The sequence below is a fragment of the Sporosarcina sp. FSL K6-5500 genome (assembly GCF_038005665.1).
GTDB lineage: Bacteria > Bacillota > Bacilli > Bacillales_A > Planococcaceae > Sporosarcina > Sporosarcina psychrophila.
The window spans coordinates 4,640,941-4,871,626 of record NZ_JBBOTP010000001.1 but is presented as its reverse complement, the minus strand read 5'-3'; the positions used below and the strand labels follow the sequence as shown (position 1 = coordinate 4,871,626).

Below are 230,686 nucleotides of genomic sequence, written 5' to 3'. Positions count from 1 at the left end.
CCTAAAGAGAATCCTTTTACAGGTCGTTTCGCATCCTTGGTCAGACGGACGATTGCAAGGACTTCATCAATTCTAGATTTGGGCACGTCCACTAACAGGCGCACCGTTTCTAAATTTTCACGGGCGGATAAATGCCCATAATAAGAAGGGGATTCGACCAGTGATCCCACCTTTTTTAAGATAGAGAGCTTTTCTTTCTTAATATCCTTGCCGAAAATATGGATCGAGCCTTTTGTTGGTCGAGCAAGCCCGAGAAGCATTCGAATGGTCGTCGTTTTTCCAGCACCATTAGGCCCTAAAAAACCATAAATCTCACCCTTTTTCACTTTCAAATCGACATCATTAACGACTCTTGTCGAGCCAAAATTCTTCGTCAAGTTCGTCGTTTCAATAATAAAATCAGTCATTTTCCTCACCTCACTTACTAGCATATCGTGTGAAGGTTAAAATAATGGGGCGATGAAGGTTAAATTTCGTTTAAAAATTAGAAAAGAGATAGGCATGGTTTCGCCTATCTCTATTTTAATAATCTTTGAATTGTCATTGTTGTACCGTGTTCACTCGTTTCAATAGTCCAGTCCAGCTGCATGTCCTTTAGCATAAGAGAGACGATAGAGAGTCCTATGCCAACTCCTTTATGACTTGACCTCTCTCCCATTCCAGGCCCATGATCTTCAATCACAATTGATTCATTTTCAATTCGAACCGCTATAAACTGTCCGCTTTTTGCATGACGGTAACTATTTTGAAACAGGTTATCCAAAACGCGGTGGACCCACTGAGGATCAACATCCCACATCAACCGTTTATCCGGAATCGTCAACTCAATATCGAACTGAAGATTTTCAAAGGTAGGATACCATGCCGCAAATGAATTACGAACAAGTCGAACCATATCTACATTTTCTGGATAGTACGGATATTTTCCCGTTGTCAACAACGTGTACGAGAGTAGATTTTCAATAAGCTCGCCCATATATCCTACTTTTTGATCAATGAAGTCTAGAGATTCCTGTCCCTTTGTACTGAGTGGTTCTTTCTTTAAACGATAAGCGTGTCCACGTATTGTTGTAAGGGGTGTACGTAAATCATGAGATAGATTCGCAATGAGTTCTTTTCTAAGTTCTTCTTCCTCCATCTCACGTATTCTACTCATTTCTAGTTCTTGAACCATTCGATTGAAGGCGTGTTCAAGGCGGCCGATTTCGTCTAGCTTGGACACTTCGATAGTCGGTGGAATACCATTCGCTTCAGGGGTTGCCATCACTTCTTGCAAATGAAGAAGTCTTTTTCGAATCCGATAAAAAAAGAGTGTAGAAATTAATATAAAAAGAGCAAATATGAACAAAAGAGCCACTGGGAATAAATAATTATATTTTGCTCTTAATTTATCATTCGGACTCACCATATCCGGACGCGGGATTTGTAACACCATAAAGCCTTCTTGTTGTTCATGCCCAATAAAGGCGACAACGGTAAATGGATCGACTGTATATCCACGATTATTTTTCATGAAATGAATGGAATCCGATGCTGTCCATGTGTCGGGTACTGAAATCGATTCAGGAAACTTATCTTTTGTCTGCCCTCTATCATCAACCCAATACATAGATGCTTCTTGATAAACATTTTTCAAATTTGATAATTTTTGATGGATTTGCTGCTCAGAAGCACCTGATAATCCTTTGGCTGTTTCAATCCACATTGCTTCTAAATCCGTTCCATTATAGTAGCGTACTGAGGATTCAGCTTGTTCAATACTATTATAGAAAATAATCGATAAAACAGGCATGAAAAAAGGGAGTATCATCATCGCAACAAGAATGATTAACAAATACTGCGCCAATAACGACTTTCGCAGTTTCTTCATTGTTTCACCCTATAGCCGAGGCCACGAATTGTTTCGATAATTTTAGGCGAACTTGGCTCTTTCTCAATCTTTTCTCTTAAGTAGCGGATATGGACCATTAAGGTCTTATCCCCTTCAAGATAAGATTCTCCCCATACAGCCTCGTAAAGCTGTTCTTTTGTCAAAATTTGATTTGGATGTTCCAATAAATACATGAAAATTTGACGCTGTTTGGCCGTCAACAGAACTTCTTCACCGTCGTCTTTTAAAATCCGGTTTTCCATTATGTTAACCGTTAAATGACCAATCTGAATCTCTTCAGGTAACGCCCGTCGATTCCTTCTTAGTAGCACTTCTATTCTCGCAGCAAGCTCTTCAGGATGGAACGGTTTCGTCACATAATCATCTGCGAACTGTAGCCCTTGTAACTTATCATCCACAGCAGTCCGAGCCGACAACATCAGAATTGGAATCTCAGGATGAGTGTTTTTCAACCGCCGTCCTAGCGTAAACCCATCTAGCTCAGGAAGCATCACGTCTAAAATGACTAAGTCCGTATTACCAAACGCTTCTTCCATCCCCTCCCCGGAAGTAAGCCAGCGTACCAAATAACCACGCTGCTCCAAGTCCTCTTTAACAATGCTACCAATTTCTATATCATCTTCAATATATAATATTTCCTTCACTACCATTCCCCACCTTCATCAATGTAAGAGGTCCGAAAATCTTTCTAATGTGACTACTCATCTTTACTATATCCTATCATAAAGGGATTCTCGACTAAGTATAAAGCATTGGGTTTTTCAAGATTAACGATAGCATTCAAATCGACGGACTGTTCCACGGGGAGGGGGATCAAACTGATTATAGCCTGTCGGTACTTCCATATCGGAGTAACTCATTTTACTATATTGGGAAAAAAGTTCTTTTCCTTTGATCCAAATGAATCGGGCTTTTCGTTATTTTTAGGTGATGTAACCAGTCAAATAGTGTGCGTCCACGTTTAATTGTATGGCAAGCAATTGTGCAGTCCCATGATAAGGTAATTAAATGCAAAGGAATTCTTCTCGGTTGCGCGGACATGATTTTAAGTACCAGTGCGTGGCAGAAGGAGAATCAGATCGATACAAATGGGGCAGTGGAGAAGGTATTGATGTAGGATGCCCGTGCACCACACAATTCGAGCGCGATTCTGATTTGTTCCTTCCGTAAAGCAAGTATGGTTGTTGAAACAAACATGAAAGCTTTGTGCACAGGCACACCAGTCATATACAATAATCTCAAAAATAAAAAACGGAAGTCAACCATATTAATACTTGGTTGGTTCCCGTTTTAGCTTTTAAATAAAACAATGAGGCCTTCAATTAGCCAGAAGTGTAGCCGGCATCTGCATGAATGTTAGTACCTGTTACAAAAGAAGAAGCATCTGAAGCCAACCATAAGCTCGCTTGTGCAATTTCATTCGGTTGACCGAAGCGGTTGAGTAGACTTAATTGAGGTGCGTATTCTTCTTCTTTTAGGTCAAATTGCTCTAATGCTCCGCGTAACATTGGTGTGTCGATTGCACCCGGTGCTACTGAGTTTACGCGAATGTTTAATGGACCATTTTCCATTGCAGCTACTTTAGTCATCCCAACTACAACATGTTTTGCTGCAACATAAGCGATGTTGTTTGGTTGTGGGCGGAAACCGCTGACAGATGAAATGTTAATGATGGAGCCACCGTTACCTTGTTTTTGCATTTTCTGTTGATTCACCCATACTCATAGCTGCGCCTGTTATGATTGCTACTTCTCCTTCTAATACTGGAAATGTCATTTTAATTTCCTCCTTATATTTATATTCACATTTATTAAATAGGAGGAATGTGACTTTAGCTCACGCTGAGATTGTTGTGTAGGGTACGTTTCACTATTCCGCGATTACATATTTATGAACTGGAGATTAGATTAGGTACTGATAATCTAATCTCTATCAATTTTTTATACAATTGGGTGAATTATTTGTTGTTTTTTGTTGCACAAGCACCCAAACAATTCAAGGCATAGCGGGTTCTACAATTACCTTGTTATTCATCGGTTTTGTTCAAAATGACATAGATACTCGTTTTTTCGGTGCTCGTATTTTTGAACGCAATCATCAAGTTTCCATTACAGTGAATGAGTTCATCTTTCATGATACTCATTTCTTGATCATCTATCGTGAACACACCATTCCCTTGAATCGCGAGAGCTGTTAAATTCATACCAGGATGCTTATGAGCAGGCATTTCTTGACCCGGAAAGAAGTTTAACACGAATGCGACGCTATCCGCTTTTGTATAGATGTTTTTCTTTGTAAATCGTTTTTCATCAAACTCTTGATAATCTAACAGGGATTTTTTCTCCATATTAATTCCTCCTCGTAATCTCTTCTCACCTTCATCATAATGCAGTTGATAGAAATTTCAATTAAGTTGATTCGATTTTTGGTGCAGATTTTGGAGTTGAAATTATTTTTTTGATTGGCAACGATTGGTAAGTCTTGCATCAATCACTGGTAAAAAAACAGGGCAGAGGTGGTCCATTCTTATGGCCGTAATCATTACAAACCATTCAAAAATGTCGCCACGTTGTCCCCTTTTTTGAATGGTTTGTCTATATATAGGGTGAAGGCATCGTTCATCTAGGCAAAAGACGTCGTGCTGTCGTCAAAAAACACTCGCTATATATTCGGACCTAATTATTTGAATAGACTAGGCGGTATATCTCACTAGTAAAACGAACAACTCTAGCGTAAGACCATCTCCAAGCGACAAAGCTGTGTAGGAAGAACATTCTATTTGTTAATAGTCGACTATATAGTAGGCAGAAATGTATTTGTACTTCATTCGATAGAGGAGGACCGTGATGAATTTATTATTTAACGAGTCGCCGCTTCAAGTGCTTGCATCGCTAGTGATGCAAGCTGGATTGAAGCGGCCATTTTACTCCAGCAACTACATGTTAGATCGCTCATCTCGCCCTAAGTGCGGGTTGGGCATAAGTGGGTTTACAGAACATATGAAGAGTGGAAAAACGAAGAGGTCCCATTTTGGTTTGTCGATACGATTAAAAGAGCGATTCGTAAACTGAAAAATAGCGGCTATATCATGTCGACTTCTGCATATAATCGGATGAAAATGGTCAAGACGAAATGGTAGCGCATTAATTATACAAAGCTGCACTGTCAGTAGGTGCAAAATGCCCCATCGATGATAGCAAAATCAGCTCAAGAGGAAGTGCAAATTGCCCCCTCTAGAGAGGGCATAATGCCCCTAGCAATAACCTAAGAGTATAAGAGTATTAAAAAAGAAACTGTCGAGAACGATCTCGACGTTGCGTCTGTTATGGATTCTTTGAATGACAAAGCAAACAAGTAATTTAAAGCGTCTTCGAAAGCGAAAGCAAGATTGCTGAAAAGGTTTTTCAGTGATGGGGACACATTGGCAGATAGCAATAAGGTCATTGGTACGATAGCTAAGAACTGGCTGGATGATCCACAATGGCAGAAGTATTTACGTCCTTCTACGAGAACTATTTGGAAGAATCGAGGGTTAGTGATTTGCCAGAAAGCACTCCACCAAAATCGCTCGAATTAGACTTTAGCAAATGGCTGGTGTAGCGGATGACGTGTCATGAGTAAATTGGGAAAAGTGTATTAGGATCGGTGTTGGTAGAAAATAATTTATTGATTGATAGCGAAGTGAAATAATAAATATTCGTTAGCAAAACTTACTGCTGAAGGCTTTGGTTTTGTGCGAGTTCCTTATGTGGTAAAATAATACCATATAGATAATTTACAATCATTGGGGGACATGCTGTATGAACAATCAAACCTACTTCTACAAATTTCTTGAACCGCTCTCCAAAGAACTTGCATTTGTCGCGCGCGAACTAGAAAACAGTATCTTCTCTAGCCCGCGCACAATGCTAACTCATGCGAGAGCTTTCGTTGAAAATATATTGCAACAAGTCATCCAAGCGGAAAAACTACCGAACGAACAATGGACAAACCTTAAAGAACGACTCGACCTACTAAATGACAATGGCTATTTAACACCTGAAATCCGTGACGCGCTTCACCACGTTCGTCAAATCGGCAACAAGGCGGCACATGATACCCGTAGATTCCGCTACTCTGAAGCACTCCTTTCATGGGAAGCCATCTACACAATCGTCAAATGGTACGTCGAAGTATACGGACCCGTCGACCTTATCGTTCCGGAATATGTAGACCCATCGCCACAAGAAAAGACATACGACATCAGCGAGCTAGAGGAGCGGTTGAAAGTACTTGAAGAAATGCTTAGACAAGCACTCCTTCCTGAGCCGAAAGAACCTGGTCAACAACAATCTGCTATCATACCTGTGAACATCCCGCCCGTTCCAGAACAACCTGGCTTTACAACAATCCGATCACTGACATACAAAGGGCAAACACTCGACATCCCGTACTTCCTGCGCGACGCCTTCCTGTTGCCGCAGCGCTTCAGCAAATCCGAAACGTTCCTCATTCGTCTCGGAGCAGAGCAACAAGCACGCATCATGAGCGAACTACCAAGCGACCTCGAAGGCTTGCACAAACACGTCAAACGCTATACCGAAAAAAACGACGAAAACCTCTTCGAGGAATTAAAAAGGTATATCGCAGAAGAGAAAGTTCGTAGACAATTACTACTGGATCGACCAGGTGAACTGTTTTTCTTCTACAAGGCCGACTATATCGTAGTAACAGAAGAACTGGCCAGCATTCCATTCACAATCGATGAATTCACAGGAAGCCCAAGTCTTCTTAAGCAATTGAAGGAGGACCAGATTGATACGGTTGGGCAATTACCAAATGAGCTTGTGATCTTGGCGAAGTATGAGAATGTTGGGGTTGGTACAGTAGAGAAGGTATTTGAGCAGTTGAAGGGGAAGCAGGGGATACTTACGTCAGTCTGATGAGTAGATCGTAGCTGAAGATGTTAAAGGAAACACTTTTTTTAAAAAAGGCATGATAAGTTATGACATTACGGGATTGTCTTAACTTATTATTTGCTGCATCCGTTAATGTCTATGTAATGTAACTCTTTGGATACTCATAATCACAGGTATCCTTCCAGTCTATTTGAATGAAAAGTAAGACGGGTGCTTATAGAAATGCATTAATTCTAGGTATTTGTATACAAAGAAACAATTACTTATACCATTCATATATACTATGTAGAAGTAAGTGAGATCTCTTTGTGAATAAATACTGAATTATATGGATCAATAGTGTTACTAATAGAAAGAAGGTTAAATTATGTCTACAGCAAACATTGGTTTTGAAGAAGATTTATGGCTTATGGCGGACAAGCTTCGTGGAAGTATGGATTCGTCTGAATATAAACATGTCGTATTAGGTCTATTATTTATTAAATATGTATCAGATGCATTCGAAGAGAAACATTCGGAGCTTTTAGCTGATGAATGGGCGGATGCGGAAGATAAAGATGAGTACTTGGCAGAAAATATTTTCTGGGTACCAAAAGAAGCACGTTGGACATTCATCAAAGAAAATGCGAAAAAGCCTGAAATCGGGCAAATCATAGATAGTGCAATGATTGCCGTTGAAAAAGAAAACGAATCATTACGTGGCGTACTGCCGAAAGACTACGCTCGCCCTGTTCTTGATAAAACAAGACTTGGTGAAACGATTGACCTGTTCTCATTCAAGGTTGGAGACAAAGACAGCCGCTCGAAAGACGTTTTGGGACGTGTATATGAATACTTCCTAAGCAAATTTGCAAGTGCAGAAGGGAAGAATGGCGGGGAGTTCTATACACCAACATCTATCGTGAAATTACTCGTTCAAATGCTTGAACCCTATAAAGGTCGCGTTTATGACCCATGCTGTGGTTCCGGCGGGATGTTTGTTCAAAGTGAAAAGTTTGTAGAAGAGCACGCGGGAAAACTGGGAGATATCGCAGTATACGGTCAGGAATCAAACCCGACCACTTGGAAACTGGCAAAAATGAACCTAGCCATCCGTGGAATTGACAGCAATATCGGTGAACACCATGCAGATACCTTCCATAATGACCTACATAAAGGTTTGAAAGCGGACTTTATCATCGCAAACCCACCGTTCAATATTAGTGATTGGGGCGGGGAGAAGTTAAGCGAAGATGTACGTTGGCAATATGGAACACCACCGGTAGGAAACGCGAACTACGCATGGATTCAACATATGGTCTCAAAACTTGCTACATCTGGAACAGCAGGATTTGTCCTTGCCAACGGTTCCATGTCGACAAGTACAGTTGCAGAATTAGAAATCCGTAAAAACTTGATTGAACAAGATCTCGTTGAATGTATTGTTACTTTACCGGGACAGCTTTTCTATTCAACACAAATACCTGTTTGTATCTGGTTCGTAACACGAAATAAAGCAAAGAATGGCAAAAAAGAGCGTAGAGGCGAGATTTTATTTATTGATGCAAGAAAAATTGGTTCCATGGCAACACGTACCCTCAAGGAGTTTTCGACCGAAGATATTAACCAAATAGCAGATGCCTATCATGCATGGCGCGGAACGAATGATCAAGACTATGAGGATGTCGCAGGCTTCTGTAAAGTGGCGAAGTTGGATGAAGTACGTGAACACGAATATATCCTCACACCAGGTCGATACGTTGGACTTGAAGCAGCTGAAGAAGACAGCGAGCTATTTGAAGAGAAAATGGATCGTTTAACAAGCGAGTTAGCAGAGGGATTTGTGAAGTCGAAAAAGTTAGAAGACCAAATCCGCAAAGCATTGGAGGGGATTGGGTATGGGGTTTGATTGGAAAAAGACGCAATTAACAGATCTCTACTCAATTACATCAGGACTATCTAAAAAAAGAGAGGAATTTGGCTTTGGATTCCCATTTTTGACTTTTAAAGAAGTGTTCCATAATTACTTTTTACCGGAGAAATTAGAGGAGCTAGCTAACACAGATGAAAAAGAGCAATATAAATGTTCAATTGCACGAGGTGACGTTTTCCTAACTAGAACCAGTGAAAAGTTTGAGGAATTAGGGTTAAGTAGCGTCGCGTTGAAAGATTATCCAAATGCAACTTTTAACGGTTTTACTAAAAGATTAAGACCAAATCAAACGGCGGAACAAGAATTATTACCTGAATTTGTTGCGTTTTATTTGAGATCTGTACACTTTAGAAATCAAGTTCTTAGTTTGACAAATATGTCTACTAGAGCGAGTTTAAATAATGAAATGATATCTAAGTTAGAAATCAATTATCCTCCTTTATCGGATCAAAAAAGAATTATTGATTTACTATATTCAATCCATAAGAAAGTTGAAGTTAACAATAATATAATTAATACTATCGAACAACTCGCCCAAACACTTTTCAAACACTGGTTTATGGATTTTGAGTTTCCGAATGAAAACGGTGAACCGTATAAATCGAGTGGTGGTGAAATGGTAGAAAGCGAATTTGGGATGATTCCAAAAGGTTGGGGAATAGCAACACTAGGGGAGGTTTGTGATGCGAATAAAGATAGTAAGTCTAACGGAGATAAGTGGGAATATGTAAATTATCTTGACACCGCTAACATCACTAGAAACTACATAAGTAAAATACAAAAATTATATACCGACAAGCACAAAATTCCAAGTCGAGCGAAAAGAATAGTTAAGGAAAATGATATTGTTTATTCAACTGTCAGGCCAAACCAACGCCATTATGGAATTATTAAAAAGCCTGAAGAGAATATGCTTGTATCGACTGGATTTGTAGTTTTGACAAGCAAAACATCATATTCCAATGATTTGGTATATATATGGCTTACACAAAATGAAATCACGCAAAAACTACAATCTATAGCTGAGCAAAGTACTAGCACCTATCCATCGATAAAACCAATTGATATCCTATCAATTAAATTGTTGATTCCTTTAGAAAGAGAATTAGTCCATCTATCAAGTATTATTGAAAAACAATCTAACCTAATCTGGAAGAACCAACAACAGAATCGTTCTCTTATTCAAATGAGAGATACGCTCCTCCCAAAACTCCTTTCAGGAGAAATCGAAATCCCAGACGAAATTGAGGTGACTGATGATGTACCAATTTCATGAAGATGATCTTGAGCAAGCTGCACTCGAATGGCTTGGTAATCTTGGCTATGAAATAACAAATGGGCCGACGATTGCAGTAGATGGAGAGTCACCTGAACGGGATAGTTATGCGGATGTGGTGTTGAATGGACGTCTTGAAGCTGCACTGATGAGGATTAACCCGCATGCATCAATTGAAACGATTTTCCGTGCAGTACAGCTTGTTACGATGGTGCAGTCACCGAATTTATTGATTAACAATCAGATTTTCCAAAAGTATGTGACCGATGGTGTTGATGTGGAAGTACGTACGAATGATGGAAGAAATACTGTTGAAAAGCTTTACTTATTTGATTTTGAAAATCCTTCAAACAACAACTTCCTGGCCGTGAATCAATTAACGATTATTGAAGGAAATACGAATAAACGTCCTGATGTCGTTGTATTTGTAAACGGCTTACCTTTAGTCGTCATTGAATTGAAAAACACTACGAATGAGACAGTCGGTATTTCTGAAGCGTATCACCAACTTCAAACGTATAAATCGACAATCCCGTCTCTATTCCAATACAACGCATTTTTAGTGACGAGTGATGGTATCAATGCACGTGCGGGTTCCTTAACGGCAGATGAGGAGCGCTTTATGATGTGGAAAACGGTTGACGGAGAAACGATTGCACCGTCAACAATCCCACAACTAGAGGTGCTCATTCAGGGGATGTTCGAACCACGCAACTTCCTTGACTTACTCCGTCACTTTATCATTTTCCAAACAGACGGAGAGAAGACGTTTAAAATACTTGCAGCCTACCACCAATATCATGCAGTTAATAAAGCAGTTGTCGAAGCAAAACGTGCAGCTGCTGAAACAGGTGACCGTAAGATTGGTGTTATTTGGCATACGCAAGGTTCTGGTAAGAGTTTGTCGATGGTCTTTTACACGGGGAAACTTGTCCTTGAAATGAATAACCCAACGATTGTCATGCTGACGGATCGTAATGATTTAGATGAACAGTTGTTTCATACTTTTTCGATGTCAAGTGACCTATTACGTCAAGCGCCAAAACAAGCAAATAGTCGTAGTGACTTAAAGCGGTTATTGGCCGTTGAATCGGGTGGGATCATATTTACGACGCTGCAAAAGTTCGCTCCAGAAGATGGTTTTACCCATATGGACGCACTCACTACACGCCGAAACGTTATTGTGATGGCAGATGAGGCACACCGGACGCAATACGGTTTCGGGGCACAGGTGATGAAAACGAATGAAGATGTTTTGACGAAATACGGCTATGCGAAATACATGCGTGATGCCCTTCCAAATGCATCATTTGTAGGTTTCACAGGTACACCTGTTGAGTCTTCAGACAAAAATACCCCAGCAGTTTTTGGAGATTACATTGATATTTACGATATGACACAAGCGGTTGAAGATGGTTCAACTGTAAAGATATATTATGAAAGTCGGATTATAAAACTAGAATTACCTGAGGGACTCGATATTGATGATGAGTATGATGAAATAACTGAATACCAAGAGCAATCAGACCAAGAACGCTTAAAGTCCAAATGGTCACGACTGGAAGCACTTGCGGGTGCTGAACAGCGTCTGCATAAACTTGCCGAAGACATTGTGAGTCATTATGAAGCTAGACAGGATGCCATGTTCAGTAAAGCGATGATTGTTGTGATGTCTCGCCGAATTGCCATTGACCTTTACGCAGAAATCGTAAAATTACGACCGGTTTGGCATTCGGAAGATGACGATAAAGGGGTCATCAAAATTGTTATGACAGGTACATCGAGTGATCCTGAGCATTGGCAGCAATTCATTGGAAATAAAAGCCGGCGTGACAAGTTAGCTCGTCGCATGAAAGATAACAACGATGAACTCAAAATTGTCATTGTACGTGATATGTGGCTTACAGGGTTCGATGTTCCATCTATGAGTACAATGTATATCGACAAGCCAATGCGCGGACATAACTTGATGCAGGCGATCGCTCGTGTAAACCGCGTTTTTAAGGATAAGCCGGGTGGATTGATTGTTGACTATATCGGCATTGCAGATAGCTTAAAAGAAGCACTGAAACAATATACAGATTCAGATCGTGATACGACAGGAATTGATACATCCCTTGCAGTCGATCTGTTACTTGAGAAGTTCGAAGTTATCCAAGAGATGCTTTATAAACATAATTACGACAAGTTCCACTCAGAAAAAGCTACAGACCGCATGAAGGCAATTACAGAAACGATGGATTTTGTAATTGGACTGGGGGAAGAAGAGAAGAAACGATTCTTAAAAGTCGTGACTGAACTGGCAAAAGCATTTGCGCTATGTGCAACAGAGCCAGAAGCAGAAGAATTAAATGTAGAAATCGGATTCTTCAAAGCGGTGAAAGCAGGGCTCGTGAAATTGATTTCAACAGAGGGGGGGAAAAAGACATCTTCACAAGTCGATGCCCAATTGAATCAGCTCATCTCAAAATCAGTTATTTCAGAAGAGGTTATAGATATTTATTCATCCCTTGGTATAGATAATCCTGATATCTCTATTTTATCTGATGAGTTTTTAGCTGAAGTTCAAGCGTTACCACAGAAGAATTTAGCTGTGGAATTATTAAATCGCTTGTTGCAAGGCAAAGTGAAACATGTTCAACGGACAAATCTTGTGAAAGCAAAAAAATTCACGGACATGCTACATGCGGCGATTAACAAATACAATAAACGCGCGATAGAAACGTCAAAAGTCATTGAAGAACTAATCGAACTTGCAAAAGAAATGAACGACTCGTACAAAGCCGGAAAAGGCTCGGATATGATACAAGAAGAAGTTGCATTTTACGATGCCCTAGCCTCGCACGAAACAGCAGAGCAAGTTCTAGGTGATGACATATTGAAAGTAATTGCGCATGAGCTGACAAAATCGATTAAGGAAAATATGAGTATAGATTGGAATTTACGTGACTCTGCGAGAGCCAAGATGCGGATTACTGTTCGACGACTGTTGAAGAAGTATGGCTATCCGCCTGATTTACAGAAGATGGCGGTGGAGACGGTAGTGAAACAGGCTGAGTTGATGGCTGGGAATTTATGATATCGAATAGGAATTTATTTGTTCGCTTATTGAAGAGGAAAGATGGAAAGTAAATGGTGAATTATAACTTTAAAGACGAGGATGATTAGATGGCAGAAGTGAAAATTCCATTATATCTAAAAGATATTATTGCTTATGTGGAAGGTAAGAACCAAATGAATAAATTAGGGTTGTTGGCAAGTGTAACTGTCACCGCCTTAATGATTGCGAATCCAAGTGTGGGAGCAACTGCGTCCGCTGCATACACTTTATTAGGCTCAAGTGTTTCATCTCAAATAAAGAAAATATTAGATATGCTTGATAGTAAGAATAAAGAGGATCAGGCCATAGAAGTATTTGAAAGGTGCACGTTTACTGAAATCTTATTGTCTAGGCTAGCTGTTAAACAAACTATAGAAAAGAATTTAAACGGTAAAGACATGCTGTTTGCACAATGGAAACTTTCTAGAACATTCGAAGAAGAACAAAAGAAGGAAATCAGCCGATTAGATGAAGAAAGAGAAAATAAATTTGTCCAAACTTATTTGGACAAAGGGTCATTTAACAAAGACAACTATTGGGATGAATTACTTGAAGCTATACTCAAAGTATTAGATATATCTACGGATGAAATAATTAATTTCAAAAAACAGATGATAGAAGATATATCTCATAATTATAGGGCATTTAATAATCAAGTAGCCTATGAATCTCAACTATTCAATAACTATGTTCGCAATACTGAAAAATATGGTGGCAAAGATGTAATTGAAAGGCTTAACGAGTTGATTGAGTTCATGGGTTCTTATGGGAATTTGTATAAGACCATTGATGAAGTTGAACAGTGGTTGAAAGTAAGTACTGATCCATCGATTGGCTTGAATTTTTTTAACTATGAGGAAGATGACTTTGAAAAACAGTTTATCCAGCAGTTATCGAATGAGGTTATATATCTGAAGGGGAAGACTCGAGAAGAAGTAGTCTATTACACTCTTTTTATTCTTAAAAAACAAGTAAAAAATAGAGAACAAGACACATATATAATTGATACAAAGGAAAATTGGGATGCGCTTAAAGGCAAATGTAAGGATAAAATTCTGATTCCCAATTTTAATGCATCGGTTGTAGATATAATACCATATAATACTAATATTATTATTTATAGTGATGAAGATTATCTTGGTAATAAGCAGCCAATTGAATTAAACAAGAGAATTCTAAGTAATATGAGTGAAATGCTACAAAATGAGATAAAGGACCTGGCACTAGTTAATAGAATTGTCGATAAATCTAATGGTCTCTATACGACATTTAAGAGAATGGTGTTTAAAGGTAAGTCAGGTTATCCAAAATGGGAGGAACATACTAATCGTTCATTCATCCCTGCATTGTTAATTGGGAGTTGGACAGAATCAGATACATTAGCGGATAGGGAAATACTAAGCAAATTAGCCCATTCTTCATATGAGGAATATGTACAGTCAATCAGCAAAATGGTTGGAGGAGAAGATTCTTTTCTTATAACGTACAAAAATTATCGGGATAAATCTTATAAGCTTGCAAATGTAGAAGAAGCGTGGGAAATAATTTTCCATCTTCTAACGCCAGAAGTAATTACCACCATTAAAGATGTTATAGTCGAAGTGCTGACGGACGTGGCTCCTATGTATCAATTACCGGTAGAAGAACACTACAGAGGAACGATTCTGGACAAGGGGCCGAAGTACTCTGAGAACATGAAAAAAGGCATGATAAGCTCACTAATCATGTTAGCTAATATGGACGGTAAAGATAACCATATGAACATTAGATCAACACAACACTGGGTAGATGGGGTAGTTTTAGAAGTACTCGGTAAAATTGATTCGCGAGAAAAATGGTTTGCTATTTCTGAATACATGCCAATGATTGCAGAGGCCTCACCCGATGCAACACTTACTGTACTGGAGAGAGAAGTAATCCTCTCTGATTCTCCTTTTTGGCAACTCTTTGAGCAAAATGGTGACGGCTTCTGGGGACGAAACTATTACACACACATCTTATGGGCGTTGGAAAAATTACTATGCCTAGAAGAAACTGCTCTACGTGTAGTAAAAGTGTTAGCTAAACTTTCAGAAAGAGAAGTTGATTATCCCATTAGTAACAGTCCGATATCGACGTTACATCATGCTTTGTGTGCCTGGTTACATGATATCAATATTTCTATAGATGAAAAGATACAGCTAACAGACTTTTTGGTTAAGCGTAACAAAATTGGTTGGGAGCTACTGGTGTTGCTATTGCCAGACAGGACGCCTGGACGGACAATGATGAGTATGATGAAACCTCACTATCGGCAGTATAAAATGAATTACAAATTAACACAAAGAAAAGAAATTATCGACACCTACAAAGCTTATAGCAAGATTGCTATCCGAGAAGCAAAGGTTGACCTATACAGATGGGGCATTCTTTTTGATAAGTTCTTTTTCTTTGAATTAGGGTTAGCTGATGATGTGATAGTTGGAGCAACTACAGCAATTGAGCAGTGTAGTTCAGATGAAGCAAAATATGAGTTTAAAGAAAAAGTTCGTGAAATATTGTATCGTCACCGTTTCTATTGTAAATCCCATTGGGCAGTCAGAGAGGAACATCTATTACGAATAGAACAAGAAGTGTATGACACCATTAAGATCGAAAATAAACTCTATAATTACCTACATTTATTCACAATAGATAAACCAATTACCATACACCCTGAACCTTATCAGGAGAAGAAATATGATTATAACAAAGAGAGAGATAATCTAAGGGAAATACGACGCTATGCTCTCGGAGAGATACAAAAAGATCCTGACTTAAAGATTATGGATCTGTTATTGATGCTAAACGAGAATCATCAATTTGGGAGAAGAGCGATTGGCGAGATTGTAGCAAGTGATTTTCATGGATATACGACCAATTCATCATTTATAGCTGAATTGTTAGCGGAGGAACAAACAGTGGTTCTTCTTGCTTATGTTGGAAAGATTTATGAAGAAAAAGGCATTCAAGTTATTCTTAATGTGCTAGAAAAAGTAGAGGATAATTTAGAACTACAAGTTGCATTATTGAAAATAGCAGAAATAGATGAAGTGTTAGTATCGCTAGTAGATAGTTTTGGACCATTGGTTGTTAAGAGATATTGGGAAATCCTTCCTTCTCATATAGAGGTAAAGGAGGAAACTGTTCGACAAGATGTTTGGAATAACTTATTGGAGGCCAAAAACTATCCTGCTGCGGTTATCATGCTTAACCATAACTATTTTCGGGATATTCCAAAGCATATCGAATTATTAACAAAAATGCTAAATGATCCAGGTGACAATGATATTTATCGTGAACAATATCACATACGTAGAGCATTTCAACATATTTATGAAGTGGACAATCTAATTGCAGAAGAACGTGTACTTGTACGCAAATTAGAGTGGGCATATTTTCAACTATTAATGGATGAAATAACTCCAAGATATCTAACACATGATTTAAAGACGGACCCTAACTTAATGTCAGAATTAATTCGTTATGTGTTTAAATCATCAGATGAATCAGTTGAACCTAGGGAATTGACAGAAAACGAAACTAACATAGCAAAACAAGCATTCAGTATATTATTTAAATTAAAGTTTTGTCCTTGTGTAGATGAAGAAGGTAGTATTTCTGTAGAAGAATTAACGGCATGGACGAAGCAATATTTAGAACTCGTCGATAATAATAAGCAATCCATTATTGGTCAGCAAAAATTAGGAGAGTGCTTCTCTCAATCACCGAATGGAAAAGACGGATTTTTTCCTCATGAAGCGGTACGAGAAGTATTTGAGAACCACTATTCTGATGAAATCAAACGTGGTTTCGTAATCGGGATAAATAACAATCGTGGAGTCTACACAATTACGAATGGAGAAGGAGAAAAAAAACTTTCCGCGCAATATGAAATGTACGCTAAGGCAGTTAGACTTGAATATCCTCTCATGGCAGGAGCACTAAAGGAAATAGCAGATGATTATATGAGGCAGTCTAGGGCAGATAGAGAGAGGGCTTCTCATGATCTTTAGAGGAGAAAAGTTAAAATTTAAAAGAGGTGACAGGCTAGGTAAAGGTGGGAACGGTATTGTGCATGAAATTATTTGTCTGCCACCATCTGCCGACCGATTAGTAGCAAAATTCCTCATATATTCTAATAATAATTATAAGAAAAAATATGCACGGTTTAAACAAGAAGTTCAGACTGTCCAACGACTTAGTAAGAGCTATGATGGATTATTGCCAATTATCGACTGCTATTTACCTGAGCAGACTCCAAATAGAGAAGAAACTGCTTGGTTTGTTATGCCACTTGCAACACAATTAAAAAATCATATTTTTGGTCATCATTTAAATATAAAGGAAAAAATGAATATGGCCAAGGATATAGGACGAATTCTCAGCCATATTCACAGAAAGGGTTATTCCCACCGAGATATAAAATTAGATAACTTACTAGTGTATAGAGAGAATGTAGTCTTAAGTGACTTTGGACTAGTTAGTCATCAGGATTATGACCGACTAACAGGGTCGAAAGAGAGAGTAGGGCCTTGGAATACAATTGCTCCAGAGATGAAAAGAGAGCCGCATAAGATAAAAGACGCTCGTCCAGCCGATGTCTATTCTTTTGCGAAACTTATATGGATTATCTTAACTGAAGATGAAGACTGCTTTGAAGGACAATACTCCAAAGAAAAAGTCTTTGGTTTAAAATGCGATATGTTTAATGTCGCATCCATTGAGTGTATTGACAGGTTATTAATGCAATCAACGAATGATGATCCAGGAATGAGACCAACGATTGACAGAGCTTTGGATTTCATCTATCAGTGGGAGAAAGTGATAATAGATGAAAACTTGTTGAAGAAAGAGAAACAAATCGTTGCTGCTGAAACCATTAGGAGGACGTTAACACCAAAAAAATCAACGTTCACAGAGTTTAATGCGATCTTCGATATTTTGGGAAAAATTATTGAATGCCATACAATAAAGAGTCAGCAGTTTGAAAAACTATTACCTAAGACGTGTCAACTATCAAGAGTATCCGGTTGTATAGAGTTAAGTGACGATAGGAACAACTATATTTTAAAACCAAAGGAAATAACAATGGAAACTGGAAGCGATATGGATATATATTATGTTTTAGAGCTTCAAGATATTACGGACCAAGAAGTCGCGATGATTGAAGAGGAAGTAGTAAGGTCAGAAGAAGTTACACTGCTTGATATGTTAGTCTCTACAATGGAATTTCCGGTTTCCAAAATTGTCCTACATGGTGAAAAAGATGTGATTTTTGAGAGTTACTAAGTAATGGCAGTTAGAAAGCAATTGTTCTTCTACTAATGGGGTGTTAGTTCTATTAGCTGATATACGAAAGGACCCGAAAAAGGTCCTTTTTATTTTGACATACGGTATAAAAGTGTTATACATTAAACCATTGCTACTATGATTACAACTGCTTGGCTTACGACTTTTTACAAACGTTAATCCTTTTTGGTTATAAAGGTAGTTCCTGCCTTAGGCTCTTCGGCTCAAGCTATTCTCGCTGGGGTTGCTGCCTTTCGCTCCAATCAACGAAAAGAACCTCATAATCGCGAGCAATCATATAACTGTTCGCTTTTTCAATAGATCATGAGAAATTTACTCATATAAATTAGAAATTGATTTGGAGGGATTACAGTGGGAAATAGTGTATATCTTGATTTACTAAATCCGGATTTATTCAATATTTTCGAAGGAGAAATTACATTTTCTAATGAAATAGAAAGTAGTTCTTCTATTGGAAACATATCAATGTGCAATTCACTATATCCACAGATAATACTAACTTTATCTAGTCCTTTAACCATAAAGGCAGATGACGAAACAATCTTTGATTATTATATTCAAACTTCCGAAGATCATATCCTAAATGAGGTTGCTTCCGAATGGGGCTATTACGAAGATGAGAAGAGTATTGTTCACCCTACAATCTACCTTGATAATATTGAAACGCCTAGTACAGAGGTGGATGAAGTTATTATATTCATTATGAATTGTAGCCATATCGGTTTAACATTTTTAGAGCAGTGCGATTATAATTTTGCGCATAACGATTGGATAATAAATTTGAAATTCAGACCTGATAAAAAAACTGAATCATTTTATGATGATTTGAGAAAAAATAGGGGGTATGAAATAACTCATGTAGGTACTATTTCAAGTAAATATAAAAATAGATTTTATTCTAATGAAATTACAGATGTTGTTGTACAACTAGAATGGTATTTATCTTTTTTTAGTGCCCAAAATGTATTTATTCCTATACTTATTGGACTTAAAGATGATAATAAAGTGTGGGAGAAATACCGTACTAAAAATAGAGATATTAAACATTTTCAGGATTCCCATGGCTGTTTTCCTTATCAAGCAACAGAAGACTTTAACCTTTTATTTACAAAAGTTGCTACGAAATTAGAGGAGGAAATTTGGAGTGATGTTTTAAAAGTTGTGCTGAATTGGTACCTTGAAATAAAAAGTACTGGTATGTATGAAAATAAGATAATTTCTACACAAATAGCATTAGAACAACTAGCTTGGAATTACCTTGTTAATCAAGAACAAGTTTTAGATAAAGAAGCGTATAAAAGATTACGAGCATCTGATATTCTCAGGCTATTCTGTTATCAATTAAATATCCCTAATGTGTTTGTTGAAAACCCTGGACCTGCATTGATAAATAAATATAATAATGATAGTGTCCATATGTTTGTTGATTTTAGAAATAATCTTGTCCATCCAGAGAAAAAAAGTGATTTTAATAATACAAATGTCAATAATATTTTTTACGCTTACAAACAAGGTCTATACTTTTTGGAGCGAGCGATTACAATTATTTGTGGTTATAAAGGAAAGTACAGGTAGGTGAATCAAATTCATAACCCAATGCCCCTACGGCTCAAGGGGTTTTAAGCATAAAATGCATCCGCCTGGAGCGAAATGTAACCACACCATACCCGTACACATCAAAAATAGCCATATATCGAGATTTTTCAATCGAATATGCGGCTTATTTTTTTGGGCTACCCGATAATAACTGCTATCAAACCTGCATTTCAAGCTCCGCAACTTCAACATAATAACCAAGATACTCCATAAAGATCTCCTTAAGTTCCTCTTTCTCCAACATCGGCGACATCACCACAGGATAGCTTTTATTAAACTCAAGAAGGACTTGCCGTCCCACCCTCGGATCATCACCTAAGTCATCGCGCCACGTTATTTTTTTCTTTAATATACTGGATAGCCCTAATTCATCGACGATCGACAAAATATTAAAGACGAATTGTTTGTTGCGGAATACCTCGTATTTAATCATATAGTTATAGAGGTCCAGGTTGTCGACGATGACCTCATAATAGTATTCTCGGGTAGCTTCGTCTTCGACAAGGTCGGTTATATATTCAGCTCCGATTACGGTCTTGTAAATGTAATTTTCCCAGTCGAAGTTCTTCAGCACAATGTTGTTGAAGTTCGTGATGCTTTCTGTAATCTCTGGGTATTCTCGTAGGAGGAAATCACGTTTCTTCAAGACGAGCAACGAGTGCCAAAACTGCTCGTCGAAGTGTAATTCGCGATTGCTTGATAGGTAGTGATTGCCTACTGTCTCGAATGCTTCTAAAAATAATTGCTTCCTAGCTTCTTCACTTCTTTTCGCCATATAGATAGGGAAGTCAGGTGCTTCTTTTAGATAGACGGTTTCATCGGTAAAGTAGTCATCGTTGTTTTCGATTGTGTCATTCAAGAAGTCATTGTAAAACTGTTCGTTTTTCTTGTAGCCTTTGTTTAGCAGTTTAATCTCCACTTGCTTCCAATCCTTTCACAGCTGTCGCATATTTTTCAATGACGCGGTCGGAAATTTTGTAGATCACTTCGTCAAGCCAATCGACGTCTAATTCATATACCATCTTAGCTTTCATAAGTCGATACAGTTTGGCATCTAGCGGATCCGTTGGCAATTCTACATCGTCTAGATAGACATGGTCGTCAGAACCATAATCGGGATTGGTCGCGAAACGGTGCAATGCTTTCTGAAGCCCCATATAGATATAAGGGTTATTTAGCGTTCCGCTCATCGGCATGCCAGCGAATTGTAGATCTTCATTTTTGTAATGAATGATTATCGTTTCACTGCCAAGTTCTACTTTAATATCAGACTTTAACGTAGTGTCAATCTTACGTTCAAATAAGTCGAAAGGTTTTGTAGAGCTGCCTTCAAAAATAACGGTATTCGAAAAGCCGAGAAGTGCATGTTTCGGAACGACGATGTCATCCCTGAATTCTTGAAAGAAGTCGTTTACGTCTTCATTGTCACGGAATGAGATGTCGGTTGTCGCTTGAATGCTCATTTGGATTGACGTTCTTGTATTGATGGATAAACGTGATTTCGCAATTTCGATAGCACGTTCATCTGGCTGTAATTTATAAAACTTATTATCCTTGGACTGGATAATTAAGAAAAGCTGAGCTTGATGCCGAGCGAGTAGCTGTTGTAAGAAATCGGATTCTACTTCGTATTCTATATCGAATCGATAGGTATCTGTATTCTCCTTCAGATCGACGTTCAACGTAAATCCGCCACTCTCATAACTGTTCGATGTATTCGTTAGCACTGGGTAAGGGAAATTGGCATCCTTTTTGTAAATCATTTTACACCTCTACATAATAGACGAACTTCAATGCACGGTTGTAGTTGTTTTTAAGATCGAAGGTCAATTCAGCTACGCCTTGATTGATCGTCACATGATTTATTTTATTGTTGTTGAGTGAGCATGTTGAACCTGTGGATTTGTCGATGACTTGACTGAAATTGTCTTTCAGTTTGAATGCGCTTCTGTATTCTTGGCCCATGCCGTCAATAATTGAAATGCTGACGTTGCATGTTGCAGCTTTTTTAACTTGCTCGTTGCTAGAAAGGTTGAAACGAACAATTTCTTTATTCCCAATGAGCAGACGCTCTACGGTGTTCGGATGAATGTTAAAAATGCTAAGTGGCTTGTCATCGGTCGAATCGGTATTTTCCGCGGATGACTCCCTTTTCACCGGTTTGATAAGTGGTCGATCGGTTGGTTTGGTGCGCTCCCCGGGTTTCTTTTTCTCTTTTCGAGGAGGTAAATCATCATCCATTTTGACGACAGGTTTCTTCTTGTCGATGACAACTGCTCCCATCGCTTTGGATAATTCTTGTTTAAACTGGATTTCAGAAACGTACAGCAAGTCTTTTGTATCCATTTTGCCATCTGTCGGGTTATGCTCTTTTACCGCTTCATCAATGACAGCGGTCATCGCTCTCGACAAGTTGATAATAAATCGCTTCGCTCGTTTTTGCAGCACGGGATCTTTAATGTGATCAAATGTGAGCTCGGTATGCGACTCGTTTTCTAACGACTTTAAATACGCATCTTCTTTCATTCCGCCGATCAATACCGCGTTGAAAGGTTGATTCGCTTTGTTCTTTACTTTTTTATCTTCAATTTTCATGCCGATCGTTCTGACAATCGCAACTCTGCCTTTTGGTATTTCTTCGTCGTATCGGAAATAGAGGTTGAATTCGTATTCATCTTTTCCGTCTGATACTTGAATCGTCCGTGGTGGCTGGTTGAGATAAGTGCTGACATAAAGAGGGGTAAACGTCTGCTTCATATCTTCAATATTTTGGGTGTAGTATTCCGGATCATTGACGTAGTCTTGAATATTGCTAGCGTTGATCTTTTTCCCGTTTATGTCTACTTCCAATTTGTTTAGTAAAATTGAAACGAAAAAGCTGTCGCACACGCTGCGGATAATTTCCGTTTGATCGCTATATTCTTTTCTTAAGAACGGAATGATGATCTTTAAGCCGCGCGTTTTCTTTTCGAAGACTTCGTGGAAGTTGTTCTCAAAAGGATAGAATTTTGTTTTATTCGCATCAAGATATGTAATATCGGCGAAGTAGCCTGTGGAACGGTAACTTTGATTTTCATAGTTATGCTCAATCAGTTGGACGGTACCGCCTAAATGCTGATCTCCGAATTCATCGCAGTTTGCGAAATACATCACATTTAAATCTGAAGCTGCGTTGGAAGCGATTTTACCAACTCCATGAGATCCGCCACGAGAAGTTTCTACAGCTTCGTCCTCTTCTTCTGAATGAACCCCTTTGTTATAGGCGTAAATCGCCCAAGTGTCTTTAGGTGAATGACTCTGGCCATTTTTAGCGCCGCTCAAGCCTCTTGTATTGGAATCTTCAAAAGAGATATAGTGAACCTCTTCTTCATCAGACGTTTTTACCATATGTTCAATGGCTTCTTTTGTATAACTGTTACGTCCTTTCAAGCAATGGATGCGTTCTATTACTTCTTCAATTGCTGGGATATCTTTCTTTTTGATAGTACCTGTTTTAATGGAAAACTTTACTGGACCTCCATTGCCAAGTAACCTTCCATCTAAAGAGTTTTGGATGTTTTCACGGATCAGACCAGCTACTTTCAAGTTATAAAAACGTTCAAGTATTTTATTGAAATTGGATTCTTCTATATTAGGAATCGGGGAGAACTGCCAATAGGACATACTGCACCTCAAATGGATTTTCATATTTTATTATCGGATATCTTGGATCCAAGATATTATATTTTAAGTATAGGGCAAAAGGGAAGGGGGATCAATGATTCTATTAGGAAAGACTTGTTTAGGTGAGGAGCACGTGAATGGGTTAAGAAATTTTGTGACAAACTTATCGTTGGAAACGTAAGTGTAAAAAGTAAACTTTTTAAATTTCAGGAACCTCTTTAATTTTAGGTGCCTGTGCGTGAAACTACTCTGGTAATTCACTACAATTGAATAAAAATAGAAAAAGTATCAGACAAAATGGCGAATGTCTGACTTTTTTTACGTGTTTATTCAGATATGTGAATTGTTTGCCGTTGTGTCACACACAGGTACCGTAGAATTAACTTCTTATTTCCGAGAACGAAGTAACCACTGAAATTTCGGAAGGTAACATCATGTTAATCAGCGAATTGGATTCATTTTATGAATTCGAAGTATTAATAAAAGAAACTGAAGACATGCGCGATAAAGTAAGTAGCTTGCTTGTTAAGTTGAAGAATAAAAAGTGAATAAAAAACGACCATATACTCAATTGAGCGTATGGTCGTTTTTGGTATAACCAAGATTTATGAGGGATAACTTAGTGGTATATATAGATTTTTTAAAAAAATGAACATAAATTTATGCTGTTTTCGTATAGGTTATTGCAAATTCGACTTTCGCTCAAAATATGCATGCAATCTATAATCACAAATTTCCTTTGTCCAGCGAAACAAAGTTTCTGCGTGCTCAGCTAATGGAGTTACATGGATTATAAAGACATTATCTAGAAATGAAATTAACCCTTTTGACGAATCACTCCAATAGGACAAAGGCATCCGGGTGAGAAGGGAAGTGATTTTCTTTTCATTGTAAATACGAAGTTCTTTCCCTTTGTTATCAGAGAAGTCTGTTCGTATTCTATAGTCTTTTTCTGTGAAATAACGATGGAAATAAGGTGCGATTTGCTCGGGAGTGACTGGCGTTAGCCACTCATCTTGTCCTCTTGAAAGCATGTAGTGGAGCACAATCATCTTATAGCTTTTCGTCATTCCCGTTCCTGTTGCTTCCTGAATCCAATTCTTATACACTTCAAAGGCATCTAGTTCTATGTCACTTAATTCCCCTGCATATGCAAGCAAGCCAGGGTAGGAGTCGAACTCTTGTCTAACAAAGCGGGAATCAGCATCTGCTTTTAGGTGAAATTCTAAGTAAGTAGGGCGCACGCCAAGATCCGTTTTTAGTTTTGAAAATGCATCGACTAGTTGTTGTTTACGAGGCGAACGTTTTCGCTTCATTTCTTCAAGTAAATTCACGACAGCAAGATCTAGTTGGAAATCGCAGTTTTCAGGCAAATTTAACGAGACTGATTTCAAGGATTTTGGCTGCTCTCCATATTCTGTAAAGACACGCATTTTAACTTCTGCATTACGGTAATTTCCTATCAAATCAATAATGACGCAATGTGATTTTCCGTTGGCAAGACGTAAGCCACGTCCGATTTGTTGCGTAAATACAGTGAGTGACTCAGTGGGGCGTGCAAAGAGTAATGTGTCGACAGATGGAATGTCTACACCTTCATTAAATAAATCGACCGTAAAAATGACGTCAAGTTCTCCTAATTCAAGTCGTTTCCTTGCATGGAGCCTTGTGTTGCGTTCTGTTTTACCGTGTAATGCGATCGTTTTGTAGCCTGCCTTATTGAAGTGTTGGCTTAGATGAACCGCTTGCTTAACAGATGAGCAAAAGCCGATTGTTCTACTTTGTTTTTCTTGTTCCCAGGCACTTAAAACAGCATCTGCATAATCATATCTAAGTTGTAGGCGAAGTAAACCTTCTTCGTCATACGAATTATTTCGCCATTGCAACCCGCTATAGTCCGTCTTGTCAAAAACACCGTAATAGATAAAAGGAGAAAGCCAGTTTTGACGAATGGCTTCAAGGAAATGAATTGAAATCGCCACGTTGCCATCGCAAAGACTGTAGACATCTTTATTGTCTAAACGGTCTGGTGTCGCTGTGATGCCCAGAAGAAACTCAGGTGAAAAGTAGTTTAAAATCCGTTCATAGGTAGGTGCGACCGCATGATGAAATTCATCGATAATGATAAGGTCGAATTCGTCAGGTCGAAATTTATGGAGATGATAATCTGTTGCTAATGTGAAAACAGATGCAAAAAGAAAGTCTGCATCAGCTTCCTTTACAAAGCCGTTATAGATGCCAGTCGTTCGCAAGGGATGTACATGTTTGAAAGAACTTTCTGCTTGCTCCAAAATTTCTTCTCGGTGCGCAATGAATAATACTTTTTTATAGCCATGAGCGAAAAAGGCAGCAAGATACGTTTTGCCGAGCCCAGTTGCAAGTACGACAAGTGCCTTGTTGTAGTCTTCTTCACGTGTTTGCTGAAGCGCTTCCAGTGCAAGAAGTTGGACAGGTCTCGGTTTGACAATATCTAGTTTCGTCTCATATGTCGTTTGCATTTCAAAAATGGTTTCCTGTTCTCTAGCCACGCCAAACATGACTTCGATTTCGTCACTATGCGCCCAAACTTCACTTACTGCGACATCAAGATTTGATTGACGATGTGCTTCTTTATAATTGATTAACGTCTCAGGATTTAATCGCATCGTGTTTGTTGAAAGGAACTGTTTCATAAATTCTGACATAGCTGTTTCAAAAAGATTTTCATCCACGGTTGAAGGAGCATAAAGATTCCATTCGATTCCATTCATCATGGCGGATGCCGAAAGATTCGATGAACCAACAATAATATGAGATTTTTCATCAGCTCGGAACAAATAGGCTTTCGGGTGAAAGGAAACGCCACGACTTTCATAAAGACGAATCTCCGCATTGGGTAACTCCGTGAATAATAGTTCAAGAGCTTCCGGTTGGTTGATATGTAAATAATCACCGATAACTATTTTGATTTCCGCACCATTTGCAGCCGCTTTTTTTAAATGAGGCAACACAAGTTTAACCCCTGATTTCATCGCGAATGCAACAATCCAGTATATGTTTTCTGCCTTTTGTGTCAGCTCTTTAATTTCACCAATTAAGTTAGAGGTGATTAGACGGACTTCAGTCATCTTTTACTCCAATCAGAAAAGTCCGCTTATCAAATCCACTGCACTTCTTCATTTTATCCAGGCGTACTCCCTCAACCGTTTTTATAGTAATTATATTGCTATATTCATTATTAGTTAATGCATGAGATGTTAGGTTTTTTATTGGCCCTCCGATGACTGCTGGAATGCGATTTCGAACTAGTTTGTTGTAGGTTGGCATTATAGTCATCTCCTTGTGTTCATCAACTCAACTCTTCGTTAATCATAGCATGACATTTATAAAATGAATGAGGCTCTCCAAAGAAAGTGAATCACGTTTTTTTAATAAAGAAATGATTCTTACGGGATGGATTTTAAGTTTTCAATTTTAGGTACAATTCAGTAAAGAAAATTCAATTTTATAAAAATCAATGTAAATCAATACCTATGCGATTTTTCTTCATAAGGACAGTTAGTATATGCTAAGTTAACTAGACCATAGTAATAAACTGAAGATACACTGTATGATAGAATGGAACTATAAAAGCATTTTGGATCGGGAATTTCATATATGAACGAGGAAATTCCAATATGTTAAGTGCAACCTATATTTATACTAAAGCCCAGTCAGAAAAATTAGTACTTTAGATTGAAATGAAATTATTGAATATATCTATTTATAGGGACAAATTCACGTAAAAATGCATATTCAATTTTAATCTGAGATAGGAAATAAGACACAGAAGTATATAAAATTTACTGAAAACCAAATATATTATAGAAAAGTTAATATGGTAATCAAAAAAACGGATGAAAGTCAGGAGTTGTGTCCAGTGAAAAGATTTACAGCAAATTATTGTCGGTCGAATTCCAACTTTATCATTACAAATTTACCTGATTATCTAAAAATGAATCCCTATACGAACCTTATTAGAATCGTGCAAAACTTATTGACACGTGGAAATCCGACTATCGCATCTGCTTTTATTCGGAAGGAGTTGCAGCTGAATCGTAATTACCTTGATAAGCTTGAAGAAACCGTGTTTTTATCAAATGATGATCTTAATTGGACCAAAACAATTAAAGGAGATATTAGTCGTGCAGATTATCCAGCCTATGAATTTTATAACGACCTATCAAGTATTTTAAAAAGTGTAGGATTTATTACAAACTTAACGATAGCTGAATGTATGATTCAGGATATCCTGCCGGAAGTAAGCGATGCTTTTCATAATCAACAAGTCGATTTTTATATTCCATTGCTTAAAACTGTTATTGAAGTGGATGGCAGTGGACATCAAGATCGTGTCCAAAAAGAGTTGGATAAAGAGCGGAATAAACTATTTGAGAGAAATGCTATTAGGGTTATTCGAATTAGTACAGATGAAATAAGAAGTAAATCCTATGAATCTTTTAAAGTGGAATTTAGGAAAGTATACCAGGATCATAAAGTGGCAATCAATCTATATAGTAGAGCATTGAAAGTCTCACATAAACAAATCGAAACTCAAGTATTGCTGACCTCAATTGCTCGAGTACAAGTTCTAGTACTAGAGTTATTGGATCGAGGGGTTATTTCATTAGACGATCGTATATGGAGATTTAATATACTTGCGAAAGATGCGGAACGCTATCTGACCCTTGCTCTTAAGGATTTAGAGGAATGGTTCGGTCATGTCGCTGCGCTGTTAAATATTCCAATTTCATTACCAAAAATCCAAGTTAATGTTTTTGAAAAAGTAACGGATTTTCCTTTTCACCAGAAGCAAATTAATATAGATTTCGATTTATTTAAACGTTGGGACGACACAGTAGTTCAAGGAAATGTTTATGTGATTCGAACTGATTTCTATGATGATGCTAGCTACTTTACTATGAAAATAAACGAACCGATCATCTATAAGATTGGTGTGAAATCTCATAGGATTCATTTAGAGTTTATATCAAACAATCTGTTTGGTTATCCTAAATTCAAAAAGGGGCAAATTGAAATCATTGTAAATTCTCTTAACGGAGAGGATACCATAGGTTTATTGCCTACAGGCGGAGGGAAATCGTTAACTTATCAAATTTGTACATTGCTACAACCTGCGATTAGTTTTGTCGTTGCGCCAATCAAATCCCTGATGCTGGATCAAATTAGGGGTATGAAAAACAAGCATCATATTACCCATGCTGCTTTCATTAATAGTGATTTATCACCGGAAGAAACGGATAGAACACTTCGGCATTTCACGGCGGGTAGGTACTTTTTTATAATCATTTCACCGGAACGTTTTCAGCAACAGAAATTCCGAAATGAGCTGTCACTAATCAATCGTACGAAAGCGGTTGCAATCGCAACAATTGACGAAGTACATTGTATTTCAGAATGGGGTCATGATTTCAGGACTTCTTATTTAGCCTTGGCAAATACGATACGTCGCTTTACTCCTTCTGCACGTTTTTTGGCATTGACCGCAACCGCTTCCTCAAAAGTATTGAAAGATATCATGACGGAACTAAAAATTGAATCACATAATGTTTTAACGATATCTAATTTCAAACGTGAAGAATTGACCTTTGATATACAGAGCGTCACAAAAAAAACGAGACCACAAGAATTATTTGAACTACTAGGAACTTCAAGTTTACTATCTGAATCTGATGTAGGACCTACAATTGTATTTACCCCAGTTGTCAATGGAGAGAATGGCTGCTACGAATTAAGTCATTCAATCTCAAAAAACACGAAATTGAAAACCGGTTTTTATTCAGGTAGTAAACCTAAAAAGTTTGTAGTTCCCAATTACAACAATTACAAAGAAAAAATTCAAGAATCGTTCATGGATGATGAAATCAATGTGCTTGTTTCCACAAAAGCTTTTGGAATGGGCGTCGATAAAAGCAACATCCAGAGAACTATTCATTACGGTATGCCGAATTCACTTGAGTCCTTCTATCAAGAGGCGGGAAGGGCAGGTAGAGGCGGGGAAAAATCAAAATGTTTTATTTTGTATTGTCCTGATGTATTAGATGAAAAGGAGATAGGGGATATATTTGGTACCAATACAGATTTGAACAAACTTAAAGGATATCAAAATCGTATGAAAGGCGATTTGGGTACATCATTGTTTTTCTTAAAGAATTCACTGATGGATATTCAGGCAGAAGCAGATGAATTATTCGAATTCTATCAAAAGTCATTTATGATAGGGGAAGATATGACTGATATTAGTTGTTTTAACGAACAGGAAATGCAGAAGAAGGAACGATTTATTTATCGTTTAGCTTTGATTGGTGTAGTGGAAGATTGGACAATTGATTGGGGTAAACGACGCATAGAAGTGGAATTGAACGACTGGACAGAACAATCAGTTATAGCCACATTGGAACGTCATATTCAAAAATATGATTACAGCTTTACGCTTGATAGTAAAGAATCGACCTCAGATGACTTTTTTGAAATGATTACACATTTTCACAACAGTGAAGAGCCATTTTTGAAGAGAATTCTATACGTTCTATTAAAATGGTATAACGATAATGTCAGCTATTCGCGAAAGCGTTCGTTGTTATTAATGAAAGAATATGCTGATGAATTTACCGATAGTGAAACATTGCAAAATAAGATTGAAACATATTTCAAAAGAAATAACGATGTTTATTTCTTAGAGAAAATAGTGGCAAACGAAGATAATCTCCAAGAATGGTATAAAATATTTTTCATTGAAGAGGAAGGAAAAGAGCTTCAGCCACGCTCTACCACTTCATTTAAAAGCTTGTCGATAACATGTAGCCGATTTTTGGAGAGTTATAATCAAGATCCAGCACTTAATTTGATTTCGGGTATGTTGGAACTTCAACAAGAAAAGTTTGACACAATTGACGGGAAGAAGCGGATGGCTTCTGCCGTAAGTATTATTGCAAAATTGGACGCGGTTCCTAGGAAGAATATGCTAACATCCATTCTGCATACATTTAATTCTTATTATGACTACGAAAAACAAAAACTGTTGAGTGAAGTCCTGATATCAAACGGATTCAACAAGATGGATGACTTAAAGGAGATTCACGTTAACCTTGAAGATACGTTTAGCTTTGGTCATATGATAAAAACGCTACACACAACCGTGAAACACCAAAAAGTAGGAGGATATCCATGGGAGATTTAGAGCAAATAGAACTACTGGAAGAATATATCGAAGACTTTGGAAAAGAATTAAAAAACATCAAAAAAGCATCCGATTATTTAAAATTGATAGAGCAATTCCAAGATGAAGTTACAAGGACAACCGTTATTTTGGATCAATCTAAAGATAATATGGTTGTACAGCAAGAAATTACAACGGCAAAACTCTCCCTTTATCAATCCATCCTTCAAGGAATTGAGCAGAAACAAAAAGTCCTTGAAGAATTGCAAAATAATACAATGAATGACCTTTCAGGTTTGAATCAAAAGCATGATAAACACATGAACGAATTAAAGGAATCAATCCAAGAGTTATTTAACGCAATTAATGAAAATAGGATTGTTATTGAATCGTTATCCAAAGATCAAAAAGAACATCAAAGCTCACTGTTCAAGAAATTGTTAATTACGGTAGGATTATTCCTTGGACTTAATACGGCCTTAGGTATAACGATTGTATTTATGTTGTTAAATGGGTAATAAGAGGTGTTGGAGAAGGTGGTTTTGAACTTAATTAAAAAGTAATTAACTTTAAGTACCTGTGTGCGGTATTATTTAGTGGGAACAATTAAATCAATGACTATCTGATATTCCTTTACTTTTTATTTAATTGCTAGAATGTGTGAATTGTTCATATTTTAGTCTGACACAGGTGTACCAGGAGGTCATTAGTCATGGTGAATACAGAGGAGGAAAAGCTAATGGGAAAAGAGAAATTCATACAATGGCTGAACGAAAACAACATTTCTAGCAATCAAAAATATGACAGTTGCTTGAAGAGTAGGGAAGGGGCTGTGAGGAACATCGATGAGCATTTTGAAGCAGATTCAATCAGCGTAAAGTTGAAGAAAACTAGTGAAAAACTGTTGTCTGAAAATAACCTACTGCCACTGAAACAATTAAATGAAGGATATAGCCGTTTCGAACAAAAGTTTAACCCGGAAATATTAAAGGGCTTTGATGGAGAGCTGCTAATTGAAACAATATTTAATATCGGTAACCGGGATGGAATGACTTACTGGCTGGAATTCAAAAATGATGATGAATTTAAAACAAACTCGAATAGCTATGGGAGTATAGCTGGTGGAAGTGCGTTCAAATTTATAATGTTCAAACGAAATATAGATGGTAAATGGGTAACTGGAAATCCACAAAACCCCACGATATTATCCACTGAGGAAGCAGTAGCACTCGGTAGAGACTTAAGAGACGCGTTAATTGCAGGTTCAGAAATTATTGATAAACTGTCAGTGAAGGCAGATATCCTTGATTATACTGACTTACAACAGCAGCTAGAGTCAGTCCTTACAAACAATATGTACAACCTTGGTTGGGTACATAAATATTATCACATGTTATATCCGAATAAGATTGACTCCTTTCATTCAACAAAGTGGCAAAAACATTCGCTTATCAGTTGCGGTGTAATTCCGGAACAAGAAGATAAATTATATACAATGTCGAGACAATTGATGCAAATAATTAACGAGATAGACCTTCCATCAAGTTATGCGGCGATTTCGATGAACGAATTATTTGGACCGCCAATAAATTACTTTAGAATCGGCACAGGCGATGGCGAGAATCGGTATTGGGAATCTATGAGAACAAATTCATACGTTGGAATTGGTTGGTCGAAGCTTGGTGATTTGAATGTGAGTTTTGCAGAAGACACCATGAGAAAAGATATATCGGAAGCACTAACCGAGCAGTATCAATATAATAGTTCTGTATCTAGTAGAAAAGCGGGTGAAATTATAAGGTTTTATAATCGAATTAAAATAGGAGATATCGTAGTGGCAGCACGTGGTGAAAAGATACTTGGAATAGGACGAGTTTCGGGGGACTATGAATATGTTGAAGACAGAACGTATCCCCATTGTAAAAATGTAGAGTGGATTAAAATTTTTAAAGAACCAATCGGATTACCGAATGCAAGTGCAGGGAAGCTTACCACTTGTTTCAGGTATAAAGATATCGAGAATACATTTGCAATCGAAAGCCTTATCCGTGAGAAAAACAATGTAGACGATACCCCGCTGGAAGTATCATTATCGCCTTTAACAGGAACTGTTGCAGATATTGAAAATACACTAAAGCGGAAAAAACAAGTGATTTTATATGGTCCGCCTGGGACTGGTAAAACATACTACGCAGAAAAAGCATGCTTTGAAATTTCTGCCAGAAGTTTATTTAGAAAGTCATTCTCTGTATTAACACCAATCGAGAAAGAAGAAATTTTAGGTGACGGCAGAACAAATGGTACTGTTCGTATGTGCTGTTTCCATCCCTCGTATGGCTATGAAGATTTTATCGAGGGGATAAAACCCAGAGTTATCAATCAGCAAACAGTCTTCGAGCCGAAAGATGGAATCTTTAAAGAATTGTGCACAGATGCAATTGAAAATCCTGATAAAAAGTATTACTTGATCATCGACGAAATCAATCGTGGGGATATATCTCGTATATTTGGTGAGCTCATCATGTTGATTGAAGCTGGGAAACGTGGTAAAAGTATCATTCTATCACTTACCAATACATCCTTCTCGGTACCTGGAAATGTTTATATTGTTGGTACGATGAATACCGCAGACCGTTCTATCGCCTTATTGGATGTCGCACTTCGCAGAAGGTTCGGCTTCATTGAATTGATGACGGATTATAGTCTGTTTGAGAAGAGCGTATTCGAAGGATTACCACTGGCAGGATGGTTGAAAGAATTAAACGGCAGAATTCGCGAACATATCGGAAATGAGGCTAGAAATCTTCAAATAGGTCATTCTTATTTCTTGGAGAAAGAGAAAGTGATGATGGATAATGAGAAGTTCAAATGGATTATTAAAGAAGATATTATTCCACTCATCGAAGAGTATTGTTACGGTGATTATTCGCTAATTGCAAAAATATTAGGTGAAGGTGTTGTTGATGTGAAAAATCAGATGATCAAACCAGAACTTTTTGGATCATCGGATATCTCGGATCTTGTCACAGCACTGCTGACGCAGAGTCCAACTCTCCGTGTGGAAGTAGAGTCGGTCGAGGATAGTCAGGAAGACGATGGAGTTGAAGGTGAGGAATGATTACAGAACCAGTAGTTAATATGAATGAATGGGAATCTATTCTATTGGAAGGTGTAGAATTATTCGATCAAAATGCGCGGCAAGTAGCAAAGCTATTGACAGAAAAAAGAATTATAGAAGTAATCGAACTGAAAAGTGGATTATCGATAACTACAAATTCTTATGTAGGTAGAATAAAATTAGGTTTTTTGCAAATAAATATCAACCCGAAGATAAACGGCATGCCCCTTTATGAATTGTTGAAATATGCATATGGCCTGCGGGATTTGAAGTTGTTTAATACTGCAAACCATTCTTTCGATAATTTTTCATTCTTCGATTTACTTATTTATGAACTTTATATAGAAGCTGAAAACTTGATGCGTAGGGGAATTCAAAAGAGTTATATTCAGAAAGAAGAAAACAGGTCTTCTCCTAGAGGAAAGATAGATATGAATCAGCTCTGTAATCAAGGCGGGCTGACCAAAGGCACATTGCCATGCAAGTATTTTAACCGGGATGAAGATCATATTCTCAATCGTGTAATGCTTGCGGGAATAAAACTTGGGTTGAAGCTTGTCATTGATGATGAATTGAAAATCAATCTTCGAAGGCTTTGCTACAGGCTTGAGGAAACAATCCAAGACATTCCGTTGTCAAGAAACAGTTTACGACTTGCCCAAAATAATATTAGTCGGTTGACGGGTAGGTACTCCTCATTACTTGAAATTATTAATATCCTATATGAATCACAAGGTATACAACTGGAAGATGAAACAAGTCGTATTGATTTGCGGGGTTATTTCTTTGATATGAATGCTTTTTTTGAAAATTTGGTAGGGCGGTTATTAGTAAATTGTAGTGATGGATATTCCTTGAAGGAGCAGTTCAGTTTACATAATCTATTCATGTATACGCCAGGTTTTAATCCGAACCGTAGGAAGTCCCCGACCCCGAGGCCAGACTTTGCGCTAATGGTGGATGGAAAAGTATTGAAAGTAATGGATGCCAAGTACAGAGATTTGTGGGCAAGAACCTTGCCGAGTGAAATGCTTTACCAATTGTCAATTTATGCGTTGAGCGTAATAGGAAATGGTACCGCAACAATCCTTTATCCATCGATTAATGATATTCCGATTGTGCAAAAGATTGATATTAATGATCCTATTTCTGGTTCGAAATTGGCAAGTGTCATTTTACAACCTATAAATCTTATGAAAATAGCTCAGTTTGTTACGAACGACCAACACAACTTGAAGGCTTATGTAAATCATTTAAGTATGCATTAATGCTTATGATTTTAGGTACCTGTGGTTTGACCCACATATTTCTGACACAGGTACCTCCTTTTCCTCTCATTCCCGTTCAGAATAAGCTAGATGTATTAACTCCTTTATGATTTCTAGTGAAACCATATCTTTTAACTTAATATCGATTTGGTTTTTGTCTCTTTTGTCAACTGCAATGTAGATTTTCTCCTTATCTTTAAACTGTGCATAAATAGAGTCTCTCATTTTAATAGGAACATGAAAAAGTACCCTATTCCCTTTTGTGGTAATTGATAAATATTTATTGGCTCGTGTTGAACGTTTGATCATAATGCCATCTGACAAATAATAAAAGGATCCTTCTAGGCTGTAAGCATATTCAAATATATCTCTAGCCATCGTTCTTTCATTTGAATCAAATGATTGAATGAGTTGTTCAACCGTTTGAAATTGAGATTTATTGCGTTGAATTTTCTTTTCTACAAATGTCCTGTTTTCATTATAAACCTCTGCATCTTCAAGGTTAATCTCTTTGTACTCATATCCGTGTTTTTCAATGCCTTCTTTGAGTCCCGCAACAATAGAAAATCCAGCTAGCATAAACCGAGTATCTGGGCTATTTGCAAGTCCATTGTACCGAATTAATTGTCCAACTGCACGATCATCTACTCTCAATTTCACCTCAACGTAGAGCTTCTGATTGTTTCGGTCCAAGAATAATAGGTCACATCGATTTCCGTTTAAATTGACTTCACTTTCTAAAAAGATACATCCTTCTTCAATTAAACTAGGATTTGCAATTAATATTTCTTGAAGTTGAATTTCTTTCAATCAACACACCTCTTCCTCTATCTTTTATACGATGCAACCAACTGTAGCTAACGATTTACGGTACATTTCATTTGTATCATATGTTTTATCTGATGAAGATATCAATTATAATTTTAGGTGCCAATGCGGATTTTCATTATTTTTTGTATAATTAATTGAAAATGTAAATTGTTCCTCATTGTGTTTGATATCGGTATCTCCTATCTGTACCCTTCACTGAAACTCCCTTTCGCCAATCGTGCAGTCGCCTTCGAAGACGCTTTAAATTGCTTGCAAGCTTTGTCATTCAAATAATCAATAACAGACACAACGTCGAGATCGTTCTCGACAAGTTCTTTTAAATACTCTTAAACTCTTAGGGTATTGCTAGGGGCATTTTGCCCTCTGTAGAGGGGGCAAAATGCACTTCCTCTTGAGCTGATTTTGCATTCGTCGATGGCGCAAGTTGCACCGACTGACATTGCAGCTTTGTATACATTGTTGGTTGTTTTCTGTTGCACTAGCACCCGCGCACTAATTTCATCGATAGAATAAGCCTTCAACGGCTACATCGTAATCCATGAAAGCCTCGCTGAATAAAGCCTTGCCAATGAGTTCACGCAAGACACCTGAATAATAACCTGGAAGATTCCGTACTTTTTTATGTTTCGTTGTTTGAAGCGAAATACGAAGTGCTTGCATGGCTAATTGCTCGAACAGTTCACCTTTGTCTTCATGAATACTAAATTGCAGCATTTGCAGGGACTGTTTCCGATAGACGCCGTAAAAATTACGTGCTAATTTACTTTCTCCGATTGTTGAAGAAAGAAGAGATTTCATCTTGCCAAAAAGTGTAGTAGGCACAATTTCCGGAGGAGACGTTCTTTTAAGGTCTTTAGTATTTATCGCTTTAGAAAGAAAAGCTTCGGTTTGCGGTTTAGCAGGTTCAACCTTACTGGCAGAAGGCTTTTCAACTCTCTCTGGACTGTTCAATTTCGACTGGTCATTAGTAGGTTTAATGACATAAATGTTAGCACCTAGACCGCTCATGACAGGGCGGATATAGTGAATGCGTTCGATGATTTCAAGCTTTTCTAATTTGCGGATTGCGCGTCGTACAGTTGCGTTGGATTTCTTAATGGCCTTTTCAATTGTTTCGTGTTTCAAATGTGCAGCACCGTATTTAACAGAGTAACGACGGATCATATCGAGAACAGCCCGCTCTGTTTGGTTCATAGCGTTCCAGTGCGTGAGTACATGTTGCCTTGTCGCAGCGTCTAAATCGTGTTTGTTTGTGAAGTGTGCGTATTCAGATAGGTAAGTTGTCATAAAGAATATCCCCTTTATTCTTTATATAGAAGAAAAGTAGGGGAAAGGGGACATTTTTTGGGAAAAGATTTTTTTATTTTTTAAAATGCTGGCTAGTGAATGTAAATTTGGTTGGCTGGACTAAAATAAGCAGTCAAAATATAAAAACTTGAATGTAAATAGATTTTTTAAAAGAGTGTCCAACGTACGGGAAAGTCTTATAAGCGCAAAGAAAAGAGGCAACCAAATCGGGGACCGCCCAATGCCTGCGGTAGACTGCCCGAATATTTTTTACGACCGCCCAATCCCAGCTTCGGACCGCCCGAATATGCATAGAAACCGACCAAACCCGAGTAGCCCTACTGAAATTTCCGCTGATAAGAGATGATTTACATTCACTGCATTTTTAATGTAACTAATACATCGTGGATCGCGACGAGTTTTGTTTCGAGCTGGTGCAAAAGATTATAACTTAGGTACCTGTGCGCGGCACTATTCAGTAAATACAATACAATTCTATATAAATACAATGTAAATCAATACCTATGCGGTTTTTCTTTACTATTTGTATAATTACTTGAATGTGTGAGTTGTTCGTCTTTGTGTCTGACACAGGTACCTCTTTTAAGGGTCCTCCATACAGACAATATTCAGCATATAGTTAGGGGTTTTTACATAAAATTTACAATATGAAGGTATTCAATACATAGTTGCCGAATATTTAGTATAAGGAGGTGTTATTATGCCGAGTACAGGTGAAAAGCCAGGTAAAGGTCGCTATTCATGCACTAAATGTTTTACGAAAGTTGTATTAGATGACTCAACTGATACGATGCCACCGTGTGGTAAATGTCATAATACTACATTTAGAAGAGTTTGATTTTGCATCATCTTCAGCCAGACGTGTTGGAGATGATTTTTCACTATACTTAAATAAGAAGTATCCACTAGCGTCGCGGACTTTAGATTTGCATAGTTTACCTATTGCGAGATTCGTCAAATAAAATTAATAAACATAGTATTTCAGAATAGTGAAGGCGGTTATATTGGAAGTAAAAGTATTTTTCTTGGATTTTTTTGAAGTGAAACAAGAAATGTTGGAAAAGTACGCGGCGTTCGATATATCGCTAATCAATGATATTCCTTTATTCATCGATCCTTTTTTGTTATTTAACAGTAAAAAAAAGATTATCAAGAACAACATGAAGGCATTTTAAAGTACTTGATATTTCTAAAAGATAAGTCAGCTGAGCACAAACTGGATAAAGGTTTAATCAGTGCGTGGTACAAATTTCCAGAGTTGAAGCAGAATTGGTTTGGTTATAGCAAGACCGGAAATAATGGAAGGGGACTGGGGAATGATTTTGCAAAGTCATTACATGAAAACTTGCATATGAGAGACGTGCTTACCTTAAACTAAATTAGTCATACGTTTAGGTACCTCCATGCAACGCTATTCAGTAAATACAATGCGATTCGATAATAATACAAAGTAATTCAATACCCTAAGTAGCTGAAATCCTAAAATGAAAGGAAGAATGTTGCGATTGCGTAATCGTACGAAAAAAGAGCAAAAAGTAATAGATGATTTGCTTCGTTTCCTTGTTCTCGTAGCAGGATTCGTAGGGTGGTACACGACGGGAACACTAAAAGGTGCTGGAATTGCGGTTGGTATTGGTCTAGGGGTAATTCTTTTTGTCGCAGTGTGGCGAACGGAGCGCTTCAAAAGCAGAATGGTGCAATCCGGAATTACTGAAATTGATCAAATGACAGGGCGTCAATTTGAAGAATATGTAGGCACACTTTTTACAAGCCAAGGATACAGCACTAAGTATACGCCAATGACTGGGGATTATGGCGCAGAGTTACTATTGAAGAAAGGGGAAGAGACTATCGTTGTCCAAGCAAAGCGTTATAAGCAAACTGTTGGTGTCAAAGCAGTTCAGGAAGTGATTCCAGCGATTAAAATGTATAATGCTACAGCTGCATGGGTGGTTACTAACAGTACATATACGAAACAATCTTTGACGTTAGCTAAACGAAATGATGTTCGGATGATTGATCGTAATGAATTAATACAGATGAGTATTGTAATGAGGGAGAATGGTTCTATGGTATAAGGAACCTGGTACCAAGACAATTAGATTTTTTTTATTACTGGGTATCTCTTATTAGGAGCTTAGAAAACACTATGAATTGGAGGAATACTAATGAGTATTTTTGACGCAATGATGGGAAATGCATCTGAAATTGAAGTAAGCAAAGTAGAGAATGAAATGAAGGATTTACTTGCATCAACCGAAAAAGTGGAACATGCATATAAACTGGTTAGGGATCTGTTGATATTTACGGATAAGCGTCTCATACTTGTAGATAAACAGGGCGTCACGGGAAAAAAGGTTGAGTATCATTCCATTCCGTATAAAAGTGTTGTACATTTCTCGATTGAAACCGCGGGGATCTTCGACCTTGATGCTGAACTGAAAATATGGCTGTCGGGTAGTTCAGCACCCATTCAAAAGAAATTCAATAAATCCTTGAATATTTATAAGGTGCAAAGTGTGCTAGCGGGATATGTTTTGAAATAGTGTTAGGTAGTTGTACGCGAAGCTACTCTGATAATTCCCTACAATTCTATAATAATACAAAGTAAATCAATACCTATGCGGTTTTGCTTTACTTTTTTTATTATCACTTGAATATATGAATGGTTTATCTTTGTGTGCTCCGACGCTCCACCTGGCATTTACCAGGAGAAAAATATTTTGATATGCATGAGTTGCATTTGAATGAGAAGATTACAAAGAAAGAGTTCTTAGAGTGGTATAGAGAATCTCCAAACTATCGACCAGAATTACCTAGTACTAACCGAAGTCATAAGTTTGAATGAGGGGATGATAGTATAAATGGATATAAATAAAGCTGATTATTGGACTATTATAAAGTTTGGAAGTCTTGAATTACTTTTGGAGAAGCTACGAACTGAGGAAAAAAACATTAAAGAAGTAGTAAATTCTATTGATAAAAATGGCATTAGTTTACTTGGGAAATCATTAATCAGTAGAATTTTTGATATAGCTAACTTTTTATTGGATAATAATGCAAAGGTTAATATCATTTCAAATGATGAATGTAATGAATGGCACTATTTAGCAGCAAATATTAATTATACAGGTGCGGTTGAATTGGCTAATAGGCTGGTTGATTTGGGTGTAGATTTGAATTTGAAAGATAAAGCATTTGGTAATTCTGCAATATGGTCTTTAACCCAAGAAGTATTAAAAAAACGAACAAGGGAAGGAAATGATTTAATCGTAAAATGTTTAGAAAAACGGCCGAATATTAATGATCTAAATAATTCTGGATATTCATTAAAGTATTTAATTGAAGAACGTGGAACTGATGATATGAAAAAAGTCATGGAGGTGATTCGTTGAAAAAGAGTAGTGGATTAGGTGATAGCGTTGTATCTAATAATATTTTACGAAATGGTTACAGGCTGCCTGTGCACCACACAATTCAAGCGCAATTCTGATTTGTCCCTTCCGCAAAGAAAATCTGATTGTTGAAACAAACATGAAAGTTTCGTGCACAGGCACCCCCCCTATGCCTGCAGTTAACGGTTGTTTAATTTAAATTTCAGGTACCTATTCAGTAAATACAATGCAATTGCATAATAATACAAAATAAATCAATACCTATGCGGTTTTCCTTTATTTTTTGTATAATTACTTGAATGCGGGAATTGTTCGTCATTGTGTCTGACACAGGTACCTCTTTTTACGTCTATCTGGGGTACCGTCAGGAAAACGCGGATTTACAACGCTAAGCCTATTTTCTTGACGATTTTCCCGTTTTTAACAACGTTAAGAAAGTTTCAGTGGTCTTAAATAATCTAATGAGATCACTTTCTCCGAATTAAAATGGTATTCTCCTAGCAAATTAATATGTTCCCAGCCTAAAGGTGACATATAGAAAATAAATTTCATATAGAGGTGGGATTATATTCCTAAAATTGACAATATTTTAGCGATTCTATGGATGCTTCGTTCAGGTGAAAAAATTACTGCAAAACAAATTTCAGAAAAGTTAGAGATGAATATAAGGACTGTGTATCGTTATATTGATACGATTTCAACAAGTGGCGTACCTATAATTTCAGAACCAGGACATAACGGTGGATACACTTTATTGAACAATTTTATTGAGGCTCCTCTTTTTTTTGATTTTAAGGAGCAAACTTCACTATTTCACGCTGCTGTTTTTGCAGAAGAAGCCGGATATTATGGAGGTGAAGCACTAAATCGGGCCATTTCAAAACTAAGTAAATACTCAAATCAAGAGCAGGAAACAAAGATAAACCAACATTTAACTAGTCTTGAAGTAATAAGTCGATTAAGTTCACTCTCTATTGAACCTTTTTTGAAGGAGTTGGAGCAGGCAGTAGCTGACGGGTACTCAGTAAATATTCTTTACCATAAAAGTGGCGAAAAGCAATTGAATTATAGATTGGTCGATCCGTACAGAATTATCTATTGGAATAATAAATGGTATGTGATTGGATTTTGTCATCTTAGGAATGATATCCGTAGTTTTAGAGTAGATCGAATTGAAAGTCTAATGCTAACCGAAAATAAGTTTAACAGGCCAGAAAATTTTTCAGCACGTGACTTTTTTATAAAAAATCTTCTTCCAACTATAGAAGATAAGGAAGGGATTATTCCTTTGGTTATTAATGGGGATAAAAGTGTATTGGCTGATATTTGCCAACATTGGTTTTTGGGACATTATTTACAAGAACGGACTTCAAATCAAGCAGTTTTTCTTCTTGAAGAAGATGTGATACATACATATGTACCTTATTTGCTTTTACCGTACAATAAATCTATTAAAGTTATTGAGCCAATAAGTCTTAAGAAAAGACTTATTGAAGTTCTGTCGGAATTAATAAAATTTCATCAAATTTGATTACTTCCCTGACGCTAGGTGTCAGGGAAGTAATGTTATAGTTGGATATATCAAATGTGATTGGAGTGTTATTGGATGCAAATAAAAAAAGTTTTTCTATATGTATTTAATACAATGTCGGACTGGGAATATGGATATTTAATTGCTGAACTAAACTCAGGAAGATATTTCAAAAAAGATTTAGCACCTTTAAAAGTAATTACAGTAGGAGCTAATAAAGAAATGATTACTACTATGGGAGGACTGAGCATAAAACCAGATATTTCCCTTGATGAATGTACGCTTGAGAGTAAAAATCTTTTAATTTTACCAGGAGGGACTACTTGGAGTGAAGAAATTCATCAACCTATCTTGGAAAGAATTGGTCAAGCTTTAAAGCTTGGCACTTTTGTTGCTGCAATTTGTGGTGCAACTGAGGGCCTCGCGAATATGGGATACTTAGATACTAGAAAGCATACAAGTAATAACTTAGAATATACTAAAATAGTATGTCCTAACTATAAAGGAGAAAAATTCTACGAGTTGGGATCTGCGGTATCTGATGCGAATTTAGTTACTGCATCAGGAATAGCTCCTCTGGAATTTGCGATGGAGGTACTGAAAAAAATAGATGTATTTGCACCAGATACATTGCATTCATGGTATAACCTAAATAAGACTCATAAACCTGAATACTTGAGAGTGTAAAATATCTTGTGTAAATGAATAAATACAAAAAGGAAGACCTTTTCTTGGTAGAATTAAGTCACCACAACCAATCCTAGAAAAGAGGTCTTCCCTATGACTCAGTTTACAGCAGATATTGTCCAAGCACTAGTCCAAAAACAAGATATTACCGAAGTTTTTCGTTCGCATTTAGAAACAGCGGTAAATGCGCTGCTCGCCACGGAGCTGACGGCTTTTTTAGATTATGAAAAATACGACCGAATCGGTTTTAATTCAGGTAATTCACGTAATGGTTCATATGAAAGAACGCTACACACGGAATATGGTGACCTCCAAATCACAATTCCCCGTGATCGCAACGGCGAGTTTAAACAACAGACAGTCGCACCTTATAAGCGGTCAAATGATACACTTGAATCATTTGTCATTCACATGTTTCAAAAAGGCGTGACCATGTCGGAAATTGCCGATTTAATCGAAAAAATGTATGGCCATCATTACACACGTCAAACAATATCTAATATGACACAGGTAGTGGGTGAACAAGTAGAGGCCTTTACTAAAAGGAAACTCAGTGCGCGCTACGTCTGTGTTTATTTAGACGCAACCTATATTTCTGTTCGACGTGAAACGGTCTCTAAAGAGGCTGTTTATATAGCTGTGGGCATTCGTGAAGATGGATCAAAAGAAGTAATTGCTTACACAATCGCTCCAACAGAATCAGCATTTAATTGGAAAGAGCTCTTACTAGAAACAAAAGAGCGTGGCGTTGAAGAAGTCCTTCTATTCCTTTCAGACGGCTTAACAGGTATGGTTGACACGATTACAAGCGTATTTCCTAAAGCGCAATTCCAAACATGTTTAGTGCATGTGGCGCGCAATATTTCACATAAAGTACGTGTTGAAGACCGTGCTGAGATTTGTGATGACTTCAAAACGGTTTACCGAGCTGATAATCAGGAAGCTGGGCAAGTCGCGTTAGATAATTTCTGTGAAAAGTGGAAAAAATCATACCCAAAGGTGACAAAATCACTCGCTACAAATGACCATCTACTTACCTTCTACAGCTTTCCAAAGTCAATTTGGCGAAGCATATACTCAACGAATTTAATCGAGTCATTTAACAAGCAAATCAAGAAATATACAAAGCGCAAAGAGCAGTTTCCGAACGAAGAAGCACTCGAACGCTTCCTAGTCTCGCAGTTTGAAGAGTACAACCAACGTTTCTCCACACGATGCCATATCGGTTTCGATCAAGCACGCGCAGAGCTGGCTGAGATGTTTGAAGTGAAAGAATAAAAAGTGTGATGATCATTAAGAAGAGGTCCGATTGTCATTTACACATAAATATTGACACTCCCGAATACTTCTTCCAGTTAATGAATTCAATAAATAAATGAAGTAACTGAAAAGCTCAATTTCTCTATTTTGATTTGTAGAGAAGCTGGGCTTTTTAATTTGGAATTTCCTTAATTTTAGGTACCTATTCAGTAAATACAATACAATACAATTCTATAATAATACAAAGTAAATTAATGCCTATGCGATTTTTCTATACTGTTTGTATAATTACTTGAGTGTGCGAATTGTGTGTCTTTGTGGCTGACACAGGTACCTCTTTTAAAGTTAGATTTGCAAAATAGCACTTTAAATTAATGATAAATATCTCTTGAAGTGACAAATGTTAGATTATCAAATAAAATCATTTATCTTATAGTCATGGCTGCCTGTGCACCGCGCAATTCAAACACAATTCCGATTTTTTCTCCATGCAACAAATCCGATTGTTGAAACAAATATGAAAGTTTCGTGCACAGGCACCACATAATTACGCGACATACTGCTGACAAGGTCGTTATCTTTAATGCAGGCCTGGTACGCATATGATGTGTAAACACTTCCTTGATCTGAATGCACAATCACACCTTCAGGGTAATTACGGACAGCCAGCGCCTCCTTTAACGTGTCAATGACGAGGGGCGTCTGTTGATGATCGTATAATTTGTACGCAACAATTTCGTTATTGACTAGATTCATAATGGTCGAAAGATATTTTGTAGTACTGCCATACTGGATATATGTGATGTCTGTCATCCACTTCTTGTTCGGTTCACTAGCTGTGAAATTACGTTTAAGAAGATTAGGGGCAATTATGATACTTTCACCTTGGGATTTCCACTTCCGTTTTGGCTTGATACGACACTGTAAGTTATGTTTTTGCATGAGGTTCTGAACTGTATTGCGATTCAACTCTATGTCATAGTTCTGCTTCAACATAGCCTTTATTTTTCGATGACCATTCCGATACCTAGTGCTTTTACACAGTTCCATAATGGCTTCCTCTTCTACTGAAAGCGACTTATCGATACCTTGAAGACGCCATCTATAATAGTTCGCTCGTGGTACTCCTAACGCGGACAAGATGGCTGTAATCGTATACTTCTTTTTAAGTTTCTCGACAATCTGTAGAACTATTTCCTGTTTAACTCCCTTTCGATCTCCATGTACTTTTTTAGAATTTCATTTTCCATCTTCAAATGAGATAGTTGACGTTCCCGCTTGTCGTCTTCACTGGCTAACTCAGGACCGTGACCAAAAGTATATTGTTTACCGATTGGCTGATCAAATCGATAAATTTCATTCGCGCGGTACCATTTCATCCAAGTCTTAATCTGTGAATCATTTTTAATTCCGTACTTCTCCATAATCTCCTTGTTCGTCAATTCACCACTTAATTTTTCTTTAACAACAGCCCATTTAACTTCGCTTGAATATACGTTTTTGCCCATGCAATAACACCTCCGATGTAAGTACATTTTACAAGTGTCCACTCCGAAGGTGTTTTATATTGTCTCAATAATTTAGGTTAGTCCATTCGTCATTTACGGACGTGTTTCCTTTTTTTCTTTCATTAGTGGTATAATCTATCTTTTTTTCCTATTTATGAATACTATGCAACGCTAGTGCCTTTTTAAGCTATCTTGAAAGTTTTCGATTTCTTCTACAGAACAGGTGAACCGGATTCCGCTTAACTGGGATTCGGTTTTTATTATATTCTATTGCGATAAGAATAATTGGGAATCGATATACTGGAGGTAAATTCACCTAAAAGTTTATTTTGGAGATATATCGTTATTCTTATTAATATTCGCTATAATGTAATACGTAAGGATTACTTTCTTGTACTTAGTAGTAAATTTTACTTATATTCATTTATTTTTTATTGGGTATTCAGGATGGACATAGAGTGTCCATCTGGGTAGGTATTATTGTAGAAGTAAAGAGGTAAAGAAGTTAAACAGTTTCACATAGAATGTAGGGGATGAATATCGGTACACAAAACGATCAAGTTATTCGTGTTTTATCAATGTACGAGCGTCTTTGTTGTGGGCATTCTATATCCAAGAGGGATGAAGCTGGAGTATTTCAAGTGAATGAAAAGACTATTCAAAGAGATATCGAAAAAATTCGCAGGTTTCTTGAAACTTCAAAAATGAACGAGTACTTGGAATATGATCGTGAAGACAACGTATATCGATTGGATAGGATAAATGGTTCCGCTATACATAAAGAAGAAATACTTGCGATAATAAAGGTGCTCCTTGAATCACGTGCATTCCTTAAAGAAGAAATGTTTGAAGTTCTTACGAAACTTACACGAATGGCAGATCCTGCTGAACGTAAATTCATAACGGTCTTCCTGCAGAATGAAAAGCATTTATATGAAGAATTACAATATGATCAATCTCTTCTTACTTTACATTGGAAGCTGGCAAAGGCAGTCCATAGGAAACAGCTGATTAAGCTTCAGTATAAGCGGGAGAACGACGAAAAAGCTGCAGAACGATTATTGAAACCTGTAGGATTGTTATTTTCGGAGTTTTATTTTTATATGATTGCTTATCAGACAAGTCAGGATTTCGATTTCCCGACCATTTATCGTCTTGATCGTATAAAAGAGTGTACAGTCATTAATTCCCACTTTAAATTACCATATAGCGAACGTTTCCAAGAAGGAGAATTCCGAAAAAGGGTTCAGTTTATGCATACTGGAGAATTGATGACCATCAGATTCCGTTTTACAGGATTTTCACCTCAAGCTGTTTTGGATAGATTGCCGACAGCTAAAGTCTTATCGAAGAGTGGAAAGGCTGTTGTTTTCGAAGCGGAAGTATACGGCAAGGGAATAAAAATGTGGCTATTAAGTCAGGGGGATAGTGTTGAAGTTTTACATCCCGAAGAATTCAGACTTGAAATGACTGAAATGGTGAACAAAATGGCAAATAATTATCATTAAATGTTTTTAGGAGAGAAATCCACATGTGCAAATTAAACGGAAATGAGCAAATTCAGTATAACTTATGCACGTTATTCAGTGAAAAGCATCCCATAGTGAAAGAGGATTACATAACAAAATATTATTATTTTACTCTTTTGCATGCAGTTCTTGAACAGAATGTTGAATTTGTACCATATTTATCGGCATCGATGAAAGTGTACAAGCATCGCTTCGGTATTTCAGACGAAGATTATGCAAAAGTAGTTGAAGAAAGCAGTATAAAGAGCGTGAAAGACGTTTTGGTGAAGTTGAAAGCCATTCGGAAGAATTATTATTCCTTCACGCGTTGGAGATTGTATAAAAGAAACTATAAGTATGTTTTTATCACTCATATCATGCTCATCAATAAAAATATCGGAGGCACAAGTTTTTTCGAGGAAATCAAGACCTATTTGAAAGTTAAAGAAGAAATATTCGACGTGATTCTATCATTCATTGAAAACCTGAACAAAGAAGATTTGGCAAGCGCAAAGAAGTCGTTAGAAGAACACGGTGAATTGCGTGATCTTACGTACTTTTCAGATGAGATATGCGCAAAGAAGGCAACAGCTGATATTGCTAAGACTCCAATTCTTGTAGTAGCGACAATGAGTGCAGGTAAGTCTACTTTCATCAACAGTATTATTGGTGAGGATTTGCTTCCAAGTAAAAATGAGGCATGCACCGCGAAATCGATAGCATTGACGAGCCGTCACGAATTGCCATTTTACATAGGCTTTAAAACAGGGTCTACAACTACATTTGATAGCTTTATCGATAAAAATCATCTGATTGCGTGGAATGAAGATGAGAAAGCTGGAAGTATTCACATTGAAGGTCGCTTTAACAGCTTCTTACCATTGAATGCTCCTATGACAATCATCGATACGCCTGGACCGAATAATTCAATGGACAGGCAACATTCGGATGTGACATTCGAGTTGCTGAATGCCAACAAGGACAGTCATATCTATTACGTATTGAATGCTGCTAACTTGGGGACGGATGATGATCGTTTATTGCTGAGCAAAGTATTGAAGGGGATTCCAGAAAAACAGTGGGGAAACCGCATTACCTATATCCTGAACCGGATGGATGAAATCGATATGGAAGCGGATGAGTCGATACAAGGCGTCATCGAGTCGGCGGGAAATTATCTAGCTTCTTTGGGGATAAGAGACGCAACAATCATTCCATATTCATCTAGAGCTGCTTTTCTGCTTCAAAAAGCACTGGGAGACGGTGAATTCACAAGAAAAGAAAAGTTGAATGTAAACTATTATGCAGATGTATACCAAGATGAAGCATATTCACTGAAAATACTTGCTACGCGTCAGAGTTCTATGCTAATCGATATTGGAGCAGTGGAAGTGGGACAAGATAAAGAACCACTCAAGCAGGCGCTGGAAAACAGTGGATACTATGCCGTCATCCATAGCTTACAAGAAGTGGCCGATAACAATCAGCAAATTGACTTGAAGGAGAACATAGCCAAATGACAACGATACATATTACCTATAATCCATTTACAGTGGAGACAGCCATTATTTACGATGAAAACAATCTTGTAGAGACAGGGGTATTGAGCCAGTTCAAGAATGAACGTTTTCAAGTGTGGGTGGAACAAATCATTCCGATCCTTATGGATGACATACTGAATGAAGATACATTTACGATCGTATTCCAAGGTACTACACCCGATTTTGAAGATCTGGAAGAGGTGTGCCGTCATTTCAATGAAACAAAGGGAACCCACATAAGCCTTGAGCATATTCAAGCGAAAGAAACAGAGGACAAAATCAAAGAACTATCAAAAATTGTTAAGCATATGCAGAGTGGCCCATTTGAAGCGCTGAAGGATGAAAGAATTCAGAAGGACTTTGAGAAAGCCGTCAACTCCGAGTTTGAAATTGGTGTCATAGCTACGATGAGCTCTGGTAAATCCACGCTGATTAATGCCATGTTAGGTGTGGAACTGATGCCTTCCAAAAACGAAGCGTGTACGGCAGTTATCGCCCAGATAAAAAATGAAAAAGATCGTGAAGGTTTTATCGGAGCTTGTTACGATCGCTTTGGCAATGAAATCATTGGCGAAACGCAGATTACAGATGAAGACATGCAACGCTTCAATGAAAATGAAGAAGTATCGACGATTAAAATTACAGGGAACATCCCGGGAATCGAATCGTATGATATGAATCTTGTATTAGTCGACACACCAGGACCTAATAATTCAATGAACTCCGCCCATCGGGATCACACATACCGTGTCATCAAGAACGATTCAAAGCCGATGGTTCTGTACGTATTGAACGGTACAAACCTAAGTACAGATGATGACAACACATTACTTACTGCGGTTGCCGACCAAATGCGTGTAGGTGGTAAGCAGTCCAAGGACCGTTTCATATTTGCGGTAAATAAAGTCGATCAATTTGATCCGGACAACGGGGAAGACGTCGGGGAAATTCTTGAAAACGTGAAAGAATATCTGGCAAAACACGGTATTAAAAACCCTAATATATTCCCGGTATCGGCAGAAGTGGCGAAAGTGATTAGGATGCAACAGAATGGTCTTGAATTGACTAGAAAACAAAAGAGTACTTTTAATGACTCGGTATTCTTTGCAGAAGAACCGAAACTGCACTTGAACCAATATAGCCCGATTAGCAGAAGCGCGAAAAACCATATCCAAGCGTCGATTTCAAATGCCAAAGCCGAGGGAGATGCCCATACCGAAGCGCTTTATCACAGTGGCTTACCGGCTATTGAAGTTGCCATAAATGAATATTTGGAAAAGTATGCACTTACTTCAAAAATATCGAACGCAATTACAACGTTCCAAAAAATCATTGAAGACCAACAGATGGTTCAAAGCTTGATGGAAGAGTTGGAACGGAACAAAGAAGAACGTCAAAACATGCATGAGCAGATGACCCGGATCGAGAAGATTCTAGCAGACGGGAAGAAGGCATTTATATTAAAAGAGAAAATTCAACAACTGGATATCGATATAACAGATGATATTGAGCGGGTTCAAGGGAAAATCCAACAGGAACTCACTTCCATTTCAAATGTCTTCAACGATTCGAAAATCTCGAAGAATGAAGCGAATAGCAAGATCACTAAGAGCAGGAAGAAAATCGACGCCTTGCAAAGTGATGTGTTGACTGATTTGGAAAAGATTACAGCAGAGTACATGACGACAAGCGCTGAGAAGTTGGTTGCAGAGTACAAATCCTATGTCAAAGAAATAGTCGATCAGACAGGCATGGACTCAATGAAGTTCGATCAAGTGAAGCTGTTGACTGCATCATTGCCGGGAGTTGATGAACTCGTATCACAACATACGTTTTCTAAAGAAGAGGTAGTAGGAACGAGAACAGTATATAACGACAGTAAGAAATGGTACAAGCCATGGACTTGGACTCAATCCAAATCATATGAAGAGGATGAGTATGGAATTGTAGAATATGTCGATGGCATCAAGCTCAGAAATGAGTTTATAAGCCCTGTCAAGCAGTCACTGGATGACAATATACACAATGCCCTTGAACATCTTGAGGAACAAAAAACCATGTTGCGCGACCGATTCGTCCAGGAGCTGGATATATTGGATGGTAAGTTAAGTGAAAAAGTAGCTGAAATCAAAGAGCTCGCCAAAGGTGAACAATTCTTAGCACAACAAATCAAAATCAATGAAGAAAAGAAAAGTTGGTTAAACGATCTAGTAGCACAATTGGATAGAATCCTAGAAATATAAACTAGTAAAATGGAGGTTTTTCATATGCAATTCACACCAGATCAGATTTTGAAAGAAGCAATATCCAATCATAACTTGCGTCATATTAGGAGTGCTATATCTAGCTATATGGTAAGTGACCCGGCAGATACAAGAGGTGAAATACGCCCGGCGGTTCAGTATGTTGAACAAAATGGGATTGCTGATCTTTGGCAACAACATGATGACCGTCCATTCAAAGAGAGGGCAGACTGGGATGAAGCATATTTTGGTCTCCTGCAAGCCCAACTGATGACGAACTTTTCAGAGAAGCGTTTCCAACATACGCTTGAAGTCGGAAAGAACGTACATGGTAAAGCTGTGCCGCTGAGTCAACAACCATTCACACATACAGAACCTGACGATAGAAAAAATGTAAAACAGGGTAATGACTTGGGAAAGTTAACGCCGATACTAATCGGCGGAATCGGACTGTTGGCAGTAGCGGCAATAATCGTCATCTTGATGAACAAAAAATAAGCAGGCTTAAAAAGCAACAAGCGGTAGATTACCAGATGAACTTAATGCAAACTACGAAAAAATAGATGGGATGAGATGTTCATGCAACAATTGGATATAAGGAAACAAGAGGAACTCCAGCAAGCGTATGTATTATCCAATGAATTTGTGGAGAAAAATTATCTGAGTGAACTGGCTAAATGCAATGTAGCCACAATGCCGAAAGAAATTCAGGCGTTCAGCACTCAGAACAATGTGCGCCTGTTCAAAGTCAATAAGCTCGTCTACGATAAAAACGAAAATAACTTGGACAAACTGGCGACAGTCTTCAACACAATTGGCAATATGGACAGCACGCTCTTATTCATGATTGATAGCGACGGCGATCATACAGACCTTTATGTTGGGATTCGTTCAAGAACGAGTGACCAATTTGCAAACCCAGCAAAAGAGGCACTTGAAAAAAGTTTTGCGGGGAATTTCCCCGGAAGCGAAATCAGGAGTCTGCGCAACACGGAAATTGAAAATGTGATTGATAAGATATTCACGTCTGATTTGACCTCAACAGAGAAAGTCATTTCATCCGTTTCGGGCATCCCTTCTTTAAAAGATGAAGACAAAACGAAATTTGTCCAAGGGATTGAGAAACTGATTGACGCAATGAGAGGAGAAAAGTTTTCAGCCGTATTTGTCGCAGATTCAGTGAACTATCAGCAGATATCCACAATCCGTCAAGGGTACGAAAAACTGTATTCTCAACTCGTTCCATTTCAATCATCCGAACTTAGTTTTGGCGAGAGTGATAGCCAAACTGTAACAGAGGGAATTACTAAAGGATTTACCCATACAGTCAACGAAAGTCTGTCAGACACGCATAATTATACTCAAGGCCAATCTGATACGACTACGACAGGCACGAACAATTCTACTTCAAGAAGTCCTGGAATGGGACTGACTGCAGGAGCTGCTATAGCTGGAATGGCATTGCTGGCAGTGAACCCGATAGCGGCTGTAGGTGTAGCTGTCGCAGGTGGAACAATCGGTGGTTTGATTGGTAATAAAACCAAAGGCGAAAACAAAAGTGAAGCGGTTTCGACAAACTCATCGACTTCAACGGGTAGCTCGACAACAAAAGGAAATTCCGACTCCACTTCAACGACTGAAAACGACTCTGAAGCGAATACGACTGGCCAAACGAGAAGTTTGTCCATGAAATTTGAAAACAAATCTGTATCGAATCTGTTGGAAAAGATTGATGAACAATTGGTTCGATTAAGGGGATCCGAAGACTTCGGAATGTGGAATTCGGCTACTTATTTCCTGTCTGAAAATCCACAGACCGCGCGTGTGGCAGCAAGTAATTATAAAGCGATTATGCGTGGAGAAAATTCATCGGTCGAGCATTCATTCATCAATACATGGGATCACCAGAACAAAAAGAATCTTCTTGAAGTCGGCAATTATTTGAAGAAGCTTCATCATCCATTGATTGATTATAAAACCGAATTCGATTCGGGATTACCTTTTGTATCACCGGGCTCATTGATCAGTGGAAAAGAACTTGCTATCCAATTTGGACTTCCTCAAAAATCAATTAGTGGGGTACCTGTAGTTGAAACAGCGGAATTCGGTCGGAATGTGATGACTTACGATATGGACGATGCGCATAAAAAGAGCTTGAAACTAGGACGAGTTTTCCATATGGGGAAACCGGAAAACACAGCAGTCCATCTGGATTTGGAAAGTTTGGCAATGCATACGTTCATCACAGGTTCAACAGGTGCAGGGAAATCAAATGCCGTCTATAAAATCCTAGCTGAAGCAAATAACAAAGGCGTCAAGTTCTTAGTCATCGAACCCGCAAAGGGAGAATATAAACAAGTATTTGGCGGTCGGTCAGACGTCCATGTCTTTGGAACGAACTCGAAGTATGCGCCGTTGTTCAAAATCAACCCGTTCAGGTTCCATGAAGAGATTCATGTGCTTGAACATATTGACCGCGTCGTCGAGATCTTCAATGCTTGTTGGCCGATGTATGCAGCAATGCCTGCGGTGTTGAAAGATTCCATTGAACGTACTTATGAGCATGTTGGATGGGATTTGGATAACTCCATTCATATCGAGGAAGAACCAATTTTCCCGACATTACATGACTTGCTAAGAATTCTTCCGATTGTCATTAATGAATCCGCTTATTCAGAGGAACTGAAAAGTAATTATGTTGGCGCACTGGTAACGAGGGTCAAATCACTGACAAACGGATTGGTAGGAAAGCTATTCTCAGATGATGAGACGCCAAACCATCATTTATTCGATGAGAATTGTCTTATCGATCTCAGTCGGATTGGCTCATCGGAAACGAAGTCATTACTGATGGGGATTCTATTCATGCGACTGCAAGAGCATAGAATGGCCGAGTTACTCGGCATGAATCAAAAGCTCAAGCATATTACCGTTTTGGAGGAAGCTCACCATTTATTGCGCCGTACGTCAAGCGAGCAATCCCAAGAAGGATCGAATCTTCAGGGGAAATCTGTGGAAATGATCACAAATGCGATTGCTGAAATGCGTACGTATGGGGAAGGCTTCATCATCGCCGATCAATCGCCTAATCTATTGGATTTCTCTGCAATACGTAATACGAATACAAAAATAATCCTTCGTTTACCCGACGGTTCAGACCGTGAAGATGTCGGTGCATCAGCGAGTTTGAATGAAGACCAGATCAATGAAATTCCAAAGCTAAGAACAGGTGTCGCAGTGATCTATCAGAACAACTGGTTGCAACCGATACTCTGTGCCATCGATGAGCATGAAGGAGCGCAAGGCTATATTCACGAATATAATGCGGCCGAATCATTCATCGAGCGGAAAGAAAAAATGGGGTTACTGATGCAAATCCTATTAGTCGGAAGGGTTACAGAAGAGAAAAAAGTGGATGATTTAGTGAAGGAAGCTGACGTATTGAAGCAGTGGCTGACGGCGCTACCAATCAATCGACAGTTGAAAAAGGAACTGCTAGTGGAGTTGTATCAGTTCGAACAGACGAAAAAGATTACGTACTGGGAGCAGGATCAATTCCATGAATTGTCATCTGTCATTTCACAACTTTTGGACGGTGAAAAATTTATCAACTATGCAAAGGACTCGAAAGACTTCGAGATCTATAACGAAAAAATCGGCTCAGCGATCGAGAGATTCGTTACAATCGACAATCCTGAACTCGCGCGTGCAATGACACAAAGCATCTTGTATTTACACTCTATCGAACGGCCTGGCTTCAAAGAATTTTACTTCAATTGGGTAGAGGACAGCAGGAAGAAGGTTCGGTTCATATGATAGAGGTTTTAATGAAGGAAACTGTTGAAATGCCGAAGCAAGATTTAGTGAAAGGTAGCGGGGATGTTCCGAACTTTGCATTTGATATGGAATCCGAAACAATCGTATCTTACGAAGAAGCGAATCTTCCAATCTATAAAGAGATGCATCTAACTGAAAACGTGGATATTCAGGAAGTAACCAAAGGCTTGACTGAGGAGCAAAAGATTCAAATTAAAGAAACGAGCGGCTATTCGGATGAAGTTATTGAGCATATTAGCAGTTGGGAAGAATACGAAGTGTATCGTGATGCAGGTTTAAAAGAAGTTGAAGTGAACGGTCGCCCTTGTCTAGTCCGGGATATTGACATGGATCACGTTGATCCGAAAACGGGGATGACAAATAAGGAACTGATGGAAAAAGGACTGTCACCAGTTGATGCAAAGACAGGTGAAAAAATCGAGTTGCATCATATCGGCCAAGAAGCTGATTCACCGTTTGCAGAGCTGACTGCTGATAGTGAGCATGGAAAAGAGTATAAAACATTGCACACGAAAGAAACAGAGAGCTGGAGAAATGATAGTTCATTAAATAATCAGTACAATAATGTGGAGCGACCAAACCATTGGAAGAGTCGCGCAGCTGAGGAGGCAGGCGTATGAGTTCAGTCAATCGATTTGTTGAAGAACATGCAGCAGATATTGTAGCAAGTCTGAAACTTCCGAGCGTAGATACGATTCGTGAAGCGGAAGAAGCACTAGGTTTTTCATTCGGCCAACAATTGAAATTCTATTTGAAGAATCACGGTTTCCTCATCTATAAATTTGTAGAATTGTACGGATTGAATGAAAACCAGAAGATGTATTCAGATCTCGTCGTGCGTACACAGAAGGCACGGGAAAATTATGGCGGACTAAACGATGTGGTCATCATTGAAAGTATGGATGGCGGAAATTACATCGTATGTGATGGACAGGATAACATGCATGAGTATCTCCCGATGAATGAACAAAAGTTGACGTCACTTGGATTGTCGTTTGAAGATTATGTCGTTAACCGGTTCAACGAAATTGCCTAATAATCTATAGCTTAGTGATGGCTGCCTGTGCACCACACAATTCAAACACAACTCTGGGTTGTTCCTTCCATGAAACTGTGATGGCTAAACAAATCCGATCGTTGAAACAAACATGAAAGTTTCGTGTACAGGCACCCCACACTAGCGTTGCATAGTATTCATAAATAGTAAAAAAAGATAGATTATACCACTAATGAAACAAAAAAAGGAAACACGTCCGTAAATGACGAATTGTTTCTTTTTTTTATACATTAGAATTTTTTCTTAAAAATGCTCTTTAGTAATTGGGTTTACAATCGCGAAATCTTCTCCAAAACGGATTTCTATTAGTTTGGAATCCGGCAATCTTTGCTTTCCTTTGCTTTTCTTTAACCGACGTTTACAGGTAGTTAAAAGTTGGCTGATAGGATTGAACATATAGAGACGAAATACCCTCAAAAACGCGCATACTGACTTTTTCGGATGTTGGCTGCCTGTGCACCGCGCAATTCAAACACAATTCGGATTTTTCTCCATGAAACAAATCCGATTGTTGAAACAAAAATGAAAGTTTGGTGCACAGGCACACACCACTTGGCTGGGGGATGGATGTTTAGAAATACATATGAATGATTTAGGCCCTGGTGTTCAGAAATGGATGCTGGGTTTTTGAAAATTTATAATAGACGCTGGCACGCCTGGTAAATTGCATAAAATGTAACCTGAAATCCAATACTAGCTATCATTGACGGCTTCGTATTGAATTGTTATACATACACTGCGCATAGGAACCGTCACAATATTGGTAAATCAGAAAAGGGTGACGTCATGCCAATCATCAGACATGAAATTTCAATCCACGCTCCCATCCAAGTTTGTTTCGATTTTGCAAGAACTGTTGAAGTTCATGCGGGGAAAACGTTGCTGACGAAACAAATAGCCATTGAAGGAATTACGTTTGGATTGATGGAGCGTGGCGATTTCGTTACTTGGGAAACGGCCCATTTAGGGTTGAAACAAAAATTAACGTCTCAAGTCATTGAAATGGTGAAGCCATACAGATTCACCGATGCCATGGTTCATGGAGCCTTTCATTCTTTTACACATAGACATGAATTCATTGAAAGGGGCACAGAAACAATCATGATAGATACTTTCTCATATAAATCCCCTTTTGGCATTTTAGGAAAAGTAGCTAATCATTTATTTTTGGAAAAGTATATGAGCCATTTTATTGCCCGCCATGCTCAAAAGGTGAAAAGGGTTGCTGAAGCGACGAAATACTAATAGATCTTAATTTTAGGTATCTATTCAGTAAATACAACTCAATTCAATAATAATACAAAGTGATTCAATACCTATGTGATTTTTCTGTGCTTTTAGTATAATTACTTTAAAATATGAATTGTTCGTCTTCTTAAAGTGCTAGATTCCAAAGGCAATCTGCTGAACCTGATTAAAAACCGATTTGATTTGCCTGCGGATGGAATCGCGGAACTGTACAAATCCCGCTGGGCCATAGAACTATTTTTCAAATGGATGAAGCAGCATTTGACTATCAAAAAGTTCTATGGACAAAGTCAGGAAAACGAACATAATCAAGTCTATCTCGCCATGATCGTGAATTGTTTAAATGTTTTAGCGCAGCTACAGACCAAAAGTAAACGAACCTATTTACAGATCAGTCGATATCTAAAAGGAGCTTTATGGAAGTTGTCGCATACTTGGATCAGAAAAATCCAAGGAAAAAGCGTGCCCTAACAGCACTAAGTTGTCTTAGATGTTGGCTGCCTGTGCACCGCGCAATTCAAACGCAATTCCGATTTTTCTCCATGAAACAAATCCGATTGTTGAAACAAACATGAAAGTTTCGTGCACAGGCACACACCACTAATTCAACCGAATAAAAATAAGAGGTTAGACAAGCTGATGGGGTTCTCGATCAATTTATTCGGGGTCATGCTGCTTTCGAGTCTTGTCTATTCTTCATGGAAGATGGAAATGTTCCTATCTCAAACTACAATGATGAAATTGACATTGGTGATGCTCGTGATAGTCACTGTTTATTTGAACGTTGTCTTTATCCGGGCAGAAATTTCATACAAGAAGAAACGTGGCAATCAGCGAATTGTGTAACAACCAAACAAAATCTATTTTGAAAAACGCAAAGAAGAGAAGAAAAGGTTACGGCGGGGTGATGTTAGAATCGTATTAGGAGCATCTTCTGATAATGACGATAATTGACAATAACTGAATATTGAGTGACAATTAAAATAATATTGTGTATTAAATTAATAGTAATATCAAATTCAATAATCGGGCCAATTTTAGAAAGGATAACAAAAGGAATGAGCATATGGCTGACTTAATATCAACAATAGGGTCATTTACACAGGGAGTATGGGTAATTACTTCATTATTACCGTTATTAGTGTTTTTAATTTTAGAGTTATTTCGTTCATTAACGCTTTCACAAACAGAAACTATTAAAAAGTTCGTAGACACTATTGATCATAAAAAAATAAATGGGTTTATTGTTACTAGTGCCGATATAAAAGTTTTGAAGGAGGAATTCGAGAAAAAGGGCATACAATATTTTAGCTTGTCTATTCGTCAAGCAGTTGGCTTTGCGGTAGCGCACAAAAAAGCTGAAATTAGCAAAGTAGAGGTGGACATAGAGTACATTGATAGATTAACAGGTCTACAGTTCGAAAAGTTATTATGTGATATCTTTAAAGAGAAGGGTTATAAAGCAATAATGACAAAGGCTTCTGGCGATCAAGGCGTAGACCTGATTATATATAATGGAGAGCGTAAAATTGCTGTTCAATGCAAAAGGTATAAGGAATCTTATAAAGTAGGCAATACCGCAATTCAAGAAGTTATAACCGGTAAATTATTTTATGACTGTACAGAAGCATGGGTTATATCAACATCGACATATACATCAAATGCCATCAAACTTGCTAGTAAAGTAGGAGTGAAGTTGATTGATCGAAATGGCTTAATTGCGTTAATTAAAGGAAGTGGGTATATTTTATGACTAGGCAATTTTTATTTAAGTGATGTTGTGATAGTTTTGGAGGGATGAAGATTATGATTAGACAGGAATTGTTTACAGAAATAAAATTAATTGGCGTAGAATCCGGCATTATTTCTATTAACTATGCGTCTTCTGGCTTTATACCATGTATTATAATAGACTTTAATGATGAAGATACTGGTGTCGGATGTTTACTAGATTCAATTATGCTAGGTGAGTTTAGTTCTATTAAAGAATCATATTTCATAGGAGAATTTGATTTAAACCGCATTAAAAATAGTGAAGACATAGAAGTAGTAAAGAAACAACTTATCGATCAGGGGAAGAAAATTGAGCCTGAGTTAGTGGCCAAAGCAAAAGAGTTTGCAAAAAAAATTAGAGAACGAGCTAGCATTTCCGTTAAGGTCGTTCCAAGAATACAAGGAAAACCTTATGTATATACAGAGTTCGATCGTAATATGTGGCATGCTGGGCAGGTTTTAGAAGGTATTGATGATGATTTTTAATACATTAGCTTTTACGTTATTGGAGGAAATTGTTTCGTAGGGATAAGGTTTTAAAACATTTTTGTTGTCTTCTTAGATGATACATTTATTAGTTGTTTAATTTTACAAAACACGTTTCATTCAACCCATGTAAGCGTAAAATAACGCCCATCACAAACGGGTGGGCGTTATTTTACGCTTATCAACCAATGAGTGAAACGTGTTATTTTTATTGCCTTTTATGAAAGGGGAAAAGTCCAAAGCTTATTTTCAAAACTAGAGTTTGTGGAAATAAGCTGCATATCTATCCGGAATGTTGAAGCCTGGGTGATGGTTGCCTGTGCACCGCGCAATTCAAACACAATTCGGATTTATTTCATGAAACAAACATGAAAGTTTCGTGCACACCCCACTAATATATACTTGATAATTGTCGTGAAAACACGTATGCTTACTTAGAGCCGATATCATATATAAACGAAAAGTGGACATTTTCGTTTATATTATCGAAAAAATCCCCTTTACCTTTATGGTTGAGGGGATTTTTCTTTTTGTATGTTGGCTGCCTGTGCACCACGCAATTCAAGCGCAATTCTGATTTGTTCCTTCCGTAAAGCAAATCTGATTGTTGAAACAAACATGAAAGTTTCGTGCACAGGCACACACCCCTATAGAGGAAATTATATAAAAAAGCATAATGATATGGGAGAAGTAATTTACCGGGATAAAAATGACCAGCGAAGATTGACACCGTATGAACGAGGTTATCGTCAACGTATCATTGAAAAGCTGAAACATGCGGACAGTCAATATTTCCAATTGTTAAACGCCGCAAGAATAAAATACGCTTGGTGTATGACCGTTAATAAAGCGATGGCCTATGTTTTTGATCGTGTTTACTTTAATACGTTGCGTGGAGAAAATGTCGGAATAACGAATGCAAGTTACTACAAATGGCTTTATACTGGGATTTCAATAGGTGACAGTCAAGTGGCGTTAGTAAACTGGCATCCGATTTCACCGTTTCTAAAAACAATTTTTACCGCAGCTGAAGTTGAAGGGCACACCGGAAATTGGGTTGAAAGTATTTCGGAAAACAAAGATAAAATGATGACGCTGTCAAATGGGACAAAGCAATCCGGAGAAGAAATTACAAAGTTTCTTTCAGATAAATTAGCAGATGTAGGCGGTAAAATTGTGAACGTCGTTTCTAAACAGTATTCAGAAATGGTAACAGTGAATAGTAATGGCGAAGATATCCAATTGCTTTTTTATTATAATAAACGTGGAGAAGTCAAGTTCCCTAGTTTACAAAAGGGAAATAACGAAGAATTTCAACAGATTTCTGACGTTTTAAGAACTGAATTGAATCGTATTCCTGGTGAGGTCGGTGAACGGAAAGGGTTGTTTGTAGAGCTCAGGGAACTGCTTTGTCAACAAGAGATTGACATGAGTTTGATATCGTTCACTGAATGGGAAGCAGTTCTTCAGTTTTCGAAGCGTGAGGACAAAGTAAGGGTGCAAGTTTGGCAAAATAATAAGGGGCTAGTTTCAAATTTTAAGTATTCCGAAGGGAAATTATCATTGTTTAATGAAGTTGTTGAGAGAATCAAAAAAATATATAACATAGGGTAAAGGTGATGCAATTGTATACAGAAAAAGAGTTAAGAAGTGACTTGTTTGAAATTTGTCAAACGTATTTTGTGAAGTATAAATTGCTTGAAAATTATGTTTGGAATCGCATTGATTTGAAGACTTTTACTGAAGAACTCGAAGATCAAAAGGATGAGCTGGAAATAGAAGATATTATAAATCAAGTGAATGAAATCTTACAAAAAATCCAACAAAATGGTGGGAGGTTCGCACCGGACCCAACGAGAGAAGCGAGTAAATTGAGAAAAGAAGGGAAGCTATCAGAGGCTTATAATCTTATTGGGCCTTACCTTCAAAACAACCCACATGATAAAGACGCTATTAGTAGTTTTGGTTGGGTCATGTATTCTTTCTTGAAAAGTACTGAAAAAGATATCGATTTGTATTGTAATAATTTATCGCTTTTTAATCAACAGGCAACGATTGATTTCAATTCAAATGATAAGTTTGTGAATATGTTGAAAAATTCTTATTTATGGTCTATTCGAAGAGTAGCATTAGTAAATGAGATGTATGCAAATAGAGTGTTTGAGCATTTTATGCAGTTATGCGGAGAGAAAAGAAATATTTTTGCAAAGTTTCGAACTGTTGGAAATCAAGCAGATCCCGCACGTTTATTGTTTAATGATTTTTTAAGGTTGTTAAATACCGAGAACTATTTTATAATGATACATTTCTTTGGTTTTAATTGGTTTACTTCATTCGATTATGCGCCATCGAGTTTTACGAATAATGAAGATGAGCGAATTGAACAAAGGCCTTTCGCAGAGCGTGTTCTTAATTTCCATGCAAAAAAATTAAACAATGCAGAGAAAGTATATGAGGAGGATATTAGGTATTGTCTTTCGGTTTTAGTGAAAGAGATTTCAAAAAATCCTACATATGAGTGGTTGCCGTATTATAAGATAAAACTCCTTATAAAAACTAATCAAAATAAAGAAGCGTTAGAAGAATTAAGCGTTTTCGTTCGAAAGAAAAGTAGAGAATTTTGGATTTGGGATTTATTGAGCGAGATCGTGCCAGCTGAAGAAAAATTTGCATATCGATGTAAAGGTTTATTATGTAAGGCAATGCCAGAAGCGCTTGTTAATTTGCAGGAGAAAAGCATACCAAGTTTACTGAAAAGAGAATTATTTTCAAATGCCAAGTTTGAATTGGATGCTTGCATTGAAATTAGGAATAAAAAGGGTTGGCCAATTTCAACTCAGTTAATTAATTGGAGAAATGAAGCATGGTATGTAAATGCACAATCGATAAAAGATAGGAGGAATTTAAACATATACGCTAAAGAAGCTGAAAAAATATTGTATAAAACAATCCCTGAAACAGATATTTTCGTCACGTATATGAATGAAGAAAAAGGGGTTATTAACTTTTTGTTTTTAAATAGTAGTAAAATGATTAGAGAAGGTTATTTTTATATGGATTCGATTGATGAGAATATTGATTGGCAACTGAATGGAACCTATAAATTGATAATGGATGAAGATTCGATGCCTGGAAATCTATATCGGGTTTACGAGGCAAAGATTGGTGATCCAACGTTTGTGAGCAATTTTAGACGCTCAAATAACGGAATACTTCAAAAGCTAGATAGAAATACTTTTGCTTTTGTAAATGATGTCTTTATTTCTACTTCGCTCGTTGAGAAACATCAACTTACTGATGTTGATTATATAGAATATACGGAAAAAAGAAGTTTTAATAAAAAGAAAAACACATGGAGCTGGGCAGTCGAAACGATTCAATCGGTTTCTAAAGTGTAAGGTACCTATCATGTAATTAGATAGTACTAAAATGAAAAAAACATTTTTTTCTGGGTATAGAAAAAGTACCAATCACAGAACTTCCAATATACAATCCCCACCAAAAAGGAGGAGCTGAAAACAATGGTTACACTATCATTTAATCATATTCAGTGGAGGAACGGGAGTCATTGGAATTGTTAAATGCGAGAAGATAAGGCGGAAAATATTGTATTGTAGCGATTGATGCAGCAAAGTTTGTGAATACAGCGATGGTTTGAAATTTTAAGTACCTGTGCGCGGAACTATTCAGTAAATACAACACAATTCTATAATAATATATAGTAAATCTCTACCTATCCGATTTTTCATTATTTTTTGTATAATTACACGAAATTGTAAATTGTTCGTCTTTGTGTTTGACACAGGTACCTCTCTCTTTAGAGAAAAGACAAGAGTTATGTAGGGCGATTACTTTAACCGACTACTATAAATCGGCCATAAAGGCTATGTATTTAAAGAATAGCGGCAAACTCTCCACTTTTAAGGAAATGGGAAGATATTCGGAAGAGCTTGCTAATGCTGGCTTTGAATGGTTATTGGGTGATGTACTAGTTGGCATGACAATTCAAGATGGAAACGAGAAGTGGGATTTGAAGCAAGGCACGGAGTCAGAACTCCAGCTAGCGCTTATGCGTTATGTGTTAAAAGAAAAGCAGGAAGTCCCTTTTTGATTGCGTGACAGACATGAATAGTAATGAATAGAGAGAAGAACCGTTGGCGACCCCAAAGTTGATAAAGTTGTCTTTGGAAATAGTTTTGTGTATTTGAAACTAGCCCATGGGGTGTCTGGTATGTATTACGAAGCTTTCTATAGAGTTAACGAAGAAGAAACCAATGGCCGCTGTGCGCACAGAAGAACTGTACCAAATTCCATTCACAGCCGAAGCCTTCTTAGACAATTAAACGAAGACCAAATTGAAATGGTTGGGCAGTTACCGAAAGAGCTAGTGATTTTGGCGAAGTATGAGAATGTTGGCGTTGGGACTGTGGATAAGGTGTTTGAGCAGTTGAAGGGGAAACAAGCTATGCTCGGCTGAATAAGGTATGAAAATATTTTGCTATGTAAATTCTTACTTTATGGGAAATTAGTATCGTAAGCTAGTGTGCTGAAAGTATACGGTTCAATAATAAAAAAATCTTTGATGAATATATTAGGAGGCTAGGAGATGCAAACGTTTTGGAACTTTCCCGCAGTATCCGGAGGGAATATTAACTCTATTAATAATGCTGGATTGGAAACATTTAGAGGAAATGAAATCGATTCGTTAACAAGGGAGATTTGTCAAAACTCATTAGATACTGTGAAAAATCAGGAACAGCCAGTCATTGTTGAATTTAAAGACTTTACAATACAGTCAGAAAAGTTCCCTGGGTTGAATCAATTATAGAATTCATTTGATCAATGTCAAGAAACTTGGGAAGGGAGAAATGAGAAAAGTGTGGAATTCATCCAGTTTGGGTTAAAGTTACTGAACCAACCAAAGCTTGATTTCTTACGAATTAGTGATTTCAATACGAAGGGATTAGAAGGAGCTAAAGAAGGGGGAATCGGTACGCCTTGGAGTTCTTTAGTAAAAGAGTCGGGGTCGTCGAATAAAGGAGATAGCTCGGGTGGAAGTTTCGGTATTGGAAAGTCTGCACCATTTTTGAATTCTAAATTACGTACACTATTCTATGCCTCGTTTGATGAAGCAGGTTATCAGTCATATATTGGTGTATCCAATATTATGTCATACATAACGCCAGACAAGAAAACGACGTTAGGAAATGGATATTACACCAGAAATCTAGACTCCCAGGCGATTTCTGGAGAGCTTTTCTTAGATGACAGTTTTAATAGAAAAGAAACTGGAACAGATGTGTATGTTTCGGCTTTTTACCCGCAAGAAGAATGGGAAAAAGAAATGAAAGAGTCTGTACTACACAACTTCTTTATCCCAGTATTCAACAATGAACTAATTGTAAATATTAATGGATTTGAAATAAATAATCAGAATATTGGACAGTTAATAGAAGACCTGAATAATAACTTTGAAAAAAATCGAATCTTAAAAAAATATTTCAGTTTATTAACATCTGATCAAGTCGTTCGTTTGAAGTATCCTGCGAAAAACTATAAAGGTAGGATTTCTTTTGAAGAAGGGGAAGCAGAGTTACTTTTACTAAAAGGTGATGACTTGAACCGCAGAGTCTTAATGACAAGAAAAACAGGGATGCGCTTGTTTGAACAGAAAAATATTAGCGGAAGCATTTCGTTTTCAGGTTTACTCAGAATTACTGGGAACAATATGAACGTGATTTTTAAGGATATGGAAAATCCCGCGCATACTGAATGGACACCAAATCGATACGAAAAAGACCCGAAATTGGCAAACGAAGTTTATGCTGATTTGCGAGAATTTATTCGTGATACGGTGAAAGACCTTTTTCAAGAGACTGTGACAGATGAAATGGATGCAGTTGGCTTAAGTGACTTCTTACCGAATACCAACTTGATGGACGATGAAGGAAACGAAGAAAGAGAATCATTAAATGCAAGGGTCAAATCACTGGTCACGAAGAAAAAAACACTGAAAAAGAAGGTCGCTAAAAAGTCGACGCGTAAGGGAGAGGAAGTGGCTGATATAGAGAAACAACTGGCTGGAGATTTTGGCATAACTGAAGGCGAAACAGGCGGAAATGGTGAGGGGCAACATGGGGAAGGCGGCGGTGATGCCGGAGCAGGTCTTACGGATTCTGACGGAGTGAAAGATATGGATAAAAATGGCGATGGTAATAAAGATGCTAAACCAGAATCAGTGAAGAAGAAAAAAGCAATCGTTGTAACGCAAAAATATATTTGTCTAGATAAAAAGAAAGGGAAATATAAATTTATCATTTTCCCTGAGATGGCTATTTCCAAAGGTGAGCTAGCCTTTAGGGTACACGGTGAACAAAGTGATTTCGATATTCCGATAAAAGCTGCAACCTCATCTGATATTGAAATTAAAAACTACACATCTAATATAGTTACTTTTCAGACTACTAATAGAAAAAAGCAACTCATTTTGAATGTGGAAATTGACTATGATGATTATTGTGTATTGGCGGTAGATTTGTATGAAAATTAATACATCGTATCCTTATCCAGTTTTATATATTGAGAATGACGACTATGTAGAATCAACATTCACAACCCAATATGTTTTAAATGAATCGTTTGGACAGGTAGAGATTTGTACAGAATTCCAATTAAAAAATGATGTGATAAAGAGATATATTGAAGAAGGCTCGTTTAGTTATTTGCTTCGAATTGAGTGTCCACAGACAAGTTTTAGGAAAGCCTATGAAATCATAACTGAAAGTCATGAAATTTCAATTCCATCGAATTTACTGAGAGGGAAAATTGAAATCTATTCGTTTATCATTGCAAAAGAGAAAGTTGAAAACTATGAGAATGATTGCTTGAACGAATGGTATTTGGATACAGTACTTACGTTTGAAAAAGGAAATTTAATCGCAATCGGTGAGGCCATTGAAATTCAATTATTTGAAGACAATATGGAACTCATGGATTTACCATCAATCGTCACTGTACGCAAGTCACTCAAAGGTGAGTACATGGATGTAGAACTCCATTCGAATACGATTACAATTTCTTTACCACAATTTGAATATAACCAGTATGCGAGTAATGCGAATTCACGTATTAAACATACCATTTTATCGATGGTAATTGTTCCAAGTCTCGTTTATGTATTTTCAAGAATTCAAGAAGGCGGAGAAGATCTTGAGGAGTACGTTTGGTACCAAGTGTTAGAGAAAATATTTGAAAAGAACAATTACCGGCTTGCTGATGTTGGAACAGATCGATTATCTGCGTTACAGGCAGCTCAGTTGGTTTTACGAAAACCACTGAAATCCAGCTTCGAAGAAATTGAAAAATTGAATAGGGTGGATGATTAATATGAAACTGAAGTATATTTCGGAAGAAACACTTGCCGATTTACGAACGAATTATACTGCGTATCAATCCCATTATTATAATGCAGATGATGCATGGTTTGATGATTATTTTAAAGAACAAGGAAAAGTATTAACGTCTAACATATCTTTTGAAGTACCGAAAATGAATTTAGACATAGACTATTCAATGAGTGATCGAGAAAATGTGAAAATTAGTGATGGCTGCCTGTGCACCACACAATTCAAACACAATTCTGAGTCGTTCTATCCATGAAACCTTCATGTTTGCTGAAATGAACATGAAAGTTTCGGCACCTTACAATAACCCGCACGATCATTTCATCGATAGAAAAACCCCTCAACGGCTACATCATAATCCATGAAAGCCTCGCTGAATAAAGCCTTGCCGATGAGTTCGCGCAAAACACCTGAATAATAACCGGGCAGATTCCGGACTTTTTTCTGTTTGGTTGTTTGAACCGCAATACGAAGGGCATGCATGGCTAATTGCTCGAACAGTTCTCCTTTGTCTTCGTGAATACTGAATTTCAGCATTTGTAGGGACTGTTTCCGATAGACGCCGTAAAAATTACGTGCTAATTTACTTTCTCCGATTGTTGAAGAAAGAAGAGATTTCATTTTACCGAAAAGTGTAGTAGGCACAATTTCCGAAGGAGACGTTCTTTTAAGGTCTTTAGGTTTTATCGCTTTAGAAAGAGAAGCTTCGGTTTGTAGATTAGCGGGTTCAACCTTACTGCTAGAAGGTTTTTCGTCATCCTTCGGGGTGTTCAATTTCGACTGGTCATTAGTAGGTTTAATGACGTAAATGTTAGCTCCTAGACCGCTCATAACAGGGCGGATATAGTGAATGCGTTCGATGATTTCGAGCTTTTCTAATTTGCGGATGGCGCGTCGAACGGTTGCGTTGGATTTCTTGATGGCCTTTTCGATTGTTTCGTGTTTCAAGTGGGCAGCGCCGTATTTAACGGAGTAGCGGCGGATCATATCAAGAACAGCCCGCTCGGTGGGATTCATGTCGTTCCAGTTCGTGAGTACGTGTTGCCTTGTTGCTGCGTCTAAATCGTGTTTGTTTGTGAAGTGTGCGTATTCCGAAAGGTAAGTTGTCATAAAGAATATCCCCTTTATTCTTTATATAGAAGAAAAGTGGGGGAAAGGGGACATTTTTGTGAAAAAAGTTTTTAATTCGGCAATTCGAGAAAACGACTATTGCTTTTATGATGGCTGTCTGTGCACCACACAATTCAAAAGCAATTCCGGTTTTTTCTCTATGAAAAAAATCCGATTGTCGAAATAAACATGAAAGTTTCGTGCACCTAACAATAAAATAGGGGAGCGACGTCTGTGGGATGGACAAATTAAAGACTGTATCGTCCCATATTCCAAAGGGCATGGACGCTGAGATTACTTCTGAAGAACGTACCCGGAAAGGGGACGAAGTGATTCGGCTTGTGTATTCCTATGGCTGACACAGGTACTTATTTTTATGGAACTATTTTCATATTATATGGTATTGTTGTAATAGTCGGAAAAGTGGGCACGTTGACGTGTGTGCGACAACTGAGTGATGAACTTGGGGGGATATTATGAATGCAGAAAATAGTATGATATCGGGATTTTATGAGGGCATTTTGATTACACTCAAGATGCTTATTACATCAACTGCATTTCCGGTTGTCGTCCTATTCGTGATTTTGTGGATTATCCTGCAGTGGAAAATGCCGGTTATTAAAGGGAATTATGGGGAGTGGGTTGTAAAGACCAAGCTTCGGAAATTAGGGGATGCATACACTGTCTTCCATGATGTTTATATTCCGAATGGTGAGCGGGGACTGACGCAAGTAGATCATATTGTGACCTCCGTGTATGGCGTGTTTGTCATCGAAACAAAACATTACAGCGGTTGGATTTTTGGTGATGAATTTAAACCCTATTGGACACAAGTCATTTATAAACGGAAAACAAAAATGTACAATCCAATCCGGCAAAATTATGGCCATGTTCAAGCTTTACTTACCTACATAGGACAAGAAGGAATGCAGGATGTCTGTTCCATCATCGCATTTTCATCTAACTCTACTTTTAAATTCAATAAGGGTTTCACCTCAGCACATGTCATACAGTTCCCTGATCTTCTAACGACAATCAGCCAGTACAAGGAGCAGCATATTAGTGAGGATACCGTGAAGGGGATCAATGAAAAGCTCGCGGAACTTTTGGCTCTATATAAAAATGACAGGAAACTATTCAAGGCTGAGCACATGCAATCGATTCGAAAAGCAAAAGATGCCAAGCAGACGGCGCGTTCACATACGAGCCATGCGAAAAAGATATCCAAGACTGATGCCTCACTATTATATACTGCTTGTCCGAAGTGTAATGGCCAGTTGACCTTAAAGACAGGTAGATTCGGAAAATTTTACGGTTGCAGTAATTATCCTGATTGCCGGAATACGGAGAGTGTGAATCTGGATTAGCATCGGCGGAGTGTTTGATTTTAGTATAATTAATCGAATGTGTGAATTGTTCGTCTTTTTTTGACACAGTGTACCTCTTTTAATGGCTGGGGGATGGATGTTTAGAACTACATATGAATGATTTAGGCCCTGGTATTCAGAAATGGATGCTGGGGTTTTTGAAAATTTGTAATAGACGCTGGCACACCTGGTTAATTGCATAAAATGTAACCTGAAATCCGATACTAGCTATCATCGACGGGCTTCCTATTGAATTGTTATAAATACACTGCGCATAGGAACCGTCACAATATTGGTAGACCAGAAAAGGGTGACATCATGCCAATCATCAGACATGAAATTTCAATCCACGCTCCCATCCTAGTTTGTTTCGATCTTGCAAGAACTGTTGAAGTTCATGCGGGGAAAACGTTGCTGACGAAACAAATAGCTATTGAAGGAATTACGTTTGGATTGATGGAGCGTGGCGATTTCGTTACTTGGGAGACGACCCATTTAGGGATGAAACAGAAATTAACGTCTCAAGTCATTGAAATGGTGAAGCCATACAGATTCACCGATTCCATGGTTCGTGGAGCCTTTCATTCTTTTACACATACACATGAATTCATTGAAAGGGGCACAGAAACGAGCATGATAGATACTTTCTCATATAAATCCCCTTTTGGCATTTTAGGAAAAGTAGCTAATCATTTGTTTTTGGAAAAGTATATGAGCCATTTTATTGCCCGTCATGCCCGAAAGGTAAAAAGGATTGCTGAAGCGACGAAATACTAATAGATATTAATTTTAGGTATCGATTCAGTAAATACAACTCAATTCAATTCAATACCTATGCGATTTTTCTTTACTTTTATTATTTTTACTTTAACATTTGAATTGTTTGTCTTTTTGTCTTGCATAGGTACTTCTTTTGCGTTATATTTTTTAACCGATACGGAATAAGTGCTGTCACCTATTCATACTTTCCTTTCAATGGGACAAACCTCACTTCATCCAACACTGTGGTATGGATTTCTCCATCTTCATCTTTTTCCAAGAGCAAGAGTTCCTGTAGGAGGGGTGTTCCTACTGGGATGATCATTTTCCCTCCGATAGCTAGTTGGTCTATGAGTTCGCGTGGCACCTGGGTAGCAGCGGCGGTCACCATAATCCGGTTGTAAGGTGCGTGTTCTTCCCAACCGGTGCTACCGTCATCCAGCTTGAAATGGATGTTGGAGAAACCGGCCATTTCTAATCTTGCTTTTGCCCGTTCATGCAAGGCAGCAATTCGTTCGATTGAATAAACGGAGTTCGAGAAGGCGGCGAGTAGGGCGGTCTGGAAGCCGGAACCCGTTCCGATTTCCAGCACTTTTGAATAAGGCTGCAAATCGAGGGCCAATGTCATTTCTAGTACGAGGGAAGGCTGGGAAATGGTTTGTTCATGCCCAATCGGAATTGCTTCGTCCATATAGGCGAATTCCTTGTGCACATCCATGAAAAAGCTACGGTCCAGTTTTTGAAAATAGGTAATTATGTCTTGGTTTTGATTGGTCATTGTCCATGCTCCCTCGTTTAATAGTAACTAACATTGCACATTAATCATTACCGATAATGAGTATATGTAAACAACGGTAAGCGGGCGGTACCTATAAATACATAGATCGAGGTGAAATATGTACATTTCGATGGATTATGGGCAACTTTATGGTTCTGGAATTAAACTAGGAAAATGGGAAGAAACGCACCCATCATTTACATGATTTTAGGTACGTTGTGCAAGAAGCTATCGTGAATGTATAAACTTTTATGATGTTTCTAAAGCGACTGACCGCATATTAAGTGGATTGCATGCATACTTCAAAACAATTGGAAAAGGATATTTGGCTATTTTATAGAATACCAATAATATGCTGATCAAGAAGTGATATCAGGAAAGGATGTTAAAATCATGAAACCACATAAAGACCAAGCAGTGGACTTTCTACATCTTATCGTCTCTGGAAAGATTGACGAAGCCTATAAAAAATACGTAAGCCCAGATTTCCGCCATCATAATCCATATTTCCCGGGGGATGCGGATTCGCTTAAGCAAGCGATGGAAGAGAATGACGGTATCAGCCCAAACAAAACGCTCGAAGTGAAGCAGACGATTGAAGAGGGAGAAAACGTGATGGTTTATTCCCACATCAAACAGAAGGTGGAGGACCTAGGGGCAGCGGTTGTCCATATTTTCAGTTTTCATGAAGGCAAAATTGTTGAAATGTGGGATGTTGGCCAACCGGTGCCGGAAGATTCACCAAACGAGAATGGGTTGTTTTGATGGCCTCGTTATTCAACATCCAGCCGGAAACCGCCTCTCGATATTGAACCTGTACTTGTTGGCGTAGGTGCTTTTTGAATTTATGCGTTTCTGGCTATTCAGCCTTAAGCAATGGTGAAAATATTCTCACACGTTATCATCGAATACATCAGCGAACTGATTTTTGGAACTAGAGGGGGAACACCATATGTCGATTGGAACAGAATATTTACGAGTTGTTCGAGAGCGGTTCATCGGGTTAAAGGGGCAAGGTGAAAAAACATTCGACCAGTTGAATGAGGATGATTTTCATTGGACGTCAAACGACGATTCAAACAGCATCGCGATTCTTATTCTGCATTTAAGTGGAAATATGGTTTCGAGGTGGACGGATTTTCTGACGACGGACGGTGAAAAGCCGGACCGTAATCGTGATGGGGAATTCGAAACGAAACGAAACGATTGTTAAAGGCGCAGCTGATGGATCATTGGGAACATGGCTGGTGCGTTTTTTTTGATGCGCTGGAAAGCTTGCATGAGCAAGACTTGGAAAAGAATATTCATATTCGCGGGCAGGCACATTCCGTCATAGATGCGATTGAGCGGCAAATGGCGCATTATGCTATCCATATTGGACAAGTCATGTTCATTGGAAAACAGATTAAAGGAGAGCAGTGGAAGAGTCTAAGCATTCCGAAGGGCGAATCTGACGCGTACTTGGCAAGGATGCTGAAGGGGAAATGAAAGTATAGGCGGACTACTGAGATATGATGCCTTACAGAAATGCAGGGTGTTTTTCTCATGTTATTGCTGTGAGTAAATACAAATAGTTTATGAGTATTTATAATTAATGGAATAGTGTGATTGTATTCTTTGTAGTGTGAAAATAATGTCGGAGGGGTAAATGGTGTATAAGATTGTGACTCTTACAGTTGAAAGAAACAACCCAGAACTGTACATACCCACTTTTTAGAGTAATTACTTACAGATGAAGTTTGTAGGTTTAGTGAAAAGATTGGAAGATTGAGTCCAACCCAATTTGAGATGAAAAACATCCTTGAATGAAAGATTCTAAGATGAAACTACAAGAGAAAAAGCAATTGATAATGTTCTGGCACTACAAATAAGCTGCAACAGATAAAGAGTAACATCAATAACTTTGTTTATGAAATTACTATTGTAATGCTCGACCAGATAAATAATTTGAGAGTCACAGATGGTGAAATTGAAGATGTACTTAACATGGAAAAAGGTTGTAGGGTTGTTGGAGAGGTTCATTACTACTTGAATCTTGACTGGACAAATAAAAACTTTAAATATGAACAAGATCATCTACATCCAGATAATAGGTTTAGCGAAGGGAAGCCAGTATCTGTTAGTATGGAAGATTGGAGAATCTGGCGTGGCCTACGTAATCGACTACCTAATCTACATTTCTGTTTTAACAGGGAAGGAACCGATGGACCCTGTTATAAAATGAATTTTAGCCCAGTGGTGGTACCTGTATATTGAGCTAAAAACAACAAACACCGCTAGAGTTATCCTAGCGGTGTTTGTTATATTAAGTAAATTGTGGTGATGAAATTATATCGTTAATAATAGTTTTGCGATAAACATTAATGAGTAAATAAAAAAATACTGTTACATAGCACCACTATCTACTAATATTTGCTCAATCTCTTTAAACCCTTTTTTTCGTGCATGTTGTAGAGGGGTGACATTATTTTTATCAGGAATAGTTACATCTGCTCCGTTATCTATAAGTAATTGTACAGTTTCCTGTTGTACTTGGTTTCCATTATTTAAAATGATTGCTTCCATTAAGGCTGTCCAACCGAGATTATTTACATGATTAACATCAATATCAGTCGAAGTAAGAAGTTCCTTGATAACATCGAGATATCCATGTTCGGAGGCAGGGATGAGAGCAGTTCCTCCATATCGGTTGGTAATAGTGGGGTCAGCACAGGCCTCGATTGTTAACTTTAGAATGTCCAAGTACCCCTCAGCGCCAGCATACAAGAAAGGATTGTTTTTCATGTCATCTTGGATATTGACGTCTGCACCGGCTTTAATTAAGGTTTTTGCCGTGACGACGTCATTATTATACGTAGCTAACATAGTGGCAGTACGACCGTTTTCATCCTTTACGTTTATATTTGCCCCTTTAGTAATCAGTCTACTTACGCTATTTGTATCTTTAAGTTCAACCGCATTAAGTAATTCTAGGTTCAATGTATTTTCCTCCCTTTTCTGTTCGGTAGGTATACCTTTCCCACCTGTAACGCAACCTTGTAAAATAAGAATACTTCCAGCCAGCATAATCAACCACTTCTTCATAAAGTGCTCTTTTTTTAATTTCAATTACCTGCACGTGGAGCTACTCAGATCATTCGCTACAATTACATAATAATAGAATGAAGATCGGACAAATTGGCGAATGTCTGGTTTTATTGTATGGTCATTCACGTGTGTTAATTATTTGTCTTTGTGTCAAGCACAGATGCCCTCCACTTACTTATTCTTACGAAGAACACCCACTACACGAGCTACAACTACTCCCGGAGTCAGAGCTCCCTCCATCCGAAGGAGCACTTGGCATAGCTCCGGCGTCTGTTCCCACTTCAAACGAATTCACATTGGTGACAATCTCGTTCCATTCTTCTTTATAATCGAAGTCGGTTGCAAAGCCTGGTGATCCGTCTGCGAAAGCACCGGTCACTTTTTTCTTCTTCACTTGAATTGTTTCATACTCATAAAAGGCGAATAGTGAGGCACCATACCAATAGCCGTCTTTTCGTTTAACACGCTTTCCATTTGACTTCATCACTTGTTGTCGTGCGAAATTGAGAAAGGTAGCCAATGTATGTGTCGAGGCGGCATCGGATGAGTGACGCCCAAACGACTCAATTATGTCTTTTGGATCATTCACTATACGCTCTATCCATTTTGCGTGTTCTTTCTTTTTTTGCCCGAATTTCCCCCATAGATGCGAGCGAGAAGTAACGTTGAAAAAAGAAAGATATAACACGTCGAACCAAGCGCGTTCATTTGGAAGAAGTGTTGGTTTTTCATGAGGCTGATGTTCAATCTGTTCACCAATGAAATCTAAACAGAATTGATTATACAGCTGCTCTTCTTCTAAAAAGAAGTGCCAAATATCGTCTACCTTTTTGGAAAACATCGGAAGTCTTTTTGAGATACCTGCTAACAAAAGAAATTTCTTGAGTTCATACCACTGTTCTCGCAGTTCGGCATCTGTTAGCGTACGATTTCTATTCTTTACACGCACATTTACAGTTTTCTCTATCTTCCTTGACCAGGCGCGATTGAATTGTCTGAAAAGTTGTTTGGTCTCTTTGTCTGCCCATGGCGGAGCAGTCAATTTCTTTGAATAGGAGTATGGTTGACCCTTCATTATCAAAAAAAGGTTTGGACATACAAATACAAGAAAAACTCCTACAAATATCAAGTATGGTTCCATTTACTTTTCCCCCTTACGTAATGCTGATCTATTGTGTAAGAAGTGATTATAGAGTATTTATATTTATAGTAATTTTACCATAAAATGCATTTGTTTGTTTATTCGGGTGTGTTAATTGTTGGTCTTTATAACTGACACAGGTACCATGGCAAGTTGCTATCAAGAATCTAAATCAATGCCAAAACGTTGTGCAATCAATGTTTTGGCATTTCATATTTTTAATAGATAATAAAATTAAGATTGATTCATGGGATTAATTTGCTCTGCGATATACGCTGAATCCAGGTATAGGCCATCTTTTAACCACCATATAATGACACCAATAATAGAGGCAGCTTTAATATCTGTATCTACAATGATTTTTCTTCCACTAATTTTAGATTGATTTCTGCGGGTTACTATTAAATCTTTCATCAACAAAAGTAAATGTTTTTCAACTTGTTCAAACTGTACTCAAGCAAGTATGTAACTTCTTTGATCAAGAAGATAATCCAATAGCTGTATCAAGTGCTCTTTTCGATTCCTATCAAAAATGGAAGTTAAGTTTTCTATTTTGTCAGTTAGCACTTGTAAAATATCACTTACCAAATGTTCCTTCAACTCATTGATATTTTGATAGTGTAAATAAAAGGTGGTCCGGTTCAAATTCGCTCTCTTTGTTAATTTTTGGATAGAAATTTGGTGTAGTAAGTGACCTTCTTGTAAAAGTGTTAGTAGGGCTTCCTTAAGCATTTCCTGTGTACGTATGGGACGAGAACCTTCTTTAAAAGTCATTTAAATTATTCCTTTTTTATAGGCTATGTTAAAGTTAGTGGTTGATTTTGAATAAATTGTCCTCTTTTGTAATATCCTGACTGTATATCTTACAAAAGGGGCAATTTAAATGACTTTAACAAACATAATAAGTAATATTTCTTCTCTAAATGATAAGGACAAAGAATACATTTTACATTATCTAACTCGTCATTTCTCGCCCTCATCCTCACAACAAGGTGCTTTAATTGGTGAATTGAGAGAAAGGAAGTTTTCACACGGTTTTCATTGCCGGCATTGTGGAAGTACATCAGTGGTTCGTTACGGGAAGCGAGACGGTCGCCAACGTTATAAGTGCAAAGACTGTCATAAATTAAGTTGTGATTTAACCAATTCCCCTATGTATCGTTCGAAAAAGGCACACAAATGGATTCCATTTATTGAATGTATGTTGAATGGTCAATCACTTCGTGAAACAGCTTCTCAAATTGGCATCACTCATGTAACTGCTTTTTACTGGAGGCATAAAGTGTTGTCTGCTCTTGCAAAAGAAAGTATCGGTATATTTGAAGGAATAGTAGAGGTAGATGAAACATACTTCTTAGAAAGTTATAAAGGACGAAGAGTTATTCCGAATCGCAAACCAAGAAAACGTGGCGGTTCTGCTACCAAAAGAGGTATTTCTAATGAACAAGTCTGTGTATTAGTAGCTAGAGACCGAAACAAAACAACCCTTTCAAAACGAGTCGGTTCAGGTAGAATTCTAATGGAACAAATTGATAACGCCCTTACATCGCATTTTAAGAATGATACGGTGCTTATTTCCGATGCTCACAATTCTTACAAATCTTACACATCTACTAACGATGTGGAACACATCATCATAAACGCTAGTAAGAAAGAATATGTAAAGAAGGGCATATACCACCTCAATAATATTAATAATTACCATTCCCGTTTAAAGAAATGGATAAGTCGCTTCAATGGTGTTTCTACAAAGTATTTACAACTGTATTTAGTGTGGTTTCAATTCCTCGACAATAGAAAAATGGAAAGTGATTTGAGCAAGAAAAAGCAAATGCTTATCTTGGCAAGTGTTCATGGAACTTGGGAAACCGCAGATAAGTTGAGACTGAGAAACTTTGCATTCTAAATGGAATGATAAAGCACATAAAAAAGAGCCTGAAAAATATATCCAAACTCTCGGTATTTTGGTGTCTGTTTTTTTGCTAAAGCCTCGACAGTTGAATCAGGATTGTTAATCCATATAGTAAAAATTATCATATCAATGATTTGGCTTCGGATTTTTATTAAAATATTTTATCTTTATATTTACTTTTACTGACTATTTCCTCTGCATTCGTTTTTGTCCATTCCAATATTGAACTATCTGGGTTATTTTCAATGAAGCTTTCATTGATTTGATAACCTATTTTGTAATTCGACCATAGTGGAATATCTTTAGCTGGGTAACCATAAACAAACCGATTGTAAATTTTATAATCAGTAGAATTACCATTTATACGTAATTCATCTAAAACCCTAGCTGCTACATCCTCTGGTAGAGTTTGTATCCACGGAGGACTTATCTCAGGATAGAGAGTAGTAGCAAAAGAATCTGCTTTCCCTTCTGTAATTATTGAATCTAATACGCTATTTACACTTTGTTCGCCGTTTAAAGTCATATTGACGGTATGGTGATATTCGTGAGCCATGGCATATTTAATAACTTCTTTTGATGCAGTAGGGTCAATCATTAGTAAAACGTTATCACCAAAATAAGCAAAGCCTCCCACTCCATTCAGACTATACGTCGTCCACCCGTTTTCAGGATTAACTGGAAATAGATAAATTGATGTATTTGAACCCGATGATAATAGCTCAGCTGATTCCAATATTGCTTCTTCAATCCATTGATTGATTTGTTCTTGTTTTTTAAGTAGCTCATTTGTATTTTTTTTCAGTTGTTCTACTTGAGAAGTTGGTCTAAGAGGGTCATTCTTTGTTACTCCTAACTGTAAATAATGAAGAGAGGATTTATCTTTAAATGGTTCCAAAACATGCTCTGTATAGATAGCATTTTTATCAAGTTCAGGTTTCTCACTAATTATTCTTGCGTATTCCAACACTTCATCAAAAAATGATATAATCTTAAATTCCTGTCCTTTATATGAAAAATAGTAAGTGGTTTCAATAGGAGTATTGTCATCATCCACTTTCTCATGTTCCTCTTCTTGTATTCCTTTGTTTTGTTCTTTAACTTCTGTACAACCAGATATAAAAATAACCATTAACAACAAAATTGAAAAGTTTATCAAACGTCTCATTCTAATCCCCCATGTCCTTTTTTAGATAGATGTAGAAAAGGAAGGTTTTTTTATTTATATACATGAAACTCTTCTTTCACTAAACCGCTCCGTTAGTGGCAATACTTTTATTCACAATCTTTAGATTTATTTTAACATAAATATCCAATTGAGGTTAAACATTTTTTAATTATGTGAAGTGTGTTCTTCATTCCGTTTTAAGATTAATCAACCTTTCCCTTTAACATAGCCTTTTTATATTTAATTTTCTGCTAATCGACAGAAATGACCTGATTGTATATGGGTTTTTTTCTTCTTCTGCTATGCTGTTTTTTAGACAATTCGTCGATAACAGGTACTATATGGGGAGGGATTTTATATGCAAAATGAAATATCGAGTAGTACTAAAAAATTGCTACTTATCATCATGATAACAGGAACCTTTTTTTCTACATTAAATCAAACATTGTTAAACGTTGCATTTAGTGATTTAATGGTTGTTTTTGATGTGAATGCTGCAACGATTCAATGGTTAGCCACAGGCTTTATGCTTGTAAACGGTGTGTTAGTACCCATTACAGCTTACTTAATGAAACGTTTTTCAACACGTCAGTTATTTATCAGCTCATTGTTATTTTACTAATCGGCTCTATTGTCGCAGCATGTGCGAATAATTTTGGTGTACTATTAACAGGTAGAATGGTTCAAGCTGTGGGTGCTGGTATTATCATTCCATTAATGATGACTGTCATTGTATATTTATACCCTCCGGAAAAACGTGGCACAATTATGGGGAATGTTGGCTTCGCCATTATTTTTGGGCCAGCAATTGCACCAACATTAGCAGGATTTATTTTAGAGTATTTATCTTGGCGATGGTTATTTATCATCATGATTCCTTTCGTAACATTGATTATTATTATAGCAAGTAAGTATTTAGTTAATGTTGCTGAAACGTCGTCAAAAGAAAAGCTCGACACAGTCAGTGTGATTTACTCAACTGTTGGCTTTGGATTCGTTCTATTTGGCTTTAGCAGTGCAGGCAGCCGAGGGTGGGATGATTTAATCGTTATTACATCAATTGTCGGAGGTTTGCTTGTAACGATATTGTTCTGTCATCGACAAATAAAGGCTACTGAACCTTTATTGAATTTAAATGTCTTCAAATTTAAAATATTTACTATGACGACAGTAGTTAATATTGCGATTACAATTTTAATGTATGCCGATTTAATATTACTGCCGATTTATTTGCAGGATGGACGAGGGTTTACAGCACTTGAAGCAGGATTGTTATTATTACCGGGAGCTATTATCAATGCAACGCTTTCCCCAGTAACAGGTAAGCTATTCGATAAATATGGGGCAAAACCTTTATTCATTTTAGGAACGGGTTTAATTGCGATATCGATGTATGCAGTTATGAATTTATAACCAGAAACAACAACAGCATATATTTTAGTTCGTACAATTTTATTACGTATTGGTTTGGCGTTTATTACGATGCCGTTAAACACAGCTGCTTTAAATGCATTACCAAGAGAATTAGCCTCTCATGGATCGGCGATTAATAACACAATTCGCCAACTAGCTGGAGCAATTGGTACAGCAGTTATCATGACGATTTATTCTATTCAATTATTGGATGTTTCTTTAGAATCTACGACAGGTTATAGTAGTGCGGCGAGTAACACGTACTTCTATATGTTTGTTATCTCTATAATAGTGTTCATTATCACATGGTTCACGCCGAAAAAGACAAGTTAAAGTGAATTTTAGGTACCTGTTTTGAATTGTATTTTAGAAAAATAAAACACGCCATCTATGCTGTCAGCAAAACAGCAAGATGGCGTGTTTCAGTTGTACGTATTAAAATTTCTTTTTGAAGTACGGTGTTTTTTTCAGTGCGATACATACTGGTATAGCTATAAGCAAACCTACAACGTTTTGGATGATGTCTCCAGGAATTGATGCCATAGGAGCAATCCAGCTTTTGAACATAATCGCTTGCCCGATATAGTACACTGCGATCATCACGGGCATTGAAACAACTGCTCCCAAAATGTTTAACCCCATATTGTCGCCTCTATGGCCACTAGACCAAGCGATTTTCCCGACAATTAAGCCTTGTAATGCGCGGGAGATAATTGTCGTTGGTGCCCAAATTGCCCAGCCACCTAAGATATCGAATAAGCCCATTCCGATTGCTCCAGCAAGTGCCCCTTTTTTAGGACCGAATAAAATCGCTGCCATGAAAAGCATAGATGTCCCTAAGTGAATCAGTCCACCTTGCCCGAATGGTAACTTAATATTAATCAATGTTGCGGTGAAAATAAGTGCTGCTAAAATTGCGGTAATGACTAAATCAAATGTTTTCGTTCGTGGTTTTATATAGGCTTGTTTTTGTATATTTTGCATCTGCATCTTCCTCACTTTAATGAATATTTTGGTTGCTTTAACTTTAGCAAAGAGCTGACTATTGTTAAAGTGTCAATTTCATTGAAGTGTAAAGGGTCAGATTGTTTTGTCTGTAAATTAATAGTTTTTGGTGCATTTTCGCCTCTGCATTATTATGATACGATGAAGAGAGTACAAGTAGGATTAGTTAGGTGGCGAATGTGATTAAAAAAGTTGCTGTAATTCAGGATATGTCATCTTTTGGGAAGTGCTCGTTAACGGCTGCAATTCCTGTGCTATCAGTGATGGGTGTACAGGCAGTTCCATTGCCAACTGCGATTTTAACGGCGCAGACTGGGTATCCAAGCTTTTATTGTGAGGATTTAACGTCAAAAATGGACTATTTTGTGGAGGAATGGAGAAAGCTTGGTGCAACCTTTGATGGCATACATACAGGCTTTGTGACAGGAAAAGAGCAAATTGATAACATATTTCAGTTTTTACACGTGTTTCATTCGAGTGAAACGAAGCTGCTTGTCGATCCGGTAATGGGCGATACGGGCGAGGTATATAAAATGTTTACAGGCGAGTTACTTGATCGTATGAAGGATTTAGTGAAGTCCGCTGACATTATTACGCCAAATAGTACAGAGTGTTGCTTGCTTACAGGGTTGTCGTATGAGAAGCTACAGAACTATCAAAATGAGTCAGATTATATTCAGGTGCTAGAGGAGGCGGGCCATCAGCTACAGCATGAAACAGGGGCGAACGTCATAATTACTGGTTTGAATCCGCCGCCAGCAGATGCGAACAAACGCTATGTAGGCAATATGTATGTCGATGCAAATCGCACATTTTATAGTATCCGTGACTATAATGGCGAGAGTTATTCGGGAACTGGTGATTTGTTTGCATCGGTCATAATGGGTGGAATGATGCGCGGACAGGACATAGTGGAGTCCATGAAGCTTGCGGAGGCGTTTTTAGCCGCTGCGATTGAAGCTACGTCAAAAGATCAAATTCCGAACGAGGCAGGCGTGAATTTCGAACAATTTTTGCGAATGTTGCTTTAGGTGATTGACAGTTACCTGGAAATTCCGGCCGATGTTCGGAGTCGTTTCTGAATTGAAAGTGTGACTGTCATCTATCATGACCTACAATATGGTTTAACAATACGTACAAGAGCAGTATACTTCCTTTGGAATAGGGAGGTATACTGCTTTTTGCGTAATAAAGAGCTTTATTCCACACATCATTAATTTAAAGTATCCGGTTCTGAAACTATTCGAAATTCAATGAGAACCTGCTACCCATTATCGCTACGCCTTAGGTCTTAGAAAAGGATAATACTAAGGTTCAATGTGGAATATATTCCTATTTTATACAATAGAGATGCAACTAAAACGAAGGAAGGGAGCATATACTTTCAAGTCTGATTTTTTGAATTACTTTAGTTTTTAGGAGGAGACTTTCTATGTCGATATTTACCAAATGGGCTTTTGGTAACAGGGCCGCTGTAGCTGCATTAACCATTTTAATAATAGTGATAGGCGTCGTCAGTTATTTTAGACTACCTATGGAGTTTTTACCATCTGCCGATAATCTGCAAGTCACTATTATTTCCATGGGGCAGGGAACTGACTCCAAAACAATGGAATCCGAAGTAACCATTCCGATTGAAAGAGCGATTACCGGATTAAATGGTAAAACATCCGTCTATTCTACAACTGGAGATGGATTTTCAAAAGTGGATCTGTTCTTCGAGGCAGGAACTGATATGAAACAAGCCAAACAGGACGTACAAGAAGCGTTAAGCAATGTAGCCTTGCCTCTCTATCTCTCCAAGCCGACAATCTCACAGCTAAATACTTCTATGATTCCAATTGCTAACATTGCCGTCAGCTTTAATGAAGGTTTGACTACCGAAAATCTGGATTTTGCACGTGAAAAACTTCCATCTCTCTATCAAGAAATTAAAGGGGTTTCCAAAGTAGATGTCTATGGGATTACAGATTCCATCATTTCAGTCAAGATTGATGATGGAAAATTAGCTAAAAATCAGATTTCTCTTCAAGCGGTTATGGGGATTCTTCAAGGTCAAAATACTGCTGTAGCTGTCGGTGAAAAGATGATCGATGGAAAAACAAGTAATATTAAAGTAATAGGTGATTTAACAAGCATCGAAAAATTGAAAGGTTTAACGATTACACCTGATTTAACGCTTGCGGATATTGCAACGGTTGAAGAAACAAAAGATGCGAATTTCATTAGCCGTTTCAACGGTAAGGATAGCTTAGATATTAGCATCACAAAGGATAGTCAATCCAATGCAGTGACTATTAGCAAAGAAATTGAAAAAGTAACAAAGGAAATCAATGAAAAGTATAATCAGCAAGAATCTGTTATTTATATATCCTCTGCTGATTTGGTAGAAAATTCTGTTCACACGATGATAAAAGAAGTACTCCTTGGCGCACTATTTGCAGCGATTGTCATTATGCTCTTCCTACGAAATATCCGTTCTACCTTTATTACCATTGTATCGATTCCTTTATCCCTTTGCTTCACACTATTTCTACTGTCATGGTCTGAGGTGACATTGAATATTTTAACACTTGGCGGTGTCGCTGTTGCAGTTGGGCGTCTAGTTGACGACAGTATTGTCGTCATCGAAAATATTTTTCGCAAAATGCAAACAGAGAAATTCTCCGTCCAAATGATTATTGATGCAACGAAACAAGTAGGAGTCGCTATTACTGCTTCTACATTAACAACAGTAGCCGTATTCTTACCGATGAGCTTATTAAATGGGGGCCTTCAAGAATTCCTTTTACCATTCGCTTTAACGGTTACCTATTCTTTGCTCGCATCTCTGCTCGTCGCTTTGACGGTTGTTCCGTTAATGAGTGCGGGATTATTGAAGAATACTAAGTTGCCTGAATATAAGCCTGCCGTTCGTTTTCCGAAAATGGTTACATGGTCCTTAAACCATAAATGGATTGTCTTCTCGATTTCCATCTTCCTTTTCATCGGATCCATCGCTACTTACTTTGTCATCCCAAAAGGTGCAGTTGATAGCTCCTCTGCAGACTATGTCTTGACCACGCTAAGTTACCCGAATGATACATCACTTGAAAAAGTAAAGGAAAAAACAATGGAACTGGAGTCATCTATTCAAAAAATGGATGAAGTAAAACATGTTTTTTCACAGGTGGGTTCTCCAGCTGAAGCGGCACAATATGGCTGGGTTGGATCACAGACTGAAGCAACCTTCACTATTTTATTAGAAGATAAAAATGATACAGAACACATCGTAAAAGAAATGGAAAAGAAAAAAGATCAATATCCTGATGCCCTCTTAGAAGTAACTACCTCTTCCTTTATGATGGGAGGAGCAAGTACGAATATTATCATTGATGTAGTAGGTGATAATTTAGCAGATTTAGAAGATGTGGCAACTACTATAAAAGAAAAAGTACAGATCCTTGAAGGCGTAGAGGAAGTTACGACCAATCAAGATGAAAAGAAAACAGTATACTCCCTCGTTGTAGACCCAACAAAAGGAAACACAGAACAAATTGCACAACAGTTAGGAGTGATGTTAAATAAGACACCAATTGGAACGATTAGTTTAGATGATAAACAAAAAACTGTATTTCTAGAACCTCTCCTAGATACAAAAACACCTGAAGACATAGAAAATATACCAGTCATGACTGATACGGGTCTTGTCCCTGTATCATCCATTGCTAAGTTACAAAGTGAAGAGCGTTCAACTAACCAGTTCCATAAAGATGGGGATGCCTACCTCCGAGTAACAGCTTCAGTTGATCCAGCAAAGCTATCGGAAATTTCGAAGGCAGTAAATCTAGAAATTTCCGGCGATAACAATGACAAAAAAGGCATAGATCTTCCGGAGAATGTCGATGTTCTAGTTGGAGGATCAAGTAGCCAACAAGCAGATGATTTTACAGATTTATTTCTCATTATGCTTGTTTCCATCGGGATTGTATTTTTAATAATGGTTATCACATTTAAGTCAATCAAAGCGCCAATCGCTATTCTTTGCTCTCTACCACTAGCTGCAATAGGAGCCATTTTAGGAATTCTTATCAGTGGAATACCAGTTGATATCACGGCACTTCTAGGAGCATTAATGCTAATTGGTATCGTCGTAACAAATGCGATTGTACTTTTAGACCGAGTAAAACAAAATGAACAAAAAATGATTATTCGTGATGCGCTTGTTGAAGCAACCGCAACAAGGATGAGACCGATTTTCATGACCGCGATTGCAACTATCTGTGCGATGCTTCCACTTTTAGTGAAACAGGCAGAAACAGGAAGTTTAGTATCACAAAGTCTCGCGATTGTTGTTATCGGTGGATTAGCCATGGCGACCCTGCTAACTCTGATTGTTATCCCTTGTATATATGAATTGCTTTATTTTAGAAAGTCTAAGAAACAGCGAATTAGTCAGGCTGCTGAACAAGATATTTCTATATAATAAAAAACCAGACCTTAGCTTAAACGCTATTGGTCTGTTTGTTATTGTTCGTTCTTGCTTCTTATTAAATTTTAGGCACCTGCGTGACACTATTCAGCGTTTACAATACAATTGTATAATACAAAATAAATCAATACCTTTGCGTTTTCTACATATCTGAAATAGTAAGGAGACATGCTAAAAATGAATCAATCAAAGTCCGTTTTGGGTATTTCTCTACCACTTCCAAATGGAACAATCATTAAGAATAGAATTTTTAAATCTGCCATGAGTGAAGCGTTGGGAACGGTTTATCAAAATCCAACTGAATCATTGGTTACTTTATATAAAACCTGGGCTGAGGGGGGTGCGGGTATTGTCATGACAGGTAACGTTATGATAGATCGAAATGCTTTAGGAGAGCCGAATAACGTTGCTTTGGAAGATGAACGTGATTTAAAGATGTTAATGAAGTGGGCGAAAGCGGGAACTGAAAATGGGACTCACCTTTGGATGCAGCTTAATCATCCAGGGAAGCAGTCACCAAAAATGATTTCAAAAGAACCTGTAGCACCAAGTGCAGTTCCTCTTACAGGAGGTTTAAAACGATTCTTTAACCAACCACGTGCTCTTCAGGTGTCTGAAATTGAAGACTTGATTAACCGATTTGGAGAAGCAGCAAGAATTGCGAAAAAAGCAGGCTTTACAGGTGTTCAAATCCATGCAGCACACGGATACCTTTTCAACCAGTTTTTATCCCCTTACCACAATCAGCGAACAGATGAATGGGGAGGAACCTTAGCAAATCGAATGAGGTTTTTGGAAGAATCGTATAAAGAAATCCGGAAACAAGTCGGGAGATCATTTCCAATCGGTATTAAACTTAACTCAGCTGATTTTCAAAAGGGTGGATTCACTGAAGACGAGTCCATGGAAGTTCTTCAGAAAATGTCCGAATTAGGGATTGATCTCATTGAAATTTCTGGGGGGAATTACGAGAATCCGATAATGATGGGTGTAGATGTAAAAGAAACTACAAAAAAAAGAGAAGCGTATTTTATAGACTATGCAAAAAAGGCTCAGGCATTAATCACTACTCCAATAGTAGTCACAGGCGGCTTTCGTACTCAAAAAGGCATGGAAGAAGCTATTGCGAACGGAGAAATTGATATGGTTGGAATTGCAAGACCTTTTGCCTTAGTGCCGGACTTGGCAAATAGAATCTTTAATGGCAGTTATGAAACCGTTCATGCAAAACCAATCCGAACGGGGATTAAACGAATAGACAAGAGTGCTTCCTTGTTAGAAATTGGTTGGTATGAACAGCAGTTAGCAAGAATGGGGAAATCTAAATCTCCAAACCCTGACCATAATGTCTGGATATCTTTAATACAAAATCTTCTAGGGAATGGTCGTAGTGTCTTCTTTAGAAGAAGAGCATAGACGATACCGTTATGGTGTGTAGTTCTTTATTTTTTTGTATAATTATTCAAAAGTGTAAGTAGTTCGTCTTTGTATCTGATACCCCTTTTTAGAGCAGGACCATTTGCTGTTTTAACATATATCTGTTATTCTAAGAAAGAGTTATTTTTGTTCGTTTTCAGATTGAGAAAAGATTTTGTTTTTCGTCTAAGTATTTGAGCAAGGGTAGTAACACATTGTGTGGATATCCGCACTAGGAGGCAACAATTATGGAACAAGGTACAGTTAAGTGGTTTAATGCAGAAAAAGGTTTTGGATTCATCGAGCGTGAAGCAGGAGAGGACGTATTCGTACATTTCTCAGCAATCCAAAGCGAAGGTTTCAAATCTTTAGACGAAGGTCAAAGTGTAACGTTTGAAATTGAACAAGGACAACGTGGCCTACAAGCTACAAACGTTCAAAAAGCTTAATAATAGCTAGAAAAAGACCCTACAAGTAGGGTCTTTTTTTATTTGCTTAAATTAATAATAGGTACCCTGCTATGATGAGCGGCATTTGATTCAACTATTGTTTTCAGAAAAAAATTTCGAGATCGCATACAAAACTTAGAGGAACTTTCAGCCTATTCGGTTGCTGTCTGGAGAAGTATTTATGATCGTTTTCCAGAGGATGAGATTTTGAATGATCTTCTGGCAAAGCTAAAAGAACAAAGTCAAGTCTTCAAATCCCTATGGAAAAACATCATATCGAGCAAAAGAAGGTTAGTTTTATTTCTAGAGGAGATGATCAAGGCCAAATCAAACAATACCGAATTCACTCTTCATTATGAGTAGACGGTGATGAGGATTTGAATTGGTGTATGTATATTCCTCTTTCTTAAATTTTTATAATTTAACCTAATATGTTCCTGTCCTTTCTTAGAAACAAACTATCTCCTTTGAACATGCAATGCACGATGATTTTGCTTGAAAAAATGTTGCATTCAATAGGCTGTTTCGTAAGGCTAAAATCAGATTTTCGTATGGATACAAGTTTACAAATGATGGCTTATCAAAGAGCTGCTTAAATACAAAGGGAGAGAAGAGGCTAATCAAAGCACATCTTGTCTCCCTTTTCGTTTATAAAGTGTACTTTTATAGAAAGATTGGAAAAAAATAGGTACCCGAGCGGCGCTACTCAGTAAATACAATTCTATAATAATACAAAGTAAATCAATACCTATGTGATTTCCCTTTACCTTTTGTATAATTACTTGAATGTGTAAGTTTTATTCTTTGTGTCTGACACAGGCACCTCTTTTATTCGTTAATAGAAATGATTTTGTCGCATGAATAAATAATAGATGATCTGTATTGCATCCTGCACAGCCACTTATTTTTTTCTCTTCTCAATAGGCGTGCTTGGTTTAGGGGCGGGATTATAGTCCTGCTCATATAAGCCTGAATATGTCTGATACCGTATAAATAGATGCTCAAAAATCACTTTCATTACGGCATACGCTGGAATACCAAGAATCACTCCAGGAATACCAAATAATTTCCCAGCCGTCAGCAAGACTACAATAATGCTTACTGGATGTATTTTCAAATTACTGCCTAAAATTAATGGTTGTATTAGCCGTCCTTCAAGAGTTTGTTCAATGGCAAAAACGATTATTACTTTTACAAGCATCCCAGGTGAAGACACTAATGCGATGATTAAGATTGGAATAATTGCCAGAAAAGAACCTAAATAGGGCACTAAATTTAATACACCAGCTAATATTGCTAGTAACACTGCATATTCAAGACCGATAATTGCAAACCCAATCCAGAACATTAATGCAACAAAAAAAGCTACCAATAACTGGCCGCGGATATATTGACTAATTTGCGTATTGATTTCTTTTAATAAGTTATACGTACTTAATCGCAACTTCGTCGGAATAAGTTTCATTGTATAGTAAGGTAAATTTCGACCATCTTTTAATAGAAAGAACAAAATAATTGGCATCGTAATAAGGGCAATTACAATATTAGTCATTGTTCCTAGCACACTACCAATTCCGGAAAAGGTTGAATTCACGACACTGTTTGCCTGCTCAGAAATAGATTTTATAATGCTTTGATTTACATCGGTCAATTGAACCTGTAATTGGGAAAATATATTACTTCTCAATAAATTATCGAATTGAGCAATGACCTTGTCCCAATAATTCGGCCAGTTTTCAATTAGACTCATTGTCTGCTCACGTATGATTGGAATTAGAATGATAATCCCCCACACAACCAAGCCAATAATAATCATAAAGACAATCGCGATTCCAGCAATACGTGGGATTTTCTTTTTTTCCATCCAATCAATCAAAGGATTTACCAAATAAAATAAAATACCCGCCATTAAAATGGGTAAACCAATCACACTGAAAAATCCTTTGATTGGATTAAATAAATACGTGATTTTAGAAAATACAAGGAGATTTAGCAAAACCAATAATGAGACCAATAAAATTGTTACAACTTTATTATTTAAAAACCATTTCCAAAACCAAGTAGCTGCACTTTTAACACTAACTTTGTCTTTTTCTTGCTCCATGTTCCATGCCTCCTACTTCACAATGACTGTTTACCACATTGTACCATGACCGTCTCCCACTACGATGGAAATACAAAACTTCTGCATCTTTCTTAGCCTGCGCCTTATTGAACTGAACACGGATGACTTAGCAAATTTACTTGGTCGTACGACTTAGTTTTTGGTGCCTATTCAGTAAAAAAACACAATTTTATTATAATATAAAGTAAATCAACACCTATACGGTTTGTCTTTACTTTTAGTGTGATTGCTTAAAAGTGTTTAGTGATTGTTATATAGGTAACAATCACTAAACACTCTTTAAATCAGGTTACTGCAATATCTGTGTCATCTAAATCAGTTTGTTCAAATGATTTTTTCGAAGACAGAATCCCTTTCTATTATAATTCCCACTTATTTGTAATATTTATACATTAATAGATTGCATTCAATTTCGTACTAAAACCCAGTCACTCCTGCTCTTTATATTACAAATAAATCAATGAGGTGAATAGTGTCACGCGATTGATATCTCCTGCACACAATTCTGTAACGGCTATGATATCTGCGGGTGTTATGCTAATGCAGGTTAGTGAAAGGGAGGAAATTCATCACATGAAAAAACACATCATTGCACTAGCGGCACTAGCAACATTATCAGTAGGGGCGGCGGGTCAAGCATCTGCATCTAGCGTCCATACGGTAGAATCGGGAGAGACATTATGGTCTATTTCACAAGAGGCTAATGTAAGCGTAGAAGAATTACAAACTTTGAACGGATTAAATTCTACTCGTATCTATCCGTCACAAAAACTAAAAGTGGAAGATAAGATGGAAGTACACGTAGTTGTGAAAGGTGATACTCTTTTCGAAATCGCGAAAAATAACAACCTCTCAGTGGATGAATTAAAGAATAAGAATGGTATTTCAAGTGATATCATCCGCCCAGGAGAAAAATTAGTAGTAGAAGGGTCAAAAACAGCTTCAGCAAATTCATCTACTAACAATGTTACAAGGAAAGCTGTTGCTTCAGCAACTAATGAAATGACAGTTTCAGCAACAGCGTATACCGCTTATTGTGAAGGATGCTCGGGTGTAACGGCATCGGGTATTGACTTGCGTTCAAATCCTGACAAAAAGGTCATTGCGGTTGACCCTACAATAATCCCGCTAGGAACACGCGTGTGGGTTGAAGGGTACGGAGAAGCCATTGCGGGAGATACTGGCAGTTCTATTAAGGGGAAAAGAATTGATGTCTTTATGGAAAATGAGCAAGACGCACTAAATTGGGGACGTAAAACGGTTACGATTAAAGTTCTAGATTGATACTATTACCGATTACTGGTAGTTAGAAGTTTTACTGAAATTGTAAAGAAAAGAATGCAACTCAGCCTTGTACGTAAAAAGGGCTGAGTTTTTTGCGTATCTTCAAATACCTGCGGGCGATGGGCTAAACAAATGACAAACGGACTTATTTATCAAGAAATACAAAAGCTAATTCAAATGAGGGATTAACCTATGAAGTATCCTCATCTTTGCGTGCAGTCACCCGGCTTCAGCATAGATTCTCCCATCCCTAAAAAACTTTTGAAACTTTTTCTGAAAACCTACGTCTGTACGTTGCTTAATAGACAGTGGAGGTAAAGGAATGAGGAAGATTTCCAGTAAATTGTCGTTTGTTGTTTGCTTGATTGTATTTATAATGAGTATTGGTGCGATATGGATTTTGGTTGAATCGCAAGGAAGAGTGTTTGCGCAGGGTAAGGAAGCGGAGCGGTTTGTCACGAAGCGGGTATTTGAACGGGTGTTGACAGTGCAGGAGCGTCAGCCGATTTACATGAAAGGGGCGGCCTTGACGCAGATTGGCGAGTTGGAGGCGGATCAGCCCGTTGCTATCACAGGTGAGGATGAGGCATATTATGAGCTTCGATTGGGAAATATGACAGCCTTTGTCCGTAAGGGGCAGGCGATGGTTGAAAAAAAGAGGCTTTCGACAGTTGTACATACGGAGCGGTTGGCTGCGGTTCATACGCTGCAAAAAACGGCAGTTTACGAGGATGCTGATTTGCAGAGCAGCGTTATACTGGAGTTGGAAGAAGGGTTTCGCTATCCGATTGTACGGGAGGAAGAGGATTGGTATATCCTTACAATAGGAGAGCGACCAGGATATATTTCTAAGCAGTCCGTTGCAATGGATACGGGTCTACCGGTGCTTGTATACCATCAGGTTTTGCCTCGCGAGTCGATGAGAACGATGGATAGTACGATTTCATTGGAAGCATTTGAGCAGCAGATGGGGTACTTGGCGGATCATCATTTCGAGACGCTGACGGCACATCAGCTGTATGATTATTTGGAAGGGCGCCTTGTTGTACCGAGCAAAGCAGTGCTCATTACATTCGATGATGGGTTATTGTCAACGAAGGAGTATGCATATCCCGTTTTGAAGCAATACGGGTTTCGTGCGCTTCAGCACATTATTTCCTCACGTACGGATCGGGCGCAGGGAGCGCAGCTGTTTGATGCGGAAGGTCCGCTGCAGTTTTTTACTGCTGCAGATTTAGAAGAGCTGGCGGATGTTTTCCAGTTCGAAGCACATACATATGAATTGCATTCACTTAATAAGGTTTCAGGTGAAGGTATTGCGTTAGATCGTTCAAAAGAAGAGATTCTTTTGGATTTACGGCAAAATATTGAGCAAGTGCCGGCAGCGGTTTCATTAGCCTATCCGTATGGGCATTATACTGAGGATTTCATCGCGGCGGCTAAAGAGGCAGGGGTGCTGATTGGCTTTACGACGACCGAAGGGTATGCAAATAGGAAGACTTCAAATTATGAAGTATGCCGATATGGAATAACAGAAAAAAAGTCGTTTGAGCAATTTGTTGCGTATGTGGAGGGGGATATGACGTGGCCGTAGAAGAGGGCGAGGGTTTGTAAATGAGTACTATTGATCAAATAATCGATGAGCATTCGCGTTATTTAGTGCGTATCGCTTATTTATATGTGAAGAATTGGTCGACTGCGGAGGATGTTGTACAAGAAGTATTTATTACGTATTTTCAAAAGAGTGACCAGTTTCGCAATGAGGCATCCTTGAAGACCTATTTAACGAAAATGACAGCCAATCGTGCAAAAGATTATTTGCGCTCGTGGAAGCATAAAAAAGATGTACTGTTCGATACAATCTTTGTTTCGGCAAAAGGCGCAGAAGAAGTAGTGTTGGAGCAAGAGCGGCTGGCAACACTTGAAAAAAATCTTTTCCTGCTTCCGTTAAAATACCGCGAGCCTTTAATATTATTTTATTATGACGAGCAATCTATAGCGGAAATAGCAAACTATCTGCAGCTGAATGAAAATACCGTAAAAACACGGCTGCGAAGGGCAAAGCAGCAGCTAAAGGAATTTTTTGAGGAAGAGGACGGGGAGGTAGAGAGCAATTGAGCGATTTTAAAAGTAAGCTCGATCAAATGATGGGCGATACATCGAAGCAGGAAAGGCGGATAAAGCAGCGTGTACATGAACGTGTACGGCCACCGGTTAAAAAGTTTTCTTGGCAAGTGCTATTTGTCTCTGCGGCGATACCTGTAGTTGCACTGTTTTTTATACTCACAATCGACCCTCTGAATTTTCTTTCTTCAAATAAGGGACCAGGTGTCCCATATGATCCACTGGATGACTTGGCGCAAATCTCGGCACTGCAGAAGAAGAATCAACTGTCATCAGTTGATTATGAGGAATTTGCGTCACTTCCGAATTTTGATCAAGTCGACGGTCTATATTATGTGGATAAAGAAAAATTTTCATTAACAGGGAGTTCGGATGCATTCCATACGGTCATTGAGCGCAAAGCGAATTTATTCGATGAGGTTGTCTATGAGGCGGGCGACATTGTACGCACGATGACAAATACGACTAGCCATTTACCGACATATATGGATGCCTACTACGAGGTGATTGCGGTCCCGGGAGATCGTGTCGTGCTGAAAAACGGCCAGTTGAAGATAAACGGCAAACCGTTGCCATCTGAAATTAGGGATCGTTATGAAAAACAGGGAATCGCGATTGTAGGAGGTTACGACCAGCTGTTGAATGCGCGCGAATATTTATTAGTGAACCATTTTCCAGCAAGTAAAACGGTGCAGGGGGCAGCGATTACCCCAGTGCATAAAATTTATGGAGAAGTTGTAGGCATAGCAACGGAAGAGCGTACCCATTCGATGTATATGGATTATTTATCCGGACAGCTTACTGGTGAATATACACCGGAGCAATATTTTGATTTGTATTTGTATGACGAACTGTTGGGCTTCGGCAATTTGCCGGAAACGCCTGCGTTTACACAAATTAGCCGGTTAGGTGAACTTTTTTTAGAGGCATCTTATCGGAAAACGGCTCCTGTTTCTGAGAATGAGCTTGAAATCCACTACCAATATGAGCGAGAAGGGGTAGCGGAGCGGGTGTTTACAATGAAGCAGGATGCAGGCTCAGATCGTTGGGTGATAGCAGAATAGCAAAGGAGGGGTATGGGAACCCCGCCATAATTTTTTTCGGAAAACCAGGTTGGCAGCTGTCCAGAAGAAGTAGCCGTCAACCAACCGCTCACTATATAGAGACACCAACCTGGTTTTCCATCAGCTAGTTTGAAAAACATTGGTAATAGCGAATAGTTTCTTCTATATCAAAAACTACTACTAGAATAGAAAGGAAGAATGCGAGTGAGGAAGAAACTTATTATGGTACTCGGCGCACTATTGCTCGCTTGCGGTCTGCCTTTATCCGGCACGTTTGCAGCAAGCACAGAGCGATTTTCAGACGTACCATCATCAAAACATTTTGCAGAAGCAGTCTATAATTTGGCGGAACGCAATATTATCGGAGGCTATCCGGACGGCACATTCAAACCCGGAAACTCTATCACAAGAGGACAGGCGGCCGCAATCATCGCGAAGATGATCAAGTTGGACACCTCTAAAGTGAAAGATCCAGGGTTTAAAGATGTCCCGAAAGCGAACGGCTACTACAAAGCCATTGCAGCTATGGCGGAAAAAAGCATCATCAGCGGCTATGGGGATGGACGTTATGGTCCGAACGATCCAATTACACGTGGACAGATGGCTTCGATTCTCGTTAAAGCGTTCGATTTGCCGCGTTATGACTTCACGTCGTATAAAAGTCCATTCGAAGATGTGAAACGTGGGACAGGTCATGATCCGAATATTTTGACCATCTACAGACTTGGCATTACTACAGGAAAATCTGCTGACAGGTTCAGCCCGAATGAGTCCATTACAAGAGGACAAGCGGCTAAAATGCTGAAGGCGACCGAGGAAGCGAAGGCGCCGATTGTTACGGTGCGGGCAAGCGACTACAAGTGGGAACAGTTTAAAATGTTCGATTCCAATCATAAGGATACCGGTTTGTTCCATGCAGTGGTAGGAAGCGATAAACCCAATAGCCGTACGGCGGATAAGATCCACTTAGTCCCGCTACAAGAAGGGACGGGTACATTTAGTGTCGCTTTAGTGTATTCGGGAAATCCGGATAAGAAATACTACCAAAAGTATTATGTGCATATCAAAGAAGTCGATGGCGAGCTGAAGTTGACATTGGAAGAGACCGAAGATTTTCTAACTACACCAGCTATAATCAGTGTTAAAGAACAAGTCCAGAACGTTTCGCTCTCCACGATGGATGGAAAGAAGCTGTCTGACAACGTGAAGTTCAGCAAATGTCTCTCGAACAGTCCCTCTGATTGCTACGATGCTGAAGAGGTCAATCAGGATGGCAAGTATAATAATATCCGTATCGGAATCGATAAACCGGGTCGGTATATCGCCACTGTCCGTTTTGCTGATGGAGAAGAAGTACGGTATGGCATGGTGGTGGAAAGTTCCGCTCCGAGTTTTTATTTCAGCATGCGGATATTAGAGGAAAAGACGTCCGCGACATTGAATTTGGGAGCAGATGGGGAGATAGGAAGACATGTACTACCAAAAGATGCCGAGCAGATTGCCGTGGTCACAAGAGATCCAGAAAGTAACTTGTTCCGCGCTGATGCCAAGAAAGCAGGTTCATTCTCCATTAAGTTCCCGGACAATACCGACAATTATTTCCTAGGCATCAATGTGTATGTAGAGCAATTAGGCCCTATTATGAATATTGGTATGTACAAGGATGTCTACGTGGACCACTGATGGAAGGAGTATAAATGAATTTAGGGTACCAGCATCCATCACAATTTCGAACTGTATTAGACACTGGTACCGCTTTTTATATGGAGATACCATAGTGGTTTTCCAACCACTCAACAGTATGGATTTAAGGTGCCTGTGGAATGAATCATTTCTTTCCGCAGGCACCTTATTAAAAAATAGGAGGTTCTATCATTTTGAAAAGTAAACTGACTGCCGTATTGACGGCTCTACTGCTCATTTTCGCTGCGATCCCATTTCAAGCACAGGCTGCCACTCAGTTTTCCGACGTGGGTAAGCATTGGGCGAAAAATGAAATCATGTATTTATCCGACCGAAATATTATCGGCGGCTATCCGGATGGCACATTCAAGCCGAATGAGCCAATCACCCGGTCGCAAGCCGCATCGATGCTCATCAAGGCATTAAAAATGCCACTAGCGGAAAATACCTCCGTCGCATTCAAAGACGTATCCAAAAAATCACCGTATTATCAGATCCTGGCGACGGTGAATGAAAAAGGAATTCTCCGCGGCGACAATGGCTACATGCGTCCTGGTGAAAAAACATCTCGCGCGCAAATGGCCGCGATCCTGCGTCGCGCGTTCGACATGCCGCTCGACAAGCAAGCAACATTTATTGACGTCACACCGTCACACTGGGCCTATCAAGACATCAACGGAATCGCAAAACAGCGTGTCGCGGGCGGATCGAACGGCAAATATATGCCATCAGACTCTGTCACGCGTGCACAGTTTTCGGCATTTTTAGTCCGTGCCATGGATGATAAGATGAAGCTCAGTAGCTATCGTTCATATGTCAGCACGAAAGGGAAAACCGTTGAAAAGGATGGCTTTACCTATTTCATTGATTTGGATGAGGTTGGGTATTCTGAACTTATCAAAAAAAATATGGCAACCGACAAACGTGAAGTGTTATTAAAGTCCAAAGACGTACCGATAAGCAGTTGGGATTATTCCAGTGCTTTATACTTATTTTCAGATACCCGATTTATTGTCTATAACGAAGAGATTTTCATCCCATACTATAGCGGCGGATTTCATGAAGCGGATGAATTACCATTCGCTTACGCTGTGATGAAGATGAAGATTGATGGACAAGATTTGGTGAAAATGAAAGAGCCGAGCCAGATGAGTAATATGTTTGTTTGGAATGACCGGATCTTCTACACAGATATGGGTCCACGCGCGATTGGTCCGGATGATTTTAAGGACAGTACGCTAGTGTTTTATTCCACAGCGATGGATGGCAGCAGCGAAAAGAGGAAGGAATTTACTTTTGACGCACGTGCAACATTTGACCTTTTTGATGTCCATAGAAATCGCGAAGCGGGCGGAGAATTCCTCTCCGTGCTGCAAGACCACTCCACGATGTATTATTTCAATAAAAAAGGCGTCTTCAAGTACAGTTTACTGGATAAAAAAACAATCAAGTTGTCGAATATCCTTGGGAAACGGATGGAAGTGACGGATACGCAGTTGATTGTGACAGACACGAAAGGGAAGAAACATTCGTTGAAGAAATGATAAAAAGACTTCACTATTTTTAGATAACTGTGCGCGAAACTATTTAGGGAATAGAATACAATTCTATAATAATGCAAAGTAAATCAACACCTATGCGATTTTTCTTTAATTTTTGCATAATTACTTGCATGTGTAAATTACTCGTCTTTTTGTCTGACACAGGTACCTCTTTAATATTCGGAAAACCAGGTGTTATTTGTCCAGAAAAAGAAGCCGTCAACCAACCGCTTACTATATAAAGACACAAATCTGGTTTTCCATTCACTCAATTTTAGGTACCCGTGCGCAGAGCTATTCAGTAAAGACAACTCAATTCTATAATAATACAAAGTAAATCAATACCTATTCGGTTATTCTCGATTCTTTGTAAAATTACATGGGAATGTGAATTGTTTGTCTTTCTGTCTGACATGAGTACCTCTTTTACTATATTAATAAATTCCAGAGGAGTTGATAAAATGTTCATCCAAAAGGTAAAGTTGACTGTGGTGGCACTTGCAATTGCAGGCAGTTTGTTAGTCTCGCAGGCTAGTGCGGAAATTTCAAGCGATTTTTCGGATGTGCCGACTACCAAACATTATGCGAGTGCGGTTTATGAACTTGCAAATCGAAACATCATAAGTGGGTACGAGGATGGTACATTCAAGCCTGCCGCATCCATCACACGCGGACAGGCAGCTGCCATTATCGCGAAGCTGTTGAAGTATGATACGAAGAATGTCAAAGACCCTAAATTCAAGGATGTGGCGTCGTCTCAGTGGAGTTATGGTGCAATTGCAGCACTTGCCAATGCAGACGTTATTAATGGCTACGGGGATGGACGATTCGGACCGAATGATTCGATTACTCGGGCGCAAATGGCTTCCATTCTTGTAAAAGCTTTTGGTTTTCCTCCCTATTACTACAGTAGTAGTGAAAATCCATTCACGGATACCCAACGTTTGGCCAGTCACCAAACGACTATTAACATTCTGTACAAAATGGGGATCACATCAGGGACCACTCCAACAACATTCAGCCCCAATGCACCGATTTCAAGAGCACAGGCTGCAGTACTCATTACAAAAGCGGAGAAAGTGAAAGCGTCAATCGTTACGCTTAAAGCAGCTGACTATGGCTGGAATTCCATCTATTCATACTCGAGCTACCATGACCAAGACAACATCATTCATACGGTTGCAAGTGATAAGTTCAACTGGGAAGAAATTCAACTTGTTCCTATGCGTGAAGGTACTACCACGCTTTCTATGACGGGAAGTACAAGGGATCCTATAACAGGTGTGGATTCGCATGACGACTATAGGAAGTATTATGTACATGTGACGAAAGAAGACGAACAATTAAAAATTACATTGGAAGAGTCAGAAGACATCCTTACGACTGAAGTTCTCTTAAGCTCATCGGGAGAACAGGTGAAAAATATTTCACTTGCCACGATGGAAGGTGAAACAATCCAACAGGAAGTTAAGTTAAAATCTTGTGATTACCATCCTCTCCACGCCGCTCCCGAGTGTTTTTCAATAGATGATCCGGGAGAATATATCGCGACAGTCCAATACGCTAGTGGAAAGAAAGCTCGCCATGCGGTTGCTGCATCCGTCTATAAGCCATCCTTTTATTTATCTGTCCATAAGCTTGAAGAAAAACCAACTTTCACAATCGATCTTGGTGGTACGGCCGATCAATTTGGGGAATATGTTATGCCAAAAGGTGGCGAAAAGATTGCCATCATTTCGAGGGATAAAAACTCCAACAGATTCCACATCACCGGTGTATCGGAAGGCAAACTGCAAATCGTTTTCCCTAACAGCAAAGCCGCTGTTGATCGATTTGACATACAAGTCCGCAAACTGGGGTCTATTATAAATGTAAATGCTTCCAAACAAAATGAAGATTACTAATATTGAACCACCGAAACCCCTTAGCCTATGTAAATTGGTTAAGGGGTTTTAGATTTTAGGTACCTATTCAGTAAAGAAATACAAGTATTTCTAAATAATACAAAATAAATCAACATCCATGCAGTTTTTCTTTACTTTGTGCATAATTACTTGAAAATGTGAAGTGTTCGTCATTGTGTCTGACACGGAGCTACCTCTTTAAAGCCAGTTGGTGTTAAAGTTGATTCAGGAAGTGATTCCAGCGATTAAGATGTATAATGCTAGAGCTGCATGGGTGGTTGCTAACAGAATATATACGAAACAGTCTTTGATGTTAGCGAAATGAAATGATGTCCGAATGATTGACCGGGATGAATTGATTCAGATGAGTATTATAATGTGGGAGAATGGTTCAATAATTTAACGAATCTGGTCCCGAGGCAATTATATAATGTATTAGTACTGGGTACCTTTTAATAGAGGCTTAGAAAACACTATGAATTGGAGGAATAATAATGAGTATTTTTGACGGCATAATGGGGAATGTATCTGAAATTGAAGTGAGCAAAGTAGAGAAGGAAATGAAGGATTTACTAGCACTTACTGAAAAGGTAGAGCATGCATATAAACTGATTAGAGATCTGTTGATATTTACGGATAAACGTCTAATTCTTGTAGATAAACAGGGCGTCACAGGAAAGAAAGTTGAGTATCATTCCATTCCGTACAAAAGTATTGTACATTTCTCGATAGAAACTGCAGGAACGTTTGATCTGGAGGCTGAACTGAAAATCTGGCTATCGGGGAGTTCTGTACCAATTCAAAAGAAATTCAATAAATCCTTGAATGTTTATAAAGTACAAAGCGTGCTAGCAGAATATGTTTTGAAATGAACTTGATAATGTGGACCTATCCAATGTATACAATTAAGCGTTTAGTATCATTCCTTAACTTCCATCTGTCTGGCTTATTGCGGGAGGCATCCCAAAGCGCCGAGCATTGTTGAGTGGATTCTTAATGTCAACATATAACTGTACAAATTTGTTGCAAAGGTCTGTACTTCTACATTGTATTACACAACTGGCAAATACATTTGGCGTGGCGTGGTAAATCCCTTGGAGTGGACTGGTAAATAAGATGTCACAAGTGGCCGTAATCAACGATTGCCTTTAATATTGGACTTCTATTCCTGACGGTAGATCAACACTAGGATGAATATAAAATTAAAGCATTGTTTTCGAGGAAGGGTGAGCTTATTGAACAGGGGGAAAAAAGCGACAATTATTTTTCTCGTAATTATGATCTTGTTCTTCGTTAATTTAAATACCGATTTATTTCGCAGTATTATCTCCGGAAATATTGAGTCTATCACTTCTATATTAGGAGATAATAAAGCTTTCACTTTGTTCATTACCTTCATGATTATGTTGGTTCATAATACATTTCCTGTAATACCACTTTTCCTTGTCATTTTGATAAATAATACTCTTTTTGGTTTTCAATTAGGTATCGTGTGGAGCATATTAACGAGCATTCTCTGTGCGATAATTGTATTTCTAAGTATTCGATATGTCCTTCAAGATTTTGTACTGAAAAAAGTTAATTTGTCCAATATTAGTAAAGTAGAACAGAGTGGACTATGGTATGTATTTGGGGCAAGAATATTTCCTTTTGCTCCTACAAGTATCATTAACGGTGTTTCAGGTGTTAGTACCATTCGACTTTCATATTTTATTATCGCAACAGCATTGGGAAATATTACTATATTCTTTGTTTATACTCTTATTCAGGCAGGATTGCTTTCACAAGGTTTCAATGAATATGTGACTGGAATCATTATTCTTTCAGGATTCATTGTATATTACTATTTTAAAAAAGTTACTTTGCGAAAAAAGAACTAAAAAACAATTTGATTAAACCATAAAATATGGATTCATAGTTCAAATTTAAAATGTTAAGTCAGTAGCGGGAAATCAGACAGTGATATGTTGTCTGATTTTTTTAATCTTGTTATTTAACGATTAGATCATGTAACTAGTTAATCAGTTTGTTTCGTTGATTGACAACAAATTATCATCAATTTTGTATAAAACTACCAATCAGAGATGAAGCATCGCTATTAAGCAAACGGGCGCGTTACTCCAACAAGGAGAATAGTGGATAAAGGAATTGGCGAATTTAGTGATTCGGAAGCGTTTCGTGCGATGTTAACAGTTGCGCTTATGTTACCATTGTAGGGAACAATCCGAAATATGGTTTGGATAGACAGCTTCGGGTTCAAGTTCAACTTTTGTCCTAGGACTAGCTGCTAGTACTGAGCTGCATAATAGACAGCTTTGAAGTGAAATCCAATTTTAAGTAGAGAAAATGTCAGACTTACTAGGGCATTTGAATTCAAATGAGTAGAAAAAGGGGCGGTTTTTATGAAATACGACTTTGACAAAGTAGTTGAGCGTTCGAACACTGCATCTGTGAAATGGGATGCAACAGAGGAATTGTTCGGTGAAAAAGAGTTGCTTCCGCTTTGGGTTGCGGATATGGATTTTAAAGTTCCAGATGAAGTAGTCAAAGCAATCCAGTCCCAAGCAGAACACGGTATTTTTGGATATACGACGAGGAAGCCAAGCTACTATGAAGCTATAATCGATTGGATGAAAGACCACCATAATTGGGTAATAGAAAAAGAGTGGATTTGTCATAGTCCAGGGGTCGTTACCGCTTTAAATTTAATTGTCCAAGCTTTTAGTGAGCCAGGTGACAAAATCATTGTTCAACCGCCCGTATATTATCCATTCATGAAAGCGATTCATAATCATGATCGGCAGGTCATATATAATCCACTTCTGTTCAATGAAGGTAAATTTGAGATGGACTTTGAAGATCTGATTTCAAAAATAGATTCTTCGGTTAAAATGATTCTCCTTTGTAATCCACAAAATCCTGGTGGCCGTGTTTGGACGGAATCAGAACTTAAACGGCTCGGTGACATCTGTCTGGAACGTGGAGTCCTTGTTGTATCCGATGAAATTCATCAGGATCTTGTATTCAAACCTGGAAAACACATTCCATTTTCGGCTATTTCAGAACAGTTTGCTGACAATAGCATCATTTGTACGGCACCAAGTAAAACATTCAATCTTGCTGGTTTACAAACATCGAATATCATAATTTCCAATAAAGCGCTACGAGAGAAGTTTGTAATGGAAGGCGATAAATACGCTGTTACAATGTCGAACTCATTTGGTGCTCTTGCCACAGAGGCCGCGTATAATTACGGTGGACAATGGCTGGAGGAAGTTCTTGACTATGTTGAAGGAAATTTGCACTTCATTACGAAGTATTTCAAATCCAATTTACCCGTATTAAAAGTATTACCATTAGAAGCGACTTATCTGGCTTGGATTGATTGTCGGGAATTGGGACTCACGCCCGAAGAGTTGGAAAAACTGTTCCTCTCTAAAGCAAAAGTCGCTTTAAATCAAGGGTATGTCTTTGGCCCTGGAGGCGAAGGATTTGTCCGTATGAACCTTGCTTGCTCTCGCTCAACAGTAGAGAAAGCAGCTCAACAAATGAAAGAAGCGATCATTCAATTGCGGTTATAAATCCTGACTAAAATATATATCAGGTACCTATGCATGGAACAATTCTGGTAATCCACTATAATTACATGTTTATTAGGCACGGGCTAGGTATTTTTTTCAATATCTAGTGTCATATAAATTCTTATGTAATTGTATGAATTGTTCGTTGTTATTTGTTGCATAGGTACCGATTTTTATTTAAAGAGAACGGGAACTGATCAAATATGCTTAATCTCGTTAAACTCCATTCTACTCCTCTTCTTTATGACTCACTTCTAACAAAGTCAATTTAAACTTTCCGATTTGATCTTTTACGTACAAATTTGTAATGGAAGTAGAATAATTATGAATCGTTCCTCTAAAAAGTAAGTCTTGCTCAGGAATATTCACGTCAAAAGTTCCATTGTAAAGTAAAGTTGTAATGTCATGGTAATCATCACTTGTTACGTTAAATTCAACTGAAACTTTATATAATCCATTTACTTTTTCGTCTTCATAACTACATAAATGAATTACTTTGTCATTTAAAATAATTTTACTCGTCAAGAGAATCACTCCTATTTCAATTTCTAGGTATTGACTTGAAAAGTCAATGATACACTAGACATTATTGTTTTGTAAGCACGCATACTTTCGGTATACACAATTTAGACTTGTTGCGGTTGCCCAGCTTCATACGATACTAATCCCAAATGTTGAAACTCTGTTTGGGCATGAGGATTCATTGGGGAAATCAAAGACATTCAAGCAAGTTTCTTGAAAGTCAAAAAAGGTCAGTGTACAATAAATTCATAGATCAAATATAGTCAAAGCCAAGCGGGATAGATAAATGAAGATAAAGGGAGGAAACGAATATGCAGTGTCAACATTGTGGTAAAAACGAAGCGACGATGAGTTTAAGATTTCAAGTGAATCAGCAAGGTATGCACATCAATATGTGTCTTACGTGCTTTCAAGAAATCCAAGGTCAATTACAGGCAGGCAAGATGCCGTCATTTAGTGACAATGCGAATCACTTTTCCAAAGCAAACGGTGGCCAACAGGCAAAAACTCAAACAAAGCAAACAGAAGAAGGTCACGGCAACGGTTTGTTAGACCAACTTGGTAAAAATATATCAGACGAAGCAAGAAAAGGACTGATTGACCCGGTCATCGGACGTGATCAAGAAGTGAGACGTGTCATCGAAACGCTAAATAGAAGAAATAAAAACAACCCAGTGCTAATAGGTGAGCCTGGAGTTGGTAAAACAGCAATCGCCGAGGGGCTCGCAGTAAAAATCCTCGAAGGCGATGTACCGATGAAACTACTGAATAAAGAAGTGTACTTATTAGACGTTGCTTCACTTGTTACCAATACGGGCATTCGTGGTCAGTTTGAAGAGCGGATGAAACAACTAATTGAAGAACTTCAAGCACGAACAGATGTAATTTTATTCATCGATGAAATTCACTTGCTCGTTGGTGCAGGTTCAACAGAAGGATCGCAAATGGATGCCGGCAATATTTTGAAGCCAGCCTTAGCACGGGGGGGCTTGCAACTCATTGGGGCAACGACATTGAAAGAATATCGTCAAATCGAAAAAGATGCTGCACTTGAACGTCGGTTCCAACCGATTATCGTCAAGGAACCATCTGCAGAAGATACGATTAAAATCTTAAACGGGTTAAAAGGACGTTACGAAAATTTCCATGAAGTACGCTATACAGATGAAGCGGTGCAAGCTTTTGTTACCTTATCACAACGCTATATTCAAGATCGTTTTTTACCGGACAAAGCGATTGACTTGATGGATGAAGTCGGGTCACGTTTAAACCTTACACATGTCACCACTAATTCAGATTTAGATTCAATTGGTATGCGTCTCGGCGAAATCATTCAAGAAAAAGAACAAGCAGCAGAAGTGGAAGACTATGAAAAAGCGGCAAATTTACGTTTTGAGGAAATTCAATTACGTAAACAATTGGAAGAAGCGAAACAGAGTGGGGAAGCGGAAAAAATAGAAGTTTCTGTTGCAGATATTGAGTTAATTGTCGAAGAGAAAACAGGAATTCCTGTGACAAAACTACAAGCAGCAGAACAAGTGAAAATGAAAGGTCTTCAGGAAAATCTCAGCAAAAAAGTCATCGGTCAAGAAGAGGCGGTCGATAAAATCGCAAAAGCAATTCGTCGTAGCCGTGCGGGACTTAAAGCCAAAAATCGTCCCATTGGCTCTTTCTTATTTGTTGGCCCAACGGGTGTTGGTAAAACAGAAATCACAAAAGTCCTGGCAGAAGAATTATTTGGTTCACGTGACACGTTAATACGCCTCGACATGAGTGAATATATGGAGAAACATGCTGTGTCTAAAATTATTGGCTCCCCTCCAGGTTATATAGGGCATGAAGAAGCTGGTCAATTAACAGAACAAGTACGCCGGAATCCGTATTCAATTTTACTCCTTGACGAAATTGAAAAAGCGCATCCAGACGTTCAAAATATGTTCCTTCAGATTATGGAGGATGGTCGCTTAACAGATTCACATGGTCGGACAGTCAGTTTCAAAGATACGGTCATTGTTATGACAAGTAATGCTGGAACAGGTGACAAAAAAGTGAGTGTCGGTTTCAATCAAACAGTACATGAGTCCGTTACAAAACTCGAAATGCTGGGCGATTATTTCAAACCTGAATTTCTCAATCGTTTCGATGCAATTGTTTCATTTAACGAATTAACAGAGGAACATCTACTGGAAATCGTGGACTTAATGCTTGTTGATTTACAAGTAACAATCGAAGAGAATAATATTGCCATCACGATTTCCCAAGAAGCAAAACAAGCATTGGTCAAATTAGGCTATGATAAACGATTCGGAGCCCGACCACTTCGCAGAGTCATTCAAGATAAAATCGAAGATCCATTAACAGATCTTATTTTAGAAGATCATGTTGAAAAAGTCCGTGTAGATCTCGTGGAGGAAGAAATTGTCGTCAACAAAGTGTAACTTCATTCCTGACATAGGACCCCTTTGATATGAATAAACTGTCAACCAAACGGATTTGGTTGACAGTTTTTTTATTTTCATAAAACACTGGCGAGTTGGGCTTGAAGACCTTCATTTTCACAGCTCTCTTATCAGTGATACTGTTGCAAATAAGTGCCTGTCGCGATTCTACATTGTTCAAGTGAAGCAACTATATGGTTGCCTGTTAAACGAACCGTATGCATGCACGCTTTTTCTCAAACAACCAAATTTCACTTCATTAGCTCAAGAAGTGACCTTAGCCCGAACCCGTTACGGGAATTCGAATAGAACCACCAATATCTGTGCCTAGCGTAGCACTCGCCATATCCGACACCATCTCAAATCTTGTCCGTACCCAATGGACTTTTTAATGCTTCAAGTTCCTCTTTTGAAGTACTGATATTCTATGGATATACAATAGTTCCAATTGCTTTTAATATTCCAGTTCCCTTCTTTTTATGACAATTAAATCAATGAGGTGAATAGTGTCACGCGATTGCTACCTCCTGCACGCAATTCTCTAACTGCATCGGTATTGACTTGCGTTCAAATCCTGACAAAAAGGTCATCGCGGGAGATACTGGTAGTCCTATTAAGGGTGAGAGAATTGATGTCTTCATGGAAAATGAACAAGACGCACTAAATTGGGGACGTAAAACGGTTACAATTAAAATTCTGGATTGATAAACTTGGAATAACTAGTAGTTAGAAGTTTGACTGAAATAGTAAAAAAAAGAATGCAACTCAGCTTGTGCGTAACATGGCTGTGTTTTTTTTGCGTAGAGTTATTCTAGCAAGTGATTTAAATCTGTAAAATAGTAGTATCTTTAGTAAATGACTACAAGTTTCAGAGTATTTGATTTATTTTGAGTGTGCGGTTATAGTGGTGTTAGTGTTCTGAATTTTTAAATATATATAGACAAACAATTTAAAGGGGGAGGAAATGAGATGGTAAATGTTGTAGCGGAAAATAAGTATTTGAACTATCCACAACAGCCTCATGGTGGCAAATTAGTGGATAAGGTTGTGACGGGAACAGAGCGGGAAGAGGAGCTGGTCAGGGCCAAGCAGTTACCAACGATTATGGTAGACATGGAGGCTTCCATAACGCTTGAAATGATTGCCACAGGGGTGTTATCTCCCAATGAAGGCTTTATGAACGAAGCTGATTATAATTCTGTTCTTTCCAAAGGGCGATTAACAAGTGGCGTAATATGGCCGGCGCCGCTAAGCTTTGCTCCAATAGGTAATAGGAACAAGGAAATCGTCAAGTCCTTAAAAGTTGGAGATGAGATCACACTTGCCGATGAAAACAATGAACCTGTCGCTATTATGAAAATAGAAGATGTTTTTCAGTATGATAAGGAACGACGTGCATCTGCCCTTTTTGGTACAACCGATCGTAATCATCCAGGGGTAGATGCAATTTATAGAAGAATGGGGGATGTCTCTTTAGGTGGACCTATTCGGTTATTACGGCGAATGGATTGGGGACCATTTGAGAAACTTCGACTGGAACCAAAAGATACGTGGCGTATATTTTATGAGGAGAAGAAGTTTCGTACTGCGGCAGGTTTTATAACAGGGGCCAATCCCTTGCATAGAGGTCATGAGTATATTCATAAGAACGCTTTAGAAGAATTGGATTGCTTACTTCTTCAACCTTTAGTTGAGATGGCCAAACGTGAGTATACACGTCATGAATACCGTATGTTGTCTTATCGAAGCGTTTTAGATACGTATTATCCAAAAGGTCGCTCCATTCTTGCACCTTTGCGAGTGACGTATATTTTTGCAGGGCCGCGTGAGACTGTTTTACATGCCTTAATTATGAAGAATTATGGATGTACGCATGCGCTCATCGGGCGAGATCACGCGGGAATTGGTGATTATTATGATAAGTACGCGAGTCATAGTATATTTGACGAGTTTAAACCGGAAGAGTTAGGGATCGAGGTTCGGCTGTATCATGAAGTCTTTTACTGCACACGTTGTGATAGTCCTGCTACAGGGCAGTCCTGTCCACATGATGAACAGTATCGGATCAATATTTCTGGTACGGGTATACGAGAAATGCTTCGTCATGGGATTATGCCACCGAAGGAAATTGTACGTCCTGAATCAGCTCGTATTGCGATGCAGGGGGTTCAGCCAAAAGGGCTTGATGAGTTTGAAAGATCCATTTCACCGGTTGGCAAAACACTTAATAGCATATTCCCTTTCTATTTAACAAGAACAAGGCTCGGTGGACGAAAACGCAATACACCTTTGACAGTGGAGCAACTCACTAACCTTGATTTGGAAGCGGCGAACTTGGATGTCCGCACCAATGCAGACCAAATTTATCGGGACATTTTTGATGAGTTTAGTTGCGTCGGTGATGTCAATCGAGGTTTGCAACCGGAGTGGATTGCAGATGCCCGGGAGTCAATGCGCGTTCAACAAGAAATGGTCATTCAGGACTTGGAGGAGAAAGTGTCGCTAGCTCCAACTACCGCTTCCGATGAATTCTTGTATCAGGATAAGGAAGAATCCCAACGTGAACTTGATGTCGCTAAAAAGATTCTTGCGGACATTCCGAGAGTGCTGAGTGAAGATTATTTACAAGAAAGAACTTGGAATGTTCTACCTTATAATCGCTATCGTGGAAGCGATGAACCAAAAGAAGCGGATAAGGAAAAGTAAATTGTACTTCTATAAAATATGAAATTATAAAGCGTATCAAAACATATAGTGCGGTTTTCTTAGTTTTTTCGTATAATTAATCGAATATGTGGGTGATTCGTCTTTGTGTCTGAGACCACTCGTGTTGTGCATCATCTTGCTAATGTACAACACGTTTGGTCTGACACAAGTACCTCTTTTTAAAGGAATGAAAGTCTGTCAGTCTTGTTAAATCTATAGTCAACCGTATTAATTATTTTCAATTCACAGGGGCACTTAACGGAAGAGTGATTTCTACAGTCGTCCCATAACCCTCTTTACTCTTGAATTGAATAGATCCATGATGGTTTTCAATAATTTTATAACTAACCATAAGGCCTAGACCCGTTCCTTTTTCCTTAAGTGAATAGAATGGTTCTCCAAGCTTATTGAGACGTTCTGTTGGTATTCCGATACCAGTATCAGTAAGTATGATTTTGACGACTTGTCCTTCTTCGACCACTGTCCCTATTGTTATTTCTCCGCCGTTTGGCATTGCATCTATCGAATTTCTTATTAAATTAATGAGCACTTGTTGAATTTGCTTCGGTTCACAATGAATGAATTGATCTTTATCATTAAGATTCATATTGAATGAAATATTATGAAGTATTGCCTCTTTTTCCATCAATGAAATGGTTCGGTTTATTTCATTATAAATGGAGGTAGTTGTAAAACCTGTTCCGTTACTCGGTTTTGCAAGTTGAAGAAATTCTTCTATAATCATTTCAATTTTAATAAGCTCTTCTGTCATAATCGGACCAAACGTATCTTCCGGCCCCATTGGAAATAATTGAATGAATCCTTTTATAGTTGTTAATGGATTTCTAACTTGATGAGCAAAGCTGGCAGATAATTGTCCAACTATGTTAAGCATGTCCCACTTTCTAAGAAGCTCCTCTTGCATTTTTAGTTTAGAAATATCCTGAGTAATTGAAACATATCTTACAACTTCTCCCGCCCCATCAATAACAGGGGTAATCTTTGTTCGAATCCAGCAAACTTTTTCATCCTTATTTAGCACGCGATACTCAATTTCGGTCCTTTCTTTAGATAACTCCTCAAAAAAACGAAACAATTCAATTTTATCATCTGGATGACATGTTGAAACAAACAGTGCGGGATCTTTCATTAAGTCTAAAACGGAGATACCGACAAGTTGTTCTATTCCAGGGCTTACGTAAAGGTACATTCCCTTTCTAACATCATACTGGCAAACTCCGAATTCCAAATTTCTCGTAATATCTTTTATTAATACTTCCTGTTGCAAAATATTTGCCAACTGCTTTTCAACAAACGATTTCATTTCTAGCGTTTCCTCAAGCTTTCTCGAAAGTGCAAAAACGCCTTGAACCATTCCAACGCTGTCATAATACGGCAATAAAACGATGTTAACAGGAAGCATTAGTCCGTTTTTCGTTATTCGTACTGTGTTCAAACGAACAACTTTTTCGCCCTTAATGAGTCGTTCCTTAATTTCTATAAGTTCGTACATAAGAAAATCAGGAACCATTGAGGCTTTCTTCTCTTCTAGCTCTTCACGTGTCCATCCAAAGAGTTCAATATAAGCGTCATTAACGCCAATAACAGTCCCGTCAAAACCAGTATTGATGGCAGCTTTATCTGTAATGTCAAATACCGTAAGTTCTTTATCAATTAACGAGCGTTCAACAGATGTATAGGCGAACGTTTCTACAATCGGTATGGCATGTATAAGCACTTCATTCTGATTAATCCACCTGCATACATTTACATAAAACGGCATGTCATCCCTTTTACTAGTAGTGAACCTGAAAGTAAACGGAATCAAATTTCCATCACAGCATTCAAGAATTCGCTCAATGAATAACACCCGATCATGCTCATGAATAAATTCATACATAGATGTACCAATTATAGAAGGGATCTTTTCCACCGAAAGAGTACAAAAATCTTTATTCGCATTTAAAATTGCTCCACTTTTAGTCAAACTAAAAATAATTTTTTCAACATATGCATTTCTGGTATTCAGCCCCATATCTTCATGCAATACATAAGAATTCGGCATCTATATCCCTCCCTTTTCGTAGTGAATTATATTCTAACTGTTATTTTAACATTTTTTTCTGTAGGTGTCATAATTATCAGAGAATAGTAGCTGGATTTTAAGTGTTTTTTTTATAACTAAAGAATGCCCAATCGCGGTCACATGATCGTCGTTTCTGTCACAAGATATCCACCTACTAACAGTCAATTACAGTTAAAATGGGTCTACGACTTGAAAATAGTATTAATGTACCTTGGTTGTATAATTTACTCAAAGCGGAGCTTGGGAAAAGATGTTGTATAGAAGGTGGAAATTAATATTTCTTACCTATTCATTTTATATTATTTACGCAACGATATGGGTTGGTGTTCCACTCATGATAGCCCATTGAGTGGTAATTAAGAAAAATAACGAACATTATATTCTAATAGCCGAACGTTGGGCGCCTGGGTTTCGGTCGGTGTTGTAACTGGAACCATGAATGGACTGCGGCTTTCATTACTTTGGTCAAATTTTATGAAACTGGCAGGGAGGACTGGAGCACTACCCCTGTTTTTTGAAGTATTTTCTTTCTTCTTTGATAAAGAGTATGTAATAGAAAACAGGGAAAAGGAGTAAGATGAATGCTACATGACATTCTAATCTTTGTAGCTCCATGTACCATAATCTTCACAGCAATAGTATGTGCATTCTGGACTTCACCAAAAGATGGATTTGTTTCAAAAGAAAAATAAATTGAAACTTTTAGTAGTAGAGGATTCTTGCGTCTTCCACTGATATAAGTAGCTTTCTGGCGGTAATTCCAAACAAATATCCTTAAGTTATATAACGAGGAGGTAGCGGTCTTACTGCCAGTGTATATACTTTGGATACTTCGCTAAATTAGCTTGTTTTTCGGGAGGTGTAGAGTGATGGTAGGACTTAAGGAATTAGCATTAGAACAGAAAAGAAAGCTGGTTCTCTTGGTCATTTTTGCTGTCACAACAGGTGTAGCAATTATTGGACAGGGTTATTTATTAGTCGCAATTGTGGATCGTATCTTTATAAAAGATGCATCATTCTCTGATGTTGTACCGCTGTTGATAGGATTGTTCTTCGCGTTTTCCGCAAGAACAATCCTTCAGTATCTTAGTGGGAGAACTGGAGTGAAAATGGCTTCACAGGTTAAAGGGAATCTTCGGAAAAACCTTTTGAATAAGTTTTCTGGAAATACGTTGCAATCATCACTTCAAGGACAGTCTGGTAAAAAAGTAAGTGTAATGATGGATACTGTGGATGAAGTTGACAGTTATTTTAGCGGTTATATCCCACAAGTAATTCAAGCTACTATCATTCCACTCATCATTCTAGTGGTTATCTTGACACAACATATATCCACAGGAGTGATTATTATAATCACTGCACCCTTTATTCCGGTTTTCATGATAATTATTGGTATCAAAACAAAAGACAAAACCGAAGACCAATTGGATAAAATGGCTGCTTTTTCAGGAGGGTTCCTCGATACGTTACAGGGATTGACAACTCTTAAATTGCTTGGTCGTTCCAAAGAACAAAAAGAAACGATACGAAAAAGCAGTCTTGATTTTCGTGATGCGACGATGGAAGTACTTAAAATTGCTTTCCAAAATTCCTTAGTATTAGAATTCATATCGATGCTAAGTATGGGGATCATAGCCCTAGAACTTGCCCTTAGTTTAATTGTGTTTCAGAATATCACGTTTTTTACCGCGTTTTTCATGTTGGTATTGGCTCCAGAGTTTTTCATGAAATTAAAAGACTTAGGTAGTGCTTTTCATACGGGTAGGGGAAGTATGGGGGCGGCTAAAAAGCTAGCAGATGAACTAAGTGACACAGAGAAACCTGTTTTATGGGGAGTAGAAAGCTTGGAAAGAGAAGTACCACTAGCAATTGAACTGCGTGGTGCGGGATTTACTTATGGAGAAGATGCATTTACATTAAAAAACATTCAACTAGAAATTGTTCCAAATGAACAAGTAGCGATTGTCGGTAAAACTGGCGCGGGGAAATCAACCCTTTTAAATGTAATTGCCGGACTTGTTTCGGTCTCAGAGGGAGAAATGCTTATCAATGGGAAACCAAGGTCAAACTTTCAAGAGAAAGATTGGTTTGATCGATTAAGTTATATTTCACAAAACCCTTATTTATTTTCAGGAACAATTGCGGAAAATATTGCGATTGGCGGACGTATGGATGCTACTCGAGGGGAGATCGTACAAGCTGCTGAAAAGGCTGGAATTTCCGAGTTGGTCGATTCACTTAAACATGGCTATGATACAGCTATTGGTGAAGGAGGAAGAGACCTTTCAGGTGGAGAAAAACAACGAATAGCCATCGCTAGAGCATTCTTAAAAAGTCCATCTGTTATTCTGTTTGACGAGCCGACAACTGGACTCGATCTTCGGACGGAGAAAATCTTGCAAGCATCTATTAAGGAACTGTCTAAAGCTTCAGCGGTCATTACAGTTGCTCATAGGCTTCATACGATTAAAAATGCCGACAAGATTATTTTCTTGGACAACGGAGAACTCTTAGCAACTGGCACACATGAGGAACTGCTGGAATCGGTGGAAGTGTATCGTGACATGGTGTCTGTTCAACAAGGAGGGATTGCAAAATGAAGGACTTAGGATTTGTTACCAAGATATTATTCGTAGAAAAAAAGGATATTTTCTATTCTATTATCTGCGGATTTATATCTGGGATAACAGCTGTTAGTTTATTTGCATCCAGTGGGTATTTGATCTCCAAGGCGGCTTTAACACCTTCAATTTATACCTTAATGATTATCGTTGCATCGGTTAAAATTTTAGGAATTATATCAGCATTAAGTCGTTACGGAGAACGTTATTTTTCTCACCGAGGGACATTTACGATGTTAAGTAATATGCGTGTTTCCTTTTACGAGCAGTTAGAACCATTAGCACCAACGATATTCCGGAAATATCGAAGCGGAGATCTTCTTGCTAGAGTAGTGGGTGATGTAGAGGCATTACAAAATTTCTTTTTGCGCGTTTTTTACCCACCGGTTGTTTTACTATTAGTATTTTTATGTACAATCTTTTTTACAGCATTGTTTTCAATAGAAGTAGCATTGGTCGTATTCGTCGGTCTGATAGTAACTACCTTTGTTGTTCCATCAATCTTTGCTTTAACGCAGCGAAAAGTGGATCGACTGGTGAGACAGAGACGCGGAGAATTGTCTACCAAAGTGACAGAATTTATTTATGGCTTTCGTGATTTAAAAATACACCAACAACTAGAAGAAAAAGAAGGCGAACTGCATCAATCTGTACATGCCTACTTAGATGAACAAGAACGTGAAAGTATTCATAATTTGTTCAGCCAGGCTGCTAACAAGTTTCTATCGCTTCTCATATCATTGCTTGTTCTAGGTGTTGGCGCTTATTTAGTGGCAGATGGTCAACTGGATGGGATTTACCTTGCGATGTTTGTCATGGTTTCATTGACAGTTTTTGAAAATACAACTTCTATGGCAGCTTTCCCAAGCTATTTAGAAGAGAGTCGGCAAGCTGCGTCAAGGCTTACCGCAGTCGTTGGTAAAGATTTTGTACAAGAGAAACCACAAGAAAGTTTTGAAAAACGTACTATACAGGGCGTTCCTTCAATTGAAATGAAGGATGTAACTTTTGCTTTTCCAGATGAAACACGTAATACGTTAACAAATGTAACGACAGCGTTTCCAGCGGGTTCAAAAACAGCTATAGTCGGTCCGAGTGGTTCTGGGAAATCGACGTTGTTGCAGTTGTTATTAAAATTTTATAGTGTAAACCAAGGTCAGATTCGTTTTAACAATGATTCGATTGATCAGTTAACACAGGAGTGTATTTGGGAGAATACAAATGTGGTATTGCAAGAAAATCATTTTTTCTATGGAACCATTCGAGATAACTTACTGCTTGCTAGTGATGGATTAAGTGATACAGAAATGGAAGAGATGTTGAAACAAGTGAAGCTTGGACACTTTTCCTTAGATGATAAAGTCTTAGAAAAAGGGGAGAATCTTTCAGGTGGAGAAAAACAGCGTCTAGCTATTTCCCGAGCTCTGCTCAGAAATTCGCCTCTATGGCTATTAGATGAGCCAACGTCATCCATTGATGCATTGACTGAGGCACATATTATGGGCTATTTATTTGAAAAAGCAAAAGTGGATACTGTTATTGTCGTTAGCCATCGCTTAACAGGATTAGAAGAGATGGATCAAATCATTGTGATGGACGATGGAACCATTGTTGAGTCTGGAACATTGGAAGAATTGATGGATAAAAAAGGGTACTTCTATGAAATGAAACAAATTGAACAGAGCGTGTTTCTTATAAACTAAAACTTGGCGTAATGGAATCTCCATAGTGTTTGGTACCAGTGTGCGGAACTACTCTTATACAATGCAATTGTATAAGAGTACAAAACTGATCAATATCTATGTGGTTTTTTATTCTTTTTTTATTACTACTCGACTATGTGAATTTTTCGTCCTTGTGTCTGGCGCAGGCAGTCCTTTTTAGGAAACAAGTAGGGCAGTTAAAAAAATATCCCAAGTAAAAGAACTCGGGATATCATCTAATTCATACATTTCATGTCTTTGACGACCATGGTGTGCCTAAGCGAGGCAACACCCAACGATCTAGCCCATACCAACCAGCAACTTTCCAGGCCAAAATTAAGAATACTGCAATTATAAACATAACGGGATTTGTACTCACGGTACCTGCCAATAAGAAGGACATATTCATAAGTGCACCAAAGAAAGCCGCAATTCCTGTTAAGAGTCCAAAGATTAAGCCAAGCCCAATTAACACTTCACCCCAAGCGACCATATACGAAAATGGTGTTGCGTTTGGAATCACGATGCTCTCTAGGAACCAAGCATACCACCCTGCGACGTCCCCCGATTCAGATTTGGCAAGGGCACCACCCATAAATCCTTCAATTGCAACACCAGCATTAGCACCTGTCCATACGTCAGAAGTAACTTTTCCAATGCCGGCCATCAGCCAAGAGTAACCAAGGTATAATCTTAAAACTAACCATATCCATGCAGATATCGTGTTAGAAAATAACCATCTTGAAAGCGGATTTTCTTCGATAATAACATTCTTTCCAAACTGAGAATTCTGCAATTTAACCATGTCATCACCTCATAATTTTATGTCGTTATTCATTGTTACTATGCATAAATGATGGGATAAAAGTATTAAGTTCTATTTTTAGTATAGCACGTGTGACAAGTTTATCCAGTTTAGTTGTCAGATACGCTATTATGTTAAATAGATAGTTGGCAAATAAAAAATAGATTGTTCGAACTTTCATATTTAATTGACACACAACATTATAGGTGTTTTGAATCAAATGACCCAAAAATATCCTGACTGTCTATATTGAAATTGAGTGCAACTAAACAATTTTCGCCAAAGAATCTCTTAATCTGGAGATCCTTTGGCTTTTCTTATTTTAGAAATGTTCGCCCAGAATAGTAGTTTCGCCTTTTTTTTCGATCCACATTTGGATTTGGTCTGTCAATCAGTCATTTTTACTATTGTGCAAAGTAGTAACGTACTCAGTTACTCATTCTGAAGTTACCAGTGCTTCCACAGGCGTCCCTGAGATTTCCTTTTCTTTTCGCTTTAGAGATTTCTGCATATTGACACTGGTTTCTTTTTAACGTTTTTGCTTGGGCATGATACAACGTCCAATCCCTATTAATAACCACTTGTAGCTAGCATTTTTTTGAATACGCATGAAAACGGATCTTAAGTCACGGAATTAGAATAGATACCTCGAAGTACCTACTATATAAGTCATGATTTCATAGACTTATACGGTATAAGTAGGTGTGATTAAGAACCAAATAATCTGGAGGGACAATATATAGAGGGATAATAGTCTTGTGGAAAATTTATGTCATATTAGATGTCTTTGACAAAGGGGAGATTAGAATGCTATTTATAGTATCAATGGATAAATACCATATCATTCTTTATTAACAATATAATGGAGAATTGACATGAGTTAATTATGGATAGTTATTACTAGATTGATAATAGATTTAATGATGTTCCATAATGCGCTACAAGGCAAGATTAGTAGAAAAATTTTTACAACCTTATATTAGAATTAATCAGTGTCTTTGATGCGAGTAACCGATAAGTCATTGGGGGGTAAATGTGAGGTGAATAAAAAAGGTAGGGGGAATGAGGATTGCTTGGCTATTACTATGCATTATTGAGTAAGAAGGAAGGGGAGGTTGCACGTCTGAATGCGTGTCAATCCTCACTAAGCGAAAAACAGCAGCAATTCACTATGAATGAACATAAATGTTTGGAACCAGAACTTTCGCCCACGACTTGGCATGGTAGACATGCTACTGATTTTCAAGCTATTCGTGAAGGGGGAATTCACACAGCTTTTTTGGAGATTGCAGGTGCCCAGTTCGCAAACGTATATAGTGCAATTGCAGCAAAAATTGCTTCACTTCAAGCAGAAATTGCCTCCATTCAACAGACTATCGAGCGTCTATTGGCCGAGGAAGCGGCAAGGGAAAAAGAAGAAGTGAAAACTTCCAACTAACAACGGGGGAGATAACTATCATGTCGACCGAAGTGAAGATAGACTATGGAGAAGTTGAAAACCAATTAAGGGAAATGAATAGCAAAACGGAGTCACTTATTCCAAGAGCTGAACCACCGATTACGGGAAATACGATGGATGTCGTGACTAAACAGACGAAGTTGTCGATTCAACTGGAACAGCTTTTGATGAGCTATCAAACTGTATTAATGGAGAATAGTAAAACAACGACTAGCTCCGTTGAATTCATGCGTGAATCAGACGAAAAAATAGCGACTGTCGTGCATAGTACATTATCGGGACCGAAGCAGGCGATGTTATAATGAAAGTAGTAGATGTCAGCCCTTTCCACGATGGCTTGCGGCGGAATAATACCATGCTAAATCGTTTGGAAAATGAAATGAAAGCAATCGAGACCGCAGTCGAAGGACTCGTTGCGATGGAAGACTCATTGAAAGGGCAAGGTGGTGACGCAATCCGTGCATTTTATGCGGAGTGCCACCTGCCGTTCTTACAGTTTTTCATGACATTCAAAAGCATTTACGTAAATGTCCTCACCCAAATGGATTCTGCACTTGATGCATTGGAGCCGGATGCGAACGGGTTCATCCGTGAAACATTCCTTGAAGGAGAAGTTGAAGCCGGACTTACAGAAATTTCACAACTGACAAGCAGTCTCACCGACGAAGCGAACGACATTATGAATCAGGTCGCCGATATCGTTGCCCTTCCACATTTGAATGATAGTGATGTGCAGGAAGGGGTTCGGGATGCACGGAGGAAACGGGATCATACGATTGCCGATTTGTATGAATTTGATGCGAACCAGATGAGGGCTTTGATGACTATAGAGAATGACCTTTCCATCATGGAGACATGGCTTGCAGATATCGAAAGTCTCTTCAAGGGTGGGCTCACCGGCGTCCATTTTGAGTCTAAACAGTGGGCGGCAATTACACTGAACAGCGGATTGCAAACAGCCATCGATCAACAGACCTCTGCGGTTGCGGGGGGCCTAGGAAACAGTGACCAGGATAATTTGATCGGTACGGAAATCAAAGCAGGAGCCTTCCAGGCACTTGAAAGTAAAAGAGCCGAGACAATCGAGCGTGGAGCTTATGGAAGCTACAACCTGTTAAAATTCCACATCTATGAAAATGGCCTGATTATTAAGGAATACCAACTTGGGACAAGAAAGCCGATTCAATACGAAGTGGTTAAAGAAGTGGAAAAAGAATTCGATGACGGTGGTGTTCGTGAGCTCGACAACTATTTTGAAGGGACGAAGCTAGCATTTGTGGATTACATCCATCCGAGGGCAATCGTCCAAAAAGGCTTCAAAAAAATGGCGCTCGCTATAGTTCCCGGGGCCAAACCATCCAAATATAAAGGGAATCTTCCTGTAAAGAAGACTCACGCAGTTGAAAATAAGTCTAAGGGTGCGGGAGAAGTTAGTAAGAGTACTAGTGGTAATAGGAAGCATTTGAGTGATGTGAAAATTCCATCAGTAAGAAATAATGAGTTCAATAAATGGTTTGATAATCTATCAGCAAAAAAAATTGATGAAATGTGGAATAATCCTCAGTTGAGAAGTAAAATAGAAGATAGGATTAGACGTCCAGGAGGATACCATGAATGGCATCTTGTAGCAAGAACTCCTAAATTTAAGCAGTGGGGAATTAGTATGGATGACATTAAAGATATGAGGTCTTTGACCAAAGACGTTGAATTTGTAAATCCACCTGGTCGTCATGGAAGCAGAGGTTCGACAAAAGCACATAATGAGATGTTAAAGATTATTGATTCTGCTTCTGACTATGAAAGTTTTGTTAAAGGGCTTAATGAGTGGGCTGAAAATAGAATGAAAAATGGCATTATGGATTTACCAGAAGGTTTGAGGAGGTAAAAAATGAAAAACGATGTTTCTTTATGGTTAGGGCGCTTTAGTGATTTTGATGAACTCGAAACGTACACTGAAATAAAATATAATGTAGATGGAGATAGTATTCCCTCTATTTTTGAGAAAGATTTTAAATTAGGCTATTATGATAGGGACTTAGTTGAAAAAGATTGGATTACTGACGCTGAAGATGACATAGAAAAGCTATTAGTAGATTTTTCATATGATAATCAATTAATACAACAGTACATTAACATTAAGTTAAAGTCTAAATACAATACTATCATTTTAATTTATAATTATGATTATAATAAAGAAGGTAAAATTGTTAAATTAGTAGATAATAATACCTATAATTTGGACTTTATTGGTACGGCAGAATATATAGATTAATGCGAATGAAGTATGTTTGCAGTAGAATGAAAAGAATAGGCTGAAAAAAAGTATATACTCTATGATGGTTGTACCATCATAGAGTATGTATGAAAGAAATGGAAGCTTATGCCTTTGCCATTGAAAGAGGACAAATAAAAATTGCAGAATACTTAAAGCAAAAGATGGATAAAAAAGAATGAAAAAGTGTTACAGAGAATAAGCGGATAAATCACGAAATTTAACAGGCTCATTGTTTTAAAGATAGAATATTAATGATTTATTTTATATAGCTAATTATTAAGCATTTGATTGCAATGAGGCAACAAGTGCTTTTTTTGTGCAAGAATTTTGGTACAAGAAAGCCGATTCAATACGAAGTGGTTAAAGAAGTGGAAGAAGAATTCGATTACGGTGGTGTCCGCGAGCTCGACTATTTTGGAGGCACGAACCTAGCATTTGTGGATTATATCCAGCCAAGGGAAATCGTCCAAAAAGGCTTTTTAAAAAATGGTGCTCGCTATAGTTCCCGGAGTCAAACCTTCCAAATATAAAAGGAATCTTCCTGTAAAGAAGACTCCCACAGTTGAAAATACGCCTAAGGGTACGGATGAAGTTAGTAAGGAAATTTCTGATATCCCTCATGTGAAAGAAACAAAAAATGTTATAGCAGTGAGGATAAAAGGACTAGATTTAAATGAGCATCCAACTACGACAAAACAAATGAGTTCTAAGAAAGTGAAAGAGTTAAGAGATAAAATTGATATTAGAACTATTACAAAACAAGAGTATGCAGACTACATTTGGAATAAAAAGTTTGCTAAAAGGGATAAAGGAGTTAAAGAATTTTGGTATCAAGAACAACAACGATTATTAAATAATGAACCACTTTCTCGAGATTGGTCTCAAGAACAGTTAAAAGATATTCTTGCGGGTAAAACTCCTAAATTTGATGGTAAACCAACTGCAGGGCATCATAGTTATAGTGCTTCGAAATATCCACATCCGATAAAGGAGAAATAATCTATTCGGTAAATTTTAATGAACATTTAAAAGGATGGCATGGTGGGAATTGGAGGAAAAGTAATTCGGGTGAACCTATAATACCAATTAAAGACTTTTAGGGAGGTGAAATTTTATGGTAAAGATGAAATTGAAAATTGATAATGATTCCAATAAATTAAAGTATGTATCTATTATCAGACAGAATAATAGGGCGAGTACTCAAGATATTAAAGAAAATATAGAAGATAGTAAAGTAGTGCTAGAATGTGATTATTTTGATACGGATGAATTAAAAGATTTTAAGAAAACAATGGAAGCTGTAATAAGTAAGGGGGCTACAATACATTTGTTTCAAGATGATAGAGAGGTTCAAATTGATTATATTAGTAACCTTATTAGTTCATATGAACAAATTGCTGAAGACAGAGAAAAGCTAGATGATAGAATTTCAGGTGATAATTAAGATAGAGTAGAGTATTAAAACGTTCAGTCTCAACAAAGTTCAACTGAAATTGAATTGATTCCAACAGATTTGCATGGGAATGTAGCACATATTGGTTCAGCATCAGATTTAAGAGGAGGAAAATAAAATTGGATAAAGGATTAAAAAGTTTATTAAATGAGATAATTGATACGGAAATGGTAGTTTCAAAAAAAGAAAATGCAAATAAATCGATTGTTACAATAGAGCGTATTTATGGTGTGAAATTACCATTGGAATATAAAGAGTTTTTACTTGAATATGGAGGATGTTTTTTAAAAGAGGATAGAATGTATCAGCCAATTGAAATTGCCCCAGTAATTCATAAGGATGGTTTTGACTCGATAGGCGGCTTTTATGGCATTACAAATGATACCTATGATATTGAAGTGGTAATTCAAACTTATTTAGAAATTTTAGGGACTGATATAATGCCTATTGCAGACGCAGACGGGGGAGATTTAATATGTTTAGGATTAAAAGATAATTATAGAGGTAAAATTTATTATTGGTATCATGAAGGAGAAAAGGTAGACGAAGATGGTAAAGAATATTTTTATCTTATAGCAAACTCTTTTGAAGAATTTATTTTAAAATTTACACCTCACAAAAGAGAAACAAATGTCAATTTAGATGATATCGAATTATTTTTAGATGAAGATTTATTCAAAGATTAAATAGTTTCGCCCAAAAAAAAATAACCCAAAGTAATCATTACCTCTTCTGGAGTTTAAAGTGATTTATGAAGTATCTATATATTTAAATACTCTATTAACGAGGTTGATTACCAGCTTTTTTGGTTAGTAACCTTGTTTTTTATTTACTTTTTATATTGATAGTGCTGTGCAGGAAGGAATTCGGCATCATACGATTGCCAATTTTTATGAATTTGATGCGAACCAGACGAGGACTTTAATAGCGATAGAGAATGACCTTTCCAACATGGAGACATGGTTTGCAGATATCGAAAGTCTCTTCAATGAAGGGCTCACCGGCGTCCATTTTGAGTCTAAACAGTGGGCGGCAATTACACTGAACAGCGGATTGCAAACAGCCATCGATCAACAGGCCACAGCGGTTGCGGGGGGCCTAGGGAATAGTGATCAGGATAATCTGATCGGCACGGAAATCAAAGCAGGAGCCTTCCAGGCACTTGAAAGTAAAAGAACCGAGACAATCGAGCGTGGGGCTTATGGAAGCTACAACCTGTTAAAATTCCACATCTATGAAAATGGCCTGATTATTAAGGAATACCAACTTGGGACAAGAAAGCAGATTCAATACGAAGTGGTTAAAGAAGTGGAAGAAGAATTCGATGACGGTGGTGTTCGTGAGCTCGACAACTATTTTGAAGGTACGAAGCTAGCATTTGTGGATTATATCCATCCGAGGGCAATCATCCAAAAAGGCTTCAAAAAAATGGCGCTGGCTATCATCCCTGGAGTTAAGCCATCCAAGTATAAAGGGAATCTTTCCGTTAAGAAGACTTCTGCAGTTGAAAATAAGTCTAAGGGTACTGGTGAAAATGTACAGGATAAAATTAATTACCCTAGCAAACCACATACTAATAAAACACCTGGACATTGGGAAGCAATGATAGATAAAGCTGATGAATTGGCCAAGAAGGATGATGTAAGTAAAATTTATTTAAACAAAGGTCTATCAAACGAAATACCAGGAATTAAACCAAATCGAAGACCTGATATAATGGTTGTTAGGAAAGATCGAAAAATTGATCAATATGAGGTTCCAAGTAAAACAGATAATGTGGAAGACTTAATTGAGAGAATGGAAGATAATCAAAGACTCTTGATAGATAGAGCTGGAGACATATTCATTTTACCGCCAAAAAAGTAAAAAGAGATGAGGTTTAGTGATGGAAGAGAGATTAACAACATCAATTGTATTATATGGTGAGATTGATTCCTTTGATTCTGAAAAGTGGTTAGATTTTTATAAATATGTTATAAATTTTATTAATTCACTTAATTTCGAGCCGAATTATATGGCCGTTTCTGGGGTGTCAATTAAAAGTAGCAAGATAACTTCACTAAAAAGAATTGAAAGGAAATTTTGTGAATCAGTGGAAAAAGGTGAAGAAATTTCATCTGTGTCTATATATAGTCTTCCAGAAGATTATGAAATAGCTGCTTTTGATTATAACGTATATATGTGTAGGACTAATAGGTTGAAATATTCACATATAATAATTACGTTACCCAATGAAATATTTGACAAAGTTGATTATAAAGGGGTAATTGAAGAATTGAAAAAAAATATAGAATTCGAAAATGGTGAAGTGTTTAAGTTGTTAAATTTGGAGAGTCCCCACCTATATGCCTCCAAAGCAAACGATCCATCTTCATTTAAGACCTTAGATGTCATTTTAAAATTCTAAACATAATTTTACCTTGATTGGCTTATTACCTTTCAAGACTTTTTTCTTGATCCCACGATTTATGGTTGTAATATATTGATTTTGAAGTAACTGCTCATGATGTTAAACTGACAAACCTTCTTTATCTTGGATTGTCGGCAAACAACAAGAATAGGGTGTATGTAAATATAGCTAATAGGGGTCATAAATATGAATAGCAGGAAAGGATGAGAATTACTAGTATATTTGATGCGGTTTGAGCGCACTAATCCACGGACGGGAATATCGTCGATTTTGAATCCCCTCTTGAGCGCCAAAACAATTCCATTTAAATTATTTACTGCCTGTATCATTTGCTGTACGAATCGGAAGTCAGGTTCTAAACGAGATAACTTCTGATAGTGTAATTATGAAAAAATGAACTGGAAGTACTTACAAAGCTTTTCATAGAAAATGATGTAGACTTTACTGATCTTCATCAGAAATTCAATAATATAAAATGCCTTGGAACCTATCAAAGACAAGATACAGATTTATGTATTTGATAGGTTCCTTTTTAATATATACTGATGGCGCTATGAAAGTAGTGAATATCAGTCCTTTCCACGATGGCTTGCGGCGGAATAATACCATGCTGAATCGATTGGAAAATGAAATGAATGCAATCGAGACCGCAGTCGAAGGACTCGTTGCGATGGAAGACTCATTGAAAGGACAAGGAGGAGATGCAATCCGTGCATTTTATGCGGAGTGCCACCTGCCGTTCTTACAGTTTTTCATGACATTCAAAAGCAATTACGTAAATGTCCTCACCCAAATGGATTCCGCACTCGATGCATTGGAGCCAGATATGAACGGGTTCATCCGTGAAACATTCCTTGAAGGAGAAGTTGAAGCCGGACTTACAGAAATTTCACAAATGACAAGCAGTCTCACCGACGAAGCCAACGACATTATGAATCAGGTCGCCGATATCGTTGCCCTTCCACATCTGAATGATAGTGATGTCCAGGAGGGGGTTCGGGATGTGCGGAGGAAACGGGATCGAACGATTGCCGATTTGTATGAATTTGATGCGAACCAGACGAGGGCTTTAATAGCGATAGAGAATGATCTGAAGACAATGGAAAAATGGCTTTCTGATATTGAAGGATTGTTCACTGACGGTGTGACGGCCATCGACTTCCCGATGGATAAATGGGCAGCATTGTCGGCGAAAAATACACTTCAGACAGATTTAGCACAACGGACAGCCGGGATGGACGGCGTAAATGGGGGACAAGGATCCGGTGATGAACTTGGCAATCTAGTAGGGGCGAATACGTCTGAAGATGAGCAGTTGAAGGCACTCTATGCCGCAATGGAAAAAGAACAACATGTGGGTAATCCTGTGAATGACTACGCAATCGATCCGAATACGGGCGAATACATCATGATGAACCAAGGACTCGTTCGTGTTTCAAAGGATTACGGACCCAAAGAACTGAGCCTCATTGATAAAGCCGGGTTGGGAGTAGCTAACTTCTTAATCCTGGATGACTTAAAAACAATCACGGATCCCGATAGTTCCTACATGGCCAAGGGACTGTCCATGGCCTCGATTACCCCTTTTGGGCCAGCGATAAAAGCGGGTAACGCGGGTATTAGACTTGTTAGGAAGTCTTCAATTGTGAAGTGGATAAGTCCTAAGAAAGTTGAGGGGGATATTGGAAAGGCTACGGGAAAAGGTAGTTCTGGTGGAAGTAAAAAAACAAATGTGGATGACTTTGATACGAAAACAGCTACAAATAAACAAAAAGGTAATAATGGAAGTGATGTACCACCTGCTTTTAAGCAAACTGAATTTGCTAGTTCATATGAAGCAAGAATTAATCAAACACCTGCGAAAACAAATCCAAATGCCCAATTTGAAGGGACGAGGGGTGAATCACTAGCCTCCCTTAAGCCATCGACTGACCCAAAATTAAAAAAATTTTAGATGAGGCCGGTATTGATGGTATACAATATAAAAATGGAGTCCCTGATTTCGCGCCAGTAGCAAAAGCACAGGTGGAAATCGACTATATGTTAGGAGGTAAAGGGGATTTGGGAGGGAAAGCTAGAACTAATAATTTTGTTCAATCAGATCATAAATTGGCCGAACAGCTCAACAATTCCCCCGAGTTAGCACGTCAATTGGGGATGGGAACTGGTGGGATTACTGCTAGGGACATAGAAAAATATCGAAGCAAAAACAAATTAACATGGCATGAATTGAATGATGTGAAGACAGTGCAGCTTGTACCGACAGAGATAAACGGTAAGTTCGGGCATCTAGGTGGTGTAGGTGAGATAAATGCAGGGGCGTTTGAACCCAAAGGATTTGCCGAAAAATAAAAAAAAGGGGATTTTAAAAATGAAAATTAACGATCTGATTTTTGGTGAACTCGAATATGATTATGTTTGGTCTAAGGACACTACCATAAATTTTTTAGGGAAAGAAACCGAGATAGCATTCATGGTTAAAGGTGAAGAAGATGGTAAGTTTGATGAAGAACAATATACGGCATATCAATCATTAATGCAAAATTGGGAGCAATTGCAGCAAGGCTTCTTGCAACCTATTTTAGACTATTACCAACAAAAACGGCATGAAATGGGTTATGATATTGAATTTAATGAGAATTACCCCTTAGTTAAAACAACCGACCAACTTATTGAGATGTTTACTTTGGAAGGAATTGTTGTTTCGTATGGAGATATTTTTGAGGGCCGTGATATTGGTATACTTTTTAGGTGTACATGGGATGTGGAAAATGGACTGGGGCTTCGTTTATTAGATGAAAAGGTGACTGAAGTAGGTTACCAGGATGTTGCGATTTGAATAACGTAATTTATTAACAAGGATTGTTATGGGAAGGTTAATAAGTTATGAACACGGGAGAGCAATATAACTATATATTATCCCGAATGATTCATCGGGACTACTTTATTGAAAAAGGTACAAAAAGTGGATTTTGTCATGAAAAAAAAAGTTCAAAAACGAATTGAGCTACCTAAATATCTGTGGGATGCAACAGATGGTAAACAATTCGAATGGTTTGATGAAGCTATTGGTGGAAGAACCCAAAATCATTGGGCATATAGACCAGGTGGAAGGTAGGGGGAAATGTGAAAATAGAAAAAACTCGTATATACATGCACCTAGCAATGAACGAATAAAAAAATTAGAGAATTACAGTAATGTAATATATCCAGAGTCATTCTTAGAGTTTATTAAACACTATAATGGTGGGATTCCTATAACTAATAAATTTCTTGTCAATGGCAAAGAAAATGTATTAGAACGCTTTTTATGTATTTCTGAAAACCCTAAGGAATCAGATTTAGGCGAGTATGATATTGCTGTTGTCTTAAGTCAAATTGACGATAGATTGACAGATAATCCAGAGTTGATTGGAGATGAATTAATCCCTATAGCCACCGCATTTGGTGGGGACTTCATTTGTTTAGATTTCCGGGAAAATATGATTCCAACAGTATCTCTTTGGTTACACGAGGAATCCGATACTTTTTATCCGGCCATAATATATGTAAGTGCTAATTTCGAGAGTTTTCTTGAGATGTTGAAAGAATAAACTTGGTAATTAATAGTCTGAATTGTTTCTGGAAGACCACAGTTATTCATGACTGTGGTCTTCATTTTTTAATTTCTAGATATTTTAGTTCACTAGAATTGTATTAATGCATAAGGAATGTTTTTAAAGACAGAATATTATAAAAATAGTTGAAAAAAGGTGTTAGGTTCTATGGCAAGCCTGAATCATTTTACAAGCAGGAACCTTTCACTTATGACTTGTTGGGATGGAAGATTCATTGAAAGGACAAGGGGGTGATGCAATCCGTGCATTTTATGCGGAGTGCCACCTGCCGTTCTTACAGTTTTTCATGACGTTCAAAAGCAATTACGTAAATGTCCTCACCCAAATGGATTCCGTACTCGATGCACTGGAACCGAATGCGAACGGGTTCATCCGTGAAACATTCCTTGAAGGAGAAGTTGAAGCCGGACTTACAGAAATTTCACAACTGACAAGCAGTCTCACCGACGAAGCGAACGACATTATGAATCAGGTCGCCGATATCGTTGCCCTTCCACATTTGAATGATAGTGATGTGCAGGAGGGGGTTCGGGATGCGCGGAGGAAACGGGATCGAACGATTGCCGATTTGTATTAATTTGATGCGAACCAGACGAGGGCTTTGATGACGATAGAGAATGACCTGAAGACGATGGAAACATGGATTTCTGATATCGAAGGATTATTCACAGACGGTGTGACGGCCATTGACTTCCCAATGGATAAATGGGCAGCATTATCATCGAAAAATACACTTCAGACAGATTTAGCACAACGAACTGCCGGGATGGACGGCGTAAATGGGGGACAAGGATCCGGTAATGAACCTGGCAATCTAGTAGGGGCAAATACTTCTGAAGATGAGCAGATGAAAGCACTCTATGCCGCAATGGAAAAAGAACAACATGTGGGTAATCCTGTGAATGACTACGCAATCGATCCGAATACGGGCGAATACATCATGATGAACCAAGGACTCGTTCGTGTTTCAAAGGATTACGGACCCAAAGAACTGAGCCTCATTGATAAAGCCGGGTTGGGAGTAGCTAACTTCTTAATCCTGGATGACTTAAAAACAATCACGGATCCCGATAGTTCCTACATGGCCAAGGGACTGTCCATGGCCTCGATTACCCCTTTTGGGCCAGCGATAAAAGCGGGTAACGCGGGTATTAGACTTGTTAGGAAATCTTCAATTGTGAAGTGGATAAGTCCTAAGAAAGTTGAGAAGGTTAGTGGTACGGCTACAGGTAATACCGTAAGTGATTATCTTGATGATATAATTGTGAAAGGGAATGCTGATGCTGCTAAGTTGACTAAGCTAAAAAATGCTATTCAGAATAATACTTTTAGTGTAGATGAGCTGTCTGAGATTAGAAAAAAGATGTCTGATTTAGGCATCACTAAAGAATATGATGAAGCATTAATTAAAATTGATTTTGGTAAGTATCTACGAGGATTAATAGGTGACCCGCCTGTTGATATGGTAGATTCACATGCTCATCATATTTTATTCAAAAAAGGTCTAGGTGAGGCTCAACAAAAACTTGTTCAAGAAGGTCAAGAAATATTAAGGAAATATGGTATTGAACCTATAATTGGTAAAGAAAATTTAGTTTGGGCACCAAATAGAATTGCTGGGCAACATAATATATCAGCTTTAGAAAATGTTGTTAACCAATTGAAAGCAGTTGATGCTGCAGGTGCGGACTTAGATGATATTATTGAAATACTAGAAGACCTGGGAAAACAAGCTGCTTCTAGATGATAAGAATTAAAGGAGAAACTAAAATGGATAAGACTAAAATTGCAAAAGACATTAGAGGTGCCATCAAAAATGGCCAATTGGATATATTAAGAGACTTACTTGAGAAAGAACCAGAAATGTTAAAATGGATGACACCTTTTGGTACATGGTTACATGTAGCAGCAGCTCATGGGCATTTAGAAATAATAGAATTTCTTATTAATGCCGGGATAGATATTAATGCACAGGGTGGAACTTTTTCTACAAATGCTCTGGAAAGAGCGGCTACAAAAGGTTATTTAGATATTGTTGAATATCTCATTAACCATAATGTTGAGATTGATACTAGTGAACCAGATAGAAATCCCCTGTTTGCTGCAATATATGGTGCTAATTTTGAGATTGTTGAATTGTTAGTTGAGAATAATATAGATATCACTATAAAATACTCTGGTGAAAGTATGAAAGATATGAATGCTCATGCCTTTGCCATTGAAAGAGGACAAATAAAAATCGCGAAATATTTAAAGCAAAAGATGGATGAAAAAGAATGAAAAAGTGTTACAGAGAATAAGCCGATAAATCACGAAATTTAACAGACTCATTGGTTTAAAGATAGAATATTAATGATTTATTTTATATAGCTAATTATTAAGCATTTGATTGCAATTAGGCAAAAAATGCTTTTTTTTGTGCAAGAATTTTGGGACGAGAAAGTCGATTCAATACGAAGTGGTTAAAGAAGCGGAAGAAGAATTCGATGACGGTGGTGTACGTGAGCTCAACAACTATTTTGAAGGTACGAAGCTAGCATTTGTGGATTATATCCATCCGAGGGCAATCGTCCAAAAAGGCTTCAAAAAAATGGCGCTCCCCCTTATCACGGGAAATAAATCTGTCAAATATAAAGAAGATATTTCTGGTAAGAAGACATCAACAGTAGAGGAGAAGCCTAAGGATACCGGGAAAGTGGTTGAGAATGGTAATAAGGCTGAAATATTAGCTCAGAATTGATCGAAAGGAAGAGCTTTTGAACAGGCAGAATTACCAAAGTTTGAGAAAATTGCAGATAATGTAGTAGAACAAGTAACTAAAAAACAAATCAAGGCACAAAAATTAGAGTTGATGCAATTGGAACGAATAAATTTACCGGTGATATAGTGATTCAAGAGTATAAATCATCAGTAACTGCACCATTAACAAAAAATCAAACAAAAGGATTTCCAGAATTACAAAGTGGTGGGGGAAGTGTAGTAGGAAAAGGAATATTTAAAGGAGGTACTCCTATGCCGCCTACTAAAGTTGAGATTATTAGACCGGATTAGAGAGGAGAATAATATGTCTATAATAGAAACTGATAAAATAGATGCTACGGGTATAAGCAAGGACGGGAATGGCTTGATGTTGATGCTTGCAGACCATTTGGATTGGGATGATGAATTAGGGCATTTAGCACTTTTACAAGATAAAATTAATGCGTATTTAGGATTTATTGAATCAAATCAGTATTCAGATATCTATCCAAATATAGCATTTGAATATTACGTTATTAATGTAAGATTTAAATATGAAGCCACTGAGAATTGTTTAAAATTTTTCGAAGGGATTAATACACAATTAAGAGAATATAATATCCATCTAGTAGAAAGTGGAGATTAAAATGGGAGGAGACCAAGGGACGGCATGGGTAAAAATCAGAAGAACCAAGAATTGATGAGTAAAGTATTTGAAGACTATTTTAGTGAGATACAAACAGATATGGTATCAATTTGTTTAGAGTATGTAGAAGAAAGGGCTGAAAAAATATATATTTATTGTTCTTTTGAAGAAGGAATTGTATCAAGTGATTATTTTTATAATATTAATGGTAAGGTAGTAGAACGTCACAAATTAAATGATATGTTATCTAGTGGAGAAAATAACTATGATGTATCTGTTCAAAGGCAGAGTGGTGTTGTTAAAATTTTGAATATGGATATTAAAAGTGTAATAAATTTATGCAAGGAATATAATAGGGAAATACCAACAGAAATGAAATTAATATATAATATAGAAGAAAATCGCCTGAAAGCGGAATATAAATACGAACTAGTTTATTCTGATGACCCTGTTAAGACAGCGGATGATGTTGCAATGGAATGGTTCGAGGAAATAAGTAAAGATAATAGTTAGAGTTAATAACTAGCATTACATGGGAATTGGTAGTTTGAAAACTTTATTCTCCTACACTGAATCTTAGATCTTCGAGTAACTTGAATTAAAGATGTATATGAGTCTCTGGTATTAGTATGAATGCTTTTTATATACAGATTGCCGACAATTAATTATATATAAAACGCCACAGTGAAAATAATTTGCTGTGGCGTTTTTCCTTTGTCTTAAATCATTCGTATTATGAGATGAGGAGCTGATTTATTGTCTAAAGGGCACGAATGAACACAAATGTTTAGAACCAAAACTTTCGGCCACGACTTGGCAGGGTAGACATGCCGCGCATTTTATGCGGAGTGTCACCTGCCGTTGATTGCCCCGTTTTAGAAAAACTTTGGTATGAATTTAAAAATAATGTCCAAGAACCTTGGATAATCTCACATTTACTTTTAGTGAAGGTAAATTAAAGATTGAATATGACTACGAGGATTTATCGGAAGCAGATGATTATGAAAGGCGAATTTTTTGGAAGTATAAGTACCTAGGGCGTTTACCTGAGGATGAAGATGACCAAGAATTCTTAAGGTAGTATTTACAATCAATTGAAGAAAAAGAGAATGAAAACGATAACGAACAATAATTAATAAATCTTGATAGAACGAATATTAACCACTCAGTTAAGATGTTTTTATATTGAACTCACATTTCGCGGCCCTACCCAACCCTAAAAGGTATTTTCCTCCCCCGTATCGAAAAGTATATTTACCTCTTTATTCGAACGGCAAAGAAGGTATTTAACGGACACGCGTAATTATAAAAAGATTAAACTGGATGTACTTACATAGATTTTCATAGAAACTGATGTAGGCTTATTCTTGCTGGTAAACCAACTGCAGGGCATCATAGTTATAGTGCTTCGAAATATCCACATCTTGCTGATAAAGGAGAAATAATCTATCCAGCAACTTTTAATGAACATTTAAAAGGATGGCATGGTGGGAATTGGAGGAATAGTAATCCGGGTGAGCCTATAATACCAATTAAAGACTTTTAGGGAGGTAAAATTTTATGGTAAAGATGAAATTGAAAATAGATAATGATTCCAATAAATTAAAGTATGTACCTATTATCAGACAGAATAATAGGGCGAGTATTCAAGATATTAAAGAAAATATAGAAGATAGTAAAGTAGTACTAGAATGTGATTATATTGATACGGATGAATTAAAAGATTTTAAGAAAACAATGGAAGCTGTAATAAGTAAGGGGGCTACAATACATTTGTTTCAAGATGATAGAGAGGTTCAAATTGATTATATTAGTAACCTTATTAGTTCATATGAACAAATTGCTGAAGACAGAGAAAAGCTAGATGATAGGATTTTAGGTGATGATTAAAAAAGAGTAGAGTATTAAAACGTTCAGTTTCAACTTTATATATTGAATTGTAAACAAAATAATAAAAGTTATGGTGTTGAAAATAAACATATATAAGCATATATGTAGATGAATAAAGATAAAGTATATTTGCAGTGGAAAGAAAAGAACCGTTTATTTAAAAATAAAGGCTGATGGTTGTACTTTCAGGGTATTATATTTTAATACTCGGTTTGTTAGAACAGTACGATAAATAGGTGAGATTACATTTTATATGGGAGAGGGAATTATGACAGGGCATTGACACTATTGACGGTGTATATGATGCTATTACAATAAAAAACTAGAGATAGAGGTGTTTTTATAAAATGAAAGTATTTGAAGATTATTTTTCAGAACTACAAGGTGATATGGTTTCTATTTGCTTGGAATATGTAAATGGAAAGGCAGAGGAGATATATATTTACTGCTCCTACGAACCAGAAACATATTATTTTAATGTATTTTATAAAGTTAATGGGAGTATTGTTCATAAGCATATGTTAAATGAATTTTCCGCCGGATATGTTTATGATACTTCTATTGAACGACAAAACACCCTCATGAAGATTGGAAGAGAAGACTTGGAACAAATACATGATAAATTTAAAGAGTTTAATAGAGAGATGCCCACTGAAATGAAACTATCTTATAATGTCGAAAAGAATTCTCTGAATGGAAAGTATAGTTATGATATTCAATACTCAAATTCCAAAGATTTAATGCCGTCAGATATTTTCGGGAAATGGATTAAAGAAGTTGCATGAAAATAAGGTTTTCTTAATGTTAAATAGTTGTAAATTAGAAAACCATTATTTTTAGGTTATAGGAGTAGTGCCAATCTTTGAACTACGAATCCTCAAATTCACTAAAAGAAGGAGTTGAAGACAATGGTCACACCTCAATTTAATAATACCAAGGGGGAAGAACGGTGACTATTAAATCTGCTGTGCGTGAACTAGAGGTACCTTTTACTAAATTCTTGAAGCGATTATGAAGGCATGGTCTATTTCATTCGTCACGAAAGAGGAGCAGACTAGTGGTTAGTGGTGTTGGATTGGATAGATTAAATGAAGTTGCAAGTTTTCACAAACTATAAGCTACTCTATAGCTTTCAGCAGTTCATTAAAAGACCTATGAACAATGTAGCTCACTCTTAAAGCAGTATCCTTAAATTAAGGTACCTGATTCAGATACAATACCTAATTTAAGGGTATGGTATGTCAACACTAAATCAAACGATATTATTAAAGGCTATTTTTTTATAAGCAACCGGACTTAGGTAGCCTAATGTACTGTGCGAACGGATATTATTATACCAATTGACATAATCGAAAAGCTCAAGGGACAGCTGGTTAGGGTTTGATAGTGTGCTCCGTTGATCAATTCTGTTTTTAAAATCTTAAATGTTGCCTCTGCCACCGCATTATCATAAGGATTCCCTTTATGGCTAAGTGATCTTTTAATTTTGTATCCACTTAATAATTCATCGATACCAACGTTTTTAAATTCAGAACCGCGATCTGTATGAAATAAGTTCACGTTTCCCAATGGGTATTTTACAGAATCGAAGGCACGCTGAACTAGAGTAGCGTCTTTTTGTGCTCCGACGCTCCATCCGACAATTTCACGATTGTATAGATCGATTAAGAAACAAACGTAACTCCAGCGATATCCTACTTTTACGTATGTTAAGTCGCTTACTAACACGGACATCTCTTTGTCCACTTCAAATTCTCGATTTAATACGTTTCGAACGGATTCTTCATTTGGTCTTGTTGCCATTGGTTTATAGGAAGGTTTGGCGTATTTTGATTGAAGTCCAAGTTCGCTCATCAATCTTCCAATTCGGCGTCTCGAGATCGTAAGGCCTTCTGTCTCTTTATCTAGTTCTATTTTTAGTTTCCGAGTACCATAAACGTGTCGGTTTTCATTGAAAACCTTAGCGATCTTTTCTTTTAATACGCGTTCTTCTTCCTGCTTTACTTGTTCTTTTTGAGCGGATACTTCAGTGTCATAATAGAAGGTGCTACGCGCAATTTTCAGGACTTTACACATTGCTGATACCGAATAGGTGTGACGGTTTTGTTGAATCACATCTATTTTCGTCCAATGATCAGCGCTGCTTGCTTTAAAATATCTACTTCCATTTCTAGTTGCTTATTTCTCTTCCGTAAGGCAATCAATTCCTGTTCCTCTGGAGATTGATTATCTTTCTCTAAGAAAGAACCTGACTGCCTGAATTGTGTAATCCACCTATCAAGAGCAGATGCGGTTAATTCATATTCTTTGACAATATCTTGTCGGCTTTTCCCATTTTCATATAGGGCAACCACTTGTTTTTTGAAATCTGTAGAAAATGATCTTCTTTTTACGGACATAGTAGATCTCCTCACTTCTTGTGTATTATTCTACTAGCCCTTAATTTGATTGTCCAACTAAGTGTAACCTATCCAGTAAGCCTAGATACTTCTAGCGACTATAATACATTTGTAAGACGACTTAATAATTGGGCTAATTATAGACTAGAGGGTGGGGTTTCATCTTTACCGAAAGGTCTTAAATTAAAGTAGGAGGATACTATAATGGAAAAACAAGGATGGGTTTCTTTTTGGTTAGGTAATATTAAAGATGAGGACTCTATAGGAGAGTATGTAGATTTAACGTATGATGAGGATGGCGAGTCTGTACCTTCCAAATTTTTTATGGATTTTAATATTGATATGGATGAAACAGATGAGGATACTATAGAAAAAGCGGTCTATAAGAATAGTAGTAATGATATTTTCACATTATTAGCTGGGTGTTCGTATGAAGAAATTATCATCCCACAATTTAAGAAAAGTATAGACTTAAAAAAATCATATAATGCAGTAATTCTGATATATAACTTTGAGTATAACAATGAAATTACTTCAACTAATGCTTTTGACTTTATTACTACTACAAATTATGAGTAAGAAAACACTTATAAGTATGGAAAATAGACTTAATTGATGGGCAACACAGAAATTAGTTTTTCTGGAAGAACTGCTTTATAATACGGATAAAAATAATTTAATCAGTCAATTAAGCAATGTAGACAATTCACTAATGATCCATTTTTTTACAGCAAATTATAACTGGAATAGTGGGTTTGATGTTCCAAAAGCACTCATTGAAAATGAGTATTGTGATTTAGGAACAGGATTACTAATATTTCATTACGCAGATGGATTTCAAATGTTAGAAAATCCAGAGGGAGTTTCAAATTCAGCATTAGAAGAGTGGAAGGATTTTTTATTAAATCTTTATAATAAACTATTAAAAATGGGTTTTAAGACACGGAATATATCATTTGAACCTGAATTAACAAAAATTCAGATATATAGGATTAGAAAAAGTAACCCGAATATACCAGATTTGCTTATTAGTAAATCACCAGGTGAATTAGTTGATATTCCTAATATATAATGTGATTTTAAAACCTTGATAGCCAAGTCCCTTTCAAGGTTTTTTGTTGAGGGGATACCTAGTGTCGAATGCACCACTATAAAGAACTGGGTGTACTTACAAAGCTTTTCATAGAAAATAATGTAGACTTTACTGATTTTTATCAGAAATTTAACGATAACTGACAAACCTTCTTTATCTTGGATTGACGGTAAACAACAAGAATAGGGTGTATGGATAGGGTACACTAAGTTGGATAGAAAAATAAGAGTTGAATCTAATTGAAGAGCGCTAGAAACACCCTTTGGAGAAATCGTGGACACTGAAAAAGTCCGCTAATTAAATTGTAACTGAAACTATCCATTGAAAATGCTTAGGCGCTTAAATGATGTTGTAGAAATTATAAAGGAGTTTAAAAATGGAAATTAAAAATAGTGATTACGGTGGATTTATAGTTTCTAAAAACATTAATTCAGGTTTACCAATTAGATACTCTTTTCGAGAAAAAAGCCCTATCCCGCAATTAAATGGATGGAATCTATATTCTACGATCGATGATGATAATTATATTAGTAATGCAGATAATTTTATAGTATTAAATGCTGAATCTATTTATAGAATCTCTCCCGTAATCTTAGAGGTTTTTGATGCTCATTATGGAACTGATTTGTGTTGGTTATACGAAGAGGGGATTCATCTAGGCTTTTATGATTTAAAAGGAGATAGGGAAACCTCTATAAGTGATATACTAAAAAATAATTAAAATGTGATTACTTTTCATTTACTATTTTGCTAGGTTCTTAAGGACGATGAAGAAATAGTTTGGAAGAGTAAGATTATTCAATCCCAAAAAGGCGGAGTTTAAAAACTTAATATTTAATGGAAACTGCGAGAGGAGCAGCCTTTAACATGCCTGTTAGGCTGTCTTGTCCTCATATTTTGTGACTGCTTGAAGTTGTAGGCTAGTATTTATGAGTGAATCCAGATTTTTAAGCGCACTAATACGGACGGGAATATCGTCGATTTTTGAATCCCCTCTTGAGCGCCGAAACAATTCGATTTACTTTATTTACTGCCTGCATCATTTGTTTAACGAATCGGTAGACAAGTTCTAAACGAGATAACTTCTGATAGTGTAATTATGAAAAAAATGAACTGGATGTACTTACAAAGCTTTTCATAGAAAATGGTGTAGACTTTACTGATCTTCATCAGAAATTCAACAATATAAAATGCCTTGGAACCTATCAAAGAGAAGATACAGATTTATATATTTGATAGGTTCATTTTCATATATACCGATGGAGCTATGAAAGTAGTAAATATTAGCCCATTCCACAATGGCTTGCGGCGGAATAATACCATGCTATATCGTTTGGAAAATGAAATAAAAGCAATCGAGACCGCAGTCGAAGGACTCGTTGCGATGGAAGACTCATTGAAAGGGCAAGGTGGTGACGCAATCCGTGCATTTTATGCGGAGTGCCAGCTGCCGTTCTTACAGTTTTTCATGACATTCAAAAGCATTTACGTAAATGTCCTCACCCAAATGGATTCTGCACTTGATGCATTGGAGCCGGATGCGAACGGGTTCATCCGTGAAACATTCCTTGAAGGAGAAGTTGAAGCCGGACTTACAGAAATTTCACAACTGACAAGCAGTCTCACCGACGAAGCGAACGACATTATGAATCAGGTCGCCGATATCGTTGCCCTTCCACATCTGAATGATAGTGATGTGCAGGAGGGGGTGCGGGATGCGCGGAGAAAACGGGATCAAACGATTGCCGATTTGTATGAATTTGATGCGAACCAGACGAGGGCTTTAATAGCGATAGAGAATGACCTTTCCATCATGGAGACATGGCTTGCAGATATCGAAAGTCTCTTCAGAGAAGGACTCACCGGCGTCCATTTTGAGTCTAAACAGTGGGCGGCAATTACACTGAACAGCGGATTGCAAACAGCCATCGATCAACAGGCCACAGCGGTTGCGGGGGGGCCTAGGGAAAAGTAATCAGGATAATCTGATCGGCACGGAAATCAAAGCAGGAGCCTTCCAGACACTTGAAAGTAAAAGAACCGAGACAATCGAGCGTGGAGCTTATGGAAGCTACAATCTGTTAAAATTCCACATCTATGAAAACGGTTTGATTGTAAAAGAATACCAACTTGGGACAAGAAAGCCGATTCAATACGAAGTGGTTAAAGAAGTGGAAGAAGAATTCGATGACGGTGGTTTTCGTGAGCTCGACAACTATTTTGAAGGTACGAAGCTAGCATTTGTGGATTATATCCAGCCGAATGCAATCTTCCGTAAAGGCTTCGGAAAATGGTGCTCGCTATCATCCCTGGAGTTAAGCCATCCAAATATAAAGGGAATCTTTCCGTTAAGAAGACTTCTGCAGTTGAAAATAAGTCTAAGGGTACTGGTAAGATTGAGAAGACATATAGCTGTCCGTCTGGTTATAGAAAAGGGGTTAGGGATGAAGCTTGGGACAAAGCTAAAGGTAAAGTAATAGACCCAGGTACTGTAAAAGTAATGAATAAAGAAGTACCATGGGAAATGGGACATAAACCAGGATACGAATTTAGAAAGCATCAACAAAGTGCACAAGAAAGAGGAATTTCAAGAAAAGAGTTTCTAGATGAACACAATAATCCAGACCACTATCGGCCTGAGCTACCTTCTTCTAATAGAAGCCATAAAGGTGAAGATTTGACGGGCAATTATTTCGGAGATTAAGATTAAATAGTGTTTTAAGGAGGTTTACTATGAGTATTTCTAATGAAAATAAAATAATTGCAAAGTCAGCCTTACATGCCTTAGGTGGCAAACCCAGTGTCTCGAAGTTCTGGGACGATAGTAATGTCAGTAACATTGATATGCTATCAACGATAAACAGACCCTTTGATGGTGTAACATCATACTCGACTATTGGACTATCCAACCATTCAATTGGATTTACTGTTGATGAAACTCCTTTACGAATAGAAATTGTGGGAGCAAGTGCAACAGAGTATGGACAATTTTCTAATGTATTGGCTACTTGTGCTTTTTGTATTATAAATTCAAAATTTTCGGTTTTCCATGGTGAAGTATTTCGAGATATAATAAAGATGTATTATCCCAATAGTGAGATGAAACATATGCTATTTGTTTCACCTTTCTTGTGGGAAGACTTAAAGACGATTGATTTTCCAAACAAAAAAGTTGCATGGTTGCTCGCAGTTCCAATATCTGGAAATGAGTATTTATTTGCTCAAGATAAAGGAACAGATTCATTAGAAGAATTATTTGGGAAGGGAAAAATAGATATTTTTGATCTAGAACGAGAATCAATATTGTGATTTTCTAGTTTGTTGACCTTGATTGGCTTTTGCCTTTTAAGGTTTGTATAACAGTTTCGGGATTGAACAAATTGATTTTTGAATCAAAAGCTTATGACGGTGGGCAGACGTATGTAATTGTATAAAGTGACAATTTAATCAAAGCAATTTAAATGCTGGAACTGATACAATTTCGAATTGTGTTAGTACTAGGTGCCTTGTTAGCGGATAAATAAAATCAAGCCGCACACAGAATTTCGATTCCGTGTGCGGCTTTTTGTGAAATGCAATTAGAAAAGCAAAGTTGCAATAAATGGATTACGCACTCGATGCACTTGAACCGGATGCGAACGGGTTCATCCGTGAAACATTCCTTGAAGGAGAAGTTGAAGCCGGACTTACAGAAATTTCACAACTGACAAGCAGTCTCACCGACGAAGCGAACGACATTATGAATCAGGTCGCCGATATCGTTGCCCTTCCACATCTGAATGATAGTGATGTGCAGGAAGGGGTTCGGGATGCACGGAGGAAACGGGATCATACGATTGCCGATTTGTATGAATTTGATGCGAACCAGACGAGGGCTTTAATAACGATAGAGAATGACCTGAAGACGATGGAAACATGGATTTCTGATATCGAAGGATTGTTCACTGACGGTGTGACGGCCATTGACTTCCCAATGGATAAATGGGCAGCATTGTCGGCGAAAAATACACTTCAGACAGATTTAGCACAACGGACTGCCGGGATGGACGGCGTAAATGGGGGACAAGTATCTGGTGATGAACTTGGCAATCTAGTAGGGGCGAATACTTCTGAAGATGAGCAATTGAAGGCACTCTATGCCGCAATGGAAAAAGAACAACATGTGGGTAATCCTGTGAATGACTACCCAATCGATCCCCATACAGGCGAATACATCATGATGAACCAAGGACTCGTTCGTGTATCAAAGGATTACGGCCCCAAAGAACTGAGCCTCATTGATAAAGCCGGGTTGGGAGTAGCAAACTTCTTAATCCTGGATGACTTAAAAACAATCACGGATCCCGATAGTTCCTATGTGGCCAAGGGACTGTCCATGGCCTCGATTACCCCTTTTGGGCCAGCGATAAAAGCGGGTAACGCGGGTATTAGACTTGTTAGAAAATCTTCAATTGTGAAGTGGATAAGTCCTAAGAAAGTTGAAAATGTTACTGGTAAGGGTAAAGGTGCATCGAGTAATAATGGAGAAACTATTGATACTATCGATGCTGACAAAGATGTTAACATCGATAACTTCGACTTCGGTAAATTCTTGAAAAAACACAAAGATGATCCACCAGAAGAAATGAAGAATCACCACGCACATCACATTCTATTTAAGAGAGGTAATGGAAAAGCTCAACAAGAGCTTGTTAAGGAAGGACAAGAAATATTAAGAGAATATGATATAGACCCAATTTACGGCCTTGAAAATTTGACTTGGGCACCAAATATAAAAGGTCAACATGATATTACGGCACTTCGAAATGTTGTAGATAAGATTAAAGAAGTGGAAAATAGTGGCGGTGACCGGGATGATATCGTTCAAATACTTGAACGATTAGGTCGTATAGCCGCTCAAAGGAGATAGTGGGAATATGGAAATTATACAACTAGCTAAAGAAATACGTACAGCTATCAAGCAAAATAATGTCGAACGAGTAGTCGAGTTAATTGGTTCAGATATGGAACTCTTGAATTTGGTGACAACATTTGGAACTTTTCTTCATGTAGCAGCCACACATGGAAAGCTTGAAATAGTCAAGAAACTTATAGAGTTAGGTGCTGACATAAATAGGCGCGGTGCTATACTTGGTGGTGGAGCAATTAATGAAGCGGCTTCAGATGGACACATTGAAATTGTGAGATATTTATTGTCCTGTGGGGCTGAATTGGATGTGAGCGAACCAGAAAGGAATCCTTTATTTTCTGCAATTCTGGGTGGACATATAGATATTGTAAAACTTCTGATTGAAAATGGAATTGATATTCATGTGAAGTACACAGGAGAATCTATGAAAAATATGGGTGCATTAGCATTTGCGCATGAACGTGGGCAAAAGGTAATTGCTGATTTATTGGATCCCGATAAAAAAGAAGAATATAAGGATACTAGGCAATATGAAACAACGGAGATTTTAGATTATATAACTGAACAGTTTGGCCCTATTGATCACACAATCAGTGAAATCATCCCTGGCAGTAAGGTAGCGGTTAATGTTCAAGTGATACTGCCATCGAAAGAACATGATTATATAACTCTTGTGACAACTGGGATGAGTGATGTTGCAATGGATGATTCAGAAGGCAGTGAGGAATTTAAGTACGCCGAATTAGTCCTGAAATTACCTGCAAATTCGCCAATCAGTAAAGAGGAAATGAAGAACAAAGATCATTATTGGCCTTTGAAGTGGCTGAGAATGGTTGCGCACATTCCGCATAAATATGATGGTTGGTTAGGTGAAGGGGTTATTCTTCCAAATGGGGAACCGCCAATGCCATTTGCAGCCACTACAGCGTTATCATGTATTTTGGTAAGTGAATCTGAAGATATGGGTAGTATTTTAGATACGGAAAATAGAATAATTAATTTTTATACGTTACTCCCTATTTATGAAGAAGAAAGAGAGATCGCATTACACAATGGGCATGACTTTTTAATGGGGAAATTCGATGAGTTTGGTATTTCAGATGTGCTTGATATAAACAGAAAAAATGTTGGTTTGGAAGGATAATGCTTGGACTATGCTGAATTACTGAGGTGACATAAAACACCATTGATAAATGTCACATTTTTTAAAAGTACATTTGTCGATGGTGTTTTTGCATGGGGAAAAACGTATATACAGGGGAGGTAAAGTGGGTAGAAATATGGCACATGATAAAACAGTAGAGTCTGTGCATCCGTGGTATCCATCAGAGGAGGAATGAAGTTGGCTTCATAGTTTTAAAATAGGGTATAAGATTGGGAATAAAGACTGGGAGTTTGCAGACTTGAAAAATAAACCAGGAGGTAAATAATGATGGATGAAAATAAGTTGAGTAGTATTTACCAAGATATTGCTCAAACAGTGGTCGAAACGATCCCAGAAGAGTGGTCAAAAGTATTTGTATATGGTGAAATAAACGAAGATGTACGTAAAGCATACTTCTATTATTATCCAGAAAACGACGATTCTCCAATTCATAGCCATAATATCTCGCAGCTTTTTGATATAGGGGAAGAGGTCTATGATGATTTGTGGTATAAACTACTAGAAGGTTTAGAAAAACTTTGGTATGAATTTAAAAATAATAACCAGGAACCTTGGACAAATCTCACATTTATTTTTAACGGTGAAGGTAAATTAAAGATTGACTATGACTACGAGGATTTATCGGAAGCAGATGATTATGAAAGGCGAATTATTTGGAAGTATAAGTACCTAGGGCGTATACCTGAGGATGAAGACGACCAAGAATTCTTAAGGAAGTATTTACAATCAATTGAAGAAAAAGAGAATGAAAACGATAACGAACAATAATTAAAAAATCTTGATTGAACGAATATTAACCGCTCAGTCAAGATTTTTTCATATTGAACTCACATTTCGCAGCCTTCCCCAACCCTAAAGGTATTTTCTTTAATCGTGTCGAAAAGTATATTTACCTCTTTATTCGGACGGCAAAGAAGGTATTGAACTTCACAGCCAACATCCCCTTGTGAGTGGATTTCATTTGATACACTCGCTCAAAAAGCGGAAACCCCTAATCAAATGAGCTGTGCTTACTGTATCTGTTTTATGCCCTTCTTTTTTAAGCCATGCATATACTTTGGACACTGATATCATTTGTAGCACACCAGGCCGTGACGCTGGACTCACCACTCGCTTTAAATGTGTCAATCCGCACCTGCCACATGGCTCGCCGTTCGTCTCTTGTCATGAAAAAACCTCCTAACCATTGATGTTAATGTGATTATCACATAACACTAAAGAGGTTAGAAGGTGGGGAGTATTTGGCGCTTACTTTGATGCGAACCAGACGAGGGCTTTGATAACGATAGAGAATGACCTTTCCATCATGGAGACATGGCTTGAAGATATCGGAAGACTCTTCAAGGAAGGGCTCACCTGCGTCCATTTTGTGTCTAAACAGTGGGCGACAATTACACTGAAAAGTGGATTGAAAACAGCCGTCGATCAACAAACCTCTACGTTTTTAGTGGAAGTAGAGAACAGTGATCAGGCCAATCTCGAAGGTACGGAAATCGACCCCAGACATGGAAAAGGAGCACCATCAGGAAAACTATTCCCAAGGAGGTAAATATATGGCGGAATTCGAACTTATAAATGATTTAGAAAATAAAACCTATAAGGTACCTGAAGATGATATTTTAAAAGCTGAGCATAGGATGGGTATCAGTTTCCCAAATGATTTAAAACAATTATATTTAGAAGTTGGTTATGGTTTTATTAAAGGTCAAAGTACAAATGCGATAAATAGGATACTTGGACCAGGGACTGCAGCAGATTTTAGACTAAGAGAAGGTATTTTTGAATTTGACCCAGATCTCGATGAACTTTATGATGATGAAGATAAACTTATTTTCTTTGAAGTAAACGAAGGTGTATATATATCATTAGATTTGCAAATAGTAAATAATCCGGTATTTTATTTTGATATTCAAATAGCCGAGTCGCTAGAGGATTTCTTCAAGAAATTTCCCAACGATAATGAATATTATATAGATTTAATTGAGGAGTAGGCTTATAAAGTAGGGAAGTATTTGAAAAAAAGAATATGTTAATGTTAACCTGGATAGGCTAAGTACCTTTCAAGGTCTTTTATTTACATAGGTTTTTATGGTTAAAATACTTACATGTTTTAACCTAAATTCTATGAAGGTTAGCAAACTTATGAATTTAGCTATAGGTGATATTTATCCTCCAGGCAAATAATCTAGTAGGAGGTTTTAGTTTTGTGGTAAAAATTGTTGTCCAGAATACAAAAAAATGAAGAGGAATATGGAGACACACGTAGAAAGCCGGCGACCAACAAAGAACTAGAGAATATGAAACAAACTATCAAAGGAGATTTGTCGACATGACTTCACCTGAAATGTGGTTAATCAGCATCAGGTACCTGTCAATCATTCAATTGTGAAACTTTATAATAATCATGTTTTTTCCGGTGATTGTAGTCCATGTAATTACAAGGATAGTGTAAATATGGAAAAATGAACTGGATGTAACTACAAAAATTTCCATATAAAATAATGTAGGCTTTACTAAACTTCATAAGAAATTCAACAATAAAAACTCCTTGGAACCTATCAAAGTCAAGATACAGATTTATGTATTTGATAGGTTCCTTTTTCATATATACCGATGGCGCTATGAAAGTAGTAAATATCAGCCCATTCCACGATGGCTTGCGGAGGAATAATACCATGCTAAATCGTTTGGAAAATGAAATGAAAGCAATCGAGACCGCAGTCGAAGGACTCGTTGCGCTGGAAGACTCCCTTAAAGGGCAAGATGGTGGTGCAATTCGCGCATTTTATGCGGAGTGTCACCTGCCGTTTTTACAGTTTTTCATGACGTTTAAAAGCAATTACGGAAATGTCCTGACCCAAATGGATTCCGCACTCTATGCGCTGGAGCCGAATGCGAACGGGTTCATCCGTCAAACGTTCCTTGAAGGAGAAGTTGAAGAAGGACTTACGGTAATTTCTAGACTGACAAGCAGTCTCACCGACGAAGCGAATGACATTATGAATCAGGTCGCCGATATCGTTGCCCTTCCACATCTGAATGATAGTGATGTGCAGGAAGGGGTTCTGGATGCACGGAGGAAACGGGATATTACGATTGTCGATTTGTATGAATTTGATGCGAACCAGACGGGGGCTTTAATGACGATAGAGAATGACCTTTCCATCATGGAGACATGGCTTGCCGATATCGAAAGTCTCTTCAAGGGTGGGCTCACCGGCGTCCATTTTGAGTCTAAACAGTGGGCGGCAATTACACTGAACAGTGATTAGAATAATCTGATCGGTACGGAAATCAAAGCAGGAGCCTTCCAGACACTTGAAAGAGTTGCATTTACGGGAGAGGAATTCCTTATGTCGACCAAAATTCTATGGATTTTGAGATAGAACATACCTATGAAAAATTATAGAGCGTTCATATTCACCCTCGATGTGCGAACGATTTTCTATTAAATTTATAAAAAGTTTCCGTTTGTATGGTCTTTGAAATTTGTTTTGAAAGAACCGGTAACTCAGGACTATCAATAAAAGAAACCAATAATCCACCATTTGCCTAAGCCGTAACAGCTTTGAAACCACTCGACTTCTGTTAAATCTGTATCTTTCCGAATGTACTCATCGTATTTGAAGTGCAGTATAGGGAAGTGCGTGAACTTACTAAATCTCTGAGTCTTTTGATAGGCATACATTACCCTCTTTGATCTGTTTGGATTTTCTTGAAAAGTTAACAAAGTAAATGCCAAGTAAAATCAGAAATGCTCCAATAAAATGGTGGAGGAGGAACGCCTCTTGAAGAAAGACCACCCCTGCTAAAACTGTGATGAGTGTGGCCAAATTACTAAAAATGCTCATTTGCACTGCTGGAATTTTAGCTAACACATAGTTTGAGAGAAATGACGTCAACAAAGATGAAAGCAGGCTTAAATATAGAATACTGAGCATAAACTCTCGGGAAGCAAACGATTCAAAATAACTTTCTACAGAACCATTCAATATCCGGCTTCCAAGGGAAAATGCATTAAAGAAAACAAATCCAAACAATGTGATGATATAGGTAAGCTGAAAAGGTGTGTAGTGCTTTGTTAACTTGCGGACAAGCACATGGTAAAAGGCGATGGAAAGAGACGAAAAAATAATTAGGAGACTTCCCCAAAAATTAGTGAGTCCTTGTTCTCCATTCATATTAATCATCAGATATACGACGCCTACGACAGAAAAAGCAATGCCCAATTTTTGTTTACTTGTCGAAGATTCCTTCAATAATAGGCTAGCAAGTATCAAAGTGAATATGGGTACAATCGCTTGAAAAATTCCAGCCTGGGAAGAAGATATATAGCTGAGCCCATATACTTGAAATCCGAAAAACAATACTGGATACAACAAGGCAATCATGAGAAACAAGGAAAGATGCTGCTTCTGAATCCGTATCCGTCTTTTTTGAAAAAGCAAAATAAGGCTTGCACCGACCCAGGCAATCGTGAAGCGGTGGGTTAAAGTTTCAAGTGGGGACGCTGTGCTTAATGTCCACTTAACAAACAAGAAAGATAAACCTATAATAATTGAAAATGAAATAGCTGCTATCAATGTCTTGGGATGCATGGTTTCCCTCCTTTTCTTCATTAGGTTAAGCATATAGGTATTCCTATACCGAAGTTTCGAAAAAAAATGTAACTGTACCGGTACAGTAAAAGGGTATAATGAGGAAAAGTTCCAAGTGGATTGAATAAGGAGGTCAGGTAGATGAGAAAGTACATGCTTGTTTACCAAATGCTAAAAGAACAAATTGAAACGGAACAGTTGCAGGCAGGTCAGAAAATATCTTCTATTCGGTCCCTCAGCGAACGTTTGGGTGTAAATAAAACAACGATTATTGCTGCACTACAAATGTTAGAACAGCAACACCTGGTATACGCTGTTCCGAAAAGTGGATATTACGTGATGGATCATCTAAAAATGGTAGAACCAAAAATGAATTATGCCTATGATTTTGCGACAGCTACTCCAACGTGGCATGCTTTCCCATTTCAAGATTTCCAACACTGCATTAATAAAGCGATTGATACATATCAGGAAGAATTATTTAACTATGGGACACCTCAGGGAATGCCAGCCTTACTGAACGAAGGCAGAAAGCTTTTAGAGGATTATCAGGTATTCAGCAAACCGTCCCAGTTATTCATAACTTCTGGTATTCAGCAAGCACTATTCATATTAAGTATGATGCCCTTTCCTAACGGAGGATCAACAATTCTGGTTGAAGAGCCAACCTATCACCTCTATCTTCAGCAACTTCAAACCTACAATTTGTCAGTAAAGGGAATCAAACGCAATACAGAAGGAATAGACTTAGAAGAACTGGAACGGATATTTCAGCAAGGGGATATTAAATTCTTCTATACCATGCCAAGATTTCACAATCCTTTGGGGTGTTCCTATGATACTGCGACGATAAAGGCGATTGTCAAACTCGCAAAAACATACAACGTCTATCTGGTGGAGGATGATTACTTGGCTGACTTTGAATACCGTCAGCGCAGAGATCCGCTTTATGCTTTTGATGCTGAAGAAATGGTCATTTACTTAAAAAGCTTCTCCAAAATCATGTTTCCTGGCTTGCGTCTTGGCCTCGTTGTCTTACCCTCTCAATTGGTCCCTGTATTTCAGAAGTTCAAGAATACAACTGACATTGACAGCTCTATGGTCTCACAGGCAGCGCTAGCTCTTTACCTTAAAAGCGGCATGTTTGCTCATTACCAAGAGAAGGTGAGCAAGGCTTATATCGGGCGCGCTAAAGTCTTACAAGAGGCACTAGAAAATCACTTACCCGAAATTAAAAAAGCCGCTGAACTAGTGATGCACACTAGTCTAAAAGTTCCTCCGAATATCAATTTGGGTTCTTTAATTGAGGATTGCCGCAAAAATAATGTCTTAATCGAAGCTGTGAACGGGAATTACTTAGAAGGAAGTTATGTCGACAGAATTTTAAAACTGAATGTTTCCAATCTACATGTTGACTGGATTGACGGAGGCATACAACTCATTGCTGAACAATTAAGAAGTTCAAATCATTACTTCCAATGAGCCAATTAAGGAGTCAACGTATGATTCAATTCAAAGCTGTTTCATAACTTAATACCTTTTTCTATCAGAACCAAAAAGAGATTAAGGATATTTTTCCATGACCTTTTTACATAACTCACAATTCTGTTTGAACAACTAGCCAATGTAGATACAGAAGATATTAATGTTTTGATCAGCTACTTCCAAATAGGTGTGGATTATATTTTACGCTTACGTTATATACACAGTAGACATATGAGGGATTGCTACACATGCTTCATGTTATCTAAACAACCCATGATTGGTATCGAGAAAAGTTAGTTGAAACTACAGGATATCGATTTTGTAATGGTTGAAAATTAGCAAGGCGCATATACAGATATAGTAATTAAAAATGATCTATATGGAAGATACTTATGAGCGAGAGAAAATGTAAAATCCATTTTTGTTTCTTGCGGCAACTGGATTGAACAAGTTATAAATTGAATACATTAAGTTATAAAGCATTTCTTTGTAATGAAAAATGCTTTTTATCTATGTCTAAAATTAAAAGGATATCCATACAACGATAAAAATGTGGTAATAAATGATAATAATTTATTGTTAAACGATAAAATATGTGCTAAAATAAAATTAATAATAAATAAGTGAGGTGTTTTTTTATGAAACAAGGTTCAACACTCTTTTTAAAGATAGCTGTATTTCTTATTGGAATCCCAGTTCTTGCTTTGTGCATATTCGGGTTACCTTGGTTAACTAATAATCCAGTAGATCCAGACTATGCCCACATACTATATCCCATTTTAATAGGCATGTATGTATCAGTTATCCCGTTTTTCTTTGCATTGTATCAGGCATTTAAACTTTTAAGCTATATTGACAAGAACCAATCTTTCTCTGAACTGTCTGTCAAATCTCTGAAAAAAATCAAGTTTTGTGCAATGTCAATCAGTGGTTTGTATGTTGTAATTATCCCATTTGTTTATCTTATAGCGGATCTAGACGATGCTCCAGGTCTCATAATAATAGGAATGGTTCCTATCTTTGCTTCAATGGTAATCGCAGTATTCGCTGCTGTTCTTCAAAGACTTTTACAAGAAGCGATTGATATAAAATCGGAAAATGACTTAATAGTCTGAGGTGATAACAATGGCAATTATAATTAATATTGATGTGATGCTGGCTAAAAGGAAAATGAGCGTTACAGAACTTTCGGAGAGGGTTGGAATAACCATGGCTAATCTCTCTATATTGAAAAATGGAAAGGCAAAGGCGGTTCGACTATCCACTTTAGAGGCGATTTGTAAAGCTTTAGACTGTCAGCCTGGTGATGTTTTAGAATACAAAAGTGATGAAGACACGATGCTTAATTGATAGAGCCTCTGGACGCTGGAGGACTCCCGCTGTCACCGTCATATAGACGAATTGATGGTAATTGCATATATTTTAAATAAGGATAACCTTGCTATATCGGCAAGGTTATCCTTATTTATATTAAAGAAAATATACTATATATGTTGAATTAAAGAATCCCATTGAAGCTGTGGCGCTCAATAAGGAGAGAGTTGTAATTCGGGGTGTGGATTGTAGAACGCTTTGCGCTTTGGGATGTCTTTACCGCGCCTTCGCTAGGGTGTTCATTATCGAGAGAAATGTGATTTTGAGATGTACATGCTGAGATTATAAGGTGATTACTAGTTGTTATTAATTATATTCAAGAAAGACGCACTCCAGGTTGCAGAGCTCATCACAAATTATGAAATGCACTTTCTCACATAGACCCATCCAGCGAAGGCGCGACTTCGTGGTAGCCGGAGCGATAAGACTGAAAGGGGTCTTCTTTCTGGCTTATCGCGGGAGGCATCCACAAAGCGTCCAAGCGGTATTGGCGGGAATTCTAATTAGTTCTCAGTATCGGGATTTTTTCAGTGATCTCCCAAAAGTCCTTGTAAAGCGCATACGCCGTATTCATTTATAAAAAAATCCAAATTTAAGACAATCAACGTTGCCCTCCACCTCCCGTAACGATGCGATTATTGAAGGTCCACTACAATCAAATACTGCACAAAAAAACTAATCTCACTTTAACTTCTGTAAGCTGTTGACAATCTTCTAAAAAGTATCTAGTATATAAATGAGAGTGATAATCGTTATCAATTAAATTTAACGTATAACTAATCCTTAGAAAAGTAAAAGAAGGAAAGAAACCTTAATCAATCGATACGATTACATATAGAAAGGAAGTACTGAAAATGTCAGCTATTACAGTAGATCAAGTTGCGATTGGTTATTCAAGCACACTAATAATTGATGAATTAAGTGTGTCTATTCCTGAAAAAAAGATAACTACGATCATTGGTCCGAATGGCTGTGGGAAATCTACTTTATTGAAAGCGATTTCGCGCGTATTGAAAACGAAAAGCGGTGCGGTCTATCTTGATGGACGTGCAATCCATCAGTTAGAAACGAAAGAAGTAGCCAAGAAGATGGCGATTTTGCCACAGTCAGCTAACGCTCCAGGGGGACTTACTGTATTTGAATTGGTTTCCTATGGCCGTTTCCCGCACCAAAGTGGCTTTGGTTCATTAAAGAAGGAAGATTATGAGTATATTTACTGGGCAATTGAAGTAACCGGATTAAATGAGTTTAAGGATCGCCCTGTTGAAGCATTATCAGGTGGACAAAGGCAACGCGTGTGGATTGCGATGGCGCTTGCGCAGGACACTGAAATTCTAATTCTCGACGAACCGACTACATATTTAGATTTAGCGCATCAACTCGATATCTTACTTCTCCTACAGCGACTTAATGAGGAGGAAGGCCGGACAATTGTCATGGTTCTTCACGATTTGAATCATGCATCCCGTTTTTCTGATTATTTGATTGCCATGAAAGATGGCACATTAGTAAAAGAGGGGACACCAGAAGAGGTGATGACTTGTGCTAATTTACAGCTTGTATTTAACATAGACGCCAGGATTACAACTTGTCCATTTAGTGAAAATCCAATTTGTCTATCGTATCAATTGTGTCAGAAGGAACGGTAAACCTTTTTCTCAATGAGGTATGCCGTTTGTAAGTTCGTTTTGGGGAGGAAAATGTATGTCTGCTTCAGCAGAGGTTTCTGCCGAGATAGAAAAGCTAACAGAAATTAAGAAACACTCACATCCAATTGTGGCTGTTGTTGTTTTATTCGGAGGTATGTTTGCATTACTTGTTGCAATTGGTCTATCCATTTCATTTGGAGCTGCAGACATTAAGTTAGCAACTGTTTGGACGGCTGTGTTTCATTTTGATCCTGATCTAACACAGCATCAAATTATTCGAGAAATACGCATGCCGCGCGTTCTTGGTGCTGCAATGGTTGGATCATGTTTTGCTGTAGCTGGTGCACTTATGCAGGGGATGACTCGGAATCCACTAGCGGATTCCGGTCTTTTGGGCTTAAATGCAGGTGCTGCATTTATGCTGGCACTTTGTTTTGCTTTTTTGCCCGGCCTACCATATATGTACTTAATCATGTATTCCTTTTTAGGTGCTGGTCTAGGTGTTGGAATCGTGTATGGAGTCGGCTCGATGTCACGAGGCGGTTTGACTCCAATGCGACTTGTCCTTGCTGGGGCTGCAGTAAGCGCATTGTTAGGAGCACTTAGCGAAGGAGTTGCCCTTTATTTCCGTATTGGGCAAGATTTAGCCTTTTGGTATGCTGGCGGTGTATCGGGAACGAAATGGGTTCATCTCCAAATCATGACCCCATGGATTATCGTTGCAATGATCGGTGCACTGATTCTTTCACGTTCAATCACACTCTTAAGCCTTGGAGAAGAAGTAGCAATTGGACTAGGACAACGAACAAAGACGATTAAACTAGTTGGGATGATTATTGTGCTAATCCTAGCTGGAGCTGCTGTTTCTGTAGTAGGGGCAGTTGGTTTTGTTGGATTAATCGTTCCTCATCTTACTCGTTTTCTAGTTGGTCATGATTATCGTTGGATTATTCCTTGTTCAATTGTGTTGGGTGGTCTTTTAGTAGTTTTGGCGGATCTCGGAGCACGAATGATTAATCCTCCATATGAAACACCAATTGGCGCATTGATTGCTTTAATTGGGGTTCCGTTCTTCCTGTATCTTGCACGAAAAGGAGGAAAAGAACTATGAAAGAAAAGATTAATATGACAAAGAACCAACATCGGGCAAAAACTAAAAATCTGATGATTATCGGTGTTCTTGGATTACTCATTGTCGTTGCTTTCATGATTAGCATGAATACCGGTTTTATTAAATTGACACCGTTTGAAGTGATCCGAACGTTGTTTGGGTTTGGAACGGAGAAGCAACACCTCATTCTATTTGAATTTCGATTACCTCGTATAGTTATTGCAGTATTGGTAGGGATGGGACTAGCAGTTTCGGGCTGTGTGCTACAAGGGATATCCCGTAATGCTTTGGCGGATCCGGGCATATTGGGGATTAACGCAGGTGCTGGGCTAGCTGTCATGCTATTTATATCATTTTTCCCATCAACTACAGCTACACCTGTCTTTTTACTTCCTGTTTTAGCGTTTTTAGGAGCAGGAATAACAGCGGTGATCATTTATTCGTTAGCTTATAAACGACATGAGGGAATTTCACCTATGCGGCTACTGCTCACGGGTGTGGCAGTAGCGGCCGGTATTAGTTCGGTCATGATTGTTTTAACACTGCGCTTAAGTCCAGAGAATTATCAATTTGTTGCTACTTGGTTAGCGGGCAGTATTTGGGGGTCAAATTGGAAATTTGTGCTGTCCTTGTTGCCCTGGATCCTCGTTTTAATACCATTTGTATTTTCGAAAGCACGTGTATTAAACGTACTAAATTTAGGAGATTTAACAGCAGCTGGCTTAGGTGCCTCGATTGAAAAAGAGCGGCGTATATTACTTGCTGCAGCTGTTGGATTAGCGGGAGCTAGCGTGTCAGTTAGTGGTGGTATCGGATTTGTAGGGCTGATTGGTCCTCATTTGGCACGTCAATTAGTCGGATCTAGACATCAATTTTTAATACCAGCTGCAGCTTTGACCGGGGGGTTGTTAGTCCTTGTTGCGGATACACTTGGTCGTTGGATACTACAGCCATCAGAGATACCAGCAGGAATTGTCGTCGCTGTTATTGGGGCACCGTACTTCCTTTACCTATTGTCACGCTTGAAAGATTGATGTATCTGAGCCATCGTCTGTGTAAAAATCCTTATGAAGTTATTGTACTCTATAGAATTGTTATTTCTTTGATAAAAAAACGAATAGTAGGAGAATGAATCGATGTTAACTAATAAAAAAAGAACTGTAATCATGTCTAGTTTTCTAGCACTATCACTAACTTTAGTTGGGTGTGGCGACACTAGTGAAAATGGTGCCAAAACCAAAGATACCAAAACAGAACAGGCAGCGGAAGAGCTTTCAACAGAACGAATACTAACAGATGCAATGGGGCATGAAGTGACAATACCTGCAAAACCTGAGCGTATTATTGCTTCTTATTTAGAAGATAATTTAGTAGCACTCGATATTACGCCTCTTGCACAGTGGACAGTAAATGACGGCGCATCGATTCAAAATTATTTACAAGACTATTTAAAAGACGTACCGACAATTCCATATGACCTTCCATTTGAAGTCGTGACAAGCTTTTCTCCGGATTTACTCGTTATGAGCTCTGCGGAAGCAGTGGAGGGGGGGAAATACGAGCAGTATTCAAAAATTGCGCCTACATATGTGCTTGAAGTAGAGAATAACAGTGATTGGCGCGAAAAATTATTAAAAGTAGGTGAGATTTTCGAGAAAACGGATGAAGCAAAACAGGTATTAGAAGAATATGAGAAAAAAGCAACGGACTCAAAGAAGATTATACAGGATTCGATTGGCTCTGAATCAGCTGCAGCTGTTTGGCTCGTTAATAATACATTCTTTATAGTTAGCGAAAATGTATCCAGTGGAGCTGTCTTATACGGTGATCTTGGTCTTTCAACTCCAAATGTGGTCAAAGAAATTTCAAGCACCGCTACAGGAAATTGGTCGGAGATTTCCTTAGAACGATTAGCTGAACTAGATGCAGATCATATCTTCTTGATTAATAGTGATAAAGGAAATGGCGCAGAAATGTTACTGGATCCAGTATGGAAAAATATACCGGCCGTGAAAAATGGACATATTTATGAATATGCCGCTGAGACTAGCTGGTTATATTCAGGACCGATTGCTAATACTCAAATTATTGATGGTGTTGTAGAATCACTTACCAAGTAAAACTCGTATAGAAGAGAATATAATCAACTCCAATTTTAAACAATAACACGTTAAAATTGACGTAGTTGGCTATATTTTTTTATATGTCATTGAGAATGAAAATCGTTATCAATAAGGAGGATATCAATGTTTAAGAATAAAGCTCAACTTATCTTTAGTCTATTACTCGTTATACTTACTATAATGATTGCTGCTTGTGGAAGTTCGAGCAGTCAAACATCTGATACTAAGAAAGGTACGGAAGAAGCAAAGAAAGATAAGGCTGAAAGTGAACAACCAGAAACAAGAATTGTTAAAACAATTCACGGCGATATTGAGATACCGGCAAACGCAAAACGAATTGTTGTAGATAGCTATTTACCTACACTACTTATCCTTGGAGAAAAACCTGTTGGTGCAACAAAAACAGATCTTGAGAACGTACATATACAGGATTTGATAACTGGTATTGAGAGTACCGGTGAGAGTGCTGTGGAAACAATATTGGGTTTAAATCCAGATTTGATTATTAGTGCGGATTCTGAAAAAAGCACATTTGAGAAATTTTCCAAAATGGCACCTACTGTGATTATTCCCTACGAAACATATAGCGATGCTTACGAGGAAGTAAGAGCAATTGGGGAGATGCTAGGCAAAAGCAAAGAAGCAGAAGAATGGCTGACTTCTTTTGATGAGAAAATTCAACAACAAAGAGATAAAGTCAAGGCGGTAATGGGAGAGGGAGAAACAGTTTCTATCTTCGGTGCATTCGGTAAAGACTCGTACATCTATGGTGATGGTATTTATCGAGGTGGACAAGCAATCTACAAACATCTTCAGTTAACTCCGCAGGAGCGTATTAAAACAGAGTTAATAGATGCTGGGGAGACATTCAAACAAGTTTCCTTTGAAGTACTGACTGATTATGCTGGTGACTATATCTTTTTCGATCAATCACATGGTGGTACGTTAGATAAAGAGGATCCTGTTTGGGAATCTGTAGATGCAGTCAAAAAGAATAATGTTTTCTATCTTGATGGAAAACGGTTTTGGCCATATGATCCGATTGCCGTGTTAGCGCAAGCGGAAGAAGTAGCGGATATGCTTGTTGAAAAGAAACAAAAAGAAAAATAATTCATAAAGGGGAGGCTAGTTCTGAATGGGGGGTGCTGTCAGACCTAGCCTCTTAACATTTTCACCAAGTGAATAGTTGATGAAGGCCCCACACAAAAACAATAATGTAAGGAATGTGATACCTATTGCTAAAACGTTTTTTCTCTTATTATAAACCATATAAAAAACTTTTCATTTTGGACTTTTCCTGTGCAGTCATTGCCGCATTACTAGAGTTAGCCTTTCCACTAGCGGTCCATCGTGTAGTGGATGATTTGTTACCTAGCTCAAACTGGACCTGGATTCTATGGGGGTGTGTCTCGTTACTTGGAATTTATATTATCAGTGCAGCTCTCCATTATGTTGTCACTTACTGGGGCCATAAGCTGGGCATTAATATAGAATCGGATATGCGAAAAGATCTCTTTACGCATGTACAGAAGTTATCGTTCCGATTTTTTGATAATAATAAAACAGGTCATTTAGTTTCTAGAATGACAAACGATTTAATGGATATTGGTGAAATCGCGCATCATGGACCGGAGGATTTCTTCATAGCACTTATGACACTCACTGGTGCATTTGCAATTATGTTTACGATAAACCCAGAATTAGCTGTACTCACTTTTATTATTGTTCCACTTATTATTAGTCTTTCTTTGTACTTCAGTAAGAAAATGTCTGTAGCATTTAGCCGCTTCTTTACGGATATTGCAGATTTTAATGCACGTGTCGAAAATAATGTGAGTGGAATGCGCGTTGTTCAAGCATTTTCCAATGAAGATCATGAAATTGCTCAATTCAATAAAAACAACGTTCGTTTTCGTGATTCAAAGTTAATCGCTTATCGTGTTATGGCTTGGAATTCATCGATTAGCTATATTCTCATGAAAATTGTCACATTGTTTGTTCTACTATGCGGAACATGGTTTGTTATCAATAAAAGCATGACGTACGGAGAGTTCCTTGCCTTTATCCTACTGTCGAATGTGTTTTTAGGACCGATTCAGCAAATCAATGGTGTTATTGAAATGTATCCCAAAGGAATTGCTGGATTCAAGCGATTTACTGAAATGCTAGATACAGAGCCAGATGTAGCAGATGCTCCGGATGCAATGGATGTCGGTCATTTGGAAGGAAATATAAAGTTCGAGGACGTATCGTTTGGTTATGAAGGTAAAGATAATGTGTTGGAGCATATTAATTTAACGATTCGTGCTGGAGAAACAGTAGCCCTTGTTGGACCATCAGGTGCTGGAAAAACGACGATTTGTAGTCTATTACCTCGTTTTTACGATATAAAGGAAGGTTCTTTACTGATAGATGGAATTGAAACTAGAAAAATGACCCTTGCCTCTCTCCGTGCCCAAATTGGAATTGTTCAACAAGATGTATTTCTATTTGACGGATCGATTCGAGAGAATATCGCATATGGCGATCTAGATGCTTCAGAAGAAGAGATATGGGAAGCGGCGAAAAGAGCTCAGTTGGAAGATATTATTCTTTCTCAATCAGAAGGAATGGATACGATGATAGGGGAGCGTGGTGTTAAACTTTCAGGTGGACAAAAACAGCGTCTATCTATAGCTCGAATGTTCCTGAAAAATCCATCTATCCTCATTTTGGATGAAGCTACATCAGCACTTGATACTGAAACTGAGGTCGCAATTCAACTAGCCTTAACTGAGTTATCTATTGGGCGTACAACACTTGTGATTGCACATCGATTAGCAACGATTAAAAATGCAGATCGGATAATTGTTGTGACAGAGGAAGGTATTACAGAACAAGGCAGTCATCAAGAGTTACTCGATCTAAAAGGGGCTTATAATAGACTACACGAAGCACAATTTGGTGTGTAAAAGAGAACCCAAGCTATGGAAAGAAAATGGCACTCTAGTACTTTCTACAGTGTGTTTCTTACTTACTTTAAAAAAAGAGTATGCATCTTATCATGCAATGGACTATAAGAAAGAGACTCTTTCTTAAATAAAAAAGACAAGACTCTGGAGAAGACATCAGCCGCCAAAATTGTATCTTTGGCGGCTTTTACACAGATAAGAAGCCCAGCTATTCTCTCGTCCGGAAAAACGTTAGCACTTTGTGTACGTATGCATTTGGAGCGCGAAGGATGAATAAACACCATACGATTATCAAAAAAATGTGTAGGGATGTGATTAACTCGCATTCCTACACATCAAGACATCTTGGTAATCGTATAGAGGTCGTTTAATCCAAAAGTGATCCAATTATACTGTACACGAAGCGCCTAGTGTTTGGTTCAGTTATTTACTGTTTTTGTTGGTTAATCAGCACATGTGTGATTTTATGTGAGGAAATGATTTCTATATAATTGAGATACTTAGGTATAGTCAATTGTACTGTTACTAGTTGGAAATTAAGTGATTAAGAGGGGATGTAGTGATGGCTGATCATTTATCTAAGCATAATATCTCATTATCTCATACATATTATTACCCTGTAAGCATAGCTAACTGGGAAGGTTCTTTACCTAGTATTGATGAAGAAATGACACGATTCCCTTGTATTCTCGTTATTATAAATGGAAGCGGTTTACTAAATCTTCAAGAACAGCAATACGAATTGTCACGTGGTTGTGTAATGCTATGGCATAATTCCCATGAATTGAAGGTGTCTACACAATTGCATACAAGTTTTAAGGGGACATTGATTAGCTACCGTTGCTTAACGTCTGATGGTATTCAACCGAATGTATTAAAGCATCCTGAACCTCTTCGGAACTGTTCTTTGAACATATTAAGTCTGACGGCCGAGCTAGAAAGGGCTTCTAAACAACTAAGTGAACGTAAACCGTTTCAATTTCAACAATTATTCGTTGAGCTATTAGCGGTGCTATATGATGAACTAGAGGGACAACAACAGAAAAGTAACGCGTGGATGGAACAAGTTCTTCATTATGTAGACACACATTTTCATGAGGATGTGACGCGTGAGCAAATGGCAACAATCGCACAAGTAAGCCCTGAACATTTCTCGCGTGCATTTCGCAGACATACTTCTCAAACCTTCAGTGATTACCTTGCCTTGCTACGGATTCGTGCATCTCAGAATAGGCTGCTATACGATATGCCAAAACTAGAGAAATTGGCACAGGAAGTGGGCTATAAAGAAGGTGCTTATTTAAGTCGGAAATTTAAGCAATTGGTCGGTTTATCACCTACCGCCTATCATCAAAAGAAAAAACGTGTAGTTGCTCTTAATAGTAACCATACTGCATGCTTACTGGCATTAGGAATCACGCCAGAGCTAGGCGTATATTCCTCCTGGATGGAAAGTATAAATCCAGTGAATCCCTTGCAAAAACTCTATGAATTTGGAATAAGTACATCCTCTTTTTATAACACCATTGCTTCCACTCGGCCTGATTTAATCATTGATTATTATACTGTGAAGGGGAGCAAAGAACTTCTACCGCTGGCTCCCGTGCTTGGCCTTCCTTTTATGGACATGAGCTGGAGAGAGCAATTTCGCCACATTGCTGACGTTGTAGAAAGACAACAGCAGGTAGAGGAATGGCTCGCACATTACGATGAACAAATATGGGCCTTTAATCAGAAACTGGACCAGCAGCTTGGAAAACGGGGAACGGCAGTATTGTGGGAAATCGGTACAAGTTCTGCTTACAGCATTCATAGTAGCCATGGAAGAGGAAGCCAAATCTTGTATGAAGATATCGGCTTTCGTCCTCCAGGCTCTTTGCTTAAGCATGGTATTGAACAACGGGGGTTTGTAGAGGAAGAGATTGAAGCTATTGCAGACCACCCAGCTGACCATATCTTTATTACTGGGATACCTTCAAATCCAGGGACAAAGAAACGAATGAAGCGCTTATTTCAGTCAGAGTCTTGGCTGAAGATGGAGGCAATCAAACAAAATCGGATGTACTTAATTGAACAGCCAGATTTATTTTATGGCTATGATCCGCTGTCCTCCCAAGCACAGTTGCATGAGCTTATGAGGGTGCTAATATCACAAAAATGAAGGGGATTAGATCATTTTAGTGCATAGACAATTCTGTCCAGACCCCTTAATATTATAAGTGATAATGATTATCATTATTAATTAAGGGGGATTTAAAGTTGTATACACAAGAAAACCATCATTGGGGGCAGAGGCTGAGGCTAATTGTTCCGTTAGTATTATTTCTAATCTTGATAGTCCTTTCCGCTTGCGGAGCGACAGAGAAAGCTTCAAATAGCGGAGCGACCGATAAAGTGGAATCGGACCAAAATTCAGGAGCTAACACGAACAGCACTACGAAAACTATTGCTACAGTAAATGGAGAGATTGAAATACCTATCAAACCGCAACGTATTGTAGCAGAGGAATACCTTGGCAGTCTGATTGCCTTAGATGTTATACCAGTGGGAGCACCGGAACTGACAATTAATAACTATTATTTTGAAGATGAACTTTTGGGTGTTTCTGATACTGGAGTTTACGGAAGTCCGTCTGCTGAAAGTATTCTTGCCCTTAACCCGGATCTTATCATTACTGGAAATGGAGAGAGCTATGAGATTTTAAGCAAAATCGCTCCAACAATCGTTATTCCATATGGTGATTTGAAAAATGCTCACGAGGAACTGACCTTTTTCGGTCAACTACTTGGTAAAGAAAAGGAAGCAGAAGTTTGGCTAAATAATTATGACCAGCAAATTGCAGACGCTAAAGCTAAGGTTGATGCAGCTATCGGCAAAGATGCAAGTTTCTCGATTATGGAAGACATTGACAAATCAACATATGTATACGGTGATAATTTCGGCCGTGGCGGACAGCCAGTCTACCAAGCACTAGGACGCAAACCACCTAGCGTTATTTCCGATGAAATTATGGAGAAGCAATGGGCCGAACTCTCGGCGGAAATGTTAGAAAGTTACGCAGGTGATTATATCATTATGACTTCCAACAGTCGAACAGTTACCGATTTTGAAGCAGATCCTGTTTGGGGCAGCCTGCCAGCGGTCAAGAATGGTCACCTCTATGTATGGCCAGAGGAACGTTCATGGTATTATGATCCGATTGCTGTCCTTGCTCAGACAGAAGAGCTTGTAACTTGGCTCACTAGTTTAGAAAAATAGAAAAAGGTGCTCCACAGCCTGTTGTATGGCTTAAGGAGCATCTTTTCTTTGCGATATTATTTGATTACTCAAAGTAGGTTGGCTTCATAAGGGCTTCTTTATTTTTTAACATCGAATTTGATGGATGTCTATTTAGGATTAATAAAATAAGTCACATCTGTTTATTAACCAAAAGTAACCAGTGAATAACATAATCTCCTACTAGGCGCTACTTGTATAGTTGCATTTTTCGATTGCTTCGGATTGAATGACTTCTAGCCATAGTAGGACCCCTCAGTAAATCTGTCAAGAATAGTTAGTCGAAAGCGGGCCGAAAATAGTGCAGTGAAAATGAAGGTCATCAAGCCCTACTCCCTAGTATTTTATGCGAATAAATGGTTAATCAACAGACGTGAAAATAAGTTATTGTATTTTTCGATTTTGTCGTATACACTTAGTTAGTGAAAATGATTCTCATTCTCACTCGTGTTGATTAACTTGAGAAAAAAAGTTATTTTGAAAAGGGGATAACCGATTGTGAAGAAAAACAAATTAATGATCATGACTGCAATGCTATTCTTGCTGGCTTCAATACTAATTGCGTGTAATAAATCAACGACAAAACCTTCAGAAACAGAAAATGAGACAGAAAAAGCAGAAGTAGAGCAACAAACCGATGAAACTCGGTCGTTCGAGACCGAAAGAGGTACCGTTGAAATCCCAACAAAGCCATTGCGAATTGTTACAGATTATTACGGAGGAGAGTTACTTTCTGTTGACGCAAATGTCGTAGGTGTTGAGCCAACAGCTTTTGATAATCCATTTATTAAGGATTTATTAAAAGATGCCGTCGAGATTGGAACGCCAGTGAATATTGAAAAGGTATTAGAACTAAAACCTGATTTAATTGTTGTTATGTATGATGAAAATTACGAGCAACTTTCGAAAATTGCACCAACAATTCATATTCCATATGGAACGGCAACAAATATTCAAGAAACGATCAAATTGTTTGCAGATATTACCGGAAATCATGAGGAAGCGGATAAATTCATAAGCAAATTTGACCAGAAAGCAAAAGAAGGAAGGGAAAAGCTATCAGCCGTTATTGATGCAGATGCAACATTCGGTATTTATGAATTAACGGACAAAGGTGATCTTTGGATCTTTGGAGACAATGCAGGACGCGGGGGGCAAGCACTGTATAATGCGTTGGAACTTAACATGCCACATGAAAACAACAATGAAGAACAAACACTCCAGCTGTCAATGGAAGTATTACCAGAGTACGCCGCAGACTATATGTTTTTGACAACCTACGATCCTGAGAAAAAAGGAGAGGCTTTAAAGAACTTGAAGGATTCGTCTGTTTGGCAAGGATTGGATGCGATGAAGAATAATCGAGTGTTTTATAACGACTTTGATACATATTACCGATACGATCCGATTGCGATTTATGAGCAAATAGACTTATTTGTAGACATGCTGATTGAAAATCCAACGAAGTAATTTTTTCATGGTAGTGCTACGTGAGCGTATTTTAACAATATCGTTGTGATTGTTAGTTAAGTATTGAAAACGATTCCACAATGATTTATACTATAAATAGTGAGAATGATTATCATTATCAAAAAGATGTGGAAAGATCATTTCAGGTAAATTTTTACGTTTAGCTAGGCGTAGAGAAGGTATTTCGCCTATAAAGAAAATTGATAATAGATACCGTGGCGACAGATTGTATTTTGGGTACTAGTTTGACTTTCTCGCGCTGCATAATGACTAAATGAAAAAGGAGCATGGATGATGAATTCAGAACAGTTATATGATGTAACAATTATTGGTGGTGGCCCAGCGGGACTTTTTTCCGCTTTTTATAGTGGTTTAAGGGAAATGAAAACTAAGATCATTGAGTTCCAACCTTATTTGGGCGGAAAAGTGCATGTCTATCCAGAGAAAATGATTTGGGATATTGGCGGACTCACACCGGTTACAGGAGAACGACTGATTGAACAAGTAATTCAGCAAGGATTAACTTTTGAGCCCGAGCTTGTATTAGGGGAAAAAGTAACTTCGATTAACAAAAATGAGGATGGAAATTTTGTTATTCAGACATCTACAAACCAAAAGCATTTGTCCAAAACAGTCATTTTAGCTGTTGGTGGGGGAATCTTGAAACCAACAAAATTAGAAATTGAAGGCGCAGAACGTTTTGAAGTTGCAAATTTGCATTATACAGTGAAATCTCTTGCACGTTTTAAAGGGAAAACCGTATTGATTTCCGGAGGCGGTAATGCCGCTGTTGACTGGGCGAATGAGTTGGAACCGATTGCGGAAAAAGTCTATTTAACTTACCGGAAAGATATGTTGAAAGGGCATGAGGCAGAAGTATCGAAGCTATTCAATAGTTCTGTCGAGTGCTTATTGAATACATCAATCCAAAAACTCATTGCAGCAAGTGACCACGAAACGATTGAGAAGGTGGAGTTAGTTAACGGAGAAGATGGAGATCTGATTCAGCTGTCTGTTGATGAAGTGATTATTAATCATGGCTATGATCGTGATAAAGAATTGACTTCGAATAGTGGGTTAGATATAGAAATGGCGAATGAATACAGTGTTGCAGGCAGTCCCATGAGTGAAACATCTGTACCAGGGCTCTTTGCAGCAGGAGATATTTTGAATCACGAAGGGAAGCTTCATTTAATAGCAGGGGCGTTTCAGGACGCGGCTAATGCTGTGAATAAAGCGAAACAATATATCGCGCCAGATGCTTATGGGCACGGAATGGTCTCTTCACATAATGACATCTTTAAAGAGAAAAATCGTGAATTGGTCAAACATTTGTATGCAGTGAAAAACTAACTTATTTTAATAGTGGCATACCAGCGTATCTTTCTAAAATAGTATCGAGAAGCGTTGAATTGCAGAGGAAAAAGGAGTAACAAAAGATGAAACCAAAACTATTATTTCACACATTATTTATAATAACGCTTCTATCCTTAGCGCTGGTGGGATGTAGCGAACAAGAAACTAATAAAACAGATTCTGAAACAAAACAATCTGAAAAAGAAGCAAAATCAAGTGAAAGCAAAGAAATGAATACATCTACAAGAATCTATAAGGATGTAACCGGAAGAGAAGTAAAGATCCCCGTCAATCCACAGCGTGTTGTGACGACTCAATATTTAGATGCGATGCTTGCGCTTGGTGTGAAGCCGATTGGCGCACCAACACATGTATTGGACAATAACTATTTAGGCGAATTACAAGCTGGGGTAGAAGACCTTGGAAGTCCATTCAGCATCGAGAAAGTGCTGGAAATGGCACCGGACTTAATTATTTCAGCAGATCCTGAAGAAGTGGAGCAACTAAGTAAAATTGCGCCTACGATTGTCATTCCATGGATGTATGGAGATGTTTTCACTCAATTTAAAGAGGTAGCTAATGTCTTGGGTAAAGAGAAAGAAGCCGATGAGTGGATTGCCAGATTAGATGATAAAGCTGCTGAAGGAAGAGAAAAAATTGCTGGTAAAATAGGTAAAGATCAAGTCGTATCGATTTTTATGACATATGAGAAAGATACACTTAGACTTTATGGCGCACGAAACATTGGTCATGTCCTTTATCGATCATTACAATTAACTCCGCCTTCGTTCATTCAAGAAAAGCTGGCAAAAGACCCTGATTTTGAAGAGTTTGTTTACGAAGATATATCAATGGAGAAGTTGCCGGATTATGCAGGGGACAAAATTATCATGTTAACGTATGGGGAAGAAACACAGCAGAAGGATAGTATGCTTTCTCAAATCGAAGAAAGTTCTTTGTGGAAAAGTATTGACGCTGTAAAAAATAATGATGTCTATTATATTGGTGATGATCCGTGGTTTACATATGCTCCGATTGCAATCGAGAAATCATTAGACGAAGCAATTAAACTCTTGTCTGAGTAACGGAGAAAAGAGAAGCAGGAGAGGCCAACCACTAAACTAGATGTGATATAAAAAATCTTCTGAATGCCATTTTAATTCGTAAGAAGAAAGGGAACTGTCTTTACGGTCTTTTTACAGACTTAGGAAGACAGTTCTTTTTAATTAAGGCTCTTTTCGTAAAGATTGTTGCTAATAGAGCGTAAATTTAGAGGGGAAAGTATAGAATAAGAGAAAGTAAACGAAAGGGGTGTAAAGTATGAAAAACAACTTAATAGCACTATCTATTTTTTGTTTGGCGTTATCCTTTATGATAGGAAGTTGGTTAATCACTAACGAATTAAGAGAAAATTCAACCAGTGTTAAAGAAGTTTCACTAAAAACTGAAAAAGAAAAAGAAGTAATAAAACCACAATTTTTTAATAAGAGTGAGTTAGCTATTTATTTAGGTTTGAGCGAGGAAGATGTTAGCATGTTGGGACCAATTCCATCTGGAGAAAACAGTACATCAAGTGAACTTCCGTATATACAGATTAATGGCACGTTATACTTTTCCAAACAAGCAATTGATAAATGGTTACAAAATCATGGTTCGTTCAGCGTTACCCGTTAAGTTCCATGGGACCAATTAAATTGGTCTTTTTTTACGTTGTTTTCAACATTGCTACCGTTGTATGATTGGATTTTTGACACGCTGAAATAAGCATTTGCTCTATCCGATTCTCAAATGATAAATTCTTGCCGAGGTCAAGCCAGCGGAACCAGTAAAGGTAGTTGTCAAGGTACTTGTCAAGGTACTTGGTGGCAACTCCTTGAAAACGTACCATCCAAGACTTTAAACGATTGTGGAAGTTGTTTACGTGTTGGATGTGATAGATACCCTTCTTAACACGTTGTTTTTGTCGTTCATTTACCGTTTCGTGCTTGAGTCCTTTTATTTTTGCGAACTTCTTATAGTTCGTAGCTGTGTCTGTAGATAGCAAAGCAGATGGGTGAATGTATTCACCTATCACCGTGTCAATTTCTTCGGCTTTTGGGCGACCTCTTCCCGCAATACGAGCAACCACACTTCCATTTCGGTCTTGTGCGACTACAACGGCAATTTTCAGGTTGGAAATTCCCCGTTTTTCATCTTTCTCTCCACGCTTCTTCGCCTTTCTATGGGGGATTTCATTTCCTTTCATAGACTCACGAAAGAAGGTTTCATCACTTTCAACGATACCTTGATTCTATATAATGTCCAGCGAAGACGTCTACTGGGGCCAAGCTTTGTTGGGAGGATTCTTTATTACAATATCACGTCTGTTGGTTAACCATTTATTTGCATAAAAAACTGGTGAGTGGGGCTTGATGACCTTCATTTTCACTGCATTATTTTCGCCCCGCTTTCGACTATCTATTCATGACATATTTACTAAGGAGTCTTATTGTGGCTAGTAGCCTGTCGCGTTCCTACACTATTCAAGTGAAAAATGCAGTTGTCGTGGCAAAACTTTCCGGAGATGATGCAGAATTACTGAAGTTGCGATCATAATTCGAACTATTGTAGGTACCTACAGTAATAAATCATGAAAGTTTAGATAGTTACGATAGTTTCTTGCAAAGGCAACTGACACTATGGAATTTCACGTGCCGAAGATTGTAAACTATGGCACAATGGAGTTAGAAGCTAGTGAATAGTAGGGGGAATGAAAAGTGAAACCAAAAATTTATTCAACATATTCTATACCTGACCAAGTGAAAGACTATATGGCTCAGTATTGTGATATTCGTGAATGGCATGGCGATGGGCGAACTCCGAGGGATATTCTGTTAGAGGAAATTGCTGATGTTGAAGGGTTATATACTGGGGGTAGCAGTATGGTTGGAAGAATTGATGAGGAGTTACTGAATCACGCCCCTCACCTAAAAGTCATTAGTAACGTATCTGTTGGTTACAATAATTTTGATGTAGACGCTATGACTAAACGAAATGTAATTGGAACCAATACGCCATATGTATTGGATGAAACGGTTGCAGATTTAGCATTTGCCCTCATTTTATCCACAGCTAGACGTATCACTGAGTTGGATCGATTCGTCAAAGAGGGAAGCTGGAAACCGACGACAAATTATCGCGAAATCTATGGGAAAGATGTACATAGTACCACGTTAGGCATCATTGGGATGGGGCGAATTGGAGAAGCGATTGCGAGAAGAGCAAAATTCGGATTTAATATGGATGTTCTTTATTTTAATCGGAATAGAAAACAGGCAGCTGAAGAGAAGTATGGTGCGGAGTATTGCGATTTGACCTCACTGTTAACACGTTCCGACTACATTGTGTTGATGACGCCTCTTACGCCTGAAACGTTCCAAATCATTGGTAAAGAGGAATTCAAATTGATGAAGAAATCTGCTGTTTTCATAAATATATCTCGCGGTCAGACTGTCGATGAACAAGCGCTTATTCATGCTTTGCAAAACGGAGAAATTCATGGAGCAGGACTGGATGTATTCGAAAAAGAGCCTGTGGATCCAACTAATCCATTACTTCAAATGTCGAATGTCGTGACAGTCCCTCACATCGGATCTGCTACAGCGAGAACGGAAGCGGCAATGGCGATGCGAGCGGCAGAGAATTTAGTAGCTGTTTTAACGGGGAAAGAACCAATAGATCCCGTCGGAAAATAAATTTTGGGTATGTTGTGTGCAAGAGGAGCATCCTGAAAGTTCAACCCATAATGAATTTACTTTACAAAGGAACACATCATCATTTCACTTTACTGATGTTCCGAAAAAAACACTGGAAATCCATCGGCAGAACATAGATGGGTTTCCAGTGTTTTTTTGAGCTTAAGAAATAATTATTCGATGTATCCTTTTTCGTTTTAAGTGTCTATATAAGAAGTGAAATGGGTGGTCATAAAATCAGTCTAAAGTTCCTTGAAACGTTATTAGCTCTTCATTAAACGTGTTGATCTACAAGAATGGAATTCCCATCTGGATCTTCAATTGTAAAACTCGCAGGACCTACGCTTGACTCATCTGCTTCAGTCAACATTTTAATTCCTTTTGCTTTAAGATGTTTTTGAAGGTCTCGTATATCCGTAAACGAATCGAGATTTTCGGCATTTTCATTCCAGCCTGGATTAAAAGTCAGAATGTTTTTTTCAAACATTCCTTGGAATAGTCCTATTATGCAACTTTCATTCTTCATAATAAGCCAGTTGTGGGTTATATCCCCTCCAAACACTTGAAATCCCAGGTTTTCGTAAAATGCTTTTGATTTATGAATGTCTTTTACACTTAGACTTGAAGAGAATGCTCCTAGTTTCATATTTCCTCCTCTTAACAATTTGAAAAAAATCAGATTGTAGTTTTTATGGGTAAGTAAAAATTTGCATAAGTTAATTATAAATGAGTACTTTGAAATACACAATATTCACCATATGAAGTATGGGGGCAGCTTCAACCACAACCCGGAGAGGATGAATGGTGTCAGTAACTGTCAGTGTGAATTTTTCTTCATGTTCATGGTCTTTATTTTGTGCTATATATGTTGAACAAATGAATACGGCGTATGCGCTTTATAAGGGCTTTTGGGAGGCCACTGAAAAAGCCTTAGTATTTGGAATGAATTAGGATTACCACTAATACCGCTTCGACGCTTTGTGGATGCCTCCCGCGATAAGCCAGAAAGAAGAACGCTTTCAGTCTTATCGCTCCGGCTACCACGAAGACGCGCCTTCGCTGGATGGTTTATGTGAGAAAGCGCATTTCATTAGCTGTGATGAAGTCTGCAACCCAGATTGCGGATTTCTTGAATATAATTAGTATGAAATAGTAATCACATTAAAGTCTCTCCATATACATCTCAAAATCACATTTCTCTCGATAATGAACACCCTAGCGCAGGCGCCTTAACAGGGGTCGCCGAAGCCATCCCCAAAGCGCCAAGCGTTCTACAATCCACACCCCGAATTACAACTCTCCTATTATTGAGCGCCACGGCAGATTCAATGGGACTCATTAATTCAACATATATAGTTAAATTACTAATTTCTAGAGTAGATGTACTATACTTCTGTAGTGAAAATCCAATGAATAGAGCAAATTAGATTGAAAATGTGCAAACTTTACGTAACTTGACCTTGTAATAATTCAATGACAGTATTTCGATAGATCTGCGTCTAATAGGCGTTTGTAGTGATTGCTAAATGACATGCAGGTGACAATTCGGTGTCGTGGAGGGATATGGGTTTATCTTTTGATGAATGTTCGTTAAGATACAAACTAAGCTTTAGAAAAAAAGAGCGGCAGATTTGAGAGGGGTTTACATGATATGAAGATCAAAAAAGTACTAGTTCCATTTATAGCAGGTGCACTAGCATTAAGTTTAGCTGCTTGCGGTGGCGAAGATAAAGCGGCAACTGATAAAAAGCCTCAAGAAGAAACCAAACAAGAAGATACTAAACAAGAAGATACTAAGGAACCAGAAGCTACAAAAGAGCAAGAAGCATCTGCAAAAGAGATGCAAGAGAAGCTAGCTGAACAGCAAGTGGACGACAAGAAGATTGTGGCTGTTGTAAATAAGGAAGAACTTAAAGGTGACAACTATAATGCAGCGGTGACATCAATTCAAGGTCAAATGCAACAAATGGGACAAGACCCATCGAGCAAAGAATCAGCGGAACAAGTAAAAATGCAAGCACTTGATATGCTTGTTAACCAGGCATTGATTCTTCAAAAAGCAAAGGAAGCTGAAATAAAAGCATCTGCATCTGAAATTGATAAAGAGTATTCAGTATTTGAAAAGCAATTTGGCGGCGAAAAAGAAATGAAGAAAGCGCTCAAAGCTCAAAGCATGGATGTAAAAACATTGAAAGAACAAATCGCGGATTTAATCATATCTGGAAAGTACCAAGATAAGATAGCTCCAGCGAAAAAAGTATCGGATAAAGAAATTAAAGAATACTACGATCAAGCTGCGTCTTCATCAAAAGAAGCGGGACAAGAGATGCCACCGCTTAAAGAAGTAAGTGAACAAATCCAAGAAATGATTAATCAAGAACAACAACAGAAGTTACTTGCTAAACATGTTGAAGAGCTAAAAGAAGATGCTAAAATAGAGTTAAAAATTTAACTCATTTAGGTGTAAACAGGTACCGATAAAAAGGATTCACGAACTAGGTGTATACTTCGGAAACCTTTATGAATAAAACAATAGGACATGGAATGTTTGACCTTTAGGGTTAAGCGTTTCATGTCTTTTTGAATTTTCAATAAAAATTACGTCTGAAATTTGAACTTCAATTCAATAAACATAGGAACTTCTTTTTGGGACAACCTAATGAGAAAGAAAAAGTGATAATGAGGTGATGGTTATGATAATTGAAAGGTCGTCTGAGTGGAAAGAAGGCTTTACAGAGCGACTGGAGAATCGTGAGGCATGGGATAATTGGACATTATATAGGATGAGTTATGAGGCGGTAAAAACGAACTTGATTACAGATTTTAATGGCCTTCAATCACCTAAATATTTACCCAATCTTACACCCCTAGCCCATCAATTGAAAGTGGCGGAAACGGTCATTGAAAGGATGAATGGAAAAGCGATTCTTGCAGATGAAGTGGGACTCGGTAAAACCATCGAAGCTGGTTTGATCTTGAAAGAGTATTTAATCAGAGGCCTTGTGAAGAAGGCGTTAATTTTGGTTCCAGCATCACTTGTCAATCAATGGATTGAAGAACTGAACCAAAAATTTCATATTCCAGCGATGCAATATAAAAAAAATTACGATTTAAACCATTGTACGATTGTCGTTATGAGTATAGATATGGCAAAAAGAAGCCCCCATAAAGAAAACATCTATGATCAAGAGTATGATTTAATCATCATTGATGAAGCTCATAAATTAAAGAACCACAAAACTAAAAATTATGAGTTTGTACAAAACTTAAAGAAAAAGTTTTGTTTGTTATTGACTGCCACGCCAATTCAAAATGATGTATTTGAACTCTTCTATCTCATTTCATTACTAAAACCAGGGCACTTAGGAAATTACGAAACCTTTCAATCGTCTTTTTCCGCGAGTAAGCACAATGTGGAACACGACGATTATTTAAAAGAATTGGTTAATCAAGTGATGGTAAGAAATAGAAGGCAGGATACTGGAATTGAATGGACAAATCGTCGTGTTCAAATAATACCGATTGATTTTACGAAAGAAGAACAAGAAGTATACGATCTGATTTCAGAACTTAAAAATGTTTGTCCCATTTTTTCGGATGCCTTCTCTATGATAACGCTGCAAAGGGAAATGTGCAGCAGTAAGGAAGCTACATGCTTAACGTTAACTAACATGCTTCAAAAATGCATTAAACCAGAAGACATTTCTTATATGGAAGGAATTATTCAAAAGTTGATGGGACTAGACATAAATTCAAAAGCAGAAAAAGCTTATGAAATTATTACTCAGGCAAATGATAAGGTTATACTCTTTACCGAATATCGAGCAAGTCAAACCTATTTGCAATGGTATTTACAGTCAAAAGGAATCACAAGCGTCCCTTTTAACGGACAATTCAATAAGAATAAACGGGAGTGGATGAAACAGCTGTTTAAAGAACAAGCGCAGGTGCTAATTGCGACGGAATCCGGCAGTGAAGGGATTAATCTACAATTTTGTCATCACGTCATTAACTATGATTTACCTTGGAACCCCATGAAGTTAGAGCAACGCATTGGACGTGTCCATCGGTTAGGGCAAGAGCATGACGTTCATATTTATAATTTAGCCATTCAGAATACAATAGAAGACCAAATATTGGAATTACTTCATGTTAAAATTGGGGTCTTTGAACAAGTAGTGGGTGAGTTGGATGATATTTTATCTGCTTTTAAAGAGTCCATTTGAGGTGAAAGAGCTTGGGGAATTGAAGGAGGAATTACATGTACCCACAACAAATTCACAGTTATTTACTGCAGTTTTTTAATGAAAACAATTGCCAAATAGTAAATGACAATGATTATTATATCAACGTTCAATTAACGGTTGATATGGATAAAAAAATTATGAATAGACCATATTATTGGAAATACTTAGAGAGTACAGATGGCGTGCCCAGTCCAGCACAACTAACTTTTATCACTGATAAAAATAGGCTTGTTGAAGACGTTAAAGGGGAAGTTATACACTTCGGTTCCCCACGGCTCAGTCAACTGTTTGAAGCAACAAAAGAGATGGGTTCATATGTCCAGATGTATGAACGGGTAGCAGATAAACTTGGAACGCAAACCATATTAACACCTTGGTTAGCTGTTAATTATAAAATTTCATATTACAGCGATCAAACGAAGGAAATTCTTCATTCGTTAGGTATAAACTTAATGACGGGCCAGGTGAATGAAGGGTTTCAGGAATTGTTAAGTGCAGTGGATTTAGATACCACTATATCGGAAAACACCTTTAATTTACCTTATATTATTAAACCCATTCGTGCCCTTGAACGATTGGATGGGATAATTGATAACTTCATACAGAAAGCTGATCACACATGGGCTGAAGAAGCGAAGTTGAGATGGCGAAAGGATCGCAGGGTATTAGAATACTTCTATGAAGGGGTAGAAAATAAGCCGGATTGTTATGAGATTGAGAAAGAAGCGATGGACCAACAATACGAAGCGAGAATTAAAATTGACATCATCAATGGCGGATTATTTTATTTGAAATGAATTTGAAGTATTTCTGTGAGAAACTATCCCAAATAGGTAAGACCTTTCGCAAGTTTACTGAACATGCGAAAGGTCTTTTCTTCGATGTTGTGGATTAATTACGTTAAAATAGGTAGTAGCCATAACATTAGATGAAAATAATTGACGAGGGTGACATATGAAAGCATATATTTTAAAACTTTCCTTTGAAGACATAAAGCCACATATCTGGAGGCGCATTATTTTACCCGCAGGTGCGACATTTAACCGTTTACATGAAACAATCCAGAACGTCACAAATTTTCAAAGCACACTTGAGCCGTACCATACCTTTGGAGTGGAAATAGATGATTATTTTATCACAAATAATGAATCGATTTTAGACGAATATAAAGGGAAGACCTATTATGGTAAAACGGTCAAGCAGCCAGCGAGTATAAAAATCGATTCGTATCTTGAAAAACACAGTCATTTCATTTATAACTATGATTTTGGTGACGACTGGCGGATTCTTGTGGAGCTTGAAGAAATAGTAGAGGATTATTATTTTGGCTATCCCACATTACTTAATGGAGAAGGAACGGCGCCACCGGAGGATGTTGGCGGTCCCCCAGGATATGAAGCTTTTCTAGAAGTGTATCAAGATTCGACACATCCAGATTATTTATCCACATATGCATGGGCGGAGGAGCAGTTCTACTTACCTTTGGACATTGCTTGGCTGAATGATCGTTTAAAATATGTGAAATACAAAAAGACAGAATGGCAATATATCGATCATGAAAATTATCATGTGCTATCTGATAAATATCGCGGTGCAAAGTCGGTAGATCCTGACTTACTGCCTAACAAAAACCTTATAGTCCAGTATGCTATAGCATGTACTAATTTATATGGATTGATTGAGTATCCAAAGTTTTTGGAGATTTATAATTCTCAAAATGAGCCAGCTGTATCGAGTAGTGAACTACAGGCACTGTTAGCAGATACTCATTCCGCAAAACAGCTAGCGAAAGAAAGTGTGTTTACACATAAGAGAGCATTGATCCATGAAGCTATTGAATATGTCGAGAATTATTCTGCGTTTTTAGAAGGAACCATAGGAAAGCCATTTTATGTACCTACAAAAGAAGAGCTATTGCGCTACGCAGATGATTTATATTATGAAAAGACAAGCCATCAAGAAAAGCTTGGAAATATGCTTGCGAAAGACTTTTTTGGTGGTAGTACGCTCATGATTAAAGATGAAATTGATGAATTGGTCGGTCAATTACAAGGTGTGCACGTTAATTTCCAAGGAGTAGTGCAGAATTTTTTAGGGCGTTTTAAATGTAAAGATATGAAGCAAATGAATGAATATATGCAAGTTATCACCATGATTGCGAACACCACGCGCATTTGGGAAAATAGAGGTCATACACCTCATGAACTTGCACAAATGGAGAAACACCATTTAATGCCGCTACCTAGCACCCCATTTAGCGTAATTGAGGGTGGGAGAACGGGCCGGAATGAACCTTGCCCATGTGGCAGTGGGAAAAAACATAAAAAATGTTGCGGAAAATAAAGCACAACTAAAATCGGTTGTTACTTGGAGGAAGCAATTTGTATGATCCCACAATTTTTGAAAATCTAAAAGTAGCATTTGAAAATCAGGTGTATGATTTAGATAATGTAGATCGAAAAATCATGATTACTAACCGGGTCGACCGAATGGATTTTGCCATTATGACTCGAGATTTTGCTATTCAATTTACGCTAGCAGATCACCCCCATGTGACAGCAGAGATTGTATTACGGGCATCCGTAAAAGATTTGGCAGGGGAGATTTTAGAGCTGCCTAGTAAAAATCTAGGTTGTTTATTAGTAGTACGTTTTAACAAACCTGTTCAAAATGTAGCCGTACAATGCAAGCGAATTGAGCAAGCATTAAATATCATTTGGGAAACTGACATTCAGTTAACGCAAACAGTAAGCTTCGTGTATGAACAAGAAGCGTCAAGTTACCAGAACCTAATTGAAGTGAAATTCAAATCTAAAATTAACGAGGAACATATGGGTGACATTGCAGAATTTCTAGATCATGTGTTGGAATCGTTGGAAGTCTTAAATGATATAGAAGCATAATGTCGGGCTCCGTTTTGCTGGAAGGAAATCCTCTAGCTAATTTCAGCATATAGTGCAAGGACAACAATTGAATTTGAACAGGAGGGATTGCGTTTTACGGGAATCGTACATTGTTGGACTTGAAGACAGGAGATGTAAACGGAGACGGTATTCTAGACACGGTTTATTTATATGGTCAAGTCGCTGGACCACCGGGTATCTTTGCTGACAATATTACACTTATTATTCAAGATGGCAAGTCTTATAAAAGTACAACCGTACATCTCAAAAACAACGCGGGATATAATGCACGGTTGTTCCTTGGCGATTTTGACAACGATCTTGTACCTGACATAATGGTAAGCATTGATACGGGTGGGAGTGGGGGATATGGCATCTTTTATATCTATTCCTTTAGAAATAACAGTTTACATGAACTCTTTAATGTCGATAGCTACAATGAAAAATACACATTCCAAGTAAATTATGAGGATTTCTATAAAGTGCGTGTTGAAAGTTCTCGGCAAAACCTATTGTTCACCATAGATATCAGCAACAAAGGCTATGATTATTTAGCACAGTATTACGATGATAATGGACTACTAAAAAATCCGTTAAAAGGTGAAGTTCTTGCCTTAGGAGCTTTACATCCAATCATTACAACTAACGAAAGTTACAATTATGATCTATTGGCCCTACAGCGCATTATTGGACCAACAAATGCAGATACATTAGGATATGTTGAAAACCTTTTGACATGGAAAGACACTCAATTAATTTCTAATCGGTTGGCTGTTTCTATACCAAGCACAAATTAGTAGCACTTCCACACCTGATGATTAGTGAATAACATGATTACCTATTTAGGCGGTACGTGTATACTCTTTGCTACTAGTAAGCAAAGAACGCATTGTATAACGTGCGAGAGTGCCCGAAATTGCATCTTCGGGCATTTACAATCCCTCTAGAAAGTTGTCTATTCTATATTTCAAACAAAACTGTATTTTCCACACATAATTGGTTTAGTGAATAAGTACCGTATTTAGAATAGAAAACACCTGAAATCCATTGACCAAACGTCGGTGGACTTCAGGTGTTATTTTTTTGTGGACCAAACTAATATAATTAAAATCAACTAAAGAGTAATAGTGAATCTATTTTATGTTTTCACCGATACAATAAATAACTTAATTTGTATATTGATTATTAGCATACTGGAACAGAACTAGGAATAGTATTGGTAGAGTATTATGGAGGTGGAGTAGATTGGAGAAAAATTGAAAATCTTATTATCGAATGCTGTTTTCTGGAATATATTCAAGTGGATTCACTCCCTACATAAGGTAGGACAATCCATAAGAGGTCTGCTCGTCGGGAATCGAGATTTGCTAACAGAAAGATTATTAAATAGAAGTTTTTTTTCTACTGAATATAACCCATAGAGATTTCACTTCTAGGCTTTAGTGCTATTGTATTGTCTACTAAATTTACGCTGGAAGGGGAATCGAATGTCAGAATTTCATCAACAATCATCAGTTGAAGTCATGGAGATGTTGGACGTGACAAATCAAGGATTGAGCGATTATGACGTCCAAAATAGGCAAGAAGTATACGGTTATAATGAATTGCTGGAAGGAAAAAGGACAAGTACATTCTCCGTTTTCTTTGGACAGTTTAAAGATTTATTAGTCATTATATTATTGATTGCCGCTTTCATTTCATTTCTATTAGGTGAAGTAGAAAGCACGATTGTGATTATGATTGTCGTTATTTTAAACGCAATCCTGGGCACTGTGCAGCATGTGAAGGCAGAACAGTCTTTGGATAATCTGAAAGCTTTGACCTCTCCAGTTGCAAAAGTGATGCGAGATAAACAGATAGTAGAGATTTCTTCAGAAGATATAGTAGTTGGAGATCTTCTCTATTTAGAGGCTGGTGACTATATAAGTGCTGATGGCAGATTAGCAGAAAGCCATAATTTGCATATTAATGAAAGTTCGCTAACAGGTGAATCATTGGCTGTTGCGAAAAGTACTGCGCCCATCAAAGAAGATCGTGTAACGATTGGCGATAAAAAGAATATGGTGTTCACTGGAAGCTTTGTCACCAATGGACGTGGTACCGTCATTGTTACATCCATTGGTATGGAAACGGAAATTGGGAAAATCGCAAATTTACTGGATACTGCGAAAGAGAAGAAAACACCTTTACAAGTAAATTTAGATCGTTTTGGGGAAAAATTAGCTTTAGGAATTACGATGATCTGTTTAGCCATTTTCATTATTGATCTTTTTCGAGGACGCGAGTTAGTAGACTCGTTTATGTTTGCTGTTTCGCTGGCGGTTGCAGCAATTCCGGAAGCGTTAAGTTCGATTATTACCATTGTGCTGGCATTTGGGACACAAAAAATGGCGAAGGAAAATGCCATTATACGTAAACTCTATGCTGTTGAAAGTCTGGGAAGTATTTCCGTTATTTGTTCAGATAAAACGGGAACATTAACGGAAAACAAAATGAGTGTTCAACAAGTATATATTGATCAAAAAGTCATTTCGCATGATGAACTACATACAGAAAATGCGATTGAGAAAAATCTTATCTTAAAGGCACTATTGTGTAATGACGCCTTGGAAAGAGATGGTAAAGAAATTGGTGATCCAACTGAAATTGCACTTGTGAAATTGGGGAAGCAGTACAATCTTGACGAATTAATCGTAAGAAATCACTATCCAAGGCTGGCCGAAATACCTTTTGATTCAGACAGAAAGCTAATGAGTACAGTACATCAGTTCAATCAGCGCTATACTTTGATTACAAAGGGAGCAATAGATGTTCTTCTATCCAAAATTGCGAAAATTGAAACCTCAGAAGGTGTACTTTATATTACGGATGAACATCGTAATAAAATTGAAGAAGTGAATCGTGACTTTTCTATGAATGGTTTAAGAGTACTTGCAATTGCTTACAAAGAGATATCGAAAAATCAACTAATCGATGTCGAAGTCGAAAAAGATTTAATTTTTGTCGGATTAATAGCGATGATGGATCCTCCGAGAAAAGAGTCAAAATCAGCGGTTGAAAGCTGTATAAAAGCAGGTATTAAACCAGTTATGATTACAGGTGACCATAAAATAACAGCAACTGCTATAGCCAAACAAATTGGTATTTTAAACGATCCATCAGAAGCGATCGAAGGACATGAAATTGAAGGATTAACTGATCAACAACTACAAGAAAAGGTTCAAGATTTCTCTGTCTATGCCCGTGTAACACCAGAGCATAAAATTCGCATCGTTAAAGCTTGGCAGGAAAAAGGAAATGTAGTTGCGATGACGGGAGATGGTGTCAATGATGGTCCTGCCTTAAAACAAGCCGATATCGGTGTGGCGATGGGGATAACCGGTACTGAGGTAGCGAAAGATGCATCCTCTATGATCTTAACGGATGATAATTTTTCAACGATTGTCAAAGCTATTTCGAATGGAAGAAGCCTCTATACGAATATTAAAAACGCCATTCTATTTTTATTATCAGGGAATGCAGGTGCTATTTTTGTTGTTTTATATGCAACAGTATTAGGTTTACCCGTCCCTTTTGCACCCGTGCATCTATTATTTATTAACTTACTTACCGATAGTTTGCCGGCAATTGCAATAGGTTTAGAGCCGCATAATAAAAACACAATGAAGGACAAGCCAAGAGATATTAACACTCCATTATTAAATAAAACATTTACGACTCAAGTGATACTCGAAGGCTTATTAATTGCTATAGCTACGATCATTGCTTTTCGAATAGGGTTGTCAACGGGGGATACGCAAACAGCAAGCACAATGGCATTTGCAACATTATGTTTGTCAAGATTAGTACATGGCTTCAATTCTAGATCTAAAGAATCGATCTTCACAATAGGTGTGTTTTCGAATCTCTATACTTGGCTAGCATTTTTAATAGGTTTTCTATGTTTACATTTAGTGTTATTTGTTCCATCGCTTACGGGTGTGTTTGAAGTCGCAACATTAAGTGGGATACAATTAGGTTATATTTATTGCTTGTCCTGTATGCCGTTTCTAGTTAATCAGTGGTATAAAGTGTTATTCGTAAGAAGTAAATAATGCTAATATAAATTGGCTCCAGTTGTATGAGTGTCAGAAACCATACACATCTGAAATAAAGTCGTACTGTTTATTAAAAGTTATAGCGGTTTATCCCTTTGGGTACTAGTATCCAAAGGGATTTTTAATTTTTTTTTATGCTTCAGCATTCAAAACCCCGAATTAGCGATCCACTGACGAATTCCATCATAAACAGGCTTTGTTCTTTTGGTCATTATCTATGGGGTGTCACAACGTAGAAATAATAAAAAGAGAAATTAGATTATATTTGCATTTTTAATATGAATCGTGTACGATTTAGTTGTGAACGATTTAAATAAAAGAAAAAGGAGTTTTTGACATGAAAGCACTTTATGAAACGACGATCATTAACACAGGCGGACGTGATGGGTATGTCTATTCACCGGACAATATTTTCAATTTGGATGTTGCAAAACCAGCAGCACTAGGGGGCGATGTCACAACTGCAACGAATCCGGAGCAGCTATTTGCTGCAGGTTACAGCGCATGCTTTAACAGTGCGCTTGAGTTACAGTTGGAGAAGGGGAAAGTTGACTTTTTAAGCAGTGAAGTAATAGCGACTGTTTCTCTTTACCCAGATAAAGAAGATAAAGGTGTTAAACTTGGCGTCAAGCTCGAAGTAACAATTGAGGGCGTTGACCATTCCGTCGCGGAAGAATATGTGAATAAAGCGCATCACTACTGTCCGTACTCTAAAGCACTCAATGGTAACGTTGATGTTGAAATAGTGATTAACTAAAAGGAGACTTAAAATGGTATCAGTTTATGATTTTGAAGTAAAAAAAACAAATGGGGAAATCACGTCACTGAAAGAATATGAAGGCAAGCCTCTAATTATTGTAAATACAGCTAGTAAATGTGGATTAACCCCTCAGTATGGCGGATTGCAGTCGCTTTATGAAAAGTACAAAGATGAAGGGCTGACGGTTTTGGGATTTCCTTGCGACCAGTTTAATAATCAAGAGTTTGACGATATTAATGAAACAACAGAATTCTGCCAAGTGAATTATGGTGTCACGTTCCCCATTTTTGCGAAAATTGACGTGAACGGTGACGATGCGGATCCACTTTTCACACACTTAACGACAGAGAAAAAAGGGTTGTTTTCGAAAAAAATCAAGTGGAACTTTACGAAGTTTTTAGTGAATCAACAAGGAGAGGTTGTAAAGCGATATTCGCCGCAAACTGAACCTGGAAAAATCGAAGAAGATTTGAACAAGATTTTATCATGAAGGATTTTCTGTCATTGAACAGCCAGCTTTGTTTCGCTGTATACGAAACGGCTGGAGAGTTTAATAAGCTGTATACAAGTGTATTGCAGCCGTTTGGTTTGACGTATCCGCAATACTTGGTGCTTTTAGCGTTATGGGAAAAAGATGAAATATCGATGAAAGAACTTGGTACACGACTCGACCTCGGAACCGGAACGCTGACGCCGATGATTAAACGTATGCAGGAAAACGGCTGGGTACGAAAAGAACGCTCACAAGAAGATGAACGAAAAGTGTATATTTATTTAGAAGAAAAAGCGCACCGCGATCAGGGGCCAATCACGAAACGAGTCGCAGAAGAAATCCAACTCTGTAACATCAGCTTGTCTGAATATGATGAGCTGATGATGCGGCTGAATGAGCTGCATCAAAAAATGAAAGAACGGTCAAATTCCTCTGGTGCGTAAAGCGTAGAAGGACAGTCCCTTAGTAGCATTCACCCTTTTATTATTCATTGGCGCGGTATGGATGTGATATTAAGTCTATATTTTAGGGAAAGTAAAAGAATTAATTGTACAAATTGTAATCAACTAAATTTAACCATTAAATTACTGCTTACTTTTGCGGTGAATACTAGACACCCCATGTACACGTGCTTGCGGATCGCTTTGGATTGAACGACTACTGCATCATTATCGGGATTTATAGCTGTTTAGGGGTGCGATAAAATCGCACCCCTAAACAGCTATTTTCGTTAATTGTATGGTGGTCTTTCATCCGTCGCTTTCCGAAGGTACAGGTACACGAAGTGCTAAAGATTTTGGGAACGAGTGAATAACTACTTACTCTATCTTTATAACATATCGTTTTGAATTTAAGTCATTGTCACTTTCTATATAGCGTCTGCTCCAAGGCAATTCTGAAATCAAAGAGTTTACAGCATGCTTACCCAAACGGGATGGATTTGACATGTGGAAAGATTTACTGAAGATAACAATCGAAGAGTTAACGAGCCTTGATTCATTCAACAAAGGGAAATGATTAAGAACAGTCCTAAGCCTCTATTTTCTATAATAAACACAAACAACTTAATATTGACAGTGTGTATACGTTTGTATACAATTAAGATAATGATAATGTGCATACAAATGTATACAAAGGAGGAGAATACAAATGAGAGAAGAACATATCAAGGGAGAAGGTCGTCATCGTGGCAGACGCCACGGTGGGGAAGAGGGCGTGCATCAGCGTGGTGCGAAAACCTTTCGTCGAGGAAGAGCAATTTCGTTTTTAGAGCGTATGAATCTGAAGCGTTCAACTATTATGCAACAGTTAGATCAACCCGAATTTCTATCAATCCAGCCGATTTTAGTCGGTGAATTAAAAGCGATTGATATGATCATTAATGAGTTTATTCAACTATTTGAAATCAATGTAGATGAAATGTCGGATCGCAAGCCAATGGTAGATGTTAATGAGGAAGGGATTGAGTTGGATGAAAAAAATTAACGGATATATCGATTCAGTGTTTACGAAGCAAGATACTCTGTTGGAGGAAGTGATTGCATCGATTGAAGGAAACGGTATGCCTGCCATATCGGTTTCACCTTCTTCTGGCAAGCTACTTACGATGCTGACAGCCATTTCAGGGGCGAAAAATGTGCTGGAAATCGGGGCGCTTGGCGGCTATAGTGGAATTTGTCTTGCCAAAGGGTTTGGTAGTGAAGGGAAATTAACTTCCCTTGAATTAGAGGAGAGATATGCAACGTTAGCAGCTAGCAATTTAGCGAAGGCTGGCTTTGGTGATCAAGTATCTTATAGGACGGGGCCAGCTTTGAAAAGCCTTGAAGGATTAGTTGACGAGGGGCAGCGATTTGATTTTTTCTTTATCGATGCAGATAAAGAAAACTATGAAAATTACTTAGACTATTGCATTCGACTTGCGGAGGCGGGTGCGTTAATCGTGACGGATAACGTACTGGCTGGCGGTAGTGTAGTGGATCCGGAGGCGAAACCAAAACGTTATACAGAATTAATGAAAACATTCAATGAAACGGTAGCAAATCATCCCCAATTGGAATCGCTTCTTATTCCAATCGGGGATGGGATGACGATTTCACGAGTGAAGAGATAACAGAAGAATTTCAGTGACATAACTAACGGGGTCTCTTTTGGGGGAATAAACAAATAACAATGGAAATCGTACTTTACTCAGAACGTTAAAGAGAAGACTATCATCGATAAAAGCATTAAAAAAGGGCGCCCTATAAGCGCTCTTTTTATATATTTTTTTTGTGAGTTATGAGAGACACTTTACAACAACTTATCAACTACAACTATAAGCATCCATTAGTTGGGTGATTTCTTTTGAAATTTCATTATCTACTTTTCCTTCTTAATCGTCTGATAGAAGCGTTCTCAACATTTTCTTATCACCAAGGTACTTAATCTCCTCTATTCCACCTGGGCGAAGAATTGCTATCCCTGTTATTTCTGCATCCACTTTATCTTCCCCTTTTTTTTCATATTCAATATAAACAGTAAAGTAATAATTCGTTGGGGTGTCTTTATTTTGCTCTATAACGATTTTACTAACAGTTGTCTGATAATCGTATTTGTCCGCCGCCAAGTGGAACATTAATACATAAGTTCTCACTAATTTATCCCGCATTAACGGGCAGTAAGACCCCCACTTCAAGTCTTCAAGGACACAAGAAGAATAAGTGGGGGATCAACTGCCCGTAAAAGCCCGAATGGTTAAACTAACAATCAGTGGGGGATGAAGAAAACCCCCTCTGATTGAAGATTAACTTTATCGTAACCACTTTCGGAAAAATAAGGTCCGTAGCTATCCTTTAAATATGCGCTATACTCTTTACTGAATGGTACGCTCCCCTGGTTCTGTTTCTCAACCCACTTCCACAGTTCATTGTGTGCTTGTATTGCTTCTTTATTTGGAGTAGTCAATTCATACTCCAGATAGCCTTGAATAAGTTCTATGTTTTTGTCTTGTGGTTCGTCTTGAGTGCAGCCTACAAGTAATAGGAATGTAAGAGCTGCAGATATGACAACGCCAGTCTTCCCTCGAAAGACCTTCTCTATGAAGAAAGAAATACGATTCGAACGTGATTTATTATGGTACATAGTCTCAACCACCTCCTCTTTTTTTATTTTTTATCTACTTCTTATACGGAAAGTATGTTATAAAAGTTTCATTTTTCTAACTATTATGAAAGGCAGTGACTGGCGCCAGTCACTGCCTTTCATATGATAATCATTGTCTATACCACTGTCAGATATTGAAGACCCCTCGTTGTAAACTGTAGGCGCTGTTTATTTCCCGACAGATGCCTTCTATTTAAATGGGATGATTCATCGGATTTCCAGCGCCAACTGAATGAGTTACTCAACAGTAGTATGACGTTACCTATAAGAATAGTTGGTGCAAAGACATCTATGGTGAAAATATAGTAATTGGATGATTAAAATGACTGAGTATCCATCAAACTGTTATGTAGAACAAGAATCTTTCAGAGGCAAATTCGACATGTTCTTTGTAAAGGAAAGCAAGATGCATTTGAAGCCGAATACCTTCTTTAATTACATTCCAAAGTTAGGAGTTATATAAAATGACAATTACTAATTTTAAAAAATTAGAGGAAATCAGACAGGCACTCAATTCAAAGTTTTTCGAACGGGAGAACGAAGTTGAGGGGATTCTTGTAGCTCTGCTCTCTAGACAGCATATGCTCATGATTGGACCTGCCGGAACTGCGAAATCCGCATTGGCGTTTGAGGTAGCAAAAATCGTACAAGGAACAGAATACTTCCAATGGTTGCTGACAAGGTTCAGTACACCCGAAGAAGTTTTTGGCCCGTTGTCGTTAAAAGACCTTGAACAAGGTGTGTACAAGAGGAATACAGCAACTAAAATGCCAGAAGCTAATCTAGTTTTCCTTGACGAAATATTCAAAGCAAACTCGGCAATCTTGAATAGTTTACTGACGCTTATCAACGAAAGACTCTTCTATAATAACGGAACGCCAGTAAAGGTCCCTTTAATGTCAGTTATTGGTGCTTCGAACGAATATCCTGAAGAAGGAGAAGGGCTTGAAGCTCTTTTCGACAGGTTTTTACTTCGGTTCGAGCTAGACTATATTGCGGATGATACGAATTTTGTTTCTATGATGAAGGGGACCGGTCAAAATCAGGCCATGCCTTCCTTGACGATGGATGAATTGATTCAACTCCAGTTTTTGACGGACAGGGTTACAATACCGGATGAAGTGTATGAAATTCTTTCGGAAATTCGTACTAATTTGCGTGACGAGGGAATTCGGCCTTCTGACAGGCGGTTTCAACAGTCGCTTTCAGTCCTTCAAGCGAAGGCGTTGATAAACCAAAGGCAAGTTGTGAAGATAGATGATATTGTCATCCTGGAAAATGTACTCTGGGAAACGGTGGATCAAAAAGATACCGTGTCTTCCATTATTCGCAACCATTCACAAGATGTTGTTACTCAGATCCTCTACTCCATACAAAATGAAGCAAATGAAGTATTCTACGCCATCCTGCAGGATCATTCGCCAGAAGCAGGAATGGAAGCAACTCAAAAAATGAAAGCTTTAGTGGCTGATTTGAAGAACCTCCAAAGTATCAATCAAAGTAGGAAGGCTGATATTGGCCCATTACTTGATAAAGTGACCTCGATGGAACATGAAATCCTGGATAGTATTTTAGAACCGTGGTATTTTGAATCCCAAAATGACAAGAGGGGCTCCACCAGCACCTTTTTTAATATGTGAAAGGGGGTATTCTTTATGAAGAATCGTTCAGTCTTGAATACGGACGCATACGATAAAAGACGTTTCAAAGAAATTTTCGACATGTCTCTGGGTCTTCAAAAGGTAAGAGGTGAAGGTGCTTTGCCAATGTTCGAACCATTATTGGCTGATATTTGGGCTTCCTTATATAAGATGAAACCAGAAATTTTGACAGGGGACGTAGACAGTGTACTTAAGGTGAATAAAACACTCATGGACAGAATCATGGCGGATGAATCCTTTGTATACTACCGAAGCTTCACCCGATTGGATGATTTATTGTCAGCTATCGGCACGGTGAAATTCGGAGAAAAGACGAATCAATGGCTAGCTGAACAAAAAGAGGAAGATGAAGACTTTCAAAAACAGATCCAGGAAATTCACGCAATGCAAAGGCGACTTCAAGAGCAGGATTGGCAAGAAGAGCCAGGAAGTGGAAGTCGGGTGTCAGAAGAGATTTTTAATGAAATGATGACTAAATTTGATGAGAAATTGCAACAGTTGCTTCAAAATAATAGTCATAGCTTTTCACAAGCATTGGCTCAAGCCATGCAAGAAACAAAACAAGTGAAAGACGGTCTAAAGTCTTTGCTTGGCGGCTGTAGTGCAGGGAGTGGTGATGTGGAATTAAAAAAGGTTCCTTTACGCGACCAACTAGCATTAGCTGAAAAAATGGCTTCTGATAAAACGATGAAAGAAATAGCGGAGTGGGCGGGTAGATTCAAACAGATAGCCCGTAAAAAGCAGAAATCCATACATAAGGAGTCTATGGGAAGAAGGGGAGTTACGTTAGGCAACGATATCGAGAGGTTACTCCCGATGGAATTTGGCTTATACATGCATTCACTATCGAAGAACGATTTTCTTCGTCGCTTTGTGGAAGGCCAAACCATGCAATATGAACAGAAAGGGCGTGAGGTATTGGAGAAGGGTCCAATCGTACTTTGTCTAGATCAGTCAGGCAGTATGTACAAACTGGATACACAATCCAAAGGTTTTATACTAACCCTAATGTCCATTGCGAAAAGGCAGCGAAGGGATTTTTGCTTAATATTATTCTCTACTCTGACAGAAATTCATAAATATGAAAAAGGGAAAATTAAAGGGTCTGATATGGTTAGTTTGGCTCGAACCTTTCTAGGTGGTGGTACGAATTTTGCACTTCCGCTTGATCAAGCGATGAATGTAATCAATGAAAGTCGGTTTAAACAAGCCGATTTGGTTTTCGTTACGGATGGTGAGGACACTTTAAACGATTCATTTCTACTAGAATTCAACAAAAAGAAAAAAGAAAAGGATTTCAACGTTCTTTCCCTAGTGCTCGGAAGCAGCATACATATAGTAGAACAATTTTCAGACAGGGTTATTCAAGTTTATGATTTTGATGACGCAGGCAGTTTTACTGCTTTTGAAATATAAACTATATATGTTGAACAAATGAATCAGGCGTAGGAGTGAGGTGATTGATGTGAACACTGTTTGGAAAGGATTTATCTCGTTTGGACTAGTTACAATTCCAGTAAAGTTACACTCGGCAACAGAGGATAAAGGGATTAAGCTAAGGCAGATTCATGATAAATGTAAGAAACCGATTAAACAGGAAAAGGTATGTCCTATTTGTAACGAGGATGTGGATTCCAAGTCACTTGTGAAGCGCTACGAGTATGCGACTGACCGATTTGTAGTTATTACAGATGCTGAATTAGAGGGCTTGAAGAGTGATATAGAAGAAAAATCAGTTGAAATTGTAGAGTTCGTGAAGTTGAAAGAAATTGATCCGGTATATTTTGATAAACTTATTACTTGGCTGCAGATAGCAACGGTTCAAAAGCGTACGCATTGTTAAGGGAATCGTTAGCCAAGTCGAAAAAGATTGGCATTGCAAAGATAACGATACGTTCTAAGGAACGTCTTGCAGCTGTACGGGTACTTGATAACCATCTAGTTCTAGAGACGTTACATTTCCCAGATGAAGTTAGGTCTACAATTGACCTTCCACAAATCACTAACGTCAAATTAACTGCAAAAGAAAAAGAAATTGCATTATCTTTAATCGAACAACTAACAGCAGAATTTGATCCGACTAAATACCACGACGAATATCGTGAACGCTTAGTAAAATTGCTTAAGAGTAAAATACCTAAGAATGCAGAACAACCATCGAATGTTATTAATTTAATGGAGGCAATGGAGAAAAGCATTGCAACAATCAAGGAACAAAAGAAGCGGGCATGAAGTTAGTTAAGCCTATGCTATTGGAGTCTCAAGAGGAAGTACGTTCTGATGAGGGATGGTTATACGAACCGAAGTTTGATGGTATCCGGCTGTTAGTTGGAAATGACCATTCATATACTCGTCATGGAACAATAACCACCAGTCGCTTCCCTGAGCTTATATTTGTTGGTCAAGAGGTTTTATTAGACGGTGAGTTTATTGCACCCGGCACGAATGCCCCCGACGACTTCGCAGGATCTATGTCTCGCTTCGGTGGAAATAAAAATCAATCAATCTCATTGATGGGATTTGATGTTCTTTCATATAAAAATAAATCAGTCATTCGTTACCCACTCGAAGAAAGAAAAGCAATATTAACAGAATGTATAGCTGGAATTGATTCGCCTTACATTAATTTAATTCCCTACGTTTACACCGAAGGGGCAGCACTTTTTGCGTGATGAAAGAAAACAGAATGGAAGGCATGGTTGCCAAGCGATTGGGGACACCTTACATTCCTGGCACCCGTTCGGATGATTGGCGAAAAATCAAATTGGAGTTATCATGATGTGGTTGTTACGAAGGTAACGCTTGGGCCGCTAACTGTTCAGTTACATAGTTCAGAGGGAGATTATTTGGGGAGCGTTGTTATTGGATTCACCAAAGAGATAAGGCAGATGTTAAAATCATTGGCTCCCCCTTTTTCCGTTATGGTTAAATCGCGGGGGTGGACAAGTTGAGGTAAACTACGATTACCCCAAATAATTAAGGTGAAATAAGAATAAAAATTGATTAGGGCAAGGACAATAAGTCCTTGCCCTAATCACTTTTATTAGATTTACAGTTCATGGTATTTACAATATATTCAAGGTATCGACTGGAGGTGGAGTGGTTGAATTGAAAAAACTAATATATTAAATAATACCATTTTATAAATCAATTACTAATATTACCGTACTTACTCTAATTAATATTTAGATATAATTGATATATTGGAAGCACCAAGTAATCTGTTCTTTCTTCTATAGTTAAGCGGTTAAAGAAGTGCTCCGCTTCGGTTTTACTATTTAACAATACGTTACAGCTAAACATCGCTGCAATATTTTCGCGGAATTCTGCACTGTATTTCATTTTAATGAGTACTTCAATTTGTTCTTTATTCAGACTTCCATTCAAACGATAATAAACCTGGAGTACATTGAACTCAATTTGCATTTCATAATCCGCATCTAATTCAGTTACCTTCAATTGCATATAAACATATTCTGCTAATTCAAGGAACTGTGTATTTTGTGTATTATCATAAGAAGTTATGCAACTTAAACAAAATTTATTTATCCATAGAAAGGTCACATTGTTCAATACCCTAACAGGGTCCATGAAGGAATCCTGAATTATTCTTAAGTTGATATTAGCACATGTTTCTAGCTCATTCGAAGTTAAAAATATAAATGGGCTAATTGCAAATCTTTCATCTGATTCCCAAAAGTGCAAAACTGTTTCAAACTTACTATAAGTTTCAGAGAATGCATTGATTAATAGTTTTTTCTCATTTGGATTATAGTAGACGAGTATTCTTAAATCACCTACATATAGGTTTAGTAGACCCCCTTTTTCAAGACTCTCTTTATTTATTCTCGAATAATCATGATTCACAAATATATCTGCAATCAGTTGGATCTTTAAATAGATGTCCTTAATATTTCCAATTATAATTGTTTCGTTAGGAATACTCAATTCTTCAAAAACAGGCTTGACCTCATTTAATAATTTAAAGTTATGTTTCGAGTTTTCGATCATTTCTTTTGTATCAAGGTCATTCATTTCGATGAAAACACCTCTAAAACTGACGGTTTTCCCAGCTAATATGAGCTCTAAGAAGGGAAGTACTTTTAGTTGCGATGCAATGGAGTGAAAATTAAAGAGATTAAACTTAATTTGTTGTTCCGAGTCATTAATATCAAAAATGACTTCCAATGAATTTTCTAACGTTACTTTTATAAAGTTTTCCCGCTCTTCAACTTTTAAGTGGAAATTGAAAGGTACCCCATCAACCTCGAAATCTTCTTTTCCTTCCCTAGTCATTTTTCCAATTACTCCAAATCCAATAGGGTAGTCGAAGTCCTTTTTTGTACCATATATATAAAAGTCATGTTCGAATATATTATCTGAAATATTATTCGGATTAAAGGTTAAACTTTTAAAGCTAAATGAATCGAATTCATTTATTTCAATAGGACATTAGTCGCCTAGACCAATTGATTGCTTAGGACTTTCCGAAAGGAAGTTTTCACAGATAGTTTGAATGTTTGTTTCCTCTAATTCTCTTAGGTAAACAACTCGACTTTTTTGCTTTTTATTTTCTCCGAAATGGGAAATTAATTTTTTTAATTCGAGAGGCAACAAGTTCTTATAAAAGGTTTTTGTACTTCCATCTTGCTGGACTTCAACGACAAATAGTAAAACATCATTATTTTAGTAATAATTTTTATAGTGTTCCATTGAAAAAGTAAATGAAATTAATCCTTCTGTAAACTTATTAACTTGGGTGCCTTTTACTTGTATAGGGACTCTTCCTAATAGCGATTGTATTGTTTCATTCTCGTTTTCAAATACTTGAATATCTCCGTCAAATGAAATTCCTTTGTCCCCAATAGGGATATTTGGGAGTAAATGATTACCAGGTCTATTAGCTTCATTTACAATCGCCTGAACAGCTAAACGTTCAATTCTACTGTTATCTAGTTTAATCATTGATTCTCATTTTCTAATGATTAATATGTATATTATCGAAGGCATTCATCCATGAAGGAACCTAATGGACTTGAGGATAGGGGTGGGGCTATGCACTGGGTATACGTTTTAAGCGTACTCAAAAACTTCCAATAATGGAGTTTGCCCCTTTAAATTCACTCATCATAGAAGCTTGAATTATCTACTTTAATATCATCAATTTCAATATCTATTTCTAAAGGAGTAATTACATCAATTTGCAATTCGATATTGAATGGATGGGACATACTCATCCTTATCCCATCCCCATTTCTAAAATCACGGTTAGAACCATACTGATGTTCAACGTCTACTATGCCAGCAATATTAGCAAGTAATAAAATTACTGTCACTATGCAGCGCTTTATAAACGTCGAAATGATAGTAGAATGTTCTATATTCTTCGACACATTCCGAATCTTTAATACAGCGTAATCCTGTTTCGCACATCTCAAGGATTTTTAGTGATTCCCTTTCCTTCGTATACTCTTTTACTAAGGCATTGGGTAATCGGAATAAATAGTTTAAGATTTTATTATTACTATGTCCATCCAATTAGTTCCTAATAGTCAATAGTAAAACAGTTTAACAAATACATGTAACAGAATCTTTTACCGCGGGTTATTATGTATTCTGCGCCATTGTGTACGCCGTTTGTTCTGATAGGTTCGGCTGCTCCAGCTTCGCAATCTCTTTTTTCACGTATTGTCACGATCTATTTAGAGAAAACCTTTGTGAAAGAACGTCATGTGATTCATTCAATACGATGGGGAATTAGCGCTTCCTGTATTCGTAGTGAATAGACGTACCTGTGGTTGAGCTTTATTTCTAACCGTTAGTTGCCCACTTCCGCTTAATGTAGCCCCTCCATAGTTAGTGGGAAATCCTGCTGAGTTACGTATAATAAAATGACGGAAGTCACCTTTGAAAATTGTCGTCATTGAATAAGTATTATTAGCAAAAAAAACCATAAAACTACAAAAAATACTATTTAGGAGATTACTGTATAATTACATGTTAGTATTGCATTACCTCGAGGTGGAAAAATCGTATTGCAATATTTTTGAACACTAAAAAATAAATTGGAGTGGTTAAGTTGAAAAAACTAATATATAAAATAATACCAATTGTTACAGCATGTATCCTTCTATTTACAACAATTGGAGGTACAACGGGTTTTGCAGCTGAAAGTTTAGAAAGCACACAAGAAAAAATCTTGAATGTTGAATTAAATGATATAAATCAATTACCCACAGAAAGTTTTAATGGTCCTAGAATTAATTTGGAATCAGAAGTACAGCCGCAGTTTATATTCCCTATTGTTCCATTATTAGTGGGTGTTACTATTAGATTTGGGGTTTCATTTGTTGCAAGAACCGCAGCCGGTAATGTAGGTAGAGTATCAGCACATGCTGCTGAACAAGCAGTAACTAGGAAGATTTCTGCGCAAATGATGGATAAAAGTCTAAGTTCAGGCTTGAAATATGTAGATAAATTTAGTGGGGAACGTATTACTTGGTATAGAGGTAATCAAACTGCTGTCTTACTTAAGAAAACTACAGATGAAGTTAGTACAGTTTATTTACAGCCCGCACCAAAAGCAAGTTGGGTACGTAAAAACTGGGAATGGTTTGGGGATGTGAAATAGCTCTCAGATAACAGAAGAGTTCACATATAAAACGATTGCTCTAATATAAGAGTAAAGCAACTAGTTAATTGTTCATATTAGTTGCTGGATTAGGAGACTTCGGGTACAGTGATTGCAAAGCTGTATCCTAAGTTTTCGCGCCTTTAAACAGAATATCGGACAAAGGATCGTAGTTTTGATTGACGAAATAACCTTCACTTAAGTATACATACAATTATTTGCGTGATAAGGGAGAATCGGCAATTCTCAAAATAGCATGGGGACTAACTGGGCCAATATATTAGAAAGGAGTCTAAAATAATATGAAATGTTTATGTAAACAAAAAGAAGTACATGACTTAAAAGTCGAAGGAGATATAGGAGCCGACCCTATATGGTGTAATCAATGTGGATGTAACTTGGATATAGAAGATATTCCAATTTCACTTGCGTTGAAATCAGAATTAATGGAATGGGTATGGAAATATGGCAAATGGATTGATTGGGATAAAGATGGAGTATTTCCAAATGGGATTGAACTAGAAGAAGAACATAATAAACAGGGTATGTATTTAACAGAGAAATTAAGGGGAGAACTTGAAGACAAATATAAAGTTTCATTTTCCCCATCTACATTTGCGAGAAGACGTGCAGATAAATAGCATTAACTGAGTTTATCCAAAGTTTCCTTTTCCGAGTGTTGTGTATTCTTCCATTCTTAAAGTTAAGTAATAAAGATGAACCTTTGTGGTAGAAATTGAAGGGTTACAAGGGCTTCTCACGATGTGAAGCCCTTGTAACCCTTTTTTATATGTCTTGATTTGTGACGACGACTTAAGAGGAGTACCCTCGCGCAGCAGCTCTAAAACTACGGTTTTAGTCCTGTTACGTGAGTTTTTTTATGTCAATTAGATATAATCCCCAAATATGTCTGGCTTCCATGCATGAATCGCATGACGTTCTTTCTCGAAGATTTTCTCTAAATAGATCATTGTTGTTTCGAACTTCTCGTGACCAAGAGAACGCATAATGTCGTATATATCCCCTCGGTTAATCTTTGATATGATCGCAAATACATGTCGAAAAACGTGAGGTGTGACTTTCATCGTTTGATCAGATAAGTTCAATTGGTCTAGGCTAGTAATCTCTTTTTTCACGTATTGTGACAAATACGAAGGGGTATAAGCGCGTCCTGTATTCGTAGTGAAAAGGTGATTAGAAAGTGGTATAAGTAAGGTAGATGCTAGGGTAAAAGGTAAGGGTTTTGTAGTTACTACACCTGTTATTACGCCTCCAGTAGTTAAAACGCCTGTGACTGCTCCTATAGTGAATAAGACACTGGATAGTGTGAGAGATGAGTTTAAGGCTGTGTTTGGGAATGGATATGAGTATAATGTAGGTACCGAATCAGTAAGTATTAAAATAGGAGGTGAAACAAAAAATAAATTGATATACCGATACTATGCAGGATCTAAGAGTGTGATGGTATGGGATCTGAATAAGATTAATGAGACGCATAAAGTAATAAAAGAGTTAGGTTTCCTATTAAAAGGAAATGAATTCAGTAGTGCTATTTCTAAATCAAAAACAACTGGTAATACTATTGATATCAAAGGCACAAGTATATTTCATGCTGGTGATAACCTAACAATAAAATGGTGAAATAGTTTTTAAAAGCGGACGTTTTTCTTCAATCTACAAACGAAAAAGATGCCATCGTCTGTGAAGAGATCGAGGGCTTATAATCCACGTACGCCCGGTCAAAAACATACATCTTTGTCAGCGGATCCAAAGAAGTAGGAGATGCCGGCCGGATTCATCCTGAGTGGTTTGGCTAGATTGCGAGGCGAGGAGCTCCACTCTTTTTGGAAGTCGTTGAAAAAGTTCTAATACTTAGAACTAATTAGAATTCCTGCCAATACCGCTTTGACGCTTTGTGGATGCCTCCCGCGATAAGCCAGAAAGAAGACCAATTGGGAGGCACCCCCTAGCGCCAAGCGTTGTTGGTAGGATTCTTTATTGCAACATATCTAGTTTTATATCTGTTATTCTGTCTCATCGGATACCGATGTAGAACGATCATCCAAATAGCGATATAAAGTAGACTTACTAATTCCAGTCGCTTCTTTTATGTCATATAACGTATAATTCTTACTGTCATACATTGAAAAAGCCAGCTGTAAATTGTCATCTGGTTTTCGTGGACGACCAATCGATTTACCCTGTTGTTTAGCAGCTTGTAGTGTAAATGTAGAAGAATGGCTTAGAAATTTAGATTGTAAATCCGTGAAAAAAGTAGCACTTTGAAGTAGTGAAGCTTTTTGTATTGTTTGATTGGATAATTGTTCATCGAGGAAGTGAATGGCGATTTGATCTCGTTCTGCTAGTCGTAAAATATCTAAAAGCTGCTGCAGGGAATCAGCTAATACTACAATATTTTGGACGAATAGTTCATCATCTTTTTTAAGTGCCATTAATAAGTGTTCAAGCTCTGTTCTTTTCCTGGCAAGTCCATGTGTCTCTTTACATAATGTATCAATGAAAAGTTCATTTAATTGGTGGGCGCAATGTTGATCCAAGACAATCGGACGGATATATCCGTATTTCATTTTTTCGCTCCTAACTTCCCAAAAGTATTACCTTATGGGACTAAAAATGATATGATATTAACATTCTAACATTGGCATAAGCTTTTTTATAATTTTAGACATCATGAAAGGGGAACCGTATGTATACTTTAAAACAACAGTGGTTTGGGAATATGCGTGCCGATCTTTTAGCAGGTATGGTTGTAGGACTGGCACTCATTCCCGAAGCATTGGCTTTTGCGTTCATTGTGGGTGTAGATCCACGTGTCGCGTTATATGCTTCATTTACAATTGCGGTCATTATTTCGTTTGTAGGTGGCCGACCTGGTTTAATTTCAGCTGCGACAGGTGCAATGGCTTTAGTGCTCGTCAGCTTAATGGCAAATCATGGTCTACAATATGTACTTGCAGCCACAATTTTAACAGGAATTATTCAATTAATACTCGGGGGACTTGGTGTTGCGAATTTAATGCGCTTCATCCCAAACTCCGTCATGCTTGGATTTGTGAATGCACTAGGGATTATGATTTTCATTACACAATTGCCTTATTTACTGGGTTCAAATAGTATGACCTATCTATTTGCGATTGTTACATTAATTTTAGTGTACGCGATTCCACGATTTTTCACGGCTATTCCTGCACCTCTTGTTGCGATTGTCGTTATGACTTGTATTGCGCTCATAAGTGGTGTGAAGTTACAGACGATTGGTGATCTAGGGACGATGCCAAATTCATTGCCGGTTTTTTTTCTTCCAGATATTCCACTTAACTTTGAAACGTTAAAAATCATATTCCCTTATGCTTTGGCTTTATCGATTGTTGGTTTATTGGAATCATTACTTACTTCCCAAGTATTGGATGATATGACTGATACGTCGAGTAATAAAAATAAAGAAGCACGTGGACAAGGGATCGCCAACTTTATCACTGGTTTTTTCGGTGGGATGGCAGGTTGTGCTTTGATTGGTCAATCAATCATCAATATTAAATCAGGTGGACGAGGACGCTTATCGACATTAACCGCGGGTGTATTTCTACTGTTTTTAATTATCGTTTTAGGTGATGTAGTTATCAAAATTCCGATGCCTGTTCTTGTCGGGGTGATGATTATGGTTAGTATTACAACATTTAATTGGGGTTCGTTTAAGTTTCTGAAACAAGCGCCTAAATCGGAATCACTTGTTATGCTCATTACAATTGCGATTATCTTATATACACATAATTTAGCGATTGGTGTTGTTAGTGGTGTTATATTAAGTGCGCTATTTTTTGTTGCAAAAATTTCTCGTGTGACAGTAACGCATGATTTAGATGGATATAAGGTGAAAGGACCTTTGTTTTTTGCATCAACTACGAAATTTATTCAGTCATTCGACAATGTTACAGAAAATGAAATCGTCATTAATTTTGAAAACAGTCAGCTGTGGGATGAATCTGCAGTCGGTGCAATATATAAAGTGAAACAGAAGCTTGAGCAAAAAGGTGTGAAGGTACAGATTCAAGGGTTAAATTCTTCAAGTGAACAATTGTACAAACGATTAACATAAGGGAGGAATTCACATGAAGATTGCTGTAGCAATTGATGGGTCAGAAAATGCTTTACGTGCAGCAAAACATGCTATTACGATCGTCCGTTACTTACCTGATGCGCAGTTAGAAGTTATTTATGTCTCGGACTATAATAAGGCAAAAGATGAGCGGCTGTTATCGCAAAGTCCAGAGAGCTTAACATTAAAACGAGAACAAAAAATGCATCCTATTTTAGAACTAGCAAAAGATGTCGGAGTGAAGACGAAGACTACCATGTTGAAAGGGAATCCAAGTCAAGAAATAATAAAGTATGTGAATTCAGAAGGAATTGACCACCTTGTCATCGGAAGTCGCGGCTTAAATACTTTTCAAGAAATGATAATCGGCAGCGTCAGTCACAAAGTAATGAAGCATGTAAATTGTCCGATTACGATTGTTAAATAAAGGGCCTTCATTCCCACTACTATACGATCCATGTGACTGGTGAGAAGTTGAATAAAGAGTGCCTGTGCATTCCATTATAAAGATTTTTTTGTTTGGACTCCTTCCTATTTTTGGGGTTATGTGTATTATTAATTTCACGCACATATTAATGCATCAGTAGTGTAATTGAATCTTTACATACTGAAATAGGAGGTGTTAGTTGTGAAAAAAATGATTAAGTCCCTTACCATCATTTTAATATCTACCTTGCTTTTGATAAGCTGTAGCAATAATGAGGAAAAACTAAGTAAAGTGAATGTGAAACAATTAACTAGAGTTGATGTTCAAGTGGTGAAACCTGATGAAAGCTATGACGAAGCGGTAATGATTACCGATAAAGATATTGTGGATTTGTCGAGGGTGATATTTGACCAAATTGAATGGCAACAAAATGTAAAAGCTGAGATGGATAGAAGAGAAGATGTAAAAGTAACTTTATTTTTCAGTGTTGATAAACATATGACTGAAAAATTAGTTGAATACTTTATTTGGTTTAATGATGGTAATGAAACGGCAACAATTATTGATAGGGTTGAAAATACTTACGGTACAATGGACAAGGAAAATGCCACGAAATTGAAAGAACTAGTGTTAAGTAAATAAAAAATAATACGTTATTTCCTGAATTGAAAATAGAAAGTATCGGTGCTATAATCGATGCTTTTTTGGGGCGTTGAAATAAGTGTTACATTTTTTATATATTTCCCCCCTGACGAGAACCCTTTACCAGTGATATTATTCTTCTTTCGGTTTGTTCTAGGAATCAAGTGTGTAGTGTGTTATTACATCAACTTGCGCTTGAAGTACTGTTAAATTCTCTTGAATGGGTAAAATAAAACTTCCTGTACCGTACTCAATAATAAAGTGTCTGCGCAGAAACAAATAACAACTTCACCCGCTACGCCATTTCATAATGCGTACCAAAGCGGGCTTTTTTAATAGCAAAATAAACCATCAAATGGGATATTGAATCACATAAATAGATGATTTGTTATATAAATCCCTTGTAGTGTACGGGGGGGTTAAAATATAGTCACGGATAGTATGTTAGATGACTACCCTTAAATTTGGTCCTATTGGTTTCTTTGAGTTGGTAAAGGGGGATTTCCATATGAGAAAAAAAGACTCGTTAGGGCTAGCACACTATGTAGATTCAATTGAAGCACAACAAAAGCTTTATAAGCGGTCGCTATTCGTTGTCGTGATGTCCCAGATTTTTGGTGGGGCGGGACTTGCAGCTGGGATTACTGTGGGGGCATTAATTGCTAGGGATATGTTAGGAACTGCAAGCTTTGCAGGGTTGCCGGCTGCATTGTTTACACTTGGATCTGCGCTTGCAGCGTTCTTAGTGGGCAGGATTTCGCAGCGTTTTGGTCGTCGGTACGGGTTGTCACTTGGGTTCATCACAGGTGGAATCGGTGCGATAGGTGTCATCTTCGCAACGACTATGGACAATGTGTTGTTATTATTTATTTCGCTATTTGTTTATGGTGCAGGGACTTCGACGAATCTACAGGCGCGTTACGCCGGAACAGATTTGGCTAGTGACAAGCAGCGTGCGATTGCCATTAGCATCGCAATGGTTTCAACTACGATAGGTGCGGTGGCGGGACCTAATTTAGTGACACCGATGGGGAACTTCGCAATGACGCTAGGTATACCAGCTTTAGCGGGGCCATTCATATTAGCAGCGGCGGCGTACCTCGTAGCTGGACTAACGTTGTTCTTCTATTTGCGTCCTGATCCATTTCTAGTTGCAAGAGCAATTGCGGTAAAGCAGGAAAAACAAGTTGATTCAAATACTACAACAGTAAATAAAACACGACAGAGTAAAGTAAACCGAATCGGTATTTTTGTCGGTGCGATGGTTCTCGTCTTGTCTCATCTCGTCATGGTTGCGATCATGACAATGACCCCAATCCATATGCAAAACCATGGATCTGGACTGACGGTCGTTGGAATGGTGATCAGTCTACATATTGCGGCGATGTATTTGCCATCGCTTGGTACAGGTCTATTAGTCGATAAATTCGGTCGTACAGTAATGGTCATTGCTTCGGGTGTCACGTTATCAATTGCGGGATTACTAGCAGCCTTTTCTCCAGGTGATTCCCTCGTCTGGTTGACGATTGCACTAATAGTGTTAGGCCTTGGATGGAATTTTGGCTTAATCAGCGGAACAGCAATCATCATTGATTCAACTGATATGACAACACGTGCAAAAACACAAGGTTCTGTTGATGTATGGGTTGCTTTAGCTGGAACAGCAGGCAGTATATTGTCAGGAATCATTGTTGCCTACTCAAGCTATGCTGTTTTAGGCTTTCTCGGCATGTACCTTTCGTTGCTTTTGATACCACTTATTGTTTGGAAACGGTTTAAAGAGAAAAAAGAAAATCACAAAACTTAATGACAGAAGCAAGAAAATAATGATCCTGCAGCAGTTAGCACATGTGATATGAAAAGAAAAATGAGAGAATTACACTTCATTCTATTGAATAGAAAACACCGGAAATCCATCGACCAAAACTCGGCGGGATTCCGGTATTATTTTTGTGTAAATCAACACTTCTGTTGATTTACCAAGAGTAACTATATAAGTTGAAATAAAGACTCCCATCAAATCCGTTACGGCGCTCGGGGATGCCTCCAGCCCTTAGCCAGATGAGGTATCCTTTAAACTATATGGAATAGCCTCTTGGCATTAACGGTATAATTTCTGCGGAGAATGCAGAAATTATACCAACCGAACTCTTCGTTGTTCGGTTGGCTACCCCTAGTAACGCGCCTTCACTCAGTTCATATAGGTATTCATTTGTTCAACATATATAGTAGTTTATTTTACGTGAACCATCAGTCGTTGTTACTTGGAAAAGCAAATGTTGACGCGGATTCACTGTTCTCTTCAAACCACTTTTCTGAAATGGTTTTAGTCTTGGTGAAGAAGCGGGCTTGGTCAGGCCCAAACATATGCCCCTCACCGAATCTCGAGCGTTTCCAGCCGCCAAAGTTATGATAACCAACAGGAATTGGAATTGGCACGTTTACCCCAACCATGCCGACGTCAATCTCCGTTGTAAATTTGCGAGCGGCCGCTCCGTTATTTGTGAAAATTGTGACACCGTTACCGAGCTCATGTACATTGATTAAGTCGATTGCTTCCTCTAATGAATCTACCCGAACAACATTACGAGCAGGACCGAATACCTCTTGCTCATAAATCTCCATGCCAGGTTTGACGTTATCTAATAAGGTAGGACCTAGATAGAAGCCATTGGAATTTTTAGCGATGTCTGGATTGCGACCATCGCATACGAGTGTAGCACCTTCTTCTAGGCTACGGTCGATAAAGCCAATGATCGCGTCCTTTGATTGCTTTGTAATAACAGGCCCAAAATCAACGTCTGAATCTGTGTATGGCCCTACTTTTAATTTTGCGATTTTATCAGCCAATACTTTGACGAGTTTATTCGCTGTTTCTTCGCCAACGGGAATGATTGTGGAAATGGCCATACAGCGTTGGGAAGCGGCACCATAGGCCGCGCCTAAAAATGCGTTTGCGACCTGTTCTAAATCTGCATCTGGCATGACAATCATATTGTTTTTACCGCCACCTAATGCCGTAACTCGCTTGCCGTATTTTGAACCGGTTGTGTAAATATAATCAGCGACTGCTGTGGAGCCGACAAACGAAATAGCTTCAACAGCAGGGTTTTCTAATAGCTCGTTTACCGCATCCTTGTCGCCATTGATGACTGTCCAAACACCATCTGGTAAACCCGCTTCTTTCCACAGTTCCGATAAAAATAATGCGGAGCAGGGCACGCGCTCGGATGGCTTTAAAATGACGGAATTGCCAACTGCGACCGCCATAGTTGTAATGGCAAGTGGCACCATCACTGGAAAGTTGAATGGGGAAATCGCTGCAACAACGCCGAGTGGTGCTTTTGCGGAATAAGCATTAATATTCCCACCAACATTGACGGAGTACTCACCTTTTAATAGGTGAGGCGCATTGATGGCTAAGTCGACGGATTCTAAACCACGTGTGATTTCACCCTTGGCATCCTCGATTGTTTTCCCGCTTTCGATACAAATGATGTCGATGAGCGTATCGATACGTGCGGTCATCAATTGACGAAACTTCATGACAATTTCAACGCGTTTGCCAATCGATAGGGCGCGCCATGCCGGAAAGGCTGCTTTAGCTGTTGCAATTGCGCTTTGCACTTCCTCTTTCGTTGCAATAGGGACGCGTGCAATCACTGCCCCTAAACTCGGATTGAAAACATCTGAGAAGTGACCACTTGTGCCTGCAACGATTTCACCATTAATAAAATGCCCTAGTTCTTTTACCTCTGTATTTGTTACCATACATTCATTTCCCCCTTGTGTTTTACGCTTTTGGCAGTAGTTCATTTAAAGCGTTCGTAAGTTTTTCAACAATCAAATCTTTTTCTGCTAATGAAATAATCAGTGGTGGAGCGAGTGTTAAAGTATTGTTAAAGCCTGCAACCGTGACACCATTTTTCCCAATGATTAACCCTTGTTCTTTACATAAAGCGATGACTTTGTTGACAGCAGTTACATCAAGTGGCGCTTTGCTGTTTTTGTCACTCACAAGCTCAATGCCAATCAGTAAGCCTTTACCGCGGATGTTGCCGACATTTGGATGATTCTTTAAGCGTTCTTGTAGTTCCGCATGGATAATTGCGCCCATTTCTTCTGAGCGAGCAAATAAATTTTCATTTTCCATGATTTCGATATTTTTGAGGGCAACTGCACAAGCTGCTGGAGAACCTCCGAATGTGTTGACGTGGCGGAAAAAGTCGTACTCCTCACTCCCATTGAAAGCCTCATAAATTTCGCGACGCACAGCTGTAGCAGATAACGGCATATAAGCACTTGTTAAGCCTTTTGCCATTGTGACAATATCCGGCTGAATGCCATAGTTTTGGAAGCCAAATGCTTTGCCTGTACGTCCGAAGCCGCAAATTACTTCATCGACAATGAGCAGGGCCCCATGCTTTTCACAAACTGCTTTTACCCCACGCAAATAGTCCTCATGGGGCATAATCACGCCTCCACCGGTAATAATAGGCTCAAGTATTACGCCGGCAATCGTCTCGGATGATTCCCAAGTCATGACATTATCGATTGCCTGAACAGACGGTAGGGCAGTTGGCTCTGTAATATGATCTTCGTTTGCACGGTAGGCATCTGGTGGTGCAACATGGAGGAAACCAGGTGCTAACGGTTCGTACTTATATTTACGTTGTGCTTGCCCTGTTGCCGCTAATGCCCCCATCGTATTGCCGTGGTAGGCACGATAGCGGGAAATAAATTTGGTGCGATTTGTATGACCTTTTTGCTGATGGTATTGACGTGCGATTTTGAAAGCGGCTTCATTCGCCTCTGAACCACTATTAGAGAAAAACACAACATAATCATCGCCTAATAATTCGCTGATTTTTTCGCTCAGTTGAATGGCAGGGATGTGCCCAACGGATAGAGGAGTATAGGCATTTTCCAGTAATTGCTCGTAAGCGACTTTGGCGAGTTCCTCTCGCCCGTAGCCAACGTTCACACACCATAAACCAGACATGGCATCTAAATAACGTTTCCCATCAATGTCCGTTATCCAAGCGCCCTTCGATTTCTGAATGATTGTCGTCGCGTTTGGGTTGTAGGGCTTCATGGAATGCCATACATATTGTTCATCTTTTACTTGCCAATTTTGACTCGTTAAATTCGTCATCGAGCATCATCACTCCTTCATTTATCATCATGCTATCACTAGCGTTGCATAAATACAGGCAGAAAATTCACTCTATTAAATTTCACAGTTTAGAGCCAAAAAGGGAAACACTTCAATAGAGGTGATTCCATCTATTTGGTTTTTATTTACAATTATACTTGTGCGACAAGTTCGTTTTCATTTGGATTTGGAAGGGTACCAGCTGGCTTTATCCATTATAAAAGAACTTTTAGTTTGCAAAAAATAACGAATATTTTGAGTATTTAGAGCGAGTGGGTAGAATTAATGCGACGCTAGTGTCATGCTATAAATCTATTATCCGATTTTTCGGTGAAAATAGCATTATACACAATGTAAAATAAATAGGCTGTTGCTTTTCACATAAGGTGAGTGAAGAGAATGGTTAGTTGTCGCTAAACAGTATTAACTCTAGTGCTAATCGCTTTTCTGTTTGCATAAAATCTGAGCCTAGCAACTGCTCAATTTTTTCCAAACGATGGTACAGTGTTTGTCTAACGATAAACAGGCGTTCGGCAGTGTCTTTTTTTTGACCATTGGTGTGTAAATATACTTTTAACGTTTCGACTAATTTACTGCTATGCTTGCGGTCATAGTCAATAACGGGCTGTATATATTCGGTCATCATGTCCATAATATATGGATTTTTTTGTAATTGCAAAATTAAATGATGGAGGTGTAAATCCTCGTAAAAACACGAAAGCTGTGGATCTTTCCATCGAATGTGTAAGGTGTCTTTGGCTGTTAGAAAGCTAGTATTGAGAGCTTGGAAATGAGTCACGTATTTTCCTACAGCGACTGAAGTTTTAAAGTCACCATATTTATATTTTTGCTGATTGTCATGGATTTGTGTAATGGCTTGTTCGATACGTTGCTTATATGTTTCTTGCGCATGTAAATTCGCTAAAATAAAAATAAGCTGTTGTTGCTTTTCTATGATAAACGGATAGAATTCTAACTTCTCTAAGACATTGCGCGTAAACAGCTTATAGTACGTTAAATCACTGCTTTTGCTTTTGTGGATTTGAAGAATCATGACCAGCCAATTACTTGTTGTGATATCTGCATGATGGTCTTGCAGGAAATGCGTCAATTCCTCCATATTGGATAACCCATTCAGCCATTGCTCTAGAACTTCACGATCCTCCACAGCCTTTTTTTCCTCGCTATACAAAACCCGCAATAAATAGTGTGAAAGTGCAATAACCGTGCGATCTAAAATCAGTGCATCGTATTCATTGACGACGCGCTGTGGGGAAAACAAACAAACCTCCCCATAATATTGGTTGAAAATATTCACCTCACAGCGAATAACATGTTTTTCCACATAATCAGGGCTTGACTGTTGTTGCATCTTATCATACTTGTCCTGCTGAATATTGGGAATAAACACAGGCTTTTGCCCATTAAATGTAAAGATGACCTGCAAGCCAAGATGTTTATAGAGGTGCATTAAAATTTGCTCGTAATTGTTGGCGGTCAGTGTATATTTATTAATTTGCTGTGCGTAGTTCTCTAGGTTTTTCACCATGCCATATTGCTGATTGATGAGGATACTGTGTATTTCTTGTGTGATTTCGACAAAGGCTACCTCCTGATGAAAGATGATGAGAGGGAATTGGTAGTCCGTCGCCAGTTGCTGTATGCAATCAGGAATTTCTTGAATGACGCTACCGAGCTCAATGCACAGCCCAGCTGATTTGGATGCTATTAATTGGTGAATAAAGTGATGGAAGTCATCATCATTGTTTTTCAAATGAATACCCGTAGTCAAAATTAATTCATTGCCCTTTAATAATTTGGCAGCATCCATAGTTTCGACGATATGCACCCATTTGATGATATTGAGGTGCCCCTCTGCACCAGCAAGAAGCTTCGCGCTACTGAATAACTTTTTCGTCAGTACATCTGCTATAGTGAGTGGAAATTCATTCATAGTGTCCTCCTATCACGCATAATTATTGATGCGTCAACACATCTTCTATTAAAAAGGCTATATACAAATTGGTTTTTGTAAAAGGGTTGGTGGCGTCTATATCTAATAGCAGTTCAACTTTTTTGATTTTATATAGGACAGTGTTGCGATGAATGAATAGCCGTTCACTAATTTTACTCGTACTGCCGTTTTCTTCAAGGAAAATACGTAAAAATGACACGTAATCGGTGTTGTGTAAATCATCATATCGATAAAGTTGTCCAAGTATATCCTGGCTAAAAGATTCAATTAATGTCCGGTTTTGCACACCCATAATAATTTTATAGGCTCCAATTTCTTTATATTTGTATAAGAAGCGGTTGTTGTGCAACTGTGCTAATTGAATGACAGTGAGTGATTCCTCGTAGCTTTTATGGATGTTTTCGTAGTCTTCATAAAAATTCCCTTTGCCGATGATGACATTTAAGCCGCCGCTTTTCTGGGTGATCTTTTCGTAGATGTCTTCAACTGTTTTTGAGAAAGGACTATTGGATGTAGTGATCTGTGTTCGATTGATGAGAAAGATGAGGTGGTTTTTGTGCTTGAGTCTTAAAAACCGTTTATATCTATTTTGGAATGCAAACTGAATGAGGACCTCGTAACGGCCAATGCTACTGCGTGCATCTGTTGTTGTACAAGTGATGATGGCCAATTCTGCGCCTTGTGGAAATCCAAGTTGGGTTAAATTTTGCCTTGTGGAATCGACGTGCTGTTTGTAATGAAACAGTAAGTTGTAAAGGACTTGGTCTTCGGTGGATTGTTCTTGCTCGTGGGTGGCGATAAATTGAAATGTCGTTTTTAAAAGGTCGGCTACACGGCGGTCCCAAGGCATTTGGAAAATGGGCAATTCATGCTCATTGGCAAACGAGATGACCGATTCGGAAATGTCAGGAATATAAGGTCCCGTATTCACGATAATACCAGCTATTTTTTTAGTGTACGCCAGTTTAACGAGTTGTTCTAAGGATGTATTTTGGTGTGGAAAGTTAATGCCTGTTGTTACAACTAATTCATTTGGTCGGCAAAACGTGATTAAATCAATGCTTTCTACTACGTTAATACCTGAAACTTTTCGATACAAACCGCTTTCTCCAGCTACTAATGTCAGCATCGGGAATAGAGCCCCCTCTAGGATTTTGCCAATCGTTCCCATAACAGCCCCCCTTATTATACAAATAACGTACCATAAATATTGTGCACTTGCACATACTTTCTTAGTTTTATATCCATATCTTCCAAATAGTTTCTATTTTATGATTGTCATAAACAACCACTTATCGATAACTATTAATTTAGAATTTTCGTAAACAACAACTATTTTATTACTGTGAAAGAGAGGACTTGCATATGTATAAATGTAATAGTAGTAGATTACAGGGATTAATTGAACAATTTAGTCAATTTGGTGCAACTGCCAATGGAGGCGTAACCCGTTTGTCCCTTTCAAAAGAGGATGTATTAGCGAGAGACTATTTTTGTGAAATATGCATAGAGTTAGGCATGGACATTCAAGTAGACGATATGGCAAATATCTATGCGATTCTACCAGGAAAAAAAGAGTGCCCACCCATCGTAATGGGATCACATTTAGATTCGGTTGAAAAAGGTGGCAGGTTTGATGGTGTCTTAGGTATTTTAACCGCAATAGAGGCGATACGAACGTTAAAGGAAAACGACATTGAGCTCGAGATCCCATTAATGCTTGTGAATTTTACGAATGAAGAAGGTGCGCGCTTCGATCCGGCGATGATGAGTTCCGGTGTCATTGCTTCAAAATTCAGTAAAGAAAAAATGCTAGAATCTATCGATAAAAATGGTATTTCCTTTCAAGAAGCATTACAGGCGAGTGGCTACGCGGGGGAGCAAGGAAATCGCTTAACAGAAGCCCTTGCATATATTGAGCTGCATATTGAACAAGGACCGGTATTAGCAGCAAAGCAACGTGACATTGGGGTGGTAGAAGGCGTTTTAGGCATGGTGTGCTATGAAATTACCGTGACAGGTGAATCAAATCACGCTGGCACAACGCCAATGTCGATGCGTAAAGACCCGATGATTGTGGCGTCTCGTATAATTTCATCTTTGCATGAGCAGCTAAGTAAAATCGACGAAGCGCTTGTGTTCACATTTGGGCGTATGCACGTGGCACCTAATATTCATACAGTCATTCCGAACGAAGTAGTGTTTACTATGGATTCGCGTCATCAAAATCCAGCGGTGATGCTCAAAGTAGAAAAGCTATTGAAAGGTCTAGCTTCAGAGGAAAGCGGTTGCCACATTAGCCCGGTCAAGCTATGGGGGCGGGAGACCGTATTATTTGATGCAGCTATTTGCAATGAAGTGGAAAAATCATGTCATGACTTTGGTTATTCCTTCCAACGTATGTTCAGCGGGGCGGGGCACGATGCACAGTATATCGCGAGCTTCATCCCATCGGCAATGATTTTTGTTCCAAGTATCAAGGGGAAAAGTCATTGCGAGGAGGAAGAAACAACATTTGAAGACTGTGCAAAGGGGGCAGACGTGTTACTGGAAACCGTGTTGACACTACAAAAGAAGTTCAGCATGGGCGAAAAATACACACTAAACTCATGATGAGTGCAGGTTGAAATACTATAATTCGCTAGCACATTGGTTCATCACTAAAAGTTAGAGATGACGTTGGATTAAACTGCATATCATTAGAATGCGGGTTGATTGGAGTGAAGGTTGGACGACCCCTGCTGGACGGAAATTAACCTCCCCTCCACGGTGGAGAGCTAGCGTATTAATGGATATTGACAAACTTTACATTAATTAATCGAAGGGTGAGGGTAGTGTGAAAAAAGTGATTACAGGTGGACTCATTGTGACAGCAACAGATATGTATGAGGCAGATATTTTAATAGAGAACGGCAAAATCGTGCAAATCGGCAAAAACTTATCAGCTTATGGAGCGGAAATTGTAGATGCTACGGGTAAATACGTGATGCCTGGGGGAATTGATCCGCATACGCATTTGGATATGCCGTTCAACAACACGGTGACAGACGATGATTGGAAGTCGGGAACAGTTGCGGCAGCATTTGGTGGGACGACGACCATTTTAGATTTTTGCTTATCTGCGGGTGAAGAAAAACTTGCGACGGCTGTGGCAAAGTGGCATGTAAAAGCAAAGGGCAAATCAGCCATTGACTACGGTTTCCATTTAATGATTGGTGATTTAACGCCTGAAACAGAGGCCGAGTTACCGTTGTTACTAGAGCAGGAAGGGATTACGTCTGTCAAGGTGTTCATGGCTTACGCGAAAGAATTCCAGGCGACAGACCGTACGCTGTTCAAAGCCTTTAAAATTGCAAAAGACATTGGCGCTGTTGTCATGGTGCACTGTGAAAATGGCTCAGTCATCGATGAATTAGTTGAGGAGGCGAAGCAAGCTGGTCAGACGGCGCCAATTTATCACGCACTGACACGTCCCGCGGAATTAGAGGGTGAGGCGACGAAACGGGCCATTGAACTAGCGCATATCGCAGGTGCCAAGCTGTATGTTGTACATGTGACGTGTAAAGAGGCTTTGGATGAAATTATCGCAGCACGTGAAAAGGGCTATGACGTGTATGGCGAAACATGTCCACCTTATTTAACGCTCGATCAGTCAGCGTTAGCACAGCCAGGCTTCGAGGGGGCGAAATATGTTTGGTCACCGCCACTTCGCCCGAAATATCATCAAGAGCATTTGTGGAATGCTTTAAAAGCCAAGCAACTGCAAACAATTGGTTCGGACCAATGTTCATTTAGCTTTAACGGGAAAAAGCAATTAGGGTTAAATGACTTTTCTAAAATACCAAATGGTGGACCGTTTATCGAAGATCGTTTCAGCATTTTATTTTCTGAAGGTGTGGCGAAAGGGCGAATTTCCATCTATGACTTTGTCGATATGATTTCGACAAGTGCCGCAAAAATTTTCGGCTTATATCCACAAAAAGGAACGATTGCTATTGGTTCTGACGCCGATATCGTAATTTTTGATCCTACGGTAAAACGTGAAATTTCAGCGAATACCCATCATATGAATGTAGACTACAACCCGTATGAGGGCTGGGAAGTGACTGGAGAGCCAATCAGTGTACTTGTGCGTGGAGAATACGTCATTAAAAACAAACAATTTGTAGGAGCATTAGGCAGTGGCCGATATATCAAGCGTGCACTACAACCGACGACCGCGCAAACAATCAACGTGTAAACATCAATCCATGAGGAGGAATGTTTCAATGACTTCGCAACTCGAACGGAATTTTGTGGAAATGACTAGCAGGATGACAAAAAATGAAGCACAAGAAGAGGCTAATCGTTGTCTGTACTGCTATGACGCACCTTGCATTACAGCTTGTCCGACAAGTATTCAAATACCGAATTTCATCAAGAAAATTGCTTCCAGTAATATGAAAGGTTCGGCCATGACGATTATGGAGGCCAACCCGATTGGTGCAAGCTGTGCGCGAGTATGCCCGACCGAGGAATTATGTGAAGGTGCATGTGTGTTAAATTCCTCGACAAAGCCTATTAAAATAGGGCACTTGCAACGTTATGCAACAGATTGGGCGATGGAATCAGACGTCGAGCTATTTAAAAAAGGTCAATCAAATGGACAAAAGGTAGCGATCGTTGGCGCTGGTCCAGCTGGTTTATCGGCAGCACGTGAGCTTAGTCGCTTTGGCTATAGTGTCACAATTTTTGAAGCAGAAGCAAAGGCGGGTGGCTTGGGCAACTACGGCATCGTGTCATTCCGATTACCGAATGATGTAGTGGATTGGGAAGTGGCGCAAGTTGTAAAGCTTGGTGTTGACATTAAAACAAACACAACAGTAGGCGTGGATATTTCTGCTGCAGAAATTTTAGCGCAATATGACAGTGTTATTTTAGCGGTTGGTATGGGGGCCGTGCCTAATCTTGGCATTAAAGGTGAGGAACTAGCTGGCGTTCATGATGCCATTGAGTTTGTAAAGCACACGAAAATGGGTGCGCTGACAGAAGACTTAATCGGTAAACGTGTTGCGGTCATCGGTGCTGGTAACACAGCTATCGATGGTGCAACCTGTGCTGTGCGACTAGGTGCGGAGCAGGTAGACATTCTCTATAGAAGAACAGAAAAAGAGATGACTGCCTATCAGTTTGAATATGAATTTGCCAAGCAGGATGGCGTGGGATTTAAGTGGCTGACAGCGCCGAAACAAATTATCGGTGATGAGGCAGGGAAAGTAGTGGGACTTGAATGCGTCAAGATGAAACTTGGAGAGGCGGGTGTAGACGGCAGGCAACGACCTGAAGTAATCAAAGGGTCTGAGTTTGTTATAGAGGTGGACGCGGTCATTAAAGCAATTGGACAAACGCGCTTTGTCTCACTCATTGAAGCGTTTGGATTACAACATACGAATGGAGTAGTAGACATTGACGAAACGACTATGCAAACATCGAATGACAAAGTGTTTGCTTGTGGAGATGTCGTGTTTGGTAATGGCCAAGGGGAAGCAATGGTGGTAACAGCTGCACAGCAAGGTAAAGATGCTGCTTACATCATTCATGAGCGTTTAAGAAAACCGAGCGAGATCGCATAGGGGGGATGGAGCATGGCGGACTTACGAATTGACTTAGCGGGGATTAAATCACCGAATCCATTTTGGTTAGCATCTGCACCACCGACTAATTCGGGCTATCAAGTGCAACGTGCATTTGAAGCGGGCTGGGGTGGCGCAGTCTGGAAAACATTGGGTGAACCAATTTTAAATGTTTCATCGCGCTTTGCGGCTGTCAGCTTTAACGGACAGAGAGTAGCGGGCTTTAATAATATTGAGCTCATTACAGATCGTCCGTTAGAGGTTAATTTACAGGAAATTCTTGAAACGAAAAAAAGGTTTCCTAATCATGCCATTATCGCTTCATTAATGGTAGAGCCACAGCAGGAAAAGTGGCATGAGATTGTTAAAAAAGTAGAAGCTGTCGGGGTTGATGGTCTTGAGCTTAATTTTGGTTGTCCACATGGGATGGCAGAACGAGGAATGGGGGCTGCTTCTGGTCAAGTCCCTGAATTGGTTGAAAAGCAAACGCACTGGGCGAAGGAAGTTGCACGTACACCTGTTATCGTCAAGTTAACGCCAAACATTACGGATATTACGATGACGGCGGAAGCGGCAGTGCGTGGCGGGGCAGATGCCGTTAGTATGATTAATACGATTAACAGCTTAGCGGGTGTCGATTTAGATTCATGGAATACGGTTCCACATGTTGGTGGGAAGGGGGCACATGGCGGATATTGTGGGCCTGCTGTCAAACCGATTGCACTAAATATGGTCGCAGAATGTGCGCGAAATCCTTTCGTCAATGTACCAATTTCAGGCATTGGTGGGATTTCAAATTGGCAGGATGCTGCGGAATTTCTGCTGATGGGTGCAACAGGCGTACAAGTTTGTACTGCAGCGATGCACCACGGGTTTAGTATTGTCGAAGATATGATTGACGGACTTAATAATTATCTGGATGAGAAGGGCATTGCCTCGGTGATGGATATTGTCGGTCAGTCGGTACAACGTTATTCTAACTGGGGTGACTTAGATTTAAACTACAAAGTTGTTGCTGAAATTAATAATGATGTCTGTATTAATTGCAATAAATGCCATATTGCGTGTGAAGATACGTCACATCAATGTATTGACATGTACACAGAGAGTGGTCGTCCGATGCTAAAGGTGCGTGAAGAAGATTGTGTAGGCTGTAATTTATGTTCGATTGTGTGCCCAGTAGACGGTGCGATTTCGATGGTCGAAAGAATGTCCTCTATTGCGCCAATGACTTGGAACGACCGTCAATCACTAATCAGCAGTTTTGCTCGTTAAAAAGTAAAGTTCACCAGTAGTGGAATATGCTCTCAAGTACAGATTTTGGTGTAGAGCCATAAAAAGAGGTCAATTGTTTGTTTGCAGGTAAGAAAGTATACGTTTTTAGACTTGGAGCAGTGTCTAGACTGAAGCGCCTAGCCGCTCGAGTCGCTTCAGTCCTAAGTTAAAGGGGCAAAGAGCGCCTTTATCTTAAGGTCATCCAGTGCTCTTCGGGTCTATCAAGGCGCCTTCCGCTATTCATTGTTAACTGGAAATCTACTATAGGGGAGAGACATGAATGGCGAATGGTGGGGATTATTTAAAATCACCAGATTTACTTCCAGTTACACATCAAAAAAGAAGTATCGGGACATTTGGTTTTGCAGTGATTTGGGTAGGCATGGCCATCGTTTTAGCCGCCTTTGCAATTGGTGGATCTGCTATTATAAGTTTGCCATTGCCGATGGTGATTTTAGCGACAATGATAGGTTCTGTTTTAATCGGCGTATTTATGACATTAATCGGTGATATTGGTATTGAGCACGGCTTGTCCTTCCCGGTTTATATGCGTGCCCCCTTTGGTACAATTGGCACGCATATACCATCGCTCGTTCGTGGGGTGACAGCGGCTTGTTGGTTCGGTCTTAACACCTATTTTGGTGCAATGGCCATCAATGGGATTTTGAATTTATTATTCGACTTTAATAATTGGTTTTTATGTTTCCTTATTTTTGCGGCATTGCAGTTAATTAACACATCGCTTGGCATTAAATCCATTGAGCGCTTTGCGGATTTTGCGGCGCCGGTTATTATTTTAATATCGTGCTGGATGTACTATACGCTTGCTGATAAAGCAACGGCACAAGGGAAAGACGTGTGGGCATGGGTGGAATCACCAACGACAGGGATGGCAGCTTTTACTGCTTTCATGGTCGTGATGATGGCGAACATGGGATTCTGGGCAACGTTAGCAGCTGATATGCCAACACTATCACGTTTCTTTAAAGCGCCAAAAAATGAGCGCAATTGGTTCAAACGCAATAAAACACAGTTAGTTGGTTCTTTAATCGTGATGCCGATTACCAACACATTTATCGTAGCCATTGGTGCAGTATGTTATATGGCCGTGGCATCTGCTGATCCGATAAATGCCTTGCAGCAAAGTGCAAGTGGAATTGCGTTAGGAATTTTATTGCTGATGATTGTGTTAGCGCAATGGTCGACAAATACGTCCGCAAACGTGATTCCTGCGGCCACGATTTTCTCAAACATTGGTGGACCCAGAGTACCGTTCTGGGCTGGGGTTATCATTGCGGGAATTATTGGGATTTTAGCACAGCCGTGGAGCTTATTTGGCGTCTTAGTCAATGCGCTATTAATCATTGGTGGTATTTTAACAGCAATTGTGGGGATATTATTCGCCGATTATTATTTAATCCGTAAACGTCGTGTGAACGTAAAAGATCTGTACGAGTTAGACGGCCAATATAAGTATATGAATGGCTTTAACTTAGCGGGGCTAATCGCTTGGGTGATTGGTGGTGTCTTAGCGAATATGTTCCCAACGTATTCTTCATTGGTGGGCTTTTTCGTGGGGGCACTCGTGTACTATGTCTTGGCGAAATATTGGTGGTTTAAAAAGTACCCGCAAGCCGAACTAGACGATCCTAGTGACGCCAAGTATTTAGGTATTACAGTTGGTCACGATTGGGACGATATTGTCGTGCAAGAAATCGAAGCAAAAGGTGAAGAATAAGAAAAGCGAGGTGTGTGTATGTCTGATCATTTACTAAGCATGGATGAAATGAAAAAAGTAGATGACTATTTAGATAGGGGCTTTAAAGTCCATTATGTGTATGAAAATTTAAGCGGGATGTTTGTCGAGTTTGAACGGCAGGAAGAAGTTCGGTTGCAGATTCTGACCGCCGACGCGCGTAAATATCTCGCGGCAAAGCTCCAAGAACAAACGCAGTTGTAAGAAGGCATGTCAATTTAATATGATGCGGTTAAAACTCTATTCTATTACTTACTAGAATAGAGTTTTAAAGTTGTACAATGATCTTCATTAGCAAAGGGGGGCCAATATGAAGGTATAAACTTTGTGGAAAATGTAGGACGTTGCAACCAAGAAAGAGGAAGTTCACCAATAAGTTTTGGTTCACTTCCTCTTTTGTTAAACATTTCATACACGTGATGGGATAGGAGTGTATTCATTCATTTCTTCTTTAAGTCTTGGATTTCCTTTATAATACTTTGTTTAGCCTTTTTTTTATCCTCTTCCAGTTCTTGAATACCTTCCATTTCTTTCTGATATTGCTCTTCTACGTCACTAGTCGCTGGGATAAAAGGCTCGTTATTGTAGTCGGTTCGTTTACCATGCCGTAGCATTTCATAAATGATCATTCCGTTATTCGGCTTACCGTTTACAGTTATCATGGGAATGGCGTCAAAAAGTACATAATAGAACGCATAGAAAATAAATCGCTCCCAAAATGTTCTATACTCGTGAAGCATCCCATTGGCTAGAAGTGCATTTATAGTAACAGCAAATACAAGATTGGAAAGAATCGGTCCCAAGTAAACACATATATATGCAAAATTATTTTTTCTTTTCAATGAGTCATAGGAAAACCAACTATACACATGATAATATTTTCGCACATCAAAGAATCCGATTTTGAAAATCCGAGGACCTGATCCAATGGTCAACCTTGGGTTCTTAACACCGAAAATGCCACTGACAATAAAATAACCAGACTCCCTCAGAAAAATGACAAGAGGTAAGATGATAAATGCTGAAGTAATCAATGACAGTAAATCTTTGAGTCCAAACATATATATATCCCCTTCTGTAAAATAAGCTTCACAACTTGTGATACCCGCAGAAGGAAGAGCTGAACCCTTTATGTTGAAAAACGAAGTGTCTGGAAGGGATTGGTATAGAGGTTGGTTTTAGGTAGTTTTTGCTAGACTAGCACTTAGAAGTGAGGGCTCAACATAAAAGCATTTTCATAGGTGAATATAGTTAGAGAAAATGAACTACAGATTTTAGATACGGAATTAGAACAGGAATTCGTACGCTACTTTTGACTGAAGTATTTCCAAATTGGCTAATAACTGTAGTTGATTGCAATGACCAATTCCAGGATATTTTGAAAAAACAACGCCTAAAAAAATGGGGAGACAGAGTGCGTACGCCCCATTAACCCCATCTCTCCCCGTTAACTGAAGCCGAAAGAAGGGTATAGATTCTCCCTCAAAAGGCTATTCTAGGGACAAAGATACAAATGAGGTGAGTCTACTGTTTTACAAAAAGTCCAAAAAATCTTCCAAGGAAAAACAGGCAAGAGTTGTGGCTGAAAAAAACACAGAAGAAATACAAATACAGATATCAACTTCTGGTGATATTTTTATTCAGTCGATAAAAGATGCTACTCACAATTCATCTGATTTAATCACTAAATCGATATTACCGAATCTTACGCTCATTTATATAGAGAACCTAGTGGATGTCCCGACGTTAAATAATCATATCCTTAAGGACTTGTTGAAGCATACAAATGAATCACCAGAAAATATAATATCCACCCTGACAATAGCGCAGGTGAAAATGGCTAATGAAATAGGAGAAGCAGTAATTGCAATGATGGATGGAACGGTACTCATTCATGTTGAAGGCTACTCGCAAATTGTAATGGCTAATATCTCCACTAATGAATCACGGGCATTATCAGCACCGGAAAATGAATCCCAGGTAATCGGTGCCCAAGTTGGGTTTACTGAAAGTCTTTCAACAAATGTTTCCTTGATTCGAAGGTATATTAAAAATCCAAACCTTTGCAATGAAGGATTAGAAATTGGAAAACAATCGAAGACAACGATTGCGATGTTATACATTAAAGGCGTTGCTTCCGATGAAATGGTGAACACGCTAAGACAAAGGATTGCCGACCTTAATGTTGATTCGGTATTAGATAGCTCGATTCTTGAGCAACTGATAGATGACAACTCATTATCGATTTTTCCGCAAATGTTACTAACAGAAAGGCCGGATAAGCTTTGTGCTGAACTTTTGAATGGTAAATTGGGCGTTATCGTGGATGGAAGTTCCCTTGCAATCGTTTGCCCACACTCATTTCTTGAGTTCTTCCAAAGTCAGGAAGATCAAAATCTACGATGGCAGATAGCTACATTCACCCGGTTATTAAGATTTAGTGCAGTCGTCTTATCTGTTTTTTTATCCCCTTTATATGTAGCAGCATTGACATTTCATTATGAAGTAATTCCGCAATCGCTTTTAGTCCCGCTAAGTGAATCAAGGGCATTGGTTCCTTTCCCTCCTTTATTTGAAGCCCTACTTTTAGAACTCATTATTGAGCTACTTAGAGAAGCTGGAGTTAGATTACCGTCGAAGGTTGGTCAAACCATTGGTATTGTTGGCGGTATTGTCATTGGAACTGCAGCCGTACAAGCAGGGATTACGAGTAATATTTTAATTATCATTGTCGCCTTAGGGGCATTGGCATCCTTCACAACACCAAGTTACATGATGGGTAATGTCATCAGAATCATTCGATTTCCGTTAATTGTATTAGCAGGACTTTGGGGATTTTACGGCATTATGCTGGGGCTTTGTTTTATCCTAATCCACCTTTTGCGTCAAACAAGCCTAGGTTCGCCGTATACAGCGCCTTTTTATCCTCCTCGCATGCTTGATTGGCGGGATAGTCTTATTAGATTACCGTTGCCATTTACATTTAAGCGACCTTCAAATACAAGACCGGAAGATGAGGACAAATATAAACCCGAACCCATAAATCCTGAAAAAAGTGAACAGAAGGTGAAATGAGTGAAAAACTCTATACAACTTAGCCCTAAGGATACGATTAACGCTTTTCTACTTTTTTTCATCATTCATACTGCTCAAATAGGAATCGGGATACAAGGATTTCAACGGATTATATACCAGGATGCAAAACATGATGCATGGATTTCTGTACTACTTGCAGGTCTCGCCACGCATATTATCGCAATTTTCATGCTTAAAACGTTGGAAATATACGGTTCAAATGATTTATACGGTATTCATCAAGATGTATTTGGTAAATGGATAGGGAATTTATTAAATATCATTTATATTTTTTATTGTTCAGGTGCCTTTTTCTCTGTTTTGAGAAACTATATTGAGGTCGTTCAAACATGGGTTTTTCCAGATTTGAATACTTGGTTTTTTGCAGCTTCATTGCTGCTAATCGTGATTTATACGTTTACGGGCGGTCTACGGGTAATTGTGGGCGTTTCTTTTTTTAGTTTTGTACTTTCCATATGGCTTTTCCCCATGTTGGCTTATCCAATGAAATATATGGAATTGAGAAGTCTTCTTCCTATTTTAGAGGCCGATATGAGCGGAATACTGAAAGGTGTAAAGTCCATGACCTTTACAATTGTTGGCTTTGAAATATTATATGTGATTTATCCCTTTGTAAAGGATAAAAAGAATGCAAAAAAACATATTCATCTTGGTTTGCTCATGACGACCTTGATTTACCTTGCCATCATGTTGGTTACGCTAACGTATTTCAGCGGAGAACAATTAACTAAAACAATTTGGGCGACTTTGTCTCTGTTTAGTATTGTTAAATTTCCGTTCATTGAACGATTTGAGTATATAGCGGTTTGTTTTTGGATGTTGATTATTTTGCCGAATCTTTGTCTATTTCTATGGGCCGCTTTTCGCGGAACCAGACGACTAGTAAAGGTAAGTGCGAATAAATTTGTCTGGGTATTCTCGTTAATCATATTCATTGCAAGTTTAATACTTAAAACTCGACCTCAAATAAATACATTTAATAATTACTTTAGCCAGGTGGCATTTTATATTGTTTTTGTTTATCCTATCATCTTGTATGTCTTAGCAGTGGCGAAAAGGAAATTTAAATCACGTAAGGAGCAAATAGAATGAAAAAATTTCGTTATTTTTTACTACTGCTATTTCTTTGCATAGCTTTGGTAGGATGTGCAGAAACAAAACTCCTTGAAAAGGTAGGTTTAGTCACTTTAATTGGCTATGATTTGGGGAAAGAGGAAAGCGTGGAGACTACAGCAGTTGTTCGCCAAGTGAGCACTGAGTTAGAAAGTAAAGTTGCAGTTATTACTGCTGAAAACGAAACAAGTCAAGGGACACGTGCAAAAATCAATCGCAGAGCAGCTGAAAAAATAATGAACGGACAATTGAGGGGAGTTTTATTCGGTGATGAATTTGCCAAAGGCGGCATTGGTCATTATATTGATAACTTGTTGAAAAATCCTGCAATGAGTGGGGATGTTATTATGGCAGTTGTTGAAGGTCACACGAAACCCTTACTGGAATACCAATACCCAGATATAGAAGACATTGGGGAACATATTTATAAGCTGTTAGAGCAAAATGTTAAAAGTGAGCAAGTGGTTTTATCCACTCTTCATGAAGTAGCCAAAGACTATTATTTCATGGGTAAGGACATAGCGATGCCTATTATAAGAAGAGATGAGGAGCTTATAGAGATTTCTGGAATCGCATTATTTAAAAAGGACAAAATGATAGGTGAAATTTCTGTTGATGATAGCTTCTATATAAAGTTAAGTCGAGATGATTATCACGCTGGAGTATATGAATTAAAAATAAAAGGCGATGATTTGCCTTCATCTGTAATGAAGAATCCCCCCGATGAAATTAACTTGGTATTCGATCCGATTAAAACGCATAAAGATGTGAAGGTAGTCAATGCCACAACGCCCGAATTTGACTTACACCTCACAGTGCAAGCCAGATTATTAGAAATAAAACCAAATGTTAATACAGGGAAAATCAAAAATACGGAAGCACTTGAAAAAGCCATTAGCAATAGTCTGTCAAGTGAAATTTCAAGGGTAATTGCCTACTGCCAAAAACTTGGATCGGATGTTTTTGGCTATGGTGAGTTTTACAGAAGCTCTGTACGTCATTCTGAATTGACGGAAGAGAAATGGGATGAGTTGTACAAGGAAATGAAAGTTAACGTCCATGTTGACTTTACACTGCTTAGAAGTGGAGTCTTTGAATGATTAGTACTCACCTTATTTTGACTGTTTACCTGTCATGACAGACAGGAAGTTGTGGAAAAATGTCTCGTAGTCCAAGTCAAATGCAATGCGGTGATTTTTTTCGTTGTCATAAAATTGGTCACCTGGCCGTATATCAGCAATACTTTGTCCCCTTGTAATTCCTTCCAATTGCTGACCGATTTCGATAGGGTGCGAATTGAACGTAAACATTTCAGGGTGTATGACCGCCATAAGTGTAAGCGCGTCATGCACGGGGCTTCCTTGAAGAGTTGGATCCCTTTCTTGATAAAATTCGGTGTAAAAGTCCATTAACGACTTAAAGATTGCGGTTTTTCCAAAGTGATCAATATAATCGACCATTTCAGGTGTGACAATTGCTTTTTGTGTTGCGTTTAAAGGGATTATTGTGACATTATTGGCATAAGAAAGGACGATTTTCACCGCTACAGGATCTGCATGAAAGTTTGCTTCCGCGACAGGTGTTACATTTCCAGGTACCCCAAATGCTCCCCCCATAATATAAAATTCCTTCACGTTGCCCATTAATTCTTTATAAAGAATTAACAATGTAGCAAGTGAAGTCAGGCGACCAATATTTACGATAATCAGCTCATCCTTATACATTTTAATTATATTTACAATCTCCAGGAAGTTTTCTATCACGAATTCATAGTCATCCGGTACTATGGGTCCGAGACCATGTACGCCATGGATTTCCGGATAGTAGGTGGGGAGTTCGGCAGTCAGCGGCATTTCTGCACCACTTATGACTGGAATGTTATTGGGGAAATTAAATAGGTTAAACAAATAGCGAATATTTGACATTGCATCTTCTCTTGATACATTCCCATAATCGGCTACCACTCCGACGATATCAATCTCGTCATTAAAGTGGGCGTAGATAAGGGCCACTGTGTCATCTATTCCAATATCACCAAATAAAAGAACTTTTTTTGCCAATAGAATACCCCTCTTTCAGTGTAATTATTTACTGAACTGAAAAAACTGTGCTCAATTTGTGTATTACCAAAGTATGTGTCGCAGGAAAGTTCTTATCCACATGGGATTTCAGTTAAATCCATTTATACAATATTATGGTGAAATGGCCGGGTATATCACACTGACCTGATGGTTCAAATATCGTGTTAAAATGTGGCGTAAGTTTTGAGTGATGCTTGAAATACACGCGCATCTAAACGACAAAAATCTATGATAAAGAACTGAGAATGTTGGTGTAGGTACGCTGTCGGTCACTGTATACGACACTTATGGGAAACACATTAGTGCACCCTGCATAGGTAGCGAAAAACTAAGGGAGTTACCAACGTGTGGAAAGGGTATACTAAATTAACAGAAGAAGACACTACGAGGGACTACCTGATGGATAGGTATACCGTGATTTATGTTTTATATAAAAAAATCAGGCAAACAGACGAAAGGAAGATAGAAGATACGATGACAAATCGAAAAGAACTAATAGAATCAGGCTGGAATTTAGATAATAGTTATGCTCGTCTGCCGAAAACATTTTTTACCAACCTCAGCCCTAACCCTGTACAGTCACCGAAATTGATCATTTTCAATGATTCCTTGGCAACTTCCTTAGGATTGGATGTCCATGAGTTGCAAAGCGAAGATGGAGTGGCGGTGCTTGCTGGGAATCGAATTCCTGAAGGCGCTTTGCCACTTGCTCAAGCGTATGCGGGCCATCAATTTGGGCACTTTGCGATGTTAGGGGACGGCCGGGCTATGTTAATTGGCGAACAAATAACCCCTTTAGGTGAACGGTTTGATATTCAGCTTAAGGGTTCGGGCCGAACACCCTATTCCCGCGGGGGAGATGGTCGCGCGGCACTTGGACCAATGTTACGCGAATACATCATCAGTGAAGCCATGCATGCGCTTGGTATTCCTACTACTCGAAGTCTAGCAGTAGTGACAACCGGTGAATTTATCATCCGTGAAACCGATCTTCCAGGTGCCATTATGACTCGTGTGGCCGTCAGTCATCTACGCTTCGGAACCTTTCAATACGCTGCAAAATGGGGAACGGATGAGGAACTACAAGTTTTGGCCGACTACGCACTACAGCGCCATTTTCCTGAAGTTGAAACTGATGAAAGGCGCTATCTTGCGTTGCTTCAGGGAGTGATTAAGCGTCAGGCGGCCTTGGTTGCACAATGGCAACTGGTTGGTTTTATCCATGGAGTAATGAATACCGATAACATGACGATAAGTGGGGAGACCATCGATTATGGTCCGTGTGCCTTCATGGATACTTATGACCCAACAACGGTCTTCAGTTCCATTGACATTCAAGGTCGCTACTCTTACGGCAATCAGCCGAATATCGTCGGGTGGAATCTTGCGCGATTTGCTGAAACCCTAATACCATTACTGCATGAAGATTATGCAGAGGGTGCCAAACTGGCGCAAGATGCCATTTCCGATTTCCCTGAGCACTATCATGCGAATTGGCTCGCGGGAATGAGAGCGAAACTAGGACTATTTAACGAAGAGAAACAGGATGAATCCCTTATTGAAGACCTTCTTCGACTAATGCAGAAGCATCGCGCTGACTTTACCAATACTTTTCGCGCGTTAACGTATGATAATTTAGAAGATAATGTCCTTTTTGGGACTCCGGAATTTACCAACTGGTATGCACTGTGGCAGTCAAGACTAGGCAGACAGCAAGAGTCAAAGATCAGCTCACAGCAGTTAATGCGGGATAGTAATCCTGTACTAATCCCACGGAACCATCGGGTAGAAGCTGCACTAGAAGCCGCGGTGAACCAAGGTGATTACAGTGTGATGGAAAGGCTATTAGAAGTTCTATCAAATCCGTATGCGTACACGCCTGGGAAGGATGATTATTCCACACTTCCCGCGCAATCAACAAGGCCTTACCAAACATTTTGTGGGACTTAATAAATGGCTTTTCATGGTTTGCTAGCAGTACAAAATAATGCTACCTTATGTATTGGGTAGCATTATTTTAGTTTAGGGATGACTATACTTAATCATAAAAAACGGGGTCAAATAATTATAAATGAGGTTACTTATATGAGTGAAAGAAGTTTTGAGGATTATAATTTAAGCGATGAAATAACAAGAGCACTTGCCTTGTTGAAATATGAAAGGCCAACGGAGGTTCAAAGTGAAGTCATGCCGAGAACACTGGAAAATCAGGATCTCATCGTGAAATCTCAAACAGGCAGTGGCAAGACGGCATCTTTTGGTATCCCTCTTTGCGAAATGATTGATTGGGAGAAGGAAAATCCACAGGCATTAATTCTTACACCGACTCGAGAGCTTGCTGTTCAAATTCAAGAGGATGTAACAGCTATTGGGCGTTTTAAAAGAATTAAAGCCCTAGCGGTTTACGGCAAAGAATCCTTTAGTAAACAAGAGGAAGAGTTGGAACAAAAAACGCATATAGTAGTCGGTACACCTGGACGTGTGATGGACCATATTGAAAGAGGAACGTTTCGTGTAGATGAAATAAAATACTTGGTTATAGATGAAGCTGATGAAATGTTGACCATGGGCTTTGTTGCCCAAGTAGAAGCTATCATACAAAAACTTCCGCCTACTAGAGTAACGATGGTATTTTCCGCTACGTTGCCTAAAAAGGTTGAGAATCTTTGCCATACCTATATGAAAAAACCTATTTCTATTCAAATCGCTTCTACGGGAGTCACGACGAGTGCAATTGAACATAGCGTAATTGAAGTGAAAGAAGCAGGGAAAATGGCGTTGCTGAAAAACATTACTGTTGTTGAAAACCCAGATAGCTGTATTATCTTCTGCAGAACTAAGGGGCGTGTAGACACTGTGTTTGCAGAATTGGAAAGGTCTAACTATTCTTGTGAAAAGATCCATGGTGGAATTGTACAGGAGGACCGATTTGCGGTTATGGAAGGCTTCAAAATGGGGAATTTTCGTTATCTTGTGGCGACCGATGTAGCTGCAAGGGGAATTGATGTAGCTAAAATAACACTTGTCATCAACTTTGACGTTCCCATGGAAAAAGAGAGCTATGTTCATCGAACTGGCAGAACCGGTCGTGCTGGTAATAAAGGAAAAGCAATTACGTTTGCAACTCCAAATGACAGCAAACTCCTTAAAGCAATTGAAGCATACATTGGCTTTGAGATACCTGTTTTGAAAGCGCCGACGCAGCAGAAAGTAGCTGTTGGAAAAAATGCTTTCGATGAAAAAGTCAGTGGTCGTCAGAAAACCAAAAATACTATACATGTGCAACCAAACAAGGATGTCATGAAACTCCATTTCAATGGTGGAAAAAAGAAGAAGCTTCGAGCCGTAGACTTTGTTGGCACGATTGCGAAGATAGCTGGAGTAACAGCAGATGATATCGGTATAATTACCATTCAGGATGAGTTGACTTATGTTGATATTCTGAATGACAAAGGTTCATTAGTTATGCAGGCAATGAAAGAAACGACAATCAAAGGAAAGAAATTAAAAGTTAGCAAGGCTAAAAGCATTTGAAGCTGCAATCCGCAAATATAAGTCGGCGAATGAATTGTTTGTTTTTGAGTCTTTAACAGGTAATTTATAAAAACGGGGAACGGGGAAATGGCTATGCGATTAGTGAGACCATCCATTGAATGGAAAAACGAGCATGAAGATTACGTGAAAGAGTGGGATGAATCCCAGATAACGCCCAGCAGTTTTAATGTAGCTGGTCACGAGGACTATGAAACGTATTTAGAAGCACTGCAAATCCGAGAAAGCGGAGACGGAAAATGGGTGCCTAGCACGAACTATTTTTTGGTGGATTATAATGACCGGGTATTAGCGATGGTTGACATCAGGCACGATCTGACAGATTACTTACATAATGTCGGCGGGCATATCGGATATGGTGTGAGACCTGCGGAAAGAAGGAAAGGCTATGCGACATGGATTCTTGCAGAGGCATTGAAGAAATGCGGTGAACTCGGAATCGATCGGGTACTGGTAACTTGTAATGAAGACAATATTGGATCAGCAAAAACGATAGAGAAGAATGGCGGCATTGAAGACAAGAGCTTTATTGAAGAAGATGGAACGGTGGTTAGACGTTTTTGGATAGAAAGTTGATTGCATGGATGCTGTCATATTTTTCAAATGAACTTGAAAGTATAAACGATCATGATTGATCAGTGCATATATATGCATCCGAAAATTACAGGAGATGGTCTTCTTCAGTTCTTGGCTTGTTGGGAATAACTGTGGGAATGTCTAGATATATTTAATGAAAACGCCAAGTTCGGAGTGAACTTGGCGTTTTTGCTATTTTTTTAACCACCATTCACTTATGCGTCAGGTTTTAAAATTGTTCTATGAATATTGCGTTGTTATGAATTCATTATCACTTCTGTCTCGTCTTTGCCCGATACACCGGAATTTTCGAATGTAGCCATCTCATTGATCATATTGACTGCGGATTGTAGAATCGGGAAAGCGACGGCTGCACCGGTCCCTTCGCCGAGACGCATATTTAGTTGGAGTAACGGCTCTTTTTGCAAATGTTTGACTGCCGTTGTATGTCCAGGTTCTACTGATTGATGCGATAAAATCATATAATCTACTACAGTAGGAGCCATCAATTTAGCTAGACAAGCGGAAACCGTACAGATAAAACCATCGACAAGAATAGGTACCCGCTTTTCTGCAGCGGCGAGCATTGCACCAGCCATTGCCGCCATTTCAAGTCCGCCCACTTTCGACAGGATATCAATGGCATCCGTCGGTTTCGGCTGATGTAAGCTGATTGCATCACGAACAACCGCAACTTTCCGATTATGCTGTTCAGTGGAAATACCAGTCCCAAATCCGACAATTGCAGCGGGGTCTGCACCAGTAATCGATGCTAGAACAGCGCTACTTGCTGTCGTGTTGCCGATACCGACTTCACCGATAATCAGACATTTGATCCCACTTTCTATAATCTGAATCCCTTCTTCATAACCGATGAGTACCGCTTTTTCTGCTTCTTCTCGTGTCATTGCTAATTCGGTGAGGAAGCTTCCAGTGCCCTGACGAATTTTCTTATGAATAACTTGCACCTCTGTTACATCTCCCGCTACACCTACGTCGACGACTTTGAATTTTGCACCGATTTGTCTACCAAATACATTGATAGCGGCTCCGCCATTTACAATATTTGCTACCATTTGGAGCGTCACTTCCTGTGGATAAGCGGAAACACCTTCTTTTACAATGCCATGATCGGCAGCAAATACGATGATGCCTGGTGGTGTAATCTCTAGAGTCAAATTACCTGTCATTTCTGCCAGACTAATTGCGATTTCTTCCAACCTGCCCAAACTACCTAAAGGTTTTGTTAATGTTGCTATGTAAGAAGTTGCTTTTTCTCCCGCTGCTTTATTCAACAAAGGTATGTCTATATTCATCATTGTTTGTCCCAACTCTCTTTTCGATTTTAGTAAGGGGGCTATAGGACCGTGTGAAAACAGTCTTGTAAACCATTATACTAGTTTGAAGTATGCTGTGTAAGAAACACTTGTGAATGTTTAGATGTACAGGTAATAGAAAAATAACCCAAAAGCATGAGGTGCTTCTGGGTTATTTATTGGGGGAATTTGAAATTAAATGAAAGATACATCTAACTTCATAAGGTCTTTTTGGTTGAAGGTTAAACCAGGAAGAGTGAAAGTCCCTGCATTTATTGCAAAAGTATTCGCAATAACATTCGGACTTCCAGGATGAAAGATTCTAACTTCATAGTGGAATGGTTCAACGAATTGACTTAAGTTGATGTGTTGATTCGGTAAAAGAGTCACTAATTGATTGAGCAGGACTTCTGGACCACCACTATTCCAATTGATAACTTGTACCCTTACTTGAAAGGTTCTAGTTGGATCAAGGTTAGCTACTTCAATATGAGCTGCAGTTTGGCCAACAACCGTATTCAATACACCTGTTGATAATACCATAGGTTTTAACCTATGATCATCTTTATGTTTATCTTCACATTTGCATTTATCTTTTCGCTTGTCTTCACATCCGTATTCATGGTAATACTTACATTTGTCTTCGTTTCTATAATCACGCATTTTATCACCTCCTTTTATATAAGCTATTACTAATATATTAAAATTGTTGGAAAGTGTTACAAGTTGTCCCGATTTCCAGAAATTTATTTTCCGGGAATAATGACTTTCATCAAAATTGGAGCACTCATTAACAATAGAAGCAGGCCATGGGGAGGTTGTTTTTGCTCGAAATTCAATCCGGAATATACATATATGCCTTTCACCCTATTAAAAATGTATTATACCTTTTGCTTAACTTACAAATTCTCTGATAAGAAGAACCTCATTCAGTTCAATGATTGGATATAGCTGAAAAGGTATTTGTAGTGAGTTAATCTGGAATACCCATTTAATAAACTTGGGATAATAGTTAGGGCATTGAAACTTTTCTTATGTCTGTTTCCTATAATAAGTAGATTCAAAAGATTTGATAGTGGGAGGGGGAATTCGGGGGATTTACATATCTGATTGAGAGGTAACTGTGAAGAAATTGAGTAAAGGCAAGTAAGAAATACTTAATGAAATTTCACCAGGAATTACCGACTACAATTTCTGGTATATATAAGAAACAGTCATGAAAGTTTAACTTTCATGACTGTTTGTAGATAGCCTTTAGTTGAACTTTATAGACTTACTAATCCACTGTAACTTCGCTCGTGGCCGTAATCGAAACTCCATTCAGCGCTTGTGTTGCCAGCCGATCCGCTTCTGAATTTAGCTTCCGCTGTACCAGTTTGTATTCTGGCTGGATACCAAGGTCTTTCAGCTTTTCTTCTATCCGGTCTGCCCAACTAGACAAATTATTTTCGAGGGCCGGCCATTCCCCGGTCAGCTGGTTGATGACCACCTGTGAATCCCCGATGAAGAGAACTGGTAGATGATGGACAGTCAAAAGCTCGAGTTCCTGTAGACATAGGTAGAGTGCTGCATATTCTGCCTCGTTATTCGATATGAGTTCGGTAGAAGGTGCATTTTGCCGTAACCTATATGATTTCCCGCTTTGTTCGTAATAGATGACGCAGCCTAATCCCGATTTACGGGTCGTATGATCGAAGCCACCGTCGAAATAAACCGTGATGTTATGTGGTTCAGTTTCAATTCCTTTCAAATAACCTTTCATCTCTTTGACCGTCCACGTACTGTCGAACTGATCAATGAATAGTACATTTTTGGTACGTCCGGTCCGTGCCAAGTCTTCCGCAACTAGTATGGCTTGTGCTGCCGGCATCTCCTCGGAGCGGAAGACGGTTTCTGCTCCTTTTGGAGTTTTGTAAATCCACTCGATTAGAATATTCATCGCTAATCCTCCTGTATCAGTAAGTCTATGTATTCATCTTCTATCTCTCTCAAAAATGCAGATACAATATGAGTATACCCAATTCAGGTTATATTTATGAAACGACCCAATTTATTAGCTACCTAAGCGGGACACTACAATTGCATGAGCATAGCAAGAAAACCAGGCAGCTCAATGTCTGGTTTTTTTAATGTGTATTGAGATATGTGAATTACTTATTTTGCTCCTCTCACGTGGAAACTCTTAAGGTGATTTTTACCGATAACCATTTCTTGATTTTCTTCGTATTCAAATGGCCAACAAAATCTCGGCAAATAGACTACTAATCGCAAATATAGTAGTGGCAAAGAAGGCGAAATTAATCCCATGTAGTATTTCATCTGCAGAAATAATACTGAGGTGTTTCGATTGCTCACGCAATAGTATGGAGCGTATTTTGCATGCTGTACAATATACGTGTAATTTATTTGGCAATGAATTTAATCTAGCAATCGAGAGGTTATTGAAAATACTCATCGAGGTTATTTAGTACTGGGTTCCGATTTCATTTAAATGATTACGTTCGATGGAAAACCAGTTGTGTTGAACGACTATCATCTTGGAGACAAAGTAATGACATTAATTTCTGAGAGTATAATTTGTTGGGGAATATACAGAAGAAATCATTACACCAGTGGCCAAGTTTTGTGCTGGAGCAATTGGACCTGCGACGAAAAAGCTGCTTGTCACATGTGAAAATAGGTTTGATTAAGTAAGACATGACTTTTAGATACAAGCGAAAGTGACGTGATTCTACTAGAAACAAGCCAAGTTATTTAATTTGAAAAGACCTGAAGATATTGGCATGCAGTTAACAGAAGGATTGCTGATGGAATCCAAAGTATGCGTATCTGCGATGGTATTCGCTCATCCAGATGCGAGTTGTTTTTTGCAGCGAAACTGAAATGTCTATTGTCTAATAAAGTAAGTATTGATGGATAAGCAGGGGTTTAAAATCACAACGGAGTTAGTTTAAGCTTACAAGAATACCTATGGACTACGACATAACAAACGTATGAAAAAAAGAGAAATAGCTCATGCTGAATACTATAAAAGGGACTTGACCCGCCGAATAATGTAATTTTTATTAGCAGAATATAATCGTATTCATAATAGAAAGTGAGGGACAGAGAGTATGCGGTTTTTTAAAAAGAAAAAAACAAACGAATCAAATAAAGCTGTTCCCTCACAAAGTCAAATGGTGGATCCAAATAAAAAAGATGGTCTGAAAGTTAGTCTTCAGGAAAATATACAAATCTTAAAAGATACACTTGGGAAAAGTACGGATATTGTCTTTCGAGAAATTCGAATTGGAAAAGAAGGAAGCATTAAAGCGGGCATTATATACACTGATGGGTTAACAAATACAACTTCGTTACAAGAATTCATATTAGAAACACTTATGTTGGATACTAAAGATATTGAATTACAGGTAAAGTTGTCAACTGGGCAAAGTATTATTAGCATTTTAAAAGATTTTTCCATGACAGTAGGAGAGATAAAAGATTTCACTACTTTTGAAGTACTTTATAATGGTCTTTTGTCGGGCGATACAATAATACTAATCGATGGCTATTCACAAGGATTAGTCATTTCAAATAAGCACTGGATTGAGCGTGGGGTAACGGAACCAGTTGCTCAAACGGTAGTGAGAGGACCCCGTGAAGGATTCTCCGAAAACTTACGCGTAAATACGGCATTAGTTCGACGGAAACTTAAAGATCCTAATCTTTGGGTGGAGTCTAAGGTAATTGGAACACGGACGAAAACGGATATTGCGTTGATGTACATCAACGGTGTTGCAGATGAAAAAATAGTGAAAGAAGTCCATTTGCGTTTGGATAATATCGAAATTGATGGAATTCTAGAAAGTGGATATATCGAAGAATTAATTGAGGATTCACCTCATTCACCTTTTCCCACTATTTTCAATACAGAACGCCCAGATGTAGTAGCTGCAGCACTACTGGAAGGAAGAATAGCCATTTTGGTAGATGAAACGCCATTTGTACTTATCGTTCCTGCGTTGTTCATTCAATTTTTCCAGTCTTCTGAGGACTATTATCAACGTGCGGATATTTCGAGTTTTATTCGACTCCTTCGTTTTGGCTCTTTTGGTATTTCTTTGCTGGCGCCGGCATTTTTTATTGCAATCACAACTTTTCATCAGACGATGCTGCCACCAGCACTGCTAATTAGTCTGACTGCCCAACGAGAAGGTGTTCCATTTCCTGCATTCTTTGAAGCATTGCTAATGGAATTGACCTTTGAAATATTACGTGAAGCAGGCGTAAGAATGCCTCGATCGATTGGATCTGCCATGTCTATTGTAGGTGCATTCGTCATAGGGACGGCAGCTGTCGAAGCAGGTGTGATTTCTGCGGCGATGGTAATTATTGTTTCAATAACTGCTATCGCGAGCTTTGTTTCTCCAACTTATGATATAGCGATTGCTGTAAGATTACTGCGTTTTGGTTTTATGGGAATAGCTGCCTCGTTCGGTTTATTTGGAATTATGGTGGGTTTAATTGCCCTCGTACTCCATTTATGTAGTATTCGTTCTTTTGGCATTCCCTACATGTCTCCATTGGGTCCATTTAATATTTCCGATCAAAAGGATACATTTATTCGATTGCCTAGATGGGCAATGATTACTCGACCTCGTCTTATCAATCAACAAAATATAGTTAGGCAACAAGATTCAGCTTCTGCAAAACCAAAGCCACCAAAAAATGAGGAGTAAAAGGAGCCTAAACGATGAAAAAATATACTTTTGTGCTCCTAATTCTGAGTCTTGTTTTAACGGGATGTTGGGACAGGAGGGAATTAAATGAGATTGCGATCACTTTAGCGCTAGGAATTGACAAAGTGGATGAAGAATTTCAATTAACTGCTCAAGTAGTTGTACCGTCGGAAGTATCCATGAAACAAAGTTCTGGTCGTTCAACAGTAACCTTATTCCAAGCTACCGGTGAAACAATATTTGAAGCCTTTCGAAAAATGACAATCGACTCACCCAGAAAGATATATCCCGGTCATCTTCGAATGCTTGTGATTGGCGAGGAATTAGCTAAAGCAGGTGTAGGTGAGTCATTGGATTTACTATCAAGAGATTGGGAACTAAGGTCAGATTTCTATGTTGTTGTTGCAAAGGATAAGACTGCTGCAGAAATACTGAATGTTACAACACCGATTGAAAGCATACCTGCAAATAAAATGTTTAATACGCTTAAAACGTCTGAGGAAAACTGGGCTGTGACGAAAGGGGTTACATTAGATGAGCTGTTAGGCGATTTGATAACAGATGGAAAGGATGCAGTTTTAACGGGTATTCAGGTGTTTGGAAATCAGGAAGTAGGTTCAAGCAAGCAGAATGTGGAGTCAATTACGCCTGCTGCCCAAATTCAATATGATTATTTGGCGGTATTTAGGCAAGATAAACTAGTGGGATGGTTAAATGAAAGTGAAAGTAAGGGATATAACTATATTATCGACTCCGTTAAATCGACAGTTGCATCTATTTCATGTCCCGAGGAAGGGAAAGTTTCGATAGAGGTAATTAATTCTAAATCTGAATTGAAAGGAAAGATTAACAAAGGGGAGCCTGAAGTAAATGTAACTATCGAAGTAGAGGGGAATGTGGGAGAAGTGGAATGTCACATCGATATGAAAGACACAAAAACAATAGATGCGTTAGAAAAAAGTTATGAAAAAGAATTGAAGGAAATCGTTCATCAAACAATTGAAACGGTACAAAAACAATATAAGACTGATATTTTTGGATTTGGACAAGCCATTCATCGATCAAATCCGAAAACATGGAAAAAAATTAAAAATCAGTGGGATGAAATATTTCCGGAATTAACAGTGAACGTTGAAGTTGATATGGAAATATATCATACGGGTACAGTAAGTAATTCATTCTTACAAAAGTTAGAGGAATAAAGAAATATGCTGAAAATTATTGGAATCCTGTTGATAGTAGTAGTAATCGTACGGTTTGAAGTTCCATCCCTATTACTAAAAAAAAATAAAAAAGAATTGGTTGTCTTTTTACTCTTTCTTTCTATTGGAACAAGTTTAGGGATTGCTCAAGCATTAGGAAAACCCATTCCAAATCCAATGGACTTACTAACTTTCATTCTAAGACCAATAAATGATACGCTCTTCCGTTAGTTAAATTGAGAGGTAAGAAAGGTGAAGAGTTGAAATGATGCATAATATTAAAATAAATTCAAATCAGTTTCTAGTGTTAGTTATCTTTTTTACGATTGGGACGAGCATCTTAGAAGTTCCATCAGTTTTAGCAGCAAAAACGAACCAAGATGCTTGGATTACAGCAATAATTGGTACAGGAATTGGGTTATTAGTGGTATGGTTTTTCACGGCGATAGCACTTTGGTTTCCTCACCTCACTTATGTTCAAATCAATGAAAAGGTATATGGAAAATGGATTGGTAATGCCGTTTCAGTTTTATTTGCAATGATGTCACTTCTTTATGCTTCAACTCTTTTATTTCAATCAGGTAATTTTTTTAATACCCATATCATGCCGAATACGCCCTTGTCAGCGCTTAATATTCTGATGGCTGGAGTTGTGGTAATGGGCGTTTACCTTGGGTTAGAGACCATCGCACGTTCTGCAGAAATCTTTGGTGCCTTTTTCATCATCATCTTTATTATATTTACCGTTTTAATTGCACCCGATATCCAGGTTGACCACCTAAAGCCTGTGTTTGAGGCAGAATCGAAAACGATGATCAAATCCTCCATCTTTTATGTCCTTATGTCTTCTGGAAATGCAATTGTTTTATTAATGATTTTCCCCGCATTTGTAAATGATGTTAAACATGCAAAAAAATCCTTTCTACTTGGAAATTTAATTGGTGGACTTATTATTATTCTCATTACATTTTTGAGTATTTCTGTGTTAGGAGCAGGAAAAACGGCGAACGAAATTTATCCAAGCTATGAATTGGCCAAAAGAATTAGTGTTGGAAATTTCATAGAAAGAATTGAAGTATTAATGGCTTTACTATGGATTCTTTCTCTCTATTTTAAAATGATTCTTTATTTTTACGCTACTGTTTTAGCGATTGCACAAATTTTAAATTTGAAAGATTATCGCCCTTTAATAATGCCAATAGGGATAATTACCGTGGTTCTTTCCCTTGTTATATATCCTAATATTATCTATAAACAGAATTGGGATAATACGACGGGAAATTCTCTTACATTAGTAGTTGGAATTATATTTCCCTTATTGTTAGTTATCGTTTACGGAATACGAAGGAAGAGAGTGTAAAATATCTTGTGTAAATGAATAAATACAAAAAGGAAGACCTTTTCTTGGTAGAATTAAGTCACCACAACCAATCCTAGAAAAGAGGTCTTCCCTATGACTCAGTTTACAGCAGATATTGTCCAAGCACTAGTCCAAAAACAAGATATTACCGAAGTTTTTCGTTCGCATTTAGAAACAGCGGTAAATGCGCTGCTCGCCACGGAGCTGACGGCTTTTTTAGATTATGAAAAATACGACCGAATCGGTTTTAATTCAGGTAATTCACGTAATGGTTCATATGAAAGAACGCTACACACGGAATATGGTGACCTCCAAATCACAATTCCCCGTGATCGCAACGGCGAGTTTAAACAACAGACAGTCGCACCTTATAAGCGGTCAAATGATACACTTGAATCATTTGTCATTCACATGTTTCAAAAAGGCGTGACCATGTCGGAAATTGCCGATTTAATCGAAAAAATG

197 protein-coding genes and 12 pseudogenes (2 of these 209 running past the window's edge) are annotated in these 230,686 nt (G+C 38.2%); 164 read left to right on the top strand and 45 right to left on the bottom strand.

The genetic code is table 11. The features are described from left to right. The 5 genes from MKX62_RS23425 to MKX62_RS23405 all read right to left on the bottom strand — a co-directional run. A protein-coding gene (locus MKX62_RS23425; protein ID WP_340742508.1) for an ABC transporter ATP-binding protein crosses the window boundary here: on the bottom strand, positions 1–407 show its start. It extends 508 nt beyond the left edge of the window; 407 of the gene's 915 nt are visible here — the first part of the coding sequence; it begins with the start codon at positions 405–407; its stop codon lies off the left edge, out of view. Between the two features lie 110 nt (positions 408–517). After that, positions 518–1,870 carry a HAMP domain-containing sensor histidine kinase gene (locus MKX62_RS23420; RefSeq protein ID WP_340742507.1) on the bottom strand — a complete coding sequence of 451 codons (1,353 nt, stop codon included), beginning with the start codon at positions 1,868–1,870 and terminating at the stop codon, positions 518–520. Further along, positions 1,867–2,541 carry a response regulator transcription factor gene (locus tag MKX62_RS23415; protein WP_340742506.1) on the bottom strand — a complete coding sequence of 225 codons (675 nt, stop codon included), beginning with the start codon at positions 2,539–2,541 and terminating at the stop codon, positions 1,867–1,869. The genes MKX62_RS23420 and MKX62_RS23415 overlap by 4 nt, the downstream gene beginning before the upstream one ends. 672 nt (positions 2,542–3,213) lie before the next feature. Next, on the bottom strand, positions 3,214–3,591 hold the full coding sequence (locus tag MKX62_RS23410; RefSeq protein ID WP_340742505.1) for an SDR family NAD(P)-dependent oxidoreductase: 378 nt from the start codon (positions 3,589–3,591) through the stop codon (positions 3,214–3,216). A 326-nt stretch (positions 3,592–3,917) separates the two neighbouring features. Further along, a complete protein-coding gene (locus tag MKX62_RS23405; protein ID WP_340742504.1) occupies positions 3,918–4,238 on the bottom strand; it encodes a cupin domain-containing protein in 321 nt (106 codons plus the stop codon). 499 nt (positions 4,239–4,737) lie between these two features. On the opposite strand from MKX62_RS23405, the gene MKX62_RS23400 reads away from it, so the two are divergent. From MKX62_RS23400 to MKX62_RS23365, 9 genes and pseudogenes are all read left to right on the top strand, one after another. Beyond that, positions 4,738–4,962: a hypothetical protein gene (locus tag MKX62_RS23400; protein ID WP_340742503.1), complete on the top strand. Its 225-nt coding sequence runs from the start codon at positions 4,738–4,740 to the stop codon at positions 4,960–4,962. A gap of 299 nt (positions 4,963–5,261) precedes the next feature. Further along, a pseudogene (locus MKX62_RS24535) lies at positions 5,262–5,468 on the top strand (conserved phage C-terminal domain-containing protein); the annotation flags it as partial. A gap of 223 nt (positions 5,469–5,691) precedes the next feature. Then, a complete protein-coding gene (locus MKX62_RS23395) occupies positions 5,692–6,813 on the top strand; it encodes a DUF4145 domain-containing protein (protein WP_340742502.1) in 1,122 nt (373 codons plus the stop codon). A gap of 343 nt (positions 6,814–7,156) precedes the next feature. Beyond that, positions 7,157–8,677 (top strand): class I SAM-dependent DNA methyltransferase, encoded by a 1,521-nt coding sequence (locus tag MKX62_RS23390; RefSeq protein WP_340742501.1) that lies wholly within the window; start codon positions 7,157–7,159, stop codon positions 8,675–8,677. After that, a complete protein-coding gene (locus MKX62_RS23385; protein WP_340742500.1) occupies positions 8,667–9,977 on the top strand; it encodes a restriction endonuclease subunit S in 1,311 nt (436 codons plus the stop codon). The genes MKX62_RS23390 and MKX62_RS23385 overlap by 11 nt, the downstream gene beginning before the upstream one ends. Then, positions 9,961–13,056: a type I restriction endonuclease subunit R gene (locus MKX62_RS23380; protein ID WP_340742629.1), complete on the top strand. Its 3,096-nt coding sequence runs from the start codon at positions 9,961–9,963 to the stop codon at positions 13,054–13,056. Before MKX62_RS23385 ends, MKX62_RS23380 begins: the two co-directional genes overlap by 17 nt. An 89-nt stretch (positions 13,057–13,145) precedes the next feature. Beyond that, the gene (locus tag MKX62_RS23375; RefSeq protein ID WP_340742499.1) at positions 13,146–17,111 is read left to right on the top strand and encodes a hypothetical protein; all 3,966 of its coding nucleotides are present in this window, start codon (positions 13,146–13,148) and stop codon (positions 17,109–17,111) included. Continuing rightward, positions 17,101–18,387: a protein kinase domain-containing protein gene (locus tag MKX62_RS23370; RefSeq protein WP_340742498.1), complete on the top strand. Its 1,287-nt coding sequence runs from the start codon at positions 17,101–17,103 to the stop codon at positions 18,385–18,387. Before MKX62_RS23375 ends, MKX62_RS23370 begins: the two co-directional genes overlap by 11 nt. A gap of 372 nt (positions 18,388–18,759) precedes the next feature. Beyond that, on the top strand, positions 18,760–19,983 hold the full coding sequence (locus tag MKX62_RS23365) for a hypothetical protein (RefSeq protein ID WP_340742497.1): 1,224 nt from the start codon (positions 18,760–18,762) through the stop codon (positions 19,981–19,983). A 178-nt stretch (positions 19,984–20,161) separates the two neighbouring features. Here the strand turns inward: MKX62_RS23365 and MKX62_RS23360 are convergent, their stop codons facing one another. The 5 genes from MKX62_RS23360 to MKX62_RS23340 form a co-directional block, all read right to left on the bottom strand. After that, positions 20,162–20,923, bottom strand: a complete 762-nt coding sequence (locus MKX62_RS23360; protein WP_340742496.1) for a hypothetical protein — start codon at positions 20,921–20,923, stop codon at positions 20,162–20,164. Next, the gene (locus MKX62_RS23355) at positions 20,913–21,767 is read right to left on the bottom strand and encodes a hypothetical protein (RefSeq protein ID WP_340742495.1); all 855 of its coding nucleotides are present in this window, start codon (positions 21,765–21,767) and stop codon (positions 20,913–20,915) included. Before MKX62_RS23355 ends, MKX62_RS23360 begins: the two co-directional genes overlap by 11 nt. Position 21,768: 1 nt before the next feature. Continuing rightward, positions 21,769–23,667 carry a hypothetical protein gene (locus tag MKX62_RS23350; protein ID WP_340742494.1) on the bottom strand — a complete coding sequence of 633 codons (1,899 nt, stop codon included), beginning with the start codon at positions 23,665–23,667 and terminating at the stop codon, positions 21,769–21,771. 680 nt (positions 23,668–24,347) lie between these two features. Beyond that, complete coding sequence (locus tag MKX62_RS23345; RefSeq protein ID WP_340742493.1) at positions 24,348–26,774, bottom strand: DEAD/DEAH box helicase family protein; 2,427 nt, start codon at positions 26,772–26,774, stop codon at positions 24,348–24,350. Further along, positions 26,767–26,973 carry a hypothetical protein gene (locus MKX62_RS23340; RefSeq protein ID WP_340742492.1) on the bottom strand — a complete coding sequence of 69 codons (207 nt, stop codon included), beginning with the start codon at positions 26,971–26,973 and terminating at the stop codon, positions 26,767–26,769. Before MKX62_RS23340 ends, MKX62_RS23345 begins: the two co-directional genes overlap by 8 nt. A 592-nt stretch (positions 26,974–27,565) precedes the next feature. Here MKX62_RS23340 and MKX62_RS23335 point away from each other — a divergent pair. The 4 genes from MKX62_RS23335 to MKX62_RS23320 all read left to right on the top strand — a co-directional run bounded on the left by MKX62_RS23335 (position 27,566) and on the right by MKX62_RS23320 (position 35,251). Then, positions 27,566–30,886, top strand: a complete 3,321-nt coding sequence (locus tag MKX62_RS23335) for a RecQ family ATP-dependent DNA helicase (RefSeq protein WP_340742491.1) — start codon at positions 27,566–27,568, stop codon at positions 30,884–30,886. Next, positions 30,874–31,383, top strand: a complete 510-nt coding sequence (locus MKX62_RS23330) for a hypothetical protein (RefSeq protein ID WP_340742490.1) — start codon at positions 30,874–30,876, stop codon at positions 31,381–31,383. Before MKX62_RS23335 ends, MKX62_RS23330 begins: the two co-directional genes overlap by 13 nt. 194 nt (positions 31,384–31,577) lie before the next feature. Next, entirely contained in the window at positions 31,578–33,983 is a 2,406-nt protein-coding gene (locus MKX62_RS23325; protein ID WP_340742489.1) for an McrB family protein, read from the top strand. After that, a complete protein-coding gene (locus tag MKX62_RS23320; RefSeq protein ID WP_340742488.1) occupies positions 33,980–35,251 on the top strand; it encodes an McrC family protein in 1,272 nt (423 codons plus the stop codon). Before MKX62_RS23325 ends, MKX62_RS23320 begins: the two co-directional genes overlap by 4 nt. Positions 35,252–35,317: 66 nt before the next feature. Here MKX62_RS23320 and MKX62_RS23315 read toward each other — a convergent pair whose 3' ends face one another. Then, on the bottom strand, positions 35,318–36,061 hold the full coding sequence (locus MKX62_RS23315; protein ID WP_340742487.1) for an endonuclease NucS domain-containing protein: 744 nt from the start codon (positions 36,059–36,061) through the stop codon (positions 35,318–35,320). Positions 36,062–36,580: 519 nt separating this feature from the next. Then, entirely contained in the window at positions 36,581–37,369 is a 789-nt protein-coding gene (locus MKX62_RS23310; protein WP_340742486.1) for a helix-turn-helix domain-containing protein, read from the bottom strand. Between the two features lie 721 nt (positions 37,370–38,090). Between MKX62_RS23310 and MKX62_RS23305 the strand changes: the two genes are divergently transcribed. The 9 genes from MKX62_RS23305 to MKX62_RS23265 all read left to right on the top strand — a co-directional run bounded on the left by MKX62_RS23305 (position 38,091) and on the right by MKX62_RS23265 (position 44,281). Beyond that, entirely contained in the window at positions 38,091–38,228 is a 138-nt protein-coding gene (locus MKX62_RS23305) for a zinc ribbon-containing protein (RefSeq protein ID WP_340742485.1), read from the top strand. A 166-nt stretch (positions 38,229–38,394) separates the two neighbouring features. Then, positions 38,395–38,565, top strand: coding sequence for a hypothetical protein (locus tag MKX62_RS23300; protein WP_340742484.1), 171 nt, complete (start codon positions 38,395–38,397; stop codon positions 38,563–38,565). Positions 38,566–38,895: 330 nt separating this feature from the next. Continuing rightward, positions 38,896–39,468: a restriction endonuclease gene (locus MKX62_RS23295; RefSeq protein ID WP_340742483.1), complete on the top strand. Its 573-nt coding sequence runs from the start codon at positions 38,896–38,898 to the stop codon at positions 39,466–39,468. A gap of 90 nt (positions 39,469–39,558) precedes the next feature. Next, positions 39,559–39,936 (top strand): PH domain-containing protein, encoded by a 378-nt coding sequence (locus MKX62_RS23290; RefSeq protein ID WP_340742482.1) that lies wholly within the window; start codon positions 39,559–39,561, stop codon positions 39,934–39,936. A gap of 119 nt (positions 39,937–40,055) precedes the next feature. Beyond that, positions 40,056–40,238: a GH-E family nuclease gene (locus MKX62_RS23285; protein ID WP_340742481.1), complete on the top strand. Its 183-nt coding sequence runs from the start codon at positions 40,056–40,058 to the stop codon at positions 40,236–40,238. Between the two features lie 16 nt (positions 40,239–40,254). Then, positions 40,255–40,785, top strand: coding sequence for an ankyrin repeat domain-containing protein (locus tag MKX62_RS23280; RefSeq protein ID WP_340742480.1), 531 nt, complete (start codon positions 40,255–40,257; stop codon positions 40,783–40,785). A gap of 568 nt (positions 40,786–41,353) precedes the next feature. Next, complete coding sequence (locus MKX62_RS23275; protein WP_340742628.1) at positions 41,354–42,316, top strand: helix-turn-helix transcriptional regulator; 963 nt, start codon at positions 41,354–41,356, stop codon at positions 42,314–42,316. A 75-nt stretch (positions 42,317–42,391) separates the two neighbouring features. Then, the gene (locus tag MKX62_RS23270) at positions 42,392–43,003 is read left to right on the top strand and encodes a type 1 glutamine amidotransferase family protein (protein WP_340742479.1); all 612 of its coding nucleotides are present in this window, start codon (positions 42,392–42,394) and stop codon (positions 43,001–43,003) included. Between the two features lie 93 nt (positions 43,004–43,096). Then, positions 43,097–44,281: an IS256 family transposase gene (locus MKX62_RS23265; RefSeq protein WP_340741403.1), complete on the top strand. Its 1,185-nt coding sequence runs from the start codon at positions 43,097–43,099 to the stop codon at positions 44,279–44,281. Positions 44,282–44,725: 444 nt separating this feature from the next. On the opposite strand, the gene MKX62_RS23260 is transcribed toward MKX62_RS23265, so the two are convergent. Next, complete coding sequence (locus MKX62_RS23260) at positions 44,726–45,415, bottom strand: IS3 family transposase (RefSeq protein ID WP_340742627.1); 690 nt, start codon at positions 45,413–45,415, stop codon at positions 44,726–44,728. Between the two features lie 38 nt (positions 45,416–45,453). Next, complete coding sequence (locus MKX62_RS23255) at positions 45,454–45,771, bottom strand: helix-turn-helix domain-containing protein (protein WP_340742478.1); 318 nt, start codon at positions 45,769–45,771, stop codon at positions 45,454–45,456. Between the two features lie 533 nt (positions 45,772–46,304). Here MKX62_RS23255 and MKX62_RS23250 point away from each other — a divergent pair. From MKX62_RS23250 to MKX62_RS23195, 12 genes and pseudogenes are all read left to right on the top strand, one after another. Beyond that, positions 46,305–47,279 carry a helix-turn-helix transcriptional regulator gene (locus MKX62_RS23250; RefSeq protein ID WP_340742477.1) on the top strand — a complete coding sequence of 325 codons (975 nt, stop codon included), beginning with the start codon at positions 46,305–46,307 and terminating at the stop codon, positions 47,277–47,279. 23 nt (positions 47,280–47,302) lie between these two features. Then, positions 47,303–48,799, top strand: a complete 1,497-nt coding sequence (locus MKX62_RS23245; RefSeq protein ID WP_340742476.1) for a dynamin family protein — start codon at positions 47,303–47,305, stop codon at positions 48,797–48,799. Further along, entirely contained in the window at positions 48,796–51,063 is a 2,268-nt protein-coding gene (locus MKX62_RS23240) for a dynamin family protein (RefSeq protein WP_340742475.1), read from the top strand. Before MKX62_RS23245 ends, MKX62_RS23240 begins: the two co-directional genes overlap by 4 nt. Before the next feature lie 24 nt (positions 51,064–51,087). Then, positions 51,088–51,561 carry a hypothetical protein gene (locus MKX62_RS23235; RefSeq protein WP_340742474.1) on the top strand — a complete coding sequence of 158 codons (474 nt, stop codon included), beginning with the start codon at positions 51,088–51,090 and terminating at the stop codon, positions 51,559–51,561. An 81-nt stretch (positions 51,562–51,642) separates the two neighbouring features. Beyond that, positions 51,643–54,879: an ATP-binding protein gene (locus MKX62_RS23230; RefSeq protein WP_340742473.1), complete on the top strand. Its 3,237-nt coding sequence runs from the start codon at positions 51,643–51,645 to the stop codon at positions 54,877–54,879. Then, a complete protein-coding gene (locus MKX62_RS23225; protein ID WP_340742472.1) occupies positions 54,876–55,520 on the top strand; it encodes an HNH/ENDO VII family nuclease in 645 nt (214 codons plus the stop codon). The genes MKX62_RS23230 and MKX62_RS23225 overlap by 4 nt, the downstream gene beginning before the upstream one ends. Then, positions 55,517–55,936: an SMI1/KNR4 family protein gene (locus MKX62_RS23220; protein WP_340742471.1), complete on the top strand. Its 420-nt coding sequence runs from the start codon at positions 55,517–55,519 to the stop codon at positions 55,934–55,936. Before MKX62_RS23225 ends, MKX62_RS23220 begins: the two co-directional genes overlap by 4 nt. An 807-nt stretch (positions 55,937–56,743) precedes the next feature. Continuing rightward, a complete protein-coding gene (locus tag MKX62_RS23215) occupies positions 56,744–57,202 on the top strand; it encodes an SRPBCC family protein (RefSeq protein ID WP_340742470.1) in 459 nt (152 codons plus the stop codon). Between the two features lie 123 nt (positions 57,203–57,325). After that, positions 57,326–57,676 (top strand): annotated as a pseudogene (locus MKX62_RS23210) (transposase); the annotation flags it as partial. Positions 57,677–57,844: 168 nt separating this feature from the next. Next, positions 57,845–58,051, top strand: coding sequence for a hypothetical protein (locus tag MKX62_RS23205; RefSeq protein WP_340742469.1), 207 nt, complete (start codon positions 57,845–57,847; stop codon positions 58,049–58,051). A gap of 220 nt (positions 58,052–58,271) precedes the next feature. Then, entirely contained in the window at positions 58,272–58,958 is a 687-nt protein-coding gene (locus MKX62_RS23200; RefSeq protein ID WP_340742468.1) for a restriction endonuclease, read from the top strand. A 53-nt stretch (positions 58,959–59,011) separates the two neighbouring features. Continuing rightward, positions 59,012–59,464: a hypothetical protein gene (locus MKX62_RS23195; RefSeq protein WP_340742467.1), complete on the top strand. Its 453-nt coding sequence runs from the start codon at positions 59,012–59,014 to the stop codon at positions 59,462–59,464. Between the two features lie 506 nt (positions 59,465–59,970). Here the strand turns inward: MKX62_RS23195 and MKX62_RS23190 are convergent. Then, positions 59,971–60,099: a hypothetical protein gene (locus tag MKX62_RS23190; RefSeq protein ID WP_340742466.1), complete on the bottom strand. Its 129-nt coding sequence runs from the start codon at positions 60,097–60,099 to the stop codon at positions 59,971–59,973. A gap of 46 nt (positions 60,100–60,145) precedes the next feature. Here MKX62_RS23190 and MKX62_RS23185 point away from each other — a divergent pair, with 46 nt between their 5' ends. The 8 genes from MKX62_RS23185 to MKX62_RS23150 all read left to right on the top strand — a co-directional run bounded on the left by MKX62_RS23185 (position 60,146) and on the right by MKX62_RS23150 (position 67,123). Further along, positions 60,146–61,078: a hypothetical protein gene (locus MKX62_RS23185; protein WP_340742465.1), complete on the top strand. Its 933-nt coding sequence runs from the start codon at positions 60,146–60,148 to the stop codon at positions 61,076–61,078. 11 nt (positions 61,079–61,089) lie between these two features. Next, positions 61,090–62,862 (top strand): DUF7017 domain-containing protein, encoded by a 1,773-nt coding sequence (locus MKX62_RS23180; protein WP_340742464.1) that lies wholly within the window; start codon positions 61,090–61,092, stop codon positions 62,860–62,862. A gap of 530 nt (positions 62,863–63,392) precedes the next feature. Then, positions 63,393–63,575, top strand: a complete 183-nt coding sequence (locus tag MKX62_RS23175; RefSeq protein WP_340742463.1) for a hypothetical protein — start codon at positions 63,393–63,395, stop codon at positions 63,573–63,575. 120 nt (positions 63,576–63,695) lie between these two features. Beyond that, positions 63,696–63,941, top strand: coding sequence for a hypothetical protein (locus tag MKX62_RS23170; RefSeq protein WP_340742462.1), 246 nt, complete (start codon positions 63,696–63,698; stop codon positions 63,939–63,941). A gap of 129 nt (positions 63,942–64,070) precedes the next feature. Continuing rightward, positions 64,071–64,292: a hypothetical protein gene (locus MKX62_RS23165; protein WP_340742461.1), complete on the top strand. Its 222-nt coding sequence runs from the start codon at positions 64,071–64,073 to the stop codon at positions 64,290–64,292. 51 nt (positions 64,293–64,343) lie between these two features. Next, on the top strand, positions 64,344–66,014 hold the full coding sequence (locus MKX62_RS23160; RefSeq protein ID WP_340742460.1) for a hypothetical protein: 1,671 nt from the start codon (positions 64,344–64,346) through the stop codon (positions 66,012–66,014). Further along, entirely contained in the window at positions 66,004–66,849 is an 846-nt protein-coding gene (locus MKX62_RS23155) for a hypothetical protein (RefSeq protein WP_340742459.1), read from the top strand. Before MKX62_RS23160 ends, MKX62_RS23155 begins: the two co-directional genes overlap by 11 nt. Before the next feature lies 1 nt (position 66,850). Next, entirely contained in the window at positions 66,851–67,123 is a 273-nt protein-coding gene (locus MKX62_RS23150; protein WP_340742458.1) for a hypothetical protein, read from the top strand. A 65-nt stretch (positions 67,124–67,188) separates the two neighbouring features. Here MKX62_RS23150 and MKX62_RS23145 read toward each other — a convergent pair whose 3' ends face one another. Beyond that, entirely contained in the window at positions 67,189–67,977 is a 789-nt protein-coding gene (locus MKX62_RS23145; RefSeq protein ID WP_340742457.1) for a helix-turn-helix domain-containing protein, read from the bottom strand. Positions 67,978–68,453: 476 nt separating this feature from the next. Here MKX62_RS23145 and MKX62_RS23140 point away from each other — a divergent pair, with 476 nt between their 5' ends. Together MKX62_RS23140 and MKX62_RS23135 are read left to right on the top strand one after the other, a co-directional pair. Next, entirely contained in the window at positions 68,454–69,344 is an 891-nt protein-coding gene (locus MKX62_RS23140; RefSeq protein ID WP_340742456.1) for an NERD domain-containing protein, read from the top strand. A 318-nt stretch (positions 69,345–69,662) separates the two neighbouring features. After that, entirely contained in the window at positions 69,663–70,121 is a 459-nt protein-coding gene (locus tag MKX62_RS23135) for an SRPBCC family protein (protein ID WP_338655965.1), read from the top strand. Between the two features lie 178 nt (positions 70,122–70,299). Here the strand turns inward: MKX62_RS23135 and MKX62_RS23130 are convergent, their stop codons facing one another. Further along, complete coding sequence (locus tag MKX62_RS23130) at positions 70,300–70,881, bottom strand: protein-L-isoaspartate(D-aspartate) O-methyltransferase (protein ID WP_340742455.1); 582 nt, start codon at positions 70,879–70,881, stop codon at positions 70,300–70,302. Between the two features lie 393 nt (positions 70,882–71,274). Here MKX62_RS23130 and MKX62_RS23125 point away from each other — a divergent pair, with 393 nt between their 5' ends. Next, complete coding sequence (locus tag MKX62_RS23125; RefSeq protein WP_340742454.1) at positions 71,275–71,646, top strand: nuclear transport factor 2 family protein; 372 nt, start codon at positions 71,275–71,277, stop codon at positions 71,644–71,646. A gap of 187 nt (positions 71,647–71,833) precedes the next feature. Next, a pseudogene (locus MKX62_RS24530) lies at positions 71,834–72,369 on the top strand (DUF1572 family protein). 897 nt (positions 72,370–73,266) lie between these two features. Here MKX62_RS24530 and MKX62_RS23110 read toward each other — a convergent pair. The 3 genes from MKX62_RS23110 to MKX62_RS23100 all read right to left on the bottom strand — a co-directional run bounded on the left by MKX62_RS23110 (position 73,267) and on the right by MKX62_RS23100 (position 75,883). Then, positions 73,267–73,965, bottom strand: coding sequence for an ankyrin repeat domain-containing protein (locus tag MKX62_RS23110; RefSeq protein WP_340742451.1), 699 nt, complete (start codon positions 73,963–73,965; stop codon positions 73,267–73,269). Between the two features lie 184 nt (positions 73,966–74,149). Further along, positions 74,150–75,109: a hypothetical protein gene (locus tag MKX62_RS23105; RefSeq protein WP_340742450.1), complete on the bottom strand. Its 960-nt coding sequence runs from the start codon at positions 75,107–75,109 to the stop codon at positions 74,150–74,152. Positions 75,110–75,562: 453 nt separating this feature from the next. After that, positions 75,563–75,883 carry a TetR/AcrR family transcriptional regulator gene (locus tag MKX62_RS23100; protein WP_340742449.1) on the bottom strand — a complete coding sequence of 107 codons (321 nt, stop codon included), beginning with the start codon at positions 75,881–75,883 and terminating at the stop codon, positions 75,563–75,565. Between the two features lie 109 nt (positions 75,884–75,992). Here MKX62_RS23100 and MKX62_RS23095 point away from each other — a divergent pair, with 109 nt between their 5' ends. Then, on the top strand, positions 75,993–77,015 hold the full coding sequence (locus MKX62_RS23095) for an IS1595-like element ISSpps1 family transposase (RefSeq protein WP_067210926.1): 1,023 nt from the start codon (positions 75,993–75,995) through the stop codon (positions 77,013–77,015). A 157-nt stretch (positions 77,016–77,172) separates the two neighbouring features. Here MKX62_RS23095 and MKX62_RS23090 read toward each other — a convergent pair whose 3' ends face one another. Further along, on the bottom strand, positions 77,173–78,189 hold the full coding sequence (locus MKX62_RS23090; RefSeq protein ID WP_067210925.1) for a DUF2268 domain-containing protein: 1,017 nt from the start codon (positions 78,187–78,189) through the stop codon (positions 77,173–77,175). A gap of 358 nt (positions 78,190–78,547) precedes the next feature. Between MKX62_RS23090 and MKX62_RS23085 the strand changes: the two are divergent. Continuing rightward, positions 78,548–79,935: pseudogene (locus MKX62_RS23085) on the top strand (DHA2 family efflux MFS transporter permease subunit). 102 nt (positions 79,936–80,037) lie between these two features. Here MKX62_RS23085 and MKX62_RS23080 read toward each other — a convergent pair. Beyond that, positions 80,038–80,586, bottom strand: a complete 549-nt coding sequence (locus MKX62_RS23080; protein WP_340742448.1) for an ECF transporter S component — start codon at positions 80,584–80,586, stop codon at positions 80,038–80,040. A 203-nt stretch (positions 80,587–80,789) separates the two neighbouring features. Between MKX62_RS23080 and MKX62_RS23075 the strand changes: the two genes are divergently transcribed. From MKX62_RS23075 to MKX62_RS24525, 5 genes are all read left to right on the top strand, one after another. Next, complete coding sequence (locus MKX62_RS23075) at positions 80,790–81,638, top strand: pyridoxamine kinase (RefSeq protein WP_340742626.1); 849 nt, start codon at positions 80,790–80,792, stop codon at positions 81,636–81,638. Positions 81,639–82,039: 401 nt separating this feature from the next. Continuing rightward, positions 82,040–85,072, top strand: a complete 3,033-nt coding sequence (locus MKX62_RS23070; protein ID WP_340742447.1) for an efflux RND transporter permease subunit — start codon at positions 82,040–82,042, stop codon at positions 85,070–85,072. Between the two features lie 183 nt (positions 85,073–85,255). Next, complete coding sequence (locus MKX62_RS23065) at positions 85,256–86,494, top strand: NADH:flavin oxidoreductase/NADH oxidase family protein (RefSeq protein WP_340742446.1); 1,239 nt, start codon at positions 85,256–85,258, stop codon at positions 86,492–86,494. A gap of 248 nt (positions 86,495–86,742) precedes the next feature. Beyond that, positions 86,743–86,943: a cold-shock protein gene (locus MKX62_RS23060; protein ID WP_025783429.1), complete on the top strand. Its 201-nt coding sequence runs from the start codon at positions 86,743–86,745 to the stop codon at positions 86,941–86,943. A 96-nt stretch (positions 86,944–87,039) separates the two neighbouring features. Further along, positions 87,040–87,306: an MmyB family transcriptional regulator gene (locus tag MKX62_RS24525; RefSeq protein ID WP_445683561.1), complete on the top strand. Its 267-nt coding sequence runs from the start codon at positions 87,040–87,042 to the stop codon at positions 87,304–87,306. A 538-nt stretch (positions 87,307–87,844) separates the two neighbouring features. On the opposite strand, the gene MKX62_RS23055 is transcribed toward MKX62_RS24525, so the two are convergent. Continuing rightward, positions 87,845–89,047 carry an AI-2E family transporter gene (locus tag MKX62_RS23055; protein ID WP_340742445.1) on the bottom strand — a complete coding sequence of 401 codons (1,203 nt, stop codon included), beginning with the start codon at positions 89,045–89,047 and terminating at the stop codon, positions 87,845–87,847. A gap of 594 nt (positions 89,048–89,641) precedes the next feature. Between MKX62_RS23055 and MKX62_RS23050 the strand changes: the two genes are divergently transcribed. The 10 genes from MKX62_RS23050 to MKX62_RS23005 all read left to right on the top strand — a co-directional run bounded on the left by MKX62_RS23050 (position 89,642) and on the right by MKX62_RS23005 (position 102,249). Further along, the gene (locus MKX62_RS23050) at positions 89,642–90,352 is read left to right on the top strand and encodes a LysM peptidoglycan-binding and 3D domain-containing protein (RefSeq protein WP_340742444.1); all 711 of its coding nucleotides are present in this window, start codon (positions 89,642–89,644) and stop codon (positions 90,350–90,352) included. Between the two features lie 322 nt (positions 90,353–90,674). Further along, entirely contained in the window at positions 90,675–91,946 is a 1,272-nt protein-coding gene (locus tag MKX62_RS23045) for a polysaccharide deacetylase family protein (RefSeq protein ID WP_340742443.1), read from the top strand. A gap of 20 nt (positions 91,947–91,966) precedes the next feature. Beyond that, positions 91,967–92,470 (top strand): sigma-70 family RNA polymerase sigma factor, encoded by a 504-nt coding sequence (locus tag MKX62_RS23040; protein WP_338655994.1) that lies wholly within the window; start codon positions 91,967–91,969, stop codon positions 92,468–92,470. Then, positions 92,467–93,540, top strand: coding sequence for a S26 family signal peptidase (locus tag MKX62_RS23035; protein ID WP_340742442.1), 1,074 nt, complete (start codon positions 92,467–92,469; stop codon positions 93,538–93,540). Before MKX62_RS23040 ends, MKX62_RS23035 begins: the two co-directional genes overlap by 4 nt. Before the next feature lie 204 nt (positions 93,541–93,744). Beyond that, positions 93,745–95,223 carry an S-layer homology domain-containing protein gene (locus tag MKX62_RS23030; protein WP_340742441.1) on the top strand — a complete coding sequence of 493 codons (1,479 nt, stop codon included), beginning with the start codon at positions 93,745–93,747 and terminating at the stop codon, positions 95,221–95,223. Between the two features lie 194 nt (positions 95,224–95,417). Beyond that, a complete protein-coding gene (locus tag MKX62_RS23025) occupies positions 95,418–96,767 on the top strand; it encodes an S-layer homology domain-containing protein (protein ID WP_340742440.1) in 1,350 nt (449 codons plus the stop codon). Positions 96,768–97,225: 458 nt separating this feature from the next. Then, complete coding sequence (locus MKX62_RS23020) at positions 97,226–98,668, top strand: S-layer homology domain-containing protein (RefSeq protein ID WP_340742439.1); 1,443 nt, start codon at positions 97,226–97,228, stop codon at positions 98,666–98,668. A gap of 494 nt (positions 98,669–99,162) precedes the next feature. Beyond that, positions 99,163–99,540, top strand: coding sequence for a PH domain-containing protein (locus MKX62_RS23015; RefSeq protein WP_067210880.1), 378 nt, complete (start codon positions 99,163–99,165; stop codon positions 99,538–99,540). Between the two features lie 363 nt (positions 99,541–99,903). Beyond that, a complete protein-coding gene (locus tag MKX62_RS23010) occupies positions 99,904–100,548 on the top strand; it encodes a TVP38/TMEM64 family protein (protein WP_340742438.1) in 645 nt (214 codons plus the stop codon). A gap of 522 nt (positions 100,549–101,070) precedes the next feature. Next, positions 101,071–102,249: a MalY/PatB family protein gene (locus MKX62_RS23005; RefSeq protein WP_340742437.1), complete on the top strand. Its 1,179-nt coding sequence runs from the start codon at positions 101,071–101,073 to the stop codon at positions 102,247–102,249. Positions 102,250–102,477: 228 nt separating this feature from the next. On the opposite strand, the gene MKX62_RS23000 is transcribed toward MKX62_RS23005, so the two are convergent. Further along, positions 102,478–102,774 (bottom strand): DUF3219 family protein, encoded by a 297-nt coding sequence (locus tag MKX62_RS23000; RefSeq protein ID WP_338656005.1) that lies wholly within the window; start codon positions 102,772–102,774, stop codon positions 102,478–102,480. 308 nt (positions 102,775–103,082) lie between these two features. Between MKX62_RS23000 and MKX62_RS22995 the strand changes: the two genes are divergently transcribed. The 3 genes from MKX62_RS22995 (at position 103,083) to MKX62_RS22985 (ending at position 107,915) form a co-directional block, all read left to right on the top strand. Then, positions 103,083–105,209 (top strand): ATP-dependent Clp protease ATP-binding subunit, encoded by a 2,127-nt coding sequence (locus MKX62_RS22995; RefSeq protein ID WP_338656007.1) that lies wholly within the window; start codon positions 103,083–103,085, stop codon positions 105,207–105,209. A 561-nt stretch (positions 105,210–105,770) separates the two neighbouring features. Next, positions 105,771–105,914 carry a 3D domain-containing protein gene (locus MKX62_RS22990; RefSeq protein ID WP_340767547.1) on the top strand — a complete coding sequence of 48 codons (144 nt, stop codon included), beginning with the start codon at positions 105,771–105,773 and terminating at the stop codon, positions 105,912–105,914. Positions 105,915–106,178: 264 nt separating this feature from the next. After that, a complete protein-coding gene (locus MKX62_RS22985) occupies positions 106,179–107,915 on the top strand; it encodes a sulfate adenylyltransferase (RefSeq protein ID WP_340742436.1) in 1,737 nt (578 codons plus the stop codon). Positions 107,916–108,153: 238 nt separating this feature from the next. On the opposite strand, the gene MKX62_RS22980 is transcribed toward MKX62_RS22985, so the two are convergent. After that, positions 108,154–109,980 (bottom strand): ATP-binding protein, encoded by a 1,827-nt coding sequence (locus MKX62_RS22980; protein ID WP_340742435.1) that lies wholly within the window; start codon positions 109,978–109,980, stop codon positions 108,154–108,156. A gap of 271 nt (positions 109,981–110,251) precedes the next feature. Here MKX62_RS22980 and MKX62_RS22975 point away from each other — a divergent pair. The 4 genes and pseudogenes from MKX62_RS22975 to cydC all read left to right on the top strand — a co-directional run. Then, a pseudogene (locus tag MKX62_RS22975) lies at positions 110,252–110,541 on the top strand (cytochrome ubiquinol oxidase subunit I); the annotation flags it as partial. A gap of 41 nt (positions 110,542–110,582) precedes the next feature. Further along, complete coding sequence (gene cydS / locus MKX62_RS24520) at positions 110,583–110,693, top strand: cytochrome bd oxidase small subunit CydS (RefSeq protein WP_399627966.1); 111 nt, start codon at positions 110,583–110,585, stop codon at positions 110,691–110,693. A 177-nt stretch (positions 110,694–110,870) separates the two neighbouring features. After that, on the top strand, positions 110,871–112,601 hold the full coding sequence (gene cydD, locus MKX62_RS22970) for a thiol reductant ABC exporter subunit CydD (RefSeq protein WP_340742434.1): 1,731 nt from the start codon (positions 110,871–110,873) through the stop codon (positions 112,599–112,601). Beyond that, positions 112,598–114,325, top strand: coding sequence for a thiol reductant ABC exporter subunit CydC (cydC, locus tag MKX62_RS22965; protein ID WP_340742433.1), 1,728 nt, complete (start codon positions 112,598–112,600; stop codon positions 114,323–114,325). The genes cydD and cydC overlap by 4 nt, the downstream gene beginning before the upstream one ends. Before the next feature lie 250 nt (positions 114,326–114,575). Here cydC and MKX62_RS22960 read toward each other — a convergent pair whose 3' ends face one another. Continuing rightward, complete coding sequence (locus MKX62_RS22960) at positions 114,576–115,130, bottom strand: DoxX family protein (protein ID WP_338656014.1); 555 nt, start codon at positions 115,128–115,130, stop codon at positions 114,576–114,578. A gap of 1,069 nt (positions 115,131–116,199) precedes the next feature. Here MKX62_RS22960 and MKX62_RS22955 point away from each other — a divergent pair. The 24 genes and pseudogenes from MKX62_RS22955 (at position 116,200) to MKX62_RS22840 (ending at position 132,404) form a co-directional block, all read left to right on the top strand. Next, positions 116,200–116,568, top strand: coding sequence for a YwqH-like family protein (locus MKX62_RS22955; RefSeq protein WP_067210853.1), 369 nt, complete (start codon positions 116,200–116,202; stop codon positions 116,566–116,568). A gap of 20 nt (positions 116,569–116,588) precedes the next feature. Continuing rightward, the gene (locus MKX62_RS22950; protein WP_338656015.1) at positions 116,589–116,891 is read left to right on the top strand and encodes a YwqI/YxiC family protein; all 303 of its coding nucleotides are present in this window, start codon (positions 116,589–116,591) and stop codon (positions 116,889–116,891) included. Then, positions 116,891–118,474: a ribonuclease YeeF family protein gene (locus tag MKX62_RS22945; protein WP_338656017.1), complete on the top strand. Its 1,584-nt coding sequence runs from the start codon at positions 116,891–116,893 to the stop codon at positions 118,472–118,474. Before MKX62_RS22950 ends, MKX62_RS22945 begins: the two co-directional genes overlap by 1 nt. 3 nt (positions 118,475–118,477) lie before the next feature. After that, positions 118,478–118,861: an immunity 22 family protein gene (locus MKX62_RS22940; protein WP_338656019.1), complete on the top strand. Its 384-nt coding sequence runs from the start codon at positions 118,478–118,480 to the stop codon at positions 118,859–118,861. An 89-nt stretch (positions 118,862–118,950) separates the two neighbouring features. Next, positions 118,951–119,043: pseudogene (locus MKX62_RS22935) on the top strand (ankyrin repeat domain-containing protein); the annotation flags it as partial. A 126-nt stretch (positions 119,044–119,169) separates the two neighbouring features. Further along, on the top strand, positions 119,170–119,394 hold the full coding sequence (locus tag MKX62_RS22930; protein WP_338656021.1) for a hypothetical protein: 225 nt from the start codon (positions 119,170–119,172) through the stop codon (positions 119,392–119,394). Then, positions 119,351–119,863: a hypothetical protein gene (locus MKX62_RS22925; protein WP_340742432.1), complete on the top strand. Its 513-nt coding sequence runs from the start codon at positions 119,351–119,353 to the stop codon at positions 119,861–119,863. The genes MKX62_RS22930 and MKX62_RS22925 overlap by 44 nt, the downstream gene beginning before the upstream one ends. 115 nt (positions 119,864–119,978) lie before the next feature. Further along, positions 119,979–120,308: a hypothetical protein gene (locus MKX62_RS22920; RefSeq protein WP_338656022.1), complete on the top strand. Its 330-nt coding sequence runs from the start codon at positions 119,979–119,981 to the stop codon at positions 120,306–120,308. 128 nt (positions 120,309–120,436) lie between these two features. Then, positions 120,437–121,003 carry an SMI1/KNR4 family protein gene (locus MKX62_RS22915; protein ID WP_338656023.1) on the top strand — a complete coding sequence of 189 codons (567 nt, stop codon included), beginning with the start codon at positions 120,437–120,439 and terminating at the stop codon, positions 121,001–121,003. Positions 121,004–121,268: 265 nt separating this feature from the next. Continuing rightward, positions 121,269–122,183 carry a hypothetical protein gene (locus MKX62_RS22910; RefSeq protein WP_338656026.1) on the top strand — a complete coding sequence of 305 codons (915 nt, stop codon included), beginning with the start codon at positions 121,269–121,271 and terminating at the stop codon, positions 122,181–122,183. A 19-nt stretch (positions 122,184–122,202) separates the two neighbouring features. Beyond that, on the top strand, positions 122,203–122,724 hold the full coding sequence (locus tag MKX62_RS22905; protein ID WP_338656027.1) for a hypothetical protein: 522 nt from the start codon (positions 122,203–122,205) through the stop codon (positions 122,722–122,724). A 478-nt stretch (positions 122,725–123,202) separates the two neighbouring features. Then, positions 123,203–123,871: pseudogene (locus MKX62_RS22900) on the top strand (ribonuclease YeeF family protein); the annotation flags it as partial. Positions 123,872–124,459: 588 nt separating this feature from the next. After that, positions 124,460–125,079: pseudogene (locus MKX62_RS22895) on the top strand (HNH endonuclease). Positions 125,080–125,098: 19 nt separating this feature from the next. Continuing rightward, entirely contained in the window at positions 125,099–125,566 is a 468-nt protein-coding gene (locus MKX62_RS22890; RefSeq protein WP_338656029.1) for a DUF6985 domain-containing protein, read from the top strand. A gap of 196 nt (positions 125,567–125,762) precedes the next feature. After that, on the top strand, positions 125,763–126,320 hold the full coding sequence (locus MKX62_RS22885; protein WP_338656031.1) for an SMI1/KNR4 family protein: 558 nt from the start codon (positions 125,763–125,765) through the stop codon (positions 126,318–126,320). Between the two features lie 226 nt (positions 126,321–126,546). Further along, on the top strand, positions 126,547–126,921 hold the full coding sequence (locus tag MKX62_RS22880; protein ID WP_338656033.1) for an LXG domain-containing protein: 375 nt from the start codon (positions 126,547–126,549) through the stop codon (positions 126,919–126,921). A gap of 27 nt (positions 126,922–126,948) precedes the next feature. Continuing rightward, entirely contained in the window at positions 126,949–128,091 is a 1,143-nt protein-coding gene (locus tag MKX62_RS22875) for a hypothetical protein (protein ID WP_338656034.1), read from the top strand. Positions 128,092–128,114: 23 nt separating this feature from the next. Beyond that, entirely contained in the window at positions 128,115–128,624 is a 510-nt protein-coding gene (locus tag MKX62_RS22870; protein WP_338656036.1) for an ankyrin repeat domain-containing protein, read from the top strand. A 136-nt stretch (positions 128,625–128,760) separates the two neighbouring features. Continuing rightward, the gene (locus tag MKX62_RS22865) at positions 128,761–129,084 is read left to right on the top strand and encodes a hypothetical protein (protein WP_338656037.1); all 324 of its coding nucleotides are present in this window, start codon (positions 128,761–128,763) and stop codon (positions 129,082–129,084) included. A gap of 324 nt (positions 129,085–129,408) precedes the next feature. Continuing rightward, positions 129,409–129,729 (top strand): DUF6572 domain-containing protein, encoded by a 321-nt coding sequence (locus MKX62_RS22860; RefSeq protein ID WP_338656041.1) that lies wholly within the window; start codon positions 129,409–129,411, stop codon positions 129,727–129,729. A gap of 54 nt (positions 129,730–129,783) precedes the next feature. Next, the gene (locus MKX62_RS22855) at positions 129,784–130,242 is read left to right on the top strand and encodes a DUF600 domain-containing protein (protein WP_338656818.1); all 459 of its coding nucleotides are present in this window, start codon (positions 129,784–129,786) and stop codon (positions 130,240–130,242) included. Between the two features lie 406 nt (positions 130,243–130,648). Further along, complete coding sequence (locus MKX62_RS22850; RefSeq protein ID WP_338656043.1) at positions 130,649–130,810, top strand: immunity protein YezG family protein; 162 nt, start codon at positions 130,649–130,651, stop codon at positions 130,808–130,810. 479 nt (positions 130,811–131,289) lie between these two features. Further along, on the top strand, positions 131,290–131,619 hold the full coding sequence (locus MKX62_RS22845) for a hypothetical protein (protein ID WP_338656044.1): 330 nt from the start codon (positions 131,290–131,292) through the stop codon (positions 131,617–131,619). 347 nt (positions 131,620–131,966) lie between these two features. Continuing rightward, entirely contained in the window at positions 131,967–132,404 is a 438-nt protein-coding gene (locus MKX62_RS22840) for a DUF600 domain-containing protein (RefSeq protein WP_338656046.1), read from the top strand. A gap of 467 nt (positions 132,405–132,871) precedes the next feature. Here the strand turns inward: MKX62_RS22840 and MKX62_RS22835 are convergent. Continuing rightward, positions 132,872–134,018 (bottom strand): annotated as a pseudogene (locus MKX62_RS22835) (IS3 family transposase). 204 nt (positions 134,019–134,222) lie between these two features. On the opposite strand from MKX62_RS22835, the gene MKX62_RS22830 reads away from it, so the two are divergent. From MKX62_RS22830 to MKX62_RS22770, 13 genes are all read left to right on the top strand, one after another. Continuing rightward, on the top strand, positions 134,223–134,597 hold the full coding sequence (locus MKX62_RS22830; RefSeq protein ID WP_338656049.1) for an immunity 22 family protein: 375 nt from the start codon (positions 134,223–134,225) through the stop codon (positions 134,595–134,597). A gap of 133 nt (positions 134,598–134,730) precedes the next feature. Beyond that, the gene (locus MKX62_RS22825; protein ID WP_422397632.1) at positions 134,731–135,090 is read left to right on the top strand and encodes a DUF4274 domain-containing protein; all 360 of its coding nucleotides are present in this window, start codon (positions 134,731–134,733) and stop codon (positions 135,088–135,090) included. A 397-nt stretch (positions 135,091–135,487) separates the two neighbouring features. After that, positions 135,488–135,832 carry a DUF2185 domain-containing protein gene (locus MKX62_RS22820; protein ID WP_340742431.1) on the top strand — a complete coding sequence of 115 codons (345 nt, stop codon included), beginning with the start codon at positions 135,488–135,490 and terminating at the stop codon, positions 135,830–135,832. A gap of 546 nt (positions 135,833–136,378) precedes the next feature. Beyond that, positions 136,379–137,086, top strand: coding sequence for a ribonuclease YeeF family protein (locus tag MKX62_RS22815; RefSeq protein WP_340742430.1), 708 nt, complete (start codon positions 136,379–136,381; stop codon positions 137,084–137,086). Continuing rightward, positions 137,061–137,588, top strand: a complete 528-nt coding sequence (locus MKX62_RS22810) for a hypothetical protein (protein WP_340742429.1) — start codon at positions 137,061–137,063, stop codon at positions 137,586–137,588. Before MKX62_RS22815 ends, MKX62_RS22810 begins: the two co-directional genes overlap by 26 nt. A 23-nt stretch (positions 137,589–137,611) precedes the next feature. Further along, a complete protein-coding gene (locus tag MKX62_RS22805) occupies positions 137,612–137,815 on the top strand; it encodes an HNH/ENDO VII family nuclease (protein WP_187045277.1) in 204 nt (67 codons plus the stop codon). A gap of 29 nt (positions 137,816–137,844) precedes the next feature. Continuing rightward, positions 137,845–138,420, top strand: a complete 576-nt coding sequence (locus MKX62_RS22800) for a suppressor of fused domain protein (RefSeq protein ID WP_187045276.1) — start codon at positions 137,845–137,847, stop codon at positions 138,418–138,420. A gap of 292 nt (positions 138,421–138,712) precedes the next feature. After that, the gene (locus MKX62_RS22795) at positions 138,713–140,020 is read left to right on the top strand and encodes a T7SS effector LXG polymorphic toxin (RefSeq protein ID WP_340742428.1); all 1,308 of its coding nucleotides are present in this window, start codon (positions 138,713–138,715) and stop codon (positions 140,018–140,020) included. Positions 140,021–140,027: 7 nt separating this feature from the next. Then, positions 140,028–141,164: an ankyrin repeat domain-containing protein gene (locus MKX62_RS22790; RefSeq protein WP_067210848.1), complete on the top strand. Its 1,137-nt coding sequence runs from the start codon at positions 140,028–140,030 to the stop codon at positions 141,162–141,164. Positions 141,165–141,452: 288 nt separating this feature from the next. After that, a complete protein-coding gene (locus tag MKX62_RS22785; RefSeq protein WP_067213999.1) occupies positions 141,453–141,953 on the top strand; it encodes an immunity protein YezG family protein in 501 nt (166 codons plus the stop codon). A gap of 508 nt (positions 141,954–142,461) precedes the next feature. Beyond that, a complete protein-coding gene (locus tag MKX62_RS22780; RefSeq protein WP_340742427.1) occupies positions 142,462–142,734 on the top strand; it encodes a hypothetical protein in 273 nt (90 codons plus the stop codon). A 4-nt stretch (positions 142,735–142,738) separates the two neighbouring features. After that, positions 142,739–143,176: an SMI1/KNR4 family protein gene (locus tag MKX62_RS22775; protein WP_067210844.1), complete on the top strand. Its 438-nt coding sequence runs from the start codon at positions 142,739–142,741 to the stop codon at positions 143,174–143,176. A gap of 588 nt (positions 143,177–143,764) precedes the next feature. Then, positions 143,765–144,457: a ribonuclease YeeF family protein gene (locus MKX62_RS22770; protein WP_340742426.1), complete on the top strand. Its 693-nt coding sequence runs from the start codon at positions 143,765–143,767 to the stop codon at positions 144,455–144,457. 384 nt (positions 144,458–144,841) lie between these two features. Here the strand turns inward: MKX62_RS22770 and MKX62_RS22765 are convergent, their stop codons facing one another. Further along, complete coding sequence (locus MKX62_RS22765; protein ID WP_338656070.1) at positions 144,842–145,783, bottom strand: DMT family transporter; 942 nt, start codon at positions 145,781–145,783, stop codon at positions 144,842–144,844. Positions 145,784–145,924: 141 nt separating this feature from the next. On the opposite strand from MKX62_RS22765, the gene MKX62_RS22760 reads away from it, so the two are divergent. The 15 genes from MKX62_RS22760 to MKX62_RS22690 all read left to right on the top strand — a co-directional run bounded on the left by MKX62_RS22760 (position 145,925) and on the right by MKX62_RS22690 (position 164,252). After that, positions 145,925–147,265, top strand: a complete 1,341-nt coding sequence (locus MKX62_RS22760; RefSeq protein WP_338656071.1) for an aminotransferase-like domain-containing protein — start codon at positions 145,925–145,927, stop codon at positions 147,263–147,265. A 641-nt stretch (positions 147,266–147,906) separates the two neighbouring features. After that, complete coding sequence (locus tag MKX62_RS22755; RefSeq protein ID WP_067210827.1) at positions 147,907–148,383, top strand: DUF2975 domain-containing protein; 477 nt, start codon at positions 147,907–147,909, stop codon at positions 148,381–148,383. A 10-nt stretch (positions 148,384–148,393) separates the two neighbouring features. Then, positions 148,394–148,618, top strand: a complete 225-nt coding sequence (locus MKX62_RS22750; protein ID WP_067210825.1) for a helix-turn-helix domain-containing protein — start codon at positions 148,394–148,396, stop codon at positions 148,616–148,618. A gap of 878 nt (positions 148,619–149,496) precedes the next feature. Continuing rightward, on the top strand, positions 149,497–150,291 hold the full coding sequence (locus tag MKX62_RS22745; RefSeq protein ID WP_067210822.1) for an ABC transporter ATP-binding protein: 795 nt from the start codon (positions 149,497–149,499) through the stop codon (positions 150,289–150,291). 55 nt (positions 150,292–150,346) lie between these two features. Further along, on the top strand, positions 150,347–151,402 hold the full coding sequence (locus MKX62_RS22740; RefSeq protein WP_067210820.1) for a FecCD family ABC transporter permease: 1,056 nt from the start codon (positions 150,347–150,349) through the stop codon (positions 151,400–151,402). A gap of 14 nt (positions 151,403–151,416) precedes the next feature. Beyond that, positions 151,417–152,436 carry a FecCD family ABC transporter permease gene (locus MKX62_RS22735; RefSeq protein WP_421103143.1) on the top strand — a complete coding sequence of 340 codons (1,020 nt, stop codon included), beginning with the start codon at positions 151,417–151,419 and terminating at the stop codon, positions 152,434–152,436. A gap of 102 nt (positions 152,437–152,538) precedes the next feature. Beyond that, on the top strand, positions 152,539–153,522 hold the full coding sequence (locus MKX62_RS22730; protein WP_067210817.1) for an iron-hydroxamate ABC transporter substrate-binding protein: 984 nt from the start codon (positions 152,539–152,541) through the stop codon (positions 153,520–153,522). A gap of 126 nt (positions 153,523–153,648) precedes the next feature. Then, positions 153,649–154,635 (top strand): ABC transporter substrate-binding protein, encoded by a 987-nt coding sequence (locus MKX62_RS22725; RefSeq protein WP_338656078.1) that lies wholly within the window; start codon positions 153,649–153,651, stop codon positions 154,633–154,635. 125 nt (positions 154,636–154,760) lie between these two features. Continuing rightward, positions 154,761–156,476, top strand: coding sequence for an ABC transporter ATP-binding protein (locus MKX62_RS22720; protein WP_340742425.1), 1,716 nt, complete (start codon positions 154,761–154,763; stop codon positions 156,474–156,476). Positions 156,477–157,038: 562 nt separating this feature from the next. Further along, positions 157,039–158,637 carry an ABC transporter substrate-binding protein gene (locus tag MKX62_RS22715; RefSeq protein WP_340742424.1) on the top strand — a complete coding sequence of 533 codons (1,599 nt, stop codon included), beginning with the start codon at positions 157,039–157,041 and terminating at the stop codon, positions 158,635–158,637. Positions 158,638–158,735: 98 nt separating this feature from the next. Continuing rightward, the gene (locus tag MKX62_RS22710; protein WP_340742423.1) at positions 158,736–159,734 is read left to right on the top strand and encodes an ABC transporter substrate-binding protein; all 999 of its coding nucleotides are present in this window, start codon (positions 158,736–158,738) and stop codon (positions 159,732–159,734) included. Between the two features lie 516 nt (positions 159,735–160,250). Continuing rightward, on the top strand, positions 160,251–161,222 hold the full coding sequence (locus MKX62_RS22705) for an ABC transporter substrate-binding protein (RefSeq protein WP_399633055.1): 972 nt from the start codon (positions 160,251–160,253) through the stop codon (positions 161,220–161,222). Positions 161,223–161,516: 294 nt separating this feature from the next. Further along, positions 161,517–162,575: an NAD(P)/FAD-dependent oxidoreductase gene (locus tag MKX62_RS22700; protein WP_067210805.1), complete on the top strand. Its 1,059-nt coding sequence runs from the start codon at positions 161,517–161,519 to the stop codon at positions 162,573–162,575. A gap of 86 nt (positions 162,576–162,661) precedes the next feature. Continuing rightward, a complete protein-coding gene (locus MKX62_RS22695) occupies positions 162,662–163,663 on the top strand; it encodes an ABC transporter substrate-binding protein (RefSeq protein WP_340742422.1) in 1,002 nt (333 codons plus the stop codon). 235 nt (positions 163,664–163,898) lie between these two features. Further along, positions 163,899–164,252, top strand: coding sequence for a hypothetical protein (locus MKX62_RS22690; protein WP_067210801.1), 354 nt, complete (start codon positions 163,899–163,901; stop codon positions 164,250–164,252). A gap of 31 nt (positions 164,253–164,283) precedes the next feature. Here the strand turns inward: MKX62_RS22690 and MKX62_RS22685 are convergent. Further along, positions 164,284–164,865, bottom strand: a pseudogene (locus tag MKX62_RS22685) (IS1595 family transposase); the annotation flags it as partial. 469 nt (positions 164,866–165,334) lie between these two features. Here MKX62_RS22685 and MKX62_RS22680 point away from each other — a divergent pair. Beyond that, a complete protein-coding gene (locus tag MKX62_RS22680; protein WP_255428461.1) occupies positions 165,335–166,312 on the top strand; it encodes a 2-hydroxyacid dehydrogenase in 978 nt (325 codons plus the stop codon). 274 nt (positions 166,313–166,586) lie between these two features. Here MKX62_RS22680 and MKX62_RS22675 read toward each other — a convergent pair whose 3' ends face one another. Continuing rightward, positions 166,587–166,958, bottom strand: coding sequence for a VOC family protein (locus MKX62_RS22675; protein WP_067210794.1), 372 nt, complete (start codon positions 166,956–166,958; stop codon positions 166,587–166,589). 1,005 nt (positions 166,959–167,963) lie between these two features. Between MKX62_RS22675 and MKX62_RS22670 the strand changes: the two genes are divergently transcribed. The 12 genes from MKX62_RS22670 to MKX62_RS22615 all read left to right on the top strand — a co-directional run bounded on the left by MKX62_RS22670 (position 167,964) and on the right by MKX62_RS22615 (position 180,922). Further along, positions 167,964–168,764: a SurA N-terminal domain-containing protein gene (locus tag MKX62_RS22670; RefSeq protein ID WP_340742421.1), complete on the top strand. Its 801-nt coding sequence runs from the start codon at positions 167,964–167,966 to the stop codon at positions 168,762–168,764. A 241-nt stretch (positions 168,765–169,005) separates the two neighbouring features. Further along, on the top strand, positions 169,006–170,538 hold the full coding sequence (locus MKX62_RS22665) for a DEAD/DEAH box helicase (RefSeq protein WP_340742420.1): 1,533 nt from the start codon (positions 169,006–169,008) through the stop codon (positions 170,536–170,538). A gap of 35 nt (positions 170,539–170,573) precedes the next feature. Next, positions 170,574–171,356 carry a YqhG family protein gene (locus MKX62_RS22660; protein ID WP_340742419.1) on the top strand — a complete coding sequence of 261 codons (783 nt, stop codon included), beginning with the start codon at positions 170,574–170,576 and terminating at the stop codon, positions 171,354–171,356. A 157-nt stretch (positions 171,357–171,513) separates the two neighbouring features. After that, positions 171,514–172,902: a plasmid pRiA4b ORF-3 family protein gene (locus MKX62_RS22655; protein WP_340742418.1), complete on the top strand. Its 1,389-nt coding sequence runs from the start codon at positions 171,514–171,516 to the stop codon at positions 172,900–172,902. 38 nt (positions 172,903–172,940) lie between these two features. Further along, positions 172,941–173,462, top strand: a complete 522-nt coding sequence (locus MKX62_RS22650; protein ID WP_340742417.1) for a hypothetical protein — start codon at positions 172,941–172,943, stop codon at positions 173,460–173,462. Between the two features lie 110 nt (positions 173,463–173,572). Further along, positions 173,573–174,259: a VCBS repeat-containing protein gene (locus MKX62_RS22645; protein WP_340742416.1), complete on the top strand. Its 687-nt coding sequence runs from the start codon at positions 173,573–173,575 to the stop codon at positions 174,257–174,259. A 690-nt stretch (positions 174,260–174,949) separates the two neighbouring features. After that, positions 174,950–177,556, top strand: coding sequence for a cation-translocating P-type ATPase (locus tag MKX62_RS22640; RefSeq protein ID WP_340742415.1), 2,607 nt, complete (start codon positions 174,950–174,952; stop codon positions 177,554–177,556). A gap of 340 nt (positions 177,557–177,896) precedes the next feature. Further along, positions 177,897–178,316 carry an organic hydroperoxide resistance protein gene (locus MKX62_RS22635; protein WP_340742414.1) on the top strand — a complete coding sequence of 140 codons (420 nt, stop codon included), beginning with the start codon at positions 177,897–177,899 and terminating at the stop codon, positions 178,314–178,316. Positions 178,317–178,329: 13 nt separating this feature from the next. After that, positions 178,330–178,809 carry a glutathione peroxidase gene (locus MKX62_RS22630; protein WP_187045255.1) on the top strand — a complete coding sequence of 160 codons (480 nt, stop codon included), beginning with the start codon at positions 178,330–178,332 and terminating at the stop codon, positions 178,807–178,809. Positions 178,810–178,823: 14 nt separating this feature from the next. Then, a complete protein-coding gene (locus tag MKX62_RS22625) occupies positions 178,824–179,255 on the top strand; it encodes a MarR family winged helix-turn-helix transcriptional regulator (protein ID WP_340742413.1) in 432 nt (143 codons plus the stop codon). Positions 179,256–179,961: 706 nt separating this feature from the next. Next, the gene (locus MKX62_RS22620) at positions 179,962–180,297 is read left to right on the top strand and encodes a hypothetical protein (protein WP_340742412.1); all 336 of its coding nucleotides are present in this window, start codon (positions 179,962–179,964) and stop codon (positions 180,295–180,297) included. Continuing rightward, entirely contained in the window at positions 180,284–180,922 is a 639-nt protein-coding gene (locus MKX62_RS22615) for an O-methyltransferase (RefSeq protein ID WP_340742411.1), read from the top strand. Before MKX62_RS22620 ends, MKX62_RS22615 begins: the two co-directional genes overlap by 14 nt. A gap of 261 nt (positions 180,923–181,183) precedes the next feature. On the opposite strand, the gene MKX62_RS22610 is transcribed toward MKX62_RS22615, so the two are convergent. Then, the gene (locus MKX62_RS22610) at positions 181,184–181,444 is read right to left on the bottom strand and encodes a hypothetical protein (RefSeq protein ID WP_340742410.1); all 261 of its coding nucleotides are present in this window, start codon (positions 181,442–181,444) and stop codon (positions 181,184–181,186) included. A gap of 113 nt (positions 181,445–181,557) precedes the next feature. Beyond that, the gene (locus tag MKX62_RS22605; RefSeq protein WP_340742409.1) at positions 181,558–181,932 is read right to left on the bottom strand and encodes a hypothetical protein; all 375 of its coding nucleotides are present in this window, start codon (positions 181,930–181,932) and stop codon (positions 181,558–181,560) included. Between the two features lie 485 nt (positions 181,933–182,417). On the opposite strand from MKX62_RS22605, the gene MKX62_RS22600 reads away from it, so the two are divergent. The 4 genes and pseudogenes from MKX62_RS22600 (at position 182,418) to MKX62_RS22585 (ending at position 186,286) form a co-directional block, all read left to right on the top strand. Beyond that, entirely contained in the window at positions 182,418–183,593 is a 1,176-nt protein-coding gene (locus MKX62_RS22600; RefSeq protein WP_340742408.1) for an AAA family ATPase, read from the top strand. Positions 183,594–183,608: 15 nt separating this feature from the next. Further along, a complete protein-coding gene (locus MKX62_RS22595; RefSeq protein ID WP_340742407.1) occupies positions 183,609–185,030 on the top strand; it encodes a vWA domain-containing protein in 1,422 nt (473 codons plus the stop codon). Positions 185,031–185,079: 49 nt separating this feature from the next. Next, positions 185,080–185,846 (top strand): annotated as a pseudogene (gene ku, locus MKX62_RS22590) (non-homologous end joining protein Ku). Further along, a complete protein-coding gene (locus tag MKX62_RS22585; RefSeq protein WP_340742406.1) occupies positions 185,843–186,286 on the top strand; it encodes an ATP-dependent DNA ligase in 444 nt (147 codons plus the stop codon). The pseudogene ku and the gene MKX62_RS22585 overlap by 4 nt, the downstream one beginning before the upstream one ends. Positions 186,287–186,788: 502 nt before the next feature. Here MKX62_RS22585 and MKX62_RS22580 read toward each other — a convergent pair. From MKX62_RS22580 to MKX62_RS22570, 3 genes are all read right to left on the bottom strand, one after another. Continuing rightward, positions 186,789–187,910 (bottom strand): hypothetical protein, encoded by a 1,122-nt coding sequence (locus MKX62_RS22580; RefSeq protein WP_340742405.1) that lies wholly within the window; start codon positions 187,908–187,910, stop codon positions 186,789–186,791. Positions 187,911–188,300: 390 nt separating this feature from the next. Next, positions 188,301–188,579 (bottom strand): hypothetical protein, encoded by a 279-nt coding sequence (locus MKX62_RS22575; RefSeq protein WP_340742404.1) that lies wholly within the window; start codon positions 188,577–188,579, stop codon positions 188,301–188,303. 155 nt (positions 188,580–188,734) lie between these two features. After that, positions 188,735–189,052, bottom strand: a complete 318-nt coding sequence (locus tag MKX62_RS22570; protein ID WP_187045245.1) for a pPIWI-associating nuclease domain-containing protein — start codon at positions 189,050–189,052, stop codon at positions 188,735–188,737. Between the two features lie 641 nt (positions 189,053–189,693). Between MKX62_RS22570 and MKX62_RS22565 the strand changes: the two genes are divergently transcribed. The 3 genes from MKX62_RS22565 to MKX62_RS22550 all read left to right on the top strand — a co-directional run bounded on the left by MKX62_RS22565 (position 189,694) and on the right by MKX62_RS22550 (position 191,886). Continuing rightward, positions 189,694–190,245 carry a hypothetical protein gene (locus MKX62_RS22565; protein WP_340742403.1) on the top strand — a complete coding sequence of 184 codons (552 nt, stop codon included), beginning with the start codon at positions 189,694–189,696 and terminating at the stop codon, positions 190,243–190,245. 302 nt (positions 190,246–190,547) lie between these two features. Beyond that, a complete protein-coding gene (locus tag MKX62_RS22560) occupies positions 190,548–190,886 on the top strand; it encodes a hypothetical protein (RefSeq protein ID WP_187045243.1) in 339 nt (112 codons plus the stop codon). A gap of 649 nt (positions 190,887–191,535) precedes the next feature. After that, positions 191,536–191,886, top strand: coding sequence for a hypothetical protein (locus MKX62_RS22550; protein ID WP_255428456.1), 351 nt, complete (start codon positions 191,536–191,538; stop codon positions 191,884–191,886). Positions 191,887–192,269: 383 nt separating this feature from the next. Here the strand turns inward: MKX62_RS22550 and MKX62_RS22545 are convergent, their stop codons facing one another. Continuing rightward, on the bottom strand, positions 192,270–192,833 hold the full coding sequence (locus MKX62_RS22545) for a recombinase family protein (RefSeq protein ID WP_340742401.1): 564 nt from the start codon (positions 192,831–192,833) through the stop codon (positions 192,270–192,272). 119 nt (positions 192,834–192,952) lie between these two features. On the opposite strand from MKX62_RS22545, the gene MKX62_RS22540 reads away from it, so the two are divergent. The 4 genes from MKX62_RS22540 (at position 192,953) to MKX62_RS22525 (ending at position 197,238) form a co-directional block, all read left to right on the top strand. After that, positions 192,953–194,362 (top strand): SulP family inorganic anion transporter, encoded by a 1,410-nt coding sequence (locus MKX62_RS22540; RefSeq protein ID WP_340742400.1) that lies wholly within the window; start codon positions 192,953–192,955, stop codon positions 194,360–194,362. 13 nt (positions 194,363–194,375) lie between these two features. Further along, positions 194,376–194,789: a universal stress protein gene (locus MKX62_RS22535; protein WP_187045240.1), complete on the top strand. Its 414-nt coding sequence runs from the start codon at positions 194,376–194,378 to the stop codon at positions 194,787–194,789. A gap of 201 nt (positions 194,790–194,990) precedes the next feature. Continuing rightward, a complete protein-coding gene (locus tag MKX62_RS22530) occupies positions 194,991–195,431 on the top strand; it encodes a hypothetical protein (RefSeq protein ID WP_340742399.1) in 441 nt (146 codons plus the stop codon). Between the two features lie 508 nt (positions 195,432–195,939). Next, positions 195,940–197,238, top strand: a complete 1,299-nt coding sequence (locus MKX62_RS22525; RefSeq protein WP_340742398.1) for an MFS transporter — start codon at positions 195,940–195,942, stop codon at positions 197,236–197,238. 443 nt (positions 197,239–197,681) lie between these two features. Here MKX62_RS22525 and MKX62_RS22520 read toward each other — a convergent pair whose 3' ends face one another. The 4 genes from MKX62_RS22520 to MKX62_RS22505 all read right to left on the bottom strand — a co-directional run bounded on the left by MKX62_RS22520 (position 197,682) and on the right by MKX62_RS22505 (position 203,732). Continuing rightward, positions 197,682–199,202: a CoA-acylating methylmalonate-semialdehyde dehydrogenase gene (locus tag MKX62_RS22520; protein WP_340742397.1), complete on the bottom strand. Its 1,521-nt coding sequence runs from the start codon at positions 199,200–199,202 to the stop codon at positions 197,682–197,684. 22 nt (positions 199,203–199,224) lie between these two features. After that, a complete protein-coding gene (locus MKX62_RS22515; protein ID WP_067210738.1) occupies positions 199,225–200,586 on the bottom strand; it encodes an aspartate aminotransferase family protein in 1,362 nt (453 codons plus the stop codon). 403 nt (positions 200,587–200,989) lie between these two features. After that, positions 200,990–202,540, bottom strand: a complete 1,551-nt coding sequence (locus MKX62_RS22510; RefSeq protein WP_340742396.1) for a PucR family transcriptional regulator — start codon at positions 202,538–202,540, stop codon at positions 200,990–200,992. A gap of 22 nt (positions 202,541–202,562) precedes the next feature. Continuing rightward, entirely contained in the window at positions 202,563–203,732 is a 1,170-nt protein-coding gene (locus MKX62_RS22505) for a PucR family transcriptional regulator (protein WP_340742395.1), read from the bottom strand. 194 nt (positions 203,733–203,926) lie between these two features. Here MKX62_RS22505 and MKX62_RS22500 point away from each other — a divergent pair, with 194 nt between their 5' ends. From MKX62_RS22500 to MKX62_RS22475, 6 genes are all read left to right on the top strand, one after another. Next, positions 203,927–205,174 carry a Zn-dependent hydrolase gene (locus MKX62_RS22500; protein ID WP_340742394.1) on the top strand — a complete coding sequence of 416 codons (1,248 nt, stop codon included), beginning with the start codon at positions 203,927–203,929 and terminating at the stop codon, positions 205,172–205,174. 223 nt (positions 205,175–205,397) lie between these two features. Beyond that, positions 205,398–206,801 (top strand): dihydropyrimidinase, encoded by a 1,404-nt coding sequence (gene hydA / locus MKX62_RS22495; protein WP_067210730.1) that lies wholly within the window; start codon positions 205,398–205,400, stop codon positions 206,799–206,801. Positions 206,802–206,829: 28 nt separating this feature from the next. Beyond that, on the top strand, positions 206,830–208,173 hold the full coding sequence (locus tag MKX62_RS22490) for an NAD(P)-dependent oxidoreductase (protein ID WP_231885681.1): 1,344 nt from the start codon (positions 206,830–206,832) through the stop codon (positions 208,171–208,173). Positions 208,174–208,185: 12 nt separating this feature from the next. After that, positions 208,186–209,448, top strand: a complete 1,263-nt coding sequence (preA, locus tag MKX62_RS22485; RefSeq protein WP_338656140.1) for an NAD-dependent dihydropyrimidine dehydrogenase subunit PreA — start codon at positions 208,186–208,188, stop codon at positions 209,446–209,448. A 280-nt stretch (positions 209,449–209,728) separates the two neighbouring features. Further along, the gene (locus tag MKX62_RS22480) at positions 209,729–211,186 is read left to right on the top strand and encodes an NCS1 family transporter (protein ID WP_067210723.1); all 1,458 of its coding nucleotides are present in this window, start codon (positions 209,729–209,731) and stop codon (positions 211,184–211,186) included. A gap of 18 nt (positions 211,187–211,204) precedes the next feature. Further along, positions 211,205–211,408, top strand: coding sequence for a hypothetical protein (locus MKX62_RS22475; protein ID WP_067210720.1), 204 nt, complete (start codon positions 211,205–211,207; stop codon positions 211,406–211,408). Positions 211,409–211,644: 236 nt separating this feature from the next. On the opposite strand, the gene MKX62_RS22470 is transcribed toward MKX62_RS22475, so the two are convergent. After that, the gene (locus tag MKX62_RS22470) at positions 211,645–212,265 is read right to left on the bottom strand and encodes a hypothetical protein (protein ID WP_067210719.1); all 621 of its coding nucleotides are present in this window, start codon (positions 212,263–212,265) and stop codon (positions 211,645–211,647) included. A gap of 517 nt (positions 212,266–212,782) precedes the next feature. Here MKX62_RS22470 and MKX62_RS22465 point away from each other — a divergent pair. From MKX62_RS22465 to MKX62_RS22455, 3 genes are read left to right on the top strand one after another with little or no spacing between them, the layout of a single operon-like run. Further along, entirely contained in the window at positions 212,783–214,279 is a 1,497-nt protein-coding gene (locus MKX62_RS22465; RefSeq protein WP_338656146.1) for a spore germination protein, read from the top strand. Further along, the gene (locus tag MKX62_RS22460) at positions 214,280–215,392 is read left to right on the top strand and encodes a GerAB/ArcD/ProY family transporter (protein WP_340742393.1); all 1,113 of its coding nucleotides are present in this window, start codon (positions 214,280–214,282) and stop codon (positions 215,390–215,392) included. Further along, positions 215,389–216,513, top strand: a complete 1,125-nt coding sequence (locus MKX62_RS22455) for a Ger(x)C family spore germination protein (protein ID WP_338656150.1) — start codon at positions 215,389–215,391, stop codon at positions 216,511–216,513. Before MKX62_RS22460 ends, MKX62_RS22455 begins: the two co-directional genes overlap by 4 nt. 12 nt (positions 216,514–216,525) lie before the next feature. Here the strand turns inward: MKX62_RS22455 and MKX62_RS22450 are convergent, their stop codons facing one another. Then, positions 216,526–217,473: a nucleoside hydrolase gene (locus MKX62_RS22450; RefSeq protein WP_340742392.1), complete on the bottom strand. Its 948-nt coding sequence runs from the start codon at positions 217,471–217,473 to the stop codon at positions 216,526–216,528. Positions 217,474–217,968: 495 nt separating this feature from the next. Between MKX62_RS22450 and MKX62_RS22445 the strand changes: the two genes are divergently transcribed. From MKX62_RS22445 to MKX62_RS22435, 3 genes are all read left to right on the top strand, one after another. Further along, positions 217,969–219,444: a protein adenylyltransferase SelO gene (locus MKX62_RS22445; protein ID WP_340742625.1), complete on the top strand. Its 1,476-nt coding sequence runs from the start codon at positions 217,969–217,971 to the stop codon at positions 219,442–219,444. Positions 219,445–219,579: 135 nt separating this feature from the next. After that, positions 219,580–221,028 carry a DEAD/DEAH box helicase gene (locus tag MKX62_RS22440; RefSeq protein WP_340742391.1) on the top strand — a complete coding sequence of 483 codons (1,449 nt, stop codon included), beginning with the start codon at positions 219,580–219,582 and terminating at the stop codon, positions 221,026–221,028. An 87-nt stretch (positions 221,029–221,115) separates the two neighbouring features. Continuing rightward, positions 221,116–221,622, top strand: coding sequence for a GNAT family N-acetyltransferase (locus MKX62_RS22435; RefSeq protein WP_340742390.1), 507 nt, complete (start codon positions 221,116–221,118; stop codon positions 221,620–221,622). A 257-nt stretch (positions 221,623–221,879) separates the two neighbouring features. Here MKX62_RS22435 and cobT read toward each other — a convergent pair whose 3' ends face one another. The 3 genes from cobT to MKX62_RS22420 form a co-directional block, all read right to left on the bottom strand. Continuing rightward, a complete protein-coding gene (cobT, locus tag MKX62_RS22430; RefSeq protein WP_370569890.1) occupies positions 221,880–222,941 on the bottom strand; it encodes a nicotinate-nucleotide--dimethylbenzimidazole phosphoribosyltransferase in 1,062 nt (353 codons plus the stop codon). Between the two features lie 192 nt (positions 222,942–223,133). Then, positions 223,134–223,601, bottom strand: coding sequence for a hypothetical protein (locus MKX62_RS22425; RefSeq protein ID WP_067210705.1), 468 nt, complete (start codon positions 223,599–223,601; stop codon positions 223,134–223,136). 613 nt (positions 223,602–224,214) lie between these two features. After that, positions 224,215–224,877: a ribonuclease H family protein gene (locus MKX62_RS22420; protein ID WP_340742389.1), complete on the bottom strand. Its 663-nt coding sequence runs from the start codon at positions 224,875–224,877 to the stop codon at positions 224,215–224,217. 802 nt (positions 224,878–225,679) lie between these two features. Between MKX62_RS22420 and MKX62_RS24515 the strand changes: the two are divergent. The 6 genes and pseudogenes from MKX62_RS24515 to MKX62_RS22395 all read left to right on the top strand — a co-directional run. Further along, positions 225,680–225,820, top strand: a pseudogene (locus tag MKX62_RS24515) (vitamin B12 dependent-methionine synthase activation domain-containing protein); the annotation flags it as partial. Between the two features lie 231 nt (positions 225,821–226,051). Then, the gene (locus MKX62_RS22415) at positions 226,052–227,659 is read left to right on the top strand and encodes a spore germination protein (protein ID WP_340742388.1); all 1,608 of its coding nucleotides are present in this window, start codon (positions 226,052–226,054) and stop codon (positions 227,657–227,659) included. A gap of 14 nt (positions 227,660–227,673) precedes the next feature. Continuing rightward, the gene (locus MKX62_RS22410) at positions 227,674–228,861 is read left to right on the top strand and encodes a Ger(x)C family spore germination protein (protein ID WP_340742387.1); all 1,188 of its coding nucleotides are present in this window, start codon (positions 227,674–227,676) and stop codon (positions 228,859–228,861) included. Between the two features lie 6 nt (positions 228,862–228,867). Beyond that, positions 228,868–229,092: a hypothetical protein gene (locus tag MKX62_RS22405; RefSeq protein WP_340742386.1), complete on the top strand. Its 225-nt coding sequence runs from the start codon at positions 228,868–228,870 to the stop codon at positions 229,090–229,092. A 34-nt stretch (positions 229,093–229,126) separates the two neighbouring features. Continuing rightward, the gene (locus MKX62_RS22400) at positions 229,127–230,221 is read left to right on the top strand and encodes a GerAB/ArcD/ProY family transporter (RefSeq protein WP_340742385.1); all 1,095 of its coding nucleotides are present in this window, start codon (positions 229,127–229,129) and stop codon (positions 230,219–230,221) included. A 93-nt stretch (positions 230,222–230,314) separates the two neighbouring features. Then, positions 230,315–230,686, top strand: the beginning of a protein-coding gene (locus tag MKX62_RS22395) for an IS256 family transposase (RefSeq protein ID WP_340741403.1). The gene runs 813 nt beyond the window's last position; the window shows 372 of its 1,185 coding nt (coding positions 1–372); it begins with the start codon at positions 230,315–230,317; its stop codon lies off the right edge, out of view.

Excerpts from the sequence above, each read along its gene's own strand:
- MKX62_RS23420 (WP_340742507.1), bottom strand. The coding sequence starts at position 1,870 with ATGAAGAAACTGCGAAAGTCGTTATTGGCGCAGTATTTGTTAATCATT.
- MKX62_RS23415 (WP_340742506.1), bottom strand. The coding sequence starts at position 2,541 with ATGGTAGTGAAGGAAATATTATATATTGAAGATGATATAGAAATTGGT.
- MKX62_RS23410 (WP_340742505.1), bottom strand. The coding sequence starts at position 3,591 with ATGCAAAAACAAGGTAACGGTGGCTCCATCATTAACATTTCATCTGTC.
- MKX62_RS23405 (WP_340742504.1), bottom strand. The coding sequence starts at position 4,238 with ATGGAGAAAAAATCCCTGTTAGATTATCAAGAGTTTGATGAAAAACGA.
- MKX62_RS23400 (WP_340742503.1), top strand. The coding sequence starts at position 4,738 with ATGAATTTATTATTTAACGAGTCGCCGCTTCAAGTGCTTGCATCGCTA.
- MKX62_RS23395 (WP_340742502.1), top strand. The coding sequence starts at position 5,692 with ATGAACAATCAAACCTACTTCTACAAATTTCTTGAACCGCTCTCCAAA.
- MKX62_RS23390 (WP_340742501.1), top strand. The coding sequence starts at position 7,157 with ATGTCTACAGCAAACATTGGTTTTGAAGAAGATTTATGGCTTATGGCG.
- MKX62_RS23385 (WP_340742500.1), top strand. The coding sequence starts at position 8,667 with ATGGGGTTTGATTGGAAAAAGACGCAATTAACAGATCTCTACTCAATT.
- MKX62_RS23380 (WP_340742629.1), top strand. The coding sequence starts at position 9,961 with ATGTACCAATTTCATGAAGATGATCTTGAGCAAGCTGCACTCGAATGG.
- MKX62_RS23375 (WP_340742499.1), top strand. The coding sequence starts at position 13,146 with ATGGCAGAAGTGAAAATTCCATTATATCTAAAAGATATTATTGCTTAT.
- MKX62_RS23370 (WP_340742498.1), top strand. The coding sequence starts at position 17,101 with ATGATCTTTAGAGGAGAAAAGTTAAAATTTAAAAGAGGTGACAGGCTA.
- MKX62_RS23355 (WP_340742495.1), bottom strand. The coding sequence starts at position 21,767 with ATGATTTACAAAAAGGATGCCAATTTCCCTTACCCAGTGCTAACGAAT.
- MKX62_RS23350 (WP_340742494.1), bottom strand. The coding sequence starts at position 23,667 with ATGTCCTATTGGCAGTTCTCCCCGATTCCTAATATAGAAGAATCCAAT.
- MKX62_RS23345 (WP_340742493.1), bottom strand. The coding sequence starts at position 26,774 with ATGACTGAAGTCCGTCTAATCACCTCTAACTTAATTGGTGAAATTAAA.
- MKX62_RS23340 (WP_340742492.1), bottom strand. The coding sequence starts at position 26,973 with ATGCCAACCTACAACAAACTAGTTCGAAATCGCATTCCAGCAGTCATC.
- MKX62_RS23330 (WP_340742490.1), top strand. The coding sequence starts at position 30,874 with ATGGGAGATTTAGAGCAAATAGAACTACTGGAAGAATATATCGAAGAC.
- MKX62_RS23325 (WP_340742489.1), top strand. The coding sequence starts at position 31,578 with ATGGTGAATACAGAGGAGGAAAAGCTAATGGGAAAAGAGAAATTCATA.
- MKX62_RS23320 (WP_340742488.1), top strand. The coding sequence starts at position 33,980 with ATGATTACAGAACCAGTAGTTAATATGAATGAATGGGAATCTATTCTA.
- MKX62_RS23310 (WP_340742486.1), bottom strand. The coding sequence starts at position 37,369 with ATGACAACTTACCTATCTGAATACGCACACTTCACAAACAAACACGAT.
- MKX62_RS23305 (WP_340742485.1), top strand. The coding sequence starts at position 38,091 with ATGCCGAGTACAGGTGAAAAGCCAGGTAAAGGTCGCTATTCATGCACT.
- MKX62_RS23290 (WP_340742482.1), top strand. The coding sequence starts at position 39,559 with ATGAGTATTTTTGACGCAATGATGGGAAATGCATCTGAAATTGAAGTA.
- MKX62_RS23285 (WP_340742481.1), top strand. The coding sequence starts at position 40,056 with ATGGTTTATCTTTGTGTGCTCCGACGCTCCACCTGGCATTTACCAGGA.
- MKX62_RS23280 (WP_340742480.1), top strand. The coding sequence starts at position 40,255 with ATGGATATAAATAAAGCTGATTATTGGACTATTATAAAGTTTGGAAGT.
- MKX62_RS23270 (WP_340742479.1), top strand. The coding sequence starts at position 42,392 with ATGCAAATAAAAAAAGTTTTTCTATATGTATTTAATACAATGTCGGAC.
- MKX62_RS23265 (WP_340741403.1), top strand. The coding sequence starts at position 43,097 with ATGACTCAGTTTACAGCAGATATTGTCCAAGCACTAGTCCAAAAACAA.
- MKX62_RS23255 (WP_340742478.1), bottom strand. The coding sequence starts at position 45,771 with ATGGGCAAAAACGTATATTCAAGCGAAGTTAAATGGGCTGTTGTTAAA.
- MKX62_RS23250 (WP_340742477.1), top strand. The coding sequence starts at position 46,305 with ATGAATATCGGTACACAAAACGATCAAGTTATTCGTGTTTTATCAATG.
- MKX62_RS23245 (WP_340742476.1), top strand. The coding sequence starts at position 47,303 with ATGTGCAAATTAAACGGAAATGAGCAAATTCAGTATAACTTATGCACG.
- MKX62_RS23240 (WP_340742475.1), top strand. The coding sequence starts at position 48,796 with ATGACAACGATACATATTACCTATAATCCATTTACAGTGGAGACAGCC.
- MKX62_RS23235 (WP_340742474.1), top strand. The coding sequence starts at position 51,088 with ATGCAATTCACACCAGATCAGATTTTGAAAGAAGCAATATCCAATCAT.
- MKX62_RS23230 (WP_340742473.1), top strand. The coding sequence starts at position 51,643 with ATGCAACAATTGGATATAAGGAAACAAGAGGAACTCCAGCAAGCGTAT.
- MKX62_RS23225 (WP_340742472.1), top strand. The coding sequence starts at position 54,876 with ATGATAGAGGTTTTAATGAAGGAAACTGTTGAAATGCCGAAGCAAGAT.
- MKX62_RS23220 (WP_340742471.1), top strand. The coding sequence starts at position 55,517 with ATGAGTTCAGTCAATCGATTTGTTGAAGAACATGCAGCAGATATTGTA.
- MKX62_RS23215 (WP_340742470.1), top strand. The coding sequence starts at position 56,744 with ATGCCAATCATCAGACATGAAATTTCAATCCACGCTCCCATCCAAGTT.
- MKX62_RS23205 (WP_340742469.1), top strand. The coding sequence starts at position 57,845 with ATGGGGTTCTCGATCAATTTATTCGGGGTCATGCTGCTTTCGAGTCTT.
- MKX62_RS23200 (WP_340742468.1), top strand. The coding sequence starts at position 58,272 with ATGGCTGACTTAATATCAACAATAGGGTCATTTACACAGGGAGTATGG.
- MKX62_RS23195 (WP_340742467.1), top strand. The coding sequence starts at position 59,012 with ATGATTAGACAGGAATTGTTTACAGAAATAAAATTAATTGGCGTAGAA.
- MKX62_RS23185 (WP_340742465.1), top strand. The coding sequence starts at position 60,146 with ATGGGAGAAGTAATTTACCGGGATAAAAATGACCAGCGAAGATTGACA.
- MKX62_RS23175 (WP_340742463.1), top strand. The coding sequence starts at position 63,393 with ATGGGAAGATATTCGGAAGAGCTTGCTAATGCTGGCTTTGAATGGTTA.
- MKX62_RS23170 (WP_340742462.1), top strand. The coding sequence starts at position 63,696 with ATGTATTACGAAGCTTTCTATAGAGTTAACGAAGAAGAAACCAATGGC.
- MKX62_RS23165 (WP_340742461.1), top strand. The coding sequence starts at position 64,071 with ATGCAAACGTTTTGGAACTTTCCCGCAGTATCCGGAGGGAATATTAAC.
- MKX62_RS23155 (WP_340742459.1), top strand. The coding sequence starts at position 66,004 with ATGAAAATTAATACATCGTATCCTTATCCAGTTTTATATATTGAGAAT.
- MKX62_RS23150 (WP_340742458.1), top strand. The coding sequence starts at position 66,851 with ATGAAACTGAAGTATATTTCGGAAGAAACACTTGCCGATTTACGAACG.
- MKX62_RS23145 (WP_340742457.1), bottom strand. The coding sequence starts at position 67,977 with ATGACAACTTACCTTTCGGAATACGCACACTTCACAAACAAACACGAT.
- MKX62_RS23140 (WP_340742456.1), top strand. The coding sequence starts at position 68,454 with ATGAATGCAGAAAATAGTATGATATCGGGATTTTATGAGGGCATTTTG.
- MKX62_RS23135 (WP_338655965.1), top strand. The coding sequence starts at position 69,663 with ATGCCAATCATCAGACATGAAATTTCAATCCACGCTCCCATCCTAGTT.
- MKX62_RS23130 (WP_340742455.1), bottom strand. The coding sequence starts at position 70,881 with ATGACCAATCAAAACCAAGACATAATTACCTATTTTCAAAAACTGGAC.
- MKX62_RS23125 (WP_340742454.1), top strand. The coding sequence starts at position 71,275 with ATGAAACCACATAAAGACCAAGCAGTGGACTTTCTACATCTTATCGTC.
- MKX62_RS23110 (WP_340742451.1), bottom strand. The coding sequence starts at position 73,965 with ATGAAGAAGTGGTTGATTATGCTGGCTGGAAGTATTCTTATTTTACAA.
- MKX62_RS23105 (WP_340742450.1), bottom strand. The coding sequence starts at position 75,109 with ATGGAACCATACTTGATATTTGTAGGAGTTTTTCTTGTATTTGTATGT.
- MKX62_RS23100 (WP_340742449.1), bottom strand. The coding sequence starts at position 75,883 with ATGACTTTTAAAGAAGGTTCTCGTCCCATACGTACACAGGAAATGCTT.
- MKX62_RS23095 (WP_067210926.1), top strand. The coding sequence starts at position 75,993 with ATGACTTTAACAAACATAATAAGTAATATTTCTTCTCTAAATGATAAG.
- MKX62_RS23090 (WP_067210925.1), bottom strand. The coding sequence starts at position 78,189 with ATGAGACGTTTGATAAACTTTTCAATTTTGTTGTTAATGGTTATTTTT.
- MKX62_RS23080 (WP_340742448.1), bottom strand. The coding sequence starts at position 80,586 with ATGCAAAATATACAAAAACAAGCCTATATAAAACCACGAACGAAAACA.
- MKX62_RS23070 (WP_340742447.1), top strand. The coding sequence starts at position 82,040 with ATGTCGATATTTACCAAATGGGCTTTTGGTAACAGGGCCGCTGTAGCT.
- MKX62_RS23065 (WP_340742446.1), top strand. The coding sequence starts at position 85,256 with ATGAATCAATCAAAGTCCGTTTTGGGTATTTCTCTACCACTTCCAAAT.
- MKX62_RS23060 (WP_025783429.1), top strand. The coding sequence starts at position 86,743 with ATGGAACAAGGTACAGTTAAGTGGTTTAATGCAGAAAAAGGTTTTGGA.
- MKX62_RS23055 (WP_340742445.1), bottom strand. The coding sequence starts at position 89,047 with ATGGAGCAAGAAAAAGACAAAGTTAGTGTTAAAAGTGCAGCTACTTGG.
- MKX62_RS23050 (WP_340742444.1), top strand. The coding sequence starts at position 89,642 with ATGAAAAAACACATCATTGCACTAGCGGCACTAGCAACATTATCAGTA.
- MKX62_RS23045 (WP_340742443.1), top strand. The coding sequence starts at position 90,675 with ATGAGGAAGATTTCCAGTAAATTGTCGTTTGTTGTTTGCTTGATTGTA.
- MKX62_RS23040 (WP_338655994.1), top strand. The coding sequence starts at position 91,967 with ATGAGTACTATTGATCAAATAATCGATGAGCATTCGCGTTATTTAGTG.
- MKX62_RS23020 (WP_340742439.1), top strand. The coding sequence starts at position 97,226 with ATGTTCATCCAAAAGGTAAAGTTGACTGTGGTGGCACTTGCAATTGCA.
- MKX62_RS23015 (WP_067210880.1), top strand. The coding sequence starts at position 99,163 with ATGAGTATTTTTGACGGCATAATGGGGAATGTATCTGAAATTGAAGTG.
- MKX62_RS23005 (WP_340742437.1), top strand. The coding sequence starts at position 101,071 with ATGAAATACGACTTTGACAAAGTAGTTGAGCGTTCGAACACTGCATCT.
- MKX62_RS22995 (WP_338656007.1), top strand. The coding sequence starts at position 103,083 with ATGCAGTGTCAACATTGTGGTAAAAACGAAGCGACGATGAGTTTAAGA.
- MKX62_RS22985 (WP_340742436.1), top strand. The coding sequence starts at position 106,179 with ATGGTAAATGTTGTAGCGGAAAATAAGTATTTGAACTATCCACAACAG.
- MKX62_RS22980 (WP_340742435.1), bottom strand. The coding sequence starts at position 109,980 with ATGCCGAATTCTTATGTATTGCATGAAGATATGGGGCTGAATACCAGA.
- cydS (WP_399627966.1), top strand. The coding sequence starts at position 110,583 with ATGCTACATGACATTCTAATCTTTGTAGCTCCATGTACCATAATCTTC.
- cydD (WP_340742434.1), top strand. The coding sequence starts at position 110,871 with ATGGTAGGACTTAAGGAATTAGCATTAGAACAGAAAAGAAAGCTGGTT.
- cydC (WP_340742433.1), top strand. The coding sequence starts at position 112,598 with ATGAAGGACTTAGGATTTGTTACCAAGATATTATTCGTAGAAAAAAAG.
- MKX62_RS22960 (WP_338656014.1), bottom strand. The coding sequence starts at position 115,130 with ATGGTTAAATTGCAGAATTCTCAGTTTGGAAAGAATGTTATTATCGAA.
- MKX62_RS22950 (WP_338656015.1), top strand. The coding sequence starts at position 116,589 with ATGTCGACCGAAGTGAAGATAGACTATGGAGAAGTTGAAAACCAATTA.
- MKX62_RS22945 (WP_338656017.1), top strand. The coding sequence starts at position 116,891 with ATGAAAGTAGTAGATGTCAGCCCTTTCCACGATGGCTTGCGGCGGAAT.
- MKX62_RS22940 (WP_338656019.1), top strand. The coding sequence starts at position 118,478 with ATGAAAAACGATGTTTCTTTATGGTTAGGGCGCTTTAGTGATTTTGAT.
- MKX62_RS22925 (WP_340742432.1), top strand. The coding sequence starts at position 119,351 with ATGGTGCTCGCTATAGTTCCCGGAGTCAAACCTTCCAAATATAAAAGG.
- MKX62_RS22920 (WP_338656022.1), top strand. The coding sequence starts at position 119,979 with ATGGTAAAGATGAAATTGAAAATTGATAATGATTCCAATAAATTAAAG.
- MKX62_RS22910 (WP_338656026.1), top strand. The coding sequence starts at position 121,269 with ATGGAGACATGGTTTGCAGATATCGAAAGTCTCTTCAATGAAGGGCTC.
- MKX62_RS22905 (WP_338656027.1), top strand. The coding sequence starts at position 122,203 with ATGGAAGAGAGATTAACAACATCAATTGTATTATATGGTGAGATTGAT.
- MKX62_RS22890 (WP_338656029.1), top strand. The coding sequence starts at position 125,099 with ATGAAAATTAACGATCTGATTTTTGGTGAACTCGAATATGATTATGTT.
- MKX62_RS22885 (WP_338656031.1), top strand. The coding sequence starts at position 125,763 with ATGGTAAACAATTCGAATGGTTTGATGAAGCTATTGGTGGAAGAACCC.
- MKX62_RS22880 (WP_338656033.1), top strand. The coding sequence starts at position 126,547 with ATGGAAGATTCATTGAAAGGACAAGGGGGTGATGCAATCCGTGCATTT.
- MKX62_RS22875 (WP_338656034.1), top strand. The coding sequence starts at position 126,949 with ATGACGATAGAGAATGACCTGAAGACGATGGAAACATGGATTTCTGAT.
- MKX62_RS22870 (WP_338656036.1), top strand. The coding sequence starts at position 128,115 with ATGGATAAGACTAAAATTGCAAAAGACATTAGAGGTGCCATCAAAAAT.
- MKX62_RS22860 (WP_338656041.1), top strand. The coding sequence starts at position 129,409 with ATGTCTATAATAGAAACTGATAAAATAGATGCTACGGGTATAAGCAAG.
- MKX62_RS22855 (WP_338656818.1), top strand. The coding sequence starts at position 129,784 with ATGAGTAAAGTATTTGAAGACTATTTTAGTGAGATACAAACAGATATG.
- MKX62_RS22845 (WP_338656044.1), top strand. The coding sequence starts at position 131,290 with ATGGTAAAGATGAAATTGAAAATAGATAATGATTCCAATAAATTAAAG.
- MKX62_RS22840 (WP_338656046.1), top strand. The coding sequence starts at position 131,967 with ATGAAAGTATTTGAAGATTATTTTTCAGAACTACAAGGTGATATGGTT.
- MKX62_RS22830 (WP_338656049.1), top strand. The coding sequence starts at position 134,223 with ATGGAAAAACAAGGATGGGTTTCTTTTTGGTTAGGTAATATTAAAGAT.
- MKX62_RS22825 (WP_422397632.1), top strand. The coding sequence starts at position 134,731 with ATGATCCATTTTTTTACAGCAAATTATAACTGGAATAGTGGGTTTGAT.
- MKX62_RS22820 (WP_340742431.1), top strand. The coding sequence starts at position 135,488 with ATGGAAATTAAAAATAGTGATTACGGTGGATTTATAGTTTCTAAAAAC.
- MKX62_RS22815 (WP_340742430.1), top strand. The coding sequence starts at position 136,379 with ATGAAAGTAGTAAATATTAGCCCATTCCACAATGGCTTGCGGCGGAAT.
- MKX62_RS22805 (WP_187045277.1), top strand. The coding sequence starts at position 137,612 with ATGAATAAAGAAGTACCATGGGAAATGGGACATAAACCAGGATACGAA.
- MKX62_RS22800 (WP_187045276.1), top strand. The coding sequence starts at position 137,845 with ATGAGTATTTCTAATGAAAATAAAATAATTGCAAAGTCAGCCTTACAT.
- MKX62_RS22795 (WP_340742428.1), top strand. The coding sequence starts at position 138,713 with ATGGATTACGCACTCGATGCACTTGAACCGGATGCGAACGGGTTCATC.
- MKX62_RS22790 (WP_067210848.1), top strand. The coding sequence starts at position 140,028 with ATGGAAATTATACAACTAGCTAAAGAAATACGTACAGCTATCAAGCAA.
- MKX62_RS22785 (WP_067213999.1), top strand. The coding sequence starts at position 141,453 with ATGGATGAAAATAAGTTGAGTAGTATTTACCAAGATATTGCTCAAACA.
- MKX62_RS22775 (WP_067210844.1), top strand. The coding sequence starts at position 142,739 with ATGGCGGAATTCGAACTTATAAATGATTTAGAAAATAAAACCTATAAG.
- MKX62_RS22770 (WP_340742426.1), top strand. The coding sequence starts at position 143,765 with ATGTATTTGATAGGTTCCTTTTTCATATATACCGATGGCGCTATGAAA.
- MKX62_RS22765 (WP_338656070.1), bottom strand. The coding sequence starts at position 145,783 with ATGCATCCCAAGACATTGATAGCAGCTATTTCATTTTCAATTATTATA.
- MKX62_RS22760 (WP_338656071.1), top strand. The coding sequence starts at position 145,925 with ATGAGAAAGTACATGCTTGTTTACCAAATGCTAAAAGAACAAATTGAA.
- MKX62_RS22755 (WP_067210827.1), top strand. The coding sequence starts at position 147,907 with ATGAAACAAGGTTCAACACTCTTTTTAAAGATAGCTGTATTTCTTATT.
- MKX62_RS22750 (WP_067210825.1), top strand. The coding sequence starts at position 148,394 with ATGGCAATTATAATTAATATTGATGTGATGCTGGCTAAAAGGAAAATG.
- MKX62_RS22745 (WP_067210822.1), top strand. The coding sequence starts at position 149,497 with ATGTCAGCTATTACAGTAGATCAAGTTGCGATTGGTTATTCAAGCACA.
- MKX62_RS22740 (WP_067210820.1), top strand. The coding sequence starts at position 150,347 with ATGTCTGCTTCAGCAGAGGTTTCTGCCGAGATAGAAAAGCTAACAGAA.
- MKX62_RS22735 (WP_421103143.1), top strand. The coding sequence starts at position 151,417 with ATGACAAAGAACCAACATCGGGCAAAAACTAAAAATCTGATGATTATC.
- MKX62_RS22730 (WP_067210817.1), top strand. The coding sequence starts at position 152,539 with ATGTTAACTAATAAAAAAAGAACTGTAATCATGTCTAGTTTTCTAGCA.
- MKX62_RS22725 (WP_338656078.1), top strand. The coding sequence starts at position 153,649 with ATGTTTAAGAATAAAGCTCAACTTATCTTTAGTCTATTACTCGTTATA.
- MKX62_RS22715 (WP_340742424.1), top strand. The coding sequence starts at position 157,039 with ATGGCTGATCATTTATCTAAGCATAATATCTCATTATCTCATACATAT.
- MKX62_RS22700 (WP_067210805.1), top strand. The coding sequence starts at position 161,517 with ATGAATTCAGAACAGTTATATGATGTAACAATTATTGGTGGTGGCCCA.
- MKX62_RS22695 (WP_340742422.1), top strand. The coding sequence starts at position 162,662 with ATGAAACCAAAACTATTATTTCACACATTATTTATAATAACGCTTCTA.
- MKX62_RS22690 (WP_067210801.1), top strand. The coding sequence starts at position 163,899 with ATGAAAAACAACTTAATAGCACTATCTATTTTTTGTTTGGCGTTATCC.
- MKX62_RS22675 (WP_067210794.1), bottom strand. The coding sequence starts at position 166,958 with ATGAAACTAGGAGCATTCTCTTCAAGTCTAAGTGTAAAAGACATTCAT.
- MKX62_RS22670 (WP_340742421.1), top strand. The coding sequence starts at position 167,964 with ATGAAGATCAAAAAAGTACTAGTTCCATTTATAGCAGGTGCACTAGCA.
- MKX62_RS22665 (WP_340742420.1), top strand. The coding sequence starts at position 169,006 with ATGATAATTGAAAGGTCGTCTGAGTGGAAAGAAGGCTTTACAGAGCGA.
- MKX62_RS22660 (WP_340742419.1), top strand. The coding sequence starts at position 170,574 with ATGTACCCACAACAAATTCACAGTTATTTACTGCAGTTTTTTAATGAA.
- MKX62_RS22655 (WP_340742418.1), top strand. The coding sequence starts at position 171,514 with ATGAAAGCATATATTTTAAAACTTTCCTTTGAAGACATAAAGCCACAT.
- MKX62_RS22640 (WP_340742415.1), top strand. The coding sequence starts at position 174,950 with ATGTCAGAATTTCATCAACAATCATCAGTTGAAGTCATGGAGATGTTG.
- MKX62_RS22635 (WP_340742414.1), top strand. The coding sequence starts at position 177,897 with ATGAAAGCACTTTATGAAACGACGATCATTAACACAGGCGGACGTGAT.
- MKX62_RS22630 (WP_187045255.1), top strand. The coding sequence starts at position 178,330 with ATGGTATCAGTTTATGATTTTGAAGTAAAAAAAACAAATGGGGAAATC.
- MKX62_RS22620 (WP_340742412.1), top strand. The coding sequence starts at position 179,962 with ATGAGAGAAGAACATATCAAGGGAGAAGGTCGTCATCGTGGCAGACGC.
- MKX62_RS22615 (WP_340742411.1), top strand. The coding sequence starts at position 180,284 with ATGAAAAAAATTAACGGATATATCGATTCAGTGTTTACGAAGCAAGAT.
- MKX62_RS22605 (WP_340742409.1), bottom strand. The coding sequence starts at position 181,932 with ATGTACCATAATAAATCACGTTCGAATCGTATTTCTTTCTTCATAGAG.
- MKX62_RS22600 (WP_340742408.1), top strand. The coding sequence starts at position 182,418 with ATGACAATTACTAATTTTAAAAAATTAGAGGAAATCAGACAGGCACTC.
- MKX62_RS22595 (WP_340742407.1), top strand. The coding sequence starts at position 183,609 with ATGAAGAATCGTTCAGTCTTGAATACGGACGCATACGATAAAAGACGT.
- MKX62_RS22585 (WP_340742406.1), top strand. The coding sequence starts at position 185,843 with ATGAAGTTAGTTAAGCCTATGCTATTGGAGTCTCAAGAGGAAGTACGT.
- MKX62_RS22580 (WP_340742405.1), bottom strand. The coding sequence starts at position 187,910 with ATGACTAGGGAAGGAAAAGAAGATTTCGAGGTTGATGGGGTACCTTTC.
- MKX62_RS22575 (WP_340742404.1), bottom strand. The coding sequence starts at position 188,579 with ATGATTAAACTAGATAACAGTAGAATTGAACGTTTAGCTGTTCAGGCG.
- MKX62_RS22560 (WP_187045243.1), top strand. The coding sequence starts at position 190,548 with ATGAAATGTTTATGTAAACAAAAAGAAGTACATGACTTAAAAGTCGAA.
- MKX62_RS22545 (WP_340742401.1), bottom strand. The coding sequence starts at position 192,833 with ATGAAATACGGATATATCCGTCCGATTGTCTTGGATCAACATTGCGCC.
- MKX62_RS22540 (WP_340742400.1), top strand. The coding sequence starts at position 192,953 with ATGTATACTTTAAAACAACAGTGGTTTGGGAATATGCGTGCCGATCTT.
- MKX62_RS22535 (WP_187045240.1), top strand. The coding sequence starts at position 194,376 with ATGAAGATTGCTGTAGCAATTGATGGGTCAGAAAATGCTTTACGTGCA.
- MKX62_RS22525 (WP_340742398.1), top strand. The coding sequence starts at position 195,940 with ATGAGAAAAAAAGACTCGTTAGGGCTAGCACACTATGTAGATTCAATT.
- MKX62_RS22520 (WP_340742397.1), bottom strand. The coding sequence starts at position 199,202 with ATGGTAACAAATACAGAGGTAAAAGAACTAGGGCATTTTATTAATGGT.
- MKX62_RS22515 (WP_067210738.1), bottom strand. The coding sequence starts at position 200,586 with ATGACGAATTTAACGAGTCAAAATTGGCAAGTAAAAGATGAACAATAT.
- MKX62_RS22510 (WP_340742396.1), bottom strand. The coding sequence starts at position 202,540 with ATGAATGAATTTCCACTCACTATAGCAGATGTACTGACGAAAAAGTTA.
- MKX62_RS22505 (WP_340742395.1), bottom strand. The coding sequence starts at position 203,732 with ATGGGAACGATTGGCAAAATCCTAGAGGGGGCTCTATTCCCGATGCTG.
- MKX62_RS22500 (WP_340742394.1), top strand. The coding sequence starts at position 203,927 with ATGTATAAATGTAATAGTAGTAGATTACAGGGATTAATTGAACAATTT.
- MKX62_RS22490 (WP_231885681.1), top strand. The coding sequence starts at position 206,830 with ATGACTTCGCAACTCGAACGGAATTTTGTGGAAATGACTAGCAGGATG.
- preA (WP_338656140.1), top strand. The coding sequence starts at position 208,186 with ATGGCGGACTTACGAATTGACTTAGCGGGGATTAAATCACCGAATCCA.
- MKX62_RS22480 (WP_067210723.1), top strand. The coding sequence starts at position 209,729 with ATGGCGAATGGTGGGGATTATTTAAAATCACCAGATTTACTTCCAGTT.
- MKX62_RS22475 (WP_067210720.1), top strand. The coding sequence starts at position 211,205 with ATGTCTGATCATTTACTAAGCATGGATGAAATGAAAAAAGTAGATGAC.
- MKX62_RS22470 (WP_067210719.1), bottom strand. The coding sequence starts at position 212,265 with ATGTTTGGACTCAAAGATTTACTGTCATTGATTACTTCAGCATTTATC.
- MKX62_RS22455 (WP_338656150.1), top strand. The coding sequence starts at position 215,389 with ATGAAAAAATTTCGTTATTTTTTACTACTGCTATTTCTTTGCATAGCT.
- MKX62_RS22445 (WP_340742625.1), top strand. The coding sequence starts at position 217,969 with ATGACAAATCGAAAAGAACTAATAGAATCAGGCTGGAATTTAGATAAT.
- MKX62_RS22440 (WP_340742391.1), top strand. The coding sequence starts at position 219,580 with ATGAGTGAAAGAAGTTTTGAGGATTATAATTTAAGCGATGAAATAACA.
- MKX62_RS22435 (WP_340742390.1), top strand. The coding sequence starts at position 221,116 with ATGGCTATGCGATTAGTGAGACCATCCATTGAATGGAAAAACGAGCAT.
- cobT (WP_370569890.1), bottom strand. The coding sequence starts at position 222,941 with ATGATGAATATAGACATACCTTTGTTGAATAAAGCAGCGGGAGAAAAA.
- MKX62_RS22425 (WP_067210705.1), bottom strand. The coding sequence starts at position 223,601 with ATGCGTGATTATAGAAACGAAGACAAATGTAAGTATTACCATGAATAC.
- MKX62_RS22420 (WP_340742389.1), bottom strand. The coding sequence starts at position 224,877 with ATGAATATTCTAATCGAGTGGATTTACAAAACTCCAAAAGGAGCAGAA.
- MKX62_RS22415 (WP_340742388.1), top strand. The coding sequence starts at position 226,052 with ATGCGGTTTTTTAAAAAGAAAAAAACAAACGAATCAAATAAAGCTGTT.
- MKX62_RS22410 (WP_340742387.1), top strand. The coding sequence starts at position 227,674 with ATGAAAAAATATACTTTTGTGCTCCTAATTCTGAGTCTTGTTTTAACG.
- MKX62_RS22405 (WP_340742386.1), top strand. The coding sequence starts at position 228,868 with ATGCTGAAAATTATTGGAATCCTGTTGATAGTAGTAGTAATCGTACGG.
- MKX62_RS22400 (WP_340742385.1), top strand. The coding sequence starts at position 229,127 with ATGATGCATAATATTAAAATAAATTCAAATCAGTTTCTAGTGTTAGTT.